The 230686-nt window shown below is 44.4% G+C and carries 163 protein-coding genes and 2 tRNA genes (1 of these 165 cut by a window edge); 102 read left to right on the plus strand and 63 right to left on the minus strand.

The features are described 5' to 3' along the window. Positions 1–205 precede the first annotated feature (205 nt). A complete protein-coding gene (locus AAEO56_RS10275; protein WP_341696964.1) occupies positions 206–1696 on the plus strand; it encodes a tetratricopeptide repeat protein in 1491 nt (496 codons plus the stop codon). Between the two features lie 199 nt (positions 1697–1895). Then, positions 1896–4706 (plus strand): GH92 family glycosyl hydrolase, encoded by a 2811-nt coding sequence (locus AAEO56_RS10280; RefSeq protein WP_341696965.1) that lies wholly within the window; start codon positions 1896–1898, stop codon positions 4704–4706. A gap of 95 nt (positions 4707–4801) precedes the next feature. On the opposite strand, the gene AAEO56_RS10285 is transcribed toward AAEO56_RS10280, so the two are convergent. Beyond that, positions 4802–5797, minus strand: coding sequence for an NAD(P)H-dependent glycerol-3-phosphate dehydrogenase (locus tag AAEO56_RS10285; protein WP_341696966.1), 996 nt, complete (start codon positions 5795–5797; stop codon positions 4802–4804). Positions 5798–6161: 364 nt separating this feature from the next. Here AAEO56_RS10285 and AAEO56_RS10290 point away from each other — a divergent pair, with 364 nt between their 5' ends. Beyond that, positions 6162–7076: an alpha/beta hydrolase gene (locus AAEO56_RS10290; RefSeq protein ID WP_341696967.1), complete on the plus strand. Its 915-nt coding sequence runs from the start codon at positions 6162–6164 to the stop codon at positions 7074–7076. Here AAEO56_RS10290 and recO read toward each other — a convergent pair. The 4 genes from recO to AAEO56_RS10310 form a co-directional block, all read right to left on the minus strand. Beyond that, entirely contained in the window at positions 7073–7786 is a 714-nt protein-coding gene (gene recO, locus AAEO56_RS10295; RefSeq protein WP_341696968.1) for a DNA repair protein RecO, read from the minus strand. The two genes, AAEO56_RS10290 and recO, sit on opposite strands and share 4 nt — an antisense overlap. Positions 7787–7795: 9 nt before the next feature. Further along, positions 7796–10084: a type IX secretion system anionic LPS delivery protein PorZ gene (porZ, locus tag AAEO56_RS10300; RefSeq protein ID WP_341696969.1), complete on the minus strand. Its 2289-nt coding sequence runs from the start codon at positions 10082–10084 to the stop codon at positions 7796–7798. A gap of 114 nt (positions 10085–10198) precedes the next feature. Further along, complete coding sequence (gdhA, locus tag AAEO56_RS10305; protein WP_341696970.1) at positions 10199–11542, minus strand: NADP-specific glutamate dehydrogenase; 1344 nt, start codon at positions 11540–11542, stop codon at positions 10199–10201. A gap of 142 nt (positions 11543–11684) precedes the next feature. Continuing rightward, positions 11685–12827 carry a cystathionine gamma-synthase gene (locus AAEO56_RS10310; protein WP_341696971.1) on the minus strand — a complete coding sequence of 381 codons (1143 nt, stop codon included), beginning with the start codon at positions 12825–12827 and terminating at the stop codon, positions 11685–11687. A gap of 106 nt (positions 12828–12933) precedes the next feature. On the opposite strand from AAEO56_RS10310, the gene AAEO56_RS10315 reads away from it, so the two are divergent. Further along, positions 12934–13740, plus strand: a complete 807-nt coding sequence (locus AAEO56_RS10315; RefSeq protein WP_341696972.1) for a DUF3298 and DUF4163 domain-containing protein — start codon at positions 12934–12936, stop codon at positions 13738–13740. Positions 13741–13866: 126 nt separating this feature from the next. Here the strand turns inward: AAEO56_RS10315 and AAEO56_RS10320 are convergent, their stop codons facing one another. Further along, on the minus strand, positions 13867–14322 hold the full coding sequence (locus AAEO56_RS10320) for a DinB family protein (protein WP_341696973.1): 456 nt from the start codon (positions 14320–14322) through the stop codon (positions 13867–13869). Positions 14323–14528: 206 nt separating this feature from the next. Between AAEO56_RS10320 and AAEO56_RS10325 the strand changes: the two genes are divergently transcribed. The 7 genes from AAEO56_RS10325 (at position 14529) to AAEO56_RS10355 (ending at position 19770) form a co-directional block, all read left to right on the plus strand. Then, positions 14529–14879 (plus strand): arsenate reductase family protein, encoded by a 351-nt coding sequence (locus AAEO56_RS10325; protein ID WP_341696974.1) that lies wholly within the window; start codon positions 14529–14531, stop codon positions 14877–14879. After that, entirely contained in the window at positions 14879–15775 is an 897-nt protein-coding gene (locus AAEO56_RS10330; protein ID WP_341696975.1) for a DMT family transporter, read from the plus strand. The genes AAEO56_RS10325 and AAEO56_RS10330 overlap by 1 nt, the downstream gene beginning before the upstream one ends. A 68-nt stretch (positions 15776–15843) precedes the next feature. Continuing rightward, the gene (locus AAEO56_RS10335) at positions 15844–16704 is read left to right on the plus strand and encodes a YicC/YloC family endoribonuclease (protein ID WP_341696976.1); all 861 of its coding nucleotides are present in this window, start codon (positions 15844–15846) and stop codon (positions 16702–16704) included. A 46-nt stretch (positions 16705–16750) separates the two neighbouring features. Continuing rightward, the gene (gene gmk, locus AAEO56_RS10340) at positions 16751–17320 is read left to right on the plus strand and encodes a guanylate kinase (protein ID WP_341696977.1); all 570 of its coding nucleotides are present in this window, start codon (positions 16751–16753) and stop codon (positions 17318–17320) included. A 17-nt stretch (positions 17321–17337) separates the two neighbouring features. Then, entirely contained in the window at positions 17338–17904 is a 567-nt protein-coding gene (locus AAEO56_RS10345; RefSeq protein ID WP_341696978.1) for an acyltransferase, read from the plus strand. Between the two features lie 2 nt (positions 17905–17906). Next, complete coding sequence (nadD, locus tag AAEO56_RS10350; protein ID WP_341696979.1) at positions 17907–18509, plus strand: nicotinate (nicotinamide) nucleotide adenylyltransferase; 603 nt, start codon at positions 17907–17909, stop codon at positions 18507–18509. A gap of 100 nt (positions 18510–18609) precedes the next feature. After that, positions 18610–19770 (plus strand): iron-containing alcohol dehydrogenase, encoded by a 1161-nt coding sequence (locus AAEO56_RS10355; protein ID WP_341696980.1) that lies wholly within the window; start codon positions 18610–18612, stop codon positions 19768–19770. Between the two features lie 302 nt (positions 19771–20072). Here the strand turns inward: AAEO56_RS10355 and AAEO56_RS10360 are convergent, their stop codons facing one another. From AAEO56_RS10360 to rseP, 4 genes are all read right to left on the minus strand, one after another. Next, on the minus strand, positions 20073–22670 hold the full coding sequence (locus tag AAEO56_RS10360) for a T9SS-dependent M36 family metallopeptidase (RefSeq protein ID WP_341696981.1): 2598 nt from the start codon (positions 22668–22670) through the stop codon (positions 20073–20075). 64 nt (positions 22671–22734) lie between these two features. After that, entirely contained in the window at positions 22735–23163 is a 429-nt protein-coding gene (locus AAEO56_RS10365) for a hypothetical protein (RefSeq protein ID WP_341696982.1), read from the minus strand. A gap of 421 nt (positions 23164–23584) precedes the next feature. Continuing rightward, a tRNA-Asn gene (locus AAEO56_RS10370) sits at positions 23585–23658 on the minus strand. A 138-nt stretch (positions 23659–23796) separates the two neighbouring features. Then, positions 23797–25122, minus strand: a complete 1326-nt coding sequence (rseP, locus tag AAEO56_RS10375) for an RIP metalloprotease RseP (protein ID WP_341696983.1) — start codon at positions 25120–25122, stop codon at positions 23797–23799. Positions 25123–25371: 249 nt separating this feature from the next. Here rseP and AAEO56_RS10380 point away from each other — a divergent pair, with 249 nt between their 5' ends. The 6 genes from AAEO56_RS10380 to AAEO56_RS10405 all read left to right on the plus strand — a co-directional run bounded on the left by AAEO56_RS10380 (position 25372) and on the right by AAEO56_RS10405 (position 31726). Beyond that, positions 25372–26448 (plus strand): NADH:flavin oxidoreductase/NADH oxidase, encoded by a 1077-nt coding sequence (locus AAEO56_RS10380; protein ID WP_341696984.1) that lies wholly within the window; start codon positions 25372–25374, stop codon positions 26446–26448. 109 nt (positions 26449–26557) lie between these two features. Then, complete coding sequence (locus AAEO56_RS10385; protein WP_341696985.1) at positions 26558–27601, plus strand: Gfo/Idh/MocA family oxidoreductase; 1044 nt, start codon at positions 26558–26560, stop codon at positions 27599–27601. Between the two features lie 6 nt (positions 27602–27607). Beyond that, positions 27608–28558, plus strand: a complete 951-nt coding sequence (locus tag AAEO56_RS10390; protein ID WP_341696986.1) for an aldo/keto reductase — start codon at positions 27608–27610, stop codon at positions 28556–28558. A gap of 172 nt (positions 28559–28730) precedes the next feature. Continuing rightward, on the plus strand, positions 28731–29231 hold the full coding sequence (locus tag AAEO56_RS10395) for a hypothetical protein (RefSeq protein ID WP_341696987.1): 501 nt from the start codon (positions 28731–28733) through the stop codon (positions 29229–29231). A gap of 43 nt (positions 29232–29274) precedes the next feature. Beyond that, the gene (locus AAEO56_RS10400) at positions 29275–30270 is read left to right on the plus strand and encodes an alpha/beta fold hydrolase (protein ID WP_341696988.1); all 996 of its coding nucleotides are present in this window, start codon (positions 29275–29277) and stop codon (positions 30268–30270) included. A 244-nt stretch (positions 30271–30514) separates the two neighbouring features. Then, on the plus strand, positions 30515–31726 hold the full coding sequence (locus AAEO56_RS10405) for an MFS transporter (RefSeq protein WP_341696989.1): 1212 nt from the start codon (positions 30515–30517) through the stop codon (positions 31724–31726). 171 nt (positions 31727–31897) lie between these two features. On the opposite strand, the gene AAEO56_RS10410 is transcribed toward AAEO56_RS10405, so the two are convergent. The 5 genes from AAEO56_RS10410 to AAEO56_RS10430 form a co-directional block, all read right to left on the minus strand. Beyond that, positions 31898–32251, minus strand: coding sequence for a hypothetical protein (locus AAEO56_RS10410; protein ID WP_341696990.1), 354 nt, complete (start codon positions 32249–32251; stop codon positions 31898–31900). A 4-nt stretch (positions 32252–32255) separates the two neighbouring features. Beyond that, complete coding sequence (locus AAEO56_RS10415) at positions 32256–32852, minus strand: EndoU domain-containing protein (RefSeq protein ID WP_341696991.1); 597 nt, start codon at positions 32850–32852, stop codon at positions 32256–32258. A 141-nt stretch (positions 32853–32993) separates the two neighbouring features. After that, positions 32994–33332 carry a hypothetical protein gene (locus AAEO56_RS10420; RefSeq protein WP_341696992.1) on the minus strand — a complete coding sequence of 113 codons (339 nt, stop codon included), beginning with the start codon at positions 33330–33332 and terminating at the stop codon, positions 32994–32996. Between the two features lie 12 nt (positions 33333–33344). Beyond that, positions 33345–35468: a hypothetical protein gene (locus AAEO56_RS10425; protein WP_341696993.1), complete on the minus strand. Its 2124-nt coding sequence runs from the start codon at positions 35466–35468 to the stop codon at positions 33345–33347. Positions 35469–35658: 190 nt separating this feature from the next. After that, positions 35659–37575, minus strand: coding sequence for a M1 family aminopeptidase (locus AAEO56_RS10430; protein WP_341696994.1), 1917 nt, complete (start codon positions 37573–37575; stop codon positions 35659–35661). A 258-nt stretch (positions 37576–37833) separates the two neighbouring features. Between AAEO56_RS10430 and serS the strand changes: the two genes are divergently transcribed. From serS to AAEO56_RS10465, 7 genes are all read left to right on the plus strand, one after another. Next, on the plus strand, positions 37834–39105 hold the full coding sequence (gene serS, locus AAEO56_RS10435) for a serine--tRNA ligase (protein ID WP_341696995.1): 1272 nt from the start codon (positions 37834–37836) through the stop codon (positions 39103–39105). 167 nt (positions 39106–39272) lie between these two features. Further along, positions 39273–41075, plus strand: a complete 1803-nt coding sequence (locus AAEO56_RS10440; protein ID WP_341696996.1) for a tetratricopeptide repeat protein — start codon at positions 39273–39275, stop codon at positions 41073–41075. A 235-nt stretch (positions 41076–41310) separates the two neighbouring features. Then, positions 41311–41631: a DUF4286 family protein gene (locus AAEO56_RS10445; RefSeq protein WP_341696997.1), complete on the plus strand. Its 321-nt coding sequence runs from the start codon at positions 41311–41313 to the stop codon at positions 41629–41631. A gap of 32 nt (positions 41632–41663) precedes the next feature. Further along, positions 41664–42443: a 16S rRNA (adenine(1518)-N(6)/adenine(1519)-N(6))-dimethyltransferase RsmA gene (gene rsmA, locus AAEO56_RS10450; RefSeq protein ID WP_341696998.1), complete on the plus strand. Its 780-nt coding sequence runs from the start codon at positions 41664–41666 to the stop codon at positions 42441–42443. Then, on the plus strand, positions 42433–43785 hold the full coding sequence (mgtE, locus tag AAEO56_RS10455) for a magnesium transporter (RefSeq protein ID WP_341696999.1): 1353 nt from the start codon (positions 42433–42435) through the stop codon (positions 43783–43785). Before rsmA ends, mgtE begins: the two co-directional genes overlap by 11 nt. An 83-nt stretch (positions 43786–43868) precedes the next feature. Next, positions 43869–44840 carry a 2-hydroxyacid dehydrogenase gene (locus tag AAEO56_RS10460; RefSeq protein WP_341697000.1) on the plus strand — a complete coding sequence of 324 codons (972 nt, stop codon included), beginning with the start codon at positions 43869–43871 and terminating at the stop codon, positions 44838–44840. Between the two features lie 99 nt (positions 44841–44939). Further along, on the plus strand, positions 44940–45335 hold the full coding sequence (locus AAEO56_RS10465; protein WP_341697001.1) for a DUF805 domain-containing protein: 396 nt from the start codon (positions 44940–44942) through the stop codon (positions 45333–45335). A 144-nt stretch (positions 45336–45479) separates the two neighbouring features. Here AAEO56_RS10465 and AAEO56_RS10470 read toward each other — a convergent pair whose 3' ends face one another. Beyond that, the gene (locus tag AAEO56_RS10470; protein ID WP_341697002.1) at positions 45480–47297 is read right to left on the minus strand and encodes a lysophospholipid acyltransferase family protein; all 1818 of its coding nucleotides are present in this window, start codon (positions 47295–47297) and stop codon (positions 45480–45482) included. A gap of 232 nt (positions 47298–47529) precedes the next feature. Here AAEO56_RS10470 and AAEO56_RS10475 point away from each other — a divergent pair, with 232 nt between their 5' ends. Both AAEO56_RS10475 and AAEO56_RS10480 read left to right on the plus strand, forming a co-directional pair. Next, on the plus strand, positions 47530–48291 hold the full coding sequence (locus AAEO56_RS10475; protein ID WP_341697003.1) for an exodeoxyribonuclease III: 762 nt from the start codon (positions 47530–47532) through the stop codon (positions 48289–48291). 26 nt (positions 48292–48317) lie between these two features. Then, positions 48318–49277: an OmpA family protein gene (locus AAEO56_RS10480; protein WP_341697227.1), complete on the plus strand. Its 960-nt coding sequence runs from the start codon at positions 48318–48320 to the stop codon at positions 49275–49277. Between the two features lie 225 nt (positions 49278–49502). Here the strand turns inward: AAEO56_RS10480 and AAEO56_RS10485 are convergent, their stop codons facing one another. The 8 genes from AAEO56_RS10485 to panC all read right to left on the minus strand — a co-directional run bounded on the left by AAEO56_RS10485 (position 49503) and on the right by panC (position 59651). Next, the gene (locus AAEO56_RS10485) at positions 49503–50882 is read right to left on the minus strand and encodes a PQQ-dependent sugar dehydrogenase (RefSeq protein WP_341697004.1); all 1380 of its coding nucleotides are present in this window, start codon (positions 50880–50882) and stop codon (positions 49503–49505) included. 75 nt (positions 50883–50957) lie between these two features. Further along, positions 50958–52796 carry a DUF4139 domain-containing protein gene (locus tag AAEO56_RS10490; RefSeq protein WP_341697005.1) on the minus strand — a complete coding sequence of 613 codons (1839 nt, stop codon included), beginning with the start codon at positions 52794–52796 and terminating at the stop codon, positions 50958–50960. A 131-nt stretch (positions 52797–52927) separates the two neighbouring features. Next, complete coding sequence (locus AAEO56_RS10495; RefSeq protein ID WP_341697006.1) at positions 52928–54922, minus strand: transglycosylase domain-containing protein; 1995 nt, start codon at positions 54920–54922, stop codon at positions 52928–52930. Positions 54923–54936: 14 nt separating this feature from the next. Next, positions 54937–56298: a DNA repair protein RadA gene (gene radA / locus AAEO56_RS10500; protein WP_341697007.1), complete on the minus strand. Its 1362-nt coding sequence runs from the start codon at positions 56296–56298 to the stop codon at positions 54937–54939. Further along, positions 56298–57437 (minus strand): alpha/beta hydrolase, encoded by a 1140-nt coding sequence (locus AAEO56_RS10505; RefSeq protein ID WP_341697008.1) that lies wholly within the window; start codon positions 57435–57437, stop codon positions 56298–56300. Before AAEO56_RS10505 ends, radA begins: the two co-directional genes overlap by 1 nt. 41 nt (positions 57438–57478) lie before the next feature. Beyond that, positions 57479–58438 (minus strand): lysylphosphatidylglycerol synthase transmembrane domain-containing protein, encoded by a 960-nt coding sequence (locus AAEO56_RS10510; protein WP_341697009.1) that lies wholly within the window; start codon positions 58436–58438, stop codon positions 57479–57481. Positions 58439–58441: 3 nt separating this feature from the next. Next, the gene (gene panD, locus AAEO56_RS10515) at positions 58442–58792 is read right to left on the minus strand and encodes an aspartate 1-decarboxylase (protein ID WP_341697010.1); all 351 of its coding nucleotides are present in this window, start codon (positions 58790–58792) and stop codon (positions 58442–58444) included. Between the two features lie 13 nt (positions 58793–58805). After that, positions 58806–59651: a pantoate--beta-alanine ligase gene (gene panC / locus AAEO56_RS10520; protein WP_341697011.1), complete on the minus strand. Its 846-nt coding sequence runs from the start codon at positions 59649–59651 to the stop codon at positions 58806–58808. Between the two features lie 105 nt (positions 59652–59756). Here panC and AAEO56_RS10525 point away from each other — a divergent pair, with 105 nt between their 5' ends. The 8 genes from AAEO56_RS10525 (at position 59757) to AAEO56_RS10560 (ending at position 69610) form a co-directional block, all read left to right on the plus strand. Then, entirely contained in the window at positions 59757–60563 is an 807-nt protein-coding gene (locus AAEO56_RS10525; RefSeq protein WP_341697012.1) for a glycogen/starch synthase, read from the plus strand. A gap of 19 nt (positions 60564–60582) precedes the next feature. Next, positions 60583–62235: a DUF4270 domain-containing protein gene (locus tag AAEO56_RS10530; protein WP_341697013.1), complete on the plus strand. Its 1653-nt coding sequence runs from the start codon at positions 60583–60585 to the stop codon at positions 62233–62235. Between the two features lie 12 nt (positions 62236–62247). After that, a complete protein-coding gene (glmS, locus tag AAEO56_RS10535) occupies positions 62248–64095 on the plus strand; it encodes a glutamine--fructose-6-phosphate transaminase (isomerizing) (protein ID WP_341697014.1) in 1848 nt (615 codons plus the stop codon). A gap of 99 nt (positions 64096–64194) precedes the next feature. Then, a complete protein-coding gene (locus AAEO56_RS10540; RefSeq protein ID WP_341697015.1) occupies positions 64195–64890 on the plus strand; it encodes an SIMPL domain-containing protein in 696 nt (231 codons plus the stop codon). A 91-nt stretch (positions 64891–64981) separates the two neighbouring features. Continuing rightward, complete coding sequence (locus tag AAEO56_RS10545) at positions 64982–66916, plus strand: TPR end-of-group domain-containing protein (RefSeq protein ID WP_341697016.1); 1935 nt, start codon at positions 64982–64984, stop codon at positions 66914–66916. 208 nt (positions 66917–67124) lie between these two features. After that, complete coding sequence (gene atpD, locus AAEO56_RS10550) at positions 67125–68636, plus strand: F0F1 ATP synthase subunit beta (RefSeq protein WP_341697017.1); 1512 nt, start codon at positions 67125–67127, stop codon at positions 68634–68636. An 89-nt stretch (positions 68637–68725) separates the two neighbouring features. Next, a complete protein-coding gene (locus AAEO56_RS10555) occupies positions 68726–69013 on the plus strand; it encodes a F0F1 ATP synthase subunit epsilon (protein ID WP_341697018.1) in 288 nt (95 codons plus the stop codon). A 180-nt stretch (positions 69014–69193) separates the two neighbouring features. Continuing rightward, entirely contained in the window at positions 69194–69610 is a 417-nt protein-coding gene (locus AAEO56_RS10560; protein WP_341697019.1) for a hypothetical protein, read from the plus strand. On the opposite strand, the gene AAEO56_RS10565 is transcribed toward AAEO56_RS10560, so the two are convergent. From AAEO56_RS10565 to AAEO56_RS10585, 5 genes are read right to left on the minus strand one after another with little or no spacing between them, the layout of a single operon-like run. Further along, positions 69607–69849, minus strand: coding sequence for a hypothetical protein (locus AAEO56_RS10565; RefSeq protein WP_341697020.1), 243 nt, complete (start codon positions 69847–69849; stop codon positions 69607–69609). The genes AAEO56_RS10560 and AAEO56_RS10565 overlap by 4 nt on opposite strands. 11 nt (positions 69850–69860) lie before the next feature. Then, positions 69861–70070, minus strand: a complete 210-nt coding sequence (locus tag AAEO56_RS10570) for a helix-turn-helix domain-containing protein (RefSeq protein ID WP_341697021.1) — start codon at positions 70068–70070, stop codon at positions 69861–69863. A 3-nt stretch (positions 70071–70073) separates the two neighbouring features. Further along, a complete protein-coding gene (locus tag AAEO56_RS10575) occupies positions 70074–70928 on the minus strand; it encodes a DUF2975 domain-containing protein (RefSeq protein WP_341697022.1) in 855 nt (284 codons plus the stop codon). Positions 70929–70930: 2 nt separating this feature from the next. Beyond that, a complete protein-coding gene (locus AAEO56_RS10580; RefSeq protein WP_341697023.1) occupies positions 70931–71467 on the minus strand; it encodes a hypothetical protein in 537 nt (178 codons plus the stop codon). Positions 71468–71469: 2 nt separating this feature from the next. Then, on the minus strand, positions 71470–71967 hold the full coding sequence (locus AAEO56_RS10585; RefSeq protein ID WP_341697024.1) for a DUF2975 domain-containing protein: 498 nt from the start codon (positions 71965–71967) through the stop codon (positions 71470–71472). A 112-nt stretch (positions 71968–72079) separates the two neighbouring features. On the opposite strand from AAEO56_RS10585, the gene AAEO56_RS10590 reads away from it, so the two are divergent. After that, positions 72080–73228 (plus strand): aminotransferase class I/II-fold pyridoxal phosphate-dependent enzyme, encoded by a 1149-nt coding sequence (locus AAEO56_RS10590; protein WP_341697025.1) that lies wholly within the window; start codon positions 72080–72082, stop codon positions 73226–73228. 125 nt (positions 73229–73353) lie between these two features. On the opposite strand, the gene AAEO56_RS10595 is transcribed toward AAEO56_RS10590, so the two are convergent. Beyond that, positions 73354–74478, minus strand: a complete 1125-nt coding sequence (locus AAEO56_RS10595; protein ID WP_341697026.1) for an AI-2E family transporter — start codon at positions 74476–74478, stop codon at positions 73354–73356. Between the two features lie 186 nt (positions 74479–74664). Between AAEO56_RS10595 and bioD the strand changes: the two genes are divergently transcribed. The 3 genes from bioD (at position 74665) to AAEO56_RS10610 (ending at position 77827) form a co-directional block, all read left to right on the plus strand. After that, positions 74665–75282 (plus strand): dethiobiotin synthase, encoded by a 618-nt coding sequence (gene bioD / locus AAEO56_RS10600; protein WP_341697027.1) that lies wholly within the window; start codon positions 74665–74667, stop codon positions 75280–75282. Beyond that, a complete protein-coding gene (gene bioA / locus AAEO56_RS10605) occupies positions 75282–76553 on the plus strand; it encodes an adenosylmethionine--8-amino-7-oxononanoate transaminase (RefSeq protein WP_341697028.1) in 1272 nt (423 codons plus the stop codon). The genes bioD and bioA overlap by 1 nt, the downstream gene beginning before the upstream one ends. A 101-nt stretch (positions 76554–76654) precedes the next feature. Continuing rightward, positions 76655–77827, plus strand: a complete 1173-nt coding sequence (locus AAEO56_RS10610; RefSeq protein WP_341697029.1) for a beta-ketoacyl synthase N-terminal-like domain-containing protein — start codon at positions 76655–76657, stop codon at positions 77825–77827. Here AAEO56_RS10610 and AAEO56_RS10615 read toward each other — a convergent pair. The 4 genes from AAEO56_RS10615 to AAEO56_RS10630 all read right to left on the minus strand — a co-directional run bounded on the left by AAEO56_RS10615 (position 77804) and on the right by AAEO56_RS10630 (position 82092). After that, entirely contained in the window at positions 77804–80449 is a 2646-nt protein-coding gene (locus AAEO56_RS10615; RefSeq protein ID WP_341697030.1) for a TonB-dependent receptor, read from the minus strand. The two genes, AAEO56_RS10610 and AAEO56_RS10615, sit on opposite strands and share 24 nt — an antisense overlap. 96 nt (positions 80450–80545) lie before the next feature. Continuing rightward, the gene (locus AAEO56_RS10620) at positions 80546–81325 is read right to left on the minus strand and encodes a GLPGLI family protein (RefSeq protein ID WP_341697031.1); all 780 of its coding nucleotides are present in this window, start codon (positions 81323–81325) and stop codon (positions 80546–80548) included. A gap of 110 nt (positions 81326–81435) precedes the next feature. Then, positions 81436–81750 (minus strand): hypothetical protein, encoded by a 315-nt coding sequence (locus tag AAEO56_RS10625; RefSeq protein ID WP_341697032.1) that lies wholly within the window; start codon positions 81748–81750, stop codon positions 81436–81438. Between the two features lie 15 nt (positions 81751–81765). Then, positions 81766–82092, minus strand: coding sequence for a hypothetical protein (locus tag AAEO56_RS10630; protein WP_341697033.1), 327 nt, complete (start codon positions 82090–82092; stop codon positions 81766–81768). 182 nt (positions 82093–82274) lie between these two features. Between AAEO56_RS10630 and pth the strand changes: the two genes are divergently transcribed. Both pth and AAEO56_RS10640 read left to right on the plus strand, forming a co-directional pair. Further along, positions 82275–82898 carry an aminoacyl-tRNA hydrolase gene (gene pth, locus AAEO56_RS10635; protein ID WP_341697034.1) on the plus strand — a complete coding sequence of 208 codons (624 nt, stop codon included), beginning with the start codon at positions 82275–82277 and terminating at the stop codon, positions 82896–82898. A 50-nt stretch (positions 82899–82948) separates the two neighbouring features. Further along, positions 82949–83452: a hypothetical protein gene (locus AAEO56_RS10640; protein ID WP_341697035.1), complete on the plus strand. Its 504-nt coding sequence runs from the start codon at positions 82949–82951 to the stop codon at positions 83450–83452. Between the two features lie 46 nt (positions 83453–83498). Here the strand turns inward: AAEO56_RS10640 and AAEO56_RS10645 are convergent, their stop codons facing one another. Continuing rightward, positions 83499–86153 (minus strand): reprolysin-like metallopeptidase, encoded by a 2655-nt coding sequence (locus tag AAEO56_RS10645; protein WP_341697036.1) that lies wholly within the window; start codon positions 86151–86153, stop codon positions 83499–83501. A 206-nt stretch (positions 86154–86359) separates the two neighbouring features. Here AAEO56_RS10645 and AAEO56_RS10650 point away from each other — a divergent pair, with 206 nt between their 5' ends. The 15 genes from AAEO56_RS10650 (at position 86360) to AAEO56_RS10720 (ending at position 118785) form a co-directional block, all read left to right on the plus strand. After that, on the plus strand, positions 86360–87295 hold the full coding sequence (locus AAEO56_RS10650; protein WP_341697037.1) for a bifunctional riboflavin kinase/FAD synthetase: 936 nt from the start codon (positions 86360–86362) through the stop codon (positions 87293–87295). After that, complete coding sequence (locus AAEO56_RS10655) at positions 87292–88617, plus strand: HTTM domain-containing protein (RefSeq protein ID WP_341697038.1); 1326 nt, start codon at positions 87292–87294, stop codon at positions 88615–88617. The genes AAEO56_RS10650 and AAEO56_RS10655 overlap by 4 nt, the downstream gene beginning before the upstream one ends. Positions 88618–88913: 296 nt before the next feature. Then, positions 88914–89387: a hypothetical protein gene (locus tag AAEO56_RS10660; protein ID WP_341697039.1), complete on the plus strand. Its 474-nt coding sequence runs from the start codon at positions 88914–88916 to the stop codon at positions 89385–89387. A gap of 67 nt (positions 89388–89454) precedes the next feature. Next, on the plus strand, positions 89455–90537 hold the full coding sequence (gene bioB, locus AAEO56_RS10665; protein WP_341697040.1) for a biotin synthase BioB: 1083 nt from the start codon (positions 89455–89457) through the stop codon (positions 90535–90537). A 130-nt stretch (positions 90538–90667) separates the two neighbouring features. Next, positions 90668–92335: a tetratricopeptide repeat protein gene (locus AAEO56_RS10670; RefSeq protein ID WP_341697041.1), complete on the plus strand. Its 1668-nt coding sequence runs from the start codon at positions 90668–90670 to the stop codon at positions 92333–92335. Positions 92336–92456: 121 nt separating this feature from the next. Then, on the plus strand, positions 92457–94694 hold the full coding sequence (locus AAEO56_RS10675; RefSeq protein WP_341697042.1) for a VPS10 domain-containing protein: 2238 nt from the start codon (positions 92457–92459) through the stop codon (positions 94692–94694). A 157-nt stretch (positions 94695–94851) separates the two neighbouring features. After that, entirely contained in the window at positions 94852–99534 is a 4683-nt protein-coding gene (locus AAEO56_RS10680) for a choice-of-anchor L domain-containing protein (protein ID WP_341697043.1), read from the plus strand. 150 nt (positions 99535–99684) lie between these two features. Continuing rightward, positions 99685–100620 (plus strand): PorP/SprF family type IX secretion system membrane protein, encoded by a 936-nt coding sequence (locus AAEO56_RS10685; RefSeq protein ID WP_341697044.1) that lies wholly within the window; start codon positions 99685–99687, stop codon positions 100618–100620. A 28-nt stretch (positions 100621–100648) separates the two neighbouring features. Continuing rightward, positions 100649–102508, plus strand: coding sequence for an OmpA family protein (locus AAEO56_RS10690; protein ID WP_341697045.1), 1860 nt, complete (start codon positions 100649–100651; stop codon positions 102506–102508). A 162-nt stretch (positions 102509–102670) separates the two neighbouring features. After that, the gene (locus AAEO56_RS10695) at positions 102671–103543 is read left to right on the plus strand and encodes a cupin-like domain-containing protein (protein WP_341697046.1); all 873 of its coding nucleotides are present in this window, start codon (positions 102671–102673) and stop codon (positions 103541–103543) included. A 59-nt stretch (positions 103544–103602) separates the two neighbouring features. After that, a complete protein-coding gene (locus tag AAEO56_RS10700; protein WP_341697047.1) occupies positions 103603–104076 on the plus strand; it encodes a regulatory protein RecX in 474 nt (157 codons plus the stop codon). 85 nt (positions 104077–104161) lie between these two features. Next, a complete protein-coding gene (locus tag AAEO56_RS10705; protein ID WP_341697048.1) occupies positions 104162–106006 on the plus strand; it encodes a tetratricopeptide repeat protein in 1845 nt (614 codons plus the stop codon). Between the two features lie 26 nt (positions 106007–106032). Next, positions 106033–107850: a tetratricopeptide repeat protein gene (locus AAEO56_RS10710; protein ID WP_341697049.1), complete on the plus strand. Its 1818-nt coding sequence runs from the start codon at positions 106033–106035 to the stop codon at positions 107848–107850. 660 nt (positions 107851–108510) lie between these two features. Then, on the plus strand, positions 108511–113343 hold the full coding sequence (locus AAEO56_RS10715) for an Ig-like domain-containing protein (RefSeq protein ID WP_341697050.1): 4833 nt from the start codon (positions 108511–108513) through the stop codon (positions 113341–113343). A gap of 1713 nt (positions 113344–115056) precedes the next feature. Continuing rightward, positions 115057–118785: a T9SS sorting signal type C domain-containing protein gene (locus tag AAEO56_RS10720; protein ID WP_341697051.1), complete on the plus strand. Its 3729-nt coding sequence runs from the start codon at positions 115057–115059 to the stop codon at positions 118783–118785. 944 nt (positions 118786–119729) lie between these two features. On the opposite strand, the gene AAEO56_RS10725 is transcribed toward AAEO56_RS10720, so the two are convergent. Both AAEO56_RS10725 and AAEO56_RS10730 read right to left on the minus strand, forming a co-directional pair. After that, positions 119730–120338 carry a 50S ribosomal protein L25/general stress protein Ctc gene (locus AAEO56_RS10725; RefSeq protein ID WP_341697052.1) on the minus strand — a complete coding sequence of 203 codons (609 nt, stop codon included), beginning with the start codon at positions 120336–120338 and terminating at the stop codon, positions 119730–119732. Between the two features lie 35 nt (positions 120339–120373). Further along, positions 120374–121315 (minus strand): ribose-phosphate pyrophosphokinase, encoded by a 942-nt coding sequence (locus AAEO56_RS10730; RefSeq protein ID WP_341697053.1) that lies wholly within the window; start codon positions 121313–121315, stop codon positions 120374–120376. Between the two features lie 148 nt (positions 121316–121463). Between AAEO56_RS10730 and AAEO56_RS10735 the strand changes: the two genes are divergently transcribed. Further along, positions 121464–121543: transfer RNA gene (locus AAEO56_RS10735), tRNA-Leu, on the plus strand. A gap of 136 nt (positions 121544–121679) precedes the next feature. Here the strand turns inward: AAEO56_RS10735 and AAEO56_RS10740 are convergent. From AAEO56_RS10740 to AAEO56_RS10760, 5 genes are all read right to left on the minus strand, one after another. Beyond that, a complete protein-coding gene (locus AAEO56_RS10740; protein ID WP_341697054.1) occupies positions 121680–122531 on the minus strand; it encodes a T9SS type A sorting domain-containing protein in 852 nt (283 codons plus the stop codon). Positions 122532–122710: 179 nt separating this feature from the next. Next, on the minus strand, positions 122711–131593 hold the full coding sequence (locus AAEO56_RS10745) for a YDG domain-containing protein (RefSeq protein ID WP_341697055.1): 8883 nt from the start codon (positions 131591–131593) through the stop codon (positions 122711–122713). A gap of 234 nt (positions 131594–131827) precedes the next feature. Further along, on the minus strand, positions 131828–136249 hold the full coding sequence (locus AAEO56_RS10750; RefSeq protein WP_341697056.1) for a lamin tail domain-containing protein: 4422 nt from the start codon (positions 136247–136249) through the stop codon (positions 131828–131830). Between the two features lie 642 nt (positions 136250–136891). Then, entirely contained in the window at positions 136892–143197 is a 6306-nt protein-coding gene (locus tag AAEO56_RS10755) for a T9SS type B sorting domain-containing protein (RefSeq protein ID WP_341697057.1), read from the minus strand. 209 nt (positions 143198–143406) lie between these two features. After that, positions 143407–147171 (minus strand): T9SS type B sorting domain-containing protein, encoded by a 3765-nt coding sequence (locus tag AAEO56_RS10760; protein WP_341697058.1) that lies wholly within the window; start codon positions 147169–147171, stop codon positions 143407–143409. Between the two features lie 298 nt (positions 147172–147469). On the opposite strand from AAEO56_RS10760, the gene AAEO56_RS10765 reads away from it, so the two are divergent. After that, on the plus strand, positions 147470–148501 hold the full coding sequence (locus AAEO56_RS10765; RefSeq protein ID WP_341697059.1) for a glycosyltransferase family protein: 1032 nt from the start codon (positions 147470–147472) through the stop codon (positions 148499–148501). Continuing rightward, positions 148491–149846, plus strand: coding sequence for a GH1 family beta-glucosidase (locus AAEO56_RS10770; protein WP_341697060.1), 1356 nt, complete (start codon positions 148491–148493; stop codon positions 149844–149846). The genes AAEO56_RS10765 and AAEO56_RS10770 overlap by 11 nt, the downstream gene beginning before the upstream one ends. A 189-nt stretch (positions 149847–150035) precedes the next feature. Here the strand turns inward: AAEO56_RS10770 and AAEO56_RS10775 are convergent, their stop codons facing one another. Further along, on the minus strand, positions 150036–150893 hold the full coding sequence (locus tag AAEO56_RS10775) for a UDP-2,3-diacylglucosamine diphosphatase (RefSeq protein ID WP_341697061.1): 858 nt from the start codon (positions 150891–150893) through the stop codon (positions 150036–150038). Between the two features lie 211 nt (positions 150894–151104). Between AAEO56_RS10775 and AAEO56_RS10780 the strand changes: the two genes are divergently transcribed. The 7 genes from AAEO56_RS10780 to AAEO56_RS10810 all read left to right on the plus strand — a co-directional run bounded on the left by AAEO56_RS10780 (position 151105) and on the right by AAEO56_RS10810 (position 162511). Further along, positions 151105–154623, plus strand: a complete 3519-nt coding sequence (locus AAEO56_RS10780; RefSeq protein WP_341697062.1) for a sensor histidine kinase — start codon at positions 151105–151107, stop codon at positions 154621–154623. 1 nt (position 154624) lies between these two features. After that, positions 154625–156727 carry a sensor histidine kinase gene (locus AAEO56_RS10785; protein WP_341697063.1) on the plus strand — a complete coding sequence of 701 codons (2103 nt, stop codon included), beginning with the start codon at positions 154625–154627 and terminating at the stop codon, positions 156725–156727. An 18-nt stretch (positions 156728–156745) separates the two neighbouring features. Further along, positions 156746–158866 (plus strand): ATP-binding protein, encoded by a 2121-nt coding sequence (locus AAEO56_RS10790; protein ID WP_341697064.1) that lies wholly within the window; start codon positions 156746–156748, stop codon positions 158864–158866. Positions 158867–158869: 3 nt separating this feature from the next. Further along, the gene (locus AAEO56_RS10795) at positions 158870–160639 is read left to right on the plus strand and encodes a sensor histidine kinase (RefSeq protein ID WP_341697065.1); all 1770 of its coding nucleotides are present in this window, start codon (positions 158870–158872) and stop codon (positions 160637–160639) included. Between the two features lie 3 nt (positions 160640–160642). Next, positions 160643–160999: a sensor histidine kinase gene (locus AAEO56_RS10800; protein ID WP_341697066.1), complete on the plus strand. Its 357-nt coding sequence runs from the start codon at positions 160643–160645 to the stop codon at positions 160997–160999. A 91-nt stretch (positions 161000–161090) separates the two neighbouring features. Further along, positions 161091–161468: a response regulator gene (locus AAEO56_RS10805; RefSeq protein WP_341697067.1), complete on the plus strand. Its 378-nt coding sequence runs from the start codon at positions 161091–161093 to the stop codon at positions 161466–161468. Further along, positions 161468–162511: an adenylate/guanylate cyclase domain-containing protein gene (locus AAEO56_RS10810; protein ID WP_341697068.1), complete on the plus strand. Its 1044-nt coding sequence runs from the start codon at positions 161468–161470 to the stop codon at positions 162509–162511. The genes AAEO56_RS10805 and AAEO56_RS10810 overlap by 1 nt, the downstream gene beginning before the upstream one ends. Positions 162512–162623: 112 nt before the next feature. On the opposite strand, the gene AAEO56_RS10815 is transcribed toward AAEO56_RS10810, so the two are convergent. From AAEO56_RS10815 to AAEO56_RS10830, 4 genes are all read right to left on the minus strand, one after another. After that, a complete protein-coding gene (locus tag AAEO56_RS10815; protein WP_341697069.1) occupies positions 162624–163946 on the minus strand; it encodes a TolC family protein in 1323 nt (440 codons plus the stop codon). A 254-nt stretch (positions 163947–164200) separates the two neighbouring features. After that, positions 164201–166645: an ABC transporter permease gene (locus AAEO56_RS10820; RefSeq protein ID WP_341697070.1), complete on the minus strand. Its 2445-nt coding sequence runs from the start codon at positions 166643–166645 to the stop codon at positions 164201–164203. 133 nt (positions 166646–166778) lie between these two features. Then, positions 166779–167480, minus strand: coding sequence for an ABC transporter ATP-binding protein (locus AAEO56_RS10825; RefSeq protein WP_341697071.1), 702 nt, complete (start codon positions 167478–167480; stop codon positions 166779–166781). Positions 167481–167711: 231 nt separating this feature from the next. Next, entirely contained in the window at positions 167712–169025 is a 1314-nt protein-coding gene (locus AAEO56_RS10830; RefSeq protein ID WP_341697072.1) for an efflux RND transporter periplasmic adaptor subunit, read from the minus strand. Between the two features lie 68 nt (positions 169026–169093). Between AAEO56_RS10830 and AAEO56_RS10835 the strand changes: the two genes are divergently transcribed. Both AAEO56_RS10835 and AAEO56_RS10840 read left to right on the plus strand, forming a co-directional pair. Beyond that, positions 169094–170443 carry a sigma-54-dependent transcriptional regulator gene (locus AAEO56_RS10835; RefSeq protein WP_341697073.1) on the plus strand — a complete coding sequence of 450 codons (1350 nt, stop codon included), beginning with the start codon at positions 169094–169096 and terminating at the stop codon, positions 170441–170443. Further along, positions 170440–171768, plus strand: a complete 1329-nt coding sequence (locus tag AAEO56_RS10840) for a sensor histidine kinase (RefSeq protein ID WP_341697074.1) — start codon at positions 170440–170442, stop codon at positions 171766–171768. The genes AAEO56_RS10835 and AAEO56_RS10840 overlap by 4 nt, the downstream gene beginning before the upstream one ends. A gap of 113 nt (positions 171769–171881) precedes the next feature. Here AAEO56_RS10840 and AAEO56_RS10845 read toward each other — a convergent pair whose 3' ends face one another. Both AAEO56_RS10845 and AAEO56_RS10850 read right to left on the minus strand, forming a co-directional pair. Then, positions 171882–172508, minus strand: coding sequence for a trimeric intracellular cation channel family protein (locus tag AAEO56_RS10845; protein ID WP_341697075.1), 627 nt, complete (start codon positions 172506–172508; stop codon positions 171882–171884). Between the two features lie 221 nt (positions 172509–172729). Next, positions 172730–174874: a glycoside hydrolase family 97 protein gene (locus tag AAEO56_RS10850; protein ID WP_341697076.1), complete on the minus strand. Its 2145-nt coding sequence runs from the start codon at positions 174872–174874 to the stop codon at positions 172730–172732. 145 nt (positions 174875–175019) lie between these two features. Here AAEO56_RS10850 and AAEO56_RS10855 point away from each other — a divergent pair, with 145 nt between their 5' ends. Together AAEO56_RS10855 and AAEO56_RS10860 are read left to right on the plus strand one after the other, a co-directional pair. Further along, the gene (locus AAEO56_RS10855; RefSeq protein ID WP_341697077.1) at positions 175020–175595 is read left to right on the plus strand and encodes an HD domain-containing protein; all 576 of its coding nucleotides are present in this window, start codon (positions 175020–175022) and stop codon (positions 175593–175595) included. Continuing rightward, a complete protein-coding gene (locus AAEO56_RS10860) occupies positions 175595–176464 on the plus strand; it encodes a YitT family protein (protein ID WP_341697078.1) in 870 nt (289 codons plus the stop codon). The genes AAEO56_RS10855 and AAEO56_RS10860 overlap by 1 nt, the downstream gene beginning before the upstream one ends. 170 nt (positions 176465–176634) lie before the next feature. On the opposite strand, the gene AAEO56_RS10865 is transcribed toward AAEO56_RS10860, so the two are convergent. Further along, positions 176635–179472, minus strand: coding sequence for a triple tyrosine motif-containing protein (locus AAEO56_RS10865; protein ID WP_341697079.1), 2838 nt, complete (start codon positions 179470–179472; stop codon positions 176635–176637). A 627-nt stretch (positions 179473–180099) separates the two neighbouring features. Here AAEO56_RS10865 and AAEO56_RS10870 point away from each other — a divergent pair. The 6 genes from AAEO56_RS10870 to AAEO56_RS10895 all read left to right on the plus strand — a co-directional run bounded on the left by AAEO56_RS10870 (position 180100) and on the right by AAEO56_RS10895 (position 191178). Next, on the plus strand, positions 180100–183213 hold the full coding sequence (locus tag AAEO56_RS10870; RefSeq protein WP_341697080.1) for a SusC/RagA family TonB-linked outer membrane protein: 3114 nt from the start codon (positions 180100–180102) through the stop codon (positions 183211–183213). Between the two features lie 11 nt (positions 183214–183224). Continuing rightward, positions 183225–184727 carry a RagB/SusD family nutrient uptake outer membrane protein gene (locus tag AAEO56_RS10875; protein ID WP_341697081.1) on the plus strand — a complete coding sequence of 501 codons (1503 nt, stop codon included), beginning with the start codon at positions 183225–183227 and terminating at the stop codon, positions 184725–184727. 15 nt (positions 184728–184742) lie between these two features. Then, the gene (locus AAEO56_RS10880; RefSeq protein ID WP_341697082.1) at positions 184743–185630 is read left to right on the plus strand and encodes a hypothetical protein; all 888 of its coding nucleotides are present in this window, start codon (positions 184743–184745) and stop codon (positions 185628–185630) included. A gap of 126 nt (positions 185631–185756) precedes the next feature. Further along, a complete protein-coding gene (locus tag AAEO56_RS10885; protein ID WP_341697083.1) occupies positions 185757–187214 on the plus strand; it encodes a glycoside hydrolase family 30 protein in 1458 nt (485 codons plus the stop codon). 14 nt (positions 187215–187228) lie between these two features. Further along, positions 187229–190489, plus strand: coding sequence for a carbohydrate-binding protein (locus AAEO56_RS10890; protein ID WP_341697084.1), 3261 nt, complete (start codon positions 187229–187231; stop codon positions 190487–190489). Next, entirely contained in the window at positions 190486–191178 is a 693-nt protein-coding gene (locus AAEO56_RS10895; RefSeq protein ID WP_341697085.1) for a hypothetical protein, read from the plus strand. Before AAEO56_RS10890 ends, AAEO56_RS10895 begins: the two co-directional genes overlap by 4 nt. A 520-nt stretch (positions 191179–191698) precedes the next feature. Here AAEO56_RS10895 and AAEO56_RS10900 read toward each other — a convergent pair. Genes AAEO56_RS10900 through AAEO56_RS10910 form a run of 3 tightly spaced genes read right to left on the minus strand, consistent with a single transcriptional unit; the run spans position 191699 to position 194713 of the window. Further along, the gene (locus AAEO56_RS10900) at positions 191699–192730 is read right to left on the minus strand and encodes a cytochrome-c peroxidase (protein WP_341697086.1); all 1032 of its coding nucleotides are present in this window, start codon (positions 192728–192730) and stop codon (positions 191699–191701) included. Beyond that, on the minus strand, positions 192727–193413 hold the full coding sequence (locus AAEO56_RS10905; protein ID WP_341697087.1) for an MbnP family protein: 687 nt from the start codon (positions 193411–193413) through the stop codon (positions 192727–192729). The genes AAEO56_RS10900 and AAEO56_RS10905 overlap by 4 nt, the downstream gene beginning before the upstream one ends. 10 nt (positions 193414–193423) lie before the next feature. After that, positions 193424–194713 carry a YHYH protein gene (locus AAEO56_RS10910; RefSeq protein ID WP_341697088.1) on the minus strand — a complete coding sequence of 430 codons (1290 nt, stop codon included), beginning with the start codon at positions 194711–194713 and terminating at the stop codon, positions 193424–193426. 401 nt (positions 194714–195114) lie between these two features. Between AAEO56_RS10910 and AAEO56_RS10915 the strand changes: the two genes are divergently transcribed. Both AAEO56_RS10915 and AAEO56_RS10920 read left to right on the plus strand, forming a co-directional pair. After that, the gene (locus tag AAEO56_RS10915) at positions 195115–196347 is read left to right on the plus strand and encodes an MFS transporter (protein ID WP_341697089.1); all 1233 of its coding nucleotides are present in this window, start codon (positions 195115–195117) and stop codon (positions 196345–196347) included. Positions 196348–196441: 94 nt separating this feature from the next. Beyond that, the gene (locus tag AAEO56_RS10920) at positions 196442–196924 is read left to right on the plus strand and encodes a PBECR3 domain-containing polyvalent protein (RefSeq protein WP_341697090.1); all 483 of its coding nucleotides are present in this window, start codon (positions 196442–196444) and stop codon (positions 196922–196924) included. A gap of 161 nt (positions 196925–197085) precedes the next feature. Here AAEO56_RS10920 and AAEO56_RS10925 read toward each other — a convergent pair whose 3' ends face one another. The 5 genes from AAEO56_RS10925 to AAEO56_RS10945 all read right to left on the minus strand — a co-directional run bounded on the left by AAEO56_RS10925 (position 197086) and on the right by AAEO56_RS10945 (position 200079). Continuing rightward, positions 197086–197556, minus strand: coding sequence for a cupin domain-containing protein (locus AAEO56_RS10925; protein WP_341697091.1), 471 nt, complete (start codon positions 197554–197556; stop codon positions 197086–197088). Between the two features lie 6 nt (positions 197557–197562). After that, a complete protein-coding gene (locus tag AAEO56_RS10930) occupies positions 197563–198450 on the minus strand; it encodes a hypothetical protein (RefSeq protein ID WP_341697092.1) in 888 nt (295 codons plus the stop codon). 177 nt (positions 198451–198627) lie between these two features. Continuing rightward, positions 198628–199239 (minus strand): FAD-dependent oxidoreductase, encoded by a 612-nt coding sequence (locus AAEO56_RS10935; RefSeq protein ID WP_341697093.1) that lies wholly within the window; start codon positions 199237–199239, stop codon positions 198628–198630. A gap of 4 nt (positions 199240–199243) precedes the next feature. After that, positions 199244–199444 carry a hypothetical protein gene (locus AAEO56_RS10940; protein WP_341697094.1) on the minus strand — a complete coding sequence of 67 codons (201 nt, stop codon included), beginning with the start codon at positions 199442–199444 and terminating at the stop codon, positions 199244–199246. A gap of 59 nt (positions 199445–199503) precedes the next feature. After that, positions 199504–200079, minus strand: coding sequence for a MarC family protein (locus tag AAEO56_RS10945; RefSeq protein ID WP_341697095.1), 576 nt, complete (start codon positions 200077–200079; stop codon positions 199504–199506). A 303-nt stretch (positions 200080–200382) separates the two neighbouring features. Here AAEO56_RS10945 and AAEO56_RS10950 point away from each other — a divergent pair, with 303 nt between their 5' ends. The 8 genes from AAEO56_RS10950 (at position 200383) to AAEO56_RS10985 (ending at position 208312) form a co-directional block, all read left to right on the plus strand. Next, the gene (locus AAEO56_RS10950) at positions 200383–200970 is read left to right on the plus strand and encodes a DUF3109 family protein (protein ID WP_341697096.1); all 588 of its coding nucleotides are present in this window, start codon (positions 200383–200385) and stop codon (positions 200968–200970) included. 248 nt (positions 200971–201218) lie between these two features. Continuing rightward, positions 201219–202196 carry a ribonucleotide-diphosphate reductase subunit beta gene (locus tag AAEO56_RS10955; protein WP_341697097.1) on the plus strand — a complete coding sequence of 326 codons (978 nt, stop codon included), beginning with the start codon at positions 201219–201221 and terminating at the stop codon, positions 202194–202196. A gap of 74 nt (positions 202197–202270) precedes the next feature. Next, positions 202271–204685, plus strand: a complete 2415-nt coding sequence (locus AAEO56_RS10960) for a ribonucleoside-diphosphate reductase subunit alpha (protein ID WP_341697098.1) — start codon at positions 202271–202273, stop codon at positions 204683–204685. Positions 204686–204694: 9 nt separating this feature from the next. Next, positions 204695–205534, plus strand: a complete 840-nt coding sequence (gene dinD, locus AAEO56_RS10965; protein WP_341697099.1) for a DNA damage-inducible protein D — start codon at positions 204695–204697, stop codon at positions 205532–205534. A 62-nt stretch (positions 205535–205596) separates the two neighbouring features. Next, on the plus strand, positions 205597–206103 hold the full coding sequence (locus AAEO56_RS10970) for an RDD family protein (RefSeq protein WP_341697100.1): 507 nt from the start codon (positions 205597–205599) through the stop codon (positions 206101–206103). A gap of 4 nt (positions 206104–206107) precedes the next feature. After that, positions 206108–206341 carry a hypothetical protein gene (locus AAEO56_RS10975; RefSeq protein WP_341697101.1) on the plus strand — a complete coding sequence of 78 codons (234 nt, stop codon included), beginning with the start codon at positions 206108–206110 and terminating at the stop codon, positions 206339–206341. 79 nt (positions 206342–206420) lie between these two features. Next, entirely contained in the window at positions 206421–207764 is a 1344-nt protein-coding gene (locus tag AAEO56_RS10980) for a deoxyguanosinetriphosphate triphosphohydrolase (RefSeq protein ID WP_341697228.1), read from the plus strand. Positions 207765–207841: 77 nt separating this feature from the next. Then, a complete protein-coding gene (locus AAEO56_RS10985) occupies positions 207842–208312 on the plus strand; it encodes a hypothetical protein (RefSeq protein WP_341697102.1) in 471 nt (156 codons plus the stop codon). Positions 208313–208362: 50 nt separating this feature from the next. Here the strand turns inward: AAEO56_RS10985 and AAEO56_RS10990 are convergent, their stop codons facing one another. The 3 genes from AAEO56_RS10990 to AAEO56_RS11000 form a co-directional block, all read right to left on the minus strand. Next, positions 208363–209313: a DUF3078 domain-containing protein gene (locus AAEO56_RS10990; protein ID WP_341697103.1), complete on the minus strand. Its 951-nt coding sequence runs from the start codon at positions 209311–209313 to the stop codon at positions 208363–208365. Between the two features lie 43 nt (positions 209314–209356). After that, positions 209357–211126, minus strand: coding sequence for a 1-deoxy-D-xylulose-5-phosphate synthase (locus AAEO56_RS10995; protein WP_341697104.1), 1770 nt, complete (start codon positions 211124–211126; stop codon positions 209357–209359). A gap of 96 nt (positions 211127–211222) precedes the next feature. Next, the gene (locus tag AAEO56_RS11000; RefSeq protein WP_341697105.1) at positions 211223–211822 is read right to left on the minus strand and encodes a hypothetical protein; all 600 of its coding nucleotides are present in this window, start codon (positions 211820–211822) and stop codon (positions 211223–211225) included. 62 nt (positions 211823–211884) lie between these two features. Between AAEO56_RS11000 and AAEO56_RS11005 the strand changes: the two genes are divergently transcribed. Beyond that, positions 211885–212328 (plus strand): nucleoside deaminase, encoded by a 444-nt coding sequence (locus tag AAEO56_RS11005; RefSeq protein WP_341697106.1) that lies wholly within the window; start codon positions 211885–211887, stop codon positions 212326–212328. A 133-nt stretch (positions 212329–212461) separates the two neighbouring features. Here the strand turns inward: AAEO56_RS11005 and AAEO56_RS11010 are convergent, their stop codons facing one another. Then, positions 212462–212596 (minus strand): hypothetical protein, encoded by a 135-nt coding sequence (locus tag AAEO56_RS11010; RefSeq protein WP_341697107.1) that lies wholly within the window; start codon positions 212594–212596, stop codon positions 212462–212464. Between the two features lie 162 nt (positions 212597–212758). Here AAEO56_RS11010 and AAEO56_RS11015 point away from each other — a divergent pair, with 162 nt between their 5' ends. The 4 genes from AAEO56_RS11015 (at position 212759) to pbpC (ending at position 221297) form a co-directional block, all read left to right on the plus strand. After that, positions 212759–218269: an alpha-2-macroglobulin family protein gene (locus AAEO56_RS11015; RefSeq protein ID WP_341697108.1), complete on the plus strand. Its 5511-nt coding sequence runs from the start codon at positions 212759–212761 to the stop codon at positions 218267–218269. A 137-nt stretch (positions 218270–218406) separates the two neighbouring features. Continuing rightward, positions 218407–218652, plus strand: coding sequence for a hypothetical protein (locus tag AAEO56_RS11020; RefSeq protein WP_341697109.1), 246 nt, complete (start codon positions 218407–218409; stop codon positions 218650–218652). Further along, the gene (locus AAEO56_RS19300; RefSeq protein WP_407934962.1) at positions 218637–218936 is read left to right on the plus strand and encodes a type II toxin-antitoxin system RelE/ParE family toxin; all 300 of its coding nucleotides are present in this window, start codon (positions 218637–218639) and stop codon (positions 218934–218936) included. Before AAEO56_RS11020 ends, AAEO56_RS19300 begins: the two co-directional genes overlap by 16 nt. Positions 218937–218948: 12 nt before the next feature. After that, complete coding sequence (gene pbpC / locus AAEO56_RS11025) at positions 218949–221297, plus strand: penicillin-binding protein 1C (protein WP_341697110.1); 2349 nt, start codon at positions 218949–218951, stop codon at positions 221295–221297. A 356-nt stretch (positions 221298–221653) separates the two neighbouring features. Here pbpC and AAEO56_RS11030 read toward each other — a convergent pair whose 3' ends face one another. Beyond that, positions 221654–222814 carry an MFS transporter gene (locus AAEO56_RS11030; protein ID WP_341697111.1) on the minus strand — a complete coding sequence of 387 codons (1161 nt, stop codon included), beginning with the start codon at positions 222812–222814 and terminating at the stop codon, positions 221654–221656. A gap of 323 nt (positions 222815–223137) precedes the next feature. Between AAEO56_RS11030 and AAEO56_RS11035 the strand changes: the two genes are divergently transcribed. The 12 genes from AAEO56_RS11035 to AAEO56_RS11090 all read left to right on the plus strand — a co-directional run. Continuing rightward, entirely contained in the window at positions 223138–224151 is a 1014-nt protein-coding gene (locus tag AAEO56_RS11035; protein ID WP_341697112.1) for a hypothetical protein, read from the plus strand. 3 nt (positions 224152–224154) lie between these two features. Then, positions 224155–224427 (plus strand): DUF6966 domain-containing protein, encoded by a 273-nt coding sequence (locus AAEO56_RS11040; protein WP_341697113.1) that lies wholly within the window; start codon positions 224155–224157, stop codon positions 224425–224427. Next, on the plus strand, positions 224418–224864 hold the full coding sequence (locus AAEO56_RS11045) for a hypothetical protein (RefSeq protein WP_341697114.1): 447 nt from the start codon (positions 224418–224420) through the stop codon (positions 224862–224864). The genes AAEO56_RS11040 and AAEO56_RS11045 overlap by 10 nt, the downstream gene beginning before the upstream one ends. A 12-nt stretch (positions 224865–224876) precedes the next feature. Further along, entirely contained in the window at positions 224877–225500 is a 624-nt protein-coding gene (locus AAEO56_RS11050; RefSeq protein WP_341697115.1) for a hypothetical protein, read from the plus strand. A 207-nt stretch (positions 225501–225707) separates the two neighbouring features. Next, complete coding sequence (locus tag AAEO56_RS11055; protein ID WP_341697116.1) at positions 225708–226136, plus strand: hypothetical protein; 429 nt, start codon at positions 225708–225710, stop codon at positions 226134–226136. 16 nt (positions 226137–226152) lie between these two features. Next, positions 226153–226404 (plus strand): hypothetical protein, encoded by a 252-nt coding sequence (locus tag AAEO56_RS11060; protein WP_341697117.1) that lies wholly within the window; start codon positions 226153–226155, stop codon positions 226402–226404. Then, positions 226394–226888, plus strand: coding sequence for a hypothetical protein (locus AAEO56_RS11065; protein ID WP_341697118.1), 495 nt, complete (start codon positions 226394–226396; stop codon positions 226886–226888). The genes AAEO56_RS11060 and AAEO56_RS11065 overlap by 11 nt, the downstream gene beginning before the upstream one ends. Before the next feature lie 34 nt (positions 226889–226922). Then, the gene (locus AAEO56_RS11070; protein WP_341697119.1) at positions 226923–227552 is read left to right on the plus strand and encodes a hypothetical protein; all 630 of its coding nucleotides are present in this window, start codon (positions 226923–226925) and stop codon (positions 227550–227552) included. Positions 227553–227614: 62 nt separating this feature from the next. Then, on the plus strand, positions 227615–228022 hold the full coding sequence (locus AAEO56_RS11075; RefSeq protein ID WP_341697120.1) for a 5-fold beta-flower protein: 408 nt from the start codon (positions 227615–227617) through the stop codon (positions 228020–228022). Between the two features lie 180 nt (positions 228023–228202). Next, complete coding sequence (locus AAEO56_RS11080) at positions 228203–229090, plus strand: hypothetical protein (RefSeq protein WP_341697121.1); 888 nt, start codon at positions 228203–228205, stop codon at positions 229088–229090. Between the two features lie 118 nt (positions 229091–229208). Continuing rightward, positions 229209–230444 (plus strand): hypothetical protein, encoded by a 1236-nt coding sequence (locus AAEO56_RS11085; RefSeq protein WP_341697122.1) that lies wholly within the window; start codon positions 229209–229211, stop codon positions 230442–230444. 17 nt (positions 230445–230461) lie between these two features. After that, on the plus strand, positions 230462–230686 hold the 5' portion of the coding sequence (locus AAEO56_RS11090) for a hypothetical protein (RefSeq protein ID WP_341697123.1). Its footprint extends 459 nt past the window's final position; 225 of the gene's 684 nt are visible here — the first part of the coding sequence; it begins with the start codon at positions 230462–230464; its stop codon lies off the right edge, out of view.

The raw sequence follows: 230686 nt of genomic DNA on the forward strand, positions 1-230686 counted from the left end.
CTTTGTCTATTAGTTTCAACAAAGAACTTACGCTTATTTTCTTTGGCATAATCAAGTTTATAAATCTAATATATGAAAATATTTCAATGAACTTTTGTCTTCCGAACACCTATGTTTTCAAAACCTTGTAGGTTTGATGATATACCAACAACACTAAAACAATTTTTTCTATATTGCAGGAAGCGAATCATCGCCAAGACCTGCTATGAAGAAATTCCAACGATTAACTTTTTGCCTTGCCGCATTTACGGTGCTGCTCTTTGGCGCATGCCAAAAAGACAAAAAACGGGAATCTTCTGATAATGGGAAAAAGGAATTTCCCGAATCCGTAAGCCTTACGGACCTGGGCAACGAGCAATGGCGCATGGGCAATTACCAAAAGGCGCTGGACTATTTTACGAAGGCTTACAAAAAGGTAAAAGAAGAGGTCAATGAGAAAGAGATGGCCACGCTGCTCAACAACCTTGGCCTGGTACATTGGCGGCTGGAAAATAACGAGGCCGCCATGGAATGCTACGAAGAGGCTGCGGGTCTTGCCGAAAAAACGGGAATGAACCGCCTGCTCGGGCTTACCCATACCAACCGCGCACTGATACTCAAAGAGCAGCGTGATTTTGCGGCAGCATTTGCCCAAAATAATGCCGCCATCGCGATTTTTAAAGAAATAAACCAACCGCGCGACCTTGCCATTGCCTACAATAACCAAGGGCAGATATACCGCTTTGGTGAAAACCTCGACCCTGCGCTTAGATATTACTTTCTCTCACTGGAAGAATGCCGCAACATAAATTACCCAGAAGGCATGGCCACCGCATGGCAGAACATAGGTACTGTTTATACCAAAAAAGGCGATGCCAGAAGGGCTTTTGATGCGGCACGTAAATGCCTTGCCATAGCACGCCAACTGGACAGCAAGGTGCGCATCAGGGAAGCTTACGAGGAATTGTCGAAAAGCCATGAGCGTTTTGGCACGGCTGATTCGGCATTGTATTATTACAAGAAATACTTTGAAATAGAGCGGGACCTTATGGAGGCCAACCAAAGTGAGCGGCTGTCGCAAAACCAGGCAGAACTGGGACTGGAAGTAAAAAACCTCAGGATACAAAACCTGCAGAACGAAAAGGAAATTGCCAATAACCGCCTGTGGACAACCGCTTTCGGGATATTGGCAGCCTTACTGATAGCTGCATTTGTTATTTATCGCTACTTGTCGCGCATCCGGTTCAAGGAAAAGCAACTCGAACTGGAACTGCTTAACACGCAAAAGATAATCGATGTAAAAGAGCAGGAGCTCAAGACCTACATCATCGACCTTTCACGCAAGAACGCCATCATCAGCAGCCTTCAGGAAGAAACACCGGAAACCCCTGCGCCAATTGAAGCTACGGAAGAAGAAATTACGGCATTGCTGGAGCAAAAGATACTCACCGATGACGACTGGGCGCAGTTCCAGTCCCGCTTTCGTGCCATCTACCCCGGATTCTTTTCAAGGATAAAGGAAAGTGGCATTGCCCTGACGGAAGCCGAAACCCGCATATTAGTACTCATGCGCCTTGAGCTCAATGGCCCTGATATGGCAGGCATACTTGGTATATCACCGCAAAGCGTACGGGTTTGTAAAATGCGCCTTAAGAAAAAACTGCCATCGGACAAATATGAAACCGTGGAAGCTTTTCTGGAATACCTGATACGATAATTTTTTAGCCACGAATTACACGAATTTTTACAAATTTTATTTGGGAACGAATAACCGATATTGCCACACATATTTTATAAACCTGAGGAACTTCATGATCTTATGGTGAAATGGGCAAGAATTAGTGATTCGTGTAATTCGTGGCAAAAAAAAACCAACCAGATCTTTTCTATCTTTATCGAAATTTTTCCGTCAAAAAATGAAAAAAATAATAGTATTCCTCTCGCTATTCGTTTCGATAATCACCTATTCGCAAAATAAAGATTATGCCAAATACGTCAATCCCTTTATCGGAACGGGCGGACACGGTCATACATTTCCTGGTGCAACAGTGCCTTTCGGGATGGTGCAGCTCAGCCCCGATACACGAATTGACGGCAGTTGGGACGGGTGCAGCGGCTACCATTATTCAGATAGTGTTATTTATGGCTTTTCGCACACCCACCTTAACGGGACGGGCGTTTCCGATTTTGGAGATATAATGCTGATGCCTACTATGGGCGAGCCAAAACTTGACAGTAAAAACTATTCCTCGACATTTTCGCATGCCAATGAAAAAGCAGCAGCAGGCTATTATTCCGTAAAGCTGGACGACGATGCGATCAATGTTGAACTGACCGCTTCGGCACGCGTTGGGCTTCACCAATACACGTTTACTAAGAAAGGCCAGGCCAACATCATACTCGACCTGAACCATCGAGACAAGCTTATTATGGGAGAAGTAAGGATCATCGATAACAAAACCATCGAAGTGCTGCGCCGCAGTAGCGCCTGGGCAGCCGACCAGTACGTATATGCCCGCATCGAGTTCAGCCAGCCGATGAAGATAACAGCGGTGAACAACAATGCTTTTGCCCCCGCGAAAGTGACCGATACGTTTTTTGCAGGTTCGCTGTTGGCGATAAGTTTCAGCAAAGAGGTTAAGGCAGGGGAGAAGCTATTGGTTAAAGTCTCGCTTTCGCCAACAGGTTACGAAGGTGCAGCAAAGAACATGAAGGCCGAAATGCCCGGATGGGATTTCAAAAAAGCCAAAGCAGCAGCCGAAAAATTATGGGATAAGGAACTTTCGAAAATAGAGATAACGGAAAAAGATAAAGACAAACTTGCCATTTTTTACACGGCATTATACCATACCATGATGCAGCCCAACATTGCTATGGATGTAGACGGCATGTACCGCGGACGCGACAACCAGGTGCACAAGGCGGATGGCTTCGACTATTATTCAGTGTTTTCACTTTGGGACACTTTCCGGGCAGCGCATCCGCTATATACGCTCATTGATAAAAAACGTACGGCCGACTTCATCAATACGTTTATTAAGCAATACGAGCAGGGCGGCAGGCTGCCCGTATGGGAATTGGCCAGCAACGAAACCGACTGCATGATAGGTTACCACTCCGTTTCGGTCATTGCTGATGCTATGGCAAAAGGCATAAAGGGATTTGATTACGAAAAAGCCTTTGAAGCTGCAAAACACAGTGCTATGCTTGATATTTATGGATTGGATGCCTACAAGAAAAATGGTTTCATAAGCATTGACGATGAGCATGAAAGCGTATCGAAAACATTGGAGTATGCTTATGATGACTGGTGCATCGCACAGATGGCTTCACAGATCGGTAAGATGGAAGACTACCAATATTTCATGAAAAGGTCGCAAAACTGGAAGAACCTTTTCGACCCATCTACCGGGCACATGCGCCCCAAAAAGAATGGCGGATGGGAAAAGCCTTTTGACCCAAGGGAAGTGAATAACAACTTTACCGAAGGCAACAGCTGGCAATATACCTTCTTTGTGCCACACGATATTTATGGCTTGATACATGCCTTTGGGGGTAAAGAAAAATTTGAAGCTAAGTTAGATGAGATGTTCGCAGCGCCATCGGCCACAACCGGCAGGGAGCAGGTAGATATTACAGGACTCATAGGCCAGTATGCCCATGGGAACGAGCCAAGCCACCACATGGCGTGGCTGTATACTTATATTGGCAAGCCCGAAAAAACAAAAGAAAAAGTACATTACATCCTCAATAACTTTTATAAGAATACACCTGATGGCCTTATAGGTAATGAAGACTGCGGGCAGATGAGCGCGTGGTATGTATTGAGCAGTATGGGCGTATACCAAGTGACACCCGGAGAATATAGATGGATACATACTAAGCCTTTATTTCAGCATGTCAAAATAAATTTTGAAAATGGTGAAACTGCGGAAATCACGCCGACCTCTTTTCCTCCTGTTTTAGGCTTTTTTGGCCCGGCGGTGCAACCCTTTGAAACCGAATATATTGTTCCCGTTCCTGTCATTGAAGCCGAGAGCAAATCGTTTAAAGATAAAATGAAGGTCACTATCTCTTCATCGAATAAAGAGGATAGGATATGGTATGTGGTAGATGCCAATAAGGGTAAAATCGATTTTATGGAATACAACGGCCCATTTGATATTGATGCTTCCTGTGCCGTGATTACCTATAGTAATAATTCAGGGAAAGAAAGCAATTGGGTTACAGCTCATTATTTTAAAAAGCCGAACAACTATACCATCAACATTAAGTCAAAATACAACCCGCAATACCATGCCGGTGGCCCGGACGGATTGCTGGATGGAATAAGAGGCACCGAAAACTGGCGTAGGGGTGACTGGCAGGGTTACCAGGGGCAGGATTTTGAAGCGGTAATCGACCTGCAGAAAAAGATGCCGGTAACAAGCATTGCTGCACGTTTCCTTCAGGACACCCGCGCGTGGATCGTATTTCCGACTGAAATAGAATATTATGTGTCTGATGACAATGTGAATTTCACTTTGGCAGAAACTACCACGAATATGATTCCTGCACAAAACTATGATGTGAGGACAAGCAGTTTTGTAGTAGGCCTGAAGAATACATCAGCGCGCTATATAAAGGTTAAGGCGTATAACTTTGGCAAACTGCCCGAATGGCATCAGGGTGCAGGGGGAGATGCCTTTATATTTATTGATGAGATAACAATAAATCAAGCCCCTTAATTCCAGGCCCCTAACCCCCGAAGGGGGAATTCCACTCAAACCCATAACCACACTTGCCGCAAGAGTGGAGTTCCCCCTTCGGGGGATAGGGAGCCTTAATCCAGCTTTTCCGTTAGCTTACTGAAAACCGATTTTGCATCCTTACCTTCATACAGGATAGCATATACAGCATCAATGATTGGCGTTTTTGCGCCGTATTCCTTGTTGAGTTTGTAGGCGCTTTTTGCGGCATAATACCCTTCTGCCACCATGCTCATTTCCATCATCGCCGATTTTACCGTATAGCCTTTGCCAATCATATTTCCGAACATCCTGTTTCTGGAGAATACCGAATAGCCCGTAACCAGCAAGTCGCCAAGGTAGGCCGAATTGTTGATGTTGCGCTTCATACGGTGTACTTTGCGGATGAATTTCTTCATTTCCCTGATGGCATTGCTCATCAATAGCGCCTGGAAGTTGTCGCCATAACCAAGGCCATGCGCGATACCTGCTGCAATGGCATAGATATTCTTGAGCATTGCAGCATATTCGGTTCCCACAATATCATCAGATGTCTTGGTCTTGATGTAATGGCTGTTGAGGTTTTTGCCCATTATTTTGGCCTTTTTCTCGTTACCGCAAGCGATAGTAAGGTAAGACAGGCGTTCCAGCGCCACCTCTTCGGCATGGCACGGGCCTGTAATTACGCCAATGCTATCATAGGGAATATCATAATTTTCATGGAAATGCTGCCCCACGATAAGACTGGTCTCGGGTACAATGCCCTTGATAGCCGAAAAGATAACTTTACCTTCGAGGCTAACGGTTAGCTTTTCCAACTCGCCGCTTAAAAAGGCCGACGGGATGGCAAATATCACATAATCCGCATACGCTACGGCCTCATTTATATCGCTGGTAAGCCTTAGCTTAGTGGTGTCGAATTCTACAGAACTCAGGTAATTCGGGTTATGCTTTTGCAGCTTAAGGTGCTCTATAGCATCATTATTACGCATGTACCATGCTATTTCAGGTACATTTGAACAAAGCATTTTAGCGATTGCCGTGGCCCAGCTTCCGCCGCCAATAACGGCGAATTTAGGAGTGTCACTCATTTTACTTCAATTAATTGAAAAGCCAAAAATACTCAATTTTAAAAGAATGTGCCTATAACCTCAGACTATTGTTCTTTTATAAAAGCGCTTATGGATTTGCAGCACCAAAATTAACATTTTATTATGATTTTACCATACAATCTAAATCCCCTTGCGCCGTTATTCTAATACTATTTTGTTTATAATTTAGGGATATACAAGGTTAGTTAAATTTTTTGTTTTTGGTGTTTTAAAAGGCATTCCTGTGTTTCAGGGAATGCCTTTTATTTTTCTATCCATTTGGCGGCTACAGATTTGAGCAGGTGAAAATTCAAGAGTTCAAAATTGGCTTATAATAATTTATCTTTGAATAAATTCTTTCCAAATGAAAAAACTACTTGCGCTGATATTATTACTTTTCGTTTTGCCCCTGCAAGCCCAGGAATATAAAACGATAACGTACTTTGCTAATGATACGCTCAAACTGGAACTCGACCTCTTCCTGCCGAAAGGGAAGCCTTCCGGTAAATTGCCCTTACTTATCCATGTGCATGGTGGCGGGTTTGCGGGAGGCGAAAGAAAAAACGGGCACCATATCTGCAGTTATGCGGCAACCAAAGGCTACGCGGCGGCGTCTATAAGTTATTCGTTGTATATGAAGGGCAAGAACTTTAGTTGCGGCGGTATATTGCCAGAAAAGATAAAAGCCATCCAGATTGCGGCGAACCAGTTGCAGCAGGCCGTACTATTCTTTATCAATAATAATGATACTTACAGCATCGATCCTTCAAAAATATTTATATCGGGCAGCAGTGCGGGAGCGGAGACCGTGTTGCATGCCGCATTTTGGGACAAAGCCATGATGCAGCTGTATCCGGGGAGACTCCCTGATGGCTTTAAATATGCCGGGATAATATCCGGGGCGGGAGCGATAATGGACATCAACCTCATTAACAAAAATACGCTTGTGCCTGTGCTGCTCTTTCACGGCAGTTGCGACAGGACTGTACCATACGGAACCGCAGCGCACCATTACTGCCCCACGGGGTCATCCGGCTGGTTGATTCTTTTTGGATCCTATTCAATTTATAATCAAATTATCAGCCTCAATGGCAGTACCCGCCTCGTGACCTACTGCGGCGGCGGGCACGACTATAGCGACACCCTCTTTGCCAAAGGGCAGCAAACCATTATCGACTTTATGGACCTGACACTGAAAGGAGGTAGAGAGCAGTCGCATACCGTAATTGCTACCGGCAAGAATTGTGAAGCGAATGGTAATTATAAGTTTTGCAATTAACTAAAAACCTCCCGCAACACTTCAACTGAATTCGGCCTCCTGAAACCATCCAGGTGAAATGCATAATAATCCAGCAGTATTTTTAGCAAAGCCTGCCTTTCGGAGACGTGGAAGGCTTTTGCACTATTGTCAAATTTCAATCCCATCAGCGTACGCAGCAATGCCGTTTCTTCTTCTGAAAGGCAGCTAATGGCATGATAGGGTGTAAAAACACCCTCGGTCATTTCAAAAAAGGCGTGCCTGTCATCGGCCTTGTCGGGATAGAAACCGAGGAACTTCGTAATTTCCAACAGTAGTATCAAATGGAAATTGGCTGCATTATCATGGCTGTCGAGCCAAAGCATTGCCGTTTCGAGGAATGAATATAAGTTTTGGTTCTTCTCCTCTTCCTTAATGCTGTGATGGAGCATTTCTGACAGGAAGATAGCTATCGTTGTTTTAACGATATCTTTATTGATGGAAAAATAAGGATGCGCCATCCTTATCTCTTTAAAATACTCTAAGGTACCTTTGTTTTTGTGGACAGCTTCTATTTCGAGTATGTTGAGGGGCTGGAAATAAACAGTCTTTTGGGCGCTCTTTTTAGAGGAGAAAGCATCCCTTACATAATAGGATTTCAGTCCGTCCGACTCTGTAAAACATTTCACGATAAGGCTTTTTTCCTGGTAGCGCAGGGAACTGATGACTATAGCTTTTGTTTTTACTAACATGGCCCTTGGCTAATAACCCCTGATGATCATCACTTTTTTCACTTTAGTCTCGCTCCCGTCTTCAGACGAAATAAAGATCATATACACCCCGGATGCTACTTTATATTTGCCAAAGGCACGTGTATCCCATAATACGGTTCCGCCTTCGGATGTCGTTTCATATACCAGGTTGCCTTCTATGTCGGTTATCTTAATGTTCGCCTTATCAATAAGGCCGCTTATATTTACATCGCCCTCAAAGGTGGGGCGCACAGGGTTTGGAAATACATACACCTTACTAAGGTCGCCTGCCGCTTCGGTAGAGGTGCCCTTATAGGAAACCATTCCCCTGTCGGTGGCAAAAAAAACTTCACCTGTCCTGGAGTCCATAGCAATATCATTGATATTGTTGCTTGGCAGCGGTGAGTTTTCTTTTGTAAAATGAAAGAGTGTACCCTGCCCGTCAGGTGTAACTAAAAATGCCCCGGCGCCTGCGGTACCTATCCATTTATTATTGGCGCCGTCAACAACAATATCGGTAATTGCCTGTTCGTACATCAGCTCCTGAGCAAGTCCGTCTTCCAGTATTATAATGGGATTGGCGGTCAGTTCGTCTTCTGTCATAAAGCGCTCAATACTTGAAATTACCCTTAGCCCTTTTGTTGTCCCTATCCATAACCGGTTGTTGTTATCAATAACAACAGCTCGCACATCATCAACGGGAAGGTTTTCCTGTCCTTTAACAATAATAAATTTATTATTCAGGCCTTCATTAAAAGCCATAAGGCCATTATGCTGGGTAGGTATCCATTTTGTGTTATTTCGGTCAATAACCATCTTGCCATAGTTATCAATACCGTTCATACCCCCACTGCTAACTTTATCCACCACACTGAAAGTGTCCCAGCTGTCATTTCCCGGATTATATTTTTTAATCGCATTTTTTGCAAGGCTATTGGTCAGCCAAAGATTTGCATTTTTATCAAAAGCACCACCATTCGGGCGCACACTTATGAAAGTTGGTGTTGCCTGTTGCTGGTTTTCGAGTCCGTTAGTCTGATTATAAAGTGCAACAGGCACATCATTTTCCAATTTCAATAACCCTGAATGAAACGAGTGCAGGTAAACTTCACTTTCTTTATTAGGGTTTACCGTAACATCAACTATCGATTTGACGTCCCCTAATATTGCTATATCTTCATAAGGCAGGGCGACCCATCCATTTTCTGTTAGCTTACTTACCCCATGAGTTGAGTAATCCGGCTCATAGACAGAAGAATATCCTCCGAATACCGCCCATAAATAATTTGGTGTTTTTTCGATTGAGAATATGTTGCTCATTAACGGCCCGTTAGGGGTAATATTGCTGATTGCCGAGAGGTTGGTCATTGAAACTGAAAAAACCCCTTTTTCTTTTGTTCCTATAAAAATTTCACCACCTACAACTGTTGCACAGGTAAAGGTGACTGTCTCTCCCGGAATAAGGTTAAGTTGAAATACCTGCTGCAAAGCACTATTGTACACGTTTATCCGGTTGGGGCAGGTAGCCACCATATAGCCGTTCGCATCCCTAAGGTCTGTTGCCGCCGAAGGTAGCTGAAAAAAGATCTGGGCGCCATTCGTAAGGTTATAGCATGAGCCATTTGAATCTGTTGCCAGCAAATTACCAGAATATGCCAGTATTCCTGTCCAGTATCCACCTTCATATTGCTCCCATTGGTTGAAATCATTAAGGTTTGGATTGGCCAGGGATGCACGCCTTATCCCATTTTCGTAAGTAGCTGCGTAAATATAGCCTTCAAAAACAGTGGCTTGTTTCACAGATACTTCTGCACCGCTTGGGCCTAAATAATACGTATCGCCAAACTCCAGTGTCGCCAGGTTAAAAACTGCTATACCAAAGTCACATGAAATATACGCCTTTCCGTCATATTCATAAATATGGTTTATCTTTTTCTTTGTAGAAGGTATGGTCGTTTCCTGTACAATAGCAATCTTGTTGAGTACTGAAAAATCGTTGTTTACCACCAGCAATAGCCCGTTTGAATTACCTACGAGTGTCTTGCTGTATGAAGGGCTGTGATGTATTGCAGTTATTGTTTCTGCTTTAAGGCCATCTACAGATGTTATTGTTTTGATTTCGTTGGTCCCTACGTTTTTAGTAAACATAGCGCTCTCCGAAGCCGCAAATACCCTGTTGTTCGACTCTGTAATGTCCTGGATGTTGGTATAGGAGTAATAGCTTCCCCACAGCTGGTTGCCCTGGCCGGCAGCCACTATGGAAAATAAAATAGAAAATAACAGGAGGACTCGTTTCATCAAAGCAATTATTTGCGCAAATATAAGCTAAAACGCAATTATTCGGTTTTTTGTATAATACGCATAAAAAAAGCCCTCCGCAACGGGAGGGCTTCATCTATCTGTAGAAATAAATTATACTACTCCCTGGGCAAGCATGGCATCGGCAACTTTTACGAAACCTGCAATGTTTGCTCCTTTTACATAATCAATAAAGCCATCTTCCTGTGTGCCATAAGTAAGGCATGCAGTATGTATAGCCGACATGATGCCTTTCAGCCTTTCGTCAACTTCTTCCCTGCTCCAGCTTAGGCGAAGCGAGTTTTGCGACATTTCAAGGCCAGAAGTGGCAACACCACCCGCGTTTGAGGCTTTGCCCGGTGCAAAAAGTATTTTGGCCTCCTGGAACGCGATTACCGCTTCCGGGGTACTTGGCATGTTAGCGCCTTCAGCCACACAGATACAGCCATTGGCAAGAAGCTGTTTTGCCTCGTCGCCGTTAAGCTCATTCTGGGTAGCACATGGCAATGCGATATCACATTTTACTTCCCATGGCTTGCCGCCTGCCACATATTTGGCATTCGGGTATTTGTTAAGGTAGTCGCTTATCCTGCCGTAGTTCACGTTTTTAATTTCCATTACATAGGCAAGCTTTTCTGCGTCAATTCCTGCCTCATCATAAATATATCCCGCCGAATCGGAGAACGTCACTACTTTACCGCCAAGCTGTATCGCTTTTTCGGCAGCATATTGCGCCACGTTACCTGAACCCGAAACTACAACTGTTTTACCATTAAAGCTCTCGCCTTTGGTATTCAGCATGCTTTGCGCAAAGTACACACAGCCGTAGCCTGTAGCCTCAGGGCGAATAAGCGACCCGCCGAAGCTTATCCCTTTGCCTGTAAGCACTCCCGTAAACTCATTCCTAAGCCTTTTGTACTGGCCAAACATAAAGCCTACTTCACGTCCGCCTACACCGATGTCTCCGGCAGGAACATCTGTATCAGCGCCAATATGTTTAGAAAGCTCTGTCATAAAGCTTTGGCAGAAACGCATGATCTCATTTTCAGATTTTCCTTTAGGATCAAAGTCAGAACCTCCTTTACCGCCACCCATTGGCAACGTAGTAAGGCTGTTTTTGAATGTTTGCTCGAAAGCAAGGAATTTAAGGATACTAAGGTTTACCGATGGGTGGAAACGAAGGCCTCCTTTATATGGGCCTATCGCCGAATTCATCTGTATCCTGAAACCCCTGTTTACCTGTGTTGCGCCTTTGTCATCAAGCCATGTAACGCGGAAAAGGATAACCCTTTCAGCTTCGACCATTCTTTCCAAAAGCATTTTACCCTGGTATTTCGGGTTTTTTTCGATAAAAGGTATTACGGTTTCGGCAACTTCATGGACTGCCTGAAGAAATTCGGGTTCGTTAGCGTTCCTTTTAGAAACGGTGTCCATAAAAGACTGTATGCTATCACTCATGTTTTAAAGATATTAGTGTTTAAGAAAACGTTTGCGTAAAATTTTGGCAAATATACATTTTTTGTTTATTTGTTTATGGGTTTATTTGTTGATTTGAGAGAGGCAGTGTAGCATAAACCTATCAACATTATAAACCTATCAACTACGACAGTGCCTGCTCTATATCCGCGATAAGGTCTTCCGCATCCTCAACACCAACGCTAAGGCGCACAAGGTCATCGCTGATACCGATCTCCTTACGTTTGTCTTCGGGTATCGAGGCATGTGTCATCAATGCCGGGTGGTTCGCCAAAGACTCCACACCGCCCAATGATTCTGCAAGGGTAAATACTTTCAGGTTCTCAAGGAATTTAATGGCTTCTGCCTTTTCGCCTGAGGCAAATGTAAAGGATACCATTCCGCCAAAACCGCCTTTCATCTGCCTTTTGGCAAGCTCATGGAACGGGTGGCTTTCAAGGCCGGGATAGTATACCGCTTTTATCTTAGGGTTTTTGCTCAGGTATTCGGCAACTTTCTGGCCGTTCTCGCAATGGCGCTGCATCCTTAGGTGTAATGTTTTAATTCCCCTCAATACAAGGTAGGAATCCTGTGGGCCAAGCGTAGCGCCGGTAGCAAACTGCAGGAAGTGCATCTGCTCCCCAAGTTCAGCATCTTTCATTATTAGCGCTCCGGCAATAACATCGCTGTGCCCGCCCAGGTATTTTGTAGCCGAATGCATTACAATATCTGCTCCAAGGTCTAATGGCCTTTGCAGGTAAGGGGTTGCAAAAGTATTATCTACTGCGAAAAGTACTTTTTTCTCCCTGCATATTTTGGCTACAGCTTCAATATCTGCAAGTTTCATGAGCGGGTTCGTTGGCGTTTCGGCCCAAACCAGCTTTGTGTTTTCATTAAAAAGCGACTTGAATTTTTCCAAATCGTTCATATCCACAAAATGGAATTTTATTCCGCTATCCTTATACACGCGGGTAAACATACGGTAGGTACCGCCATACAGGTCGTCCATCGCTATAACTTCATCGCCTGATTTCAGCATGCGCAGTACACAGTCGGTCGCCGCAAGCCCCGATGAGAAGGCCAGGGCACGGGCACCGTTCTCGATGCTTGCCAGCGCATTTTCCAGTGCGGTACGAGTAGGGTTGGCCGCGCGGCTGTATTCATATCCGGTATGAACGCCCGGGCTCGATTGCACAAAAGTGGAGGTTTGGTACACCGGGGGCATCACTGCTCCTGTAGACGGGTCGTGGTGCTGCCCGCCATGTATAGTTTTCGTGTTAAATTTCATATAACAGATTGTTTGTTTGTCGAAAATTTTAGGCAAATTTACTGTAAATTGGTTATCTGTGTAACAAGGCAGGCAACCTTTTGTAAAAGAATAACACCTTTGCTATATGAAACGCTATATAACTCTTGCCCTTACCTTATTTTTACTGACCGCTTGTAAAAAAGAAAAGGAAGAAACTACACTTACAGAATCACCCGGGACAGAATCCCCTGCAGAATCCGCCGCACTTAGCTTTGAACCCAAAACCTATTCTAAAAAAAGCACCATTTGCAAAAAAGAGTGCACCTATGTGGATATTAAGGTTCCGGAGGCAATGAACGGAAATCCTGCAATTGCCGACAGCATCAACCAGGCATTGTTTAAAATGTCGAGAAGCATAGTTTACTTTGGCGAAAAGCCTACCAATTCGAAAGATTACGAAGAACTTACGGCATCTTTCATTAAATCCTATGACGACCTCGCTAAAAAATTTCCCGAAGAGGCCGAAAATAGCTGGGAAGCAAAGATCAACGCTACGAAAGAATACCAAAGCGACAATATCATCAATTTTAAGGTAAACAACTTAATGTACACTGGCGGTGCGCATGGGTATGAAGGGAACAGGGCGGTTATCATCGACGTAAAAACAGGCAGGACCCTGAAACGCTCTGACATCCTGAAAGATGAAAAAGGGTTTACTGCGTATGCAGAGAAGGAGTTCCGCAAAAAATTCAAGATCCCGGCAGGCAAACCGATTAACAGTGCGGGCATGATGTTCGAAAAGAATATTTTTACGCTGCCGCAGAATATTTTCTATACAGACAAAGGCCTGCTGCTACTATACAACCCGGTTGAAATATCATCTTTTGCCGATGGCGCAAAAGAGCTTGTTTTACCGTACAGTGAGGTAGATCAGTTTTTAAAAGTGAAATAAATTCAGTTCGTGGTTTCGGGTTACGTTTGTCACTTCGAGCGCAGTCGAGAAGCAAAATAACGGTAATGCCGCATTTCGACTGTGCTCAATGTGACATTACCTTATATTTTATCTACAGGCATTCGTCTACAGAAATTTCCGCAAAGACATCATCATTCCAAAATGGATACCCTCATGGTAATTATTAAATGCAATAGCATCCTCAACTGTTGATAATGTAAACCCAAGTTGTGTCTTACGTTCGGTATATTCCGTAAAGATATTTTTATAATAATCCTGCTCCGTCCTCTCGACAGGGCTGAACAGCAGCGACCGGATCTCGTCGACTTCCTTTTGCGTCAGGTCAAATTCCGGTTTGGTGCCGCGCATATATTTGCCCATAAGCTCTTCTCTTACCATTGGCAGCAGGCCCGACCCGTTATATACCAATATCTGTTGCGACACTATTATGTGGCCTATGTTCCAGATAAGGTTATTGTTGAATCCCGTTGGCACTTTATTAAGTTGCTCCAGTGAATAGTCATCAAAAAAGCGGTCGCAAATCTCGCGGCTGGTACGGGTAATCCTGAATTCGTGTTCCATTTTTGTCTGTATTGTTTGAAAGATAAATATAACGATTTTTGTGATTCGACCAGTGAAATTCGCTTAAGACCGTGGCGTATTTTCACCACAAAGTTCATCGGGCAAAGAAGGACCAAGGACACAAAGCTTTGTGAACCTTGTTCGAAAAACCTTGTGCGCTTTGTGGTAAAACATTTTATCGTGGTATAAATCTTTATTTTTGCACCATGAAAAAAATATTCTACCTTAAAACCTGCGACACCTGCCGCAAAATATTAAAGTCGCTTCCTACTACAGAAGAATTTACCCTTCGCGAAATAAAAACGGAGCCTATAACTCCCGAAGAGCTGGAAGAAATGCACCGCCTTGCCGGGAGCTATGAGGCGCTATTTAGCAGGAAGGCTACCCTTTACAAGGAACGCGGCCTGAAAGACGTGCAGCTTACAGAGCAGGATTATAAGAACTATATCATGGAACATTACACCTTCCTGAGCCGCCCGGTGATTGTAGATGGCGACAGCATATTCATTGGCAACAGCCCAAAAAACGTACAGGCTGCCATTGCGCACCTTAGCTAATGGGAAAGCGTAACCTGGCACTTATAGCCGCTACACTGGTATCCATTATTTATGGCGTGACGTTTACCATTGCCAAGGATGTGATGCCTGCCTATGTAAAACCATTTGGGTTTATTGTGTTGCGCGTTGGAGGGTCGGCACTGCTGTTTTGGCTGTGTGCCTTCTTTACTCCAAAACAGAAAATAGCACTAAATGACTTTCCCCGAATTGCGGCCGCCGCCCTCTTTGGCGTAGCGCTCAATATGCTCACATTCTTTCAGGGGCTTTCCCTTACCTCGCCTATCATGGCCTCGGTACTGATGGTTACCACACCCATGATCGTACTGGTGCTTTCGGCCATCATCATAAAAGAAAAGATAGCGGGTAAAAAAGCGTTGGGTATAGCCCTGGGGCTTGCCGGTACTGTAGTGCTGATATTGTATGGAAAGACCGTCAATAGCGGAGGGAATGCCTTGTGGGGCAACTTTTTGGTATTTGTCAATGCGGTGTCGTATGGCCTGTACCTCATCCTGGTAAAAAAGCTGATGGACAAGTACAACCCTTTCACTTTCGTAAAATACATCTACCTGTTCGGGTTTATCATGGTGTTGCCTTTCGGTTGGGAGCAGTTATCGGAAGTCGGTCTTGCCACTATGCCGCAGGATATTATCATCAAAATTGTCTTTGTGGTGGTGTTCTCGACATTTCTCACCTACCTGCTCAACCTGCTTTCGATGAAAGAGCTGAAACCAACAACCGTCGCGGTATTCATCTACCTGCAGCCTTTTTTTGCAACGGTATTCTCCATCTCCCTGGGCAAGGACGAACTGAGCCTTGTAAAGGTACTTTCGGCACTGCTGATATTTACAGGGGTTTATTTGGTGACAATGACGGGAAAAAGCAAATCTGCTGCCTGATCCTTAAAAATCTGGCAATGACTCCCTCTCCATTATTTTTATTAACTTTACAGCTCTAAAATTCTTTCATGATACAATCGATGACGGGCTTCGGCAAAGCTTCACTGCAACTGGCCAACAAAAAAATAACCGTAGAGGTAAAATCGCTGAACAGCAAAGGGCTCGACCTGAATGTGCGCATGCCGTCAGTATTCCGCGAAATGGAACTTGGGCTTCGCAACCAGATCGCCCAAAAGCTGGAGCGCGGCAAAATTGACTTCTCGCTTTTTGTTGAGGTTACCGGCGAGGAGACTTCTGCCAAAATAAATGTGCCTATTGTAAAGGCGTACATTAAGCAGATGAAAGACGTGATAGGCGATGCCGATGAAACGGAACTGATGAAAATGGCGGTGCGTATGCCCGATGCCCTGAAAACAGAGCGCGAGGAAATTGACGAAAACGAATGGGGCAACATACAGGGTGTTATTGCCCAGGCACTGGACAACATCCATAACTTCAGGGTGGCCGAAGGCGTATCTTTGGAGAAAGAATTCCTTATACGGATATCTAACATCCTGTCTTTAATGAATGAAACCGTAGCGCTTGACGGCGAACGCCTCGAAACCGTAAAGACCAGGCTTCTTGCATCTATTGAGGAACTGAAAGTAAATGTCGATGAGAACCGCTTTGAGCAGGAATTGATTTACTACCTTGAAAAAATGGACATTACAGAAGAGAAAGTAAGGCTGGAAAACCACCTGAACTATTTCATAGAGACCATTGCCGGTACCGAGGCCAATGGCCGTAAGCTTGGTTTCATCACCCAGGAAATGGGCCGTGAGATAAACACTATGGGCTCTAAATCGAACCATGCGAAAATGCAAAAGCTGGTAGTGCAGATGAAGGATGAATTGGAAAAAATAAAAGAGCAGGTACTTAACGTACTTTAAATTCCAGGCTCCAAATCCCAAATAACAAACAACAACACAACGACTAATGAAAGGCAAATTATTAGTATTCTCGGCTCCTTCAGGGTCGGGTAAAACAACCATAGTCAGGCACCTGCTGGCACAACCCGAACTGAATCTGGAATTCTCTGTATCTGCGGCAACGCGTGAAGCCCGCGAAGGCGAAGTGAATGGAAAAGATTACTATTTCATGTCATTGCACGATTTCAAGCAGCACATTAAGGCGGAAGATTTTGTGGAATGGGAAGAGGTGTACCGCGATAATTTTTATGGTACGCTGAAGAGTGAAGTGGAACGCATCTGGGCGAAAGGCAAGAACGTGATATTCGACATCGACGTGGCAGGAGGATTGCGCATCAAAAAGAAATTCCCTGAGGAAACCCTTGCGGTTTTCGTCAAGCCGCCAAGCATTGACGAACTCAAGATTCGCCTCAAAAAACGCTCTACCGAAACCGATGACAAGATAAACATGCGCATTGCAAAGGCATCAGTAGAACTGGCCACCGCCCCGCAGTTTGATACGGTAATCAAAAATTACGACCTTGATGTTGCGAAACAGGAGGCGTATGAACTGGTAAAAAGTTTTGTAAACAAATAACTTTGTTACCTATCCCTATGAAAAAGCAATTTATCCTTTGGTGTCAGTCGGTTCTTAAGCGCCTCCTGGGTCTGGATGAACAACATGTAATAAAAAAACTGAAAGAAAAAGGGCTTACCGTAGGAGATAATTTTATTATGCAACAGGGGTGCATTATTGATGGTTCGCATTGCTTTCACATTACTATAGGCAATGATGTATGCCTGGCGCCCAATGTGCATATTCTTGCCCATGATGCCAGCACCTGGTGGTTCCTGGAACATACCCGGATAATGAACACTACTATTGGCAACCGTGTATTCATAGGTACAGGAAGTATTATCATGCCGGGAGTAACTTTAGGCAACGATGTTATAATAGGCGCAGGATCTGTAGTAACAAAGGATGTTCCCGATAACTGCATCTACGCCGGCAATCCCGCACGTTTCCTCAGTAGTACCAATGAATATATTACCCGTGAAAAAGCAAAGATGAACAGTGAGAATACTTTTGACGAGAAATTCTATATTGACCGGGCTTCTTCTGCCGACCTTGCATTGATAAAGAAAATGGCAGCAAAGCACGGCACAGCTTATTTAAGATAATCATGAAAGTAGGACTGTATTTCGGGACGTTTAACCCAATGCATATCGGGCACCTTATCATTGCCAACCATATCGCTGAATATAGCACCCTGGACCAGGTATGGCTTGTGGTAACGCCCCACAATCCCCTAAAGAAAAAAAGCACGCTGCTCGATGACTACCACCGCCTTCAAATGGTATTCCTTGCCACAGAAGATTATCCTAAGCTGAAGCCAAGCGATATCGAATTCAAGCTGCCACAGCCGAATTACACAGTGCACACGCTGGCGCATTTACAGGAAAAATATCCTTCGTATGAATTTTCCCTTATCATGGGTGAGGATAATCTCAACTCCCTCCATAAATGGAAAAATTATGAGGTGATATTGCAAAACCACGACATCTACGTATATCCCCGCTTAAATACCGAAACGATAGACCCCAACATTGACGTGAATGCCCGCATTCACCGCATTGATGCCCCGGTAATAGAACTGTCTTCTACTTTTATCCGCGAAAGCATAAAGAATGGGAAGAACGTTCAGCCGATGCTGCCTCATAAAGTAGGGCAGTATGTGGAGCATAACAATTTCTACAAAGCCCCCCGACCCCCAAAGGGGGAGTAGCAGCCTGTCAATAGAACGTCATCTAACGGGTAAGAGTAGAATTCCCCCTTTGGGGGTTAGGGGGCTTGGAGACTTTTTGTAACTTTACTAAAAAATCACCATGCTTAACTTCGAACTTTATAACCCCGTGAACCTCGTATTCGGTAAGGGGCAGACATCTAAATTGTCTAAACTTATCCCGGCTGATGCCAAAGTGCTGCTTGCCTATGGTGGCGGAAGCATTTTTAATAACGGCGTTCATGCACAGGTAACCGACGCCCTGAAAGGCTATGACATTACTGAATTCGGCGGTATTGAGCCCAACCCTCGTTATGAGACTGTAATGAAGGCTGTTGAAATTGTACGCGAAAAGAAACTGGATTTCATACTGGCTGTTGGCGGCGGGTCGGTTATCGATGGCGTAAAATTCATTTCGGCAGCAGTAAAATTTGACGGCGACCCCATTGATATTTTACAGAAAAGGATTCGCATTGAAGGTAACACCGTTCCTTTCGGCACTGTGCTCACCCTTCCTGCAACGGGCAGCGAAATGAATTCCGGTTCTGTCATCACAATCAATAGCACACAGGAAAAGCTGAGCTTTGGCGGTCCTGCCGTATTCCCGAAATTCTCGATATGCGACCCAACTGTCGTTGCTTCCCTCCCAAAAAGGCAGGTGCAGAATGGCGTGATTGATGCCTTTACCCACGTTATGGAGCAGTACCTCACTTACCCGCACGACGCGATGCTGCAGGACAGGATAGCCGAAGGCATTTTGCAAACATTAATTGAAATTGGCCCGGATGTAGCCGAAACCCCGGCCGATTATAAACTGGCATCCAACTTTATGTGGTGCTGTACCATGGCGCTGAATGGCCTCATACAAAAAGGCGTACCAACCGACTGGGCTACCCACATGATAGGACACGAACTTACTGCATTGTATGAGATAGACCACGCACGTACACTGGCTATTATCGCGCCTAATTTGTACCGTGTGCTGTTCGAAACGAAGAAAGAAAAACTCGCGCAGTACGGATGCAGGGTTTGGAATATTACCGAAAGCGATACAGATAAAGCAGCCAAGCAAGCGATCGAAAAAACAGTGGATTTTTTCAAAACGATGGGTATGCCTGAAAAAATTTCAGAGTATACAGCGGACTATGGCAATACAGCCGATTTTATCGTGAAGCGCTTTGAGGAAAGAGGTTGGAAGGCCATGGGCGAACGCGGCAATATTACACCGGACAAGGTAAGGGAGATCGTAGAGATGAGCTATTAGATAATGGTTTTAAAATAGTCCTGTCCCGTAAAATATAGTTCTTACCACGTTCAGTATTCCAAAGGTAGTATATACATCTGTGTCAGCCAATGATGCCGTCTTGTGCAGAACTGGCAAATCAATAATAGAATAGTCTTATAAAACAAAAAGCCGCACATTGTGCGGCTTTAAAAGCTCCTTCTGCTGACTAAATATTGAAACACAAGTATCTGATCTTTTATATAATTTATTTTCTTCTTTCCTTACCGGGTCAATAGTGGTAGCCGGAACCATGTTTAAAATATGAAGAATACATATTCCTTTTAGTTCAAAATTATTTTTTTAGATATATTAATTACATCTGATTTTATTCTTAAAATATAAACTCCTGATTGAATTCCACCCAAATCAATATCTTCACTTAGGTTGAATTCAATTTTTTTTATACTGGAAATTATTCTCCCGTTAATATCAACAACTTCAATATCGATGTTACCTGAAAAATGGCTAATTGAAATGGTTATTTTACCATTTGAAGGATTAGGATAAACTTTTATCAATTCATTGTCATGAAAATAATCAATACCTAATGTGCAATTTGGCCCGGGATCCGGAACAGTAAAATCTTCTGACTGGTCAACAGAACTAAATCCATCGCCTGAAGAAGCATAGTATCCTAAACCTCTTCTTGCAAACACTTCCCAAATCATGCAATAATCCTGCCCTCCGGTAATAGCTTGATCAGCAGCTATTATGGCATCACGGGCTTCAACAAACGAAGGATTACAAGGTTGTAATTTCAGTGCGTCAACAATAACTTGCAGTACTTTATTATTTCCTCCATTTCCCGTATAAATATTTGAATTGAAACCATACTTATTTATATATGCCCAGGATAAGTCCCATAACATAGTGGCCCAAACAGATCCAATACCATGCGGTAGAATTGCAGTATTAGTATCTGCAAAGGTGAATGGATTTATAGTCATATCGGTTGAATAGGGATATCTTCTAATTCCGCCGCCATCTGTTGGCTGATTTGAAACGAAAGTTCCAATTCCTTTTGGTTGGGTATCAAAATCCCCCGGTTTCATCTGTAACATTAGTCCGAACCAGTCTGACCAGCCTTCACCCATTTGTTCATCATTATCTAAACAATCGGTGTTAAAGCGTCCTCCGGTTAAACGTGTTGAAATTCCATGTCCATATTCGTGTGCAATTACTACATTGTCAAAATCGCCATCTGCATTAATAAAACCAGACGGAGGCATACTCAGGCTTACTTCAACAGTGTTTGTAGCCATTTGATTGATTAAAAACTCTCCGGTAGATTGATTTACACAAATAGCAGGAATAGTTATAGTATCATCTGAGCCACTTATGTATAAATTATTGTCCAGATTATTTACTACTATCACAGCTATAGCGCCGGCATCCTGGGCATTTAATACTTTTTCTATAGATGTGCAGGTACCCCTTCGAATGACAGCGATGTTGCCATTTAAAGAAGAGGCATTTATTGCAGGCACGCAAGCTTCGGCATTATTAACTTCTCCATCGTCATATAAAACTAAATTTGCTGTTAAATTAAGTGGATGAATAGGTAAATCCACATGGCCATCAACGAAACTATTGTCTATAGCGCTATAATCTCCTGATATAGACGAAGGGGAATTTACTTTAATTAAATTTTCTTCAGGTTTTCTATTCCATAAATACATTTGCATATAGCCACTTTCACCATCTGGCGGCGTTAAAAAATTTGCATTATTTAGGCGGCTTCCATCTTGTGCCTCGGCAATAACAAAATCGTTATCATTGCCACCTAAGCCATAATTATTAGCCTGAAAATTTCCATTTTGTTCATCAAAACCATAATGGTAAAATATATCATGAACAACGTTATTCATGTAGAATAAGTTGGTGGTTGCTGCATTTGTATAATCTGACGCTGGAAAATTATTACCAGGATAGGGGAAGTCAAAAACTAAATTAGCACCTCCATCCGGACTTAATCCGGGTAAATCCAGATCGTTTATATCTTCATATGCATATACATTATTCCCTCTTGTGATTGTATACTCGTTCCCGACATTTCCATCTGTATCATGCCAGCCAAATGGCGAAGCTACTATATCTGAAGGGCCGCTTATTAACGCTCTGCTACCATGATTTGGGCTTTCAATATTATACGGAATTACTCGGTAAGAACCAGATGGAACATCTACTGCTAACGGCTTTAAAATCTTATCATTAAAATTAAAACAGAAATCTTTATCGTTTTTTTGAAACGCATCATGGTCAAAATTACATCTGACAACCCAATCCTTCTTGTCTAAAAGCTGACCATTAACAGCATCAATTCTAACACTCCAATAATGATTATGATTTGCTTCCGGAATTTTAAAATCCCAGGCCAGGCGCAACGTGTTTTTTATTTTTTGATAAACTAATTTTGCTTTAATAGGTTGCAATGCTCCGTTAGAAATAAAGTATATATGGCTTTCAGGATTATTGATAATGGTATTGCTTTCTTCATTTGGAATATCTAAAGCTGCTTTAGCTTTAAACAATCCTTCTAAAACTGTTATCGAAGGTGAAATAGTATTGACTTTTTGATTGACATTGTCAATGAAGCGGTTAGTTACATTCACAACCTGATTGTTTTTCATCCAAACGTTCGAAACAGCGTGGAAAATTTCAATCCCCTGATATCTTTGAACTATATAATAGTTATAGATTTTAGTGCTTTTTGAATTTCCTTCGCTTTCAATGATCCAATCTGAAACGTCTTGTTGTGTCAAATTCCATTTTGAATAATTTGAATTTAAAAACTCTTGTATAGTTTCATGGCCAGTCTGTGAAAATCCCAAAAAAGGTGATAGTGCTGTAAACCATAGTAAGTAATATAATTTATTCATGATGAATTGGTAAGTTAAGGTGCTATAAAAATTATTAATAGTTGATTTAATACACGAAATATTTTCATGTAATGCGAAGCTTCCAAATGCCGTTTCCGGCTTGTCCGTTGTTTATATTCGCTATTGTTTCCTGAGGTTTGAAAGTTCCGCTAAACAGTGGAGAAGCTGCATTGATAGAAATTGCGGCTGAGTGGCTGAAGCATGTATTTGTAAAGTTGTTACCATTGCCTCCAATTCCGGAGACTAAGTTTACAGATGTTCTGTCCGGTGCAGCGTGGTACACAGTTAAGCCGGAATAATATTTGCGGGTAAGGTTTAGACAGACCTTGACCAATCCGTAGGAATTACTTAAAGGTGATGACAATCCGGAAGCCGTTAAAGCAAATTCATTGGGTTGGCGATCATCAGAAATAGTTCCCGTTGAGCCGGAGAAAGTTAGAAAATAAGATAAGTTCAGTAAAAAAAGAAATCCAAATAGTAAACATTTTTTCATATCTTAAGTATTAAAGATATAATGCTACAACATTTTATCAAAACATAAATTGTAAAGGAATAAACTACAGCTATAAAGGAACAAACGGTAGCTAAGAGAGAATTAAGCGCTATGTTAGGGTTTGAAACCTTATTTTAAAAACATACCCTTTCTGACCGACATTGAAACAGTTATTAAGGCAGGTTAATTATGCGCTTTCAGGATACAAAAGGTTGAAGCCAAATGTGAAGTAGTATATAAGGATAAAGCCTTATTTGTTCCCAATAGCGGTTTGGGATGTCACAAAAAAAGCGGTTCGAAAATATCAAATTCCCGAACCGCTTTTTATTAAGAATTATTTTTCGTAACCTTTTGAAAAACAAATATTTGTTCATAAAAAAAGCGTGACGAAATCCGAAAAACCGGACTTGTCACGCTATAGCTCCCCCTCTTGGGCTCGAACCAAGGACCCTCTGATTAACAGTCAGATGCTCTAACCAACTGAGCTAAGGAGGAAACTGTATATTGTTATATTTATATCTTCTTATGAACGTTTGCTGTGTAAAAGCGATGCCTTTATAGCGGTGCAAATATATAACCATTTTTAGTTTTCGCAAACAATTTGGCGAAAATTTTAAAAGATTTTTTCAGCCTCTATTTGAAGATGAGCTGGTAAATATCTTTACCGAAAGTCAACGCCATGAGGCTTAGCAATATAATCATCCCAACGGTCTGGACAGTGCCCGCAGCTTTGTCGCTCAACCTGCGCCCCGTAATCATCTCGGCAATGGTAAACAGTGCGTGGCCTCCGTCAAGCCCCGGTATCGGCAATAGGTTCATAAAAGCAAGTCCGATGGAGAATAGTGCCGTAAAGTTCCAGAAAAACTCCCAGTTCCATGTTGAAGGCAGTTTTGCAGCAATCCCAATCACACTGCTAACCTGCTCATAGGCTCCGGTGCTTGGGCGAAGTATCAGCTTAAATTGCTTTATATTATATATGATAAGGTCGTAGGACTCGCGCATTGCCACAGGTACAGCGGAGAAGAAACTATAATGCTCCACGATCTGGTATTCCTTTTCAATAGCCGGTTTTTGGGTCAGCCCTATCTTTCCAAGAGTATCTACAGCAGTAGTTATGGTAAGCGGCTGGCCGCCCCTTATAATACCAATGTCGATTTTTTTACCTTTATGTTTAAAGGCTTCTTCATTAATTTGTCCTATAAATTTATGCTCTTTCCCTTCTACAGATACTAGCTTGTCACCAATCTTAAATCCTGCCTTTTCTGCATAGGATTTTGGAGTGACAGAATCAACAACGATATCATGTATCATTGGGTGCATAAAATTACGGCCCTCTGTCTGGAGTATCAGCTTTATATCGGCATCAGTAAGATGAAGGGTTACGGGTTTGCCGTTACGTTCTACCACAACTTCATCCCCCAGCAAAACATCAAGTATCATCCGGTTGAAATTAGGCTGGTATTTACCATCTGCCTTAATAATTTTATCCCCGTCCTGAAAGCCCACTTTTTTACCCGTTTCGCCAAAAGCAAGTCCGTTTTCCTGCGTTATTTCAGTAGAAATGTATTTTTTACCGTAGGTGCTGTATACCACACTGAATATAAGCCACGCAAGTAATACGTTTACAATAATGCCACCAAGCATGATGATAAGCCTTTGCCATGCCGGTTTAGAACGGAATTCCCAAGGTTGTGGAGGAAGTTTCATCTGTTCGGTGTCCATGCTTTCGTCCACCATGCCCGCCAGCTTTACATAACCACCCAGCGGCAGCCATCCAATTCCCCATTCTGTATCACCTATTTTTTTCTTTATTAAAGAGAATCCCGCATCCATAAAAAGGTAGAATTTCTCTATCCTTACTTTGAACCATTTTGCAGTTATATAATGTCCGAATTCATGCAGTATTACCAGTATTGAGAGCATTAGCAGCATCTGGCCAACCTTTACGACTATATCCATTCTTAAGTTTTAATTTTCTGTAAATAAACGCACAAAAATAGTGTTTTCTGATTTACTTCCGCTTATTTTAATTTTCAGCGGTCTGATTTAAATGTTTGTTAATAATAAGGACACAGGTTTTATGTTTACGTTTTACGGGGTAAATTTACGTTGCAAATCAAAATCCGTAAGAATTACTTTCGGATTTAAAGTTTCTTTACCTTTACGATTACAAGCCGTTTTACACGGAGAATCATTAAAATATACGTTATGGCACCATCACTGTTTTCACTGTTCCAGATAAAAAGCATCATACTAAAAAACCGCATTGTGGTGTCGCCCATGTGCCAGTATTCAGCCGAAGACGGCTTTGCTAACGACTGGCACATGGTACACCTCGGCGCAAGGGCCATTGGGGGTGCTGCACTCATTATGCAGGAAGCTACCGCCGTATCGCCCGAAGGCCGCATATCTCCGGGAGACCTTGGAATTTGGAGCGATGAACACATGGAAAAATACAAGCAGATAACCACCTTTATCCTGCAGCAAAATGCTTTTCCGGGCATCCAGTTGGCGCATGCCGGAAGAAAAGCAAGCGTTAGTGCGCCGTGGCAGGGCAACCGGAAACTTGTGCCCGAAGAAGGCGGCTGGCGTACTGTAGCTCCAAGCCCTCTGCCCTACCACGACAATGAGGCACTGTTACCTTTGGAAATGGACAGGGAAGCCATCAGCAAAGTTATAGACGATTTCAGGGAAGCGGCACGCAGGGCGCGTGAATCCGGTTATAAAGTACTGGAGATACACGGTGCGCATGGGTACCTGTTGCACCAATTCCTTTCGCCGTTGTGCAATAAGCGTACGGATGAATATGGCGGCAGTTTTGAAAACCGCATACGCCTGCTGCTTGAAGTGATTGATGCTGTGCATCTGGAATGGCCGGGCGACCTGCCGCTGTTTGTGCGCATATCGGGTACCGACTGGGCGGAAGGCGGATGGAACGTTGACGAATCGGTGGAGCTGGCAAAAATCCTGAAAGAAAATGGTGTGGATGTTATCGACTGCTCGTCCGGAGGCGCTGTATCGCACCAAAAAATACCTGTGGGGCCGAATTACCAGGTGCCGATAGCCGAACGTGTAAAGACAGAAGCCCATATCTGTACCGCAGCCGTTGGCCTGATAACCGAAGCACAACAAGCCGAAGATATTATTAAAGAAGGAAAAGCCGACCTCGTGTTCTTTGCCCGGGAAGCCCTCCGCGACCCCAATATCGCGCTTACTTTTGCCCACGAGCTCCATGCTGATGTCATCTGGCCAAAGCAATATGAACGCGCCGAGCTGAAGGACTAGTTCAGGGTTACGGGTTATAATAGCTACGAAATAAAGGTTTACACTAATAACATAAGAGTGAAGCTCACTCCCCTCTCCTTTGGAGAGGGGTTGGGGGTGAGGCCAAAAAATGAAAAAATTAAAAACAGCACTACTATCATACGGAATGTCGGGTAAGGTTTTCCACGCCCCGTTCCTTGAAATGCATCCCGGCTTTGAGCTTACCGGCTCCTGGGAACGCAGCAAGAAACTCATACAGCAGGACTACCCTTCCGTGAAAAGCTACAGCTCTTTGGAAGAATTGCTTGCTGATGACGCAGACCTTATAATCGTAAACACCCCTGTAGACACGCATTACGAATATGCCAAAAAAGTTTTGGAAGCCGGGAAGCATGCCTTAGTCGAAAAAGCATTTACCACAACAGTTGCAGAGGCGGAACAGCTTGACATCCTTGCAAAGCAAAAAGGACTGAAGCTGGCCGTTTTCCAAAACCGGAGGTGGGACAGCGACCTGAAAACTGTGAAGCAGGTGCTTGACCAAAACTTATTAGGGGAAGTAGTTGAGTCTGAATTCCGTTTCGACCGGTACAATCCCAACCTTAGCCCTAAAGCGTGGAAAGAAGACAGCAATCCCGGAGCAGGGATCCTGATGGATCTCGGCCCGCACCTGATCGACCAGGCGGTATACCTTTTCGGTTTCCCCGAAGCGGTATTTGCAGATATTAGGAAATTGCGTGAAAACTCGCGGGTGGATGATGATTTCAGCATTGTGCTGTATTATCCGGACAAGCGCGTAAAGCTGCATGCCGGATTTTTTGTGCGTGAGGGCGTGCCGGCCTATGTGGTGCACGGACGCAAAGGCTCATTCCTGAAACAGCGCGGCGACACACAGGAAGATGTACTGAAAACAGGGCAAAAGCCAAACCTTGACGATTGGGGTACTGAACCCGAAGACAAGGCAGGTTTCCTTCACACGGAGCACGACGGCGAGCTATTCCGTAAAAACATACCTACCCAACAGGGGAATTATTACAGCCTGTTCGACGGATTATATAAAGCAATAACCGAAGACACGCAAGAACCTGTTACCGCTGAAGATGGCATCAGGGTCATGAAAATAATAGAAGCTGCACAGCAAAGCAGTAAAGAAAAAAGAGTGATAGCATTAAAATAAAAAATTATGGAAAAGCGCCAATTAGGAAATACCGGCCTGTATGTGTACCCCATCACTTTTGGTGGGAATGTATTCGGCTGGACGATAGATGAGAAAAAATCATTTGAGTTGCTAGATGCCTTTACGGGCAAAGGCTTCAATTTTATAGATACCGCCGATGTATATTCGCGTTGGAAGCCGGGCAATGAAGGCGGCGAATCGGAGACCATCATCGGCAACTGGATGAAAAAGCGCGGCAACCGCAACGAGGTAATCATTGCGACTAAAGTCGGCAGCGATATGGGCAGTGGCAAACAAGGGCTGTCTAAGAAATACATCCTCAAAGCTGTTGAAGCCTCATTGAAAAGATTACAGACCGACCATATCGACCTGTACCAATCCCATTGGGATGACCAGGACACACCCATTGATGAAACCCTTGATGCTTATGCCCAACTGATAAAAGAAGGCAAGGTGCGCCACATCGGGGCATCCAATCTTACGGCAGACAGGCTTAAGGAATCATTGCAGGTAGCTGTTGAGAACGGCCTTCCTGCCTATGAAACCTTCCAGCCGCATTACAACCTGTACGAGCGCGAAGTTTTTGAGAACGGCCTCGAACCCGTTTGCCTTGGCAATAACCTCGGGGTACTCAATTATTACTCGCTTGCCAGCGGGTTCCTTACCGGGAAATACCGTTCTAAAGACGACCTCGACAAAAGCCCGCGTGGCGGCGGTGTTGCCAAATACCTGGATGATCGCGGCTTTAAAATACTGGCTGCATTGGATGAAGTGTCAAAACAACTGAAAACGGAACCGGCCACAGCAGCGTTGGCATGGCTCATCAACAGACCGTCGGTTACCGCGCCGATTGTAAGCGCCACAAGCGTAGAGCAGTTGGAAAGCATTATGAAAGCCCCTGACCTGCCTATCACCGCTCATGAGATCGAACTGTTGACACAGGAAAGCGCGTGGTGAGGAGGTTGATGGGTTGATACGTTGATTTGGTTATTTGAAGTTTATAAATACAGCAAACAATGCAACGTACTGTCGGCACGTCTCGCTCCCCTCTCCTTGGGAGAGGGGTCGGGGGAGAGGACTAGACGTATAAGTAAAACTGTCCTTGAAAGGGATATAATAATTTAATATCATGGACATTTTACAATTCCAATTAGAAGACGACGGTAAAATACCCAACAGCGTTTTTCCGCTAATAGTTTACAAAAAGGCTTTCGACCCAGATGAAAACCTGGACCTGGACGAGGTTATGGAGGAGACATTCGCCAAAAACAACTGGGCGAATGCCTGGCGCAATGGTGTGTACCCTTATCATCACTACCACAGCATTACCCATGAAGTTTTGGGTATTTATAAAGGCTCGGCACAGCTGCATCTGGGTGGCGAAAATGGCAAAAATCTGGATGTGGAAGCCGGCGATGTGCTGATTATTCCTGCGGGCACAGGGCATAAGAAGATATCGGCTTCCCAAGACTTTGCCGTGCTGGGTGCTTATCCCAGCGGAATGGAATATGACCTGCTCACCGGAAAGGACAGTGAGCGCGTGAACGCTTTAGAAAATATTGCCAAAGTGCCTTTTCCTGACAACGACCCACTGCTTGGAAAGGCGGGGATACAGGAATTTTGGAAATAGTAGTGGAACAGTTGCATTCCGGTAATTCTTTAATTTTTTATATATGAAAAAGCTAACAGCCTTACTTGCAATTCTCACAGTAATTATTGCATCGGCGCAGGAAAAGCCACTTCAACCCACCGGCCTCCGGATGGAAAACATCACTTATCCGTTTCCGGTAAAAGAGTTTGCGCTAACCATACAGGGACAGGACTTAAAAATGGCCTACATGGACCTGCAGCCGCAAAAGCCTAATGGCAAAACAGTATTGTTGCTCCATGGCAAGAATTTTCCGGCGATGTATTGGGAGCAGACTGCTAATGACCTGGCGAAAGACGGTTACCGTGTTATCATGCCCGACCAGATCGGTTTCGGCAAATCATCCAAACTAAACAATATCCAGTTTACCTTTCAGCTCTTGGCACAAAACACAAAAGCGATTTTAGATGAATTAAAAATCACGAAGGTCAATGTCCTCGGGCATTCAATGGGAGGGATGCTGGCCACACGCTTTGCGCTGATGTACCCTGAAATGACGGAAAAGCTCATTCTCGAAAATCCCATCGGCCTTGAAGACTGGAAAACCGTTGTCCCTTACCAAAGTGTAGACGACTGGTACGCAACCGAACTGAAGCAGGACTACCAGAAGATGAAGGACTACCAGTTGCAATTTTACTACGCCAACAAATGGAAGCCGGAATATGATAAATGGCTGCTGCCTGTAGCGGGGTGGACCGCCAATAAAGAATATTCCGTTATTGCGAAAGCATCGGCACTTACGTATGATATGATATTCACCCAACCGGTGGTGTATGAATTCCAAAACCTCAAAATGCCGGTGCTGCTCATTATCGGACAAAGCGACCGAACTGCTTTGGGCAAGAACAAAGCGCCGAAGGAAGCACAGGAAAAACTGGGCAACTATCCGGTCCTCGGGCGTGAAACCAAAGCGAAAATAAAAGATGCCACGCTTACAGAACTCGACGGTGTAGGCCACTTGCCCCACATTCAGGCCTACGACAGGTTCATAGTGCCACTAAAAGAATTTTTAAAGAAGTAATACGATAGCGTTCGATAACTATAATGTGAGACGTTGCAGTGCAACGCCTCTACTTCGTAACCAATTGTATAATGAGTTCATGATGAAATACTCCGGTAGAGACGTTGCAATGCAACGTCTCAGATAAAACTGTATAATATGAATTGAGGTAAGACCTATACAACTTTGACAAAATAATACACACTTCAGGAAAGTTAATTCTTTAATTTTATTCTCTAAAGGCGTGTTGCATTAATTTTTTTAAATGGAAGAGGAACTCATTGTAGCCGACCAGCCATCAAAACGGTTGCGAAAGGCGTATAAAGACATCAAGGCATCCTACCTGAACCGCGTCAGGTGGGCGGTTACCCTTTTCTATTTTGCCATGGGCCTCAATTTTGCCACATGGGCAAGCCGCATCCCCGATATTCAGGCATCCCTCGGCCTTACCGACGGCGATCTCGGCACCATCCTTTTTGCAATTCCGCTGGGGCAGCTTTGCATTATGCCTTTCTCCGGTGGACTGGCAGTTAAATATGGCAGCCACCGCACAGTCATATTAGGCCTTAGCCTGTATGTATGTGCCCTTATAGGATTAGGCTTTGCAACGGAGCAATGGCAATTATCTCTGGCTTTGTTCTTTTTCGGGATATGCAGCAACCTCACCAACATTTCTGTCAACACACAGGGAATCTATACCGAAGGCCTTTTCCGCAGGGCAGTAATGTCGTCATTTCATGGGGCATGGAGCACGGCGGGATTTACCGGTGCACTCATAGGCATCGGCATGAAAAGCCTGCATTTAGCCCCAAACATCCATTTCCTAGTAGTGGCAATACTAATATGGGGCGTTATACTTTTCAATTACAAATACCTCGTTAAGGTAAAAAGGCAGCCGCAGGCAAAAGAAAAAAAGAAACTGTTCTCCAAACCCGATACGGTACTCATCTGGCTTGGGGTTATGTCCTTTTGTTGCATGTTGAGCGAAGGCATCATGTTCGACTGGAGCGGGGTGTATTTCCGGAAAGTCATTGGCGCAACGGGCCCGCTTGCGGTTTTAGGTTATGCCTCTTTTATGGCTTTTATGGCAATAGGGCGCTTTTCGGGCGATATCATCATTGCAAAGCTTGGCCGTAAAAGAGTGCTGCAAATCGCCGGATGCCTGGTGTCGTTCGGGCTTTACAGTGCAGTGGCATTGCCTTATATCGTACCGGCCACAATAGCGTTCATGCTTGTAGGTCTTGGGGTTTCTACGATTATCCCTATCATTTTCAGTGTTGCCGGCAATAGGCCTAATATCCCGCCGAGCATTGCATTGCAAACCGTTTCCAGCGTAAGCTTCCTTGGCTTCATGCTCGGCCCGCCGGTAATAGGCCACGTAGCACAGGCAACCAGTCTCCGGATGTCATTTGCAATTATAGGGATATTCGGGATAGGAATCGCATTCCTGGCTTCGAGGATAAAGGGGATAGAATAGTTATCATAAACCACCTTCTTATTCTTCATCAGCCACTCCGCCATCTTTTTGAAAATATCTTCAAGAAAAGCAGTGAGTTCCTCAAGCCCCAGCGCCATCAATTGATAATGTTGCGAACTGCCTATAAACAAAAACTGCCCCTAAGGGCAGTTAATCATTATGGATAATAGTTTATCCTTCTAAAAAAGCTTTCCATTCCTGCATCAGGTTAATAAGTTCCTGTAAAGGCATCTCAAAGCTGGGCTCGTTGTCGGGATTATTGCTTATAAAGTAAGCGTTGTCTTTGTCACATTCAAACTCTCCTGCAATCCAGCTTATAGGTATAGTGCCATATATATCTGTAAAAACTTCTTCAAATGTCTTTTCACCGCTTTTCACAATTTCAAGTTCAGAAATAATTCGCGTTATTGTAGGGATATCATTTCTTTCAGACATATAATACATTAAGAGTACATATTTATCATGGTTTGCAGTTACTACTCTATCACCGTATTTTGGTAATATCTTAAATTCTACTTTTTTCATTTTTTTATTTAAAAGTTATATATGCAGTTGTTATTTCTCCCGTTTGTGGACTAACCCGGAATTCAATTTTGATACCCTCTTTAGTAATTCCTCTATATAAATTTCGATCTCTAAAATAAATATTCAGGCTCGCTTCCTGGATTACTTTTCTTATTTTTTCCTCCGGCCAGCTTTTTGGAAAAAATGTTGATGCTAAATCTTTAGGTTTCCATGCCTTTAGTTCCTTTACCCAAAACTCGACAAGGCCTTTATATACCTTTTCTCCGGTGGGCAGCTTACCTGCAAGTTTTAACTCTTTTAATCCTCCCTTTATTCTCATATAACGGCTAAGGTTATTCAGATTATGAACACCACCAACAGTAACTTTATAATTAAACTTCTTTAATGGCGTTTTGCCTCCTGTACCCGTCCGGCTAACGTTATATGAATATTCTTCTAAAATCCATCCCGGATCTTTATTAGTCCGTTTTGGGTCAATTTTCTTTATTCTTATTTCCCCATAATTAAGATGCCGCGCGGTGGTTAATGTATACCTTCTTATAAACTCAGTAGCATCATTGACTAAGATAAGCTGTTTTGTTATAGCTTTCTTATTCTTCATCAGCCACTCCGCCATTTTCCTGAAAATATCTTCAAGGAAGCGGTAAGCTCCTCAAGCCCCAGCAATATCAGCTTCAGGATGTGGTTGAGAACTCCCAATAAACAAAAACTGCCCCGAAGGGCAGTTAGATTATTAAGAATACTAATTATTTTCCCACGGCCACGTAGTAGGCCTGTCATCTGTAAGCAATGTATATTCTTCATTTTCCATAAATTTCTTAAAACTCAATAAGAAAATATAGACTTCTTTATTGCTAAACTTTAGTTTTCCAGGTACAGGGGCATTTTTTATAATACTTTTAAAATCATAATTAGAGTTTTTCTCTGCCCATTTTAATGCCGAATAAAGTCTTTTTCTTTCATCTAAATTACTCACATCTTTTAAGTATTCTGCATCAGCCATTTTATATTCTATGTCTTCTATTCTTTCAAAATTGAAAAGGACAAAGACCGGTGTCATTAATTCATTGATATTTTCCATTATTATTTAATTTTAAAAGTCCTTTACAATTATTTCTTTTGTCTTTACGCCTTTACTTTCCAATTGTCTTAAAAATCTTGTATTAGAAAGACTGGACGGTTGATAATGCCCGCTTTTACGTGTAACCAGCTTGATCAACCCCTGGACCACTTCTATTTCTCCTGCACTGGCTACCGCCCCACCTGCTAAAAAACTTGAATGATGAAATAAACGGGCTTTATGTCTCAATGATGCATATATCCTACCTCTACTATCCATCACAAATATAGCTTTTTGCGGCCCAAATATGGTTGATCCTGCTGCAGTATCAAATAGCTTGCCGCCTTTAGTATACAACTTCCCGTCAATGATTGCAAGTTCATATTCCAGCCTTTCTGCTTCCGTCAAGTATTTTACTGCATCAGGTGCACACCATCCTTTGCCCGTTTCTTCGCTAATATATTTCTTCAGCATTGTAAACGTTGGGAACTTAACTGGTTTAATTCTTTTAATATAGGCTGCAACTTCATCCGCCTTGTCTTGAACCACCTTCTTATTCTTCATCAGCCACTCCGCCATCTTTTTGAAGATATCATCAAGAAAAGCTGTGAGTTCCTCAAGGCCGAGTGCCATCAGTTTCAGGATGTCATCAAGGAATTCCAGCATCTGCCCCGCAGCCCTGCGGCTGCCATCCATTACAAATTTAGAAACTTTTGCCGTTTTGGCGCTTATTTCTGCCAACATCTCCGTTGGGACTGCTGCTTTTTTCAGCTTTGCGGCAACCGCAGCGGGTTTTGCAAAGGCAGTAAAAGGAATAAAAAAGGAGGCTATAAACGCTCCTGTATATCCTGCACAATAAGCCACCTTATCCCAGTTTATATCGGTTGTGTCAAACTTTGAAAAATATTTCTTAGGATTGGCAAAAGCCTTTTTTACTGCAGCCAATATCTTTGCAAAGAACGGTTTTACAGAAGCCATAAAACTGTCAAAGCGCTCCAGGTAGGCATCTGCATCCTGTGCAAAATCAAACTGAAACTGCATCAGCTGGCCCGCAAAAACAAGTGTACCGCCAACAAAGTCAATAAGCCCGTTGCAAATACCGCAAAGATAGGCCGTATATTCCCTCAGGAACGATAGGTCAGGTTCTTCATCGCTGCCTGTTTCGCCAAACATTTTTTTTAGGGCATCGGACACCATGCTGTTGTATTCTGCCACAAATTCCGCTAAAAATTGTTCAGCCCCTTTTTTTAGCCTGTTCAATAACTCCGGCGCTACATAGCGTACAGGCATAAGCAGGATACTGTCATTAAAGCTGGCGAGCAGGCCGCTGAGATCATTGCCCAGCATCAGCTTTTCCTGCAGCTTTTCGCGTTTGCTGTAGTCATCGCTTTGGCTGTTCCATACGCTTTCCGGTACCTGGATGTTTTCCAGGATATAGTTGCCTGCTTTTTCGCACCATGGGCCAACTATCTTGCCCGGCCCGCCGGCTGCATAGCTCACAATTTTCATAATGCCGGTAACTGTCTTCTTTACCAGGCTAACTTTAGTTTCAACCTGTCCATGGTTTAGGAGTTGCTGTATCACATCATTATCCACTTCGGGAAGCGACCTGAGGAACTCCATCAGCATGCTGTTGCCGCGATCAAGCGCAAGCAGCTTTTTCTTCGCAAATTCGCCAAAGCGGGCAAACATTTTGGCAGAGCTCCAGTCGCTCTCATTATTTTCAATAAAGAAAATCGCCTGGTTGGACTCTACACTGGTTTCTTTCCAAAGCTTTTCGGCCAATACGCCATCTTTTAGTACGATTACCGAAACAGTAGCATCAATGATGTCAATTCCGGGATCATACCTGCCATTGCTAACGCCGCCTTCGTGATAGAGAGTAAAATCTTCTTTCCGGAAATCGACCTGTGTGCCGGGCTCCTGCTGGAGCGTCACATTGCCAATAGTTTCGGGGGTTGCAACCATAAAAAGGGCATCATGGGTGTCATCTACAGAGCGTTTCAGGAATTGCCATTCATAATCAAGGATAGGTGTTCTCCGCACGTTTTGAAAGGCCGTTTGCGATTGCGCAAAGCCTTGCGGAAAAAGGGAGCCGAAAAGCACTGCATCACCCTCAGGATCTGTGATCAGGGGTATTCCATCGATATATTGCATTGGTAAAAAAATTAAGTTACAAATTCGTAAGTATAATTTTTGCCAGTGGCAATAACTGAAGATCCTGAAAAGGATTTAATTGAATTGCAAAGTTAAGAAAATTTTAAACCAAAAGAAAATTTTCTTAACTAAGATTTGATTTATATGATAAATTGTATTCTTTCAGCATAGAATGTAGTCTGAAAACTAATTACTCCTTCACAAACTTTAACTGCACACTTCCTTCACTGGTCATAAGCGTTACAAAATGCATTCCTGTAGCCAGCTGCGATATGTTGAGGGAAGTTTCGCTGCCGGTTTCCAGTACTTTCTGTCCAAGCGTGTTGTAGAAGATCGCTTTTTCAAGTATAACTTCTTCCGATAATTCAACAGTAAGCATTTCAGAGGCAGGATTAGGATACAGCGTAATGGCGGATAATAAATTGAAGGTTTCAGTGTCCAGTGTAACGTTGTTATTTACTGCAATGATATCCCATTCGGGGTTAACTTCTGCGGTAACAGGTATGAAAGGCATGGCAACAGTAAACTGCTGGCCGTTGAATGTATTATCAAGCACTACATCGAATGACTGCCCGCCGGGGCCTGTAAAGCGTATGGGTACCGGCATTTCAAAAAAGGACACCGAAGGATGGGACTGGGTTTGGTTTATAGTGACGATAGACTGCCCCGGGCCATTCGAAACCGCAATGGTGTACGATGGGTAACCTTGTTTATACACCCAGTCACTAAAAAATTCGTCAAGATCCATACCCGATTGTGTTTCAAGGTGTGCCTGCAGGTCGGGGGTTTTTGCATACGCGTAAGCAAGGTCGCTATCGGCCAGGTAATTGCGCAATGCCTGGAAATAATTGGCATCGCCCAGTTTAAAACGCAACATGTGCAATACCATTGCACCTTTGTTATAGCTCAGCCTGCTGCTGAATATCCTGTCTACGCTCAGGGTATCGGTATCGGTAAGATAAACGCTTCCGCCGGGTTGGGAAGTTATGTTCAGGATCGTTGAGGCCTTCCAGTTCCTGAAGCTGTCATTCCCGTCCATATGTTCAATCACCATTGCTGCCATATACGTAGCAGAGCCTTCATTAAGCCAGATGTCCTTCCATGAGCCGCAGGTTATTTTGTCGCCAAACCATTGGTGCCCCAGTTCATGCGCTATCAGCTGCCTCCCGAAGCTGCCCATGAATGAAACCGTAGTGTGCTCCATACCTCCACCGAAACCACATTGCGCATGCCCGTATTTTTCGAGGTGGAAGGGATAGGTTTCGAATGTCTGCTCATAAAAATCCATAATGGGTAATGTTACCGCAACCTGACCCGGAACCGAGGTGTTTTCCGGATAATAATAATTGATAATAGGGAATGTATTAGGCGCAGTTCCCGCTGTCTGGTTAAAAACGGAATAGTTGCTTACTGCTATAGCAATAAGGTAAGCGGGGATGGGGTAGCCGTGGTGAAAATGCGTTGTCTTATTGGCACCATTAATAACCTGCGATTGCTCAAGCCCGTTTGAAACACTTACATAAGCCGAAGGGGCAGTGATATAAACATCGATGCTGTCTACTTTGTCTATAAGATCCTGTTTGCACGGCCACCAGTCTTTAGCGCCATAAGGTTGCGAAAGCGTCCATAACACAGGTGCGCCATCGTGATCTGAGGTAACGAAGGATTCCTGATCGCTTGGCGGTACACCGGAATAATTGATGATAACCGAACCCGTTGTGCCTTCCGGTTGTGGTGTAGGGAATGTTATGACAAGCTCATCATCAGAATTTTGCGTAAACGGGATGCTGTTACCGTTTTTTATAACGGAGCTCACGACCAGGTCATTGCTCAGGTCGAATGTTATAGAGGACATATCCTCGTTGGCAATAAAATTGGTAGTAACGCTTCCTGAAATGAACTGCACTGCCGGGTTTACGGTAACATCCAGGCGGTGATAAACAACATCATAATTGCCGGTATTGGCATTGGCAGTAAAAGTCCTCAGGTTGAAAGCCGATTTCATCTCTGCTTCGGCGATCTGCAGTAATTCATCATTATAGGACTGTGCAAAAGCGCTTGTAAAACAAAGCAGGCCAAGCACTATCAGCGTAAAATTCTTCATCATAGCTAAAATTTCTCAAATATAATCAGAATTTGATTGAAAACAGAGGGACAGCAGGTTATAAAGTTTAGCCGCGAATTGCACGAATTTTAGAAGGAATTTCTATACTTAGCGGTATCCTAAGGAAGATCCGTGGTCATCCGCTCGATCCGCGTCATCCGCGTTCCATCCTTAATTAGTGAAAATTCGTGTAATTCGTGGCTAAAGTCCATCTAATTAAAACAAATCATTAAATTTGCTCCACTTATAAAAAATAGCATCATGTTACAGACAGCATTTATCAGAGAGAACAGGGAAAAAGTGATACAGGCTTTGGGTAAAAGAAATTTTGACGCAGCGCCGTTGGTTGACGAAGTGATTGCCCTCGATGAGAAAAGAAGGCACACGCAGGTAGAACTTGACACGATACTTTCCGAAGCCAACAAGCTGTCGCGCGACATTGGCGAGCTGATGAAAGCCGGCGAAAAGGCAAAAGCCGCCATCCTTAAAGAAAAGACCACACAATATAAAGAGAAGAGCAAAGAGCTTGGCGAAACCCTTGCCGAAGCTACCGAAGCGCTTACGCATGCGCTTTACAAATTGCCCAATACCCCTGCCGATATTGTACCGGTAGGAAAAACACCCGAGGAAAACCTTGAGGTACACGCAGAAGGCGAGATACCTGTACTGCATGAAGGCGCAATGCCGCACTGGGACCTGGCAAAAAAATACGACATCATCGACTTTGAATTAGGCAATAAAATAACAGGCGCAGGATTCCCGGTTTATAAAGGGAAAGGCGCCAAATTGCAGCGTGCCCTGATAAGCTATTTCCTTGACAAAAATACCGATGCCGGATACAAAGAATACCAGGTGCCGCACCTTGTAAATGAAGCTTCAGGCTACGGCACAGGCCAGCTTCCTGATAAAGAAGGCCAGATGTACCACGCCGGTATCGACGACCTGTACCTAATCCCAACGGCTGAAGTTCCGGTAACCAATATGTTTCGCGATGTGATATTGCAGGAAAATGAGCTGCCGGTATTGTGTACGGCCTACACACCATGTTTCCGCAGGGAAGCGGGTTCGTATGGTGCGCACGTCCGCGGCCTTAACCGCCTGCACCAGTTCGATAAAGTAGAGATCGTACGCATCGACCATCCTGAAAATTCCTATGCTGCCCTTGACGGTATGGTGGAGCATGTAAAAACACTATTGCAGGAACTGAAATTACCCTACCGTATCCTTCGCCTTTGTGGGGGCGATATGGGCTTTGCATCGGCGCTGACCTACGACTTTGAAGTATTCTCAACAGCACAGGACCGCTGGCTGGAAATAAGCTCTGTGTCGAACTTCGAAACGTTCCAGTCGAACAGGCTGAAGCTGCGTTTCCGCGATAAGGATGGCAAGAATCAACTGGCACATACCCTTAACGGAAGCTCGCTGGCATTGCCAAGGGTGCTTGCCGGGATACTGGAAAACTACCAAACTCCCGAGGGCATCGTAATACCCGAAGTTTTACGACGTTATACCGGATTTGATATAATAAATTAGTAGCTTTGTTTATAAGCATCACGGATGAAACGGATTTAGCTGATAATCACTGATTGTTATGCTAAAATCCGTTTTATTGCGTTATTGCACTGTTTGCTAATTACAGGATGTGTGCTATCTGTGCAAATCAGTTACATCCGCATTATCAGTGTTCCAAATCTATGAAAATGAAAAAGATAATTGCCATTATAGTGTTCCTCTTTTCCTTTGCCGCTTTTGCGCAAAACGAGCAGCTGGCACAGAATTATTTTGAGAAAGGGGAGTTCGAAAAGGCTTTGGTCATTTACCAGGACCTTGAAAAGAAACAGCCCAACAATACCTTTTTCACCCAAAAAGTCGTTGCCTGCTACCAGCAGTTACAGCAATATGCCAATGCGGGAAAGCTCCTGGCCGAAAAGCTCGAAAGGACAAGGCAGCCGTTGCTGTATGTGGAGATCGGTTACAATTTCCAGTTGCAGAAGGATATGGCTAATGCCGAAAAGAACTATAAGCTGGCACTCGCGTCGGTAACCGAAAATCCGTCGAACGTTTACAGCATTGCTACTACTTTCGAGCAAAAGACATTATTGGAGCAGGCGATAAAAGCCTATAACATTGCAGTTGAAGCAAACCAAAGCCTCAATTTCGATTACCAGGTGGCGCTGTTACAGGGCCAGCTAGGCAATGTTGACCTTATGATTGACAAGCTCCTCAGCTATTCTTACAATAATCCGCAAAACCTTGTAGTGGTGCAAAACCAGCTGTCGCGGTTCATGAACGAGGAAGGTGAAGAAAATGCAGCCGGAGGCACAGAGAAAAGCTTTAACGCAGCGTTGCGCAAGGTATTGTTGTTGAATGTGCAGAAAACGCAGGACATCTTCTGGAACCAGTTTTTGAGTTGGTTTTTTGTGCAGCAGCACGAATATGGCAAAGCTTTTATACAGGAAAAAGCGATATTCAGGCGCGACCCGGATATGTTTTTAAATATAGTGAGTCTCGCCAAACTCGCGGTTGAGGAAAATGAAGATGCCACAGCCCGCGAGATACTGGATTTTATACTAAAAAACACCTCTGACCCTGAACTCCGGATGCAGTCGCACTACTACCTGCTTTCAATGGATATCAAAACAGCCCCGGAAAAAGACTACCCTGCTATAAAACAACGCATTGATGCCCTGCTTACGGAGTATGGCATAAGCCCGTATTCTTTGGAACTGCAATTGCTCAAGGCCGATTTTGATGCCTTTTACAGGAAAGATACCAAAGCCGGGATCGAGACACTGAACAATACACTGAAGCTGCAATTGAACAAATACCAGGAGGCGCAGGTAAAAATGAAGCTGTCAGACATATTGCTTTTGGATGAGAAATTCAACCAGGCGATCATCTACTATGCCCAGATAGAAGAGGACCTTAAGAACGATGCCGTTGGCCATGAGGCAAGCCTTAAGATGGCGAAAAGCAGCTATTTTAAAGGCGATTTTGAATGGGCGCAAAAACAGTTTAAGGTGCTAAAATCAAACAGCTCGCAGCTTATCGCCAATGACGCGCTGGAGCTTTACCTGCTCATTATAGATAATACAGTTGAGGACAGCACTCAAACCGCCCTGAAGAAATTTGCGAAAGCCGACTTCAAGCTGTACCAGAACAAAAAAGCCGAATCGCTGGCGGAGTTTAAGGACATACTGGCTAATGACAAAACGCAGAGCATACAGGACGTTACGCTCCTGCGCATAGGAAAGATATACGAAGGCATGGGGCAATACCCGCAGGCGCTGGAATACTACCAAAAGATAATCGACAACTACAAGGAAGGCATTTATGTAGATGAGGCGCTGTTCTATTCGGCAGAGATATACAATAAAAAGCTCGCCGACCCTGAAAAAGCAAAGCCACTCTATGAAAAGGTACTGTTCGGCCACGAAGACAGCATTTACTTTATAGAAGCCCGGAAACAGTACAGGCTCCTGAGGGGCGATACGAATAGTTAGTTTCCTCAAATAGGCGGCGTTCCATTTCGAACGGATCCGCCGCGGCGGAGGAGAGAAAAATCTCAGGAGATGATCGGAAACAACTTGAGATTTCTCTCTGCGGTCGAAATGGAAAGCCGGTAATGCCATACAAAATTTACCATAAAATTATTAGCCCATAATTACCGTTCACCCTATCTTTGTTAAAAGGCTTAACCCGAATAAACCTATCAACAAATAACCAAATCCACCAAAAATGATACTCTACAACGTTACTATCAATATTGACGACAGCGTACACGACAAATGGCTTGCCTGGATGATGGAGAAGCACATACCCGAAGTGATGGAAACCGGTAAATTTTTTAAGGCGAAGATTGTCAAGGTTCTTATTGTAGAAGAGATGGGCGGAAGCACTTATGCCATACAGTACTTTGCCGAAAATATGGGAAAGCTTCAGGCGTACTACAATGAAGATGCACCGCGGCTGAGGGAGGAAGGAGTAAGGCTTTTTGGAGACAAGATGCTCGCTTTCCGTACCGAGATGGAATTGCTGAAAGAATTCAAACAGGTATAGTAATTAAAACCAGTGTTCTGGTATTCCAAAAAATGGATAAAGTAAAAGCCAAAAAACATCTCGGGCAGCATTTCCTGAAAGATGAAAGCATAGCAAAAGATATTGCGGATACCCTGACCCTGAACGGCTACAGCAAAGTCCTTGAGATAGGCCCCGGCATGGGAGTGCTGACTAAATACCTGCTCGACAAACCGATCGACACCTATGTGATCGAGATCGATACCGAATCGGTAGAATACCTTAACGGCCATTATCCTAAACTGCATGGAAAGATTATATCCAAAGACTTTTTGCGGTATAACATAACCGAGGTCTTTGGCGACGAGCCGTTTGCCATCATTGGCAATTTCCCATACAATATTTCGACGCAGATCGTATTCCGTACATTGGAAATGCGCCACAGGATACCAGAATTTTCGGGTATGTTCCAGAAAGAGGTAGCACAGCGCATCTGCGAAAAGAAAGGCAGCAAGACCTATGGCATTCTCTCAGTGTTGGTACAGGCATTTTATGATGCGGAGTATCTTTTCACTGTAGACGAGCATGTGTTTAACCCGCCACCAAAAGTAAAATCAGGGGTGCTGCGATTAATCCGAAAAGAAAATTTCCATCTCGACGTAGATGAGAAGCTGTTTTTTGCGGTGGTAAAGACTGCTTTTAACCAGCGCCGGAAAACACTTCGTAACAGTTTAAAAACATACAACCTTTCGGATATTTTAAAGGAAGATAGTATCTTTGACCTTCGTCCCGAACAGCTTTCCGTGGAGCAGTTTATAGGGCTTACCAAAAAAATAGCTGCCAATGGAGTTTAAGATCAGCAAAGATTTTATTGCCCAGATAGAGCAATATATAAGTGAAAACCGTGAAAAGGAACTACAAAACCTGCTTCACGACATTCACACTGCTGATATAGCCGAGATCATGGAAGAGCTCGACAGCGGTGAGGCCAGCTACATCTTCCATATCCTTGACAGTGAAAAAACTGCTGAGATTCTTCTCGAACTGGATGAGGAGATACGGGAAAAAATATTAAAGAACCTTTCGCCAAAAGAGATCGCAGAAGAGCTCGATGAGATGAGCACGGATGATGCTGCCGATATTATCGCCGAGCTTCCTGATGAAAGGAAGGAAGAGGTAATACAGGAGCTGAACGATGACGAGCACGCCAAAGACATTGTAGACCTCCTCAGGTATGACGAAGATACGGCAGGCGGGCTTATGGGTAAGGAACTTGTAAAGGTTAATGAAAACTGGAATGTGCTCACCTGTGTAAAGGAAATGCGTGTGCAGGCCGAGAACGTGCAGCGTGTACACTCTATTTATGTAGTGGACGATGAAAATAAGCTGAAAGGGCGCCTATCGCTCAAAGACCTTTTGGTAACCTCTACCAAAACGCCGATCAGCGAAGTATATATCAAAAAAGTTGACTTTGTAAAAGTCACAACGCCCGATGTAGAAGTGGCGCGTATCATGCAGAAATATGACCTTGAGGCCATCCCGGTAATAGATGAGCTGGGAAGGCTCGTTGGACGCATTACCATTGATGACGTGGTAGACGTGATCAAGGAAGAAGCCGACAAGGATTACCAGCTGGCAGCGGGTATATCCCAGGATGTAGAGGCGGATGACAGTATCCTTGACCTTACAAAAGCCCGCCTTCCGTGGCTTGTTCTGGCATTGCTCGGAGGGTTTATCAGCGTTAAGATGCTCGGTATCTTCGAAGGGGCAATGAACAACCATAAAGAGCTGTTTTTCTTTACTCCCCTGATCGCAGCTATGGCCGGGAATGTAGGCGTACAGTCATCAGCGATTATTGTACAGGGCCTTGCGAATAATACGCTGAGCGGTTCCCTCTGGAACAGGCTTATAAAAGAAGTATTGCTGACACTCTTAAACGGCCTGATACTGGCAAGCATATTATTTGTAGGGAGCCATTTTATACTAGGCGAAACCTACGCGCTTGGCTTTACAGTAAGCGTGGCACTCATATCAGTAATCGTTATTGCTTCACTTATAGGTACTTTTATCCCTATTTCTTTAAATAAAATAGGCATCGACCCTGCCTTGGCTACCGGCCCTTTTATTACTACCAGTAATGATATCTGCGGTATTGTTATTTATTTCTCGATAGCGAAGATGATATTAGGGTTTTAGAAATAGTATTGCGAATATTTGATCAATGGCTTTGTGTGCCTTTGCGTCTTCTTTGCGTAACTTTGTGGTATAACCCGCAACCAATGAACCCTCAACACATAAAAATCCTCCATATTGACAGCAACAATCCTATCCTTTGGGAACAACTCGAACAGGCCGGCTTTATAAATGAAGCCGATTACAAATCATCCAAGGAAGACGTAGAGGCAAAGATCCACGGCTATCATGGCATTGTGATTCGCAGCCGCTTTGATATTGATCAACAGTTTCTCGATAAGGCAGTCAGCCTGCAGTTTATAGCGAGAGTAGGAGCAGGGCTGGAAAGCATTGACTGCGATTATGCGGAAGCAAAAGGTGTCCGTCTTATAGCTGCCCCCGAGGGTAACCGCAATGCAGTAGGGGAGCAGGCGCTGGGGATGCTGCTGTCACTCTTCAATAACCTGAACAAGGCTGACCGCGAAATACGCAGTGGACAATGGATACGCGAAGGCAACCGGGGTTATGAGCTGGATGGGAAAACCGTGGGCATCATTGGCTATGGTAACATGGGAAAGGCATTCGCCAAAAAGCTGCGCGGCTTTGATGTTGAGGTGCTGTGCTATGATATAAAGCCTTTTGTGGGTGATGCCAATGCCAAACAGGTAACGCTTGCGGAATTACAGCAAAGAGCTGATGTGGTGAGCCTGCACACGCCGCACACACCCGAAACCCACCGGATGGTCAATGCTGATTTTATCAACGCATTTTCAAAACCATTCTGGATTATCAATACTGCTCGTGGGAAAAGTGTTGTGACAAAAGACCTTGCCGATGCCCTGCAATCGGGCAAGATACTGGGCGCAGCTTTAGATGTCTTGGAATACGAAAAATCTTCTTTCGAACAATTATTTACTACCGATATCCCTGCCGAATTCCAATTCCTTCTTGACAGCGACAATGTATTACTTACACCGCACATCGCGGGGTGGACATTTGAAAGCCATCAACGGCTCGCGCAGGTAATTGTGGATAAGATTATAACTTTATACGCTTGCTTCGACGACAAAGTTAGGTAAATTGTATATGTTTGTTAAAAAATTATCAAAATTGTAATATATTAGTTAATGCAATAATAAAATAATTTACTTTAGCTGCTCAACCAAAAAAATAAAATTATGATAGAATGGTATTTAAAAGTCGTAAGGGATAATTACGCAGACTTTTCAGGAAGGGCCAGACGGAGTGAATACTGGTATTTTTTATTGTTTAACCTTATCATCTTAATTGCATTATTTGGGCTATCAGCGTTGATTGGATCAGTAGGAATGATTCTTTATGTGATATATGCGCTTGCCACTTTTGTTCCGGGACTTGCTGTCGTAGTAAGGAGATTACATGATATTAATAAGAGCGGATGGTATTATTTTGTTGGGTTGATTCCTATTGTTGGCGGTATATGGCTGATAGTCCTTCTTGCTACAGAAGGTGACAATGGCCCTAACCAATACGGCCCTGATCCTAAAAACAATTACAACGAATTTGACGAGATAGGCGCTAAGGAAACTTATTAAGAAGTCTATATAATAAATGAACCGCCCCAGTAAGACAGATGCTTATTGGGGCGGTTTTATTTTAACAGGCAAGTGTACCTTCGAAATTACAGTGTACAAACCTTCAGTGTAAATTAGGGGTAATTCGTGGCAAAAAATTACTTTCTACAAATGTTCCTCACCCTTCTCGGCAAGTTTCCTTTCCAGCTCTGCCTGGAATTCTTCCATAACGGGGCGAACTGTGCTTTCTGGAAGGTCGGCAATACGGATGTACATCAGCCCATCCACTGAGTTATTGAATAACGGGTCAACGTTAAAAGCAACAACCCTGGCATTTTGCTTGATGTATTTTTTTATGAGTACCGGCAGGCGCAGGTTACCCGGCTCTACTTCCTCTATAAATTTATCGAATTTGTTCAGGTCGGCTTCCGCTTCATTGAAAACAAAATCCTTGTCGGCGTCCTTCAGTTTTACCTTGTACTCCTTTTTAGGGTGGATGTACTGCGCCACATAGGGATCATAATAATGCGATTTCATGAACTCAATCATCAGTGACTTCGAGAAGTCAGAGAACTGGTTGCTGATACTCACTCCGCCAATAAGAAACTTATGTTCCGGATAGCGAAGCGTAGTATGTACAACGCCTTTCCAAAGCAGGAACAGCGGCATCGGCTTTTGCTGGTATTCTTTTATAATGAAGGCGCGGCCCATCTCGATCGACTTGCTCATCATGTCATACAGTTCCGGTTCAAAACGGAAAAGGTCGTGCATGTAAAAGCCGTCGATACCATATTTTTTATAAATGTCAGAACCCAGTCCCATGCGGTATGCCCCGGCAATTTGCTTGGTCTGCTCATCCCAAAGGAACATATGGTGGTAATATTTGTCGTACCGGTCAAGGTCGAGTGACTCATTGGTACCCTCGCCCACTTCCCTGAACGTTATCTCCCTTAGCCTTCCCAGTTCATGCAGGATGTTCGGTATTTTATCTGCCGATACAAAGAATACCTCATAATTCTTGCTTTGAAGCAGGCGGTAGTCGCCTTTGCGCAACGATGCTATCTCGTTCAGTATCTTGTCGTGGTTGGCAGGGGTGGCAATTTGTTTAGGGCCCTTGTTTATTTTAAGGTTGAGGTGAGACGTATCTATCAGCCTTGTATCTTTTTCGAAAGGGTTAGCCAGCATATAAGTTTTCCTGCGCAGGAATTCAGAATACGCCTCAAGCCCTTCGTGCTCATTTTGTTCTGCCACCGATATAGGCTTGCCAATACGTACCTTGATCACCCTGTCTTTTTGCGTAAGTGTTTCCGATGGCAGCTTGGCCGTACGCAGCGTATCGCTTAGTTGCGAAAGAAAATAGAACAGCCTGCTGTTCTTCGCGTGGAAGTATATAGGCACAACGGGAACATTCGCTTTTTTTATGAGCTTGATGGCGCCTTCTTCCCAAGGCTTGTCTACCACGAGCTTTCCATCCTTATAAGTAGATACTTCTCCTGCAGGGAATATGCCCAAAGGCTTGCCGTCGCTCAGGTGGCGCAGTGCATCCTTGATCCCGGTAACGCTCGATTTGGCATCCTTATGGTTTTCGAAAGGATTAACCGGCATTACATACGGTTTCATCGGCTCTATGCGGTGCAAAAGGAAATTGGCAATGATCTTGAAATTAGGCTCACGTTCCAGCATTAATTTTAAAAGCAGGATACCGTCTATCCCGCCCAGGGGATGATTGGATATGGTAATATAGGCGCCGCTTTTTGGGAGGCGCTTCAGGTCTTCTTCAGGGATCTCGAATTTTATCTGGAACTCGTCAAGTATGGCATTCAGGAATTCAACATCTTTAAGGTGCTTATTCCTGTCGTATATCTTATTCATGGTGGATATCTTCAGGACTTTCATCAATAACCAGCCGGTAAAAGTTCCTAAAAACCCGTATTTGTCAGTCTTTATTGCTTTTGCAACTTCTTTAGCTGTAACTAAACTCATCTACATTTGTGTTTCAGGCGAAAAACAAAGATAGCAATTCTGACGAAACGTTAAAGGAGATTAAGTTTTTTAATTATTGTGCAAAGATCGGGTGTTTTTGCCCGTCAAAACGGTACTTAAATGCAGATAATGGCAAATGGGTTGGATTATCCCCATTTCTTTTGCAATAAATTTTAGGCTGAAAAGGTAGTGTATACTTTTTTGGTTACTTTTGAAAAACAAACAAAGCATAATGAGGATCATTTCTTATAACGTAAACGGTATCCGTGCGGCGTTCAGTAAAGGTTTTATCGAATGGCTTAAACAGGCCGATCCGGATGTCATTTGCCTCCAGGAAACCAAAGCAACCGCAGATCAGGTAGCCGTCCACGAAATTGAGGCGGCCGGGTATCCCTACCACTACTGGTTTTCGGCACAAAAGAAAGGTTATAGCGGCGTTGCTATATTGTCAAAGCACAAACCCAATAATGTAGTATACGGCACAGGCATAGAGCACATGGACTTTGAAGGCCGCAATATACGTTTGGATTTTGACGGATTTTCGGTAATGAGCCTGTACCTGCCTTCGGGAAGTAATGTGGAAAGGCACGAATACAAGTTCCGGTATATGGATGAGTTCCACCAATACATTTCGAATCTTGGCAAAGAGCTAACGAACCTTATCATCTGTGGCGATTATAACATTTGCCATGAGAAAATAGACATCCATGACCCCGTGCGCAACGCCAGGGTTTCGGGCTTTTTGCCAAACGAAAGAGCATGGCTTGGCGGCTTTATGGAAAGCGGATTCGTTGACAGTTTCCGTCATTTTAATAAAGAGCCGCACAACTATACCTGGTGGAGCAACTTTGGTAATGCCCGTGCCAATAATAAAGGCTGGCGTATCGACTATGCACTGGTGAGCGAGCCACTAAGGGAGAGGCTTACAAGAGCGCTTATATTGCCCGAAGCACGCCACAGCGACCACTGCCCTATATTGGTAGAATTTGAATAAAGATCACTAAATAAAACACATATATGATACTAAGAAGAATTTCCGTAGGCCTGCTGGTCCTGATGATGGCAACAAGCTGCGTATCCAAGAAGGTATATACCGACCTTGAGAACAAATATGCCGACCTGAAAAAGGAGAACCGTGAGATGGCCGATAATAACACGAAACTCGAAAAAGAACGCAATGAGCTCGACCTGAAGTCGAAAGACCTGCAGGGGCAGCTGGACAAGATGAAGGCCGACCGTGATAAACTTGCCGCCGATTATGCCGCTGCACAATCAAGCCTCAATACGCTGAAGTCATCCTACGCAGCGCTGGAGAAAAACAGTGGCGATGCACTGGATACCAATATGAAGAAAAACCGCGAACTCCTTGCACAGCTTGAAGCAAAAGAGAAAGCGCTGGCAGCAGAGCAGGAAAGGCTGAACAAACTAAGCTCGGAACTAAAGGAACGTTCTCAGCGTGTAAATGAGCTGGAAAGCATGATGGCATCGCAGGAAGCGAGCATGAAAAAACTCAAGGAAACGCTATCCAAAGCGCTTAACAGTTTTGAAGGTAAGGGCCTTACCGTAGAGATGAAGAATGGCAAAGTATATGTTTCGATGGAAAACAAACTGCTGTTCGGGTCAGGAAGCTGGGTTGTAGGTACCGAAGGTAAAAAAGCCGTTGTTGAGGTTGCCAAGGTTCTTGCAGTCAACCCGGATATATCTGTACTGATCGAAGGTCACACAGATAACGTGCCTTATGCAGGCAGCGGCCAGATCACCGATAACTGGGACCTTTCTACAAAACGAGCCACGGCTATCGTGAACATTATCCGCGAAAATAAAACGGTTAATCCGCAAAACCTTACAGCGGCGGGCAGGGGAGAATTTGTCCCGGTTGCCGGCAATGACACTGCCGAAGGCAAATCCAAAAACAGGAGGATAGAAATAATCCTTACACCAAAACTGGATGAGATATCAAAAATGCTCAACGAAATTTAATAGCATACTGATGTATAATAATAAAGGCCGGATCATCTCCGGCCTTTGTTATTTACCTCGAGTGGCATCTTTGCCATTCTGACGAAGGAAGAATCTCTTTAGCATTTTATGATTGAGATTCTTCACTCCTCAAGCTACGTTCAGAATGACAGAACGTACTACTTACGTTTTTCAAAAAAGTCTTCCCAAGGCTTACGTTTCCAAGACTGTCAGGTCTGTGTGTAGTTACCTGATAACCAATTTCTGATACTTAGTATTCCCATTAGCTTCAAGCTTCATCATGTATATGCCCGTTTGCAACGCAGCGGTATCAATCCGCGAACTGCCTTCGGCAAGGTCCTGCTGTACCAATAGTTTTCCCCTTATATCAAGGATGCTTACAGAAGCTGGGTTTGATATATTTTTAATATCCACAAAAACTTCGGTCCCTGCAGGATTAGGATAAACAATGTAGGAGCCGCCGGCAAAGTCGGTGGTGCCTGAAACGGAGTTGTCAATGATGCGGTATATCTTTCCGTCGCTGATGCCTCCAATATAAAGCTCACCGGTATGGTCTTCGCCAAAAGTCACAAAGTTCGTACCCTCAAAAGCATCGGTCCAGGTAATAGATCCCCCGTCCTCATCAATCATTCCTATTTTATTGCTGCAATAGTCGGCAAAAAGATATTTTCCCTGTAAGTTCGGGAAAATGGTACCGGTGTATACATAACCTCCAATAACAGAGCAGTTACCGCTTCCCGATCCGCTGCTGTAATCTACAAAAGGCGCTGTCAGGCCAGTGATGCCGGAGCATTCTGACATGTCATACGTATGGCTGCCTTCGTAGCACCTCCATCCGTAATTAATCCCTGCCGAAGTAGATGGAACTTTATTGATCTCTTCCCATAACCCCTGGCCAACATCACCAATCCAAAGGTCGCCACTAAGGCGGTTGAAAGAGAATTTCCAGGGATTGCGCATCCCGATAGCCCAGATCTCATCTGCCCCGTCAACTCCTATATAAGGATTACCTGTAGGGCTTGTATAGGGCGCTGTGCCATCAACATCAATGCGGAGCATTTTACCAAGCAGCGTGTTAATGTTTTGTGCCCTGTTTCCGGGGTCACCTCCATCACCGCCATCGCCCATACCTATGTAAAGGTAGCCATCCGGGCCAAAACGCAGGCAGCCTCCATTATGGTTGGAAAACGGCTGGGTTACTGTCAAAAGAATAACAGCGCTCGTAGGGTCGGCTATATTGTTGTCGGCAGCATTAACGGTATAGCGGGCTATTACTGTATTGTTGGCTGTGTTGGTATAATTGATAAAAAAGTAACCGTTATTTTCAAAATCCGGATGAAACGCCATTCCCAAAAGCCCTCTTTCAGAACCGGAGGTACTAATTAAAGACGAAACATTCAGGAATGTCGATTGGGTTACTTCCCCCTCAATGTTTATAAGCATTTTTATAAGCCCGTCCTGCTCAACAACAAACATACGGTCGTCATTGGCAAAAGCAATGTCTACAGGCATAGTCAATCCTGATGCAAACTCCTCCAGCTCGATAGTCTGGGCGTTTAAAAACCCTGTGAATAACAAGGATGCGAAAAATAGTTTTGTTTTCATAGCTAATTGTCTATTGTGTTATTTCAGTAAATTTAACGAAAAACCACAAAATACAGCTACTTGGTTAACAAAACATTACAGATTTCCGACACTAATGTTTTTCGGATGCCGTACCCTGTAGCTAAGCCGCACTTTTTTGGTTTCGCCAGCTTTCAGCTTCATTTGCCATTGCAGTATACCCGTTTCCTTGTTCACGTCTGCGCTGCTGCTTTCCAAAAGTTCTACTTCCATATTTTCAAGCGTGCTCAAAGGATACTGGTCTTTCAGGGTAAGCTGTACGGCTTCTTTCTTGTTATTTCGAACAATAATATCATAAGTAAAGGTTTGTTCTTTTTTAGACGAAAGGAACTTGCTTCCCGACTTTTCCACCACTTTTGTTCTTTCGATATCAATCTTTTTATCCCTGCCCATGCTCAGGCTCAGCGTATCAGTCGTCTGTCCCGGATCAATGTAGGTCTTGCCTGCATACATGCCTTCGAAAATAATATTGGCCTCGCCCTTCAATAGGTTGTACTTCGAGTAGTCGGTTATTTCTGCCATCAAATAAGCTTCTTTATCAAGTTTAGGAATGGCAAGGTGTTTATAAGAAGCAGGCAATTTTATCTCTTTCATAGTTATGCTGTGTTTCTTTCCATTCGACGCTATATCATACGGAATATCGATATCGAAAGAGACATTCATTTGGGTTTCTGTAATTTGAGTATAATCATCTACAGAGGTTTTTTTCTTAAATTTTCCTTTTTTTGTTGTAACAATTATAACCCCGTTTGCGCCCCTGTTACCGTAGATAGAAGTAGCCCCTGCATCTTTAAGCACTTCAACATTAGCAATGTCATTTGGATTGAGATTCCTGAAGTTATCTGAATTTAGAGGGACCCCGTCGATAATATACAGGGGTTCGATGTTTCCGTTGATGGAGCCATAACCACGCAATATAACAGTGCTGTTAGCGCCCGGTTGCCCCGATCCGGTAGATATGTTAAGGCCGGGTACCTGTCCCTGCAGGGTTTCTGTAACATTTCCGACACCATTCCTCGTGTAAGCGGGGTTATATGTTGTCAGAAACCAGGGATCTAGTATTGGCACTACATTATTCTGGTTCGGCATGCCACTTGAGAGAGTGAGTTTTATCTTTTTCCAGTCAAGCCCCGTTTGCTGCACTACTTCCGCCTTGTATAATAAATTAATAGGCTCCGTGATGTTATCGGCTCTCAGGTCATAAAACGGTGTCCATCCGGCATTTTGCGCGAGGTAATCGATGGTTAATGGGATAGCACCCGCTTTATCGTTCATTACCTGCAATACCAGTTTCCCCTGCGAAATGTCTTCATTTATGTTTGTATTGGTTTCGAGGCGGCTGTTGAGTTTCGCAATCAGGTCGTTAAGTTTCTTTTCTTTATCGATCAATGAATTAATTGCTGTGGCGGTTTCCGAACGTTTTGCTTTATAATAATCTACCATTTTCATCAGTTCGGCGACGCTAAGCCCCGACTGCTGGCCGTACACCTGGTTGTTTTTATCCAATAACTCGATAACCTTCAGTTCCGATGCCTTAGCAGTAGCAGTCCGTTCCAGTTCTTTTTGGACAAGTGTAATGCTGTCGCGCACTTTTTTGATGGCGGGCGAAGTTTCATCTGCTTCATATTCTGCAATATAATCCCGGGTGAATTGCACCGACAGTACGGTAAGACCCACAGGAGCGCCTATGCGAACGGTGTTTTCGTTGAGGTAATTGGCCACATTCTTTACCACGATCTCGCTGCTTCCGGCAGGCAGTGTAACGCTTGCAGTTTGCGAAAGCTCGGCACCGTTAAAGTAAACCGTAGCGGCAACAGCCTTCGCCGTGGTAAATACCGGCTTTTGGGCGAATGCCACGCTACTGATGAGCAGGCATAAAAAGAGTATCTTCTTCATAAAAAGTATTTTATAAGTAAGAGCACTCTTTTGGTAAAAAGGTTGGGAATGATGGTAAATTTTATTCAAATTATTTTACCACAAAAATCATGGTGATCTTTGTGGTAAAATAGCATAGCGCTTAAAACCGTTTAAAAAGCCCGTTTCGAAACATTAAAAAAGAACTCATCCAGGTCTATTGAATCGTTTTCATAGAGCGGTATCTCTTTAAGCCTTATGCGCGACCTTCCCCGGCCTGTTATATTCACACTTCCTGTTTGTGCAATGGTGTCTTCAGGCACCAGCAGGCCGCGGCGCAACATAATGTCTTTTATAAATTTGTTGTGCTTCACGGCATAACCCTTCAGGTGGCCTTCGTTGTCAAACTGCCACATAAAAGCCTTGGGCCTCGGCACGATGCTGGCCAGGAATACGCATTCATCCAGCGATAGTTGCGATGGGTGCTTGTCGAAATAATAATCGGCGGCCTCACCAATTCCATATACATCAGGCCCCCATTCGATCACGTTAAAATATACTTCCAGCATGCGGGCTTTGCTCGAGATGCCATTGTTTTCCAGTATGTACGTCAGCAATATCTCCTCAAGCTTTCGCGAAAGCGTTTTCTGGCGGGTAAGGAATACGTTCTTTACCAACTGCATACTTATGGTACTCGCACCGCGCGCAAACTTTTTGGTCTTTATGTTTTTAATTATAGATTGCCTGAAAGCCTCGGTTATAAAGCCCCTGTGCCTGAAGTAGGAAGGGTCTTCGCTGGTAAGCACCGCTTTTTGGAGGTAGGGCGAAATATCTGCCAATGGAGTAAAATACGGGTTTGCCGGCCCCACAATTACAGGCCGCTGTGCCCTTCCGTTATCTATAGCCCTGTAGGTAAAGCTGCCGTTCAGCTTGGCAAGGTCGGCGGCGCCGTACTTAAGGATCTTAAGGCCGTCCTTTTTCAGGTTGCTGTCAAATACCAGTGCGTTGGGCTTGTTTTTGTTGTATAAAAATTTCAGGTCGTAGCTAAAAGTGCCTTCTGCTTCCATGCCTTCAAAATTGGTAAAAAGGCCTTTGGGAAGCGAGGTAATAAAATCCTGCGCCTGCATTTTCGGGATCTTTGCCTTCAGTTCATAAATGGTATCGCCGGCAACACTATATCGCGCGTATGGATTGAATTTTATCTTGTTCAGCTGTACCGTTGAGGTGCTGTCTACAGATACAAAATCCGGCCCGAAAAGAAGATGGTAATCAAAACGTGCCTTGTCTATAACCACGTCCTTTTCGGCAATCTTTGGGTTGTTCACCATGAAATTGCCGATGGAGGCAAAGCCGTCAACATGCAGCTCATCGCCATCCATGTCAATATTTTCAACATTAAGGTGTATGGAGTCAAACCCGGATCGCAATCCGTATCGTTCGTTAAGGTAAGGCACCTCTATACGGGAAGTATCGGCATTAAAGAATTTCAGGTCGGCTATTTTCCCCCTTGGGTCGGCCATGCCTTTTACTTTCCATGTCTGGCTTATACTATCTGCCTTTACCCCGATGGTCGATTCCAGCTGCTCGTCGGCGAGGCGCATCTGCTGCAGGTTCAGGCTTATCGTCCTGCCCATATCGTCAAGGCGCAGCGTAAGGTTTTCCAGCTTCATGTCGGTAGGTACCAGGTTCAGGGCTTTATTCAGGATATTATAAGCCCGTTCGGCATAGTTGGTTTCCCCGCTTTCTTCTTCTGCTTCTTTTTCTTTTTTATCCTTTTTTATAAAGGCATCAAAGTTTTTACCGTTCTTGTTTTTCACGAGCTGTACAAACCCGTTTTTCATTTCGAGGGTTCCCAGCTGTACATCGCCGGTAAGCAGGCGCATGAAATTTACCGATGTCCTTATTTCCTGCACGTGCAGCAGGGTATCGGCATTCTTTGGCACAAGCGCAATCTCTTTTAGCTCAATGCCAGAAAATCCTTTGAAGGCAGCTTCTTTTACCGTAAAGCGGCTGCTGTATTCCCGCTGCATTTTGTCGGAAACTTTGGCAATCGCTTTTTGCAGGAGCATGTTCCTAAAGGCAAAAAAGGAAATGATGCAGATAACGATGAATACAACGAATATCTTTAAAACTAATATTGCTATTTGTTTTTTACTTCTTTTACGCATTGAATTGTAATAATCTAACCGAACAGGTGGCCTGCAACATCTTCTATCTTCGCTACCAGCCTGATCTCGATCAGTGTGTTCTTTAATGATATCTTATTATACTTAGACACAAAAATAGTGGAAAATCCCAACTTTTCGGCTTCCAGTATGCGCTGGTCGACACGATTTACAGGGCGTATCTCTCCTGAAAGCCCTATTTCGCCCGCAAAACAGAAATCTTTATTTACAGGTATATCCTCATTAGACGATAATATGGCAGCTACCACGGCAAGGTCTATGGCAGTATCATCTACGGTTATGCCGCCGGTAATGTTCAGGAATACGTCTTTCGCCCCGAGGCGGAAGCCTGCCCGTTTTTCGAGTACGGCCAGTATCATGTTGAGCCTTTTGGCGTTATAGCCCGTAGTACTGCGTTGCGGTGTGCCATATACTGCCGAGCTTACCAGCGCCTGAATCTCCACCATCAGCGGGCGCATGCCTTCCATAGTTGTGGCAACGGCGGTACCGCTCATTTCTTCTTCTTTGTGGGAAATCAGTATTTCCGAAGGGTTTGATACTTCCCTCAGCCCGCTGCCCAGCATTTCATAAATGCCCAGCTCAGCGGTAGACCCGAAGCGGTTCTTTAGTGAGCGGAGTATGCGGTACACGTGATTGCGGTCGCCTTCAAATTGCAGTACGGTATCTACCATGTGCTCCAGGATCTTGGGCCCTGCTATGCTGCCATCTTTGGTAATGTGGCCTATCAGTATAACGGGAACGTTACTTTCCTTGGCAAATTTTATCAGCTCGGCGGTAGTTTCGCGTATCTGCGAAATGCTGCCTGCCGATGATTCTATGTAGTCTGTGTGCAGTGTCTGAATCGAGTCGATGATAACGACTTCAGGCTCTATTGCCTCGATCTGCCGGAAGATGTTCTGGGTTTTTGTTTCGGTAAGGATGTAACAGTTCTCTGCCGATGGCGTAATCCTTTCGGCGCGCATCTTTATTTGTTTCTGGCTTTCCTCGCCCGATACATACAGGGTGCGATAAGGCAGTTTTAGTGAGATCTGGAGCAGGAGCGTACTCTTCCCAATCCCCGGTTCGCCGCCAAGCAGCGTGAGGGATCCCGGCACCAACCCGCCGCCAAGCACGCGGTTAAGTTCGCCGTCGCCGGTATCCAGGCGAATTTCGCCACCCGAATCTATTTCATTTATTTTTAAGGGGCGTGCCGCTTTTTTGGTTTCCGCCGAAGCGGGTTTCCACGACTGCTTTTCTTCTTTCTGTATCACTTCTTCTACAATGGTATTCCATTGTTTGCAGGCATTACATTGTCCCTGCCATTTCGAATATTGTGTACCGCAATTCTGGCAAAAAAAGGAAGTTTTGATTTTAGACATTATCTGGCTTTGAGTTTCTCTGCTTTTTCAAGCATAAAGTCTTTGGTATATTCGCCTATTTCATCAAGGGTATAACTGTGCATATAGGCTTTTATTGCTTTCTTATTGTCGCCCGTCTTTTCATAGTACAGTCCCGTATAGTAGTCGCCCAAGGTTGTTTTAGGATAATTTTTCTCAGCAATATCAGAGAGTTCCCTTAGCTCCGTATATGCGCCGTTTTTAATGATGGCCGCTTCAATAGCCTTAAGGTCATTAAGCCTCACGGGTATCTTCACGCCAAGGTCTTTTTCCATTACATCATACCGCTGTTCCAGGTATTTTGCATAACCCGAAGTAAGCTTAACGATCTTTTCCTGGTACTCGGTAGAGGAAATGGGCTGGTAGGAAGAAAAGATATGGTAAAGCGACTCAGGGATGGCGTGCACCACCAGTGAATAATGGGAGCATCCCTTAAAATCCTCAAACATATATTTAAGGCCCTGGTTAGTAACTGCTTTTATATTGTCGTTCAGCGTTTTTATGGGCTTTTGCAGGCGTGGCACGTCGCCCTCTGCGGTTGCGAGATAATAGTATGTGGGCCTCTGTATTTGAGTAAGCCTTTCGGGTATCCGGTTTTCCATATCAACAGGCATGTCCGGGCTCATGCAGATGTAGGCATTAAAAAGGGGCTTTTCCTTATAAAGGAAAAAATTAATGTAGCCCGCGGTAAGGCCATGCCCGGCAATGATCCTGAACGGGGATACGCGGTACTTTTTTTCTATCATTGGCATCAGCTCCGATGACAGGAACTCAAAAAATTTGTCGCCCCGGTCCATAGGTACGCCGTGGTCATCGGTTTGGGTATCCAGGGTCCTTTCTTCATCATTGTTTTGGTTTATCGCAACAATGATCACTTCGGGAAGGTCGTTCCAATATTCCGTGTAGGAAAGTGTTCCTGCAAATGGGTCTAAAAGATAATCGCCATCCAAAAGTACCAAAAGCGGGTATTCCTTTTTCTTGTTTGTTTCATAGGATGCCGGTGTCACGATAGTAACTTCGCGCGAGGCATTCAGTTTTTTTGATTCGATTATTTCGGTTTTTCGTTGTGCCGAAATGGGCCATATCACAGCCAGCATAAGGGTTAATAAGGTGGTTTTCATAGCTTTACGGGGGTTTAGCAAATAGCTTGGCAAGATAGCAATTATTTGTTTCGGTATACTATCGGCAGTAATAAAAATGATAGTCCCCCCAGAAATAAGATCTGTCCGGTCTGGGATCCCCATACGATACAGCCGAAAGCAAAACCTGCAGCCTTTGGAACCCCATAAACATAAAGAATATTTGAAATGGCAACAGGGAAAAAGCCTGTCCCTCCATTGGTAAAAGTAATAACAATGCTGCCTATAACAAAGGCGGTGATCACGGTTCCAAAGCTGAGGCCTGCCGTTTCGGGCAATGCATATATCGTAACATAGAACATCAGGACATAACTGAACCAGATGTAGAGCGACAGCAGGAAGAAAGGCCATTTGTTTGGCATTTTGAAGGCGCTTAAAACCCCTTCGGTAAGGCCTGATATTTTAAGTTTTATTTTTTGTACCCAGGCCATTTTCGAATACATGAAAAAGAGCACCGACCCTATAAAGAGGATGCCCGCCACAGTGCCGTAAAAAAACAGCTGCCTGAAAGGGATATCGGCAAGATAGGCCTCAACAGCATCAAATTGTAAGGCAGCAGTGAGGGCAACTACGATTACGAGGAGGATAAGGTCTATGATCCGTTCGGCGATGATGGTGCCAAAAGCTTTGTCAAAAGGCACCCCCGCATATTTGTTGAGCGCCACGGCCCGGCTTACCTCGCCACTCCGCGGGATAAGCATGTTCATGATATACGTAATGCAGACGGAACCAAATTTTATCCCGAATGGTACATTATAGCCCAGGTGTGCCAGGGTATATTTCCAGCGGTAAGCCCTTGCCCAAAAACCTGTAAGCCCAATGATAAGCGAAATATATACATAAAAGTAATCGGCTGTTTTAAAGCTGTTCTTCATATCAGCCAGCTCCTGCGGGGTAGACTGCCTGTACATGTATATAATTAAAAAAACTCCCAGCAGGAGCGGGAGTATAATGCTTAAAAATTTGCTTAACTTCTTGTTCAAAGCTTATGTTAAGGAGTTATCTGTTTCGTTAGGGAATACAATAGACGGCTTAAATATTTTAGCCTCCTCGATATCCAGGATACCATACGAAATGATGATGATGATATCACCTTTTTGTACTTTCCTTGCGGCAGGCCCGTTAAGGGTAATCTCGCCGCTGTTCCTGTTTCCTTTGATCACATAAGTCTCAAGGCGCTCACCGTTATTGATGTTTACGATCGAAACTTTTTCACCTTCGATAAGATTCGCTGCTTCCATCAACGCTTCGTCGATGGTTATGCTTCCTATGTAATTTAAATCGGCTCCCGTCACCTTCACGCGGTGAATCTTGGATTTTACAACTTGAATTTGCATGGCGCAAAGGTAATCAATTTAATGAAATATTGTCAATTAGGCGCACATTGCTTAAAAAAACTGCAATAAAAGCCCTGTATTTCCTGTTTTCCTTTACAGTGGCAGGTTTCAGGTCGTCTTCGGCAGCTATCTCAAAATAGTCCATGGTAAACTCAGGATGGGCTGCAAAAGCGTCATATATATACGTCTTTACGGTTTCAATGCTTTGATTTTCAAATTGTTCCCGTACCTCTTTCAGTGTTTTGTAAATAAAGGCCGCTTTGTCCCGGTCACCGACGCTAAGCCTTTCGTTGCGGGAGCTCATGGCAAGCCCGCTGGCCTCACGGCTTATCGGGCAGCCTGTTATAACAACGGGCATTTCCGCTTTTTCCACCATCTTTTTTACAATCTGGAGCTGCTGGAAGTCTTTTTCCCCAAAATAGGCGTTCGAAGGCTTAACGATTTCGAAAAGTTTTTTTACAATCGTGCCTACACCGTCAAAATGGCCGGGCCTTTGGGCGCCTTCCATCTGGTTTTCGAGCCCGTCGAAAGAAAAATGAGAAGATATCGTATTGCCGTCATACATCTCATTTACTGATGGTGCAAAAACAATGATGGCATCGCTCACCAGCTTTATTTTTTCTACGTCGGCATCAAGCGTGCGCGGGTATTTGTCGAGGTCTTCAGTGTTGTTAAACTGCGTGGGGTTCACGAATATACTGATGACAGTAACGTCGTTTTCGGAAACCGACTGCCGCAGCAGCGAGAGGTGGCCCTCGTGCAATGCGCCCATTGTAGGGACGAACCCAACGGTGGATTTAACATTAAAATAGTCAGACAAAACTGTCGCCAAATCGGCTTTATTATTGAAAATGAGCATTAACTTTAAATTAAATATCGGGGCAAAATTAATCTTTTAGTTATAAGATGCGCAAAATTGTTTAATTTTGCATGTTTTTGTACCAAATAAAATAAGTTATCGAAGATGGAGGATAAGAGGATATTGTATGTATCATCTGAAGTAGTGCCGTATCTGGCAGAGAATGAGGTGTCGCTAATGTCGTATGATGTGCCGAAAATGATTAATGACCAGGGAGGGCAGATAAGGATCTTTATGCCCCGTTATGGCAACATTAATGAAAGAAGGCACCAGCTGCACGAAGTCATCCGTCTATCGGGAATGAACCTGGTGGTGAATGATATGGATATGCCCCTCATCATAAAGGTGGCCTCCATACCCAAAGAAAGGATACAGGTCTATTTCATAGATAATGATGAGTACTTTAAAAGGAAAGCTACTTTTACCGATGAGGAAGGGGTGCTTTATCCTGACAATGACGAAAGGGCGATATTTTTTGCCAAAGGCGTTGTTGAGACCGTGAAAAAGCTTAACTGGGTGCCGGATATTATTCACGTGCATGGCTGGATGGCCGCAATGCTCCCTATTTATATGAAGCATTACTACAAGCACGAAGCCCTGTTTGCCGATACGAAAATTGTAACCTCGGTTTACAACCAGTCGTTTGACGGTACACTGGATAACGACATGCTTAAGAAAGTACTGTTTGATAATATTCCGGAAAGTGATGTGAAGGTGCTTGAAGTACCGAATTATGAAAACATACTTAAAGCATCCATAGCTCATTCCGATGCGCTTATTATAGCTTCTGAAAACCTCTCGGCCGGACTGTTGCAGGCTGTTGAAGCTTCCGGGAAGCCGTTCCTGCCGTATGTGTCCAAAGATAATTTTGCAGACGCATATACTAATTTCTATAAAAATCAGGTTTTATAGTAAACCTTAAAAAAAATCTATGATCAATAGTTCCTTCTTAAAAAAAATTCTTTTTGCCCTAAGTGCCGTATTCATCATTTCCTGCGATACTGATTATAACACTATCGGCTCTGATATAATTAATGATGATGTACACCACGGCATGTTCAAGCTTGAAGCCGGGGTGGTTGCTTATGACAGGCCTACGGGAATTGTCCAGTCCAATAACCTTAATCTCAATACGCTTGGCGCTTATGATAACCCGGTATTCGGAAAGACTGTTGCCCATTTTGTGACACAGGTACAGCTTGCCACCGTAAACCCAACGCTTTATGCACCGGAAATAGACTCTGTGTACCTGTATGTTCCTTATTTCAGCAGCGTTGAAAATACTGATGCTTCTACCGGTGTAAGCACATACGACCTCGATTCCATATACGGCGCGCCGGAAACAAAAATAAAGCTGGACGTATTCAGGAATGGCTATTTCCTGCGTGATTCCGATCCCGGAACATCATTTGTTTCAGGCCAGAAATATTATTCAAACGATAAATCGCTTATAGATGCTGCTATTGTAGGCTCAAGGCTTAATAATTTTTCGGAAGCGCAAAACGACCAGTTTCCGGTTTCTGACGATGAGATAGCCCGTTCTGCAATACCGGACGGACAAACCGAATCGAAAGTAGTAGAACGCAAAGCCCCGGGTATCTTCCTTTACCTGGATAAAACGGAGTTCCAGAATATGCTGTTTGGTCCTTCAGCAGCAGGTAAGCTGGTTAATAACAATATCTTCAAGGAATATTTCAGGGGCCTTTACTTCAGGGTACAGCAGATAGAAGGCCAGTCGGTTATGGTGGTTCCCAGGTTCGATCAGGGTACTATTACCATAAAATACAGGGATCACAATATTTCAACGGCTACAAATGCTGTAAACGGCCATACACCGGATAAGTTTGCAAAGAGCATGACACTAAACCTTGACGGCAATACCATCAACTTTTTTGAGAATACACCGAATCCTAATTTTAGCGCTGCGGTAGGCACATCCGATCCTGTTTTGGGAGACGAGAAGCTGTACCTGAAAGGTGGCGAAGGATCGATGGCTTTCATCGATATTGACCAGGCAACCATTGACGCGCTTAAAGCAGAGAACCAAGGCGGCCAAAGGGTATTGGTAAACGAAGCCAATCTTTTGTTTTACCTTGACGAGGCTTCAATGGCGGGCGCCGTAGTGCCTAACAGGGTTTTCCTGTATGATGTAAACAATAAGAGGCCGCTGATAGATTATTCTTTGGATGCCACCACTACCACAGTAAACCCTAAGTACGATAAGCTTGTGCATGGAGGATTGCTGGTGAGTGATGATGATCCCAATGATCCTACCGATGACAATGAGCCTAAAAACTACAGGTACAAAGTAAGGATCACCGATCATATAAATAATCTCATCAACAAGGACTCGACCAATGTAAAGCTTGGCCTTGTGGTGACAGAATATATTAACCTTACGGGTAATGCGGCCTTAAAGTCGCCTTTTACAGAAAACAGTGGTGCCACGGCCCCGGTAACGGTTTCGACAGTGCCGGTATCATCGGTAATGCACCCTTTCGGGACAATACTGTTCGGTTCTAATCCGGCAGTGCCTGACAACAAACGCCTTAAACTTGAAATTTTTTATACCAAACCCAATTAATTAGCTATTGTTATGTGTGGAATTGTAGGTTACATCGGTCACAGGGAAGCATACCCTGTAATTATTAAAGGTCTGAGAAGGCTGGAATACAGGGGATATGACAGTGCTGGGGTTGTTCTTTATGACGGCACCGACCTGACATTATGCAAAACCAAAGGTAAAGTTTCTGATCTTGAAGAGAAAGCAGAGAAAGAGATCAGCACTAACGGAAAAATTGGCATTGGCCATACCCGTTGGGCTACCCATGGTGTGCCGAATGATGTAAACTCACACCCGCACTTTTCAAACTCGGGCAACCTGGTAATAGTACACAACGGTATCATAGAAAACTATGAGCCGCTTAAAAAAGAACTTATCAAAAGGGGATACACCTTCCAGTCGGATACCGACACCGAAGTTCTTGTAAACCTGATTGAAGACGTAAAGAAAAAAGAAGGCCTTAAACTGGGTAAAGCGGTACAAGTCGCTTTGAACCAGGTGGTAGGCGCTTATGCTATAGCTGTTTTTGATAAAGAAAGGCCGGGTGAAATTGTTGCTGCCCGTTTAGGAAGCCCGTTAGCTATTGGTGTTGGCAAAGACGAATTCTTTATCGCCTCTGATGCATCACCTTTCATAGAATATACATCGAATGCTATATACCTTGAAGATGAGGAAATGGCAATTGTACGCCTTAACAAGCCTTTAAAAATAAGGAAAATCAAAGATGACTCATTGGTTGACCCTTATATACAGGAGCTTCAGATGAACCTTGAGCAGATAGAAAAAGGCGGTTACGACCACTTTATGCTTAAAGAGATATACGAGCAGCCAAGCGTTATAAAAGATACCTACCGCGGAAGGCTTCATGCCAACGAAGGCCTTATTAAGATGGCCGGTATTGAAGATAACTTGCAAAAATTCCTTAATGCCGACAGGATACTTATCATTGCGTGTGGTACCTCATGGCACGCTGGCCTTGTGGCAGAATATGTTTTTGAGGAATTTACCCGTATACCTGTTGAGGTAGAATATGCTTCGGAATTCCGTTACAGGAACCCTATTATACGCCCTACCGATGTAGTTATCGCTATTTCGCAATCCGGCGAAACTGCGGATACACTTGCAGCCATTAAACTTGCAAAACAGAATGGTGCTTTCGTATTTGGTGTTTGTAACGTAGTTGGTTCATCTATATCCCGTGAAACCGATGCAGGCGCTTATACGCATGCCGGTCCGGAGATCGGTGTGGCTTCTACAAAAGCATTTACAACACAAATAACTGTGCTTACACTTATCGCGCTTCGTTTGGCACAGGCTAAGGGTACGATGAACAACTCGGTGTACCACAGGTACCTGCAGGAGCTGGAGCTTATGCCGGAGAAAGTGGCTGAAGCGCTTATGACCAACGATGCCGCACAGGCTATTGCCGCTATTTATAAAGATGCACCAAACTGCCTTTACCTGGGCAGGGGATACAACTTCCCGGTGGCACTTGAAGGCGCGCTTAAGCTAAAAGAAATATCCTATATCCACGCAGAGGGCTATCCTGCTGCCGAGATGAAACACGGCCCTATCGCGCTTATCGACGAGCAGATGCCGGTGGTTATCATTGCACAGAAACAGGAACACTACGACAAGATAGTGAGCAACATACAGGAGATAAAATCAAGGAGCGGAAAGATCATTGCCATTGTAACAAAAGGCGACGTTCAGGTAAGAGGCCTTGCCGACCACGTGATCGAAGTGCCGGATACTATCGATGCATTATCGCCATTGGTTACCACCATACCACTACAGCTGCTTTCGTACCACATAGCGGTTATGAGGGGCTGTAACGTAGACCAGCCGAGGAATTTGGCGAAGTCGGTTACAGTGGAGTAATCATTTCGATATAAATTATAAAAGCCGTTGGAAATTTTTTCAACGGCTTTTTTGCGTTATAAAATTTCTTACGTTTGCCATATAACCAATATACCAACCATGAAAAAGTTTTTCCTGACCGCCCTTATGCTTATCCCTATCCTTTCTTTCGCTCAAAGCAGATTCATTGAAGTGGAAGTAACCGACACCATTGCCTTAAAGCCGCTTAGCTTCCAGGTAAATGTTTACCTTGAGAGTTATGATTATACTATGGCCGTTGATACCATAACTACCGTATATGAAGATAATTATGATCCTATGGCCGAGCAGGAAAAAGAAAAGAACAAACTTCAGGAGATAAAAAGAAAACTGGAGGTCAAAAAACACAAAGTCGGCCCGCTTAGCGATTCGAAAGGCAGCCTTTTCAATAAAAGGCTTTATTGGAGCGATCCAAAAGGATGGACAGTTATAGTAAATGGCGAGTCAGAAGTCCAAAAGATCAAGGATATGTTCACCTCAAATAATGACATTCGGACAGAGGTTTCGGTTTTAAAATATGCTGATGAGCTGAAAGCGGAGGAGCAATTGATTAAAAAGCTCATGGACAAAGCCAAGGCCAGGGCTGCGGTTATTGGATCCTATTCCGGATTAAAGCCGGGAAGGATACTCGAAGTGAAGGAAGGTAAGCAGGGTGGAGGATTTGACATGGAATCCTACATGAAAGAAATGTTGAAGATGAGCCGCGGTACTCAGGATGACGGCAATTATACAGGCAGTTTATCTAAAACTTTTGTGGTGAAGTTTGCGGCGGAGTAAGCTTATATAATTTTATTAAAAAAGCATATAAATAATTCTTTAACAGATTTTTAATTGTTAAAATTTTATAAATTTATTTCAAAATCAGATTATGAAAGAAATAAAAATTGAGCATTTGGCATATCTCCTAAAACAAGCCAAGCAAAATAATCAACCTCAACCGATATTCTTTTTGGGTGCGGGGGCTTCATGCACGGGAAATATCCCTCTGGCAGGCGAAATAATAGATAAAATATTAGAAGATTATACTGACAGTCCGTTCATTAAAAATTTATCTTTAGAAGAAAGGACTTATGCAAAGTTAATGAATTGTTTACTGCCAGCTCAAAGAGATGAGCTTTTAAAAGGCTATATAAGAAATGCTAAAATAAATGTAACCCATATTTATTTAGCACAATTATTACGCGAAAATTTTGTTGATTATGTCCTTACGGTAAATTTTGATAACCTAATGTTGAGAGCCCTTGCATTATATAATATATTTCCTGCAACATATGACATGGCTATTTTAAAAGATTTAACCACTACAACATTTAAGGAAAAATCAGTAGTGTATCTTCATGGACAAAATCATGGACTTTGGTTATTGAATACACAGGAAGAATTGAATAAAGTCAAAAATATTGCACCCCGAATTTTTGACTCTATAAAGAATGGACGTCCTTGGGTTTTTATTGGATATAGTGGTGAAGACCCAATTTTCGATCATATTAGAAGATTAGGAAGATTTGATAATGGCCTATTTTGGGTTTCTTATAATAATCACAATCCTAAGGAAAATGTACAAGACTTTCTTTCAAAACCAAATACAAATGCATTTTTAATTAAGGGATATGATTCCGATTCATTTATGTTTAAACTTTGTAGTGAATTGGATTTAAGTCAGGTTGATATTATAAGTAACCCATTTACTGCCTTAGAAGAAATGCTTGACAACATTGTGGACATTGATGATAAAGAACATTTTAAAGGAGCTAACGAACGGTTGAAAATTTCTAAAGAAGAAGTTGGAAAAGCAAAATTACAATTTGAAATTAGAAAGGTGGGATCTAAAGATTTTGAACACTCTCAAGTTGATTTATTAAAAAAAGAAATAATAAATTTAATTGTAACAGAAAATTATAATGGAACTCATATTACTGATATTGAAAATCAAGCTAAAGGAATTGATGACTTAAGTGTTAAAAATTTACTTTCAGATTTATATTTCAATTGGGGAAACTATTTGGCGGATATTGCAGATGCTGAAAAAGCAGAGCAAAAGATAGCACTTTTTGGTGAAATATTTAAAAAATTCCAAAAAGCGATCGAAATAAAACCAAATTACGAAGAGGCTTGGTATAATTGGGGAATATGCATTGCCAATCTAGCAGAAATTACAGAAGGAAAGGAAAAGGACGAATTATTTAACCAAGCATTCGAAAAATACCAAAAAGCGATTAAAATAAAAGCCGATTATAAAGATGCCTGGTTCAGTTGGGCAAGTGATTTAGGCAGCTTTGCAGAAACTAAAGAAGGTGAAGAAAAGGAAAATCTTCTTCATCAGGCATTTGAAAAATACCAAAAAGCTATTGAAATTAAACCACACTATAAAACTTGGTTTAATTGGGCTACTGATTTAGGTAATCTTGCTGATGTTAAAAAGGGTAAAGAAAGAGAAGAATTGTTTCATCAAGCATTCGAAAAGTATCAAAAATCTATTGAAATGAAGCCTAAATATAAGGAAGCTTGGAATAATTGGGGCGCAGATTTAGCAAATCTGGCACTAACCAGGGATGGCAAAGAAAAAGAAGAATTAGTTGGTCAAGCATTTGAAAAATATCGAAAAGCAATTGAGTTGGGAGGTGACTGTTATAATTTATCTTGTTTATATTCAATCCAAGACAATAAGGAAAGCGCTTTACATTATTTAGAAGCAAGCTTAGAGAGAAATGAAATATCATCCTCATTTGTCGAAAAAGATGATGATTGGGCAAAGTTCTTAGATGATTCGGATTTTATAGCTGTTTTAGACAAATACAGATAATTCAAAACCAGAAACACAATTTACCCATTTTCTCAAAATGACCGCTTTAAAAGCATACTTCCAATCCATATTCCCACTATTGCCCTCTTTTATTAAAAAAAACTCAAAATTAAAATTGCATATTTCATGAAGAAAAAACTATCTTTGCACTCGAAAAAATAAGGTTTTTTCGCAAATCGTAAATAGCTGTTTAATAAATACATAAGCAATGTCTAAAGTAATAGGAAAAGTTGCACAGATCATCGGGCCGGTTGTTGACGTAGTGTTCAACACACAGGATGCCGAGCTTCCAAAGATCTATGATTCATTAGAGATCACTAAGAAAGATGGTACAAAATTAATCCTTGAAGTACAGTCTCACGTGGGTGAAGACACTGTTCGTACTATCTCGATGGACTCCACTGACGGTTTGAGCAGGGGCCAGGAAGTTATTGGTACAGGTGCCCCAATCCAGATGCCGATAGGCGGGGATGTGTACGGCCGCTTGTTTAATGTAATAGGCGACGCTATTGACGGCCTTGGCGATTTGCCAAAGTCAGGCGCAGACGGACTTCCGATCCACCGCCAGGCACCAAGATTCGAAGACCTTTCAACTTCATCAGAAGTTTTATTCACAGGTATCAAAGTAATCGACCTTATCGAGCCTTATGCAAAAGGTGGTAAAATTGGTCTTTTCGGTGGTGCCGGTGTTGGTAAAACCGTATTGATCCAGGAGTTGATCAACAATATTGCAAAAGGCCACGGTGGTCTTTCCGTATTCGCAGGAGTAGGTGAAAGGACACGTGAAGGAAACGACCTTCTTCGTGAGATGCTTGAGTCAGGGATCATCAAGTATGGTGACGACTTCATGCACTCTATGGAGAACGGCGGATGGGATCTTAGCAAAGTAGATAAACCGGGTATGAGGCAGTCGAAAGCTACCTTCGTATTCGGACAGATGAATGAGCCACCTGGGGCACGTGCACGTGTTGCGCTTTCAGGCCTTACCATCGCTGAGTACTTCCGTGACGGAGCGGGTGACGGACAAGGAAAAGACGTTCTTTTCTTCGTAGACAACATCTTCCGTTTTACACAGGCAGGTTCTGAGGTGTCTGCACTTCTTGGACGTATGCCGTCTGCGGTAGGGTACCAGCCAACGCTTGCAACAGAGATGGGTGCAATGCAGGAGCGTATTACCTCTACCAAAAAAGGTTCGATTACATCGGTTCAGGCGGTTTACGTGCCTGCGGATGACCTTACCGACCCGGCACCGGCTACAACCTTTGCCCACCTTGATGCAACAACAGTACTTTCCCGTAAAATTGCCGAGCTTGGTATCTATCCTGCGGTTGACCCATTGGACTCAACTTCAAGGATCCTTACACCGCTTATCCTTGGCGATGAGCACTACAACTGTGCACAAAGGGTTAAAGAGATACTTCAGAAATACAAGCAGCTTCAGGATATCATCGCGATTCTTGGTATGGAAGAGCTTAGCGAGGAAGATAAACTGTCGGTATCACGCGCTCGTCGTGTTCAGCGTTTCCTTTCGCAGCCGTTCCACGTTGCAGAACAGTTTACAGGTATCCCTGGGGTACTGGTAGACATCAAAGACACCATCAAAGGATTCAACATGATCATCGACGGTGAACTTGACCACCTTCCGGAAGCGGCCTTCAACCTTAAAGGTACCATTGAAGACGTTATCGAGGCAGGACAAAAAATGTTGACTGAAGCGTAATTAGTTTACAGTTTACAGTTTACAGTTAACAGCGATGTTGGCTGTCGGCGAGGCAACTGTTAACCGTTAACTTATAACTTACAACTATTATGTTATTATTAGAAATAGTATCGCCGGAAGGCCATTTGTTTAAGGGAGGCGTTACTTCGGTAACCGTTCCCGGCTCAGACGGCGAATTCCAGATGTTGAACCACCACGCGAATATCGTTGCGGTACTCGTGGAGGGAACCATCAAGATAGCTGTCCCTGATTTCAAGACCAACAAGGATTTTTCTGTTAAGTTCAACAAATCAGAAAAAGACCAGAAGTTCCTGCTTCACATAAAATCAGGCACCCTGGAGCTCAAAGACAACAGGATCATTATTTTGGTTGACTAAGTTCAGCCAATAAAAATATAGAAGCCCCTTTCAGGAATGAGAGGGGCTTTTTTGTAGTATTGCAATGTGGATTATAAAGAAAGAGATATTCTGATAAGTGATGGCAGGTTGCCGCTCTGGTCTAAAATTTTAGGCTGGATATGTCTCATTGTAGGCTGTGCATTATGTTACATTACATTTATGCAGAACGATCCTTTCTCATGCTTTTTAATCGCATTACTCACTATTGACTTTGTCTTTATGCTCTGGATGGTTATATACATAAAGTTTGATGTAGCGGGGAGAAGATTTAAAAAGGAATACACCGTTGGATTACTACGATTAGGCATGTGGAGAAAGCTGCCCCAAATAGACTATATTTCTGTATTCAAACAGTTAGGTAGCAGTGACGAAGGTGAATCCCTGTTTATACGGTATGATGTAAATGTATGGTATAATGACACAAAGCACTTCACGATATATACCCATCCAGATAAGAGCCAGTCTTATTCAATGGCGATGCGTCTAGCAGTAAAATTAAATGTCGATATGCTTGATGCCACTATCCCTAATGATTTTAAATGGGTTGAACTTCCGGTAAAGGATATTTGCATTTAATTTCTGCTGTTCCGTTGTATTAACTTATAAGCGGAATAAATAATGGCAATGACACTTATACCTATTATTCCTATAAGAATATCAATTGTAAGGCAAAGATCCCTGCCTGAAGTCAGTGAAATGCAGTCGCCATAATCCTTCACTTCATACTTAAGGCTCACCATTGTATTGAGTATCCCGAATGCACTTAAAGCTATCAGGATAAGACTTATGATAATCGCAATTATATATTTTCCCATTTAATATGTTTTTAATTTTCCTCTACAAACTCCATAATATCCCCCGGCTGGCAGTCCAGCACTTCGCATATCGCCTCAAGCGTAGAGAAGCGTATCGCCTTCGCCTTCCCGGTTTTCAGGATGGAGAGGTTGGCCGTAGTGATGCCGACTTTATCGGCCAGTTCATTGGATCGCATTTTGCGCTTGGCCAGCATAACGTCAAGGTTGATGATGATAGGCATGGCTTATATAGTTAGTTCGTTTTCCTGCTGCAGTTCGTAACCGTAGTTAAGGAGCTTACTCAGCACTACCAATGAAAGCCCGATGAATACTACCGCAAGATTTACATCATAGCTTATATCCAGGTGCATAACCTGTAGTGAGCCCGGCGTACCTGCGGTTTCCTGGTAATAAGTGACCGCTTCGATAAATTGCATTACCAGGGCCCCGGTAGCGAACAATAGCAGCTGGTATATCAGCAGGCAGTTACCGATCTTCCATATAGCACGGCTAAGGTTGCTATTAAATGAAAAGTCGTTTTTGAGCTTTCTGAATAGTAACGTAAGCTGAAATAGGATAAAAATGATGCATAGCATGAACGAATAATTTCGCACGGCAAGGACAATAGTCAGCCAAATGCTGTCAGGCTTAATGGATAGGTACGCCTCTACGCGTGCCGGTGACAAGGTAACTTTGCCAACATTAGCATTAAAATTATCTGATGTCGTTACTTTTTTTGTTTGCAGGGTAAGGATCTTAGCATAGGTAGTGTCGTTTAAAACGGAATTGATCTCTGACCTGCTGAAACCTGTGCACGCGCCATCCTGTATAATTATGGAACCTGATTCGAAGGAAGATCTGCCGGATAAATTTTTTCGGTTAAAATTTATAACGGTATCAAATGTCGTGACCCGCATATTGGCAGACATGTTATAGCCGGTTAGATGATTTGGATAGGGGGTAAAATTATCGAGCTTCTTTTTTTGAAATATATCGAAACCAACTATCATGGCGAAATATAGTATAGCGATCCCCAACATTACTGCCGAGATATAATATAGCCTGGAAACCAATCGGTCTTTGCGTTGTTGCTTTTCCATAATTATATCGTTAATTCGTTCTCTTCCTGTATGAACGCACCACGCTCTGCCATGCCGGAAACAAGGTAAATAAATTTCCCGATAAGGTATATGGCGAGAAACGAGGGTATTTCGCGGAAGAAGATCGTGAGGTCAAAGTACAGCAGGCTGCCCATGGTGCAAAATAGCAGGTATTTTGACTTGGCAAAAATAATGACCGTCGCCGCCGCTTTACGAAAAGCTTCATCCTGTCCGGCTTCAAACATGCCTCCTTGTTTAATGCGTTTAAGGCTTTTGTGAAATCGCTGTAACCCGGTCACGCAGTAAATGAGCAATGCCGCATAGACAATACAAAAAGCGGACCCGTACCACTCGTTGTTACGGTAGGGCGTGGCTTTGGCCAATGGCGTAAAATAGTCGCTGAAAAATTCTTTAACTAACAAATGGCCGTCTTCAAAATGGAATAGTATGGCCATTGCTAAATGGAAAAAGGCCATGCACGAAGCGATTACTATTGCGGCGCGTACGGCCAGCGCGATAATGTTGATGTGATGTCTCATAATTATACAGTCAGGTCATTTTCTTCTTTAATATCTTTTGCCATTTGGAATACCTCACTCAACACCATAAAGAATAGTCCGAGTATCAGTACAAAAAGGGTGTCGGAATTGAAATTGATATTGAATCTGCCCAGGATTATAGTATTGTACAGAAATTCGGAACCAATTTTTATGAAAAACCCGATCAATATGGCTTTACCGGTCTGGTCGAGCAGAGTGATCACTTTCTCGTGGAAAATCTGCTTTTTCTCAAAATGGCCCAGCACCGATTTAAAAAGGTAAAGCGCATAGGTATAAAACCCAAATGCGGTTATTTCCGCGGCAAAAAGGAGGTAATCTTCAGCTGCCATAGATGCTGCGGCAACGCCATTTATTTTAAAGGGAACCTTATCCGGCATAACCAAAGCTATGAGAAGGAATGGGATACAAAAAAATACACCAATAATGGCAAGGATTAAAAGGATGCCGGTAAGTGTTTTGAGTAGTGGTAATCTTTTCATGGTAACAGGATTTATATTGTTGCAAATATAATTAAATTATCGAAAAACAATAATTAATTGTTGTTTTTCATTTGAATTTGCTTTTTGGTATCCTGTTTTCTACATTTGAGATATGAAAGGCTTCCCGAAATCACTACAGGCAAAACTCGATCAGCGTAAGGATACAAATGCCGTGCGGAGACTATCTGATCCGGGTAACCTTATTGATTTTTCTTCTAATGATTATTTGGGTTTTTCGGCCAACAGGGAAATTTTCGACAATGCCCACCAGTATCTGTTAGAGAATAATTTTACACAGAATGGCGCAACGGGTTCACGGCTTATCTCCGGTAACCACAGGCTTTATACTGTTACAGAAAACTATATAGCACAGTTCCATAACGCAGAAAGCGCGCTCATTTTCAATTCCGGGTATGATGCTAATGTTGGGTTCTTCTCGTCAGTACCGCAAAAGGGTGATATCGTGTTGTATGACGAATACATCCATGCCTCCATACGGGATGGGCTGCGGCTTTCGAATGCCTCGGCTTATAAATTTCCTCATAATGACTTAGGTGCTCTTGAAAAGCACGTGCAGAAGTTCATGCAAAACGATTTTACAGGGGAAATTTACATTGTAACCGAATCGGTTTTCTCTATGGATGGTGACAGCCCTGATTTGGACAATCTTGTTGCTTTAGCTACAGCCAATAATTGCAGGCTTGTTATTGACGAAGCTCATGCCCTAGGGGTTTTTGGAGAAAAAGGGCAGGCGCTGGTCCAACACCTTAGGCTGGAAGATAAGGTCTTCGCCCGGATAGTCACCTTTGGGAAAGGCTTAGGTTGCCATGGGGCGGCAGTGCTGGGTTGGGCACCGCTCAAGGAATATTTGGTCAATTTTGCACGCAGCCTTATCTATACAACAGCCTTGCCGCCGCACAGTCTTGCCACGATCTTGGAGGCTTATAAAACGTTGGAGAGCACTCCCGAACGAAACAGGCTGGCAGTTATTATTGACTTTTTTAAATCCGAGATCAACAGATTTGAACTGGGATCTTTCTTTATTGAAAGTGATTCGGCCATACATTGTGCTGTTGTACCCGGTAACGAAACAGTAAAAAATAGTGCATCCGTTTTGCAGGAAAATGGTTTCGGTGTAAAAGCGATATTATCGCCAACGGTACCGCAGGGCAGGGAAAGGCTTCGCATCTGCCTGCACAGCTATAATACCGAAGTCGAAATAACAAGGATGCTGGCGTTACTTAGTAAATGTTTAAATTAAAAAATAAACTGGCAACTTAGACGTTGCGGTGCAACGCCTCTATTCCGCGTCAAATAGTAAACGACTTTTGATGAAATCCCAATGTAGAGGCGTTGCATTGCAACGTCTACCACAGGACACAAATATTAAGCATTTACTTCAGCCTCAGCTTTAGCTGCCTGCGACTTCGCGCGCCGCTCCCGCCGCTTGAACCAGTTGCTGTCTTCTTCACCAAACAGGTAAGCATAGGGCTGCGTATCAGGGCTTAGTTCGAATAGTTTTTTCAATATGGCAATACTCGGGATTATGAGTATCATACCCATGACGCCCCATATATAGCCACCTATAAGCAGGCCTATGAATGTTACCAATGCGTTGAGGTTTACGTTGCCCCCGGTTATTTTTGGTGTCAGGAACGCACTCTCCAGCAACTGGATAAACGTAAAGGCAACCACGATGGCAATGGGATAAAAAGCGCTGTCTTTGGTTAATAAGGCAAAAAAGAAAGGAAGCGCAGCGCCAAGAGATGGCCCGAGATACGGAATGATATTAAGCATCCCTGCGAACATCCCAAAGAATATGGCGTGTTCTATCCCCAAGGCAAAAAGCACGGCAGTATTGACCACACCAAGGATAAGCATTACTTTTCCCGATCCCATAAGGTAAGCATGTACAATTTTACGGATAGAGGTCATTTTTTCCAGCAACCCGTCATTGTTTTGCCTGCGGAATACTTTAGTGATAAAAATTGCGAGGTGGTCCCTGTAAATGAGCAGAAAGAAAATGAACACGGGCAGCAGGATGATATCCGACAGCGTGCCGATAGTTGTAAATACCAGTTTTGTGGCGCTTGTGTTCTCGGGCTGTACGATCGCTACAGCCTTTTCCATTTCAAAGCCATTGCGCATACCCAGGTCAAAGCCAAAAGTATCCAGACACCAGTTATTCGCGGAAATTACCAAGGCGTTAACCTTATCGGACATGTTGGTGCCGACATCGTTCATAAAACCCCTTATCTGGAAATAGGCAAACATGACTATGCCGGCTATCAGGCCAATAAAGAGTAAAAGGCAGATAAAGGCGCTTATGGAACGTGGTATTTTCCTGCGTTCCAAAAAGTTGCAGGAAGAAGTGAGCAGCATCGCGATGTAACCGGATATGAACAGCGGCACCAGCAGCTTTTTGGCTACTATCATAAAGAACACGATAATAATGATGAGCAGGGCTATATAAACCGATTTTATATAGTTCGGTACCTTTAGTGTATCCATATCAGTAAAAACGTGTTAAATTTTAAAATTATCCAATCAAAATTAATAATTGTAAAATCACTTATTGATAATATTATATTAAAATTATGTTTATGGATGCATGCATCTAAGTCCCCAAACGTTTTTAAAACCTTTGGGGTCTTGGATGCTGTATGATTTAGTAAATTTGTGATTTAAAAAATAAAAATGAAACTATTCATAACCGGCATAGGGACTGATGTAGGCAAGACTATCGCCTCAGCTATCATTACCGAAGCCCTTGAAGCCGATTACTGGAAACCCATACAGGCAGGCGACCTGGACAATAGCGACAGCGATAAGGTGGAGCGCTATATCTCTAATCCAAAAACGCAGCTATTTCCGAACAGTTATGCCTTAAAAACGCCTGCCAGTCCACACCTCGCTGCTGAGCTGGACGGAATTTCTATTGATATTAAAAACATAAAAGAACCCAAAACCAAAAACCATCTTGTCATTGAAGGAGCAGGAGGGGTCTTTGTTCCGTTGAATGATAGAGGTACGGTTATCGACCTCATACAGCCTGATCATAAGGTTGTGGTGGTGAGCAGGCATTACCTGGGGAGCATCAACCATACGCTGCTCACCATCGAAGCCCTGAAAAACAGGAATAGTACCATAGCCGGGATCGTTTTTAACGGAGATGAAAATAAGCCTACAGAAGAGATCATCCTCCAAAAGACCGGGCTTCAAATGATAGGCAGGATCGATGATGAACCGTATTTTGATAAGAACGTGATCCTTGACTATGCCGACAGGTTCAGGGAAAATCTATTGAATTTATAATGAGCATACAAGAAAGAGACAGCCAGTACCTTTGGCATCCTTATACACAGCACAAAACCGCTGCCCCACCCATTGCCATAACCCGTGGCGAAGGTGCTCTGCTTTGGGATGAAAATGGCAAACAATACATTGACGCTATTGCCTCATGGTGGGTCAATCCTTACGGGCACAGTAACAAATATATTGCCGACGCTATTTACAAGCAGCTTACGTCGCTGGAGCACGTGCTCTTTGGTGGCTTTACGCATGAACCCGCTGTAGTATTGGCTGAAAGGCTGATGCCGCTGCTTCCCGATAACCAGAAAAAACTGTTCTTTTCGGATAACGGTTCCACTGCTGTGGAAGTTGCCCTGAAAGTCGCCCTGCAATACTTTTATAATAAAGGGGAAAAGAGAACCAAAATAATAGCTTTCGAAAACGCCTTTCATGGCGATACTTTTGCGGCAATGGCGGCCAGCGGTATTTCTTTTTTCACCGAGGCGTTCCGTGGCTCGCTGATAGAAGTGACCCGCATTCCCGTACCACTAAAAGACAGTGAACGGGAAAGTATTAAAGCTTTGCAGGAGCTAGTAGCCACCAACGACTACGCTGCGTTTATCTTCGAGCCATTGGTACAGGGAGCGGCAGGCATGGTAATGTACAAACCTGAAGCGCTCGACAGCCTGATGAGTATTTGCAAAAGCAATGGCATCTTCACTATCGCTGACGAAGTAATGACCGGCTTTGGCAAGACAGGAAAAAACTTTGCGTGTGATTACCTGAAAGAACAACCTGACATGATGTGCCTTTCCAAAGCGCTCACGGGCGGCACGATACCGATGTCTATCACTACTTTTACACAGGAATTATTCGATGGCTTTTATGATGATGATGTTAACAAAGCCCTGTTCCACGGGCACACCTTTACGGCCAACCCTACGGGTTGTGCTGCTGCGATTGCCAGCCTTGAGTTATTGCAGACTGTCGAAATGCAGGAAAACATTCAACGCATTAACAGAAAGCATCTTTTGTTTAAGGAAGAAATGGAGAAACATCCGCGCGTAAAGCAGGCCAGGGTACTCGGTGTTATTTTCGCACTGGATATCGACCGTGGCAATGAGGGCTATTATGGTGATTTCCGGAACAGGCTTTACGATTTCTTTATAGTGCACGGGGTTGTCCTGAGGCCTGTTGGCAGTACCATTTACATCCTTCCGCCTTATATTATCAGCAATGAATTGTTAGGGACTATTTATAATGTCATAAAGCAGGCAATAGAAGAGATCGTATAGACGGGCTTTTTATTCAGTCGGAAAATATTATATAGGCCATTTTGCAGCCAGTTTAGAGAACTTTAAATACTTCATTACCTACTTTTGTAAAAAATACAACATTGGCAACACCTATTTCCATCATCTCTATAGGCTCTGTATCACCACTGGGCAGTAACCCGGAGGAGATTTGGGGTAACTATCTGGATGAAAGATCATTTATAAGCAACATCGCAATTGGAGATACTAATGTGCCCGTTGCAAAGCTATCCGAAAAACTACAGGACGAGGTTGCCGCGCTCAAAAATTCCAATCCCAATTACCGCCACCTCGACAATTCTGTGCTGTATGCCATCCTTGCATCAAGATGGGCTTTGGCCGGAACGGATTGGAAGGATGACGATTTTGGCATCAATATAGGCTCCTCGCGTGGAGCAACCGGCCTGTTCGAAAAACACCATGCCGAATTCGTAAAAACAGGTGTCACCAGTGCCCATGCTTCACCAGCTACGACCCTAGGCAACATTGCCTCGTGGGTGGCGCAGGACCTGAAAAGTACAGGACCTGATATATCGCATTCCATAACCTGCTCTACCGCCCTGCATGCTGTATTGAATGGCGTGGCCTGGCTTCGAAGCGGCATGGCAACGAGGTTCCTTGTGGGTGGCAGCGAAGCGCCCTTGACGCCTTTTACAATTGCCCAGATGCAGGCCATGAAAATTTATTCTTCGCTTAACGGTGATTATCCATGCCGGGCGCTCGACCTTGAAAAGAGATATAACTCGATGGTGCTTGGCGAAGGTGCCGCAATGGCTTGCCTTGAAATTGGGAAACATCCTAAAGCGATTGCTTTTATTGACGGTGTTGGCTATGCCACGGAAACCCTGCAGCACAGTGTATCCATTTCGGCAGATGCGGATTGCCTGCAGAGATCGATGCGAATGGCATTGAAAGACACCGATATTTCTGAGGTTGATGCTGTGGTGATGCATGCTCCCGGGACCGTAAAAGGCGACCTGTCAGAATATAAAGCGATACAGGAAGTATTTGGTAAAAACCTCCCGCTGCTCACAACCAACAAATGGAAAACTGGCCATACCTTCGGCGCTTCGGGGCTGCTGAACCTGGAGCTTGCCGTATTCATGTTGCAGCACAACAGGTTTATAGACGTACCGTTCTACCAACAGCAAACCGGCAGAGACATTAAAAAAGTGCTGGTAAATGCGGTAGGTTTTGGAGGGAATGCCGTGAGTATCCTCGTCTCGAAGGAATTAAAAACGGTATCTGAAACTTAGCAGCACATATCTGGGCAGTAATCGATAGGAATTTGTAGAGTATCCTACATCAGATATGCTATAGGTAGTAAATACATCCGTATTAAATAAATTCCTTCCGTCAAGGCCAACAGAATATTTATCTTTTTGAAATGAATAAACAGCCTCAAGGTCGGCGAAAAAATAATTGTTGTTCCTGTCCAGACCGCCAAAGTAGTAGTGTTCGGCTTTTGCTTTGATATCCAGCCTGTCCCCCAGGGCGTACATCAAATCCAGAAAACTGAATTTTGAGGTGTTATTAAAAGTAAAATCCGATTTTACCTTCGAAAAATTCCATTCAGTGCCTGCCTTAAAATTAAAGGGCGACTTAAAACTGCTCATCCAGCTAAAATTGACCACCTGCGAGTATAATATATTTTTCCGCAGGCCGGATTCGTTCACCACGTTGTAATATATTGTACGGTCGGCAGTAGCGGACAGCGCTGCAGAACCTCTTAACGATCGAATTACATAATGCAAGCTTATATTTCCACCGGCCCTGTTGCCGCCCCGCATAACGAATGCGTCTGAAAGCGAATTGTTTTGATTAAGGCTGCTCCGGTAGGAGATAACATCATTTTGCTGTGAATAGGTGAGCCCGCCGGAAAAGCTGTAACGGTTAAGATAGTGCTTTGTAGAATAACTGATGTTTGCCGAAGAGCGTTCCAGTTGGTTAAAATAGCCTAGTCCCCGGCTGAAGCCCCGGGAAGAAGTGAGGAGGTAGGTGTCGTTTACCTGGAGAATATCGCTGTTAACAACATTATACATATACGTAGCCTGCAATGTATTATCAGGGGTTAATTCCCAGCCGGCACTAAGTATTGGGTTGATGAAAAATAGATTTTGTGTGGTTGCATTGCCTTCTGCATTTTCAAAACGGTTGAAGAGCTGATGAGCGTTAAGGTTGCCTCCAAGGGTAAACTTTCCTTTCTTCCATGTGTAGCCGCTTTGGGCATAGAGATCCCCCACATTTTGAGAGGCTTTTGCCTGAAATCCTTCAGGATTTATAACCCCGCCATCTGTAAAAAGGCTAAAACGGGTGGCCAGGCCGTCATTATTATTTTCGAAGCCCACGGTAAAAGCAATAAGGTCATCATTTTTCTGTTTCAGCTTAAAGTCTGCCTGTAAGCCGGCATATTGCCTGCTGCTGTTTATATCATTCGCTACAGCATTAATATTGGAATACGAAAAAAGATCGCCCATCAGGTAATCATTGATGCCATAATTTTGGGGCAGGCGGTCGGTAAGGAAACGTGTTTTGAGCAATACTGCATTTCGGCTGCTCCATTTTTGGGTGTAGGTAAGCTGCTGGTCAAAATAGGTGTTTTTAGTCCCGAGATGTTCCACGGTACTAATGCCATTAAAAACAAGGCTGTTTGAAAAATCAGTTTTGCCATTATTAAAAGTGGTAAGGCTTTGCAGCATTTGGGTGTCCGAAAGGTCGCTGCTCAGGTAAGCACTTACATAGCCTTTTCCTAAAGTATTGACTGAATTATTGGTTTCCCTGTTTTCAAAATAAGTGCCTTCAAAATCACTAACGGCTAGTGAATTTTGAAAGGTTCTTAAATTATCGTGTCCTAAAAAGCCGTTAAGCCGCAGCTTGGTTTTGCTGCCCAAAGGGAATATGGTGCTGAAAGTACCCATTTTTGCATTGTTAAACCGAGTGCGCTTCTCATCAATACGCGATACTTTACCACCAAGCGACATTAACTGCGCAGCCCTGCTTCCCATGCCTATAGTCTCAAGGTCGGATGAGTTGTATTGCATCCCGGAAATATTGCCTACAATATCATATCCGGCATTGTTGAGCCCGAAGGAAAAGAAGTTCTTGTAGTTTTTTGCAAAATTCATAAGGTTGCCGGATGCCCTGTAACGGTTTTCGTTGCCATAGCCGGCAGTAAGGTTGCCAAACCAGATGTTGCGAAACTCTTCGCCAATGGTAAGATTGAGCGCCACTGCATCAGAATTTTCCACTCCCTTCAGTAATTTATTTTTCGAATAGTTGCGCAATACTTCTATTTTGTCGAGCGGTTGTGTAGGCATGTTTTTGGTAAGGATAGAATAACCTTTGTTAAAGAGATCATCGCCATCTACCATCACTTTTTCCACCTGGCGATCTCCATATTTTATTGTTCCGTCATCCAGTATAGTAATGCCCGGGATATTTCTCAGCAGGTCTTCCACTACCGATTCGGTCCCCGTACTAAGGGCCTTGGCATCATAGACCAGGGTATCGCCTTTAAGCCGCACGGGTGCCTCGGCCTCAATTACCACTTCCTTAAGTTGCGTATTGCCTTCCGAAAGCGTAAAGTCTTTTGTAATGGTTTTAATGTCCGGACCAATAGCCAGTTCTGCCACCTGTTTTTCATATCCCAGTGAATTTGCCTCAAGGGTATAGGTGCCGGGGGTTTTAACTTCGATGGAATAGCCGCCATTGTTGGCAGATATTGCAAAAGAGACGATTTTACCATTGGCATCTTTTAGCAATAAGGAAACGCCCGGAAGTGTCTCGCCTGATTTTGATGCAATGCGGCCAGAAATTTGAGATTGCCCCTGGGCAAAAGCAGTATAAAGTAAAAAAAATGCTAGTAAGAGTTTTCCCATTCTTTTGTAATTCGGCTTTCTTAATCAATAGTAATAAAAAAAATGGGAAAAATAGATATTCTTCCCATATGGCCATATTTTCTCTGAATATTCGGGCTACTCCCACTCATATTTAATCTCTTCCCGGTTGTTGGGATCTATTTTTTTCTTAGTGGTGACTACATTCAATTTTTGGTCGATGCTTCTCAAAGCATTTACCATTGCCTCTTCTTTATCGTCAAGATACTTTCTATAAGGCATAGGTTCTTTGTTTAGTGCAGGCATCAGCGTACTAAAGTCCTTTTGAAAAATAGCAGCATTTTCAAGATTGCCAATCTTTTCCAGTTTATAAGTGTACCTGTTGGTTATATCATAAACCTCAAGTATCAGCCCCGGCAGGCCATGAAATTTCCATGGGCCAAAAGGTAGCGCTATATCGGGTGCAAACCATGCCACCCATTCTCTTCCACGAAAAACAGTTGTGGCTTTAATGCAATTATATCCGGCTATTTTCTTCGTGTCGCCTGTTATGTTCCAGTTAATATCGTAGGTGTCTTTGACAAATGCTGTGTTTTTTAAAAGCGGTGCATAAAACAATAGTTCTTTTTTGGAAAGGTCAGTTTTGAAATAAGGTTCAAAATCTGATTTAAGAGAGGAAAAATTAACCGATTGATCTTTCAGGCTTTCTGCTAAAGGCTTCTCCTCCCATCGCTCGGTCGTACTGGTTTTTTCCTGATAAATAGCGGTGTTGTCTTTTACCCATAAAATAGTAGTAAATTTTAATGGGACATCCGTATCACAAAACATTCTATATTCCGCCTGTATTGTTCCCGTATTTTTCTGGCAAAAAACACTTGATGAACATAAGCAAAATAAAATCAGGAAGGTTATTCTCATGATAAAAAGGCTTTTTTTATGGTGCAAGTTTTAATGTTTGATATTGTTTAAATCATAAACCTGTAAAATAAGAAGGGAAGGAAATTTTCCTTCCCATGTAATACAGGCTCTTAATTATAGCCGTACATATTCGTAAATGTTACGACACGCAGGCCTTCTCTCTTTAATTCATTAAGGAAGGTCCCGAATATTTCGCTGCATTCAAAAGCATCTCTTGTATTTACAGTTTCCATTTCAATAGGGATTAAATTTCCCCTTCCGTCATCCACCATTGCCGATCCTCTGCAAGGCGCTGTAATTTCAATAGTACAATCTTTGGTTTCCTGCTTTTTAGAAGATGCTTCTTCAGTTTTTTTGTCAGTTGCAGCATAACTTGTGCCGGCCAGCGCTATGATGGCGAAGACACTAAATAGTTTTTTTTTCATAAAGTAAGTTTTAAATTACCTGTCGGTATAAAGATTTGTGTAATAAGTAACAGAACCCCCAATTTTATTCAGAGTATCCCTCATCCATCGGGTAAAAAGCTGATTACAATCCACAGCATTATCAGCAGAAACGGGATCCATATTATATACCGCAACTTCTCCACGGCCATTAATAAAAGAAGCAGTACCACCACAATGCCCAACTGTTTGGCCATCGAATGACATTAGTTCGCTACTTACTTTTTTTTCACTTTTTTCCTTTGTTACATCTTCAATGTCCGATGCGTAAGAGACGCAGCCTATTGCAAGGCAAATAAATCCGCTAAACAGAATTTTTTTCATAATTAATAATTTTTAAGATTGGTTTAACCAAATTTATAAATATAACACGTTGATTATCAATTATTAATAGTTAATAATTTGTTAAAAACAACTCAAAATTTAACTTATTTTATTTATCGATTAATTATATGTCCGTGTATTGGCAACAAAAAAATTCCCTGTTTACATCTTATCTTTGCCCCATGAACTGGCTAACATCCCTTTTTGGAACAAAACAGGAAAAAGAACCCATCGACCCTATGAAAAAATACCTCATTGCCTGTCTGGGCAACATCGGCGCCGAATATGTAAATACACGCCACAACATCGGCTTTAAAGTGGGCGACCACATCGCCAAGCAGGAAGGCGCTTCTTTTGAAACGGCTAAACTTGGAGCCGTAGCCGAAGTGAAGCTAAAAGGCAAAACAGTATTCCTGCTGAAGCCCAATACCTACATGAACCTTAGTGGCAAAGCCATAAAATACTGGCTCGATAAAGAAAACATACCTGTTGAAAACCTGCTGGTTGTAACGGACGACCTCAATATTCCATTCGGTACCATCCGTATAAAAGCCAAGGGCAGCGATGGCGGGCATAACGGACTGAAAAGCACGCAGCAGCTTTTGAACACCTCTGATTATCCGCGTTTCCGTTTTGGGATAAGCGATGAGTTTAAGAAAGGGCAGCAGGTAAGCTATGTGCTTGGCGAATGGGACGAGCAGGAAAAAGCAAAACTGCCGGAGCGCCTCGATATGGCTGCCGAAGCGGTAAAGTCGTTCGTGCTTTCCGGACTGGCCAATACGATGAGCAGCTATAACGGGAAATAGGTACGCCGTTTTGGCCCCGAATTTGTATCTTTAATATCTAAATCCCCGACATGAAAAATATCATCCTTGCCTTCCTTCCCTTTTTACTGATAGCCTGCGCCTCAAAAAAAGGGCCTGCTGCTTTTACGGAAGGGAAGTGCCGTATTGAAAGCCGCTGCCCCGACGAAGGCAATTGCGGATTTGAAGTGCTGAAAGACAAAAGTCTCATCATCAAGTCGGATGGTACAGGGAAACCGTATTACACACTTGAAGATGCACCCGGAAAAATAGTGGCAAGGTATACTTATGCGGCAAAAAGCGGGAAATATCAGGATGATGCCTATACCGAGGAGGTTATTTTTGAAACTGACAGCGAACTTTCCAACCTTCACAAGTCAAACCCGAAGGATGCAAAAATGCTGTTTGGCGTGCACTGCTTTTGCAGGGATAAAGCCGGATTTTATAAGGTGGGAAAAGGGCTTTTGGACTATCAGGACAATAAGCTCATCATAAAGCTGCAGGATAATATTGTCGAAGGCCAGAAAACGGATCTCGTAATGGTTTCCTTTAAATAAAAATCCCCACGCTTAAGGTGGGGACTTCATTTATCAACTACTTATATTAATTTACAACTATCTTCCTTACTTCTCTTCGTGCGCCATCCTGAACGGTTACAAGATATACACCAGATTGTATATTGGACAGGTTCACATTTCCTGAGAATAACCCTGTATTTTCATACGAGTTCTCAAAAACCTGCCTGCCCCTCATATCGTGTACACCAACTTTGATGGCATTTCCGGTATCGGAAGTAAAACTCACGGTAAAGCTGCCGGTATTTGGGTTAGGGTATAATGTAAAGTCCTGAAGTCCGAATGAACTTGTGGCGTTTATGGTTTGTGAACATACTTCAACCGACCATGAGTTGAGCGTTCCGGTATCGCCCAGGCCAAAATCGGCGAATGCCAGTATCCAGTTGCCCTGTGCCTGCTGTCCTGCAAAAACAGATAACGGGTTTACCGGCAGTATTGTACCCGTAGTTGGTGAGCCGCAGCTTACACCGGACCCGCTATCGCTGAAAGTTACGTTGATATTACTGCTGTCCCCGCATTGTCCCTCCCAAAGCGTGGCCTGGGTGTTATCGGGCCTCGCAACGATAATGCCGAGGTCTGAAATATAGGGATGCGTAATATTTACCCCAATCTTAACATTCGAAATTATAGCGCTTGCCGGCACATTGATGGTCGATAAAGTATAATTGGCACTATTGTCAGGTATAGCCACAGCTGTAGTATTGGTATAAGTGTTGCATGTTGTAACCACAGTTACTCCTATAGCAAAAGGTGTTGGGTTCACCGCATAATAAATGTTGCCTACTGCCTCTACCATAATCCTGCAGAAGGGTGCCGATACATTAGGTGCCGTAATATCCTGCGTACCATCGTTTGGTGTGTTGGCAGCAAGTACAGTCGGGAATGTAAGCCCGCCATCTGTAGATAGGCGGATATTTACATTGGCAGTATTGATGTTGTTTGCGGTTGTTCCCGCTACATTCCATGTTATTGTCTGGGTACTTCCCTGGTTCCACGAGAGATTGGCAGCGCTTTGCGATGTAACGGCAAACGGCCCTGCACTGTTGCTTACCGTAACTGTCATATTGCTCCTCGCAGTCTGTCCGCCGTTGGGTGTATTGTTATCCCTCACAGTAAGGGCAAAATTCATTGTCCTTCCTACCGAAGGCACAACTTCCCAGGTAGGCGTAAGGTTGTTGTTAATCACGCTCGACAACACAGGCATGTACCTGTTCGGCGAAACGGATGGGTTTAACGACCTGAAATTAGGGCCTGTCGTGCTGGTTGGCAAAGGTGTAACATCAACCGTAGAGGGTGCGCCGTTGGCATTGGTTTGCTCCCAGCAATAGGTCAGGGCATCACCATCCGCGTCGGTTGCGTTTCCTTTTAATATGAAGGCTGTGCTTTTCGGGATAGTATAATTTGGCAGTGCGGCTATTACAGGCGGGTTATTGTTATTTGCAACTTCAGCGGCACAACCGCCGTCATTGTTTACAAAGGTAAACATCTGCGCCAGGCTGATCGCGTGGAAATAATCATCAGAGTTGCTCTGAACGTTCGGCGGGCTGATGCCGGCATAAGCCATAATAGTGCTGCCGCTTCCCGGCTCTACAGCATTGCTGGCAGACCGTTGGTAAGAGTTATTAAAGCTATGGTTAGCGCCAAACTGGTGGCCCATTTCGTGGGCTACATAATCAATATCAAATGAGTCGCCCACCGGAGATGGATTTCCGGTAACACCCTGTGCCTTGAATGATGAGCATACGCACCCTAAAGAGGCAATACCGCCATCGCTGGTACCTACAACGTGGCCAATGTCATAATTCGCCGAGCCGATGCCGGCGTTCATAATCTGCTGTATTTCGTCGATCATAATACTCTCATCGTTGTTGGTGAGGTTATCCGAAGTAACGAAAATAACGTTCTCATTGGTCGGTACAATTTGCATCGTCAGCGACATATCTTTTTCATATAACCCGTTTACGCGTGTCATGGTTACATTCATTGCAGCAAGCACGGCTGCTTTTTTCTGGGCAAGGGTACCTGCTCCTACGCCTGCTGCATTGATTTGGAAAGCGGCATATTCTACCGTACAGGCAAGCGCCAGGCGGTAGGTCCGGAAAAGGCCGTCATTGGCCTGTGCTGATGGCGGCGGGGGAGGGACAGCATCCAGCGATTCGCTGGCTACGTCGCAATGAAAAGTGCGGGGTGCCTTAAGGCTCGACTTTTTGTAGGCAATATAATTTTGCAGGTCGGTCGTATATGGGTCGGTATAGGATGTCCCTTTGTCCGATAATATCATGGCGTGTACTCCAAAAATGGTAATGCTGAAGCGCACGGTTGCCGCCGGGTTTTCGATACCCTGCCCAACATACGACTTAATATCCGGGTGTTGTGCCGCAAGGTCAGGGTGCATTACAGATGCTTCATAAACCCTGAAGTTTTCAAGTTTGCCTTCGCCGGTTGGAAAAGGAATGATTACTGCAGACATTTGGCCTGAATTCCTTGGCGGCGCAGCGAGCAGCCTTGACTCCAGTTCCGGAAGGTTGATGCGGAAAGTCGAAAATGCCATGGGAGTCGAACCTCTGTCGAGTTTATTGGCAACTGCCAGCCGCTCTTTAGGAACAGGGCTCCATACAGCTGATTGGGAATATCCGAATGTAAACGAAAACAAAAGTATAAAGGAGAGCAATATTCTTTTCATAGGGAATGAATTTAAAGGATGCTAAAGTAGTAATTTAAACTATGAAATTTTAACATAATTTATGAATATAACATTTTTTTAGGATGTGTTGGCGGGTTTTTCTCTCCCTGAAAACCACCACTGATGAGGCATCTTTTAAAAAACTTCTCAAAACATCTCCTAAATTGGATGCAGATAATTAAATTTGCTAAACTTAACACTGCGGTTTGAAAATTTTCAATTCAATACAGGAATTCAGTTCCCCTGCAAAAACTATTGTAACCCTGGGTACTTTTGATGGGGTACATAAAGGCCACAAAAGCATCCTGGACAGGCTCATTACAAGCAGCAGGTCTTCCGGCTGCGAAAGCCTGGTGCTCACCTTTTTTCCGCATCCGCGAATGGTATTGCAGCAAAACAGCGAGATAAAGCTGCTTAGCACGATTGAGGAAAAAGCACAGCTTCTCGAGAATTATGGCCTGGATAACCTTATAGTACACCCATTCGACCTTGCTTTTTCCAGGCTTACCGCCGAGGAATTCGTAAAAGACATATTGGTTGACAGGCTCAACATCTGTAAGATAATCATAGGGCATGACCACCGTTTTGGACGCAACCGTACCGCTAATATTGATGACCTTATCCGCTTTGGTAACGATTATGGCTTTGAGGTAGAGAAAATCTCCGCACTTGAAGTAAATGAAACATCCGTAAGCTCTACTAAAATACGCAATGCGCTGACTGTTGGCGATATTGAAACGGCTAATACCTTCCTCGGCTATCCTTACTTTATGACAGGCATTGTAGTAAAGGGAAAACAGCTGGGGCGTACCATTGGGTTCCCTACTGCGAATATTTATATTAAGGAAGACTACAAACTTATTCCTGCAAACGGTGTCTATGCTGCCTCGGCGGTTATTGATGGGAACGTTGTACACGGCATGATGAACATAGGCACCCGTCCAACCGTAGGGGGTACCGAACGCTCCATAGAAATACATTTCTTTGATCTGGATAAAGACCTTTATAATAAAGAGGTAAGGGTGAGCATCTACCAAAGGCTCCGCGACGAACAGAAATTCGAATCGGTAGATGCGCTTAAGCAACAACTCCACAAAGACAGGGAAGCTTCGCTTGACTATTTTAAGGGCAATAAAACATGAAACGCCTTTTCCGGCAAATAGACAACGCGCCGTTGGTTATTTTCAGGATCTTCCTGGGCTTCCTGCTGGCGTGTGAAACTTTTGGCGCTATACTTACGGGCTGGGTAAAAAGCAACCTTGTCGACCCGAAATTCACTTTCTCCCATATTGGCATGGAATGGCTGCAGCCGCTTCCGGGCAATGGCATGTACTGGTACTTTGCTACAATGGGCGTGTTAGGGCTGTTGGTGATGATTGGCTACAAATACAGATGGACACTGGGATTGTTTACCATTCTTTGGGCAGGAGCCTATTTCATGCAGAAAACCTCCTACAACAACCACTATTACCTGCTCCTGCTGGTATGCCTTATCATGTTGTTCCTTCCCGCCAACCGCTACGCCTCCATAGACGCACGGCTGAACCCTTCTGTAAAAAAACTCACGATGCCTGTTTGGTGCTCCTGGGTTATGATACTGCAGGTGAGTATCGTCTATTTTTATGCTTCGCTGGCAAAATTTTATCCCGGCTGGCTGGATGGCACTTTTACAAGAGATCTTTTGCATAATTCTGTTACAGACCCTTCCCTGAACAGTATAATGTCTCAAAAATGGTTCTACCTTTTTATTGCTTATGCCGGCATAACATTCGACCTGCTGGTAGTGCCGTTCCTGTTGTTCAGGAAAACAAGGACTATTGCACTGATCGCCTCGGTCATCTTCCATATTTTTAATGCGGTGACATTACAGATAGGTATCTTCCCGTTTTTTGCCCTGAGCTTTGTAGTGTTCTTTTATCCCCCTGAGAAAATTAGGAAGCTGTTTTTGAGAAAAAAACCCCCAGTTACCGAAAGCAATCCGGACTATCAGGAAGGAAAGAGCATACTCCTGTATTTTTTCATCCCTTATTTCATACTACAGCTGCTGCTGCCGCTAAGGCATTACTTCATTAAAGGTGATGTGCTGTGGACCGAAGAAGGGCACCGCCTGAGCTGGCGCATGATGCTGAGGGCCCGCAACGGCTATACCGATTTCAGGATAATAGACAAAAAGACAGGAGGAAGGCTTTTTTATAATTTCAAGGAAAAGATTACCCATAAGCAGCAGAACGGTATGGAAACCCGTCCGGATATGATATGGCAAATGGCGCAGCATATAAGGGAAGATTTTGCAAAGCAGGGAAAAGACGTAGCAGTCTATGCCGAAACACAGGTTTCTATAAACGGTGGCCCTTACAAAAGCCTTATCAACCCTGATGCCGACCTTGCTTCTGCCGACTGGGGCTACTTTTTCCATAGCGACTGGGTATTGCTGTATGATGAAAAAGGCAATATTCTGAAGTAAGAAACCAATGCTGCTTGTGCTGATTCAACTCTTTATCTTCAGGATAATTTATCCGATTTTGACCATAAACAAGCCATAATCATATTTTCAAGACATTTAACAATCCTTTAATTTAATCATACTTATAGTATTAAAATTTTACTAATTCATATTCCTGTCTGCTATTTTATGGCTAAATTCGGGTATAAATAAGGTTGTGGGAAAATAATGTTGAAATACCGCTGATCTGTCAGCGCTGTTTTAAAAATTTGAAGCACAACCGGTTAACTGAATATAAATACAAAAGATAAAGGGTTATGAAAATCTCAAGAGTTCTGATTAACGGTTTGATAATTTTTGCATGCATCGCAGCCTTCTTCCTTCTAATGGAAGTAGCCGGGCTAAAAGACCAGGTATACCTGAGGCTGGTAAATTTCATTTTTGTAATTTATGGTATAAACCGGACTATAAGAGGTAATTTCAAAGATCATATCGATGGCTATTTTGCCAACCTTATTGCCGGTATACTAACCGCAATGGTTAGCCTCATTGTGGGTATATTCAGCTTTATGGCCTATGTGGAGTACAGGGGTGGTGCAGATTACCTCCATACCTTCGCAAAAAGCTATATTTTTGGTGGCGGCGAGCCTTCTATTAACGATTTTTGCATCGCGCTTGCTGTTGAAGGTACCGCTGCATCGGTAATAGTATCGTTTACACTTATGCAGTTTTGGAAAGATAAAGTAGAGAAAATCAATAAAGTAGATGATGTAAACCACATCCATAACTAATCTTTCTACAGGAAACTTCTGTAGGTAACGGGAATTTGCTATTTTTGAAGCAACTTAAATTTCCGCTATGAACACAAGGCACGACTGGACTAAAGAAGAGATAATAGCCCTTTACAATAAACCGATGATGGACCTTCTTTTTGAAGCGGCATCGGTTCACAGGGTAAACCACGACCCTAACGTTGTGCAGGTATCTACACTCCTGTCTATAAAAACAGGTGGCTGTCCCGAAGATTGCGGTTACTGCCCGCAGGCTGCCCGTTACCATACCGGTGTAGAAGGCAATGACCTTATGAGCGTACAGCAGGTAAAAGCGCAGGCACTTCGCGCGAAGTCAAGCGGTTCATCGCGTGTTTGCATGGGCGCTGCATGGCGTAACGTAAAAGACGGCCCTGAATTTGACCAGGTACTCGAAATGGTGCGCACCATCAACAAGCTTGATATGGAAGTATGCTGCACGTTGGGCATGATCACCGAAAACCAGGCAAAGCGCCTTGCTGAGGCAGGCCTGTATGCCTACAACCACAACTTAGACACATCAGAAGAATATTATAAGGAAGTGATTTCCACACGCGGTTTCGAAGACCGTCTCCAGACCATCGAAAACGTAAGGAAAACCAACGTTACCGTTTGCAGCGGCGGAATCATAGGAATGGGTGAAAGCGTAGAAGACCGTGCGGGAATGCTCGTGGCGCTGGCTTCGCTGAACCCGCAGCCGGAATCGGTGCCTATAAACGCACTGGTAGCTGTGGAAGGTACCCCTATGGAAAATGAAAAGCCGGTGGAGATTTGGGAAATGATACGCATGGTAGCCACTACCCGTATCGTGATGCCGGACACGCAGGTGAGGCTTTCAGCAGGACGTACCCAAATGAGCCGTGAGGGCCAGGCGATGTGCTTTTTTGCAGGTGCAAACTCGATATTTGCAGGCGACAAGCTGCTAACCACACCAAACCCGGATGTAAATGAAGACATGAAAATGTTTGAAACCCTTGGATTGGTGGCACAAAAACCATTCACTAAAGTATCGCAGCCAACAACCGTTGAAGCGCAAGACTCGCAATTTACGCCCCTTGGCGAAAAGCCGAAATGGAGCAGGCCGGGCCATAAAATTGAGCGTAACCTTGAGGCGCAGGGCAAGAAGGTATAATTCTTTTAAATCAAATGATCAGACCCCAAAGATTTTCAAAACCTTTGGGGTCTTTTCGTACGTATAAAACCTTTTTACAGGATGAATACTTATGCTTATATTTGGTGTACCCTTAACACCGTGCCTGATAGTGAAAACGCATAAGAAACATAACCGCAGCAAAGCAGCCCTTATGGCGTTGCTATGCCTGTTTTTATGCACATCGGCAGCGGCCAATACCATTGCCCATTGTGATTCCCTTATAAAAAAAGGTATTGATGCTATGTGGAACAAAGACCACGTGAAGTCACTCGAGTTACTGACAGAAGCCCGCAACCTGGCCGAAAAGAACCACTGGTACAAACAGCAGTTTTTGGCTACCAATAATATTGGGGCAAACTACTATACGATACTGGAATATGGCGAGGCGCTGCATTATTATATAGAAAGCTACAACATTGCAGTAAAGGAGCTGGAGCCGAAATATGAGATGGTGGTGCTAAATAACATTGCCATATTATATTCGAAGGAAAAGAACTATGACAAGGCAAAGGAATATTTTAAAAAGGCGTATGATATTGCCAAAGAAAATAAGGACAACTACAAGATAGGTATGTATGCCATGAATTTGGGTAACCTGGCCAATGAAATGAATAACCCTAAGGAGGCCAGGGCCTACATACTGGAATCGTTCCCGTACCTGAAGCCGGATCCCCAAATGCACATGCTCGCGCAGATAGGACTGGCCGACAACGATCTCCTTCAGGGAAACCCGCGGCAGGCCAGGGAAAAGGCGGTAAATCTTTATAATACGGCACCCAACCTTAATTTTAACGAAACAGGTAGTTCGCTATTACTCATTATCACTAAAAGCTACCTTCGGGAGGGCAATTATACCAAAGCGATAGAGAGCGGGCATAAGCTGCTGGATACAAAGCCCAACCTTGACAGCCGGAAAACAGCCTTTGAATTATTAGCGCAGGCCTATACTAAAAACGGAAACTATACTGAGGCGCTGAGGTACAAAGATTCGGTGGTATCGGCCATTGAAGAACTCGAAGCGACTAAGAACAAAATATTACTGAACAGCAATGAGGCACGATTCCGGATACAGGATTATAAGAACCGGCTGGCCATCAACGAAGAGAAAAGCGCTGCCGAAAGGAATCTTTTTTACTATATAATTGCAGTAATTATTGCTGTAGTAACCATTATCATACTTATATTAAGGAGCAGGTCGGTGAAGCTGAAGCAGAAAAAGCTCATTGCCGAGCAGAATGAGAAGGTTATTGCGCTGGAACTCGAAAAAGAAAAGAATGACAACCTGCTGCTTGAAAAGCAAATACGCGAAAAAGAAACGCAGGCTTTGCTGGAGCAGGAGCAGCTTAAGAACGAGATAGAAGCGCGTAACAGGAAGCTGTCGGCAAAGGCGCTGTACCTGTCCGGCAGGAATGAGCTTATAGAAGAGGTGATCGCATCGCTTTCCCAAATACCGTCGCTGGCGGGCAACCAGGCATTGACCGGACATATAAAAACCCTCAAAGGGCATTTGAAGACCGATCACGAATGGGACAGTTTCATCACCCATTTTGAAGAAGTGAATCACGGTTTCCTGAACCGCCTGAAAGTTTTGCACCCCTCGCTTACCGCAAATGATGTGCGTTTCATCTCCTACATTTATATGAATCTTAGCACAAAGGAAATTTCATCTATGCTAAACATTACGGCCGAAGCCTGCCGCAAAAGGAAGGAAAGGATAGCTGCTAAAATGGACCTTCCGGAAGATATTTCCTTATATGATTATTTGTCAACAATTTAAAGACGGACAATCACGGTATTTAGGTTATAATGTCACACTATTTCCTGTTTAAATTTTTGTTATGTAATTGTTTTTAGTGAAAATTGTAATGTGAATTTTTACCAACTTAAAAACAATTTCTATGAAAAGAATTACAATTTTAGCTATGCTGTTTTTGGCAGGTTTCAGTGGCCATGCGCAATTTAGCTACGAGGCCAAACCGGACTACGGGAGGCTGGAAGGCATAACCTACGATCTGGAGGTTCAGAATAAATTATATGCTGTTTCGTTAAACAACCACATCGTTGTTTCCTATGACAACGGCGAAACGTGGGACCTGTTATATGCATATCCAAATACAGGCGCCAGGATAACTAATTTAAGGTTGCTTCCGGGCAATGAAAATCTGTGTTTTTCGATCATAAACCTTTATACCGAAGAAGACGGCATCTATATTTTGAACATAGAGGACAATGAGATCATAAGTTCGTTTGACGCACCTGCAGAGCCGGGAGTAAATATTACCAATTATGATATTTACGACAGCGAAGCAACCACAATACTGCTGAATGTAAATACAGACACTGGTGATAAAGTTTTCTATACCACAACAGGTGGGGAAAACTGGACGGAAGTATATGACGCTGCGGATAATAATGATGTGTCTATCATGACTGTGGCCATAACACCCGGAAATCCTTCAAAACTGTTTATGACACGCGGTGGCGGGCCGGGAGATGTTGATGGCGGCATTCTCATATCTACCGACTCTGGGGAAACCTGGACACAGAAGCTTCCGGGAGTGATACTTAACCCGATAGATTTTAAGCCTTCGGACGCAAATGAGATCATGGTAGGTACGGATATGTTCGATGATGATACCGATGAGAACCTGTACCGCTCGACAGACGGCGGCGAAACATGGAACATTGTGCCTGCAGCATGGACCCACATGGTGCTTGATAATATCATAATTATTAAATACCATCCTTACCTGGAAGATGTAATCTATGTGCTTGAGGAGAACGAGATCGCCTTTAGTGAAAACGGCGGTACTACATGGCAGATAACGGCATATCCTGAAGAGGAGTATTACTATGGCCTGTCGCTGTCGCTTAACCCTTTTGATAAAGAAGCGATCCTTACCACGAATATGTACCCGATGAGGACGATAAACGGAGGCGCTACTATTACGCAGGTGAAAGCGCCGTTCTGTACAGTGAACAGCGTATCGACAGTAAAATTCGGCACGACAGAACATTTGTACTATGGTGCACAGGGAGGCCGCCTACATAAGGATTATTCTACTAATGTTACCGATGCATATGATATAGAATCGCCCGCAACGTTCAGCCCCTCTGCCAACACGATAATTGCCGACCCTTTAAACGAAGGCAGGATATTTATAGCCGAAGGCGGAGGCTTTTTAGGAGGTAACCTTTATGTAAGTACAGATCATGGCGCAACCCGCACGATGCTGATGAGCGCTTCTGGTTTTACAGGCCTTGCAGTTAACCCTGCTAACGATAATGTCGTTTATGTGGTACTTGACGAGTGGGGCATGGGCTCATTGAACAGGCTTGACATTACCGATCTTGGGGCAGTAGTAACTACACAGGTAACTACACCGGGTGATGGCCCGATAGGCGGAATACTGGCCTATACGAACATGCTTGTCCTTGCAAAGAACGGTACCGTTTATAAATCGGTTGATGATGGTGCGAACTGGACAGAATTATATACTGTAGAAGGCGCGACCATTGCCGATCTTTCTGAGAACCCCCTTAACGCGAACGGATTTGGTATTGCTACTAGCGATGGTGTTTATACTACTGCTGATGCCGGAGCGACATGGACAACAGCGCTTGAAGGTATTGACGCACGCAAAGTTGAATTTTCTGACCTTAACGATGGTGTTATGGCTGTGGGTGTTTATAATGGACAAAACACTACCGATGCTTATATTACCTACTTTAATGGTACCGGTTGGATCACCGTTACACCGGCAGAGATGAATTACATGCAATCGTATACTATGGATTTCAACTTTGTAGGTGATAATATCAATGCTTATATGGGAACAATCGATATGGGTATTATCCGTTACAGCTTCCCTATTGAAATGCTGGGAACAGTAGACCATTCAATAGGTGAGAACAAAGTAGTTTTGGCCCCGAACCCGGCATCAGATTATGTAACAGTGCACACATCGCAGCTATCTGCGGTAAAAAATGTAGCGGTTTATAGCATCACAGGCCAGAAAGTGCTGGAATCTGCGCAACCAACGATCAACATTTCGCATCTAAGCAAAGGAGTGTATGTTGTTAAGGCAGAAACTGCTTCGGGCATCATTACATCAGCAAAATTAGTTAAAGAATAATACCAATATTTTAATAACCCTAAAAGGGCATATTACCAACAATTATTTGTTTGCAGCCCCGCAACGGGCTGCAAACTATATTTTAAGATAAATTCAGTTTAGAATCCTGGCAGCAGGTGTAATAAACCTACAGGACAAAAGCATACTCAAAAAAATCATGAAAAGAATTATTACAGCATTATCCCTCACGTTATTACTTTCACTGTGTTGCTATGCACAGGAATTTGATGAAGGGTTTGAAGACCCCTGGACAACAGGCACAGGCCCCAATACAGGGCCTCCAGGCGGCTGGGGCTTATATGAAAATGGCATAGGTACATCGGTACACTGGGTGCAAAGTACCGCGGGAAGTGTGTTACAGCCTTCCCATACAGGCGACCACGCAGCCTACCTGAATAAGGAAAGCGTGGCTTCGGGGATTGCCGAAGACTGGCTGGCGACACCACAGTTTACCGTGCCGGAAAATGCACAGGTGCGCTTTTTTTCGAGGCTTACCACACCACAGGTTGAAGCCAATGTATATGAGGTAAGGATTTCTACGGAGCCAATACAGGGCAGCCTCGACCAGTATGTATTACTGCAAGCCTGGACGGAGACAGAGATAAACCCGATATATAATGTTTACACGGAAAAAGTGGTAGATATACCTGCCGAATACTTTGGACAGACTGTTTACATAGCCCTTGTGATGAAAAACAACAATGGCGACCGCTGGCTGGTAGACGATTTCAGGGTTATTGAAAAATGCATGCCGCCTTTGGATATAACAATACCCGCGGCAGGAATAACCCTTGATTCGGCAGCCATTACATGGACCAACAACAGCGGTGCTACACAATGGGAAGTAGAAGTCGTAGAGGAAGGACAGCCGTTTACAGGTACGGGGGAAACTTTTAATACTCCTCCACCGGTTACGATAGATGGACTGGACGATTCAACAGTATACAAAGTCAGGGTGCGCGCTATATGCGGTACCAACATGGTAAGCGACTGGAGCGAAACGGTGAACTTTACGACTGTGTTCACTCCTCCGGCCAACGATGAATGTGCCGCAGCAACTACCTTGACGGTAAACCCAACAGATACCTGTACCGCAACATCACCCGGGATCATAAATGCAGCGACTGCATCGCCGCAGGCCAATACCTGTATTGGTACAGCAGATGATGATGTATGGTTTGAATTTACAGCGACCAATATAAAGCATATTATAACCATCAATAATATAACAGGAAGTGATACTGATTTAGTGCATGCCGTATACTCGGGAAGCTGTAATGCACTTACGCTTCTTTACTGCAGCGACCCAAATAACAGTACAGCGATTAGCCTTACTCCCGGACAGGTTTATAAAATAAGGGTATACTCCAAATCGGGTACTGCGACAACAACAACATTCAATATTTGTGTGGCCTCACCGCCGCTTCCGCCTTTGAATGACAGTTGTGCCAATGCAGTAACGGTTGCAGTGAATCCCGATGATTCCTGCTCACTTACTACACCGGGGACCATTGCGTTGGCGACAGCCTCTCCCGAGGCTAACAGCTGTGGAGGTAATGATGATGACGACGTGTGGTTTGAATTTACGGCTACCAATACATCGCACACTATATCGCTGCTCAATATAACGGGTGGCACACCGGATCTTTTCCATGTGGTGTACCAGGGCGATGTGTGCGGCGCATTGACACAATTATATTGCAGCAATCCTGAGAGAAGTGTGGCAAACGGATTGATCATTGGGCAAAAATATAAGGTGAGGGTCTATTCGTTTACGGGAACTGGGGGGCAGACTTCTTCCTTTAATATTTGTATAGGCGTACCACCACCACCATCTGCAAATGATGAATGTGCGACTGCAACGGTGCTTACGGTAAACCCAACGCTCGAATGCACTTCATTTGCAGCAGCAACGGTAGCGTCGGCAACACCTTCGCCGGAAGCGAATACGTGCTTAGGCAGTGACGATGATGATGTTTGGTTTGAATTTACAGCCACAAGCACGGTACACAATATTTCATTATACAATGTTACAGGAAGCACCAATAACCTGTACCACGTACTTTATGAAGGGAATAACTGCGGCGCGCTGACGCAACTCTATTGCAGCGACCCGAATACCAGCACCGCGATGAATCTTACCGTAGGGCAAACTTACAAGATAAGGGTATATACTTTTTCGGCAACTACAGGGCAGAACACATCGTTCAATATCTGCGTAGGCACCAACCCGTCTGCACCGGCCAACGATGAGTGCGCTAATGCCACCATTATACCCGTAAACCCTACGGATGTGTGTACGCAAAAAGTACCGGGCACCATAATCTCGGCAACCGCATCGCCACAGCCAACTACCTGTACCGGCACAGCCAATGATGACGTCTGGTTTGAATTTGCAGCGACCAATGCCACACAGCTTATAAGCCTTTCAAATGTAACAGGCACGGCTCCCGACCTTTTCCACGTAGTATATTCAGGCACGGACTGCGGGGCACTCACCCAGTTGTATTGCAGCGATAATAACAGCAGTGTTGCCAATGGCCTTACTGTAGGGCAGGTGTATAAAGTAAGGGTGTATACCGTTACCGCAACTCCGGGACAAACTACCGCTTTTGAGATATGCGTGGCCACACCGCCACCGCCACCTGTAAATGATGATTGTGCCAATGCTATTGTAATCCCTGTGAATGCAGGGACGGAATGTGTACAATCGGTTACAGGAACTATCTATTCGGCCTCAGCCTCTGCACAGGCAAATATTTGTAACGGTACTGCCGATGATGATATATGGTTCACGTTTACCGCTACGGCTACCAATCATGATATTGCAATTACGAATATTACAGGCAGCACGACTGTTTTGGTACATGCGTTATATCAGGGTGATGACTGTGGCACGCTTACTCCTATATATTGCAGCACGACCAACAGCAGCAATGCAGCTTACTTAACGCCGGGCCAAAAATATACCCTGCGTATCTTCAGCTATACTGCCGACATAGGACAGACATCGGCATTCACGGTATGCGTTACCACACCACAGCAGCCAATACTTACTGATGATACGACCTACACGGTGCCGGAACTGGTATCGGATGTAGTGGTGAGCACTGCCTGCGCCCAGGTATCTAACCTGACATGGAAAACAGGTACTACGGAAGGATTTGCGTCAGATAACGGCATTGCCTACTTTAGTGATAACGGCTCGGGCTTCCCAATAAAAGAAGGCGTTGTGCTAAGTACGGGCAGGGCATTCCGTTCGCGTGGGCCTAACACTACAGAGCTAAGCAACGGCGATGAGGGATGGACCGGCGATAACGACCTGTTTAACTACATACAGGGACTGGGTATAGACCCCGACCTTGAAGACTACAACAATGCCACGGTACTTGAATTTGACTTTGTTCCGCTGACAGGCCACATAAGTTTCCCGTTCGTTTTTGCTTCGGAAGAATATGGCGATTTCCAGTGTACTTTCTCGGATGCATTTGCCTTTTTCCTTACCAATACCGAAACAGGCGTTACCACCAACCTTGCCGTACTGCCGGGCAGCAACACGCCTATATCTGTAGTGACAATAAGGGATGGTGCCAATGGCAACTGTGCCCCGGTGAACCCGGAATACTACGGACAGAACAACCAGGGCAGCAACGCTATGGCTGCTGACATTAACTATAATGGACAGACAGTGCTACTCACAGCACAGTCGGATGTGGTGGTGAATACCATATACCATATCAAGCTGGTAATTGCCGACAGGAACGATGAGCTGCTGGATTCGGCAGTATTCATCGGCCCGTTTGACATTGGGTATATCGACCTGGGTGAAGACTTTTTGGTTGAAACAGGCAATGCCCTTTGCGAAGGGGAGACATACACAATAGACAGTGAGCTTGATCCGGCACTATATAACATTACATGGCTGCGCAATGATGTTGTGATTCCCGGAGCTACGACTCCTGCAATAACCATCAGCCAGGCGGGTACGTATACCATACAGGCACAATATATCAGTTCTACCTGCATATCAGTTAAATCTAAAGTTATTGAATTTTATGATTCTGTAGCTGCTACTACAGGCAATCCGGAAAATATCGTGATATGCAACACCAATGGCACGGCAGAGTTTGACTTTAGCGGAAATACGGATATAATAATCAATGGGCTTAATCCCGATGACTATACCATCAGCTACCATTTAACCCAGGCAGACGCCAATGGTAATGTAGCACCTATAGGCCCGATATTTGAAAATACGTCGTCGCCGCAAACCATATTTGTGAGGATAGCGAATGATAGCAACGGATGTGTGGCGATCAAGCAGTTTACGATTGCGGCACAGGTTATAAATCCTGACTTTGATATAACGCAGGGATGCCGAGGCAATATATATATGGCAGAAGTGGTTGCAGTAGATGGTACTTTCGATCCTGAAACAGCTACCTACGCATGGACAGGGCCTGACGGCTTTACTGCAACAGGAAAAGAAATTGAGATACCGGTATCGGGAGAATATGTGGTCGTGATTACTACTGCCGAAGGATGCCAGGTGTCAGGAAGCGCCATGGTGGAACAAAACCCATGCCTGATACCAAGGGGTATTTCGCCAAACGGGGATGAATTCAACCAGAATTTTGACCTTACGGGTTTAAACGTTAGAAAGATATCGATATTCAACCGCTACGGTACGGAAGTATTCAGCTACGGTACTTATGTGGACGAATGGCACGGCCAGGACACCAACGGGAAAGAGTTGCCTACAGGTACCTATTTCTACATGATTGAAGATACCAGTGGAGAGAGCAAGACCGGCTGGGTGTATATAAACCGGCAAGAATAAGAAAAAACACAGGCTTTTTCCGCTGAAAACGGTGGAAAAGGCCTGTTTTTTTCTAAAATTCTCTTTTTTAACATTTTAGTTGTCGTAAAAAGTGTACGAAATTCAAAAATTTTCGTTTGCTTTGGAACAATTAACCAAAAAACCCAAACTATGAAAAAATTGTATCTTATAGCCTTGCTGGCTCTTGGAGGGCTGTTGGACGCGAGCGCCCAGCAGGACCCGCACTACACGCAGTACATGTACAACATGAACGTGATCAACCCGGCGTATGCAGGCTCAAAGGAAAACCTTGCCTTTGGACTGTTGTACCGCAAGCAGTGGGTAGACATCCAGGATTCCCCGAGCACGGGTACCTTTTCGGGCCACAGCCCTGTAGGGAAGAACGTAGGATTGGGGCTATCGGCTATTGTCGACCAGATCGGGCCGGTACAGGAAACCAACGTTTATGCCGACTTCTCCTACACCCTTAAATTAGGCGGCGAGCACAAGCTGGCCCTTGGATTAAAAGCAGGCGCTACCATGCACAATGTAGGCCTGTATGACGACATCGGCAACGGCTATGTGCCGGATCCGGGTGACCCTGCCTTCCAGGAAAACGTTAATAATACCTACCTGAACATTGGTACAGGTGTGTTTTACTATACCAACAAATACTATTTGGCCTTCTCGGTACCGAACATGCTCAAGAGCAAGCACCTTGATGTGACCAACAACGGAACATCCTACCAGTTTGGGTCAGAGGTGTCGCATTACTTCCTTACGGGAGGTTATGTATTCGATTTGACCGACAATCTGAAGATGAAGCCCACGTTCATGATCAAGTCGGCCTTTGGCGTAGATCCATCGATCGACGGCTCGCTGAACTTCTTGTTCTTCAACAAATTTGAGATAGGCGCGACCTACCGCCTTGACGATTCTTACGGAGCGATGGTGAACTACGCGATCACTCCCAACCTTAGGATCGGCTATGCGTACGACCACATCATATCGGACCTTAAAGTAACGACCCCTGCCTCGCACGAGATCATGCTTTTGTTTGATGTGAACTTCCCGAAAAAAGTATCCCGTTCCCCACGTTATTTCTAACCTAAAAGCGACATAATAAGATAAGACAATGAAGAAATTATATATTACCCTTAGTTTTATGCTCGCCACTATGGCAGTAACAGCGCAGAATGCAAGCACCGCAGAGGCTGATAAGCTCTTTAAGAAATTTGAATACCTGGATGCGGCTAAAGAATACCTTAAGCTGACTAAAAGCAAAGATCCGTATGTATATAAACAGCTGGCAGAGAGCTACTATAATGTGTACAACAGTAAAGAAGCCGTAAAATGGTATGCCAAAGCGGTTGAAAGCAAGCAGGATGCCGAAACGTATTACCGCTATGCACAGATGCTCAAAGCAGAAGGCAAATATGAGGAGTCGAACAAGCAGATGCAGAAATTTGCATCGCTGGCTCCAAAAGACCAGCGTGCCGTTGCCTTTAACCAGGATCCTGACTACCTGCCGAAACTGAAAAGCCAGACGAAGCTGTTTGACGAAAAAATACTGGACATCAACGATGATAAGTATGCCGATTTTGGCGCTGTACTGGTAGACAATACCCTGTACTTTACCAGCGCAAGGAATACCGCAAGAAGGACGTATGGCAGGAATGAAGAGCCGTATCTGGATATGTACACGGCCACTTATAATTCTGATGGCACGATAAGCACGCCAACGCCTATAACGGAGATCAATAGTAAATTCCATGACGGCCCGGCAGCAGTAACGGCAGATGGTAATACCATGTACTTTTCGAGCGAGAGCTTTAAGGAAGGCAACTATGAAAAGGATACTCCGGGACAAAGGACAGGGCTGATTTATCTGTTTGTTGCCACTAAAGTAAACGGCAGATGGTCGAATATCAAGGCCGTACCGTTTAATGGCAAAACGTGGTCTACCGGCAACCCTTCGATAAGCAAGGACGGCAAGACGCTCTATTTTGCATCCAACAGGAAAGGCTCTATTGGGGCTACCGACATCTGGAAAGTTGAGGTAAAAGGTAATAATACCTATAGTGAGCCGGTAAACCTTGGTAAAAAAATAAATACGGAAGGTGTTGAAAACTTCCCTTTTATTACGGATGATAATAAACTGTACTTTGCATCGGATGGCAGGAAAGGCCTTGGCGCGATGGACATTTATGTGGCTGATATGGCAAACGACAGCGAAGCGCTAAACATCGGGCTGCCGATAAACTCGCCGCAGGATGATTTTGCATTCACTTTCAATACAACAGTCAATAAAGGTTTCTTTTCGAGTAACCGGAAAGGTGACGACAACATGTATCTCGCCATACCAATATGCGGTGTTGATGCCGTGGTAATGGTGCGCGACTCTAAAACAGGTAAGCCCCTGTCTTCGGCAAACGTAGCGATACTGGATGAGAAGAACAATGTGATAGAAACCCGCAAAACCAATACAGAAGGCTGGGTAACTTATAGTGTTGACTGTAATACAACGTATTCTATAGTGGTATCGGCCGACGGTTATAAGAACACTACAGTTCCTGTGGCAAAAAACGCCGGTGGAAAAGTGGAGGTACCTGTCAATCTTGATCCTATCGAAAGCATTATTGTTGACGGTAAGATCAAGCTGAACGATATTTATTTTGAATTTGACAAAAGCAACGTAACCAAAGAAGGCGCGGCCGAGCTGGACAAGCTTGTTGAGGTGATGAGGACAAAGCCTGAGCTGATTATCATGGCACAGGCACACACCGATAACCGCGGTAGCGATGAGTATAACCTTAGCCTGTCCGATCGCAGGGCGAGGGCTGTTGTGCAGTATGTAATATCCAATGGTATTGCAGAAAACAGGATATCGGGCAAAGGGTATGGCGAGACCCAGCCAAGGGTTGTTTGTACCGAATGTACAGATGAGCAGCATGCCCAGAACAGGAGGAATGAGTTTATCATAGTAAACAAATAGTGTGGCCGAAAATCCGGCTATCATAAGCATCCGCAATTGCGGATGCTTTTTTTATGGGCAAATACCAAAGTGCCTTTCTAAGTATTGTGAAAAATTTGGCGAGCCATAATTTTACAATTTCGCAACGCTTTATTAATTTTACTATGCTTAATAACCTGTATTATGCCATTGAACCTAAACGAGATCGAGCGTGTAAAAACCATCTCCCGGGAAGATTTTTACAACAAGTATGTAAAAAAGCAAAAACCGGTTGTCATAGAAAAACTAACCGAAGACTGGCCGGCTTACGACAAATGGAAGCTGAATTATATTAAAAAGATCGCAGGCGAGAAAGTTGTGCCGCTGTATGATGACAGGCCTGTTACCCACAAAGATGGCTTTAATGAGGCGCATGCCAAAATGAAGATGGCTGATTATATCGATCTCCTGCAATCAAAGCCTACGAGCTACCGTATCTTTTTATACAACCTTATGAAGGAGGTGCCATCGCTGAAAGGCGATTTCAAATGGCCGGATGTAGGGCTAAAACTTGTAAAGCAGTTGCCGATGCTGTTCTTTGGCGGCGAAAACTCGAAGGTGTTCATCCACTACGATATTGATTATTCTAATATACTGCATTTCCATTTTCATGGAAAAAAACGCTGTATCCTTTTTGCACCCGACCAGACACCTTATTTATACAAAGTACCGCACGCCCTGATTTCGAGGGAAGATATCGACTTTGACAACCCCGACATGGAAAAATGGCCGGCACTGCAATATGCAAATGGCCTTGTGGCCGACCTGCAGCATGGTGAAATGCTTTATATGCCCGAAGGCTATTGGCATTACATGAAATACATAACGCCCGGTTTTTCTATGAGCCTGAGGGCTTTCCCGAGAAAGTCCGGCAACTTGGCAAAAGCGATCTATAACATCGTGATCATGCGCTATTTCGACAACATTATGCGAAAATTTAAAGGCCAGGCATGGATAGATTATAAAAATGAGCAGGCGGTAATAAGGACCCATAAAAATTTAAACTTACCGATATAGATCCCAGCCCGAGAAAGACTGGGATTCTTTTTATATTTACAGTTGCTAAAGCAGGTGGCATGATGTATAAATCGTATACGGTAGAGGAGGCAAAAAAGAAACTGGAGTATTATTGTGCTTACCAGGAGCGGTGCCATGATGAGGTTTTTCAAAAATTAAAAGAGCTCAATATGATACCGCAGGCTATTGATATAATAATAGTATATCTTATAGAGAATAATTTCCTTAACGAAGAACGTTTTGCCTGCAGCTTTGCGCGTGGCAAGTTCAGGATAAAGCAATGGGGAAAGAAAAGGATTACCAATGAGCTTAAGGCCAGGAATATATCTAATTATAATATAAATAAAGCATTGAAGGAAATTCCGGAGGAGGAATACTTTGAAACCTTTCAAAAACTGGTTGCGAAAGAGTGGGAAGGAAACCCTGAAAGCAATATCCGGAAGAAGAAAAAAAAGATAATGGACTTCCTGTTGCGAAAAGGCTATGAGAGTAATATTGTGTTGGACGCCGTTTATTCGTTGCCGGAAAAATAATTAAATTTTAAATATTCTAATTTCATAAATATTTGTTAATTTAGTGTGCCAAGTATTTAGTCCCCCCAAACTAAAAAATGGATTTATGTTGAAAAAGATACTCCTTTTATTGTTCCTGACAGTCAACGTATTAAGTCATGGCCAGTCATATGATTTTAAAAAGGCAGAAAATGAAGCCAGGAGGCTTATTTATTCAAAACCTGACAGTGCGTTAATACTCATTAAGAGAACTCTTGCGCAAAAAGGGAATATTCACGATACTATTTACGGCAATACCTACAATTTATACGGAATGTACTATGGCATGATAGGTAAGCCCGATTCTACCATATACTATACTAAAAAATCATTAGGTTATCTGGGTGATTATCCAAAGAACAGGGCAAGGAGCCTTACCAATCTGTCTATAGGCTACCGTAATAAGGCTGATTATAAATCAGCGGTCAAATATGTGGAAGAAGCGCTTGCAATACATTCCAAACTAAAGAATAATGTTGGCGTCGCTATGGCCTATGGGGAACTGGCATCCATCTACAACTACATGCTGGATTATGACAAGTCCATCGACCTGTTGCTCAAAGCAATCAGGATATTAAAGGCCGAAAAGAACACCAGGCAACTGGTGGCAATAAAGCAGAAACTGGCGAATACCTACGTTGCAAAAGAGAACTTTAAATTTGCTATAGACCTCTACCGGGAATGCCTTCGTGAATTCAGGCAGGCAGGTATGGACAAAAATTACTACCTCACTCAGGTGAACCTGGGCGAAGCCCTTATTCATGTTAAGGATTTGGAAGGGGCAAGAAAGTCCTTGTCGGAAGCTGCGATTGGGCTTGAAAAATTCGGAGATAAAGAGATGATAGGCATCTGCTATTCCAAAATAGGAAATCTGGACAATATATTAGGAAACCGCGCCAAAGCTTTGGCGTCCTACGAAAAAGCTGTTGACCTCCTTGCCGCATCGGGTTCAGGGAGGTTAATAAGGATTGGCGGTGAATATATTACCCTGCTCAACAAAAGCGGAAAATACCAGGTGTCGCTAAGTATCATTGCCAGAATAGATAAGCTTAAGTTATACAACAGCGCCAACATACAGGATAAAAAGGTTTATAAAAACGCTGTTGCGGAAACCTACAAAGCTACTAATAATGATGCGGAAGCCATAAGCGCATACCAGCATACTATTGCTATTATGGACTCTATTGCAATGACTGAAAAGGAGGGAGCTGTAGAGGAAATCCAGGCGAAATTCCAAACGGAACTGCAACGCGAAAAAAACCTTGCTCTCGAAGCAAATAATATGGCGCTGCAAACTACAATGAAATCGGAGCAGAACATAATGCTGCTGTATGTGCTGGTGAGCATTGCAATCATTGTACTCATCCTGTTGCTGCTAAGGGGATACTGGCTTAAGGCAAGGCTGCAGAAAGAGGAACTTAAATCGGTAGAATCTGAAAAAAGCCTTATAAAGCAACAGCATCAATATGAGCAGGAGCTTACCAATGCGCAAAAAGAAATAATTGAAGAGAAACAGCGTGAGCTTACTTCTACCGCATTGCGTATGGCAAATTACCAGGATAGCATTAACCAGATCATAGACAAATGCGATTCTAACATCTACACCAAGGTGGGCGATGTGAAAAAAGAACTGCAAAGCCTCATCAAGCAAAAGGATTACTGGAAACAGTTTGAAACAAGGTTTAACAGCCTTCACCCGGAATTTAGCACTACACTTACCAGCCGTTTTTCCAGGCTTACAAAAAATGATATCGAATTCTGCTCGTTGCTGAAGCTGAACCTGTCTAATAAAGAGATCGCTTCACTGCTTCAGATTTCGCATGAAAGTGCCATAACTAAAAAGTACAGGATCAAAAAGAAAATGGAGATCCACGATGATGCCGATTTTGAGAAAATGCTGATGGAAATATAAGGATGTATAAACACCTGCTTTGGTTATTGTTCATATTTGCCCCGTTATTTGTTAACGGGCAGGAAACTTTTGATTATAAAGCATTTGAGGCAAAAGTTAAAAAACACATTTACTCTTCGCCCGACAGTACAAGGGTTATTATTGATGAGGTTTTGGCAAAAAAGAACCTGCACGATACCATACGCGGCCTTGTATATAATATTTATGGCATTTATTACAGCCACATCGGCGAACTTGATTCTTCAATGGCATCCTATAAAAAGTCGGCAGCGCTGCTTAAAAACCATCTTTGGATCAAAACCATGCCGTTAATGAATATGTCAATAGGCTACCGGAACAGGGGAGAGTATGCCGAATCATTCAAATGCCTTGAAGAGGCGCTTGAGATAAATAAAACGCTTGGTTTAAAAGATAAAGAAGCGACTGTGTACAGCAATATGTCGTCAAATTACCAGTACATGCTGGAATACGACAAGGCCGTTGAATATGCTCTTAAGGGAATTGAAATAATGAAAAAGGAAGATTCGCCGCTTTTGGCTACATTGACACAAAAGCTGGCGAATACCTACATGAAAATGTCAAATTTTTCTTTTGCCAAAGAATTATATGAGGATTGCCTCAGGATATTCAGGAAGCAAAACGACAATGTAAATTATACACTCACACTTATTAATTATGCCGAAGTCCTCATCCACTTAAACCAGAATAAGAAAGCAAAAGAAGCTTTGAAGGAAGCTATCGGCGAATTAAGGAAACTTAAGAACCCTGAACACCTCGCTATAGCATATTCTAAGCTGGGCAGGATCGCTAAAGATGAGCACAATACAAAAGATGCTTATAAAAACTATGAGGCTGCTTTTGGCATCCTGTCAGAGTCGAATTCAATAAATGTGGTGATCATTGGCGCAGAGTATATTGAATTGCTTAATAAAAATGAGGATTACGATAAAGCGCTCAAGGTTATTGAAAAGACTAAACATACAGCTATATTCAATAACGCCAATAAGGCGGACAAGATGCGTTTTGATGTGGCTATGGCGGAAACCTATAGCAAGACGGATAACGAAAAAGAAGCGTTGGCCGGCCTCGTAAGAGCATTAAAAATCAAAGATTCACTTGCAAGGTCAGGTACGGAAACCTATACAAAAGAAATGCAGGCAAAGTACCAGGCAGAATTGCAACGGGAAAAAAGTATGGCATTAAAAGCAAAGAACGGTGGCCTGCAAAAAGCCCATGAAGCAGAAAAGACGCGTATGGTTGTGTATATCACTATAAGCCTGGCAATCATTTTGCTCGTTTTACTGCTGTTGCGCAGTTACTGGCTCAGGGAGCGTCTGCGCAAGGAAGCGTTGAGATTTGCCGCTACGGAAAAGAACATTTTGCAAAAACAGCATGAGTATGAGAAGGAGCTTACCCAGGCACAAAAAGACATCATTGCCGAAAAAGAAAGAGAGCTTGCTTCATCAGCATTAAAAATGGCTAATTATCAGGATAATATTCTCCAGATTATAGAGCGTTGCGGTACCGATAGCATAAATAAAGTGTCGGACGTAAAGAAAGAGCTTGAAGGGCTGATAAAGCAAAAAGATTACTGGCGGCAGTTTGAAACACGTTTTAATATGCTGCATCCTGATTTTGGAACTTCACTGGCAAACAGGTATTCTAACCTCACAAAAAATGATATTGAGTTTTGCTCGCTGCTAAAGCTTAACCTGAGCAATAAAGAGATTGCACAATTGCTACAGATCTCGCATGAGAGCGCCATCACGAAAAAATACCGGATCAAGAAAAAAATGGAGATCCACACTGATGAGGATTTTGAAAAATTACTGCTGGAGATGTAATGATCCGGGCACTATTTTTCCCCTACTGGATATCTCATATATTTTACCGCTCACGGCGCGTTTGTCTATGCATTTCGTCTCTAAAAAATGCACTTCATCCGTAAATAGCTGGTTTTTAGATAAAAAATAAGGAAGATTTCTTGTTTTGTCTATGCTTTGTCTATTAAGATTTTGTTAATGTTTAAAAAATATGCCTTTAATTTGCCACAGGATTTCTGCCAATTGCGCTTAACCAGGAGCAGTATAACAGTGTCTGTAAAAATTCTGTACTATAAATAATGAACATTGTGAATATTCTTAATTGAATAGGTTTTTGGAATTCTGTCCCCAGATTCCATTAATTAAAAAATAAATATAGAAAAAAACATATCCTGTTTTTAGATACACCCGACGGATTACATTTGGACACCCAAATGAAGTGTTAAGAAAATGTTAACAATCAGCTGTTGTTTTAACCTCTGCAACTGTGTAATTTTAAAATAAAGTTCTGAATTACATAGGGTTATGTCCAAAAATTGATCAAAAAAGCATTTCTTAAAATTTTCTTAAAATTTAACATAAAATTATTTTTTGTATTACAAAAATTTGATTTACATTTGCCCCCGCAACCGAAAATAGTTATGCCCCCCATAACTACCTAAAATTAAAAACATTACTAAAATGAAAAAGTTACTCTTTTTTGTATTGCTATTGCCGTACCTTAGTTTTTCGCAGAGTTCTTCACAACTTCTTGTTCGTTGGGAAGGGACGAGAATGAACTGGGGCAACCCGACTACCGTTCCGATGTATTATTATAACTCTACAGGAACAACAACCACCCCTTCCGTTTTTAGCGCATCTAATTTCACAAGTGGAGGTGCTATCAATTATAACTTCGAACCGTATTCAGGATTTGGAGGCCAAAACTGGTCTACTGATGGTATAGATTATGGAAAGTACTTTCAGGCCACGGTAACAGCAGGTGCCGGAAAGAAAATAGAGGCTAAGCATTTTACCTTTACCTATTTCGGACAATGTACTGCCTTTAAAGTAGTTTATCAAAAATCATCTTCGGGTACGCCATCAAATACAAGTTTTTCTACCAACGGCACTGCACTTAGTACTGTTATAAATGCACAGTTAGGTAGTGAAAAAAATGTTGTCCTGCCATTTGGGTCAGACGTGATCGTAACTCCTGGCGAGACATTATATATAAGGGTTTATCCGTATATGGCCAATCTTAATGATAACAAATGGTTCCTTAGGCATGCGAACGAGCAGAATGAAGTGGCAAACCCTAACAGTAACGGGCCTGCAATATATGGTGTAGTTAGCGATGCCACAGGTGTTACTGCCGTTGCCGATACTGATACTGCATTTGAAAATACTGCGGTTACAAAAAATGTAACTGCAAATGATATTGCCACAGGAACAACAATTACCTCTCCTGTACAAATTGTGGCCCCATTACTTCCTGCTGCTCAGGGTGTAGCTACAGTAAATGGTACAAACATTACTTTCACGCCTACAGCTTCGACAGGAAATAAAGTTATTACTTATAAAATTACAGGTGCAGACGGATCTATCTCTACAGCTACCTATACAATAACAGTAAGCGCTTATCCGAGCCCGACAGCAAATGCTGATACAGCTACTACAGGGAAGAATATACCGGTAACTATACCGGTACTTGCAAATGACGTTGCAGGAAGCGGAACAATAGGTACTATCGCCATAACAGGGCAGCCTGCAAGCGGAACAGCTACTATATCTGGCAGCAGCATTATCTATACGCCTACAACTACCTTTACAGGTACAGCTACAATAAGCTATACTGTGACTAACAGTAATAATAAAACATCTAACGTGGCAACTGTTACGGTTACTGTGGTAAACATCGTTGGCCCAACAGCTAATACTGACACAGTATCTACATCAAAGAATGCTGCTGTTACCTTCAGCCCCCTTACCAATGATACTGCCGGTAACAGTGCTATAACTACTGTGGCTATTATAGCTAACCCTGCACATGGTACTGCGGTTGTAAATACGCCTGCAAACACCATTACGTTTACTCCAACAAACAATTATACAGGTACTGACTCTTTTACCTATAGAATAACCGACGCTTATAACGCTACATCAACTGCAACAGTAAACATGTCGGTATTGCAGCCAACAACTACAGGGCCACTTTGCGGTACCTATGTGATCAGCGCAACTACACAATATGAATACCCTCAGTTTACTACCCTTACCGCTGCGATAGCACACCTTAATGCAAACGGTGTTTCATGTCCTGTAACTTTCCTTTTGAAAGATAATAACTATAACGAATCAACAGGTGAAAGCTTCCCGCTAACAATCAATCAATTTGCAGGTACAAGCACTACCAATACAGTTACCTTCAAGCCGGCGCCTGCTAAAAACGTTACTATCAAGGTTAATGATTTCTACCTAAATGGCTCAATTTACCAGGCTACTACTGTATTCCAGTTTAACGGAGCTGACAACATCATCTTTGACGGAAGCAACGCTGTTAACGGATCGACAAGGAACCTTACAGTGTTCAATAACAATACAATTAACTACGTTGACCGTACTGTATTTTGGGTAGCTTCAAACGGAAGCAACGGTGCTAACAATATTACGATCAAGCACACCAACATCAGGCAGGGATACAGGAACCAGGATGGTAAATATACGATAGGTGTATTCTCCGGAAGCAATACCATTGAAAACCCGGATAGCGTAAACAACCGTAACGTGAAAGTTACTCAGGAGGCAGGAGCGAACAACAGCAACATGTACCTGTGGGACAACGATTTTATGAACGTGAAACAAGGTGTATATGTAAATGGAGGCACTACTGTTACTACCGGTGTGAATGTTTTCCAAAATGACCTTGGTGCTGAAAATAATACGGAATCGATTATCCTTCCGGTAACGCTTAACAATGTATCTAACTTCTCTGTATCAGAAAACCTTATCTACAGGCTATACAGGACTACGACAGATGGTGACCTCTTGGCTGGCGGTATCAATATTAAAGGTAACAGCACCAATGGTTCGATTACAAAAAATAACATGAGCGACCTTCAGAGGTTAACTGCAGATGCGAACACTTTTGCAGGTATCGTACTTGCCTCTACAAGTAACAACTCAAACATACTTATTGCGAATAACTTTATCCTTGATCCGGTTGCAAAAGGTAACGGCGGCGGATACAGTAACGGTTATGGTATAATAGTAGATAATGGTGGTGGCTACAGGATACTAAGCAATACAGTGGTGCTTTCTAAAAGCCAGCTAATTGGCGGATACAGTGCTGCACTTTATGTAAACAGCAATGCTTCTAACCTTGATGTAAGGAACAATATCTTTGTAAATACGCAATCTAATACCGATACAAGAAGGTGTGCTATCATGGTAAATAATGATGTGGACAACCTTAATGCGATCTTTACAAAACTGGATTACAATAACTACTATTCTACAGACAGGATAGGTTACATAGCGAACACGCAGGACCTTAATATTACATGGCCAAATAACCCTGACTTTGTATTTACGTTCGGTGGATGGCAAGGCGCCCTTGCTGCAACCAACAACAGCGCTAATGCAAACAATAAAGATACACACTCTTTGAGCGTTAACCCTTCATTCGTGTCTGCAACAGACCTTCACCTTAGTTCAGCTAATACTGCGCTTAACGACAAAGGTACGCCGGTTGCTGAGATCACTAAGGATATTGACGGCCAGCTTAGGAACCTTACAACTCCGGATATGGGTGCTGATGAATTTGGCGCTATCACAATGCCTGCACCGGGTTCTAACGGCGGAATTTACTGCGACAGCTCTACAACATGGAACGGTACTTCATGGAGCAACGGGTTTCCTGCGGCTAATAAAGACGTAATATTTACAGGCAGTAAAACCTTCACAAGCGAGAATCTGTATGCATGTTCAATATTTGTACAGAATGGTGCATCGGTTAACTTCATAAGCCAGTCCAACGCATTTGTAACACACAATGTAAATGTAGAAAGCGGCTCTGCCCTTACTTTTGAAAGCAGCAGCAACCTTATGCAGACTGAAAATACTCAAAACACAGGTACTGTAACTATAAAAAGGAACAGCTCTAAGCTAAGGAGGCTTGATTATGTAATGTGGGCATCTCCGGTAACAGGAACGCAGTCACTGCTTGATTATTCTCCACAGACACTTTTAAACCGTTTCTACGTGTACAACCACCTGAGCAATATGTATGCGCCGCTGCCAGACCCGTCTGCGGTAACATTTGCAAAAGCAAAAGGATACCTAATCCGCATGCCGAACAATCACCCGGCTGCAACACCAACAGTATTCCAGGGATCATTTGTAGGTACGCCTAATAACGGAAATGTTTACTACCCACTGGCCTACCAAAGCAGCACTATAGGCTACAATGCAGTAGGTAATCCTTACCCGTCGCCAATAAGCGTTACTGCCTTCATCGATGCCAACATCGATAATATTGAAGGTACGCTTTGGTTATGGAGGAAAACAAATGATGCTACACAATCAAGCTACTCTACTTTGACTAAAACCGGATATACTGCAAACGCAGCACCGGGAGGATCAAGCACAGATAACGACCTTATTGCCGACCCGTTTGAAATAGCACCTGGTATAGGAATACTTAATACGGCTCAGGGCTTTATCGTGAAAGCGAAAAATACACAAAACCTTGTTTTCAGGAACAATATGCGCCTTAGCACGAACTATGTGAATTTCTTCCGTACTGCAAATGACAATGAAGATCCGTCTGTACCGGTACAGTATGAAATGAGCCGTTTCTGGCTGAACGTTAAAGGTGCGGATGCAGATTTCTCACAAACGCTTATAGCCTACACACCACAGGGTACTTTGGGTTATGATAATGGTTTTGACGGTGTAGCGCTTGATGGTGCTAATATAGATGTGTCATCCATAATCACTGAAGGCAGCGAGCAGATGAAGCTTGCAATACAGGCACGCCCTACATTTACAATTGAAGATAGTGTACAGCTTGGCTTTACAGCTGCAGTTGCCGGCACATTCACATTCGAGCTTGACCACTATGACGGATTGTTCGGTGCGGGCGACCAGGCTATCTACCTTGTAGACAACCTTACCGGAACAATGCAAAACCTTAGGAATGGAAACTATAGCTTTACTACTGAAATAGGTACTTTCGATGACCGTTTTAAAATAGTATATGCAACCGACGAAGAGCTTGGAACCGATGTTCCTGTACTTGATGCAAAAGAAGTTATCGTTTTCCGCAGCGGAAGCCAGATCAGCATCAAATCGCCGCAGGATATCAAATCGGTTACGGTATATGATACTCTTGGCAGGGTGCTTTACAACAATAGTAACGTAAACGCTTCAGAATTTGTAAGCTCGAACATTGACACTGCGCAACAGGTAGTTGTCGTTAAGATGGTGCTTGACAATCAGCAGGTGATTTCGAAAAAAATAATGATGAATTAAATATTCACCAACGCAGCCATTATAAATAAAAATGTGCTGGCTGCTGTAAAGAAATTATAATGCGTAGTAAACATTATAATGTTTTAGTAAGTTTTTTTAGTGGATACAAGGCCCCTCATTTAGTTGCAACTTCGGGGGGCCTTACTAAAAAATCTGTTTCCTGCATCAAAACAGTGATATCAATTCAGACTTCAAATTATACAAGCTCCGTACAGAAAAGTACCGGAGCTTTTTTTTTGCCCTGGACGCAACAGCGATATACAAGATACTTTAGATGGGTGGCCTGGATGACAGGTAGCTTTTATATACCCCGTGCACTATTCGTGAAGACAGGATAGTATAGGCTAAAGAAAGCGCCTAAAGAAATTGTATTACCGGATCTATATTTACATCAGCTGATGTTATCTTTTAATTATAATGTTAAACGTAAAAGGTTTACGGTGTCCGGGTATTAATTTTTCATGTAGTGTCTTTGTAGTTAAAATCAATTGCGCTTTGGCCTATTTGCAATTAAATAACCGCGTTTGGCTGGGTTGTAAAGTTTTTTCATACAAATTGTTGAGCGTCGCCCATTTAAGTAATTTTATATAATCCCTGAAGATCGATTTTTCATTACGAATAATTCATCAGAAAGAAGTTAAGAGATAGTTAAAATTTAAATAAAATGCTGAATGCTTTATATTAATGTAAAAATAAGGCATAGTATTGTTATATTCTTACAGAAGAATATCTTTGCACAGAAGAAATCTTGAATATTTATTTTTTGAATATAAAGGTAATTATGAATTCTGTTCATAATGTTTTAGTAATTTTTTAGTTGGATGCAATTAAATCCCCTGCCACCCGGTTGGGGATTTTCTTTTTTCCATGGCAGATTATAATCTGATTTTTTAAAAGTATTTTCAGAACCATTGTAACGCTTTTTCTTGTTTAGGCTGTCTTATATATCAACACAGATCAAAAATGTGTCAATGGCCTTTAATATTATTCTCTAAGGGATACTCTCAAAATAATGCAATAATTTAAGTAACTGTTTAAATTTTGCAAAGATTAATTTTTAACCACATAGAAACATACCTTTTAGATGACGGATATAGTGTGGAATTGAGTGACACAGAGCCTGAAGCTACGCTTCACTATGTTAGCTATCTCCACTTAGGATTAATAAAGAATTACAAATGCTATGTTTCTATGTGGTAAAATAAATTTTTAGACAGTTACTAAGTTAGAGTATATATTTGAAAAGTTGAGTTTTGACACGATGTTTGTAATTGTTCATGAACCATATATAAATAGGTTAAATGGGTCAAAACCTAATGATAATGTAATGTGAGTATGGTCATTTAGCCATTGCCTGACGATTTCGTAATTTTAGAGTAAGAAAAGGATTACTTTAAATCACAAAAAAAGGTTAAAAAATGCCCTAAAATCTTCCTGAAAAAAAATAATTTGAAATTTTTTTTAACAGTCAAAAAGGCAGAATCACCGACAAAGGGATAGAAATATCCGATAAATGGTCAATTTTTGACTACTATAACGTAATAGTTTGATAGAGTTTTTCTATTTAATTATAGGAAAATCCAATTATGTGATTTCTTTATGGCAGGATAGATAAGAAGTGTTTTTACGGGTTAATTATTTCTTAAAACGGGGCATATCTTTGCTTCAGAAAGTTAACAAACATTACCATTGATTTATCCACAAATTACTAAAATGAAAACATTACCAATTTATCTTCTACTTTTATTACCATTTTTCGGCTTCAGCCAGACCGATCTTGTTAAATGGAATGGCGTATTCAATAACCAGCTTTCCAATGCCCCTACAGTAGTTGCTAACTATGTTGCAGCTGACGATTTTACAGCAAGCAATAACGTTAACCTAAACACCAACTGGAATGGTTTCGAAACTTCAGGGTGGGGCGATGCAAATGCAGCAGCAGATTATGCAAAATATTACCAGATGAGCGTAAGGCCTACTACAGGCGCTTCTATGACGGTAACTAAAATAAGGTTTAAGTACCAGGGAGAGTACAGGAAATTTGAAGTACGCTATGCAAAGAATGCAGCGTTTACAGGTTCTGTATCTTTAGGAGTTACTAACCCGGCCCAGTTTTATAACACAGGCACACAGAAAGACCTATCAGTAAACATTCCTGTACTTGCAGGTGAACGCCTGTATGTAAGGATATATGTTTATGACAAAGTGGGCGGAACAACATGGAGGTTGCTTCATACTAACGGTGGTCACGTGCCCCCAACCATCGTTGGTACAGTAACCGCTCCACAGCCTTTGTCGGGTACCTATACAATAGGACAGGCCTTAAGCAACGATTTTAAAACGATCAGCGATGCAGCAGCAGCTGTAAACAGTGTAGGCGTATCTGGCCCGGTAACATTCCTTCTTAACGATGCGGAGTACAACAACACACTAGGAGAGAACTTCCCTATTACTTTTAACCAGTTTGCCGGCACAAGCGCAACGAACACACTTACTATCAGGCCGAACACAGGCGTTAACGCAAGGATAGATGCTTACAATGCAAACGGTACTGTACCGGTACAGGCAGTATTCAAAATGAATGGCGCTGACAACATCATCATTGATGGAAGCAACATCGCAGGCGGTACTTCTAAAAACCTTACTATAGACAACAATGGCCAGCTTACCTACACTAACCGTTCGGTTATCTACCTTGTAAGCCCAACAGGCACAAACGCTCCTGAGAATGTAACGATCAAAAATGCTTTCCTTCAGCAGAGCTTCACTAACGGCGAAAGCCAGTATACTATAGGTGTGTATGTAGGTGCTGATACATCGGCCAACAACAGCCTTAATATAGGCAATGCTGCAGCGAAAATTAAAAAGCTTACGGTAAGCAATGTGACTTTCCTTAACGTGAAAGAAGGTGTTTACATCCTTGACAATAATGCAACATCATCAGCACTTCAGAATGTAGTAGTTGAGAAAAGCACTTTTGGCGGCGCAACAAACGAAGAAAGGACTATCACAGCAGTTTATGTATCGAACCTTAACGGCTTCACTATCGACAAAAACACAATTACAGGTGTGTACAGGAATACAAACAGCGGCGACCTTGGCTTTGCAGGTATCCACATCGCTGATAACAGTACTAACGGAACGATCTCTGCCAACAACCTGTCTCAAATAGACAAGACGCTTGCCAACGGTAAAGGTATAGCAGGTATCAATCTTTCTTCTACAGCAGCAACAACTAACATTACTGTAGTAAACAACTTTATCCTTGACGTAACCGGCCCGGGTAACGGTGGTGAGAACCAAAACGGTTTCGGTATCGGTATCTTTTCAGGAAATGGCTATAAACTGTACCACAATACGGTAAGGCTTACTAAAGACCAATACAATAACGCAGGTATCTCTTCAGCGCTTTTCATTGAAAACAACGTACTTAACCTTGATGTAAGGAACAACATATTTGTAAACACACAGCCAAACAACTCTGCACGTTTTGCTATCTATGTAGCAACAGCAGGCCAGGCAACGTTTGCAACGCTTAACAACAACAATTACTACTCAGTAGATAAGATCGCATCATTAGGAAGCTTCTATCAGGTGGCTAATATTAAAACCCTTGCTCAGTGGAAAACAGCTACTGCTAAAGATGCAGCTTCAACAGCGATCAACACGGTATTCGTATCATCTACAGACTCTCACATCGCTCCATTCGACGTGATCAACCAGACGCTTACAGCAGGACAGGCGCTTAACGTAGCAACTGACATCGATGGTGACTCAAGAAGCATGACTGCCCCGTATATCGGTGCTGACGAATTCGGTAACACAAGCTGTTCAGACACTACGACGTATAATGCTGACGGTACTTGGTCAAACGGCTTTCCTACAAGCAGCAAAGCAGTTATCATCAACGGTATATTCGCCCCGACTACAGATATCAAAGCTTGCTCGCTTACGATAACAGCTACAGGATCATTGATAATGCCTGCACCGAAAAACCTGTATGTAGTAAACCAGATCAATATTGCGCCGGGCGGTGTGCTTGAAATGAGCAGCAACAGCGACCTGGTACAGATCAACAGTAATGTATCAAACACAGGTACAGCAACAATCAGGAGGAACAGCTCACTTATCAAAAGGCTTGACTATACAATGTGGTCATCTCCGGTATCAGGTACACAGACACTGACCCAGTTCTCTCCAATGACACTGCTTAACCGTTTTTATACTTACAACCCGATAAGCAACATGTATGCCCCGATAGCCGACCCTGCTGCAACAACATTTACAACAGCAAAAGGTTACCTTATACGCACACCGAACGATCATTCTGCTACTGTACCGACAGTCGTAAAGGGAGTATTTACAGGAACACCGAATAATGGTACTATCACGTTCCCAATGGTATACCAGGATGCAGCACACAGCTACAATGCAGTAGGTAACCCTTACCCGTCACCGATCAACGTAAGTGAATTCATCGACGCTAACATCAACAATATCGAAGGTACGCTTTGGTTCTGGAGGAAAACAAACGATGCTACAAAATCAAGCTACTCTGTACTTACAAAATTCGCTTACGCTGCCAATGCTGCACCGGGTGGAGAAAACCAGTACGCAGTAGACCCGCACGGAGTACTTAACACAGGACAAGGCTTTATCGTAAAGGCAAAAAGCGCTTCAAACCTTGTGTTCAAAAACAGGATGCGTAAAGCAAACAGCTCTGACCAGTTCTTCAGGACAGCACAGACAGAAGAAGCAACTACCGAAGCAGAAGCTTCAAGGATATGGCTTAACGTAACAAGTGGCGCTGATGTGTTTACACAAGCTGTAATAGGCTACACTGCCGAAGCTACACTTGATATCGACAACGGAATAGATGGTGAGTCTTTTGTTGACGGAAATACAAACCTTTACTCTATCGCTGCCGAAAAAACACTTGCTATCCAGGGACGCCCTTCATTCACTGCCGAAGATGTTGTGCCAATGGGCTTCAAAACAGAAACAGCAGGAACATTTGAATTGTCAATTGACCACATGGACGGAATATTCCTTGGCGACCAGGCGATATTTGTAAAAGATAATATGACTGCTACCGTACATAACCTAAAAGAAGGCAACTACAGTTTTACTTCTGAAGCAGGTACTTTCGACACACGTTTTGAGATCGTATATGCAAATGAAGCACTAGGTACTGACAACCCGGTTGCTGCTGCAAAAGATGTGATCATCTTCCAAAATGCAAAACAGGTAACGGTAACAGCTCCTGAAACTATAAAATCAGTTGTTGTGTATGACCTTCTTGGAAAGGTGATCTACGTAAACAACAACGTAAACGCACAAGAAATTACAACTACTGCCCTTACGGCTTCAAACCAGGTAGTGATCGTGAAAGCAACACTTGAAAGTCAACAAGTAGTAAACAAAAAAGTAATTGTAAACTAAAAACATAAAATTGGTAATTTTATAAATTGGTTGGTTTGTTTGAAAGCCCCTGCGGAGTGAGTCTGCAGGGGTTTTCTTTTTAGTGTCGTTGCATTCAAGGATGGTAAAGCGACGAAGATTGGGGAGAGAGAAATCTCAAATAAGCAGTAATCTTAAGTATCGACAGGCCTCAGCATTTACGATAATGGTATTTCCTGTCCTGTCCCGCTTTTTGAGCGGGATTTCCGCTTTGGCTCTCCTGTGTCGGGGATTTCACTGCTATCAGGGATAATTGGGAAACTTCATGTCTGTTTTGAGATGTCTGTGTAAGTACATCCTGGCTCTCCTTCCTCCTATGTTTGCAGAGTAATAATTTAACGCTCCACAAGTCTGACTTTGTGGGTGTATTTAAAGGTCTCTTACCTTTCCTGTGCATGTCAGAGACATGCTGTCGCTTCCACAAAGTCAGAGACTTTGCGGAGCAGAGTGCCACGAATTAATGCGGAGTTTTAAGTAGGGGAGGAGCTAACTTTTGAAAGAGTATCTTATTAAAATTTGTGTATTTGTTTGGAATAGAACAGTATGTAAACCGTAAGGTGTTCTTCCATTTCGAACGTAGCTTGCGGAGAGCGAAATCTCAGAAAAAATTGTTTAATTGCAACATAAGAAATTAGTGCAAATGCCCGGGAACTATAAAATAATGTATATTTGTTATTCAGAGACATCATGAATTTATACATAAACTACATTTTATGAACTATACATTACTATTTTGGCAAATCCTACAGGTAGTGTTGCTTTTGGTAATGATCTATTTTCTATATTCAATATATAAGTATATCAAAAGAAATTCGAAGGAGTTATAATGGGCTGGCTTATGGATTAATAATCAGCTAGCACATTAAAATATAAACAAAAAAAGCGCCCCGTTTCCGGAGCGCTTTCTGTATAATGGAAAAATAAAATTATTTTTTCTTTCCTTTTGCAGGTGCTTTTGCAGCTTTTGCAGCCTCTTGAGCAGCTTTCATAGCAGCACGTGAAATCCTCACCTGTGCAACCACTGTGTTTTCAGGGTTAAGCAGTTTGAAGTTGTTAGTCTCTAATTTAGTAACATAAAGTTTGTTACCCATTTCAAGTTCAGAGATGTTAGCTTCAACAAAGTCAGGAAGGTTTGCAGGCAAAGCCCTAACTTTAAGTTTGCGCTGGTTAAGGCGAAGAACACCACCACCAAGTACACCAGGAGAAGTTCCTGTAATTTTTACCGGTACATCCATAGTGATTTCTTTGTCATCATGAAGCTGGTAAAAGTCGATGTGTAAAATTCTGTCAGATACAGGGTGAAACTGTATGTCCTGAAGGATAGCGTTGCTGGTTTTTCCGCCAAGCTCAATTACCACGGTGTGTACGTTTGGAGTGTAAACCAGGTTTTTGAATGCAATCTCTTCTGCTGTAAAATGTACTGGCTGATCTCCTCCGTATAACACGCAAGGAACCATTCCAGCATTACGTACCGCACGCGTTGCCGCCTTGCCTACGCTTTCTCTTTCAGATCCTTTAATCGTAATTGATTTCATTTGAAATAATTAATATAGTTAATAAATAAAAAATTCTATTGTAAGAACTTGCCGCTTATTGAGGTGTTGTTCTGCACCATGTGCATTACCTCGGCAAACAAGCCTGCGCAGGATACCACCCTTATTTTCTCCGTTTCCTGCTTTAGCGGTATACTGTCGGTCACTATAAGCTCAGACAGTTTTGAGTTCTCGATCTTTTCATAAGCATTGCCGGATAATATGGCATGCGTACAAATAGCCCTTACGCTCAATGCGCCTTTTTCGATCATCAGGTCGGCCGCTTTTGCAAGCGTTCCCCCTGTATCTATCATGTCGTCTACAAGTACGATGTTTTTTCCTGTCACATCGCCTATAAGCTCCATTGTTTCAATTTTGTTAGCCTCCTTACGCTGCTTGTAGCATATCACTACGTCGCTGCCCAGGAATTTGCTGTAGGCATAAGCCCTTTTCGATCCTCCCATATCCGGCGAAGCTATTGTAAGGTTCTCCAGGTTGAGCGACTTGATATAAGGTACGAAAATGGTCGATGCAAACAAGTGGTCTACCGGTTTCTCGAAAAACCCCTGTATCTGGTCGGCGTGCAGGTCCATGGTCATGATCCTTGTTGCACCTGCTGTTTCGAGCAGTTTGGCAACAAGTTTGGCGCCTATAGGTACCCTTGGCTTGTCTTTCCTGTCCTGCCTGGCCCACCCGAAGTAGGGTATTACTGCGGTAATGTGCCTTGCCGAAGCCCTCTTGGCAGCATCGATCATCAGTAAAAGCTCCATCAGGTTGTCCGAGCTTGGAAAGGTCGAACACACAAGGAAAACCCTTATTCCCCTGATCGATTCTTCGAATGATGGCTGGAATTCGCCGTCGCTATATTTAGAGAACGTTACCTTACCAAGCTCTGCACCATAGCTTTTAGCTATCTGTTCGGCGAGGTAAGTGCTGTTAGAACATGCAAATATCTTTGCTTCCGGTTCTGAATGCGGCATTTTTAATGTGTTGTTTAGTAGTTAGTTAGTGTTGTGTTGTGTAAACGAGGTGCAAATTTAGGAATTTAATCCGACCCCGAAAGTATTTTTACATCTATTTTGCCTAAAATTAAATATTTATTTTTACATTTGCACCCGTTAATGACCAGCCTGGATGGCGGAATTGGTAGACGCGCACGACTCAAACTCGTGTACTTAGGTGTGTGGGTTCGATTCCCACTCCAGGTACGAAGCCTCTCAGAAATGAGAGGCTTTTTTTATTGGTTACACAGAGTTCTAAATTTTTGGCGCTATACCGCTGAATAATTTGCATAAAAAAAGCCACCGGAGGACCCGGCAGCTTTTTGATAAGAGGAGAGATATATTACTGAACTACAAGTTTCTTTGTAGCAGTTTTGCCATCCTGTGTAATTTTTACCATATACACACCTGATGTAAGATTAGCTACATTTACAGTATTGTTGCTTGTTGTAGTGTTCACTACCTGTTTGCCCAATACATCAAATATCGTTATTGCTTTAGGGGCATCGCTATCTGTCAGTACGGTAAGTACATCGCCGTTTAGCGGGTTCGGGAACATTTTCACTGTAGTGATAGTATTTTCATTTACACCTGCTATGGTATTATCTACAAACGAGATGTCATCATAATAAATAAATCCGCCGCTTTGGCCTGCTGCCTGCCTGTATGTCCTTATTTGTACACGTGCTTTAGCAGCTGTAGCGGGTGCCGTCTGGGTCATTGTCTTGAATACCCAGTTTGCGCTGTCTGTAGAGTAGTTCTCATCCTGTAGCGTTTGTACAGTGTGTGGGTTAGCAGCGTTACCATTTATCTGTGGTTCTGCCAGGGCGCCACCTGAACTGTTAGCAGAGTCAAGCCATGAAGTCCATGTCCTTGTCCTTGCCGTAGGGCTGTTATCAAGGTACCAGTAGCTAATGGTATAGGAATGGCCCGGGGTTACCTGTATCAGGTTGCTGTATTCAACATATTGTGTTGTCTCCTGCGACGTTTGCCTTGCTGAGTTGCTTCCCGAATGTACTATTGTAGTCTCTTTTGTAAGGTTGTCATTATAAATTGGGCTTGTTCCCTGTTCGGTAAAGTTTACAGGGTTGGCGTCCGTCCAGTTTTCAAATCCTCCGTTTATAACCTGGTTCTGTGCAGAAGCGGTTAGTCCGGCCATTATAAGGCCAATTGCGAAAAAGTATTGTTTTTTCATTTTCTTTTAATTTATTTTTACGGTGTAAAGGTACTTACGTTGTCTATATTCTAAGAAAAGCCAGCATTGTCAAATTGTTAGCTTATGGTTACCAAAGGCATTGCGGTCAGGCTTAAAAAAGAAAACCCCTGCTGTAGTAACACAGCGGGGGTTTCCCGGAATTTTGGGGGTATAGGCGTTTAGAAAATTATCTTTTTGCTCACTTTTCCTTTAAGGGTTGTCACTTCAACAATAAGCATCTGCTCCTGTGCCTGCAGGCCGCTTATTACAGTTTCGGCAGCATTGATGCTTTCATGTCTGTAAAGCACCCTGCCTCTCAGGTCATATACCGTAACACCGGTCATGTCTGTAGTGCCTGAGCTGATGTTTATGTTGCTGCCCTGTTTGTAAACGATGATACTGTTGGCATCCATAACCGGAATATCAGTACCAAGCGCTTCGGCATATACTACTTCAAACCTTCCCTCAAATGTGCCTGCCTCAGTGGCAAACTCATAAGCGCTTAGTTTAAGATCGTGTGTCGTTCCAAACAGGTTGTCTTTCAGGTAAATATCCTGGTCTTGTGAGAACAGGCCATCCACGTGGTCAAGGGTTATCGTGTAGCTGCCTGCTGTAGTGGCTTTGTAGCCCATCGGTACAACATCGGCTGCATCAAATGCCGGCCTTGCCTGTATGCCCAGTTTCGATTCTCCTATAAGAGAGTATATCGCAACAGTACCGTCAGTAAGCGCTTTTCCGTCCCAGCCATAGTCAAGGCCAAGCGTGGTGTTATTGGTATAGGCTACCAGCGTTTGGTGGAACTCGCCCTGAGCGCCTGTAAGGTTTAGCCATAGGCGGGAGCCTGTAGTGGCTGCATCCTGCGCGTTCCTGAACTGCTGGTTGTTGTTCACCGCTACACGCATCCCGTTATTGAACGATATGGTGCTGCCTTCTGCCTGTACAATAAAGCCCTGGCCAGGGTTGATTACCCACGTGTCGCTTTCTTCAGGATTATTGAATACACCGTTACTGCTGTCGCCAAATGCGTTGCCGTTGTTGGCAGTATATCCTGTAAGTGTCAATGACGCATAGCATGAAGTGTTTTCGTCATTTTTCTTCCTCCAGAAGTATAGTGAGGTATCATCGCCTAAGTTATTCGCATTAGCAGCATAAAAAGCAGCAATGTTGATAGGTGACGGGTAAGGGTTACCCACAGCGTTGTATCCGGTTATTGTTCCGTCAGCAGGCATAACACTCACATTTACATCACCATTATTAGGTGTTCCTTCAAAAGTACCTGTCCATGGCGTACCTGTTTGCCCCGCTACATAGGCAGGATGGTTATTTGCCACACGGATAAGGTAGCTCATACCTTCGTTAAACAATGTGCTTCCCGGTACGGTAGCATAAGCATCGCTTATCGGGTTGTAGTGGTAAAAACGGTTGGAAAGCGTTTGAGGAGAGAAATCAACAAGCGATCCGCCTGTAACCGGAGATGACCATAGTGCATAGTCAAGCCTGTACATTGGGGCGCTGTTTTTTATTACAGTGATCTCACCCGAGTTGTCTACATCGTTTACCTGGATCAGGTTGGCATTGTTCTGTAGTGTCAATGAACCGCCTTCCTGTACGGTAACCTTGCCTATAACCCTGATGTTACTGCCAGATTCTACCACCATGTCAGCGCCATCTTCTATAGTAAGGGTTTTTACAGACACGATTGTATTACCTGAAATTTCCGGCTGGTTTGCACCTGCGCCAATGATCGCACGGATATCTTCTGTAGGTACGGTATTGCACGACCAGTTGTTTTCGTCATTCCAGTCCGATGTTCCCGCTGCTCCTGTCCATGTGTTCGCGCCTACAGTTATTGTAGCCGAAACACTAAAGGCCGCAGCACATGACTGGGTTACATCAGTCCTTGTAAGGGACGTTACAGTAAGCAGCTGCCCGTCGTTTGCTCCGTCAAGGACAATGTCAAACGAGGCATTACCTCCCGCATCGGCGGTTACTGTAGCAGTATTTGCCGCAGCACCTATGGTATAGTTAACAGTTACTCCTGTATTCGGCAGAAGCCCTGCAAGCGAAACTCCCGAAGCAGTTCCGGCGCAGCTTACAGCTACCTGTACGCTTGTAAGTGTTGGCTTTGCATTTATTACAATGGCACTGCCATTATCACCTAAGCTTGTAGTAAGCAGCAACCCGTTAGAAAGGTGTACAACGCGTACCCTGTAATTTCCTGCTGCCAGGTCGTCCTGCATGGTAGCATTTATAGGGCTTGCCGCTGTAGCGCCGCTTATGATGTTCGAGAAATCAGAATGGAAGTTTCCTGTAGCATCAGACACCTGTGCGTAGAAGTTTCCGGCAGGGAAACCGCCTTCTGTTGTAAAGGCCACGCTGATGTTGTTATCCGTTCCCACACAGTAAGGGCCATAGGCAGCCGCAGTCGTGTTTACCACAGGGGCAACCTGCACTGTTCCGTTAAGTGTCACCGTAGTAATGGCGCCGCCACCGGATAGTGTCATTGTTCCTGTATAATCGCCCATAGTAAGGCCTGCTTTCAATCGCACATAAATAGCAGGGTTAGAAGTACTAAAACTTGCACCCGAATAGGCATAAGCAGCAGTAGTATCGAAACCTGAGTTAGCTGCATTCGAAACTTCGAAATATTCGGCTCCGTCTGTTACGCTTATCGTCAGGTTGCCGTTTACGGCGTTAAGGTTAGCCGCAGCAATGTTGGTAAGGTGCGCCGCTATTGTAGCCTGGCCCTGGTAACCAATAAGGTTTATAGTGCCCGGTGTAGCAGTAAGCGTCCTGATGTTAAGCGCTGTCGCGGTAGCATTAAGTGCATTATAGATCGTATCACCACTGTTTGATGCAATAATATTTGCAGATCCCGCAGCAACAATTGTTACGGTGGCTGTACCATCCCCGTTAGTCGCAACTGTAGCAACGCTTCCGTTTGAAGTAGACCATGTTACAGGCAGGCCTGCCGGATTGTTGTAGTCTACAGTAAAGGTATCACCAGGTTGTAGGTTAGCAGGCAGCGGGTTAGGGTCAGTATCAAAAGTAACCGGCTGGTCGAGCTTGTTTACTTTAAACACAAGGGTCTTCGTGTCGCCATTGGTTGCCGGTGTAGTAACGGTATTGTAATAGCTTTTCGCATTTACCGGTATGTTGTAGGTACCGGGAAGGATGTCGTCATTAAAAGTGATCACACCTGTTGCAGCATTTATCGATGCGCTTCCTGTCAGAGCAGAAGGGAAGGCAGCACTGAATGTTACCGTTGGCGTTGCATCGGCATTCACATCCACATCAAAACTGGCATTTGCCTGGCCATAATTCACGGTATAGGTAGTAACACCCGATGTGATATTGCTTATTACAGGCAATACAGCCGGATTCGGAAGTTTTATTACCGAACCTGTGAAGCTGAAGTCGTTTATACTAAATGTACCGCCGGCAGGGTTAGAGCCGCTGGAACCCCAACCGTAAAAACGGAATGTAATTGCGCCGGTTAAATTCTGGTAGGCTGCACCTGAAAGGGAAATCGTTGCGCCGCTCGCTGTAGCCGTACCTATATTGCCGGCATATCCGTCTTTGCTCGACCTGAAGGCAAATGAAGAAGGGCCTGTTCCCGAAGCTTGTCCGGTATACACAAATGATGCAAGGTTTAGTTTATAGCCATCTACAGGTGTAATGGTAAATTCAAAATAGTCTGATGAATCAAAAACAGTATTCCATGAATTCGCATTATACCTGTTACCTGCTGCATTTGCACCTATTCCGGAACCACGGCCTATCCCGCTAACGGTTATGATCGCTGTGCCTACAGGGGCAGCGGCGCTGTTAGTGTTGGTAGCCACGGTTTGCCCTGTGGTAAACGGGTTGCCTGCACTTGGGTTAGAATCCGTGATCGGGTTTGTCCAGAGTGTGCCCGGCCCAAATGAGGTTGTCTCAGGCCCGGTAACGGTAAGTGTCCCCTCTACATAGGTAAATGTATAGTTATCCGCATCGCCCGGCGTTGCAAAAGTGATAGGATAAGCTCCCGGTACTGTCGATCCGCTTGCGGCCGTAGTAGTAAGGGTAGGCGGGGTAAAGTCGGCATCATCCGCAGCGTTATCCGATCCTGCGAAGGTGGCATACGTAATGGTAAGTGCCGGATTTGAAGCGCCCGCAACCCTGGTTTTAAAATCAGCAGTCACTGTAAGCGGTGCTTTATTGATCGTACCTGTAAGCAGCGGGTCCGCCTGTGTCAGGGTATAGTTGCCCGCATTGGCACCTGCTAAAAGTACGGTAACATTTTGCGTTCCGGCATTTGCCGATGCAAAAGTTCCTGTAGTTGCAGTTACAGTATCGCCGGCCTCTACGCCCACCAGTGTTACACCGGTTACAACGGCAGCAGTGGTTGTGTTATACGTTTTTGTTGTCACTGCACCGCCGGTCATGGTAAGTGGTTTTGCAGTAATATTTGCTGTAAGGCCTGTTGGCTGTACAAGGGTATAGTTGGCAGCGTTATCTGCCAGGACATATCCTGTAACAGTAACGGGTTTGGCAGTACCAACAAGGAAATTATTGAAGTTAGCAACCGGTGTCCCGTCTAAAGAAACATCGTCGCTGTTCAGGATACCCACAAGCGAAGGTGTTCCGCTAAGGGTTGCCGTTGTGGTTTTGTCATACACTTTATTGTCAGCAGTAAGCCCTGCAATGGTAAGTGTTTTAGGGGTAATATTTGCAGTAAGCCCCGTTGGCTGTGTAAGCGTATAGTTAGCAGCATCTGCACCACCGAGTGTGATAGTTGGCGTAACTTCGATACCATTGGCTGCATCGGCAGAAGCAAAAATACCCGTACCTGTAAAGGTTACATCGTCACCGGCGGCAACACCCGTAAGTGTACCGGTAATAACGGCAGCAGTGGTGCTGTCATATACTTTGTTCTGTGCAGCAGCCCCTGTAAGTGTAAGGGTTGTGCCTGTGATATTTCCTGTAAGCCCAGTTGGCTGTGTAAGGGTATAGTTGGTTGTAGCAGCGCCAGAAAGTACAAGGTTAGCTACCGGAATATCGGTTCCTATTTCTGCCTGCGCAAAAGTACCCGATACTATGGCTACATCAGCTTCATCGCCCGCAACAATACCATCGATAACTGCATTTTCTATCGTAGCGGCAGTAGTCCCGTTGTAAGGCCTGTTAACCACATCAGCACTTGTAACGGTAAGGTTTTTAGCTGTGATATCGGCAGTAAGGCCGGTTGGCTGTGTAAGGGTATAGTTCGCTGCACTGTCCCCGCCCAAAACAAGGGCAGCAGTAACAGGTTTGTTTGTACCTTTAGTAAAGGTATTAAAAGTACCTCCGCCTGTAACATTTATATCGTCACCGGCAACTATGCCGTTTATTTGGCTAACGGTGATTACGGCAGCAGTTGTACGGTTATATTCTTTGGTTACAGCCACAGCGTTAACGGTAAGCGCTTTTGGTGTAATGTTCGCGCTAAGCCCTGTTGGCTGTGTAAATGTATAATTAGCAGCATCCGCACCGCCAATTGTTATCAGTGGCGTAACTTCAATACCATTAGCTACAGCTACAGAAGCAAAAGTACCCGTTCCTGTAAAGGTTACGTCATCGCCCGGAGCAACACCCGAAAGTGTTCCGGTAATAACAGCGGTATTGTTTCCGTCATATACTTTATTTTGTGCCGCAGCGCCTGCAAGCGTAAGCGGCATGCCTGTAATATTTCCGGTAAGTCCGGTTGGCTGTGTAAGGCTGTAGTTTCCTGCAGCAGAACCTGACAAAACAAGGCTGGATACCGGTATATTGTTTCCGGTCTCTGCCTGCGCAAACGTACCCGATACTATGGTTACATCGGCTTCATCACCGGCAACTATACCGTCAAGTACAGCATTCGTAATTGTAGCATTGGTATTTCCATCATAAGCTTTATCTGCTACATCGGCACTGGTAACCGTAAGGTTTTTAGCAGTAATGGCAGCAGTAAGGCCTGTTGGCTGTGTAAGGGTATAGTTAGCAGCATCATCTCCCGTTAAAGAAAGGGCAGCAGTTACCGGCTTGCCTGTCCCAACATTGAAGTTGTTGAATGTACCTCCGCCTGTTGCTGTTACATCGTCACCATCAGCAAGGCCGGTTATTCCGGTTACCGTGATTACGGCAGCTGTTGTGCGGTTATATTCTTTATCTCCGGCTGTAGCGGTAACAGTAAGGTTTTTTGCTGTAATGTCAGCAGTAAGGCCTGTTGGCTGTGCAAGCTGGTAGTTGCCCGCATCAGTTCCCGCAAGGGTCGACGTCGAGGTAACAGCAATTCCTGTAGCAACACCTGCCGAAGCAAATGTTCCTGTACCGTTATAGGTAACAGTATCGCCCGGTAAAATACCTGTAAGCACACCAGATACCGTAGTAGCAGTAGTGCCGTCATATATTTTACTGGCCGCAGACGCAGTTTCAAGCGTAAGCGTTGCAGGAGTTATGTTTCCTGTCAGGTCGCCCGGCTGTGTCAGTTCGTAGTTATAAGCACGTGTTCCTGTAATAGAATAGTCTGTTGTTACGGCGATACCGTTTGCTACATCTGCTGAAGCAAAAACACCGGTACCTGTAAGGTCAACAAAGGCAGCATCGCCGCCCACTAATCCTGCAAGCGTACCTGTTGCTACCGCAGTTGTAGTGGTGTTATACACCTTATCGGTTACAGCAGCACCGGCCACCGTAATTGTTTTTTTGTTTACAACAAGTTCCTGTGGCACAGACGAAGCAGGGTTAAAGCTGCCGTTACCTTCCTGGAAAGCCCTTATCGTAGTTGTTCCAGCTCCTGTTATGGTAACAGTATTACCGCTAACGGTAGCCACGTTTTCGTCAGAACTGGTATAGGTTACCGTTAATCCCGAACTGGCAGTAGCCGTAAGGTTAAATGTAGCATCGCCATAAGTAACAGCATCCAGTGCGCCAAATGTTATTGTTTGGTTGGCAAGTCCTGTCTCATTAATGTTGGCTGTAAGCCCTTGAGGCTGTATAAGTGTATAATTGGCAATATCGTTGCCATTTACGGCATATCCCGAAACGGTAACCGGTATCGTCGCACCCGGGCCTATATTAGCAAATACCGCAGTCGCTGCCGATGTGTTTAGGGTAACATCTTCTGTACCAACAACGCCGTTAAGCACAGGAGTGCCAACAATGGTTGCATCGGTGTCAGAGTCAAAGTCTTTATCGGCAATCGTTATCCCCGAAATAGTGAGTTCTTTAGCAGTAATATCGGCGGTAAGGCCTGTAGGATCTGCCAGAGTGTACCGGCTGGCGTGCGCACCTTCCAATTCGAAAGCTGCATCTACCGGTTTGGCTGTGCCAATGTTTTTATTATTGAATCCAGCGATGTAAAAAGACCCAAGCGTTACATCGTCGCTGCCTACAACACCGCCACTAAGCACCGCGCCTGTGATGGTTGCATCAGGAGTTCCGTCATATATTTTGCTTTGGGCAACAGCGCCTGTTACCGACAGCTGTTTTTTGTTTACTGTAAGTGTTTTAGCAACATTTGCTGCTGCGTTATAAACGCCATTTCCTGCCTGAGAAGCGGTAATAGTGGTTACACCGTTGCTCAGTATTATTACAGTACTTCCCGAAATGGTAGCAACGCTTTCATCAGAGCTGGTATAGGTTACAGCAAGTCCCGAAGATGCAGTTGCGGTCAGGTCAAATTCGGCATCACCATACGTTTTGGTTATGTTAGATGCGAAAGTTATAGTTTGTGCAAGCTTGTTGATTGCAAAGGTGTTACTGTTAACGCTCCAGTCGCTGGTTGCGGTACGTTGTGCGGTCAGTACAAAGCCTGTGCCCGCTGCGGTATGTGTAAGCCCTGTAAATGTAGCAAGACCCGATGTTACCGTTGCTGCTGAAACCGGTGACCCGGTTAATGTACCTGTTGAGGTTATTTTCACACCACTTGTAAAATCAAGGTCACGGTTTCCGTTCGCGTCGTTCGCGCTAACGGTAACATTGGCCATAGCAGCGTTCGCGTTGGTAGTTGCAGGCTGTGTTACAAAAGCAAGCCTGTCTGCCGTAACTTCTATCCTGTTACGGTCCGTTGTAGTTAACGAAGCTGCTGCTCCGGCATTATCAGCAGCAAACTTAGATGTATTGCTGGTAGCTTCTGTAGTTGCGTTTACAGTGAAAGAAAACTGTGTGTTATCGGTCACTGCGGCATCAAATGTTGCACGCAGGGAAAATGTCTTACTGCCAAATGTAGAAGTGCCTCCATCAGGAGCCGATAAGCTAAATCCTGAAAAAGCTACTGCTACCGAACCGGCAGTTGATGTCACCGCCTGTTCTGCTATTTCGGTATTGCCGTCATAGATAGCAAGTTTCCTTATAGGTCCCGGATTGGCAACAGTAAAAGTGATGGCCGTCAGCGTGGTAGGTAACGCGTCTGCATCTGCAGCGGTTCCGCCGTCACGAATATCGAATTTCGCAACTTCCATAGAGTTATGTACCGATCCTGCAAATGTTATGTCTGTAGCCTGGTATTGTGTGTAATCAATATTAGATGGCTCAGTGAAACTTGTATTCCTTATAATGGTCGATGCGCTTGAGAATGCCGGTTGGGCTACCAGAAAATCATCAACATACACTTCATTCGCACCACCTCCGCGGTTATCCAATACCCTTACATAAATATTACTAAGGCCTGTAAGGTCGTAGGTAAAGGTCTGGCAGCTTGTTGTAAAACTGCTTATAGTGCCTATAGATGTCCATGTAGTAGCCGAAGCGCTTGTAGCATACCCAATCTGAAAAGAAGGGTTTGTGGGTGAATTGCTGCTTCGTCTCCATGTAAAGGTCAGTACTCCCGGACTGCCTAATACCGGCGTGATCATGTAATCTCCGTTCGCATTGAACATGGCTGACCTTGAACCCGAACATTTATTGTTTGTCGAGTATGCCATACTGTTCATTGTCCAGCCTGCCGGCGCCGTCGAAGCCTCAAATCCCTCGTCGACAAGCTGCCCCCACGAGACCGTAGCCGTTAAAAAAAGGACCATCAGGAAAAGGCCCTTCAGAAGATTTTGATGTAGTAATTTCATCATCATGTTTTTAGTTAAATTTTAGATACTTTTAGGGTATTATTTATCATAGCAAAGATTTGTTATCTATGTTAACTATCAGGCAGATATAGGTTGTATTACTGTAACGTGTCGGTTATCATTTGTTTAGTAATATGTTATGTATCTGAAGTTAGTATTAACTTGGAGGTGCTATAACGAAAAAATCCCCCTCCTTACGGAGAGGGATTCCTCATATATTTAAGATGTGAATGCTTAGTAAGCTACCTTTTTGGTCACTTGTTCGTTAGCATCTGTACCTATTTTAACAATAAGCATCTGGTTAGAAGCGCTTATGTTTTCAAGTACCACTTCATTTTGGTTAAACTTGTCTGAAGCAAAAAGCACTTTTCCTGTCATGTCATATACCGCTACCGAAGTGATTGCTGTATTGGCAGAAGAAATAGTTAATGCGCCATTTTGTTTGTACACCATTATGTTGTTGGCATCGTTATCTTTAAGGCCCATTGCCATCCTTGCACCGCCAGAAGTTGCTTCTGTACTTACTTCTATAACATTAGAGTTAACGCTTGTGTTTCCGGCAACAGCTCTAACCCTGTAGTAGTAGGTTGTTGCTGCATCAAGTCCGTCAACAAGCTGGCTTGTACCGGCTGTTACAGCAAGGTCCTGGTAGCCCGGAACGAATGATGGGGCAATACCTGAGTACGTATGCGCACCAAGGTGTGTAACATCATTTTGGTTATATACATCCCATTCCGATTCAAGTGTGTCAAAACCTGTAGCAGGGTTTGCTGTTACACCGCCTGTTACTGTAGCTTTCCTTACAAGGGTTTTATCAACGGTAGTGTTAGTAGCGCTTGTCCATGCAGCACCCGGATCCTGGCCTATTTTACCGATGATATCCACATTTGAAGCAGTAGATATTTTGTAAAGGGCAACAGCATCATTACCATTAAAGTTTACCGAAGAAACAACAGTTGCAGTACCGGAGTAAAGTGTAGCGCCTGAGTTTTTGATTACTATAGTAGCGCCATCGGCGATCATGCCGGATAGTACAACATCGTTAGTACCCACAGCCGCAGAGCTTCCGTTAGAATATAGCCTTACCCTGTAGTCAGACAGGTCTATAGCAGCGCCTGTACCATTGAATATTTCAAGGTATTTGTTTGTAGAAGAACCTTCAACATATTCAGAGAAGAAAAGGTCTGTTGCAGGAGCGCTTGCACCAAATGTTGGCGATGTGCTCACGTCAAGCCTGTAGCTTACTGCGCCGTCTACTAGTTCCCAGTTGGCTATAAAGCTGCTTTCTGTTACACTTAGGGCAGGGTTGGCTTCAGGAGCTATTACGTTGTCAGTAGTAAACGTAAGTTCGGCACTGTAAGAAGTACCTCCGTTATTGATAGCGTAAGCCCTTACATAATAGGTAGTACCTCCGGCAAGGAATTCAAGGTTGGCATCAAAAGTACCAAGGCCAAATGCTGTTTCAATATATTGCTCTACACCCGGTTCGCCTATGGCAGGGTTGGCAGTAGTAGCATATACAACACCGATCTCAAATATATCAGAGCATCCGATAGCTGTAATTTCGGCTTCAACAGTAGCTGTAGAAGCGCTAACTGCATCAGCGCTGTTAATAACGATAGTTGCAGGAGTGTCCACACCGCTTCCTGATGCAGCTACGTTGATGCTGTCTGCACCGCCACCGCTAACAGGAATGTTTCCTGAATAGTCTCCAACAACGGAAGGAAGGATTTTAACATATATTACCTGACTATAAGTGCCTCCTGCCTGGTCAAGGTTAAGGGTGTCAAGGTAAGTAACGTCATCTGTTGAGAACGTGTAGCCGTCAAGCGGGCCTACAACAACGTTATCTTCAGTAAGGAAAGAACCTGTAATAGTGAATGTCTCAGGGCCATCTTCACTGTCGATACAAACTGCACCGAAAGCAGTAAGGGCCGTAGCAGAAAGTGAAGGATCTGTGTTTGCTGTAGTAGCTACTTCAATAACGTTAGAATTACCGCTTGTGTTTCCGGCAACAGCCCTTACCCTGTAGTAGTAGGTTGTAAGTTCGGTAAGTCCTGTAACAACCTGGCTTGTACCTGTGGTAACAGCAAGGTTTTCGTAGCCAGGTACAAATGAAGGTGCAATACCTGCATAAGTGTGCGAACCAAGATGTGTAACATCATTTTGGTTAAACATATCCCACTCTGTGTCAAGTGTAGGGAATCCTGTTCCTGATGGATCGGTAGTTACACCGCCTGATACTGAAGCTTTCCTTACAAGGGTTTTGTCAACTGTAGTATTTGTTGTTCCTGTCCAGGCAGCACCCGGATCTGTACCGATGTTACCAAAGATATCAACGTTTGACGTTGTAGATATTCTGTAAAGGGCAACAGCATCGTTACCGTTAAAGTTTACCGAAGCAACTACTGTAGCAGTACCGCTGTAAATAGTAGCAGTTGAATTTTTGATAACCGCTGTAGCGCCGTTAGCAAGAGTACCTGATAATTGTACGTCGTTAGATGTACCTGTAGCGGTGCTGCTTCCGTTAGAGTAAAGCCTTACCCTGTAGTCAGCAAGGTTTACACTTGCACCTGTACCGTTGTATATTTCAAGGTATTTGTTTGTAGACGATCCTTCAACATATTCAGAGAAGAAAAGATCCGTAGCAAGGGTAACCGAACCAAATGTTGGCGAAGTACTCACATCAAGCCTGTAGCTTGCAGCACCGTCAGCAGCGTTCCAGTTGGCAACAAAGCTGTCATAATCTATACTTGTAGCAGCGGTAGCAACCGGCGCTATTACATTGGCAGTAGTAAAGCTCAATTGTGTACCGTAAGTTGTACCACCGTCGTTAGTAGCATAAGCTTTCACATAATAAGTTGTACCTCCTATAAGTCCGCTAAGGGCTACAGTATAAGTACCGGCGCCTTCGGCAGTGTCAGAAACAGCTGTAACGCCGCTTCCGCCTATTACAGGGTTTACTGTTGTGCTGTAAACAACACCTCTTACAGTAACGTCAGTACAACCTTCAGCAGTTACATTACCGCCAACTTCAGCAGTAGAAGCCGAAAGGGAAGTGGCAGATACCGTAGTTACCGATCCTGGTGTGTTTATACCTGCACCAGTTACAGCTACGGCAATAGCATCAGCATCACCGCCTGTTACAGCAATGTTACCATTGTAAGAACCAACTGTTGTCGGTGCAAAAGTTACATATACATCCTGTGTTAGTGTTCCCGTTTGCGGGATAACCAATGTGGCGGTGTAAGTACCTGATGCTGTAGTCGAGAAAGTGTAGCCATCAAGAGGGCCTACAGTAACATCGCCCGGTGTAAGGTTGATACCGTTAAGGGTAAACATACCTGAACCAGAAGCCACGTTAATACATACTGATCCAAAACCGTCAAGCTCGCCTGCAGTAAGTGTAGGCAGTGTGTTAGCAAGTGTAGATTCGGTAGCGGTTGCCCCAAAAGCAGTTTCAACCGGTGAAGTAGCATTGTTCCTTGCTTTTGCACTGAATGTGTATGAAGTAGAAGGCGTAAGGCCGGTTACTGTAGTGGTAGCCCATGTAGCGGCTGTTCTCCAAACGGCTGTAGCGCCAAGGGAACCGTCAGCCTGTACATACTGTCCCGCGGCTTCTTTTATCGCATATTGCGTAGCTGCCGGGTTGCCGTTTTGCGTAGCAGATGTTACTGTTACATTAAGCGCGTATATAGCTGCATTGTCAACAGTTAGTACTCCCGGTACCTGGGCCAAAGTATAAAAGCTCGCGTTTGCTCCATTGCTCGGTGTGCCGCTAACGGTACCTACAGCCCTGAAGTTGTATTGTGTATTTGGTGATAAAGAACTTATTGGCGCGCTTATAGCTGTGGCTGTCGTACCTGTTACAGACGATGGCGTTGCGGTTACATTGCTTCCGTAGCTAACAGTAGTGCCCCAGTTGAAAGAGGCGGCAGTAGTGTTGCTGTTTGCATTAATAGTACCATTCAGCGTTGCTGAGGTTGTCGTGATCGAAGTTGCAGCCGAAGTTGTTACAGCAGGTGCTGAACTCCATGATACAGAAACATTGTCAAGGGCAAGGCCATCCCTGCTGCCTGTGCCGGTAAGATCATTGTAATTCCAACGGATCCATACATTGCCGCTGATGTTGCTCAGGGCAGCGATGTCGATGTTTGCATAAGCAGTGGTAGTACCCTGGGCAATTGTCCCAGAGGTGTAAGCGCCGGCTGGTATAGCTGTAAAGCCGGTAGTAGCCGAGGTGGTACTTACTTCAAGGTTAAACGAATTGCTCCTTGAGTTTTCTATGATCTTTACTACATCATAGGAGATCTTAAGGGCGCTTTTGCCGGTTGTGTTGGCAATGCTCAAAACAATAGAGCCCGGTGCAAATGCGCTGCCCGAACCCAAAATACCGATTCGTGACACGAAGTTGTAGTTACCCCCTGTAACGGAAGTAGCGCCGCCTACTGTCATCGAATTGTCCACTGTAGTGCCATTGTAGGAAGTCCAGCCCGTAGGGTAGGACGTTCCCGATGCGCCCGGTGTGGTGTTGAAATTTTCAGAGTAAGGTGACGACCCCGGAAGGGTGACCTGACCCCACATTGCCGACGTTGCTAATAGTACAACGGCCAGCATACAGGCATTAAGGAATGCCTTGTGTAACTGTGTTTTCATAAAAAATAAATTTTGGTTTGTTCGCACTGACTATCAATGCTATACAAACTTAGCGAGTATCCTTTATGCGGTTTTAAAAGTGAGGTTGTCTTACTGTAAGGGCGTGGTTATGATTTCCTGAAGGGAATGTTAGCTGCTTAAAATCTTTGTTAATTATGAGATATATTTCGAATATATAGTTGAATTCCGAATATAATTAGGCAAAAATTGAATAAAACGTAAAAGCATGTAAATTCCGTGGTTATACCAAAAAGAAACCCCTGACGTTGGCTGACAGGGGAATCCGGATCAAAAAACTAACACGAACAACTTCTTTATACCTGCTTATAGAAGCAGCTTCAAATTATTTCTTCCAAATTTTTTAGACTTGCGTGAGTCTGTAATAATAAGTTATCAATTAAAACCGAAAATTTTCAAAACACATTGTTCTAAAGAGTTTGAATATTTTTATATGCCGTTCCTCCGGAACTTTAGCTGCACGATATCAATAATACTATAAACATATCGCCCCGCTGGGGCTGCTACTGATGAATCCCGGAGGGATGGCATATTTATAGCAAACGACATCCGGCCTGCACAAGAGTTCCGGAGGAACGGCATGTATACTTCAAATTATATTCATTTATAAAATCTTTATAGAGGCTACCTCAACAAGGAGAAATGCGCTCTAAACTCTTTCCCTTCACCATTTGCCCCATGGTATTGCAGCGTAAACCAATAATCCGTTGCAGGAAGGCGTTCCCCATTATAGGTGCCATCCCATCCCGGTCCACCCGGTTTTAGTCCCGCAATCAGTTTTCCGTAGCGGTCAAAAATAAAGATCTTCGCATCCGGCTGGCCACGGAGGCCTTTTATGTTCCAGGTGTCGCGTGCCCCATCACCGTTCGGCGAGAAGAAACGCGGGTAATTGAGCGCATACACAACCAGTTCCAGTTCACCGCAGCCGTGCTTGTCCCTTACGGTAACATGGTATTCGCCCTCATAAATGCCGGTAAAATAATTCTCATCCTGGTAAGGGCCGCCGTCCAGGCTGTATTCATAATCGCCCGACCCGCCGGTTATATGTACCGTTATCATTTGGTTATACTGGAAATCAACCGTTGCCTCAGCATAACCCAGCGCTATTGACGACAAGCCAACCGTAGCTGTTGATGTTCCTACGCATCCCGTTATTTTATTTGTAGCGGTAACAGTATAGTCGCCCGGTTCTGTAACAATGATTGCGCTCGTAGTAGCCGTTAGCGGCGTAGTTCCTTTCGTCCATGTAAAGTCGTATGCCGTTGCAGAAAGGCCGCTGTTCAGCACTCCCGTTACAGGTAAGCCGGTTTCGTTATCTACGCACAGGTAGGTATCACGTAGCTGCGGGTCAGGCAGTGCATTTATGGTTATCACGTGTGTTGCGGCTGCCGTACATACCGTTCCCGTAGTATACATTATAGTAACCGTTCCCGGTTTCAGGGTGGTTACAAGTCCATTACTGTCCACAGTAGCCACATCAGTATTGCTGCTGGACCAAGCGCCGGTGGTTACGGTATTTGCCAGTTGTATGGTTCCGCCTTCGCAAACGGCAGTATCTCCGGTTATTACACCTGGGAAAGGTGCCGGGGCAGGTGCCGGATCTACGGTTATTCCCGCAAGGAAAGCGCTACATCCGGCTGAATTTCGTACGGTAACAGTATAGGTGCCGGGTAGCACGCCATTAAATATCCTCGAAGGCTGAAAGTTTGTCCCATCGGTGCTGTATTCTAATCCGAAACCAACGGGAGAACTTACTGTAATAGTCCCGGTTGGCTTATCGCAATTTGGCTGCACCACATTAACTACAGGTACAGCAGGCACAAGCGGCGGATAGTTGATTACAAAATGCGTATAGCCAGAAACGCATCCCGAAGTATTTCGTGCAGTGATAACATAGTTGCCCGGAGCAAGGCTGTTAAAATCAACTTCCGACTGGTAGGTAAGGCTGTTCACGCTATACATAAGGCCTCCGCCCACAGGGTAAGTTACGGTAATGCTTCCCGTAGCAGTAGTACAATCCGGTTGGACTATGGTCACTACTGGGGCATCAGGCGTGGCTGGCGGTATATTTATGGTTTCTGAAGCAGGGCTGGAAAGGCAGCCTGCCGCGTTTTTTACAATTATAGTATGGGTACCTGGGTAAAGGTTGGCAAAGCTGGTTCCTGTTTGGTAGGGCTCTCCATCAATGCTGTACGAATAGCCAGTACCTATAGGCGAAGTCACGGCTATGCTGCCTTTTGTGGCATTGCATCCGGGATGCGAAACTGATAGTAGTGCTACGTCCGGTGCGGTTGGCACAGGGTTAATAGTTTGTGTCCTCGGTAGCGATACACATCCGGCACCATTTTTCACGGTAATAGTGTGCGGACCCGGAAGCACATTTAAGAAGGTAGTGCCCAACTGGAAAGTTCCACCGTCAATACTGTAGGTAAGGTCGGCACCAAGGGGCGCTGTTACTGTTATGCTTCCGGTAATAACGGTACAGGTGGTTTGCACTGCGGTAACAGTTGGCTGTGCCGGCACGGCCAACGCCGGGTTAATGGTTTGGGAAGTACCCGGCGATACACATCCTGCTGTATTTTTTACAGTAATAATATGGTTGCCCGGCAATACACTGGTAAATGTAGGTGACGACTGGAAGGCCCCGCCGTCAATACTATAGCTAAGCCCCGCCGGATTGGTAACCGTAATGCTTCCTGTTGGCACTCCGCACGAAGGCTGTACTGCCGTAAGGGTTGGGGCAACAGGAGTGGCTGGCTGCGGGTCGATAGTTCTTGTGGCTACCGGAGATACACACCCTGAAGCGTTTTTCACAGTAATGGTATGCGGGCCGGGTGCAACGGTGTTAAAGGTAGCGCTTGTCTGGTAAGGCAGTCCATCAATACTATACGTAATGCCTGCGCCAACAGGTGTGGTAACCGTAATGGTTCCGGTACCTGTAGTACATGTGGTCTGCACTACAGAAAGTGTTGGGGCGGCCGGTACAATCAGTGCCGGGTCAATAGTTATCGAAGCGCCGGGAGATACACACCCCGATGTGTTTTTCGCGGTAATAGTATGTGGGCCCGGCGCTACATTCGTAAAGGTGATTCCTGACTGGAAAATACCTCCGTCAATATTATAAGTATAGTTTGCTCCTGAACTGGTAACGGTAATGCTTCCGGTTGGCACCCCGCACGAAGGCTGTACTGCTGAAAGCGTTGGTGCTGCAGGGGTTGCAGGCTGTGTGTCTATGGTTATAGAACCGGGAGCCGAAGTACAGTTACCAAGTTTGGCAATAACATTATGAGGGCCCGGCAATACAGTGTTAAATGTAGTGAACGACTGGAAAGGCAATCCATCAATACTGTAAGTATATCCTGCACCTACAGGATTTGTAACTGTTATGCTGCCTGTGGCTGTAGTACAGTCAGGCTGCACTACAGTAAACGTTGGAACAGTCGGAGTTGCAGGCTGTGCGTCTATGGTTATCGAACCCGGTGCTGATATACAAGCTCCAAGTTTTGCGGTAACATTGTGAGGCCCCGCCGCTACAGTAAAGATAGTGCTTGCCTGGTAAGGATTGCCGTCAATGCTATACGTATAACCTGCTCCGACCGGTGTGTCAACTGTAATGGTTCCTGTGGGTGTAGTACAGTCAGGCTGCACTGCGGTAAACGTTGGAACAGCCGGGGTTTCAGGTTGTTGATCGATAGTTTGTGATGTTGCTGCCGATGTACACCCATTAAGTGTAACAGTAATAGTATGCGGGCCTGTTGCAACAGGTGAAAATGTTGCTGAAGATTGAGGCGGAAGGCCATCAATACTATACGTATATCCCGGTCCCGGCATTGGATTCGTTACCGTTATGCTTCCCGTAGGAGTCGTACAGGTTGGCTGCACTGCTGTAACGGTTGGTGCCGGTGGTGTTGCTGGCTGTACATTAATAGTTATTGAACCAGGTGCCGAAACACAGCTGCCAAGTTTTGCAATAACATTGTGTGGACCCTGTGCCACATCTGTAAATGTTGTCCCTGCCTGGAAAGGCGCTCCATCAAGGCTGTAGGTATAACCTGTTACAGCGTTGTCAATCATAATGCTTCCCGTTGCAGTACTACAGGTGGGCTGTACTGCCGTAAGTGCAGGGGCGGCAGGAGTTGCAGGCTGTGCGTCTATTGTTATCGATGCGGGCGGAGATGTGCAGCCATTAGCCTGCGCCGTAATGGTATGCGGGCCGGATGCTACAAGGGTAAATGTTGTCCCCGACTGTGGTGCAAGGCCGTCGATGCTGTATGTATAACCTGTTCCCCCCGGATTAGTTATCGTTATGCTCCCGGTTGCCGTTGTACAATCCGGTTGCACCGCACTAAGGGTTGGCGTTGCAGGAGTAGCAGGCTGAATGTTTATGGTTTGCGAGGCAGGAGCCGAAATACAGTCGTTAAGCTTTACGGTAATAGTATGAGGCCCCGGTGAAACTGGCGAAAATGTTGTCCCGGACTGATAAGCCAATCCGTCAATGCTATAGCTGTAATCCGGGCCTACAGGATTGGTAACCGTAATGCTGCCTGTAGCCGTAGCACAATCAGGTTGTACTGCAGTAAGGGTTGGGGCGGCTGGCGCTCCCGGTACAGGGTCAATGGTTACAGGAGCCTGTGCCGAAATACAGTTTCCAAGTTTTGCGGTAATGTTATGCGGCCCCGGTGCTACAGGGTTGAATAGGGTCCCTGCCTGGTAAGGACCGCCATCGATACTATAGCTGTAGTCAATGCCTATAGGAGTATCAACAGTAATGCTTCCCGGAACGGTACAGGTAGGCTGCGTCACAGTAAGGGTCGGCACAGCAGGGGTTACCGGCTGGGCATCGATGGTTTGAGCGGTAGCAGGTGAAGTACATCCTGCAAGCTGCGCGGTAATGTTATGCGGTCCCGGCGCCACAGGTGAAAAGGTTGTTGCCGCCACATAAGGCCCGCCATCTATACTATAGGTATATCCTGCACCCACAGGCCAGGTAACAGTAATGCTGCCATTAGCGTTCGTACAGTCGGGCTGCACTGCCGTAAGGGTAGGCGCCACAGGCGCTCCCGGCACCGTATTTATGGCTTGTGTGGTTATGTTAGATGTACACCCTGCGATATTCCTGACAGTTATGTTGTAGGTAGTGCCGGGGGTAAGGTTGTTAAATGTGGTTCCGGTTACATAATTTACCCCGTTGATGCTATAAGTAAAGTTATTGTCAGGATCCGGTGGCCCGGTTATGGTTATGCTTCCGGTTGGGGTAGAGCAGGTAGGCTGCGTAACCGTAACCGTTGGCGCGGCAGGCTTATCAAGCACAAATAATTGGGCAGCATCAGTACGTATTACGCATGAAGCAGACGTAGCCTCAAGGTAATACTGGCTGTTATTCATGGCAATTGAAACACCATTTACAGATAATGTTGCTGTAGTGGCTCCGCTATAGGTTCCATTATTAGTAACATTTACCCAGGTTCCGGCCGATGTGAGCATTTTCCATTGGTACGTAAAACCTGTAGAAGGAATTATAGTAGCTGTAAAGGTTGTATTGGTATTTACACATACCGTTCTTGGAGCCGGATGGGTGATCAGCGGAAGCGGTATACTTGTAGAATTGGCGGTATGCATCCCTATGTTCGTACAGTACTCATTATTATCCGCAATCCAGTCGTTAAGGTTAAAGGTCACCGCGGGCGCTACAGCATTGGGTTTACGTATCATCGTATAGCCTCTGTGCGTTGGGCCGGTACCCACCCCAAAAGGAATCTGTACCTCGTCAATAATAGCGCCGTTTTTCTTTAGCCTGAATTTATCATTATCATTGATCCCACCCATAGACGCAAGAAACGTAGGGTTATACGGCGTGCATAATAGTGGTGTAGAACTGCCACAACTGATAAGATAAGTACTCGTTGGAGGTATAGTCCCCGAAAGGGATATTATATAATTGTTGGAAGGAGTGGTATCGACAATTTCACCATAACGTTCAATGACATATACGCCATCCAGTGTAACAGGAGTTGATGATGGGTTATAAATTTCTACGAAACCCGGATCACCGGCTGCCTGGTCGAATATTTCGGAAATATAGATTTCAGGCGATACACAATCCGATTCGATCAGTGTAAAAGGAATACCTCCCTGTCCAAAACAACCATCTGTAGCGGTAACGGTAATGTTCCCGCTGGTTACCCCTGCGGGAACCATTGCCTGAATCTCAGTATCTGAAATTATGGTAAACGGCATAGTAATACCGTCAATTTTTACAGTGGAAGTATCGGTGAAGCCGCTTCCTGTAATGGTTATCATGGTATCTTTAGGACCCGAATGCGGAGAATAGGAGGTAACAACGGCATTGGTACAGGTAGAAGTCACGCTGCCGTTCAGGGTAAAATCGTCAAACCGTATATTACCTGCACCCGTTGCGCCACTAAGGGTAAGGACAACAGTCACCGTACCGGTAAGCCCCGAAACAGGGTTGGCTACAGGTGTTACTCCTATTGCTGCCCCGGTCCCGTTTCCGGAAAGTGGCGTGGTGCCGCTGCCCACATTGATGCCGTTAATCGACATTTGCCATGCCTGCGGACCCGAAGCGCTGCGCTGCCTCCAGAAATTAAAAGATGTGACACCCACCTGAAAGTTGGGAGCAACATTGAAGGTAAGGGTCACGGTCGTGGTGCCGGGTGTGTTGAAATACTGGATCGCCTGTCCTGCCGAACCGGTATTGCTCGACCATGCACTGGTGCTGTTGGTCCAGGACGAACCGGACAGGTTAGCGGCCAATGTAGACGGGGCCGCCGCATAAGGGTGGGTGCTTATGGTAGTGGTGCCAAAGTTATGCTGGTATATTTGTGCATGGGCGCCATATCCTGATAACAGGACAAAAAAAAATTGCAGGAACGGTAGTAAAGCGGCCTGCCTTTTGTATTTTTGTAACATGTTCACTGTCTTTTTAGTAGCAATTTTTAAGATAGATTTAACATGGCAAAATTAAAAGGTTTAGGCTTTCTTCCAAGTTTTTAAAGTTAAATAATAGTTGCCTGATAATGATTTATTTGTAAACTAATAGGTGCTTAAAAGTAAAGTGCTGCCCTAAAGTGTAATAGTAACTTTTAGAGCAGCACTTTTTTATATTAGTTAAAATTGGTTTAATTCATTTGCCTGTTGATATAAACCCACCCGGTATACGATTCGGATGGTGTATCAATTACATAATAGTAAGTGCCTGTCGGCAGCTCATCGCCGTTATCCGTCTGGCCGTACCATTCGTCTTTATAATCATTGCGGGAATATACTTCCTTTCCGTAACGGTTAAAGATAGCCAGCCTTCGCGCGTGCAGTCCTGCTATATCAAAATTATCATTCTTCGTATCGTTGTTAGGCGATATACCCCTTGGGATCGTACAAAATGACGCTTCAACAGTAAATGTATATGTGCTTTCACACCCTGCTGCGGTTGTAACCGTCAGTCCAAACTGTAGTGGGAAATCGGCAGCATCGATACCGTTAGCATCCACGTATTGCGAAACGTTGAACGTATTTTCATTATTACCAACTACAACACCCTGTTCATTACGCCATTCAAAATCGGCAGTGGCCACGTCAAAAGAATTATCCAAAGGCAGTCCTTCCAGAACATAGTTCCTTCCAAAAGTGGTATCCCTGCATCCCTGTGTACCTGTAACCTGAGGGCCTGCCGGTAGCGGGCTGATCGTTATCGGGGCAGAAACCGACGTACATCCATCAGCATTCTTAACTGTAATGGTATAATTTGCAGGAGCAAGGCCGGCAAATGTTGTGTTGGTTACAAAAGCGCCGCCGTTAAGGCTGTAGGTCATTCCTGCCTCTGTTGGTGAAGTGACGGTTATGGTTCCTGTTGGTACAATGCACGAAGGCTGCGATGTTGTTGTGGTCGCGGTTGTCGGGGCGTTTGGAACTGCGTCTATAATAATGTTATTGCTTACCGAAGTACATCCGTCAGCATTTTTTACGGTGATGGTATATGTACCCGGGTCAAGGGTGCTGAATGTTGTTTCCGGTTGGAAAGTACCACCATTAAGGCTGTACGTATATCCTGCTCCTGTTGGCGCAGTAATAGTTATAGATCCTGTTGTTGCAAGGCATGTGGGCTGTACCGTTGTTGCCGTTGCCATATCTGGCGCGTTTGGCACCGCATTTATGAAAATGGTATTGCTTACAGAGGTACACCCGTCAGTATTTTTTACAGTAATAGTGTAGTTGCCTGGTACAAGATTGGCGAATGTTGTTTCCGGCTGGAAAGCTCCGCCGTTAAGGCTGTAAGTTACACCGCCAATTGGCGCCGTAACGGTTATCGAGCCGAATGGGTTACTACATATAGGTTGTACCGTTGTTGTGGCCGCCGCTGCCGGAGCATTTGGTACAGGGCTTATAATAATGCTATTGCTTACAGAGGTACAGCCGTCAGCGTTCTTAACTGTAATAACATATGTTCCGGGATCAAGGGTATCAAATAGCGTTTCCGGTTGGAAAGGCCCGCCATTAAGGCTGTAGGTAAGCCCCGCTCCTGTTGGCGCTGTAACGGTTATAGATCCTTTTACGGTAATGCAGGTAGGTTGGATCGTTGTTGCCGTTGCAGGCGCAGGCGCATTTGGAACTGTATTTATAACAATGTTATTGCTTACCGAAGTACAGCCGTCTGCATTCTTAACAGTGACGGTATAGGTTCCGGGTGCAAGTTCGTCAAAGAGTGTTTCCGTTTGGAAAGGGCTGCCGTTTAGACTGTAGGTAAAGGCTCCGATAGGCGCTGTTATGGTTATAGAACCTGTGGGTGTAGTACATGCAGGCTGTGTAGTGGTTACGGTTGCCGCATCCGGTACAACAGGTGCAGGGTTTATGAAAATATTGCTGCTTACGGATGTACATCCATCGGCATTTTTAACGGTAATAGTGTAGGTTCCGGGATCAAGTCCGTCAAATAGCGTTTCCGTTTGGAAAGGCCCGCCGTTAAGGCTGTAGGTCAAGCCTGGGTCTGTCGGTGCGGTTACTGTTATAGATCCGGTGGGTATACTGCATGTAGGCTGAACGGTTGTGGTAACAGCTTGTGCGGGAGCATTCGGTGCCGGGTTTATAACAATGTTATTGTGTACCGATGTACACCCGTCAGCATTTTTTACGGTAATGCTGTAGGTTCCCGGAGTAAGCCCGTCAAACAGCGTTTCTGCCTGGAACGGCCCACCGTTGAGGTTATATGTAAATCCGGCTCCTGTTGGCGCGGTAACAGTTATAGCTCCTGTTGGCGTTGTACATGTAGGGTCAACAGTTGTTACGGTTGCAACAGCAGGACCCGCAGGTACAGCATTGATAGTGATGTTCCCGGTTACAGAGGTACATCCTCCGGCATTTTTAACGGTAATAGTATAGGTTCCGGGGTCAAGTTCATCAAATGCAGTTTCCGGTTGGAAAGGACCGTTGTTAATGCTGTAAGTATATTCTGTGCCTGTCGGTGCGGTAACGGTTATTGTTCCTGTTGGGGTGGCACATGTAGGCTGGACTGTTATTACGGTAGCAACAGCAGGAGCAGTAGGCGTACCGCCAATAGTTACATCTAAATTTACAGGGGGGCATCCGCCCGGGCCTTGTATAGTAAGGATATAATCTCCGGGGTCTAAGCCGGCAAATGTGGCTGATGTCTGGAACGGCCCACCATTGATCTGGTAGGTAAGCCCTTCTCCCACTACAGGTGTAATAGTTATGCTTCCGGTCGGGGTCGTGCAGGTAGGCTCTGTTATAGCAATTGTTACTACAGGCTCCGGAGTGATAACAAGTTCCGCAGCATTGGTAAGCAGCGTACAGCCTGTTGAGGTGATCTGGCAGTAATATTGTGTGCCGTCCATTGCCAACGATGCAGGGTCAACGGTAAGGGTTGCTGTAGTTGCACCCGAATAGTTACCGCCGTTGGTTACATTCACCCATGCTCCTGCGGCATTGAGCATTTTCCATTGGTAGCTGAATCCTATTGTATTGCTTATCACCACCGAAAATTGTGCCTGGCCATCTTCGCAGGATGTCTCGTCCTGCGGCTGTGCAGTTATGGTAGAAGGCGCGACCATATTGGTATTGTGTATGCCAAGGTTGGCACAGTTGAATGATGAAGTAGTATTCCAATCCGCTAAATTATTATTCGCCTGCGGCGCAACGGCATCGGGTTTCCTGATAACAGTATAGCCTGTGTAGTCGGGAGCCCTTGCGAAATCTATTACAATGGAGTTTTTCTTCAATTTTATTCCATCATCGGCGTTGATACCACTACCAAATGAGGCGTTCGGAACGTTGCTGCACCCCGGGTCATTGTTCTGGCTGCTCTCTACAAGGTAAGTCGAGTGGGGAGCTATAGAGCCGGGAAGGGTCAATATGTAGCTACTATTTGTCGGCGAACCATCGTTCCATGTGCCATAGCGCTCCAACACATACTGGCCATTGAAGGTAATAGTGCTGTTCGTTGGGTTGTATAGTTCGATCATGCCATAACTTAATGGTGTATGGTCGTACAGCTCCGATATGTATATTTCCGTGGGGCCAACAGCGTTACAGTCCGAAGTTAATACCGTGAAAGAACTTCCCGATGTTCCTGAGCAAGCGGCGGACGCAAGTGTTACGGTACCGTTGGTCGCTGTTGCGGGTACTGTGATCTGTGCTTCAGTATCAGAGATTACGCTAAACACAGGAACAGTCACGCCATTAATTTGTGCAGATGTAATGCCCGATCCTGACTGGAAGTTACTTCCGGTAACTGTTACAACCGTATTGGCAGGGCCCGATGCCGGTGTAAAAGAAGTGATAACGGGGCACTGGGCATAAGAGGCGCCCATGCCTAAAATATAAATCAGGATGGTCATTATCCCGAAATAGTATAGCTTATTTTCTTTTCGCATTGTTATTTTTTTGGTTATATGCAAATGCTGCGCAAGCTACTTTATATTGTAAAATTCAGGATTACGGCAGTTTTATTAAATGGTTATTTGTTGCTGCCGGAAAAGAAGCCTTTATAGCCCGGCGATACTGCTAAACACCTTATTGGTAACGATTTGTTAACGATTATATCATCATGTTTGCACCATTCCATCATCTGCTCCCTTCTATTTTTGCTAACAATAACTTAATGGCTAACTAAACTTATCCTCATAATAGAAATCAGGGGCTAAAGGTTTGTGCAGCGTTACTATCTTGCCAATGAAAATACTCTATGCGATCCAGGGAACGGGAAATGGCCATTTGAGCCGGTCTATGGATATTGTGCCATGCCTCATGAAACACGGCGAGGTAGAGGTACTTGTCAGCGGTATACAGGGCGACCTTACCCTGCCTTTTCCTGTAAAATATAAATTGCGGGGGCTTAGCTTTATATTTGGCAAGGCTGGCGGAGTGAGCTTATGGAAAACGGCTGCAAAGACCAACTTCAGGAAACTGCGTAAAGAAATAAACACCCTGCCCGTCGAAAAATACGATTTGGTAATTAATGATTTCGAGCCTGTTTCGGCATGGGCCTGCTATTTTAAGAACAAGCCGTGTATTTCGTTAAGCCACCAGTCGGCTGTATTGGCGCCCGGCTCCCCAAAGCCTGAGCAGGAAGACATGATGGGAAAACTGATACTGAACAACTATGCTCCCGGTACTGCCAGCTATGGATTTCATTTTTCATCTAATGGCAGTACTATATTTACCCCTGTAATACGCAAACAGGTACGGGACCAAAAAATATCGGACAAGGGACACTACACCGTATACCTGCCTTCTTATGATGACAAAAGGCTCATCAAAAGGCTGTCGGTTTATAAGTCAATAAAATGGGATGTGTTTTCAAAGCACAATAAAAAACAGTTTACTGTAGGCAATATTACCGTGCAGCCAATCAATAACGAAAAGTTTACCCAAAGCATGGCATCGGCTTCGGGTGTGCTTTGCGGCGCCGGTTTTGAGACACCTGCCGAGGCTCTTTTCCTTGGCAAAAAGCTGCTGGTCATACCTATGAAAAACCAATATGAGCAGCACCTTAATGCCGCTGCGCTAAAAGCTATGGGTGTTCCTGTGCTAAAAAACCTTAAACCGAAACACATGGATGTCATTGCCGAATGGCTGGCAAAAGGAAAACAAATTCCTGTTGACTATCCTGATACTACGCAGCAGATAATAGACATGATCGTACAGAAGCATACCCCTGCTGCTATTACTAATGAAAGTCGCGGAAATACAAATGGAGCTTAAAGATACAGACTTATTAAGCAGGGACCAATTTGGCGAATCGTTTAAATGGGGTGTCTCTACAGCAGCTTACCAGATTGAAGGCGGCCACGATGCCGATGAAAAAGGCCTTTCCGTATGGGATGTCTTTACGGCAAAGAACGGCAGCATTGCCAACGGGCACAACGCCAATATGGCCTGCGATTTTTATAACCGCTACCCGCAGGACATTGCCCTTGTAAAAGAGCTGAACATACCCAACCTGCGGTTCTCGCTCTCCTGGCCGAGGATACTGCCCGATGGTACCGGGAAAATAAACCAAAAGGGAATTGATTTTTACAACAGCGTGATCGACAGTTGCCTTGAAAACGGCATAGAACCGTGGCTTACGCTTTACCATTGGGATCTTCCGCACGAGCTTGAATTAAAAGGCGGCTGGACAAACCGTGATATTATTTCATGGTTTGCGGAGTATACCGAAGTCTGTGCGAAGAATTTTGGCGACAGGGTAAAGCACTGGATGGTAATGAATGAGCCCATGGTGTTTACCGGTGCGGGCTACTTTTTAGGCCTCCATGCGCCGGGCAAAAAGGGATTGCCTAATTTCCTGCCCGCTGCACACCACGCAATACTAAGCATGGCCGAAGGCGGCAGGGTACTGAGAAGCTTGTTACCCAATGCCGAAATTGGCACAACTTTTTCATGCTCGTATATAGAACCCTATACCGCAAGCCCGAAAGATTTTGCCGCCGCAAAACGTGCAGATGCATTGCTCAACCGCCTGTTCATTGAGCCTGTACTTGGCTTAGGCTACCCACGCGAAGATTTGCCCGTACTGAAAAAGCTGCACAAATACATAAAGCCGGGCGACGAGGAATTAATGAAGTTCGATTTTGATTTTATAGGCGTGCAGAACTACACCCGCGAAATTGTAAAACACTCCATATTTGTACCCTATCTTAATGCGGTGCTGGTAAAGGCGCAAAACCGCAAAGTGCCTTTAACGGCAATGGGATGGGAAGTATTCCCGCCCTCCATATACCACATGCTGAAAAAATATGGCGCTTACGAAGGAATCAAAAAGATATATATTACCGAGAATGGTGCGGCCTTCCCTGACCAGCCGGTCAATGGCGAGGTGAAGGATGACGACAGGATAAAATACATCCACGACCACCTAAAACAGGTTCTCAATGCAAAGAATGAAGGCGTAAATGTCCAGGGGTACTTTGTATGGACACTCCTCGACAACTTTGAATGGGCCGAGGGCTACCATCCCCGGTTCGGCCTTGTGCATGTAGACTTCGACACCCAGCAGCGCCTCATCAAAGCATCTGGGCATTGGTACAGGTCATTTTTGCAGGGGTAAAGGCCTCATCCCAACCCTTCTCCGAAGGAGAAGGGCAGCTACACTCATGACCGATATCTCGGTGCATAAAAATTATACTCACTTATCTCATCTTCAAAGCTGTGGTTTAGTAATTACTAATGATGAGTGATGACAAATCGCAGGTCTCACCTGCATGAGTGGAGTTCCCCCTTTGGGGGCTAGGGGGCCTTACTCCGTATCCAATTTAAACTGTATCAGCAATGACTTGATGTCAAGCATATCGTTCAGGTCTTCGGTATCAAAGGTGTCTTCAAAATCATCAGGCTCCTCAGGCTGTTCCTTATAATCTGTCCTGTAGTTAAAAATGCTCCATTCGCCCATATTATATTCCAGCGCTGTAAGGCTCTCGACCCAGTCGCCGGAATTAAGGTACAGTACCTTGCCCTTGCTGTTGCTTATTTCCCGCATTTCCGGCTGGTGGATGTGTCCGCACACTACATACCGGTAGCCTTTATCTATGGCGAGCCCGGCAGCGGTAGTTTCAAAGTCGTTGATGAATTTTACGGCATCCTTAAATCGCTTTTTTATGCGTTGCGAAAAACTCATTTTCTCGCGACCCATTTTGGTGAGGCCCCAGTTTACAAAGCTGTTGATAAGGATCAGGGTGTCATACCCTACAGCACCCAGCTTGGCCAGCCATTTCGAATTCTGCATGGTGACATCAAAGACATCGCCATGGAAGAACCATGCCTTCTCGCCGTTGATCTTAAGCACAAGCTTGTTCAGCAGCCGGAAGCTCCCGAGGTTGATGTCGGCAAATTTGCGGAGCATTTCGTCATGGTTGCCCGTTAGGTAGTACACCGGTACGCCGTCGGAAACGAATTTCATAATACGGCGCAAAACCTTCATGTGCGATTCCGGCCAGTACGACTTGCTGAACTGCCAGATGTCGATGATATCCCCGTTGAGGATGATCTGTTTTGGGTTGATGCTTTTCAGGTAGCGCAGCAGTTCCTTGGAGTGGCAGCCGTAGGTGCCAAGGTGCACATCTGATATTACAACTAAGTCAACTTCGCGCTTTCTCATAGTCAATCAAATCTAGTTGCACGCAAAGCAAGGATTTTTATTTAAACCAGATGTTAAGGCAGTTTTATGATTGATGGCTAATATGTTAAGAACTACTATTCTTACAGGAATTTAACGGTTAAATATTGATTTTTAACAGTGATTGCGCGGCATGCATCAAAAAAATACTATATTTAACAAGCGTTAAGCCCATCCCATCCAACCCGACTATATGAAACACCTATACTATTTAATTTTTGCATTACTAATTACTTTTTCCGGTTATTCGCAGGCCAAAAAAGCAGCTTTCGAATACATCACTATGGAAGACGGCCTTCCTGAAAACCGCATAACCACGCTGCTACAGGACAAAAAAGGCTATATATGGCTGGGTACACAAAATGGCCTGGTGCGCCACGATGGGTACACTACCAAGGTATATGAGTTCAGGACATCGTCGAAAATAGATTTTTATTATATCAATTGCATATTTGAAGACAGTAAGGGCATTATCTGGGTAGGGACGGAATATGTAGGGCTGTTCCGGTATGATGTTGTCAATGACAAATTTGTACTGGCTGATATGGGTAAAGGTATCGACCTGAAAAAGAAATCGATAAAATCGATTAGAGAGGATAGCCAGGGTACTATATGGCTCATCACAAAAAATGAGAACAACGAGGTAGGCCTCGCTTCAGAGCATAATAACGACCTTTATAAATACAATCCCGATACAAAAAAAACGATTGCCTTCGGGGCTGTGCACAAAGGAAAAAATAAGATAGATGCCTCTGTACTCAATGTTGTGACCGAAGACAGTAATGGCAAAATTTGGCTGGGCACGAGTAATGGCCTTTACGGCTATGATAAAAAAGAGCAACGGTTCGTACAGGAGATAAAAAAAGGGACATCGAACGTGGCCGACGTTTGGCATATCGTCGAATCTCCAACCGAAAAAGGTGTCCTGTGGCTCGCCAACCAGGGCCTTGCAAATTCCGGAGGCGGGGTTACACGGCTCAATACTTCTTCAAAAGCACTAAAAAATTACCTGAAGGCTGACGGTTTGGGGTCAGATACTATTTTTTCCCTCTACAAAGACAGTCATAAGCGTCTATGGGCAGGCACTATGAACGGGATATCGCTTATTGATTCTAAAACAGGGACTATAAAAAATTATTTCCCGGCTGATTCCGGCCCTGCAAACCGTGGATATGGCGGCGTTGTGGTTGGGATGGCAGAAACACAGGATGAGAAGATGTGGATCGTTGGGCCGGTTGGTATAATGCAGTTTGATATCAAAACAAAAACTTTCACGCGGTATACCACAAAAAGCGGCAATGCCCGCGGGCTCGAGCATTTTTCGCTGAATTATACAGTACCTCCCCTCATGGACAAAAGCGGGACCCTGTATGTAGCTACGCTCGACCTCGGATTGCTGCGGCTGAACAACCAAAAGTCCAATTACACTTTTTTAAAGGATGATTACGAAAATGAAAAGGGCTACAAAGGCGGCACCGTTTACAAAGCAGTACAGGGAAAGGACGGTATGTACTGGCTTGCTGCCAAGAACGGGATAATAAAATGGGACAGGAAAGCAAACACGTTTGAGACGGTTCCTGATAAAGACAGTAAAAATGCGGCCTGGAATGTGGTAGTTGATAAAGATGGCAAAATATGGTACGCCCTTATTGCCGGCGGTCTTTACAGCTATGACCCTTTAACGGGCGCTGTTCAAACATTCATTAAAGACCCAAACAACCCTAAAAGCCTCCCTGTAAATAATGCATTTACGCTATTATGCGATAGCAAAAACAGGATTTGGGTAGGCACCTATGGCGCGGGGCTCTGCCGCTTCGACGCTGATACGCGGTCATTTATCAGGTATCCGTTTGAGGTGCGCGAAGGTAATGCCATCACTAAAACCGATAAGCTTGACGACAGCAATGTAGTGTCTATAAACGAGGATAGCGAAGGAAATATCTGGGTGGGGACCAATTTTGGGGGACTGAATAAATTAGATGAAAAAACCGGGAAGTTTTCGCATTATAACGACCGTTCCATTGGCATGATGTGTATTACGTCTTTTTATGAAGAAGGGAATGGCATTATCTGGGCGGGGTCCTACCTGCATGGGCTTTTCAGGATCGACACCAAAACCGGGAAAGTAAAAGTATACCGGCAGGAAGACGGGCTGCTGGCCAATAACGTACAGGGTATCACGAGGGATAACGAAGGCAATTTATGGATAGCATCTGAAAGGGGTTTGACAAGGTTTAACCTAAAGACAGGCAGGTTTTTCGCTATTACCAAAGCCAATGGCCTCCCTGAAAGCCAGTTTATACGCCCTCCCTTTAAGGATGCTAATGGCAACTTTTTTATGGTGAGCAAACGCGGGCTTGTTATTTTCAATCCGGAAGATATAAAATCGAGCCCTATACCACCGGCAACCCACATACAATCGATTTCCTATCCGGGCTACGCAAAGGACAGGGAAGAAAAAACGGTATACCTCGCAGGCACCGAAAGCCCGGAACTGGCCTATGACGAGAACAGGATTACATTCCGTTATATCGGCCTTCACTACGACAACCCTGAACTGAACCAGTACCGCTATAAGCTGGAAGGTTATGATGATAAATGGATAGAGGCCGGTACGCAGCGATCGGTTACGTATACCAACCTTTCACCGGGTACGTATACTTTTAAAGTAAAAAGCGCCAATTCCGATGGTATATGGGATGAGAAAGGCAGCAGCATTACGGTTACCATCCTGCCCCCATGGTGGAGGACCTGGTGGGCATATACAATCTGTGCGCTTGTTTTTGCAGCATTGCTAAGGGGATATATTGTATACCGTTCCCGCAAGCTGAAATACAAGAACAGGGAACTGGAAGAAAAAGTGGCGTTGCGTACCGGTGAGTTAAATGCATCGCTCGAAAGCCTGAAGACCACACAGTCGCAATTGATACAGTCGGAAAAAATGGCATCGTTGGGAGAACTCACAGCAGGTATTGCCCACGAGATACAGAATCCTTTGAACTTCGTCAACAACTTTAGCGATGTGAGTATCGAGCTGTTGGACGAAATGAGCGAGGAACTGGATAAGGGCGATATAGAGGAAGCCAAAGCCATTGCTGCCGATGTAAAGCAGAACCTCGAAAAGATAAACCACCATGGCCGCCGTGCTGACGGTATTGTAAAAGGGATGCTCCAGCACAGCCGCGCATCATCGGGGCAAAAAGAACCTACGGACATCAATGCACTTGCCGATGAGTATTTAAGGCTGGCCTATCATGGACTTCGTGCAAAAGACAAGTCGTTCAATGCGGAACTCATTACCCATTTTGATGAAAGCCTCGCTAAAGTAAATGTCGTTCCGCAGGATGTAGGGCGGGTGCTGCTTAACCTGTTTACCAATGCTTTTTATGCAACGCAGGATAAGAGTAGGCAGTCACAGTCTGTCACATCGAGCGCAGTCGAGATGGCTTTTAAACCAACAGTTACAGTTACCACATTACAAAAACGCAATTCGGTTGAGATTATAGTAAAAGACAACGGTACCGGTATTCCCGATGCGATTAAGGATAAGATATTGCAGCCCTTTTTTACAACTAAGCCTACCGGTGAGGGTACAGGATTAGGCCTTTCACTAAGCTATGATATTATTGTGAAAGGGCATGGCGGCAGCATTGAGATTGAAAGTACTGAAGGCCAGGGGTCTGAATTTAAAATTAGCCTTCCGGCATCATAATATGAAATACTATTTAAAAATCATCCTGTTTTTATTCACAATATGCAGCTATTCGCAAAAGGAGTGGCAGCCTGCTTTTGAGATAGCAGGCGATACGGCTGTTATGATGCAATTGCCGAAAAGCAGGCTGCAGTATTTTGTAGAAAAAGAGGGTAAACCCTTATCGTTTAACGACGTGCTGAAGCCTGAAAGCCAGGCGCTGTTCCGGCCACTTACCGACACATCTACGGTTACAATACCTCCGAAGCATAATATCTGGTTACGTTACCGGATAAAAAACACCACAAGTAACCCATTAGGCATAACTATACCCGAAGGAGTGGGGCGCGCCAATGTATATATAGCAGGGCCGGCAGGCCAATGGAGCCATTTTGAGACAGGGACAGACATTCCGCACAGCAAACGCGCCGGCTATAAAAGGATAAGGCAAATTCCCTATACGATTCCTGCCCATGCCGAAATCATGGTGTATGAAAAGAATTTTGACAGCAGCAGGTACATCATGCTGTCGGTAATGGCAGGGATCGAAAAAAATGTGGTCCGTGATTATTTTGATAATGATGACTATCTGTTGCAGATAGTGCATTCGGGCGTACTTTTCGGGTTTTTTATCTTCGGGGCGGTGTTCAATTTTTTCTTCTTTTCGGTAGTTCGCGAGAAAGTGTATTTTGTTTATGGATTGCTGTTATTCTTCATTGCGGTCTCCTTTTTTTCAGAACCGCTTGTAATCCTTTTTTTTAAAGATCAGCCGTGGTTCCGTACGATTAGCGACCTTATAGGAAATACAGTAACGTTTAGCCTTTTTGTTATGACAGCCTTACTGTTCCTGCAGGCGTCAAGGCACCATCCGCGTTGGAACAACCTGTTAATGGTTCTTACGCTGGTGTTTTGCTTTATTAATGTATACCGTGCTTTTTTTGATCCGGGCAATAATTTAATAATCACAGTTATCTGGATAGTGCGTTTCGCCATGCTGCTGGGTGTACTTGGAATACTGGTTGCGGGCCTTATAAAAAAGAGGCATTTTGCCGGTATGCTGGCCCTTGCCATGCTGCCGTTTATATTATTGTTCGTACTGATGCTTACACGCATAGGCAACTTTGGAGGTTATACAGACATTGCAGTCGTTTGGGCGATACTGGTACTTTCCTGGTCACTCTTCCAGCGCTATAAATTCCTGCAGGCCGAAAATACCCGACAGGCTATTGAAAAGGAACAGGAACGCAACGCCCTTATTGCACAGCAAAATGAAATGCTGGAGCATCAGGTGGCCGAACGTACATCGGAACTGACACGATCGCTGGCCGAGCTAAAGCAAACACAGAACCAACTCATCCAGTCCGAAAAAATGGCATCGCTTGGAGAACTTACCGCAGGCATTGCCCATGAGATACAGAACCCGCTCAACTTTGTAAATAATTTTAGTGATGTGAGTATTGAACTTCTGGACGAAATGGGCGAAGAGCTTGACAAAGGCGATACAGAAGAAGCAAAGGCCATAGCAGGCGATATTAAGCTAAACCTCGAGAAAATAAGCCACCACGGCAAACGCGCCGATGGTATTGTAAAAGGGATGCTACAGCACAGCCGGGCTTCATCAGGGCAAAAAGAACCGACCGACATCAATGCGCTGGCCGATGAATACCTGAGGCTTGCATATCATGGCCTTCGTGCTAAAGACAAATCCTTTAATGCCGAACTGGTAACAAACTTTGATGAGAACCTTCCAAAAGTAAATGTCATCCCGCAGGATATAGGAAGAGTATTGCTCAACCTGTTTACCAATGCTTTTTATGCAACGCAAAAGAAGTCCCAGTCGCAGTCGCAGTTTTCAGGCGGGGTGTATAAGCCAACGGTGACCGTAACAACAATGCAAAAAGAAAATAGTGTCCAGATTATAGTAAAAGACAGCGGTACCGGTATTCCGGATGCCATCAAGGACAAAATATTACAGCCGTTCTTTACGACCAAGCCTACCGGCGAAGGTACAGGCCTTGGCTTAAGCCTTAGCTATGATATTGTGGTTAAGGGGCATGGCGGAAGCATTGCCATTGAGAGTGAAGAAGGTGTTTTTACTACCTTTACAGTGACGCTTCCAACTTAATATTTAAAATGCGTGCGTATGAAAAAATACTTATACCATTTACTCCTGTTATTTGCCATCACTGCCTTCGCGCAGGACAAATGGCCGGAACCAATTGTACTGACAGACAGTTTCCCTATATATAAGGACTTTACCAGAGAAAACTGGCAGCAGGTAGATACCTGGGATAAGGAAGTTGAGTTTAAGGAAATACTGACACCGAAATATTCCGGGTTGTTTAAATCCCGTGAGGAAAGCATTACCAGCATACAGACAGTTTCGCATGTGTGGGGGCGTTACCGCCTTAAAAATATTTCGCAGCATCCGGTGATCATTACATTTTCGGCTACCAGGGCAAAAGAGCATATCTATATTAAAAAAGGGGATAAATGGGTACACCTGGTAAGCGGCGATATGATACCCTGGAGCGAACGCGATGGTATAAAGGACCTGATGCAAATTCCTTATACGCTCAATGCAGGGGAAGAAATAAAGGTGTACCAAAATTTTGGGGATGTTACGTTCTGGTCAAACCCGGATCCCCGCATAGGAAATTACCTCAAGATAATTGACCGCAATTTTAAAGACAGGCCCAATTATACTGCCGAAGATGTCATATCGTTCGGGTTTTTCGGCTTTATGATATTTGGGGTAATTTTCAACCTGTTCTTTTATTACGTCAATCGCGAAAAGGTCTACCTGGTTTTTGCATTTATGCTTATATCGTCGGCCTTCCTTATGGCAGAAAATGTTTTTTCCTCCCTGGCCTTTGACGAGTACCGGAATGCTTACCCTTTTTTCCTGGTTGCCACGATCACTTTTTTTATCATAATGCTTTTGCATACGGTACGCTTCTTTTTCAGGGTAAACATCCATTTCCCCGGCTGGGATAAATTCCTGGTATATTTTTCTGTTTATATTGGCATAAGCGGGGTTTCTGTATATCTCGGAATTGTAAACAGGTGGGTTATTTTCCTGATTATAGTGTGCTTTATCACAGCATTAGCGGCCTTCATTTTTTTTATAGCAGCCATAGTAATGATCATAAAGCTGCTCCGCAAAAAAGATAAGGAGGCGCGCCTGTTTGTAATTGCTGCAATGCCGTTTATAGTGAGCCCTGTTATCAAAGCAATCCTGCCCTTCGATTGGACCATAACCACCTGCGGTATGTGGACGATACTGGTGCTTTCCTGGGGAATGTTCGCACGCTTTAAATCGTTGCAGGTGGCAAATGCACGTGCCGCACTCGAAAGGGAAGAGGAACGCAACAGGCTTATCGCCATCCAGAAAGAGGAACTCGAACAACTGGTAAAAGAGCGCACGGCAGAACTAGAGCATTCGCTTGAAAACCTCAAGCAGACCCAAAACCAGCTTGTCCAGTCAGAAAAGATGGCATCGCTGGGAGAGCTTACCGCAGGCATTGCCCATGAGATTCAGAACCCGCTCAACTTTGTCAACAACTTCAGCGATGTAAGTATCGAACTTTTGGATGAGATGGAGGAAGAGCTTGATAAGGGCGATATCGAAGAGGCAAAAGCCATTTCGGGCGACATAAAGCAAAACCTCGAAAAGATCATGCACCATGGCAAGCGCGCCGACAGTATTGTAAAAGGAATGCTGCAGCATAGCCGGGCTTCATCAGGTCAAAAAGAGCCTGCGGATATCAATGCCCTGGCCGACGAATACCTGCGCCTGGCCTACCACGGGCTGCGTGCCAAAGACAAAAGCTTCAATGCTGAACTGGTAACAAATTTTGATCAAAACCTTCCAAAAGCAAATGTTATCCCTCAGGATGTGGGGAGGGTGCTGTTAAATTTGTTTACCAATGCATTTTATGCCACGCAGGAAAAAAAGAAAAACCCACCTGCAGGCGAAGGGGGAGAAACGATACACTACAAGCCAACCTTAACGGTAACTACATCCTATAATGATAATTGGGTTGAAATTACTGTAAAAGACAACGGTACCGGAATCCCGGAAGAGATACAGGATAAAATTTTGCAGCCCTTCTTCACTACCAAACCTACGGGAGAGGGTACAGGCCTTGGGCTTTCACTAAGCTATGATATTATAGTAAAAGGCCACGCCGGCAGTATTGCCATAGAAAGCAAAGAAGGTGAGGGCTCTGAATTTATAATAAGGCTGCCATTAAAAAATTAGTGTATGAGGATTATCCGGATTGTATTAGGGGCGTTATTATTTATAGCATTTCAGGCATCCGCCCAAAAAGGCCTGCCGCCGGTATTTGAAATAAAGTCCGATACAGGAGAAAGGATAGTTCTGGATACCCTGCATTTCCAGATCCTTCCAAACCCGGCGAAAGAGATAACGCTGGACGATGTCCTGCATGAAAACTCCGATAAGCATTTTGTGTCTTTTGATGCATCGTTGTTCAACAGCGATAAAAATACTGCATGGTTCCGTTTCCGCATAAAGAACAGCACGGGGCGCGACCATATCATAACCTTTCCCGGTGCCGAAAAACGCTCAGATATTTATATAAAAGGCATTTCTGGCAAATGGAAACAATTCGCTACGGGATATAAAGTGCCTTTTAGTAAAAGGGACGGCATCAAGCGTTCGCTGCAAATACTTTTCCCTCTTGGCAATGGTGAAGAAATAACGGTTTACAAAAAAATGGAATGGAGCTTCACCGGCACAGAGGTAATGCCGTCGGTAGCGATATACGACCCTTTGGAAGGCAATTTTGAAGGTAGTGACAGTGCTTACTTTGATACCGTGATCAGCGCTGCATTATTTGGTTTTATGGTTTTTGCCGCGCTGTTCAATTTTTTCTTTTATTACATTATCAGGGAAAGGGTTTACCTCTTTTATGCCATAACGCTCCTTATAGCCGCCCTTTTTAATATCTCAGACCCTCTCTTGCAGGTATTTTTAAATGAGCGCCCGGGTACGGGGCAAACCATTCAGGCTTTTCTTATGATCAGTGTAATAATCCTGGTACTCCTGACGATGAGGTTATTTCTCCACACGAAGAAAACCTTTCCGCTTTGGGATAAATTTCTGGTCTATTTCCCGTTTGTAATGATCGGAATATTTATTTTGATCAGGTTTATGGTTCCCGCTTCACAATTCAGTACAGTGCTGGATATCGCTGCATTTTCGCTCATAGTTTTCTATATTATCGGCATTCTGGTCATACTCATTCGCTACCTGGTACGCCGCGACGCTAACGCCAGGTTGCTTACCGTGGCGCTTATCCCATTCTTTATCGGGATCCTGGCTTCAATGGGCGATGACTTTGAGTGGATAATGGTGTGCGGGCTAATTTGGGCTGTAGCGGTTATTTCGTGGTCGCTGTTTGCAAGGTTCAGGGCATTGATGGCCGAAAACAGCCGCCAGGCAATAGAGAAAGAAAAGCTGGCCCGCGAAAAAGAGGAGGAACGCAACGCGCTTATTGCCCAGCAAAACGAAATTTTGGAACACCAGGTGGCCGGACGTACCGCTGAACTTTCGCAATCGATAACCGACCTGAAGCAGACCCAGGCCCAGCTTATCCAGTCGGAAAAAATGGCATCATTAGGAGAGCTTACTGCCGGGATAGCCCACGAGATCCAGAACCCGCTCAACTTTGTAAACAATTTCAGCGATGTGAGTGTGGAGCTTTTGCAGGAATTGAAAGAAGAACTGGATAAAGGCGACATGGAAGAAGTGAATGCCATTGCCGATGATGTTATACAAAACCTTGAGAAAATAGCCCATCATGGCCGCCGTGCCGATGGCATTGTAAAAGGTATGCTCCAGCACAGCCGGGCTTCATCCGGACAAAAAGAACCGACAGATATCAATGCACTTGCCGATGAATATTTGAGGCTGGCCTACCATGGCCTTCGTGCGAAAGATAAAAGCTTCAATGCGGAACTGGTAACTAATTTTGATGAGAACCTCCCTAAGGCAAATGTTATCCCGTAGGATATGGGCAGGGTGTTGCTTAACCTGTTTACCAATGCTTTTTACGCAACACAGGAGAAGAGTAAACAGTCGCAGTCGCAGTTTTCAGGCTACAAGCCAACGGTTACAGTATCTACCAATCACCTTGGCAATTCAATTGAAATCATTGTAAAAGATAATGGTACAGGTATTCCGGATGCTATTAAAGATAAAATACTACAGCCGTTCTTTACCACCAAGCCTACCGGCGAGGGAACAGGACTTGGATTGAGCCTGAGTTATGATATCGTGGTGAAAGGTCATGGAGGTACGATTGCGATTGACAGTAAAGAGGGCGAATATTCTGAATTTACCATAGCTCTTGATCTGGGCAGCGCATAAATTTTTAATAGAATGGGGATAAACTATTTTTATACTCCCCTATAATTGTTACATTAGCAACGCTACATAGTACAGCATAAAAAGGACAAGTATGAAAATATTGGTAGTAGATGACGAAGCCGACGTGCAGCCGCTTTTCCAGCAGCGTTTCCGTAAAGAGATAAAAAACCACGAACTCGATTTTGACTTTGCCCAGTCGGGTGAAGAGGCACTGGCTTACCTCGAAGGCCACCATTCGGAGGTAGTACTTATACTATCGGATATCAATATGCCGGGAATGAGCGGTATCGAGCTCCTGTCAAAAATAAGGAACGAATACAGCGCCCCGCCACCGGTAGTAATGATGATTACGGCCTATGGCGATGAAGAGAACCACAGGCAGGCAATGGAAAAGGGAGCCAATGATTTCCTGACAAAGCCGCTTGACTTTAATTTATTGAAAGACAAACTTAAACATCTGGACTTATAATGGCGAAAATACTGGTTGTTGATGATGAGGCCGACCTGGAAATACTCGTAAAGCAAAAATTCCGAAAGAAGATACGGGAGAATATATACGAATTCGTTTTTGCGCAAAATGGCCAGGAAGCGCTGGACAAAGTGCGCGAGCATAGTGACATTGACATTATACTGAGCGACATCAATATGCCCATAATGGACGGGCTCACATTGCTCACACACCTGCCCGAGGCCAATCCTGCCATTAAGGCTGTAGTGGTATCGGCGTATGGCGACCTGCAAAACATACGTGCGGCAATGAACCGTGGCGCGTTCGACTTTGTAGTGAAACCGGTCGATTTTGAAGACCTGGAACTTACGATGGAAAAAACCATACTCCACGTTAAGCAGATACAGGAAACCATCAAGGCGATAAAAGAGAACAACATCCTCAAAATGTATGTAGATGAGAATGTGCTCAACTTTATGAACAATAAGGAATTTGAGAATACGCTTCTTAAAAACGAAACGCTTGAAGCCAGCGTGCTTTTTGTTGATGTATGCGGATTTACGGCCCTTACCGAACAGATACCTGCCAATGAAGTAGTACAATTGCTTAATGGCCTTTTTGATAAAATAGTGAAAGAAGTAATTGCACAGGGCGGCCATGTGGACAAGTTTATGGGCGATGCTGTAATGGCTGTATTCCGTGGCGATTACCATCTGGACCGCGCTATAGATGCTGCGCTGGCCATCCGTCAGGCCATCGGGGCAAGTGAAGAGATACAGGCAGGAGACAAACCTTATAAGGCTGCTATATCCATTGGCGTCAATTCAGGAGAAATGGTATCCGGCAACATCGGGTCTGAGTCACTGAGAAGGCTTGATTATACCGTAATAGGAGATGCTGTAAACCTGTCGCAGCGCTTACAGTCGGCAGCTAAGCCGGGACAGATACTGATCACAGAACACGTATATAACCTTGCCAAAGAATCATTCAATTGTGCCCCAGTCGGGGAATTTACCCTAAAGAATAAGGCAAATCCCGTAATGACGTATGAGGTTATTGATTAGGCAAAAACCGAAAATTTTACTAAAAAGCCCGGAGTATATCATGCTCCGGGCTTTGTTGTGTTAGGTGCTTTAATAGTGTAATTGGGAATCTGCCGTCAACTGTTTTCAGCTACTACTGAAATCTGTTCGTCTCCAGAAAATGAAGTTTTAATGAAAGGTACTGCACTGTGAATTTTGCCTTCAGGAGGTTGTATTCGGTAGTTAGCAGTTGGTTTTTTGACGATGTAAACACGATGGCTTCTACTATGCCATTAGTAAATTTTGCCTGCGTAGTTTCAAAAGATTTCCGGGCCAGTTTACGTGTTTCTTCAAGTTTTGAAACGAGTACAAGGTTTTGCTGTTGTTTTGCCGTTTCCTGCTCTATTGCCTGCCGTAATGCTATCTTCTCCTGTTCGACTATCACAGTCGATTTCTGACGCTCTATTTTAGCAAGCTGCACGTCACGGTGTGTCCGCAACCCGTTAAATAGTGGCACTGATAATTGCAGCCCCACATAATGATTCTTGTTATCGGCCAATTGCTTCCAGAAAGGGTTAACCGAAACATCCCCCGGCTGGTTTATCGGCAGGTAATAAAAAGAAGAGTAGGAGTAGAAGGCGGATATCACAGGCAGGTAGCCGTTCTTTTGTATTATAACATTCTTTGCGGCAACGGCCTCGTTCAGTTCTGCCGATCGTATTTTCGGATAACTTTTCAGGGCATTCTCATAGGTATCGGACACTGGTTTATTCATGGCTTCCTCTGTATTTAAATGTTCGAGCACCATATCGTCCGGCAAAACGTTCGTAACATTCATAAGCTGTAAAAGCGCGAGTTTTTGGTTGTAAAGCAGTTGTGCCGTTTCTATAATGCTATTCTCTTCCTGGGCATACCCCACCTGCATATCATAGAGGTCACTTGGCGGCCTGCTGCCCAGTTCTGCTTCTTTTTTCAGCCTTACCAGATTGTACTTAGCATTCTCAAACTGGTTTTGCTGTATTTTTAATAACTCCTGAGTATAGAGTACGGTAAAATAATTTTCGAGTATGGAGAGGCTGTATTCGGCTTCAGTAGCAGCCTTATCGGCAGTAGCTTTCAGGACCGCGATCTTATTACGCCGCGCCTCAGTGAAGTTATTGAAATTGACAATATCCATATTGGCGTTCAGCGAAAAATTATCCGACTGGATAGTAGAGCTCACCCTGTTGTTCGTGGCCGGATCGATGGTAGATCCTATGCTGTAGCTGTGAGTAGCTGAGGCGCTTACCGTGGGCAAAAACCCCATTACGGCGCTTCTTGCAGTGGTTTGCGCACTTAATATTTCCAGCTGCCGCAACTGGAAATTGAGGTTATTCGCACTGCCGGTTTCCAGGCAGCGCTCTAGCGTCCACAGCTCCTGTGCCATAACCGGAAACGTAGCAATCAGAAACAAAACAGATAATGTTATGGCCTTCATTTTGAGGTAGGTTTAATAAGCCTGCGGGACGCAAAACCCGCAGGCATAAAGAAATGGTTAAAATAACGTATTCAAAAAAAGTTTACTTAACTAAATTAACCACATAGGGACATAGGAAAAATAGGTTTAAGAAGCGCCTACAGTTCACATAAATTGAAGTATCGCTTCAGCTCTGTGAAATGATATCAGACAGCGGTTTTGTTTCGCCTGTCAGCGCCACGCAACGACTATGTAGCTATGTGGTTAAAAAAGCCCTATTCGTACTTGAGGTATTTCAGCACATCTACCCTTGTTGCCTGGTACGCCCTTGAAAGGACTACTATAAGCGTGAGGATAAGCAGCGCAATAAACCCGATAATAAAAGGCTCAACAGTAATTTGGATCCGGTAGGCAAAACCTTCAAGCCACATAGTAAGAAGGAACCAGGAAGGAAAAATGGTGATAACGAAGCCTGCAAGGCAAAACAGCACATATTGTTTCGAGAGCTCTTTCAGCAGAACGCTTGTTTCGGCGCCAAGTGTTTTCCTTATAGCAATTTCCTTCATCCTTCTTTGTATCGAGTAGGATGCAAGGGAGAACAGGCCAAACAGCGCGATTAGTATAACGACCACATTAAGCAGCGAGAAAAGGCTTTTCTGATTTACATAATTTTCGTAAGTCCTTGCAAAACGCTTGTTTACAAACTCATATTTAAAAGGGTACTCGGTATCCACATGCTTTGTCCAGAATTTCTCTATCCCGGCAATGGCTTCCTCTGACTGTGCCGGATCAATCTTTATAAAAATCTGGTTGACATTCAGCACCATCCATTCAACCGTGTTGTAATGAAAAATTGTCATCGGCGGCATTTCCTTATGCGGTCCTTCAACATGGAAATCTTTTACAACGCCTACGATAGTAAATTTCCTGCCGTTCCATTCAATTTGCTTGCCGAGTATGTTTTTCTCCCTGGTCATCCGCATTGCGGTTTCATTGATCAGTATCGAGGAAGCAGTATCCGACGCGAATTTCGGAGACAGGTTTCGCCCTTGCGCCATTTTTATCCCCATCATATCCAGTGTATTGAAATCTACAATTATGTTCGATCCCTGTATATTCACGCCATTATATGTGTACCCCGATGAGGCTTGGGCGCCGCCGCCAAACGAAAATGAGCTTAACGATACATCCTTGACACCTTTTATCTTCACCAATTCCTGTTTAATAGTCTGGTAACGCTGCACTGCTGTCTTCAGGGACTTGTCAAAAGTTTTCTGGTCATAGCCATCATAATCAAAATCATAAATGTAGTCTACTTCTACTACTTGGTCACCTTTAAAACCAAGCTCCTTGGTACTCATGGCGTGTACCTGGCTGTAAACGATATACGACCCTATGATGAAAAAAGCGGCTATGGCAAACTGCATTACGAGCATGCCGTTGCGCAGCCATACTCCGCTCTTGCTGCGCCCGAAATTACCTTTAAGGACTTTGAGGGTTTCGAAATTGGAAACATACAGCGCCGGAAATATCCCTGCGGTTATTATTATAATGACGAAAATAACAACAAGCTGCGTGTAGAACTGCGCACCGTAAATAACGAGGTCTTTTTTCAAAAATTCATTATAATATGGCAATGACAGCTCTACGATCACGAGCGCCAGCAATATGGCTGCCAGCGCGGTAAGCACTGTTTCAAAAAGGAACTGCCTTACAATATTTCCCTTGCTGGCGCCAAAAACTTTGCGCACCCCTACCTCTTTAGCCCTTTTTATAGCGCCGGCGGTAGCGAGATTTACATAATTCACTATAGAGAGTAGCACTATCAAAACGGATAGCCCTATCATGATCATTAAGAACTGGTAGTTGCCCGTACCTTCCGGAGTGCCCTCGGCGACGCTGTGGAGGCGAAGTTCGCTAAGCGGCTGCATTGTTACTTTGGCCTCGCCGTGCGTCTTTGAATATTCTTCGGCAGATATCCCAAGGTTCTTTGCAAACCTTTTGGTACGGTACTCATAATAATTCTTCTCGATCTGATTTGCAATCTTTTCTTTGTTCTCCGGGTTTTTTAGCTTTAGCATGAGTGCATAGCTAAAATTGCCCCACTCGTCCTTGTCACGTTCCAGGCGCTTGTCCACCTGGCTTACCACCACATTAGGGGCGAAGGAGGATTTCCCGGGTATCCTGTAAACCCCTTTAATCACAAAAGGCTGCTTGTTGTACACCACCTGCCTGCCCATAGGATCTTCATCACCGAATATTGTTTTGGCAGTTTCTTCGGAGAGCGCCATAGCATTGCCGCCTATTGCGGTTTTACCGTTGCCTTTTATGAATTCAAAAGGGAAAAACTCGAAAAAATTCGCCTGAGCATCCGAAATTTTGTCGGTAAAAAACTTCCTGCCCTTATAGCCAATATTCTCCTTACCATACCAGTCCTCCATATAGCAGTAGCTTTCCACCTCTGGCGATGCAGCCTTTAGCAGCGGGCCGGTCTGTGCGGTGTTGGTAGACCATATATTCACGTCGCCCATGTCGTTGAATACCTGGAAAATGTTGTCCTTTCCGGGATTCCACGCATTGTAGGCTTCTTCATCATTACGGTACAATATAGCGAAGATGATACCCGCTATGCCTATGCTCAACCCAAGTATGTTGAGCGCGGTAAAGAGCTTGTTGTTCTTTACCTGGTATAAAAATATTCTGATCCAGTTCTTTAGCATGTCGTTAGGTTGATTTGTTGATGTGGTTATTCGTTGATTATTTTTGTCGGATGTCCGAAGTCGGGGGGTCTGGAATAGATAGTTAGAGGCCGGATGCGATTGGCACATCGGACTTCCGACCTCGGACTTTTAACTAACTAACAAACACATCCACGTTCCGGCTGTTCACTTTTTCAGAGAGCACCATGCCGTCTTTCATAAAGATGATCTTTTGTGAAAAAGAAGCATCATAATCCGAGTGGGTTACCATAAGGATGGTGGCGCCATTAGCATGAAGGTCTGTAAGTAGTTCCATAACCTCATTGCCATTCTTGCTGTCAAGGTTTCCTGTAGGCTCATCGGCCAGGATGATCTTAGGGTCGTTTACCAATGCCCTTGCCACCGCTGCCCTTTGCTGCTGCCCTCCCGAAAGCTGCTGCGGGAAATGCTTCAGCCTGTGCGAAATGTTCAGCCTTTCGGCAATAGCTTCTACCTTTGTCTTTCTTTCGGAGGCCGAAACATTGTTATAAATAAGTGGAAGCTCGATATTGTCATACACCGAAAGCTCATCGATAAGGTTGAAGTTCTGGAATACGAAACCAATGTTCTGTTTCCGCACTTTGCTTTTTTCGGCTTCTTTAAGGCCGTTTATTTCTTGTCCAAGCAGTTGGTAACTTCCGCTTGTGGCACTGTCCAGCAGGCCTACGATATTAAGAAGGGTCGACTTTCCGCATCCCGACGCCCCCATAATGGTCACGAATTCGCCTTCTTTCACTTCGAGCGAAATGCCGTTGAGGGCTTTGGTCTCTACTTCTTCGGTCCTGAATACTTTCGAAAGGTTTTCTATCTTTATCATAATGTGTTTTTTAGGTTACCGAAGGCGGCGGGATGATGAGGCCCGCCTTCCTGCGGTAGTGGTTGTTTGATTGGTTTCTTTTATTGATTGATGATTGAACTCTTTTTAAACTTATAACTTTCATTAACACACCCCTGGCCCCTCTCCAGAGGGGAACACTCAGCCGTGCTTACTCAAACCCAAATGCGTTCCTGATCCGGCCTTTGTGTGAAGCTGTTCCCCCTTGGGGGGCTAGGGGGCGATATTCAGCACTTCTATATCCTTATAATCCTTATACGATGATGTTACTACTTTTTCGCCTTCTTTCAGCCCGCCCAGCACTTCGTAGTATAAAGGGTTTTCGCGGCCCAGCTTTATTTCCCTTCGTTCGGCTTTGTCGCCATGCACTACAAATATCCATTTGCCGGCAGTATCTTCTGTAAAGCTCCCTTTAGGAAGCACTGTCCTTTTTGCCTTTTCAGACAGCATCAGCCGTACTCCGAAGCTCAGTCCCTGCTGCAAGTCAAGCCCTTTTGCATCCGTAAAATTAAGCTCTACCTGGAAACTGCCTTTCTTTATCTCGGGAATTACTTTGGTTACAGCCACATTTATTGTCCCATCTTTATAATCTACCCTTCCTTTTTGCCCAACACTAATGCGGGAAAGGTAAAACTCATCCACTTCGGCTACCAGCTTATAACCGTTCATTACATCTATCTTCCCGATGCTTTCACCTGCCTGGTAATTCTTGCCCAACACCGGCTCAAAGGATGTCAGCCTGCCTGCCAGCGGCGCCGTAACCAGGAAGTTTTTCTTGTTTGTCCTCAATATATCAAGGCTTTTGTGCATAATGGCCTGCGACTGCGTTATCTGTCCTATCTGTATCTGGTTGGCCTGCTTTTCTTTTTGGATGCTCTGCTGTATGATGTTCTTGCGCTCTTTCTGGAAGCGGAAGTTCTCCTGTGTTTTCTGCCATTCGTTCTTAGACAGTATTTCCTCCTTATACAACTTCTCGTTCAGGTCGTACTGTGTTTTGGCATCCAGGTAATCGTGCTCGATAGCCACAAGGTCTTTGGCAAGGTTCAGCTCCTGGTTGCGCAGGTCGAGCTTCGCTTTGTTAAGGTTGTTTATCTGTTCTATGATAGATGTTTCCTGTGTAACATAGCCCAGCTCTGTGTTCGGGTTATAGAGGCGGGCCAGTGGCTGACCTTTGGTTACCATGCTGCCGTTCTCTACAAATATTTCATGTATCGCACCACCCTCGATCACGTTGAGCAGCATGGAGTTCAACGGCTCCACCTTTGCCTGGAAAACAATAAAATCCTCAAAGTAATTATTCTCCACTGTTTTGATCACGATCTCGTTTTGTTTTACATCCAGTCCCCTCTTTTTTGTTACAGCGGAATAAACAAGATAGCCTGCCAATAAAAAAGCGGGCAAAGCGATAACCAGATATTTATTTTTTCTATTTTTACGGGTAACAGCGGTATCCATCAGTGTTTGTTTGGCAAGTATAATAACAATTTTGTGCCACGATTTTAAAATCACTAATTCGCTGGTTTTCAATTATTTTATTTTTAAATAAAAATCACAGGTGTCCGATATCGGACACCTTTTGTCCGAAACCGTACAGTATGAAAAAAACGCAGGCAGCCATTTTAGTTATCGACGACCAGGACGACATCCTTTTCGCCGCGAAAATGGTGCTCAAGAAGCATTTCGAAACCATTTATACCCTTAATGACCCTAAAAAAGTTATTGCTACATTGTCGGAAAACCAGATCGATGTGGTACTGCTTGACATGAACTACCGCATAGGGTTCGAAGACGGTCGCGAGGGTATTTATGTATTGCGCGAAATAAAGACCTTCAGCCCGCAGACTATTGTAATACTGATGACCGCCTTTGGAAAAGTGGAAACGGCGGTGGAAGGGCTAAAGCTGGGTGCATTCGACTATATCCTTAAGCCGTGGGATAACGAAAAGCTACTGCTCACTGTAAAATCAGGTGTTGATGAAAGCCGCAAGGAAAAAAAGAAAGCGGAAAAAGAGCCTAAGAAAGAATCGTTCTTTATTGGCGATTCAGCAACAATAAAAAAGGCATATTCACTGGCAGAAAAGGTCGCGAAGACCGATGCCAATGTGCTTATCCTCGGCGAGAATGGCACCGGTAAATATGTGATGGCCCATTACATCCACCAAAATTCCAACCGTGCTTCACAGCCTTTTGTGCATGTGGACCTCGGTTCGCTAAATGACAATATTTTTGAAAGTGAATTGTTCGGCTATGCCAAAGGAGCCTTTACGGATGCCAAAGCCGATACCCCGGGGCGTTTCGAAATGGCGAACAACGGTACCATTTTTCTCGACGAGATAGGCAATGTGTCGCTGCACCTGCAATCGAAATTGTTAACGGTTTTGCAGAACAGGTCGGTAACCCGTTTAGGGGAATCGAAGGCGAGGCCGATTAATGTACGGATCATTACCGCTACCAATATAAATTTACAACAGGAAGTAACGCAGAAACATTTCCGTGAAGACCTTTACTACCGCATCAATACGATGGAGATTACGTTACCGCCGCTCAGGGAACGTCGGGAAGACATGGTGCCGCTGTCGTATTTCCTTTTGGAAAAGATCATGGAAAAATACGGGCGTGACGATGTTGCATTTGACGACGGCGCGCTTTCGCAAATAGAAAAACATGCGTGGAACGGCAACATCCGCGAAATGGAGAACCGGATAGAGCGTGCCGTGATCCTTTGTGAGAACAATACGATAACCGCCGCCGACCTGGATCTTAGCCATATCACCTCAACCATACAAAATGACGACGTGCAGCTTTCGGACATCGAGAAAACAACCATAGAAAAAGTACTGCAAAAGCATAATTACAATATCAGCAAGTCGGCAGAAGAGCTTGGCTTGTCGAGGGCCGCATTGTACAGGCGCATGGAAAAACACGAAATAGGCACCGGACAATGAGATCGCTGCAACTTTACCAACAGCTTTTTATCCGCCTGCTTTTTATTATAGCATCGGTTGGCGGTTGCCTTTATACCTACCAGCACGGCCTGGTTTATACCGCTATATTATCTTTCATCGTTTTTTTGGTGTTGCTGGCAGAGCTGTTTGCATTCGTAAAGGGCATTTTCCTTTTTTATGATAAGACTATAAGCGCGATACTCAACAACGACTTCTCTGCCGATTTTTCGAAGCACGGCTCTTTCGATAATTATAAGAACCTTTTCCGCCTGTATGAAAACCTGAAAAACAAGGAAAATGATGCCGTCTCGAAAGACCTTGTGTACCGCACCATTCTGAACAATATCGAGACCGGCGTGCTCATCCTCCAAAATGATGGCGACGACTGGAATATCTTCCTGATGAATGACTATTTCTCGAAGCATTTTGCTGTACCAAAAGTCTCAAAATGGAGTTACCTGAAAAACCAGCTTCCGGCTTTATGCAAGGTTATTGAAGAACGGGAATTTGGTGAAATACGCTCTACATTGCAGATACGTGTGGATAAGCAGGACACGCAGACATTCATGCTGCAATCATCGATGACCCGGACGTATGATAAAGATTACTACATTATCCTGCTGGATTCGATACAGAAAGTGATCGAGAAAAAAGAAAAGGAAGCCTGGATCAACCTGATGAAGGTGATATCGCACGAGCTGATGAATTCGATCACGCCTATCCGTTCGCTTACGCAAAACCTCAACGAGTTGGTACAGCAGGAGTCGCTTTCTCAGGAAGACCTTGACGACATAAAGCAGAGCGTAGCAACAATGATACACCGCAGCGACCATTTGCAGAACTTCATCGAAAGCTACCGCAAGCTGGCGATGCTGCCTACGCCGGACAAAGAAAAAACCGACCTCACTACTTTGCTGGAAAGCGTGCTGAACATTATGGCGCCATTATTTAAAAAGGCCAATATTACCGTTACCAATTCGGTGGCCTTAAACCGATGGCTGATGATCGACAGGCTTCAGATGGAACAAGTGCTCATCAACCTGCTTACTAACAGCATCTACGCGCTTGATGGCATGGTTGAAAAGCATATCGAGATCACTGCCGAGATAAAGAACAAGCGTATATTCATAATTATTACCGATACCGGTAAGGGCATAGAAAAGCAAATCGAGGACAAGGTATTCCTGCCATTCTTCACCACACGGAAAGAAGGAGCGGGCATCGGACTTACGCTTTCTAAAAACATTGTGGAAGCCCATGGCGGGTATCTTACTTTTGATACAGATAATGAAAGGACGCGGTTTGTGATTTGCCTGATGGAGTAGTTTTAGCCATGAACTGGATTTTGATTTTTTGCCACGAATTGCACGAATTTCACAAATTTTATGTGACGGTAGATACGCTTTGAATTCGTCTAACAGGCTAATTAGCAATCGTGCTAATTCCTCCGCCGCGGCGGATTAGGGGCCTTCAACACTGGCAAATACCATTTAAACTTTACCGCAAGTAACCTGAAGATGATGATCAATGCAGAGGAGGCAGCATAGATAATATCACTATTCAAACCTGTGCGCCGCAAAGCGAAGAACGCTATCCCCCCAAAGATACATACGGTCGCATAAAACGTTTCCTTCCTGAAGAGGACCGGTATCTCGTTGCACAAAATATCCCTGATGACACCTCCAAAACAAGCTGTCATAGTGCCGAGCGCGATGCAGATCACAGGATGCAGCCCCGCAATAAGGCCTTTTTCGATACCGATCATAGTAAAAACGCCTAGCCCGATAGTATCGAACAGGAACAGGGAAACCCGCAGCTTTTCCAGCTTTCTCCAAAATAATGCCGACAGGAAAAACCCGGCCAGGATAACATATACATGGTTCAGGCTCAGCATCCAGGCTACCGGCGTACTGCCGATCATGACATCGCGCAATGTCCCGCCGCCAACAGCTGTCACAAAGGCAATAGTAAGCACCCCGAACAGGTCGAGCTTTTTATTAATGGCTGTCAAGGCTCCTGAGATGGCGAAGGCAAACGTGCCGATAATGTCGAGTGCGTAGAACATTTTACAGTATTGATAAGGCAAACCTACAAAATGTTTGGGCAACATAATTGTGTAAAAATGTTAGATCGCTTCGTCGCTCGTCTTATCCATAATAGATTGGGTTAAATTATACCTACAAGGTCTCAAAGACCTTGCAGGAAACAATCCTGTATTTGATGTTCGGCAATTCCGGCAAGAGGGAAGCTGCCCCTCTCCTTCGGAGAGGGGTTGGGGTGAGGCTTCTATAGCTTCTTAAGCCCTTTCGTCTGGTCTTTGGTAGCTTCAGTAATGCTGATAGCAAACCCTCCACCCGGCGCGCTCAGTTGCGCGAGTTTCGATTTGCTTGTCACTATCACTTTACGGATGGTGTATGCCTGTGGGTTGGTTTTATAATGCGCATCTTTAGCATCGGCATAAATAGTAGCGATATAGGTTTTGCCTTTATCAAGGAAATCAAAATTCACATTGGCTGTGCGCGGTGTTTCGCCATTCACATTCCCTACGAACCAGCTGCTTTTGCCTTTTGCCTTACGGGCAACAGTAATATACTGCCCCGGTTCAGCCTCAAGGTAGTTGCTTTCGTCCCAGTCAACTGCAACGTCCTTAATGAACTGGAACGCATCCAAAAACCTGTTGTAATTTTCAGGAAGGTCGGCTGCCATCTGCAACGGGCTGTATAGCGTTACATAGAGTGCCAACTGGTTCGCAATCGTGCTGTTTACATGCGACTTATTATCCGGGTTCAGCTTGCTGATATCCATTTCGAAGATACCCGGCGTGTAATCCATTGGACCACCCATAAGGCGCATGAACGGAAGTAATGTCACGTGGTTGGGCTTAGAGCCGCCGAAAGCCTGGTACTCTGTTCCCCTTGCCGCTTCGTTACCGATAAGATTCGGCCAGGTACGGGCAATACCGGTAGGGCGCACCGCTTCGTGTGCATTCACCATAATTTTATATTTAGCCGCTTTTTCAATAGCGTACTGGTAGTGGTTGATGATCCACTGGCTGTAATGGTTCTCGCCGCGTGGCAGGATATCGCCCACGTAGCCGCTCTTCACCGCATCATAGCCATTGTCTTTCATGAATTGGTAGGCCTGATCTATGTGGCGTTCGTAATTACGTACCGATGACGACGTTTCGTGGTGCATGATCATCTTTATGCCTTTGGACTTTGCATAAGCATGAATGCCTTTCAGGTCGAAATCAGGGTATGGTGTCACAAAATCGAATACATAATCCTTTGAGTGGCCAAACCAGTCTTCCCACCCAACGTTCCAGCCTTCTACCAATACGCCGTCAAATCCGTTCGCTGCGGCAAAGTCAATGTATTTCTTCACATTGGCTGTGTTAGCGCCATGCCTTCCGTTCGGTTTTGCCTTTGTATAATCCGTTTTATCCAATTCTACGGAAGGATATTCGTCGGTATACGCCCATGATGTCTTGCCAGTGATCATTTCCCACCAAACACCAACATATTTCACAGGCTTTATCCATGAAGTGTCTTCAATTTTACAAGGGTCGTTAAGGTTGTAGGTCATTTTTGAGGCCAGTATCTCGCGTGCATCATCGCTGACAATGATAGTCCTCCACGGTGAAGTGCATGGCGCCTGCATATACCCTTTATCGCCAATGGCATCGGGCGTAAGCCACGATTCGAATATCATGGTCTTCGGGTCAAGGTTCAGGTGCATACACGCATAGTTGATAAGCGCTGCCTCATGCAGGTTGATGTACAGGCCGTTATCGGTTTTCATCTGTAATGATGTCTGCACCCCTGTTGTGGAAAAGCTTGTCTGCGAAAGGTTTGCTGTACGTGATTTTTCAGCAAGGCCTTTTATTTCTGATAATTTTGATGTTGTGTAGTCGTATTCCTGCGTGTCATAATCCCCCGGGATCCAGAAAGCGGTATGGTCGCCTGCCATGGCAAACTGCGTGCGTTCCTCTTTTATTACAAAATAGGTAAGGTTCTTTTGCTTCGGGAATTCGTAACGGAAACCAAGCCCATCATCGAACAGGCGGAAACGCATGATCATGTACCTGTTGGTGCCTTTTTGCGTCAGCGTAACGGCAAGCTCGTTATAATGGTTACGGATGCTTTTCACTTCGCCCCATACAGGTGTCCAGGTCTCGTCGAATGTAGCCGTTTTGGTATCGGTAACGGTAAAATCACCAAGCAGCGAATTCTTGTCATCTTTAAGCTCAAAACCCAGCTTACTGGTTTTTATGACATCCTTCCCTTTATACACAAGGCTATAGGTTGGCACGCCGCCTGCCTGAAGCGAAAATTTCATGGTAAATTCACCGTTTGGCGACTTCAGTTCCTGCGCGTTGGCAACGTTAAAAGCGGCCATTATAAGGCAGGCCAGTGCGATTAGTTTCTTCATTTGTAGTTTGTTTACTTTACAAATATAGGCTTTACATTCGCTTTTGCGTTTGCCTCCAACCATAAAGGACGGTACTCCAACGTTGTAGTATCTATTTCTGTTGAAAATTAATTTTTTATATCTTAGCGACCAATAACCTAATTGTATGCAACAGCGACCTGAATGTACCTACATGCTGGAAAAGCTGCGGGACGACCTGCCAAAGCACCTGAAATACCATACGCTTGGGCATACGCTCGACGTGTATAACCGTGCGGAAGCCATTGCAAAACAGGAAGGCGTGACTGGCAGGACGCTGGAATTGCTACTGGTTGCGGCTGTTTACCACGATTCGGGTTATTTGTACCAAAGGATCCGGCACGAAAACCGCTCCTGCGAGATTGCAGGCGAAATATTGCCCGGCTACGGTTATACAGCTGAAGATATTGACGAGATATGCCGCATTATCATGGCTACACAGCTTCCTCAAAACCCTAATTCGCTGGCCGGACAGATCATTTGCGACGCAGACCTCGACTACCTGGGCCGTGATGATTTTTTTGAGGTTGGCGAAGGCCTGTACCAGGAAATGCTGTATGCGGGAGTGGTTGCCAACGAAAAAGAGTGGGACGCGATTCAGATAAAATTCCTGGAAAACCATAGCTTTTTCACGCCAACCAGCATAGCTTTGCGAAACACTAAAAAACAAGAAAACCTAAACCGGCTTAAAGCCCGATTATAATGAAGCAACTCTATTCTAAAAGCAACCTTGTCGATATCGCCTATGCTGTGGCCGGAATCCTTTTTTGCGGGTTTGCATTAAAAGGATTTTTGGTGCCCAACAAATTTTTTGATGGTGGAATTACGGGGGTTTCACTACTCCTGCACGAAATATACCACTGGAATATTGCCATGGTGATCGTGGTGGCTAATATCCCTTTTGTGATCATGGCCGCGTTCCAGATACACCGCAATTTTGCCATACGCACCATGACAGCCATCATTGGGTTGGGGCTCTGCCTTCATTTTGTAGATTATCCGCAGATAACCCACGATAAGCTGCTGGTATCAATATTTGGTGGGGTATTCATGGGCATAGGGATCGGGCTTGCCATGCGGGGTGGTTATGCGCTGGATGGCGTTGAGATACTTGCGCTGTATACCGGCAAGCGAATCAGCTTCACGACCAGCGAAATCATCCTTGGCATCAATATCGTTATCTTCCTTGTCGCCGCTATTGAGCTCGGTATGCCTACAGCGCTGTATTCGATAATGACGTATTATACCGCTTCGAAGACAATTAATTTTGTCGTCGAGGGCCTTGAAGAATATACCGGTGTAACGATAATATCCGGCGAAAGCGAAAAGATAAAAGAAGCACTCGTAATGCGCCTGGGTCGCGGCATTACCATTTACAAAGGTGAAAGGGGTTTTATGAAAGAAAGCTATGATATCAGCCAGGATTGCGACATCGTGTTTACCGTAGTAACACGTATGGAATTGCGCAGGCTCAACAACATGGTACACGAGATCGACCCTAAAGCATTCGTGTTTACTAACATTATTAAAGAGGCTGCCGGTGGTATTTTGAGCAGGAAGGCGCGGCATTAGGATCTTGCCACTAATTTCACAAATTACACCAATTATTCAAACCTACAAGGTTTTAAAACCTTGCAGGTTGAGAACGTAATGACGGTAATGTTGGTTTCCTGCAAGGTCTTCCAGACCTTTGCAGGAATAGTTTAAAAAAATATTCAGGCGATTTATATTTGTAATTGGGTCTAAATACTCATCAGGAACCCTGTAAGGTTTTCTTTCCTTGATAATTCCAGTTTTTTCCTGAGCCTGTAGCGTGCCAGCTCTACGCCACCATCGGATATGTTCATGATCTCCGCGATTTCTTTCGTCGACATATTCATAAGCAGGTAGGTAGCAAGATCCATTTCGCGTGGTGTTATGGAGGGGAACTTTTCCTTTAGGCGCTTCAGGAAGTCAAAGTGCACGTTCCGTATGTGTTTCTCGAGATTATTCCAGCTCTTGTCGCTGCTTATTTCCTTTGCTATCGTTTTATGCAGCTTGCTAAACCTGCTTTTTGCGCCCTCATCCATAGTTTCAGGGTCAATATCCTTTAATTTTTGGATGATGTCGTTGAGTACCTTATTTTTCTTCACTACCTGGAGTGAATTGTTTACCAATTCCTTATCCTTGGTAAGGATCTTAACCTTCAGCTGCTCATTTTTTAGACGTTCTATCTCTTTTTCCAGTTCCAGCTGCTCCTGCCGTATTTTGGTTTCTTTTTCGAGATAAAGCCTTCGCTGTTCCATGGTTTCGTAATATTTATTCTTACGAATTTTCATTTTGGTATTCCTCCTTACATAGAAAATACTAAATGCGACCAGGAATACATAAAAAAAGTAAGCCAGTACGTGCCTGTAAAAAGGCGGCGATACGGTAAATGAAAGCAATACAGGTTTGGAAACCACACCATAACTGTTTATCACTTTCACCTGCATTTGGTAATCACCTTCCTGCAGGTTGGTATACTCCTTTACCGGAACTCTGGTCCAGCTGCTCCATTTATCATCGAACCCTTTTAGCTTATATGAAAATTTTATATTTTCAGGATTGTCATATATAGGAGACGAGAACGTGAATTTTACATTATTGGACCGGTACGGAATGGTAATTTCATTAATGCGATCCATATTGCCCGTTATAAGGGTGTCTCCCGGAAATGAAAAGCTCCTTATGAACGCTTTTGGTTCAAAAGTAGAGATGTGTTGCAGCTGCGGGTCGTAATGCGCAAGGCCTTCAGTAAGTCCGATAAAGAAATTGGCGTTATCAATAGCGTTGATCGACTCAAAGTAATATACAAGGTCGCCGGTAAGCGTAGAGAAAGGGGAGAGGACATTCTTATAGCCGCCGTTAAGCTGTTTTATCAGCATACCCATAGAGGAATCCCCATAAAAGTAGCAGATATTTCCTATTTTGTCTTCAAAGCAATTCCGTATCCTGGGGATACTCTTAAAAAGCGCCGACATCTTTTTGTCTTCAATAAAGTTATCCCCTGACTGTGAATAGGTAAAAAAGCGGTTATCGGTCTGGAAATAAACAATATTGTTGATCTGCTGTACACTGGTAATGCCCTTTAGCTTGTCATTGAGGTTGTCGTGCGTGGCAATAACGCTAAACCTCTCCATGTCGCTTGTAAGCTTCATTTGGTATGCTACACGGTCCCTGATGAGCCATATATTCTTCCCGTCGGTTGTAAACTTTGCATCGGACATATTCAGTCCTTCGATCTGGTTTTTAAATGTCCATCCGGAAGGCGTTTTCTCAAAAATTGCAAAGCCGTGGTAATTGGCGCCTATAAGGTAACCCGGCATCCCCGGTATTTTTTTCAGGCCAAGATAGCCCCTGTCGTCCAGGAATTTTCCGGCTTTCCCGTTGCTTATTGTAAAGATGCCACGGTTGTGCAGGCAAAACAGGTCTCCGTCAACTTCCTGAAGGTTCCAGGCCTGGCCCGTTGTGCCCTCAATAAACCGAAACGATTCTTCTTTGAATACTTTGGTCCAGTCATGGTAAAAAACCCCCTGGTTTGTGGCTACATACAGGTTGTCGTGAAATAATGCCGATGCGTATACGGTGCTGAGGTCATAACTCGAGCCCAGGTAGGTAAAAGGTGAGTTTTCATTGATAAACGCGATACCGTTATCAAGGCCGAGCCAGAGGTTGTTGTTTGCGTCTACAAACGATGAAAGCGCGGTATTGTTCTGCAGGCCTTTTTTATTGTTGATGTGTTGTACGATCTTTCCGTCGAGATCGCAGATTATAATGCCGTCGAGAACAGAGTTGAGCACTATAAAATTATTGTTCAGCAGCTTCCCGCCAAGGGAATTGTTTTTAAGCACAAACGTATTGGCTTCACAATTCCATGGAGAAACTTTTCCATTTTCGTACACAAACAGGCCTTTATCCATAGTGATCACCAGCTGCCTGCTTGCCGATAGGGGCAGCAGGCCCCATATTTCTGTATCATTAAATGCCTGTGTGCCTTTCAATGGTATAAGCCTTCCATTGTTATATTCCATAAGGCCGGCAGATATATCCTGGAAATACAGTTTATTATCGGCTACGAAAGAGAATTGAAAACGGTTAGGGGCTTCCAGAATGGTCAGCTTATTGTTCCTATATATATACGTGCGGTTGAAGGTTTGGAAAAACACTTCGTCATTTAGGATGTGCACCTTCCATACAAAGTCCATAAACTTTTTAGAGTTCGGGCTAAGCAGCTTAGAGATGGAATGGTAGGCAAGGTTACCCTTTTGATCGATGTCGTAATAGCCGAATTCGTTATTGCCGCCAACATATATTTTACCCGATTCAGCTATTTTGATGGAACGTATGGTATTGTTCGGAATTGCGGTCCTGCTCCAGGATGTGCCGTTAAATTGTATAAGGCCTCCAGAATTGGCAAAATACAAATTTCCCCTTTTGTCCTGAGCAATATCCCAGTTTTGGGAGCCCCCGCTGTAATCAGACTTTTTGTAATTTATGATTTTCGGCAGGCCAATATGCTTGACTTGAGCATGTCCCTGATAAACTGCCAAGAACAGCATCAGGTACAAAATTCTGAGACCTATTTTAACCTGATACGTGAGTTTTTTTATAAAATTATATTCAGATGAGAGCATTATTCATGTCAATTATTTTATAAATGTAATGCTTATTTTTTTATGTCAAAATCGGGATGGTTTTTTTGGAAAAAACACCAACTATCACGTTGTAATTAGGTGAAAATCGACGAATCAATTTTGTTTTTGAAATAAAATTCTTACATTAAACGTGCGTAATTTAGCCTAAAATCGATTTCTCAAGAGCGTTGCAACGCATAAATTCAAAATTTATTGTGATGTATATTTTTGTGAAAAAGACAATATTTCGCCTATACAACACTACATTATTGTGTATAATTTGTTAAAATTAAATTTATACACGATTAACTATTACGTTGTAATACAAACTGGCGTTTGTAGGGTTAATAGTATAGTATTAACATTTAAATAACATAATTTAAAAAAAATAATTAATTGATATTCATATTTTTAAAAATTTAATGATGGGTTTTAGTATAGTTAAATTTTTAATTTGATGGGTTTTTGTAGAGATTTTTCATTGATAAAACAATAATTATTTCAGTAATATTGCGTGTAATCAACAATTAACCCACCCAAATTTTAACGAGTATGAAATTATTAAAATTACGATTTTTTTATTTTGTCTGTTTGTTATGCACCCTCTCAGCGTGGGCGCAGGATGTTACACAGGTAACAGGTACAATAACAGATGAAGCGGGTATGCCGGTTCCCGGTGCCTCAGTAATTGAGAAAGGCACGCAAAATGGCACTTCTACAGATATGGACGGTAAGTTCTCCATCAGTGTTGGAAACACAGCAGTTTTGCAGGTATCATACATTGGGTACACTTCCCAGGAAATACTTGTAAACGGACAAACTACTATTAACATTTCACTGGTTCCGGGAGCCGAGCAACTCGAAGAAGTTGTAGTAGTAGGGTACGGTACACAAAAGAAAAGCGTAGTAACCGGAGCTATTTCGCAGGTGACTGCTAAACAGCTTGAGAATCTTCCCCTTACAAGGATAGAGCAGTCGCTGCAAGGCCGTACTTCAGGTGTAACCATCTTCGCGAACTCAGGACAGCCGGGATCGGCTTCAACAGTGCGTGTTAGGGGTGTTGCCTCATTCAGGGCAGAGGCCAACGACCCACTTTGGGTTGTTGACGGTATCATTATGGATAATGGGGGACTTGGTTTTATAAACCAGGCCGATATTGAGTCGATAGAGGTACTAAAAGATGCCGCTTCTTCGGCAATCTATGGTACGAGGGCTGCTACAGGGGTTATCCTTATAACCACTAAAAAAGGAAAAGCAGGAAAACTATCGGTTAACTACAATGGTTTTGCAGGATTTTCTGCTCCGGCAAGAAAACTTGACCTACTTGACGCGACGCAATATGCAACATTAAGAAATGAGCAGTATGCAAACGGGTTCCAGACCGGGACATTCCAGTTGCCTTACCCAAATGCTGCTAACCTTGGCAGGGGTACAGACTGGCAGGATGTAATTTTTAACGATCACGCTGCACGTTCGCAACACGAATTGAGTGTGAGCGGCGGAAATGAAAAATCGAATTTTTACATGTCATTTGGCCTTACGGATCAGGAAGGTATTGTTACAAGCGAAATATCACAGTATATCCGTAAGAATTTAAGGTTGAATTCTGACCACAAAGTAACAAGCTGGCTTAAAATTGGCCAGACGTTTGCTTACTCTAAAGAGAAAACACTTCCGGTTGGAAACACTAATGGCGAATACGGCGGTCCTTTGGCTTCTGCCATTAACCTTGATCCAACTACACCGGCTATCGTAACCGATCCATCTACTACACCAAACCCATCTGACTATTCAAATCAGTATGCGTTGAAAGATGCAAATGGCAATTACTACGGTATATCAAATGCGGTTCAGCAGGAAATGACTAACCCGTTGGCTTACATTGCTACGCGCAGGGGTAACTATGACTGGTCGGATAACTTTGTAGGTAATGCGTATGTGGCAATTACGCCTATAGAAGGATTGACATTCAAATCAACAATTGGTGGTAAAATGGCATACTGGGGCTCTGAAAGCTTCTCTCCGCAGTCCTACCTTAACCCAAACAATAACAATTCAAGGAACAACCTGTTCAGGGCTACTAATAAAAACATGAGGTGGACCTTTGAGAACACCGTGTCTTACAGCAAAATAATTGCTGACCATAACTTTACAGTACTATTAGGCCAGGGAGCTTATGTAGACGATATTGGAAGCGGTTCTACGGTAAGGTATTATAACCAGCCAACTAATAACTGGCAGGATGCTTCTTTCTCATGGCCAACTGTAGCAGCTGATATCCAGGGCTCGGCATACACAAACCAGGAGCACACTGTTTCTTCATTGTTTGCAAGGCTGAACTATGATTACAAAGAAAAATACATCTTCACCGGTATTATTCGTAGGGACGGTTCTTCACACTTCGGTTCAAACAACAAATACGGTAACTTCCCATCATTCTCGTTAGGATGGGTTCCTACTAAAGAAGACTTCTGGAAACAGAATGATATACTGAACACACTGAAGCTTAAAGGCGGATGGGGTGTTACAGGTAACGACAATATTGGAAATAACGGATTCCTTTCGCTTATCCAGGGAGGTAACAATTATACTATAGGTAACGGTGGCGCTGTTATAGTAGGTAATTCACAGGCAAGGCCTTCAAATCCTGACCTTGCGTGGGAAGAGACTACCCAAACCAATATTGGTTTAGATGCCGTATTCCTTAAAGATTTTACCTTAACGGTTGAATGGTATAAGAAGAAAACGACAGGTATCCTACAGGATGTAAGGCTTCCGGGCTATGTAGGTGCATCGAATCCTCCTTTTGGTAATGTTGGTGAAATGAAAAACACAGGTGTTGAATTTGAGCTTGGCTATCACAAAAGGGTAGGCGACTTTGACATCTCTGTGAACGGAAACCTTTCTACATTAAAAAATACAGTTACAAGCGTTGGTAGAGACAGGACTTTTAACTCAGGCCCATCAATCCAGTCTTCAGCATACCCTCTTACGCGTAGTGAGGTAGGCGGATCATACAATGCATTCTACGGTTTTGTAACTGATGGTATTTTCCAGAACCAGGCGGAGATAGATGCAGCGGCTAAACCTGCTGACATCACTGTAGTACCGGGAGATTTCCGTTACAAAGACCTTGATGGCGATGGTGTTATTACCGAAAAAGACAGGAAGTATCTTGGAAGCCCGCTTCCGGATATTACTTATGGACTTACCATTAACCTGGCATACAAAGGCTTCGACCTTATGATGATGGGTCAGGGTGTTGCCGGAAACCAGATATTCCAGGGTGTACGCAGGCTAGATATGATCAATGCTAACTGGCAGACTAATGCGCTTAACCGCTGGACAGGCGAAGGTACATCAAACAGCTATCCAAGGCTTTCGACCCTTGATGCAAATGGAAACTTCAGCAGGCCTTCGAACTTCCAGTTGCAGGATGGCGACTATTTCAGGATCAAGCTGGTACAGTTTGGATATTCGCTTCCTGAAAGTATATTAGGCAAAACGCTTTCAAAAGCAAGGATATATGTAACAGCTGAAAATTTATTTACCTTTACTAAATACACAGGATTTGACCCGGAAATCGGGGGAGATGTTATGGGAATTGACCGTGGTTACTATCCACAGGCAAGGTCATTCATGGTAGGATGTAATTTATCACTTTAAAAAAAATGAAAATGAAATTTAAAAATCTAAAATGGTCGGTACTTATAATGACCGGAGTTTTTACTGTTATTTCATGCAGCGATGATTTTTTGAATACGGATTTTAAAGGCGCTGTATCAGAAGACAATTATTACCAGACAGAAGACGATGCGTATCACGCTCTCGTTGCGGTATATGATATTATGAAAAAAGAGTCGGGCGGTTTTGAAAATATGATCGCTATGCTGAACGCCGGATCTGACGACTTTTATGCAGGTGGCGGTAACGCTTCTGATGGTGCAGGTATACAATCGTTCTCCAATTACAGCATCAGTCAGTCGACGCTTCCCGGAAGTTTCTGGAGCGATTATTACCAGGGTATTTTCAGGGCCAACGTACTTTTGCAGAAATTGCCTTCTATTAATATGGATGCATCTAAAAAGGCAAGATTTACTGCTGAGACCAAAGCATTGCGTGCTTACTACTATTTTCAGTTAATCACGCAGTTCAGGAATATACCTCTTACTACAACTCCGCTTTCGCAGGATCAGTGGTACAACTTCCCGCAAGCATCACGTGAGGATGTGTATGCGCAGATAGAAACAGACCTTACAGAGGCGATACCGGATCTTCCGTCAATGCTTGATGTTGCTACTGAAGCAGGACGTATCTCTAAAGGTGCAGGTCAGGCTATATTAGGAAAAGTATACCTTTACCAAGATAAAAAACCTCAGGCAGCAGCTCAGTTTGCCGAAGTGAACGGTACACCGGGCGGAACAAGCCAGTATGGATACAAGCTTTTGGCCAATTACAACGACCTGTGGCTGATTGATAATAAATTTAACTCAGAATCTATCCTTGAAGCAGCCCACACCAGCCAGAGTAATGCAGGTTGGGGTAACTGGGGTTCAGGCTCAGATGAAGGCAACACGCTTAATGTAATGGTAGGGCCCCGTGGTTACAGTGCTTCGGGAGCGCCGTTGTATGAAACGGGATGGAGTTTTAATCCTGCAACTACCGATCTTGCTAATGCTTTACAGGGAGACCCGCGTTTTGACGCTACGCTTCTTGATATGAATGCATTGGTTGCAGCGGGTCAGGCATCTTATGTGCCGGGCTACCAGGATACAGGTTATTTCCTTAAAAAATTCATGCCTAAGCATGCAGATATTACTACAGGTGGTGGCGATGTGGTTTTGAACTACAGGCAGAACACTTACACAATCCGCCTTGCTGACACTTACCTGCTTGAAGCTGAAGCTTTGGGCGGAACAGGTACAAGGGCACAGGCATTGCTTGATGCGGTTCGTGCAAGGGTAGGTTTGGCATCAATACCGGTATCTTTAGAAAACATCTGGAAAGAGCGCAGGCTGGAGCTGGCTGGCGAAGGCCACCGCTGGAGAGACCTTGTACGTACAGGCAGGGCAGCTTCAGTTCTTGCACCACGCGGATTTATTGCGGGTAAACACGAGTTTTGGCCTGTACCGCTTCGTGAAACTGAGAACACCCAAATTGTGCAGGATCCAAACTATTAATATTAAAAAATCTTTATGAAACTAAATATAATTTTAAGGAACAGCTGCTTTGCAGCGGCAGTTGCAGCGATGGGATTGCTTACCGGATGCCAGCCGGAGGAGGTAACCAACGGAAACGCGTTGACGATGGCAGATATGGATGCCTCTTTTACAGCTGTATCTACAGATGGCAATAACTATGTTTTTACAGGTTCAGATGACCCGAATATCCAGTACCATACATGGAGCTACACAAGCTCTGTAGGTGCTTCTGCTGTAGAGGCAAGGGGAGCGGGCAATACAAAAGCGTTAACTTTTGTTTTCCCGGGAACCTATACTGTTCAGCACAGGGTGGTTGGACGCACGGCTGGAACAAATTTCGTTTCCCAGCAGACTATCGTAGTGACCAATCTTCTTTTGGGCGATAATATCGTTGCAAGCCCTAATTTTGAAAATGCTGCCGATTGGCATGTGTTCAATACAAGCGGTACACAAACCGTTTCATGGGCTTTCAATAGCGGCAGCGCAACGGCCAGCGGCGGTGTAGCAAACAACTATACCGGTCAGGGCATCTATCAGGCAGTTCAGGTTGAGGCAGGTACCTACCTTGTTGATATGCATGTAGAAGGTCCCGGAGGCAACGACCTTATGTGGTTCCAGGTATTTACGGGTACTACACAGCCTGTAAACGGGTCAGATTATGGCAGCGACCCTACCGCATTACTTGGGTTGAATACATGGGCAGGATGTGGTGTTGCACCTTTCAACGGAATGCTGGCAACAGTAGGCTGTGTGGGTACAGGCTCACAGGTGACATTTACCCAGCCGGGTACTATTTACCTTGTTATAAAAACAGGTACAGGCGCGAATAATGGCGTTAACAACATTACGGTTTCGAATGTTTCGATGCGTAAATTACCATAAAAAGTTTTTGGGTTAGTTACAAATAGCCTGTGCTCTGTAAAAAGAAAACAGGCTATTTTTTTAATACCTCCATAATAATTGCAGCCGTTGTTACCATTATTTCCGGCTGCACAATTACCAATTTAGATGAAAAACAAATTTTTAGGCCTGGGCTTATTGTCGTTGCTCTCTTTTTCGGCGTTGGCACAGCAGGAAAAAAATGCAGGAAATGCTTATCCTGCTATCGGAAGCAAAGTGCAGGTGTATACCACGGCGGACAATTCGAAGCTGCGCCTTTCGCAAACCGGTGAGCTTACATTCTCTGAATCGAAGCAGCCACTGGAAACAGAATTTTCCGTATTTGTAGAACCCAAAAAGACCTTCCAGACCATTTTGGGAATAGGTGGCGCTATAACTGACGCAAGTGCCGAGGTATTCGCAAAATTATCTCCCGTTAAGCAAAAAGAATTTTTAAATGCCTATTTCGGAAGTACGGGTATAGGCTATTCTATCATAAGAACAAACATCCACAGTTGTGATTTTAGCAGCGGAAGCTATACGTATGTCAAGGAAGGGGATAAGAGCCTGAAGTCATTCAATATAGACCACGACAAGAAATTCCGTATACCGCTTATAAAGCAGGCAATGAAAACTGCAGGCAATAATAATGTTACTTTTTATGTGAGTCCGTGGAGTCCGCCGGCATTCATGAAAGATAACAACAACATGCTTAAAGGCGGAAAGTTGCTACCTGAATACTACCAGACATGGGCAGACTATTATGTGAAATTCATTAAAGCCTACGAAAAAGAAGGTATGCCAGTATGGGGGCTTAGCGTACAGAATGAGCCTATGGCTACCCAAATCTGGGAGTCATGCATCTTTACGGCAGAGGATGAGCGCGATTTCCTTAAAAACTACCTCGGGCCAACGATAAAGAAAGACCTTGGCGATAAAAAAATAATTGTTTGGGATCACAACCGTGATCTTATGAACCAAAGGGCCAATGTTATATTTGGCGATCCTGAAGCTTCAAAATATGCCTGGGGAATGGGTTTTCACTGGTACGAAACATGGGCAGGCGGCAAGCCGATGTTCCAGAACGTACAGAAAGTGAACGAAGCCTATCCTGATAAAAAACTTATGTTTACCGAAGGCTGCGTGGAGAAATTTGACGCAACCCGCTTCCAGTACTGGCCAAATGGCGAGCGCTACGGCGAACAGATGATAAACGACTTTAATAACGGCACCGTTGGCTGGACCGACTGGAACATCCTTCTTGATGAAAAGGGCGGACCTAACCACGTAGGCAATTTCTGCTTTGCGCCAGTACACATGGATACTAAAACAGGTGAGATCATTTATACACCATCGTACTACTACATAGGCCATTTCTCAAAATTTGTGCGCCCCGAGGCAAAAAGGGTAAGTACAGTTGTGAGCAGGAGCCAGCTGATGAGCACATCGTTCCTTAATGCCGATGGCAAAATGGTAACGGTGGTAATGAATAGCAGTGACAAGAAGATCGCCTACAACCTGATCATAGGTAACCGCAAAACGGTTGCCGAAATACCTGCGCACGCCATACAGACATTAATATATTAAACAAATTGCATCCAATGAAAAAATTACAATATCTGATATTATTGGTAATTTCTTTTTCCGCATTTGGGCAGGGATACCTGCACCGTGACGGGCAGAACATTGTAGACGGGAACGGGAACAATGTATTGCTTCGCGGAATGGGACTCGGGGGCTGGATGATCCAGGAGGGCTATATGCTCCAGACCGATGCCTTTGCCGGCCCGCAACATAAAATACGCGAAAAGATAACACAGCTCATCGGGGCTGCCAATACCGAAACTTTTTACCAGGCCTATCGTGATAACGGAATAACCAAGAGGGATATCGATTCCCTGAAAGCATGGGGGTTCAACTCCGTTCGCCTCCCGATGCACTACAACCTGTACACGCTGCCTATAGAGGCAGAGCCTGTAGCCGGGCAGAATACCTGGCTGGATGAAGGTTTTAACAGGACCGACCAGCTACTGCAATGGTGCGCCGATAACCAAATGTACCTGATACTCGATATGCACGCCACACCGGGCGGGCAGGGCAAAGATGCCAACATATCGGATTACGATTCGACCAAGCCATCCCTGTGGGAAAGCGAGGCCAACAAACAAAAGATGATAGCGCTTTGGGCAAGGCTTGCCGACCGCTATAAGAACAGCCCCTGGATAGGCGCCTATGACATCATAAACGAGCCTAACTGGAATTTTACAGGTACCAACCAAAATGGCTGTGACGAAAATTCGAATGCACCGTTAAGGGCATTATCTGTTGCGGTTACGAATGCCATACGTGCGGTGGATACCAACCACATGATTATCATCGAGGGCAATTGCTGGGGTAATAACTACAACGGCATGTTCCCGCTTTGGGATGATAATATGGCATTGAGTTTCCATAAATACTGGAATGCAAATAACACAGGCGCTATACAGGGACTCCTCAATTTAAGGACACAATACAATGTGCCGCTATGGCTTGGTGAAAGCGGGGAGAACTCCAACGTTTGGTTTAAAGAAGCAATTTCGCTGGCTGAGATCAACAACATTGGCTGGTCGTGGTGGCCTTTAAAGAAGATAGGAAGTATTGCAGGGCCTGCCGCAGTTACAAAAACGGCACAATACCAGCAATTGCTTGATTACTGGGCTAACGGCGGCACAGCGCCAACAGAGTCTTTTGCTTTCAATGCGCTGATGCAGATAGCAGAGAATTATAAAATACAAAATACAGTTACCAAGCCGGATGTGATCGATGCAATGTTCCGCCAGGTGCAGAGCAATGCTACAATTAAATACAAAACCCACAACCTTCCGGGAAAAGTATATGCCACCGAGTATGATTTAGGGGCTTATCTGTATGCATATTCTGATACGGATGTTGCTGATTACAGGACGGATTCCGGTGGATTCCAGGCATGGAACAAAGGCTGGGCCATGCGTAATGACGGTGTGGATATTGAAGGTTCTAACGATACAGGCAACGGATTCCACGTAAGCTCTATTGTTGCCAATGAATGGATGGTTTACACCCTTACCGCCCCGTCTGAACTGGCTTATGATATAACGATCCGTTATGCGGGAGTAGGCGGTGCCCTGCACTTTGAAGATGCTAACGGAAGGATTTCCGAAAGGATAAACCTGCCTTCTACAGGCGGCTACACAACATGGTCGACAGTAACCCTGAACGATGTGATACTTAAGGCAGGGGAAAACAAGCTAAAGGTATATTTTGACGCAGGGGGCTTTAACCTGAATTATTTTGAGCTTAAAACTCCGGTTCCTGCATCGGAAGCCGAATTTAGAATTATAGATGCTGCTACCAATGTTTTAGGCGATAAGATAAATGTAACGTTTAATAAAGCCCTTCAAACAGGTATCGATTTTTCTGCAAGCGCATTGTCGCTTAAGGTAAACGGCACGTCAGTTGGAATTACGGGTGTTGATATGGGCGCTGCCCCTAACAGCTTTGTAATTACACCTGCTGCAGCAATTAACCCGTCGGATGTGGTAACGTTTACCTATGCAGGTACAAACTTTGTGGCTGCCGATGCAACAGTGCATCCGGCTTTTGCCGATAAGCCTGTAACCAACAGGGTAGGGAATATCCAGCAGATCTCGGGTACCATTCAGGCAGAAAACTTTTATGTGAACAGCGGGCTACAGTTTGAAAACTCTTCGGATACCGGTGGAGGGCAGAATATCTCGTATACCGATGCCGGGGATTACCTGGATTACCTGGTAAACATTAACCAGGCCGGTAATTACAGGATAGAATACAGGCGTTCGAGCCTTAACCAGACAGGTGGTATAAAACTGCAACTAATAAATGCAACGACACAGGATATCCAGACTGTGAGCCTCGCCCCGACCGGCGGATGGCAAACCTGGCAGACCACAGCTACAGATGCAATACTTCCTGCGGGACGCTACTACCTGAGACTTTTGGTTACAGTGCCGGGCTTTAACCTGAACTGGGTGAAATTCTCTTACCAGGCGCCGGACTCCGATAATGATGGTGTTGCAGACAGCGCAGACAACTGCCCTAATACACCGGCAGGCGCTGTGGTAGACTTCAACGGGTGTACATTGTTTACACTCCCGGGCAATAATTTTGCCATACAGGTAACCGGCGAGAGCTGCCGCACATCAAACAACGGAAGCATTGCCATAACCGCTGCTGCTAACCATAACTATGTGGCGACACTTACAGGTGCAGGCAATCAAACGGTTAATTTTACTACTACAGGTACTTTGAATAACCTGCAAGCAGGTGAATATGAGCTTTGCATTACATTGCCCGAAGCCCCGGCCTACCGCCAGTGCTTTGATGTCTTAGTTACAGAGCCAGCCGACCTTTCAGTACTTCAAAGGGTAGCTGCTGAAAACTATACGGTTGAATTGGAACTAGACGGCGGAAACCATTATTCCATCAACCTGAACGGAACTGTTTACGAAACTTCGGAGAATGCCATAACACTCGACCTTAAAGGCGGTGAAAACACGCTTGAGGTAAAAACCGATAAGGAGTGCCAGGGCATTTACAGGAAAACCATCACTATGGAAGATAATCTTCGTGTGTACCCTAACCCGGTAAGCGGCAACAACGTATATGTAATGCTGCCCGAAGCCAAAAATGAGAAAGTATACGTAGAAGTATTTTCTGTAATCGGCGAAAGGGTAATAACAGGCAACTACGTTACACAGGATAAGGTATTCACGGTAGATACAGGTGCGCTTGCAGCCGGTATGTATATGATGAAGATCGTATCGGGCACACAGGCGTATAATATTAAAATTGTAAAAGAATGAAAAAGATACTAATAGCATTTACGGTTTCCCTGTTTGCCCTTGGCAGTTGCAGTAAAGATGATAGCGGTAACGGCGGCGGTGGTACAGGCACAGATGCAGCCGTACTTTCATCTCCCGAAAATAATTCGGAGTGTACTACAGGAACCGAAGTTTCGGCAACACAAAGCAAAGTGACCTTTCAATGGGCTGCAGCGCCGGGTGCACAAGCATATTTTGTGTATGTAAAAAACCTGAATACGCAATCTACACTGCAATTTAGCGCAGGTGCCAACACATCGCTCGATATAACACTTACAAAAGGAACGCCTTACTCGTGGTATGTAAACGCCAATAAAACCGGCGGTACTACGGTGGCAAGCGCTGTCTGGAAGTTTTATAATGCCGGTGACGGGGTTTCAAACTATGCGCCTTTCCCGGCCGATGCGGTATCGCCGCTTATGAGCTCAACCATTTACGGGCCAACGATCACGCTCCAGTGGGACGGCAGCGACCTTGATAATGACATTGTTGATTATAAAGTATATATGGATACCAATGCTAACCCAACTACGCTTGCAGGCACAGTGACTACCGAGACACTTGCCAATGTGGCTGTAACATCGGGAGGTACCTATTATTGGAAAGTGGTCACTACCGATGGTGCAGGCAACACCACTGCATCGCCGGTATACCAGTTTAAAGTGTTTTGATAAATTTTTATTGTTTTTGTGATTTAGAGGTTGTCTTTTGGCAGCCTCTATTTTTTTGGATTGATCTCAAAAACCAGGTCTTATGTGAAAAATCAGAATTTGGGCGTGCCGCTTCAGCAGGCTACAGCGTCGGGTCATCCGCTGTATCCCCGCTGAAAAAAGCGGGGATGCCGTCCCGAAAGCTTTCGGGATCCCCACGCGAGCTTCACTCAGGTGGTTACGTTCACCGACCTGCAAAGTTTTCAGAACCTTGTAGGTCTAAAATTGATATCATACTTGCAAGGTTTTTGAAATATAGGTGTTCGAAAGAGTTTGAATATTTTTACATGTCGTTCCTCTGTAACTCAAAGCCATAATACGTCAACGATATCTATAAACATAACGCCCCGCTGGGGCTTTATTTTTGAGTCCCGGAGGGACGGCATATTTATAGGAATTATGATTAACACGCCCTCCGGAGCTCCGGAGGAGCGGCATGTCTTAAACTTATGGTTTTTTAGATGACCTTAGCAATCAAAAACTACTTCAACAAAAACTCCTTGGGATACGAATGATCCTTATTTCTCAAAAATTCCTCATCCGTCAGTGTTTTTATGAAATTGATAAGGTTGCGCTTATCGTCTTCGCACAAATTCATTTTCTTCCGCAATTGCTTCGGCAGTGTTTTAGATTGATGGATGCCGTTCGTATAATGGAACAGCACCATCTGGAGGTTGGCAAACCTACCGTCATGCATGTACGGGTAAGACACTTCAACATTCCTCAGGCTCGGTACTTTAAATAATAAAGAATCTTTTTGGTTACCCGTTATCTTCATCCGCCCGATGTCTTTTAACAGGCTGTCGGGCTGCAGGCCGTTGCTTTCAAACCTGTCGTTGGTAAACAAAGGTTCTTTATGGCAGGAAGCGCAATTTTCCTTAAAAAGCAGGTAGCCTTTACTTTCGCTTTCGCTGAACGCAATACCTTTTTCTTTCCGCATCACTTTATCATATTTGGAATTGGAAGAAACCAGCGTGACCATAAACTGTGAAAGTGCCTGCAAGGTTCGCTGCCCGGTAACAATGCTGTCGCCAAAGGCTGCGTAAAACGCTTTAGGGTATTTATTGGATCTCTGGAGCTTGGCAACGATATGCTCGATCGTTTCATTCATTTCGATGGGATTCGTGAGCGGGGCCAGTGCCTGGGCGTCGAGGTGATGGGCCGACCCATCCCACATGAAGCTGCTGCGCCACGCGAGGTTTTGAAGTGCCGGTGCGTTACGGGTACCGATTTGGTCTGCGATGCCATGGCTCAACTTGTGGTCGCTGTGCGCAAAGGCATTGTATTGAGAGTGGCAGCTGGAGCACGAAATAGTATTGTCTGCCGAAAGGAGTGGGTCATAAAACAGCGCCCTGCCGAGCTGTATCTTTTCCTGCGAAAGCGGGTTTTTAGAAAAATTGTATTCGGGCTTTGGCCAAAATTCAGGAATGGTAAAATAAGCCCCGTTGCCGGAATGCGTCACGAAGGCAGAAGCGATAGCCGCAACGAAAAACATGACTATTATCCGTTTCATAACAGGGAAAACATTAGTGCTGCTTTTTGCGACAGTTGCACTGCTTTTTCGCCCGGTGACATTATCATGGGAATATCGTTCATCGAAAAACTGTTGCTGTATTTCGCTATATCTATTCCTATAGTATTGTCTGATGCTGAAGTTTTCAGGCTTATTTCCTGAAAAGAAGCATTGGGTTTTAAAAATCCGCCAAGGTGGAACTGGAATTCCTTCCCTGGCTTGGTTGTGCCCTCCAGCTTCATATTGATGTAGCCGGTCTGCCATGCCCAGTACATCCCTTTGGACGGGTCGAGGTCACCGCTGCCAATGCCTTCATTATTGGTCTTGTCGTCTATCCCGAACAGGAAGCGAATCTCATCATAGGCTAACCCGTTCGGTATCTCCAATTGACGGTTCAGGGATTTGGGATCATTTATATCGATAAGGTAATAACTATTGGCTGCCGCATGTACCATCTTCCCTTTATCATAAAAACGAAACCCGGACAAATACATCCTAAAAGTTGAAAATGAAAGGCTGTCCTTTTGTGTTTCGGAGTAATAGTACTTCCCGGGCTGTAAAGTTTCATTATTATATAAGGGGCGAAAGCCCAGCCGGACCAATTGGCCATGCTGGGCGAAACCCCCACAAGAAAATAATAATAAAACGTTGTAAAGACACAGTTTTTGTAGTGTACCGCCCATGAGCTGTGTGTTATTGCATCATCATTTTTGTCACGTACTGGTTGCCGTTGTTGGTCACTTTTACCATCAGTACTGTGTTGCCGGTTTCAGAAAGGCTTACGGGCGTATCTATAGTTGTGGTTGTGGCTGTGAATACTTTTTTGCCGTCCACAGTAAAAATTTCGATCAATGATTCACCCGAAAGGTCGGGCAATGATAAGGTAAAATTACCATTGGAAGGATTCGGGTAAGCCGACATTTTTTTGTTTGGCAAAACTTCATTGATCTCTAAAGGCTCCATACACGTAGCCGTTGAGGGAACGGTCACAGTTGGATTAGGCCCAAGGTCGGCGGTTTGCGGCGCACCGTAATATTCAACGCCTACGTAGTAAGGGAATTGTGGCGTGCCTGCCGCATCAAGGGTAACAAAATAGGCATACGTGCCTTCTGGATATTCGGGTGTCACACAAAAGCGGCCATTGTATTTGTCGAGCGTGCCGCCATTGCTTTCGAGCCATTCATAATCTTCAATATAGGTGCCTATAGGGTAGGTGCTGTTTACTGCCGGGCCGTAATTGGCCGATGTCAACGCTACGTTATATGGTAATGTCGTGCGGGTAGTGATATTGCGCAATGCGTAGCCGGTACGCATCCTCGTAATGGCGCTGGTGGCATCATTCGCGTTGGTATAGCCGTAAGGGCCGTATACCGGGTAGCCGTCGAAAGCATAACCAACGATAGGGGAGTGTATGGCATCACCACTTTCCTGGTAGAGCCTGTAGGGTTTGGCGTGGCTGTGGTAAGCGCCCTGCTGTTGCGGGTGCGCACCAAGGGTAGCATCGAGCACAAAGCCTTCTGACTTGTACACCTCGACATTCCAGGTGCCCTGGCCCATGCCATTGTTGTTGGTGCCGTTATAATAGTGGGCATTTGAGAGTCCGTAGATAGGCACCCCGTTTACCAACAATCCGATAGAACCTAATTTTGGGGAGATCGTTTTACTTGTGGGGACTGTTGGCGTACGGGGAAATATATACGTATAATTTTGGGCTGTAGGAGCACCGGGATTCAGGAACTGACCCATATCGGTGGTCATCCCTTCCGATTTTACCCAAACAGAGGTTTCATTGTAGCACACTTTGGTTACATCGGCCAGCGTGGTCGAGGTATAGAACACAAAACTGGGGTTGTTAGGGTTGCCGTTAGTGTTTTGCCAGTAGCTGGCGTACTGCCCTGCGTTCATGATCCAGCTGTCTATTTGCGGTTGGGCAACAGCCATGGTAAGGCAAAAAAGCGCGAAAAAGGTAAAGTTGATCTTCATATCATTAGGGTTAGTTATTAGGTTAGACGACAGAAGAAATATATTCCTGCGGTGTTTTAGAAAGTTTTCAGTCGCAGACCTCACCACCGACCCCTCTCCAAAGGAGAGGGGAGCAGCAACACTCTTGCCGAAAGACACCCTTCCCAAGAAAATACAACCGTATATTTTATAGTATAAATATCCACAGAAGTAAGCACGTCTAGCTCCCCTCTCCTTTGGAGAGGGGTCGGGGGTGAGGTTAATAACTGGGAGGCACCAATACATTCCCCTTAGCCCTGACAGAGCCGGTATCCCCTGAGGCACGAAGGGATAAAGGCGAAGGCAGGACCGGCCAAACCAACTATGCGCAAACGTTTGCTGCTTCAAAAAAATAATTATATTTATCGGGTTAACCAGCTTCCATGAAAGACACTAACTATACTTCTAAAAAGAACCTTGCGCTGATACTCATTATCGCTTCCCTCGGCTATTTTGTTGATATTTACGACCTCGTGATTTTCTCTATTGTGCGCACGCAAAGCCTAAAAGATATTGGCATTGCCGAAGATGCGATTCGGGAATCGGGGATGTATATCATCAACATGCAGATGGCGGGGCTGCTGATTGGCGGCTTCATCTGGGGGACGCTTGGCGACAAGTACGGGCGGCTCAAAGTACTGTTTGGGTCGATACTGCTGTATTCGGTGGCAAATATTGCCAATGGATTTGTGCATAATGTCGATGCCTATGCCATTATCAGGCTCATTGCAGGCATTGGACTTGCGGGTGAGCTCGGTGCGGGGATAACGCTGGTGAGCGAGAGCATGAGCAAGGAGAAGCGCGGTTACGGAACTATGATAGTCGCCGGAATAGGCGTGCTGGGTGCGGCGGCAGCATTTTTTGTAGCCGAATATTTCAGCTGGCGCAATGCCTATTTTACCGGTGGCGGGATGGGGCTATTATTGCTGTTGCTCCGGGTGGGAATGCTGGAGTCGGGGATGTTTAAGAAGGCATCGCATAACGAAGATGTGGTAAAAGGCAATTTCTTTATGCTGTTCGGTAAACGCGAAAGAGGGCTGCGCTATATTTACTGCATCTGTATTTCGCTGCCGATATGGTTCGTGGTCGGCATCCTTATCACGCAGGCACCCGAACTGGGCAAGGCACTCGGCGCTACCGAAACGCTTAGTGCGGGCCGGGGCATCATGCTGTGCTACATCGGGACATCATTAGGCGAGGTGATCGCGGGACTCATTGCTCAATGGAGCCGTTCGCGCAGGCTGTCGCTGGCAATATTCCATATCATGTCGGTTATCGTGGTGTGCCTTTATCTGGGCAGCCACGGCATCACACCCGAAAGGTTTGCAGTGCTGGCCTTCCTGATGGGGTTCTCTGTTGGGTACTGGGCATCGTTCATCACAATAGCGTCAGAGCAATTTGGCACCAACCTGCGCGCAACGGCCACGACCACGGCACCCAATTTTGTGCGCGGCGCACTGATACCGGTTACTTTTCTCTTCGAATTCCTGGTACGCCAATATGATATTATCTCTGCAGGCTATATCGTAATGCTATTGCTTACGGGCATTGCATTATTTGCACTATGGAGGCTGAAAGAGAGCTTTGGGAAGGATCTGGATTTTGTGGAAGGGTAGTTTCAGCCTGTTGTCGGCAAAGGGAGGTCGCAGTTTTCAATTTTAGAACACTTAATTGAAATAAAATTTTGGCATTCAAGAAAAAATATAAAAAATGATGATTTTTGATGAAAGTTTGACTGAACAGATCAATTCACTGTATGAGGAATGTTTGAGGAGAAAGGAACAGTTTCATTCTAAAATTGATATTTGTATGGTTCCCGATGCTTTGGCGCAAACGGTGTTTGAAGCTACTGGTGTTGATATAGCAAATCACCTCATAACGATTGATAATTATGGAATTATTCACACACTATTACAACACGGCAATCCAATAAGTGAAGCTAAAAGAGGCCAGATCGCTGTTGAAAAGGAAGATTTTATAAAGTTTATTGAAGTTGTTTTGCAACCCGATAAAATAATATTATTAGAAAACACAAAAAGGTCAAATTTACCCCAAATACAATTTGAAAAAATAATTCAAAACAAATTAATAGTTGTAAAAGAGGTAAGAACCGTTACGAGCAAAAAGAAAAACAAAGTTAGCAGGTTGGTTTTCCAGACAATGTATAAAAAAATAAAATCCAACAAGGATTAACTTGTTGGATTATTACCTACGAATTATGTTGTACGAAACAAACCTATTCAATACGTCCTAAACGTTTAGGTTATACAAAGTTACAAAATTTCATGTACAACCAAAAATTTCAACAAATAAATTTAGATAGCACAGGCTGGTGCATATATGCTTCAACACTTCTACTCCAAATAATCCCCCGGATACAATACCTGCCCATATTTCTTAGCCGCTGCCTGAACCTTTTCCATTTCTTCGGGTGTCGGTGGCTGTGGTGGGAGGAAAGTGCCATGCGCGACCGGTTTGCCTACTTCGGCGAAAAAGTCTTCCATTCCGGCAGGAACTACGGTGCATAGAAGGTGGGCCATTTTATCCGACTTGTTTTTAAAGAAGTGTACCGGCCCGTTCAGCGGAATATTAGTGATGTCGCCTTTTATGGCTATTTGCTTTCCGTTTTCGGTGGTAAATTCTACTTCTCCCTCCAGTACATGAAAGCTCTCCCAGATGGCAGGATGCTCATGCGGCCCAGGCCCGCCGCCCGGAGGTACGAGCATATCGATTACGGCATAGTTGCCATTAGTCTCTTTGCCGGATATCATTATACGGTAGGTATTCCCGGCTATGGAAAGGCTGGTGCCGTTTGGTGTTGTCATAGCAGATTATTTAAAATCAAAGTATTTCCACGGTTCATAATAATCATAAATGTTCCCGCATTTCACGAGATAGTCCGGGCCACACAGCCATTGTGCTGCAATGTATTTCCCGAAGTTCCCGTAAACATCTTTGGGTTTGGCATTGGGAAAGACTACGAGGTTCTGGTGTTCGGGGTCGTAGGCACCGAATTTCTTCAGTTCCGGGATCCATATCAGCAGCCCTTCACTTTGGTACTGGTCATTTTTCCGAACCAGGTCAATCGCTTTAAAGCGGTACATTTTTTCTTCATTGCCCTTATTAGGATCGTTTTCGAAAAAGTTCCTGTTCATAGTGATGTGCTCATCATCAGCCCAAAATTCCACATCTATGAGCTTCAGGTTGGCCGCTGCCCGCAGCTCAATCATAGTCGGGCCTTCCTGCCCGCCGTCAATCGCTTTAAAAAGGTTTGCCGGGGCGTTTAGGTAGTCGGCCATTTCCTGTGGAAAATTATAGTCTTCAGGTTTTATCGCTTTATCCGGAACATGGTTGTCCGGCAGCAACTCCCATGTGGCTTTCTTAGGATTCATCTTTTTGGTCTTTATCCCATACATGGCGAGCAGGACCTTACGTGTATCGCTGTGATCCATTTTTTCAGGGTTGAGCCTTAGTGTATATTTACGCTCTGTGAATTCTTCAAACCCTTCAAAGTCATATTCCGGGTTACCGAAATTATCCACTTTATCGATCCATTGGGAAACATCCAGCTTCATGTGCTTGCGCACAAATTCCAGAACTGATTCATCCGTAAAAGTTGGCCTTTCATCATAATTCTCATAGCGCTTGTTCCAATACCAGTTGTGTTCTTTTCCGTCCAGTTTGAGGTCTACCCAAATTCTCAATGATAGTACTTTCATTTAAATGATCTCTTTGCTTTTTGCGCTAAAATACTATTTTATCCACTATTCAGGAATGATGAACAAATTATTTTCGTGGTATAAAAAGGAAAGATAACCAAAAGCAGGGAGCTTAAGGTACGGGCATAGCTGCTCCCTATCTTCGAAAAGGTATACGAGCTCCGAAACTGCGACTCCCTATTTGGAGCGTATACTATCATGCGACTGGCTCTGCGTACCATTATTCCATAACGTCAGAATATCAGTAGCAACTGCTGCCCCACTTCCTGCCGCAATTGCAAGCTGGCTCCTGTGCCCGGCAAGTGTTCCGGCCACATAGATGCCCTCTGCGACCAGGTGGTCATCGTTTTTCAGTTGGATGCGGTTCTTTTCAGGGATCGCTTTTTTGTGCGGAATGATATAGTCCATCAGGCCTTCGATCATAAAAGTGTTCGCCGAGCCTATGGCTACAACGATGCTCTTTGCCTGGTAAGTGCTCTTATTGGTAGTAATTGTGAAATTCCCGGCGCTGCCTTCTACCTTCATTACTTTTTCATTGGGTATCTGTACGACATCGGGATATTGGGAATGTAATTGTTCAAGGCTTTCTTCCATCAGGGCTGAACCTAATTTTCCGGGTGGTACGCCATAGGCATTCCAGAAAATGGCATCCTGCAGTGCTGATGCTTTTTGGTGGGTAAGGATCCCTGCCCTTTTACCTTCGGCATAGGGTTTTTTGAGTGCGGAGCCAAGTATCAGTGCGCAGGAAACCCCTGACGCGCCACCGCCTATAATGAGTACATCGAACATAGAACTAGTGGTTTCTCGTTTTCTCTTCGATGTTTTTAGCCAGCCTGAAGATCAAAAGGATGCAAACAGCGCATAACGACAAAACAATGCCGATAAGGGCTACAAAGCTGTTGCCTTCCGTAAGGTTTTCAAAATCGAGTTGGGTGGCATTAAAAATGATAAGGCCTAAGGCGATAAAAATCAGCGTGTAAATAAAAATTTTCATATAGCTTTTTTTACTGATGTAAAGGTGTTTTGGTCACAGTGAAATTAGAAAAAATAATACTAAAGGAACAATTGTTTAACATTAGCCGCAAATAATTTAACAGCTATAGCGAGCAGGACTACCCCGAACACTTTCCGTATGACACCCAGGCCGTTATCTCCTAAGAGCTTTTCGATTTTTGCGGAAGATTTGAGTACGGCATACACCAGGACGACATTGATTACGATAGCAACAATGATGTTGATCTTGTCATATTCAGCACGAAGGGAAAGCAGCGTAGTCATAGTACCCGCGCCTGCAATTAGCGGGAAGGCGATAGGGACAATAGAAGCGGTACTCGGGTTATCTTCTTTATGAAGGCGTATGCCCAATATCATTTCCAGTGCCAGGAAGAACAGTACGAACGAACCGGCCACAGCAAACGAGTTGGCATCTATCCCTATAAGCTTCAATATCTCTTCGCCCACAAAAAGGAAAGCGACCATGATGATCATCGCCACGATAGAAGCTTTTTCCGACTGGATATGCCCGAGCTTTGAGCGCAGGTCGACGATTATAGGGACGCTCCCTATAATATCGATCACGGCAAAAAGCACCATACTGATCGTGAATATCTCTTTCCAGTCGAATCCCATTTTATGTTCAATTTCGGACTGCAAAAGTACCGTATAAAATTTTACCCAATACTAATTTGGCGTTAAATTTTGGGAGGGTTTTGGCTACATCTTGTGTGTGATCTTTTTTGCCACGAATTACACTAATTTTCACAAATGTCAATTAATCATTTACTCGTCTGTCAAAGTTGGAGAAAGAGAAAAAAATTTGTGGAAATTAGTGTAATTCGTGGCTAAACTTTCCTAAAACGCATTTGTTGCGTTTGCCTTGGTATAATTCGTGGCTACACTTTTTATGTGGCTGACTTTCCCTATCTTTGCGGCATGTTTCAACTGGGAAAAACAATAGTATCTGAGGATATTTTAGAAAAGGAGTTTGTGTGCAACCTTTCGGCATGCCATGGGGGATGCTGCGTAGATGGCGATGCCGGCGCACCATTGATGGAAGAGGAAACCAGAATACTGGAGGCTATTTACCCGAAAGTAAAACCTTTTTTACGCAAAGAAGGGATCGCTGCGATAGAAGCGCAGGGAACCTGGGTGAAAGGAACCGACGGCGACCTCGAAACACCGCTTATTGATAATAAGGACTGCGCCTATGTTATTTTCGATGGCAAAACCGCGCTCTGCGGCATCGAGCAGGCCTATAATCAGGGGATCGTCGACTGGAAGAAACCCGTCTCGTGCCACCTGTACCCCATCCGCGTAAAAGACTTCACCGAGTTTGCTGCTGTCAACTATGATAAGTGGGATATTTGCAGCCCGGCGTGCTCTTTGGGAAAGGAATTGGAAGTTCCTATTTACAAATTCGTAAAGGAAGCCCTCATCCGCCGTTTTGGGATTGACTGGTATATGGAGCTTGAAAAAGTTGCCGCCGACCTGAAAGAAAATCCGGTTCAGAAAAGGCGTTGATATTGGTGTTAAAGTGCCTGTTTTACTGCCTGTTCAGGCTAAAAAATCTGTATATTTATAATTTATAATTATTTGATAATCAAAAAATTACGTTTTAATAAATCTTTAACTTTTTGTTAAGGCTTGTTAAAAACTATGCCCGATTGTCAATAACTTTGGCTTTCATTTTTTGATTCAAATGACAATCTTTGTACTCCCCCTTACAACAAGAAACATCTATACCACAATATAATAAAATTCAAAGCATTATGTCTGCAATTGAGCCCATATTACAGGAAAATAAGAACAGGTTTGTCATTTTCCCCATCAAGCACCATGATATATGGGAATGGTACAAAAAAATGGAAGCGAGTTTCTGGACCGCTGAGGAAATCGACCTTCACCAGGATCTTAATGACTGGAACACCAAGCTGAATGATGATGAAAAATACTTCATCAAGCACATCCTTGCTTTTTTTGCCGCGTCGGACGGTATCGTAAACGAAAATCTTGCCGAAAACTTCGTGAATGAGGTACAGTATCCGGAAGCTAAGTTCTTTTACGGTTTCCAGATCATGATGGAGAACATCCACAGCGAAACCTATTCGCTTCTTATAGATACCTATGTAAAGGATGAGAACGAAAAGGACCAGCTGTTCCACGCCCTTGATGTATTCCCGGCTATTAAGAAAAAAGCCGACTGGGCCATCAAGTGGATAGGCTCCGACTCATTTGCCGAAAGGCTTATCGCGTTCGCAGCAGTTGAGGGGATCTTCTTTTCGGGTGCGTTCTGCTCTATTTTCTGGTTGAAAAAGCGTGGCCTTATGCCGGGGCTTACCTTTTCTAATGAATTGATTTCAAGGGATGAGGGTGTTCATTGCGATTTTGCCGTACACCTGCACAACCACCATTTGGTAAATAAGGTGCCGAAAGACAGGATCAAGGAAATACTTCTTGATGCACTTGAGATAGAGAGGGAATTTATCACCGAGTCGCTGCCGTCAAGCCTTATAGGTATGAATGCGGTGCTGATGACCCAATACCTTGAGTTTGTGACCGACAGGCTGTTGGTAGAGCTGAATTGCGAAAGGCAGTTCAACTCGGGCAACCCATTCGATTTTATGGACATGATCTCGCTTCAGGGAAAAACGAATTTCTTTGAAAAAAGAGTGTCTGAATACCAGAAAGCGGGTGTATTAAGCAAAGAAGGCGATTCGCAGAAGATCAGCTTCGACGCCGATTTTTAATTGAGAAACTTACTAAACTGATTATAAGGTACGCGTTGGCGTCCCGATTACTAACCACTAAATTTTTTGGCCATATGTATGTAGTAAAAAGAGACGGAAAAAGAGAGCCGGTAATGTTTGATAAAATTACCGACAGGGTAAGGAAATTATGCTATGAACTGAATGAACTGGTAGATCCGGTTAAAGTGGCGATGCGTGTTATTGAAGGTTTGTATGACGGTGTAACTACATCGGAACTGGATAACCTTGCGGCTGAAACAGCTGCTTCTATGACTATTACACACCCTGACTATGCGCAGCTTGCTGCCCGTATAGCGGTGTCAAACCTGCATAAGAATACAAAAAAATCGTTCTCAGAAACGATGCACGATATGTATCACTATGTGAATCCGAGGACAAACCAGGAATCACCCCTGCTTTCTGATGAGGTATACGAAGCTATTATGGCCAATGCCGAAGTGCTGGACTCCACCATCATTTACAACAGGGACTTTAATTATGACTATTTCGGGTTCAAGACGCTGGAGCGCTCGTACCTGCTTAAGATAAACGGACAGATCGTTGAGCGTCCGCAGCACATGCTTATGCGTGTATCGGTGGGTATCCACCTTAATGATATCCAGTCGGCTATCGAGACGTATGAGCTGATGTCGAAAAAATTCTTTACCCATGCCACGCCTACGCTGTTCAATGCCGGTACGCCAAAGCCGCAGATGTCTTCGTGCTTCCTGCTAACCATGCGTGATGACAGCATCGACGGTATTTATGACACGCTTAAGCAAACAGCCATGATCTCGCAATCTGCGGGGGGAATAGGCTTATCTATCCATAACGTGAGGGCAACAGGCTCTTACATCCGCGGCACGAACGGTACATCTAATGGTATTGTGCCAATGCTTCGTGTATTCAATGATACAGCCCGTTATGTAGACCAGGGCGGCGGCAAGCGTAAAGGCAGTTTTGCTATTTATATCGAAACATGGCATGCTGATATCTTTGATTTCCTTGACCTGAAGAAGAATACCGGTAAAGAAGAGATGCGTGCGCGTGACTTGTTCTATGCCATGTGGACTTCGGACCTGTTCATGAAACGCGTACAGGATGATGCGCAATGGACGCTGATGTGCCCTAACGAATGCCCGGGACTGTATGATGTGTATGGCGATGAGTTCGAAGCGCTGTACCATTCGTATGAAGCTGCCGGAAAAGGACGTAAGACCATCAGGGCACGTGAGCTTTGGGAGAAAATATTAGAATCACAGATCGAGACCGGAACGCCATACATGCTTTACAAAGATGCGGCCAACAGGAAATCGAACCAGAAGAACCTTGGGACTATCCGTTCGTCAAACCTTTGTACTGAGATCATGGAATATACAGCGCCGGACGAGGTTGCGGTATGTAACCTTGCTTCAATATCGCTGCCGATGTTCGTGGAGAACGGTAAATTCAATCACGACTTTTTATACCAGGTTACCAAGCGTGTAACCCGTAACCTTAATAAGGTTATCGACAGGAACTTTTACCCGGTGCCTGAGGCAGAGAACTCTAATATGCGCCACCGTCCGGTAGGATTGGGCGTACAGGGGCTTGCTGATGCCTTTATACTGATGCGCCTTCCGTTTACAAGCGACGAGGCCAAACAGCTGAACCAGGAGATATTTGAAACGATGTACTTTGCTGCTGTAACCGCTTCTATGGAAGAGGCGAAAGTAGACGGGCCATACTCAACATTTGCAGGCTCCCCAATATCGCAGGGAGAATTCCAGTACAACCTTTGGGGACTTAAAGACGAAGACCTTAGCGGCCGCTGGGATTGGGCTTCGCTGCGAAAAGAAGTTATGGAGCATGGTGTAAGGAACTCATTGCTTATGGCTCCGATGCCTACTGCTTCTACATCACAGATATTAGGGAACAATGAGGCGTTCGAGCCTTATACATCCAACATATACACAAGGCGGGTACTTTCGGGCGAATTCATCGTGGTGAACAAGCACCTTCTTGAAGACCTTGTAAACCTTGGCCTTTGGAATGAAACCCTGAAACAGGAGATCATGAGGGCTAACGGGTCGGTTCAGAATATCGATGCCATTCCGGCTGATATCAAAGAATTGTACAAAACGGTTTGGGAAATGAGTATGAAAGACATTATTGATATGTCGCGCCAGAGGGGGTACTTTATTGACCAGTCACAATCGCTCAACCTGTTTATGGAAGGCGCTACGTTTGCCAAGCTTACATCGATGCACTTCTATGCATGGCAGAGCGGCCTTAAGACAGGAATGTATTACTTAAGGACAAAAAGCGCAGTGGATGCGATCAAGTTCACGCTTAATAATGACAAGAAAGCGGAACCCGCGCCTAAGGCAGTTGTGGCTGAAGAAGTAGCGGTTGAAGCCGATGGAGCGATGGCTCTTACCGAATTCCAGGCGATGATCGAGCGTTCCCGTAATGCAGACCCTGAGGACTGTGAAATGTGCGGATCGTAATAGGAAGTTATGAGGAGCGAGATAGTTAAAGGATTAACAGATGACTTTGAGAGTTGTTCTCAAACTACTGAAACTGGAATTGAATTTTGGTTTGCAAGAGATCTTCAGCATTTACTGGGATATACTGAATGGAGAAATTTTAGTAAGGTAATTTTAAAAGCTAAGACTTCTTGTGAGGTCTCTAATAATCAAATAACTGACCATTTTGTTGATGTCAACAAAATGGTCACTATCGGTTCAGGCAGTGAAAGAGAAATAGATGACATCATGCTTACAAGGTATGCGTGCTATTTAATTGCTCAAAATGGAGACCCTAAAAAAGAACAGATAGCTTTTGCCCAAAATTATTTTGCTGTTCAGACAAGGAAGTTTGAAATCGTAGAGCAAAGAATTAATGACTGGGAAAGACTAAACGCCAGGCAAAAGCTAACTCTTTCTGAAAAAGAATTGTCAGGTCTAATATTCGAAAAAACTGGGAATGATAAAGATTTTGGTATAATTAGAAGTAAAGGAGATCAAGCTTTGTTTGGCAAGACGACGTCACAAATGAAGAAAAAATTAGGAGTACCCGAAAGCAGGCCATTAGCGGATTTTCTTCCAACTATTGTTATAAAAGCAAAAGATTTTGCTGCCGAAATCACTGTTTTTAATACCCGTGATAAAGGATTATCAACAGAGTCAGGTATTTCAACAGAACATGTAAAAAATAATTTAGGAGTAAGGAAGTTGTTGTTAGAGAGAAAAATTGTACCTGAAAACATTCCTGCCGAAGAAGATATTAAGAAACTTGAACGCCGGGTTAATTCAGAAATGAAAAGTATTGGTAAAAACCCAGATAAATTAAATTAACAAACGCAAATAATCAAGAAAGGAGCAGCTTATTTGCTCCTTTCTTTCATTAAATCTATAGTATGCATTCAGACACCATTGATGTAACAGACGACATGCTGGCAAGCAAAGGAAAGCGGTTCGGGACTTTTATGCTGGATACGGCAGTGTTTTATATTTTACAAATTGCAGTTGCCCTTATAGCAGGCATCCTATATACCGTTTTTGAATACGACGGTATGCTGCTGTGGGTTACCGAAATGAGCGATGCCGGGATGCTGGTTTTGGTACTAAGTATCAATATGTTTTATTTCATTGTAATGGAAGGCGTATTGCAAAGGACATTAGGTAAAATGGTAACAGGCACTAAAGTAGTAATGGAGGACGGGTCGAAACCACCGGCAGGCGTTATTGTTTTAAGGACGGTTTGCAGGCTGATACCTTTTGAGGCGTTTTCGTTCCTGGGAGAGCGCGGACGCGGCTGGCATGACAGCATTACCCATACCTATGTTGTAGACACCGCAAAATACAATCATGCACTAAACTTAAAAAACTCGTTCTCAGAAATAGGCGAGCAATTAAAATACTAAAGAAATGGCAAAAGACGACAAACCTATTTATACAGGCATTATAGAGAAAGACGATTCCGGCAATTACTTTTGCGGCGAATACCTGCTGGATTACCGACAGGTAGAAACCAAATTTCAATTAGGCGACAAGATAACTATCAAATCCGTTATCGAGAACCCCAGCGATAAAAGCTATGCGAAGTACAATAAGAAGTCGAAAGAGTTCTCATTGGCGGATAAAAAGAAGTTTATAAAATAGATATTAGTATTGAGAAGTGAGATATTAGATACCACTCACATCTCAATACTAATATCTCAATACTCATATCTAAGAAATGATGCAATGGGAACAGCTACTGTCCTTAAAAAGGCAGGGCGATACAAGCAAGCGACTGCGCAGGGAACAGGACGACACACGCCTTGGCTTCGAGGTGGATTATGACCGTATTATCTTCTCATCCGCCTTTCGCAGCCTGCAGGACAAGACACAGGTGATACCACTTTCTAAAACCGATTTCGTACACACCCGCTTAACGCACAGTCTTGAGGTGTCGGTAGTAGGGCGTTCGCTAGGCAGGCTCGTTGGCAAAAAGATAATCGAAAAGCACCCCTACCTGCACGATATCCACGGTTTCCACATGAACGATTTTGGCGCCATAGTTGCAGCCGCGGCCTTATCACACGATATTGGTAACCCGCCTTTTGGGCATTCGGGAGAGAAGGCTATAGGCGAATATTTCAAGACCGGAAAAGGGCAACAGTATAAGGAGCAGCTGACCGATAAGCAATGGCAGGACCTGATCGATTTTGAAGGCAATGCCAACGGTTTTAACCTGCTCACGGCATCACGCCCGGGTGTAGATGGCGGCCTTCGCCTTACCTACGCTACCTTAGGCGCATTTATGAAATACCCGAAAGAATCGCTTCCTAAAAAACCGACCAGCAATATATCCGATAAAAAATACGGCTTCTTCCAATGCGATAAAGAATTTGTACAGGATGTTGCCAAAGAGTTGGGTATGATCCCGAACAAAACAGGTGATGATATCGGCTATGAGCGCCACCCGTTGGCCTATCTTGTAGAGGCTGCTGACGACATCTGCTACACGATAATCGACTTTGAAGACGGCATCAACCTTGGCGTTATCCAGGAAGAGTTTGCGCTGGAATACCTTATAAAATTGGTAAAAGACAAGATCGATGCGTCAAAATACAATACCCTCACCACACGGGAGGACCGCCTGGGTTATCTGAGGGCATTGGCCATAGGCAGCCTTATTAATGATGCTGTCAATGTGTTCCTTGAAAACGAAGAGGCTATTTTACAGGGAAAATATCCGCATGCCTTAACCGACCAGGGTAAATATACCGCACAAATGAATGACATCATTAAGCTGAGTGTGAAGAATATTTACCAAAGCCGCGAGGTGGTAGAGAAAGAAGTTATAGGCTACCGTATCATCAATACACTGCTGGATACCTTCTGTACGGCGTATAACAATAAATTCGACGGAATATCCGGCAACTATGACAATCTGGTACTAAAGCTCCTCCCTGAGAAATTCATCACCGAAAAAATGAGCCTGTATGACCGCCTGCTGCACATCTGCCACTTTGTTTCTACATTGACGGATGGCAAAGCGGTGTTGCTGTATAATACGATTACTGGAGTAGCCCCCTAACCCCCAAAGTGGGAACTGAGCATTGTAACCTGTGGATTTTAGATATTAGATTTTTAGACCTTTAGATAGCCTGAATTATGAAAAGAATAGCTTGCTTCATTTTTATTTTGGTTTTCATATGCCAAGCTGAAGCCCAGACTACTACAAGGACATATAAATTTATACATCTTACAGATAAAAACAATATGCTGGCAGATTATATCCAATTGGTTTTTGATAATGATTCGATCGTAAAAGGAACCTATTATGGAAATGAAGATGGTTTTCATTATAAAGGGGATATAGAATTTAGAAATATAAAAAGTGAATGGTACAATATTAGTTTTTCTGTACTCGGCTGTACGTTTAGCAAAGAAATGGCAAGCCCTTTTGAAAAGGTGGAGTATTCCTATTTCTTTGAGATGGAAAAAAATATACCACTCGAATTAAGATATGATATTGATTTTCTTGGGAATATTTCTAGTGAAAAATTAGATTTACAGAGAACATTGGTGTTATATATGTCCCGGTCTGATAAAATGATTTTTACTTTAGAAAAGACAGAATAATATTTAAAGATACAGTCTTGCAGTCTAAAATCCGATAAGCTAAAAATCTCCTAGAAGGTATAGCTTAACCCCACACCCAGCATCTGCTTTAGCTGGATCTTTGGCCCGATCTGTACCACGGTACCATCCACTTCCTTGGTGGCTTTAACGTCATCGTCATAAATAATATTGGTGCCAATGTTGGCCTTCACATATTGGTTTACGGTCATATCAAGCTGCAGCTGCCAGTTCACGTCGATATTCCCAAAATTGTTCAGGTAGTCGGTATATAATGTCACGCGGTTGTCAAGCATTATATTCTTGAATACCTGCCTTTTAATATTGTTGGTAACCAATATACCCAACTCTGTACGCGACCTTTTTCCTGGGGTAATTATGTTGCCGTCCGCATCCCTTATTGCTTTATCTACCCCAAAAGCGCCCGCATCGGCAAGGTCCTGGTTGAGGACAAGCGTTGTTTTGTCCGTAAGCGGGGAAAAATAAGCGGTCAGGCCAAGGTCTTTACGGATGTATTCGCCCCCGACCCCAAGGAAGATATAGGCAGGTGCAAAAGGCCCGGATATTTCGTTAGTGGTATTCGGATAAGCATAACCGTTGGCAAACTGTGTCTGGAAATTGAACTTGGCACTGTAATACCAGTTGGACAGCGTGTCCCTGCGATAACCGAAGGTAGAGTTTAGCTGTACCTGGTCGTCGGTCTTGCGGGTCTCCTGGCCTTCCTGGCTGTTGAAACCGTACTTGAGTATAAGCTCGTTGAGCCAGTTGATATTCTTTCGCACATATTTGCGGGTAAAATTGGCCTTTCCGAGTATAGTCACCGAGTTATTACCCCCCACGCTCCAGTTGACAAAAGATATCTGGTTAATATCAAGCCCAAGCGCGTTTGTCTTTTCCCAGTACGTAATAGAGTCGGGAACGGTAGTTGTAATGAGCACCTGCGCGCGCGAAATTTGTGTAAAGGCAATAAGCAGTAAGGCGACAAAGCAGGCTTTAGTCTTCATTGAAACGTGTTTTAGTGGAATTGCGGTGCAAAAGTCGTTAATTTCAGTAACCTGAAAAAATATCTTGTAAGGAATTAACGTCAATACCACAGTAATGTTGCAATTGCTTAATTGTTCCATGTTCGATAAAAGTATCGGGAACGCCCAGCATTTTTATTTCCGTTGAATAATTATGCTGTGCCGCGAATGTTGCAATGCTGCTGCCAAAGCCCCCGGTGATTACCCCGTCTTCAATTGTGATCACATTCTCATATTTAGTGAAGATAGCATGCAGCAGGGTTTCGTCTAAAGGCTTTACAAAACCGAAATCATAGTGTGAAAACAATCCTGGATTTTCAATTTGTGCCAATGCTTTTATGACGTTGTTCCCAATAGTCCCTGTGGATAGTATGGCAACTGTATAACCCTCTTTAAGTTGATGTGCTTTCCCGATCCCAATTTTTTCAAAAGGCTTTTGCCAGTCGGTAGTTTCGCCTCGACCGCGTGGGTAGCGTATGGCAATAGGATGCTCTAATCCGAGCTGTGCGGTATATAGAATGTTACGGAGCGCTGTTTCGTTGAGCGGTGCGTAAATGATCAGGTTCGGAATACAATTCAGGTACGCCAGGTCGAACACGCCATGGTGGGTAGCGCCATCCTCGCCAACAAGCCCGGCTCTGTCGAGGCAGAAGATAACAGGCAGGTTTTGCAGCGCCACATCATGTATCACCTGGTCGTAGGCGCGTTGCAGGAAAGTAGAGTAGATGTTGCAATACACGATCATGCCCTGTGTGGCCATACCTGCAGCAAGCGTAACGGCGTGCTGTTCGGCAATGCCAACGTCTATTGCCCTTTCGGGGAAAAGTTCCATCATGAACTTCATCGAACTGCCTGATGGCATGGCGGGTGTGATGCCAATTATCTTTTCATTTTGTTCTGCAAGCTCAACCAGGGTAAGTCCGAAAACATCCTGGTATTTGGGAGGCAGCCCTTCTTCAGCTATAGCCAAAACCTCGCCTGTCAGCCGGTCGAATTTACCGGGCGCGTGGTATTTCACCTGGTCTTCCTCGGCTTGCCGAAGCCCCTTGCCCTTTGTAGTTATAATATGAAGGAAGCGAGGCCCCTTCAGCATCTTCTGGCGTTCCAGTTCTTTTAGCAGTGTTGGCAGGTCATGCCCGTCGATTGGTCCGGAATATTCGAAGTTAAGCGACTTGATCATGTTATTGTCGCGCGGGTTGCGGCCTTCCTTTACATCGGTAAGGTAATTTTTGAGCGCCCCTACGCTTGGGTCGATGCCTATAGCATTATCGTTAAGGATAACAAGCAGGTTGGCATCGGTTACACCTGCATGGTTCAATCCCTCGAATGCCATTCCGGATGCTATGCTGGCATCGCCAATCACGGCAATATGCAGTTTGTCCAAATCGCCTTTTAATTGTGAAGCTATTGCCATTCCCAGTGCTGCCGATATGGAAGTGCTGGAATGCCCGGTGCCAAAAGTATCGTATTCGCTCTCGCTGCGTTTTGGGAACCCGCTGATGCCCCCTAGCTGGCGGTTGGTGTCGAAATTATCTTTACGTCCGGTGAGTATCTTGTGCCCGTAGGCCTGGTGGCCCACATCCCAAACGAGCAGGTCATCCGGCGTATTGAAAACATAATGCAGGGCAATGGTGAGCTCGGTCACGCCGAGGCTTGCACCCAGGTGGCCTTCCTTAACCGAAACGATGTCAATGATAAATTCCCGCAGTTCTTTAGCCAGTTGCGGCAGTTGGTGCGGACTGAGTTTCCTCAGGTCAGATGGGTACTGGATATGTTGAAGCAGGTTGCCTTCCATGGTTTGTGTAAGAAAGACAAATTTACGATATTCCGATGGAACACCGCTCTTCCATTTCAAGCGCAGGGAGAAATCTCTATTCCAATAAAACAAATGTTACGGTATAGTATCAATTTCAACTAATCCATTCATATGTATCTCATTGTCAAGTTTCTTTTCGGGTGGAGGAGGAAGCGAGTCGGTTAGCGGATCCATAGCTACAGCACCCATTGTTGTCGGCGGTTCCATTACAGCAAAACCGGTTAATTCCGGCGAACTAAAATTTGCTTCCATAGTAATAGTGTCGAACATCGTTTTCGATGCGTTAAAGGATTGTGTTAGCTTCACGCTATCGTGTATGACAGTATCCTTTTCAACTTTTACCTCACCAATAGTCTGCCCGTTATTGCAGCTAAACAAAGTTGTTCCCATTGTTACCAATAATGCCAGCAGGAACACATTCCTAAACCTTGTCTGCGTAAACAAAACCCTCTCCGGAATTGTAATTACAATGCTATCCAGTTGGCTTGCCTTAAAGCGTCCGCATACCTTTCGGCCGCTGTTTTCCAAAAGAAAGCTTTGTATTTCCAAAGCTTTCATTCCGGTAAAGTCCGTTACGGTCTTGGAGCATTGCCCGCAGAAGCGTCCCTGCTCGTTTGGAGTCATGGAAGTCCAGTCTTCATGGCAGGGTTTCGGGATAGAGATTTTGTAATCCATAGGGTAGAAAATTGGTTGTAGAGGTATAACGGTATTAATTGGCAGAATCGTATTTTTGCTTTATGGAAAACATTTTCAACGACGAATACTTCATGAAAAAAGCCCTGCAGGAGGCGCACGCCGCTTTTGATAAGGGCGAGATACCTGTCGGTGCCATAATCGTCGTAGACAATAAAGTCATAGCCCGTACGCACAACCTCACCGAAATGCTTACTGATGTTACTGCCCATGCCGAGATGCAGGGGATTACAGCTGCTGCCAATTTCCTCGGTGGGAAGTACCTCACGGGGTGTACATTATATGTCACTTTGGAACCCTGCCAAATGTGCGCCGGGGCACTGTACTGGAGCCAGATATCAAAAATAGTTTTCGGCGCTGCGGACGACCAAAGGGGCTACCGTGCCATGGGAGGGAAACTGCATCCTAAAACGGTTGTTAGTGGTGGTGTTATGGAAGAAGAATGCGGTAATTTGGTGAGGGAATTTTTTAAGCAACGGAGGAAGTGATTGTACGCATCTCGACTGCGCTCGATGTGACAACGTAAATAAGAATAATCATTTAAATGTCCCTGCGCACCGTTTGTCAGTTCGAGCGCAGTCGAGAACATTCGTTCCCTCTTTTTATCGTAAATTTCGGTGTTTACGTCCGTGTGAAGGATTGCGGAGATATCCTGCTGAGGCACGAAGCAGATAATGCCAAAAGCCTGACGGCGCAGCGCAGCGTAGCCGGCATGCCCAAATAATATTTCAGGCGCTCTTTCCAGTAATTTTTCATATCGTAATTGCTTGATAATCATAAAGATAAAAAATTAAGAAAAATTTCACATTTGATTTGAAATAATCTGTAATTTTAATGCAATATTTACTTCATATTCTTAGTTATAGCGTCAAATAAGTACCACATAATTAATCTTTTAACCATAACCTAAACCAACCTATGAAAACCATGAAACTGGTGCTGTGCTTCGCAGTCATCACATTGCTTCTGCATTCCTGTTCCAAAGATTCAGGAAAAGATTTCGATTCAGACTATACATTGTATAGGGAGTACATTTCCAGCTTTTCATCGGGTATAATTTCAACAAAGGCAGACATTCAGGTAGGGCTCGCCTTCACCAAGAAAGAATGGCAGGTTGGGCAGGAGCTCGACGGCGATTATTTTTCCGTTTCCCCAAGCGTTGAAGGCAAGGTCTTTTTCCTCGAGGGCGATATCCTTGTATTCCGTCCCGCAAAAAGGCTGGACCAGGACACCGAATACCGCGTGACGCTCCACCTTTCTAAATTCATAAATGTACCTGCTAACCTGGCCGACTTCAACTTCCGTGTCAAAACACAGAAGCAGGACTTTTTGGTAACCACACAAGACCTGCAATCCTATAACCGCGACTGGCAGTTCCTCAATGGCAGCCTGAAAGCCAGTGATTATATGGATATGGCTACGGCCAAAAAACTAGTGACCGCAGAGCAGGAAGGCCGCAAGCTTCCCGTGCGTTTTGACGGCAATGCTACGGGCGCCGCGGAATTCCACTTTATTATTGACAGCATACAGCGTAAGGCACAAAACAGCAAGGTGAAAATTAGCTGGAACGGCAAGCCTTTCAATATCGACAGGGAAGGTTCGGATTATTTCGAGATTCCCGGCAAGGATAATTTCAAGGTACTGACCATGCAGCCGGCTGAAGGCGATAACCAGACACTGCTTATCAACTTTAGCGACCCCATAAGGAAAGACCAGGATTTCAGCGGCCTTGTAGCTGTGGAAAACATCGAAGGCCTTAAATATGCTGTGGATGGCAACCTGCTGAAAGTGTTCTTTGCCGAGCCGCTCAACGGGACTTTCCTTGTGGAGGTTTTCCAGGGCATCGAGAGCGAAGACGGTTTTAAGACCAAATCGGGTTTTAGCCAAAAGGTGATCTTCGAGCAATTGAAGCCTGAAATAAAATTCCTGAAAAGCGGAACCATACTACCGGCTTCGAGCAATCTGAAACTCAATTTCCAGGCGGTAAACCTGAGCGCTGTGGATGTGAAGGTGTACCGTATCTTCGAAAATAATGTGATGCAGTTCCTTCAGGACAATGATATCGAGAGTGGCTACGGCCTTCGTAATGTGGCATTGCCGGTGGCGAAAACCAAGCTGGTGCTCAACACCAATAAAATGACCAACTATGCCAAGTGGAACTCCTTTGCACTCGACCTTTCAAAAATAATCAAGCCGGAGCCGGGCGCTATTTACCATATTGAAATGTCGATGCGCAAGTCGTATTCGCTATACAAATGCGATGACAGCGGCACTGTACAACAAGGTGATGCCGAAGAGGAAGATGAAGACGAAGAAGAGGAGGATTTCACAGAATATGATGATGGCGACAATGATTACTATAATTATGACTACGACTGGGACCAGCGTGAAAACCCATGTAGCAACTCATACTACTACGACAGGCAGGTGCAAACCAATGTGCTTGCCAGCGACCTGGGCGTAATAGCCAAAAAAGGTAAGAACGACAGCTTCTTCTTTGCGGTGGCGAGTATCACTACTACCGAAGTTGTTGCAGGCGCGAAGATAGAATTGTTCAATTACCAAAGGCAAAAACTGGCTTCGGGCACTACAAACAGTGAAGGTACGCTAATGCTGAATTCGGATAAGAAACCATATTTCGCCATCATCAAAAAAGGGACGAATACCACTTACGTGAAACTGGCAGACGGCAGTTCGCAGTCGCTGAGTAATTTCGATGTGGATGGCACTGAGCTACAGAAAGGGCTGAAAGGCTTTATCTATGGCGAACGTGGCGTGTGGCGTCCTGGTGATACATTGTTCTTAGGCTTTATACTGAATGACAAAGAGGCTAAGTTACCGCCATCGCACCCCATAAAACTAAGGTTGAGCGACCCGAACGGCAAGATGATGTTCCAGGCGGTACAAACGTATAATCAGAAGAACCACTTTAAGTTTGTGGTGCCAACACAGCAGGGCGCGCCTACGGGCAACTGGGAAGCGATGATATCCGTGGGTGGTGCACATTTTTACAAAAGCATCAAGATAGAGACCATCAAGCCGAACAGGCTCAAGATAAAGAACAGCTTTGAGGGCAAGACCATTTCGGCTTCAGCCAAAAATACGGGCAGTGTCGAAGTAATGTGGCTGCATGGCGCTATCGCAAAAGACCTCAAACTTGAAATGCAGGCGAAATTCCTGAAGCAGACAACAGAATTCAAGGGGTATTTTAATTATATATTCGACGACCCGACGCAGAATTTCAGCACAGAGGAAGTGAACATCTTCTCCGGAAAGACCAACGAGAATGGTACTGCCGTAGTTACACTCCAGCCGAAATTGCAGTCGCGCGCGCCGGGTATGCTGAAAACCGCGATTATTACCAAAGCCTACGAAAAAGGCGGCGACTTCAGTACCGATGTGGTAACGGCAAGTTATTCTCCTTACGATACCTATGTGGGCGTGAAAATGCCGCAGCCGAACAAATATGGTATGCTCGAGACGGGCAAAGCCAACAGGTTTGATGTGGCTACTGTAAACGATAAAGGCCAAGGCAAAGGCTCAAGGAAACTTGAAGTGAAAGTATATAAGGTAGACTGGCGCTGGTGGTGGGACGCCTCAGGTGACGACCTGTCGGCCTACAGCTCTGCAACATCCAATACGCCTGTAATGACGAAACAGATCGTTACCGATGCTTCCGGGAAAGGCAGTTTTACCTTCGCTGCCGATGAGGAGGAATGGGGGCGCTATCTGGTGCGCGTTACCGATACCGAAGGCGGGCATTCGGCAGGGGAAACTGTACTTATAGATTACCCTTCATGGTCCGGTCGTTCGCGGAATACCACCGGCGAGGAAGCAGCGATGCTGATGTTCAGTACGGATAAAGAGAAATATGCGGTCGGCGAAAAAGCCGTTATCTCATTCCCTTCGAGTGAGGGCGGAAGGGCATTAGTGTCCTTGGAAAATGGCTCTAAAGTTGTAAAGACCTATTGGGCGCCTACCAAAAAAGGCGAAACCCAGATGACCATCCCGATAACGCCGGAACTGGCACCGAATGTGTACATACACATCACGCTGCTGCAGCCGCACGCGACGACGGCAAATGACTCGCCAATACGATTATATGGTATTGTGCCGATAGAGGTGGTGGATAAAAATACCCTGCTGCAGCCGCAGATAACCATGCCTGCCGTATTGAAACCGGAACAGAAAACAACGATAAAAGTCAGCGAGAAATCGGGTAAGCCGATGACGTACACTATTGCGATAGTAGATGACGGATTACTTGACCTGACGCGCTTTAAGACCCCGAATGCATGGGACAGTTTCTATGCGAAGGAAGCGCTGGGCGTGAAAACATGGGATATTTATGACGATGTGATAGGCGCGTATGGCGGGCAGGTGAACCAGGTATTCAGCATCGGTGGTGATGCCGATATGGGTGGCGGGCAGGCCAAGAAAGCCAACCGCTTTAAACCTGTCGTAATTTACCTCGGGCCCTATACCATTGGCGCAGGCCAGACAAGGGTACACGATATAAAACTGCCGAAATATGTGGGTTCGGTACGTACTATGGTTGTTGCCGCAAATTCCGACTTTAGTGCGTATGGTATGGCTGAAAAGACCACGCCGGTACGCAGCCCGTTGATGCTGTTGGCTTCGCTTCCGCGGAAAGTAACGCCGAAAGAGAAAGTGACGTTGCCGGTAACGGTATTCGCCATGGAAAGCCAGGTGAAGAACGTTACGCTACAACTAAAAACCAATAACGGCTTCAGGGTGATTGGCAAGTCTACACAAAATATAAGCTTTACAAGGCCGGATGAGAAAGTGGCGTACTTCGATTTGGAAGTGAACGACCTTACGGGAATTGGAAAAGTGACTATTATTGCTACATCAGGCAAGGAAAAAGCCAGCTATGATGTAGAACTTGACATCATGAACCCGAACCCGGTCACCACAATGTATAAGGAAGTGGTACTGGAACCGGGCAAATCGGCCAAAATAGACTGGGCTTCTTTCGGGGTAGCCGGAAGCAACAAGGCCAGGCTGGAAGTGTCGTCGTTCCCGTCTATCGACTTTAACCGCAGGCTGGATTACCTGATACAATATCCGCACGGTTGCGTGGAGCAGACGACTTCGAGCGTGTTCCCGCAATTATATCTTGCTGATATTGCCGATGTAGACCAAGCAAGGAAAACCAAAATACAGAAGAACGTAATGGCAGCAATACAAAAACTGTCGCAGTTCCAGGTGGCTGATGGTGGTTTTGCCTATTGGCCGGCCCAATCGGATCCTGACGACTGGGGTTCAAGCTATGCAGGGCATTTCCTCGTGGAAGCAGAGAAAAAAGGCTACGCGCTGCCAATGAACATGAAAAAGCAATGGCTGCAATACCAACAGAAAAATGCAAGGCAGTGGCGTTACAACCAGGGATACCACAACGATTTTGCCCAAGCCTACAGGCTTTACACGCTGGCATTGGCAGGTTCGCCGGACCTTTCTTCGATGAACAGGCTGAGAGAAACCGCAGGCATATCGAACGAGTCAAGGCTTAGGCTGGCTGCGGCATACGCACTGGCAGGCCAGAAGAATGTGGGGCAGTCACTGCTTAGCCAAAGCACGCTTGAAGACACCAATGATGAGTACGACTACTATTACTATGGCTCCGCAGATAGGAACCGCGCAATGGCGCTGGAAACACTCGTGATATTAGGTCAGAAGGAAAAGGCGTTCGGTATGGCGACGAAACTTGCAAAACAGATGTCATCTAACCAATGGATGAGCACCCAGACCACAGCGTACTGCCTGTATGCGATGTCAAAATTCGCACAGCTAAACGGCCCTAAAGGCATCGACATCAGCTATACGAACAAAGGTAAAACGCAGGCGATAAGTACTGCAAAGACCTTTGCCGACAGATCGCTGGAACTAAGCCCAAGCAACAGCGTAACTCTAAAAAACAACAAGCAGGGAACGCTTTATGTGAAAGTGGTGTACAGCGGCATCCTGCCTGTAGGACAGGAGCAGACGGAAGAACGTGGGTTTAAAACCAACATCAGCTTTAAGGATAGGGCAGGTAAGATTATCAACCCATCGTCACTGGCACAGGGAACTGAGTTTGTAGCAGAGGTAACTATTAGCAATACCAAGGGCGAGAGTGTGGACAATGTGGCGCTTACGCAGATCATCCCTTCCGGATGGGAAATTGTGAACACAAGGTTTACCGACTTCGGCAGCTTTGCGGAGAACAACGTGGAGTACACTGACATTCGGGACGACAGGACGAATTTCTACTTCTCGCTGAAGCATAACGAAACCAAAGTATTCCGGATATTGCTCAACGCATCCTATCCGGGCAGCTATTATTTGCCAGGAGTGCAGTGCGAAGCGATGTATGACAACTCGTTCCTGGCAAGAACGAAGGGGCAGTGGGTACAGGTGGTAAAATAGATTTTAGGTGCTATGTCATTTTGACGAAGAAAGAATCTCTAAGTTATGTATTTAGAGATTCTTCACTCCGTTGCCCTTCGTTCAGAATGACATGGTGCTTTAAAAATTTGTATATTTGAGAATTAAAGATATCTGTTATGGAAGCTTATAAATTAAGGGAAAAAATCCTTCGTGAAGTTAATGATGCGGACGAAATACTATTACGGGTAATGGATGATGCTATTGAAGCTTATCATCATACTCAGTTTCCAGTAGTATCTGAACCTATATCTATTGAGCAATATAATAGGGAACTGGATATTGCAGATGAACAAATTGCTAATGGTGACGTATTTACTCAGCAAGAAGTTAGTGAGATTATTAAGCGATGGGGAAGAAGGTAGTTTGGACACGTGTTGCAATAGAACAACTTTCAGAAGTCCATGAATACATCTACAATACCACAAAATCGTTTCGGATTGCAGACAATGTTATTCTTCAAATTCAGAATTCTTCGGAAATACTCAGTAATAATCCTGAGATCTATCCATTAGACATCTATAAACTTAGGAATACTGGAAGCTATCGTGCATACGAAATTTTCCATTATAGGATTTCATACAGAATAGAAGATCAAATTTATATTACTTCACTCAGGCATACCAGTCGTATTCCAAAATTATATTAATAACATCTTTTGATGAAAATCCTCAATTGGATAAAAGAAAATAAAGTAAGGTTCCTACTAACTCTTGCTTTCCTCCTTGCGTTCTACTTCTGCCTTCCGCGAAAGCTGTTCGAGAACCCATACTCGACGGTGATCGAAAGCGCACAGGGCGACCTGCTTGCCGCGCGTATTGCCAGGGACGGGCAGTGGCGGTTCCCGGCGCAGGACAGTGTGCCGTATAAATTCAGGGAATGCATTGTGCATTTTGAGGACCAGCATTTTTATTATCATCCGGGCTTCAATCCGGTGGCGATAGTGAAAGCCATGAAGCAGAACCACGATGCCGGGAAGGTAGTGCGCGGGGGCAGTACGCTTACCCAGCAGGTGATACGCCTTTCCCGTGAGGGCAAAGAACGCAGCTACTTAGAAAAGCTGGTGGAACTGATATTAGCCGCAAGGCTCGAAACCCGCTACAGCAAAGACGAAATACTCGGACTCTATGCTGCACACGCCCCGTATGGTGGAAATGTCGTTGGGCTCGAAATGGCGTCGTGGCGGTACTTTGGCGTGCAGCCGCACCAGCTGTCATGGGCGGAAAGCGCGACCTTGGCAGTATTACCGAATGCACCGGGTCTTATTTATCCGGGACGGAACCAACAGGAACTTCGCGACAAGCGGGACCGATTGCTGAAAAAGCTGTTTGATGAAAAGGTCATCGACAAAACTACGTATGAACTTTCCCTTCAGGAAGACCTGCCGAAAAAGCCTTTCGACCTCCCGCAAACCGCTCCGCACCTGTTGCAGAACATCGGAAGGAAAAAGGACGGGCAGCGTATAAAGACAACTGTAAATACCAACCTGCAAAACCGCGTCAACCAAATTGCGGCGCGGTACTATCAGGAGTACAAGCAGACGGAAGTCTACAACCTTGCCATTATGGTAGTAGATGTGGAAACCCGTAATATCGTAGCCTATGTAGGCAACTCGCCAACCGACAGGAACCACCAAAAAGACGTAGATATCATTCCCGCGCCCCGGAGCACGGGCAGCATACTAAAGCCATTGCTGTTTGCCTCAATGCTGGATGCGGGCGAGATACTGCCGAATACGCTTGTTGCCGATGTACCGACCCAGATAGCAGGCTACAGCCCGAAAAACTCTGAACTCACCTATGATGGTGCGGTGCCTGCACAAAAGGCATTGTCGCGTTCCCTGAATATTCCTGCCGTGCTAATGCTGAAGGATTTTGGGGTATACCGGTTTTATGAGCAATTGCAGCATTTCAAGTTACATGACATCAATAAACACCCCAACCATTATGGGCTCTCGCTGATATTGGGCGGAGCGGAATCGAACCTGTGGGACCTTTGCCGCACCTATGCAGGTATGAGCTCGACACTGAATTACTTCAATACCCACCAGGCAAAGTACCGTACAAAGGAATTTGCCGAACTCAACTGGGACAGCAGCGTGACGCGGGATTTTGGGAAGGAAGTCTATAACAAGCCCGAACTGGGTGCAGGGTCGATATGGCTGACCTATAATGCCATGAAGGAAGTGAACCGACCGCAGGCCGATGAGGCATGGCGTTTTTATGATTCGTCATTAGAGATAGCGTGGAAGACCGGGACGAGCTTCGGAAGCCGGGATGCGTGGGCCATTGGCACCAACTCAAGATATGTGGTGGGGGTGTGGGTAGGCAATGCGTCGGGAGAGGGAAGGCCCTCGCTTACGGGTGTTGGAAGTGCTGCACCGATATTGTTTGATGTGTTCAATTTACTGCCAAAACAGAAATGGTTTGCCACACCGTATAACGATTTGGAAGAAGCCGATGTGTGCAGCGTGAGCGGCCACCTCGCAGGCGAGAATTGCCCGACCGTAAAGCAATGGATACCGCTTAACGGAAGAAAGACCACAGCCTGCCGCAACCACCAGGTTGTGCACCTCGATGCGACCGGGCAATACCGTGTAAACAGCAGCTGCGAAAGCGTGGATAATATGGTTACCAAAGTTTGGTTCGTACTCCCGCCCGTCCAGGAATGGTACTACAAAAAAGGCCACATGGACTATGTTTCGCTGCCGCCGTTCAGGAGTGATTGCCAGGGAACAGGAGGCGCCTATATGGACTTCATCTACCCTAAAGAAGATGGCAAAATATACCTCACTAAAGACTTTAATGGAAAAGTACAGCCCTTTGTATTGAAGGCGGCACATACCTCGGCGAATGCCCGGTTGTTCTGGTACATCGGGGATAAATACCTGGGCGAAACGCACACCTTCCATGAGATGCCGGTAGAAGCAAGGACCGGGAAATACGTTATTACTGTTATCGATGAAAGCGGGAATGAAATACGGAGAAGGGTGGAGATAGTCAGCGAATAATTTCAGATTTCAGAAGGTAGATTTCAGATTGAACTTCACTCTTGCTGTAAATGATTAATTTTATTTGGGCGTGCCGGCTCTCCCGATAGCTATCGGGACTTCGCCGTTAGGCTATTCGATCTATCTGCCTTCGGTCCTACGGCAGGATGCCGCTTCTATCCTTCACGCAATTGGGATGCCCTTCACACAATGACTTGACCATTAGCCCTGACAGAGCCGGTATCCTGCCGTAGGAACGAAGGCAGATAAAGGCGATGGCAGGACAGGCGTGTAGCAATTGAAACAACGATAGTGCTCCAAATGAAAAAACCGACCAGATTAGTTTTACGGCAAGAGTGGAGTTCCCCCTTCGGGGGCTAGGGGGCCTTTCTCAGCAGCATATACCCTAAACAAATTGCTACAACTCCCGCAGAAGCATACATGACAAAAGGAATGTGCGTAATGACATCGGCATAATACCATCCGGCGAAGAGGGCGCCAAGGCCAATTCCGGCTTCGAGGGCAATGTACATGGTGGCGACTGCTTTGCCGCGATGGTCCGGGTGGCTCATATCGACCGTCCAGGCATTGATGGCAGGAGACAGAATGCCCGAAGCCACGCCGTATATTGCTGCACCCGTCATTAATCCGGCCGGGGAATCTGCATAACCTATAACCAGAAACGAAACAAACAATATTGCCAGTCCGATGGTAATAACGCGGGTGCGCCCATAACGGTCGGAAGCCTTCCCTGCCATAAAACGTATGGCTAATGAAGCGAGCGTAAACACCATAAAGAACATCCCTTTGTTGGCAATGCCAAGGTGTGCAGTCCAGTCGGGTATCAGGGTAAGTATAGCGCCATAACCGGCATAGGACATAAAGGTAACGATGCCTGCCGGGAGCGCTTCGCGTGCAATGATATCATTCCTGGAGATCCTGAGTAGTGAAAAGCGGAATTTCTGCTTTACAGGCAGTGTTTCTTTCATATTCATCAGGATAAGTATGGATAGCAGCGCAAAGGCCGATGAGCAGTAGAACAATATGTCCAGGGAATAGTGCAGGCCGATGTAGCTGCCGATAGCCGGGCCTATTGCCATACCGGTACTGAAACACAATCCGTGTATCCCCATAGCTTCGCCCCAACGTTCGGGTGGTGCTATATCGGCAACGTAGGCGGCGGTTGCCGTTGGCTTAAAGCCTGTCGAAAATCCGTGCAGTAACCGTAGTAAAAGGAAGCCTGCAACCGATCCCAACACCGGGTATAAAAAACCGCATACGAAACATACCACCGACCCGAAAGCCATAATCGGTACACGCCCTACGGTGTCGGTTAGCCGCCCGCTGAAAGGTCGTGACAGGCCCGCAGTAAGGGTGAAAAGCGCTACAATAAAGCCTTTATACTCGCCGCCCCCGAGGCTGGTGAGGTAACCCGGAAGTTCCGGTATGAGCATATTAAAACTGGCCGAGAACAGAAGCGAGCTCATGCACACGAGGCCAAACTGCAGGTTGTATATGGGGTGTTTTTGCTTTGACATTTGAAGTGTGCAAAGCTACGTAATAGCTGATGGAACTGCAATGTCACAGACAAATAATACAATTTTATAAATAATTGTTGCACGGTCTACCTATGTAGCTTTGTAATTAGGCTCATCAGGTAAGGCAGAGCCGGGATGGAATTCTATTTTAATTCATGTATAGACATCCACGAATTTTCGCCATTGTATTACGAAACAATTGCAAATGCCTACAAATTTTCATTTTGTAAGGCTATGTTAAAATTATAATTTACATTTAGCCTTTGTTGGGGAATAGCTATGGGTTCCCTATGTAAATAAAGTTTAAATACAGACTAAATTATATGCCGCATTATATAGCTAAGAAAATAGCACAAATTGCACCAATGCTTGAAGAAGCTCTGGTTGACCTCTTCGAATTGCACAGAGATGAAATTACGGCATTGGAAACTATAGACGGTATTTCATTTGATATTATCCCAAGCGCTTATCAAACGTATGCTGCTATCTCATTCCGCCAGCAGTCGGATTACCTGAGTATGGACCCCTATAATGAAGACCGCGCCCTGATGTACAGCCCGGGCGACTGGGAATATTACAGCCTGCTGGAATATCGTACCTGCAAATCTGAAAAGTTCAGGGAAACAGCAAAGGCGATATTCCGCCTGTATGAGGAAATATATGAAGAGGTTGGCGAATATGACGGCATACAGCAGGACATCAATCACCTGCTTTACTCGGCTATAGCCGAAGGAGCGATGCAGCGGGCGGTTGCAGCAAAATTGCAGGAATGCGGAGTAGATGCCCCAATTATAGACGACCGTTTCCAATATGGCTTTGACTATATGGTGACGGATACAGACAGTCCTGTAGCCTTCAATTATTGCGACTTGATAGTAGCTAACAGGATGACAAAAATGGTAGACAAAAAGCTAATAGATAAGGTGTTTTCAAAAATGGATATTAAGTCAAGCCCTGAAAAAGAACTTATTGAAATTGAAAAGATTTTCGGCGCTTTCTTTACAAAGCATCATTTCAAATTAAAATCCTCAGACACTCAGGAGATCGTCTATGAGAATGAATATTCGAAGTTGCTGTTTAATTTTGATAATTACGGGTCACGATGGGGTTATATGGGGCCGCCGGTTATCTGCTATGTAAACGCAGCAACAGGTAAATGGTATTCGACAAAATCACTGGTTGAAAAACTTTTTTATATCGATTTTGACGCATTGTTCAACAATTATTTCAGGATAAAGGAATTGGGTTACTATGAGTCCTACCATAAGATAATTACCGAGTACCTGGAAAATATTATGAATGACACTATGTTTTCGTGGGAGGAAGGATTCAATTAAATTATGGGCGTTAAAGAATATTGCATAAGGATATACGAACTGTTGTGCGAGGTTGGGGAATCCAACTGGTCCAATGGCTTTAGGGGACTGATCGCTGAACTTGAAGTCTCCGAAAACGTATCGGTTTACAGGAAGATCATCAGTATTTATGGTGGTGCGGGGTCGTTTAATGACCTGGTGCTGTATAAAGGCGGGGTGCTTTGCGTGGAAGAGAACAACGAGCTGAACGCGCTCAGGAATGGGCTTTATAACAAGATTGCAGAAAAATGGACTTAAAAGAATTGCACGACAAACTGGTAGCGGAAGGCTGCAACCGGTTTTGCATTGAAGGCATTGGGCAGCAAAGCGACGACGACGTGGAGCAGCTGGGACTGAACGATGGCAAATGGGAAGTGCGCTATTTTGAGCGCGGGCGGGCAGAGAAGACCCTGTTTTCCACAGCAGATAAAGACGAAGCGATACGGTACTATTACAACTATATCATGAAAATAGAGCATTGGCACATTATCGCCTTTACGCGCTCGTTTGATATATTTAATGCACATAAGGAGAAACTGGAAGCTGCCGGGATAAAAACGATTCAGAATGACATCCCGTACTATGCCGGCCCGGAAGATCGTGTGTACAGGTTGTTCGTGACCAATAAAGACATTTTTAAGGCAAGGGAAATATTTGATGTAGTCCCTTATTATGATGAGAATTTAAAAAGGTAGAAGTAAATACTTATGATGACAGACCGGGAACTTTTTGAAATACTTAAGCTGCATATTGAGCAGGGGGATTGCCGCACGGAAGAAGTCTCAGCTATTTTATCGGGATATAAAAACGCTGGCGGGGAGCAGGAAACAGCAAAAAGCCTGGCGGAAGAACTGGCCGGGATTTTTTCGGGCGACGAAGATTTACAGGACAGGGCCTACGATATATATGATATTGTAACCGGATGGTGCCCGCCCGGGCTAAAGGTTTGGGAGAAAAAAATAAAAGAGCCGGTAACCGACGGTATGCGCTTTGAGGATGAGGACACCGGAGTGGTATTTAACCATTTTTCATTCTGCGAATTTATAAAGCACATTATGGTAGCTTATGCCCACATGAGCTATGAGGAGGCAGATGAAAAGGTAATGGATTCGTTTGTGGCATACGTTCCGCGTACGTTAAGCCACGTAATGTTTTATACAGGGGAACTGGATTATCACTGGGCAATGCTTCTCGCGCATGGCGATATGTACTGGACAAAGGGCATCCCCAGCAATTACAATGGCTTTGTGGAGGAATACCTTCTTTGGTCTGCAGGGGTGAGGCAAAAATACAACCTGAAAAAAGCGTATCATTACTACGATAAAGTATAGTAACTGTTTAAATTTTGCAAAGATTAATTTTTAACCACATAGAAGCATAGCTTTTAGATGACGGATATAGTGTGGAATTGAGTTACACAGAGCCTGAAGCTACGCTTCACTATGTTAGCTATCTCCACTTAGGATTAATAAAGAATTACAAATGCTATGTTTCTATGTGGTAAAATAAATTTTAAACAGTTACATAATATTTTTGAAATGGCAGCAGAATTGCAAATATACAGTATCTATAAGCTTCAGGATGAGGATAAATATTACCTGCTGCGAACGGAACGGCCTGCTTTTTCGAACGCTTCCCAAAGCGAGGAGGATGCGGCTGGAACTGCCGAACAAAACAATCGTAGCCGGATGTTAAAACATATCAGCCCCGATGGTTTTGAGCTTATCGGCGAACTGCAAAACTCCCCTGTAGGTGAGGCGCTGTATGCCGCAAGCGGAAAGAGAGGATTGGATATTTATTATATGGAAACCGAATTCGGGCATCCATGGGTCGTTTTGGGAAACGCAACGTCTGAAGAGGAGTTCCTTTCCGCCCTGGATGACGATGAAGACCTGTTACGATTACAGCCAATAGGCCGGCCTGTAAAGATCACAGTGGATTTTTTAACGGAGGAAGTTCTGCTTTAATTTTAAAATCAAGTACATGATACAGAAACCATCATTTATAACAAGCATCACTATAGGTGGGGAAACTCATGAGATAAAAGTCTACGGGAACGTAGATAAGAGTGACGACATGATTTACTACACCTTTGCCCTCAACGACGAGAACATGATCGTGCTGTCAAAATTCGATGGTGACGAGTGGAGAATCGCTAATACTATTAGGAAGAATAACGACATCGCTAAGCTATTGGGAAAAATAATTGATAATAATAACAAAAATGACAGATAAAGATCTATATGACCGTATATGCGATTTACAATCTACTGATGTAAGCCTCGAAACCTATTTGCTTTCGCTTCTGAAGCTTGTTGAGAAAGAAAAATCAAGGGAAGATGTTCCTGCCGAACTGTTCCTGCAAATTTTACAGGATGCTTTTACAGCGGAACCGGCTGAATTTAATGCCGAATGGCTGAAAATAAAAGAGGCCCCAAAAGAAGATTCCAATGCAAGCGGTTTTGATTATGCCGTAGCCGTTATCCAATTCCAGATATCGGATCTCCATAAAATGAAAGGAAAACAACTGGATGATCCGTATAAAAGTTTTGGTATCGATTCTGAAACCGGCGAACGATGGTATAATTTTGACCCGATGGGCAATTTAGAATGTGGGGCAAGATGCTGCGTTGATGGCGGTAGCGATGAAAACGATTATGAGGTCCTGGATTGGGGCTTTTTAGGACACCTTCTCGAAATGGGCAGGATATACGAATAATACAAACAAATAAAATCCATATAACTTGTTATAAATGAAAAATCTGAATTTTATCGAATCGGCTGCCCACAACCGGGAAAGGCAGAACAAATCCCTCCGGAATATAATGGTGCTTACACTGATATGCGCTATACCTGCCGCAATTTCGAGGCTGTTCTTTTGGGATCATACCCGGGAGGCCATGGTGAGGGTAAAGGGTATGTGGGTACAAACCGAAGTCGGATGGCCGGCAAGCGTGTTTGGTTATGGCAGCTTTTTCGCCATCGCATTTGCCCTTTTTTATATTTACATCCGTTTTAAGCATGACCTGAAACAGCCATCATTCGGGGTAACCGCTGACGGTATATTCATTAACCAGCAAATGCTTCGTAATGCTTTCGTTCCCTGGAGTAACATCCAAAAGGCCGAGCTGCTGGGCCCGCCCGAAAGCCCTTTCATGCGATTGACCTTTAAGGATTATAATGCCCTGATCAAGGGCCAGCCCTTTATGCTGAAATCTATTGCGAAGGCAAATTTTAAGTCAATTCCCGTGCTTAGTATTACAAAAAGCGAGACTATTGGCAACATCCGTAAAATGTATGATATAATCCATGATAAGATAATACCGGTATTACATTACGGCAATATGGGCCCTGATGTCTTAGATGACATTGCCTTCAAATAAGAGGCGAACCCCGGGAACAGGTCTTGAGAAAATAAAAAAATAAACCAATAAAATAAATAAAAATGAAAAAATTATTAGTAATCCTTATTGCCCTTGGAGGCACAGCTTTAATGAACGGACAAACTATCGAATCGGGCAGCCACAGCACAGCTGGCTACATTAAAAGTGACGGGACTATCGAGAACAGCAGCCACTCTACTAAGGGCTACATTAAAAGCAACGGAACGATAGAGAATAGCAGCCACAGCACCATAGGCTACATTAAAAGCGACGGCACTATAGAGAATGGCAGCCACTCTACCGTTGGGTACGTTAAAAGCAACGGTACAGTAGAGAACAGCAGCCACAGCACCATCGGTTACATCAAAGACGATGGAACGGTTGAAAATTCCAGCCACAGTACTATTGGTTATGCCAGGGGCGTAAAAAAGGAATGGGCTGCCGTAGCATTCTTTTTCTTTAAATTTTAGTAACCGTTTAAATTTGTAAAAACAAAACGTAAATGTCATATTGAGCGCAGTCGAAATACGGCATTTACTTTTGTTTTTGCTTCTCAACTGCGCTCGAAGCGACAACAAAGCCGACAATATTTTAAATTTAAACAGGTACAAACGGATAGTTCAAATTACAACCAACCACTATAAAAATTTATGAGCACTAAAGCACAGGAATGGGCTGAAAGCTACTTCAGCAGGCTTGAAAAAGCAATTGTGGCATTACAAAACCATGACCTGGTAAGCAGGGTCAACTTCATTAAATATCCCGGCGCAACCGGTGAGGAGATAGCCGAAGCCGAAGCAAAAATTTACGAAGAGCAGGCAGATAACAGCGAAAACAACGAAACCGATGCGCCGGAAGAGCCATTTGCCTTCAATGCGTATATAAAGGCTTTTTACAAAATCAGCAATGGCCTGCACGTGTCGTGGCATTCGGTAATTTTCCCTGAAACGGAAGCTATAGATCCCGGCGGAAAATTCCCGATAGCAAAAGACGATGATGACTATAAAGAGGGATGGATATCGATCCTGCCCATAGAAGGCCTGGCAGATTCGATTGGCTTTGACCTGTATGGCGACCCGCAGGAAACTTCGCTGGGTGAATCGGAAGAGGCCGATGGTGCACTGTTCAACTATTTTGACGGCTTCAACTATTACAACGATGCCTGTATCATACTAAGAAATGGCAATCATTCCATTGCTTTTGGCACTGATCACAGCGCTTCGTATGACGAGCCGCATGCCTGCGACTTTGTAATCTACATGGAATATGCACTTTCTACATTCTTCTCGGTAGAATGCCGCTCTGAGGAGCTGTACTTTTCCGACAGGAACACAGTACACCCCGAACTTGAAAAAATGGTGGAAACCCAGGACTACAGCAACCTCGAAACGCTGCTGAAGAACAACAGGCATACGGATATTGATTCGGTAATTGCTTTGGGCTATGAGGAAAAAGGGAACCAATATGCCGATGAGGACTATAGGGAAGAACTTCCCGAAGCCATCTCGGAACGATTGAACGCATTAATAGGAGAATAAAAAGTTGTGCTCGATCTGCAACGATTTTTAGTCATAATCCATTAAAGAGTTGATACAATGTAGAGGCGTTGCATTGCAACGTCTAATATACAATTCACGTTAAAAATAAAAACATACTATGGATACAACCAATAAACCATTTGAGATACGATTTTACAAGGAGGAGATGTTCGATGAGAGCAGGCTTTATATGGAGGCTTCTTCCGGCTGCCTGCTCGGGGACATGGCCAGCACCGTAACACTGGTAAACAATCCGGCCGAACATACCTGCATGGGCTCGGGAACGCCGTCCAACACCCGCGATGTGGGCATTGGGTCGGCATTTCACAAAGTGATGAAACAGGCATTCGCCGATTCTCCCGATGACGAGTACCTTACCTTTCATATCAATACGAAAATAAAAACAGCCGAAAAGCCGGTAAATGAACTTGAAGCAAAGCATACCGTGCGGGTAAAGAACCCGCTCTTAGGTGTAAAGCGGGAAGACTGGCCGGAGTGGGATGAACCGCAGTTTGAAATGCCGGAGATACTGCCCGACGGAATGCAGGAAGCGCCAAAACAGGATGATTTTACAATAACCATATCGCCGCAATATGCCGGGGGAGATATGTTCGATTTCCTTGATGAGACAGGGCATTTTGTGCTTACGGTACTTTCAGACCTATCCATTAAAAAGTTTGATGTTACTGCACAGCTGATGCATGAATGGCGAAAGGAAAACGTGTCGGTTGAGGTAAATCCGAGGGCCAAAGGGCACGAGATCACGGTGGAACTTTCTAAAAACCTGCTGGACCAGGTGAAGGGACTTGGCAGCTACAGCCATGGTGAGTATGAAAAATTTGATTATTTCTTTGAACTGGAAATCACCGGCGCTGACGATAAAAAACACAAACGGAAAGTATCTGTTGCGTTGCCAAACCCTTATTATGCAGCAATTGCCGATGAAAAAGATACTGCCGGTATGGCTCTGGCTGAGGTATTCCAAAAGAAATACGGGGAAGACATTGCGGAACTGGACATTGAAACCCAGCCGGGCTGGTGGGCGTGGAAAAAAGACGGCATATCGTTTCAGTACGGGTGGAAGGATGAAGAGATCGTTCTGTACCGCTACCTGGGCGCCGAAGATTACAATGCCGATGGGGATGAAGTATGGGAGGCTATGCAGCAACTTACCATGTTTGCCGACGGCGCAGGCGAGATTGTATATGTAGACAACTACTTTGTATTAAAGTATGAGTTCAGTGCGGAGGGATTGGATGCGGGCGATCTGGAAACGAAGCTGGAAGAGTTTGAGGACATTGCCGAATCGGGTGAGATGGCGAAGTTCCTTGAGCAATATGGGGGTGAAAGCTAATACTAACGGTTTTGCAAATGGATGAGATAAAAATAGAGGATATTGATAATTATGCAATTAACGAACTGAGTCAGTATCTATTTGGTACCGGGGCACCTACGCGTGCTATTGCTCAAAAGAAAATTGCTGATATTACCACATCTGACCTGCTTTACCTGCTAAGGCGGCGCTGTTATACTGACATCGCCGCCCTGTTGGCTATCAGGGAAATGGAGGTGAATGGCTTTTACGGCCATAGCTTT

It is taken from the genome of Flavobacterium arundinis (assembly GCF_038289855.1).
In the GTDB taxonomy this organism is placed as follows: Bacteria; Bacteroidota; Bacteroidia; order Flavobacteriales; family Flavobacteriaceae; genus Flavobacterium; species Flavobacterium arundinis.

Excerpts from the sequence above, each read along its gene's own strand:
- AAEO56_RS10275 (WP_341696964.1), top strand. The coding sequence starts at position 206 with ATGAAGAAATTCCAACGATTAACTTTTTGCCTTGCCGCATTTACGGTG.
- AAEO56_RS10280 (WP_341696965.1), top strand. The coding sequence starts at position 1,896 with ATGAAAAAAATAATAGTATTCCTCTCGCTATTCGTTTCGATAATCACC.
- AAEO56_RS10285 (WP_341696966.1), bottom strand. The coding sequence starts at position 5,797 with ATGAGTGACACTCCTAAATTCGCCGTTATTGGCGGCGGAAGCTGGGCC.
- AAEO56_RS10290 (WP_341696967.1), top strand. The coding sequence starts at position 6,162 with ATGAAAAAACTACTTGCGCTGATATTATTACTTTTCGTTTTGCCCCTG.
- recO (WP_341696968.1), bottom strand. The coding sequence starts at position 7,786 with ATGTTAGTAAAAACAAAAGCTATAGTCATCAGTTCCCTGCGCTACCAG.
- porZ (WP_341696969.1), bottom strand. The coding sequence starts at position 10,084 with ATGAAACGAGTCCTCCTGTTATTTTCTATTTTATTTTCCATAGTGGCT.
- gdhA (WP_341696970.1), bottom strand. The coding sequence starts at position 11,542 with ATGAGTGATAGCATACAGTCTTTTATGGACACCGTTTCTAAAAGGAAC.
- AAEO56_RS10310 (WP_341696971.1), bottom strand. The coding sequence starts at position 12,827 with ATGAAATTTAACACGAAAACTATACATGGCGGGCAGCACCACGACCCG.
- AAEO56_RS10315 (WP_341696972.1), top strand. The coding sequence starts at position 12,934 with ATGAAACGCTATATAACTCTTGCCCTTACCTTATTTTTACTGACCGCT.
- AAEO56_RS10320 (WP_341696973.1), bottom strand. The coding sequence starts at position 14,322 with ATGGAACACGAATTCAGGATTACCCGTACCAGCCGCGAGATTTGCGAC.
- AAEO56_RS10325 (WP_341696974.1), top strand. The coding sequence starts at position 14,529 with ATGAAAAAAATATTCTACCTTAAAACCTGCGACACCTGCCGCAAAATA.
- AAEO56_RS10330 (WP_341696975.1), top strand. The coding sequence starts at position 14,879 with ATGGGAAAGCGTAACCTGGCACTTATAGCCGCTACACTGGTATCCATT.
- AAEO56_RS10335 (WP_341696976.1), top strand. The coding sequence starts at position 15,844 with ATGATACAATCGATGACGGGCTTCGGCAAAGCTTCACTGCAACTGGCC.
- gmk (WP_341696977.1), top strand. The coding sequence starts at position 16,751 with ATGAAAGGCAAATTATTAGTATTCTCGGCTCCTTCAGGGTCGGGTAAA.
- AAEO56_RS10345 (WP_341696978.1), top strand. The coding sequence starts at position 17,338 with ATGAAAAAGCAATTTATCCTTTGGTGTCAGTCGGTTCTTAAGCGCCTC.
- nadD (WP_341696979.1), top strand. The coding sequence starts at position 17,907 with ATGAAAGTAGGACTGTATTTCGGGACGTTTAACCCAATGCATATCGGG.
- AAEO56_RS10355 (WP_341696980.1), top strand. The coding sequence starts at position 18,610 with ATGCTTAACTTCGAACTTTATAACCCCGTGAACCTCGTATTCGGTAAG.
- AAEO56_RS10360 (WP_341696981.1), bottom strand. The coding sequence starts at position 22,670 with ATGAATAAATTATATTACTTACTATGGTTTACAGCACTATCACCTTTT.
- AAEO56_RS10365 (WP_341696982.1), bottom strand. The coding sequence starts at position 23,163 with ATGAAAAAATGTTTACTATTTGGATTTCTTTTTTTACTGAACTTATCT.
- rseP (WP_341696983.1), bottom strand. The coding sequence starts at position 25,122 with ATGGATATAGTCGTAAAGGTTGGCCAGATGCTGCTAATGCTCTCAATA.
- AAEO56_RS10380 (WP_341696984.1), top strand. The coding sequence starts at position 25,372 with ATGGCACCATCACTGTTTTCACTGTTCCAGATAAAAAGCATCATACTA.
- AAEO56_RS10385 (WP_341696985.1), top strand. The coding sequence starts at position 26,558 with ATGAAAAAATTAAAAACAGCACTACTATCATACGGAATGTCGGGTAAG.
- AAEO56_RS10390 (WP_341696986.1), top strand. The coding sequence starts at position 27,608 with ATGGAAAAGCGCCAATTAGGAAATACCGGCCTGTATGTGTACCCCATC.
- AAEO56_RS10395 (WP_341696987.1), top strand. The coding sequence starts at position 28,731 with ATGGACATTTTACAATTCCAATTAGAAGACGACGGTAAAATACCCAAC.
- AAEO56_RS10400 (WP_341696988.1), top strand. The coding sequence starts at position 29,275 with ATGAAAAAGCTAACAGCCTTACTTGCAATTCTCACAGTAATTATTGCA.
- AAEO56_RS10405 (WP_341696989.1), top strand. The coding sequence starts at position 30,515 with ATGGAAGAGGAACTCATTGTAGCCGACCAGCCATCAAAACGGTTGCGA.
- AAEO56_RS10410 (WP_341696990.1), bottom strand. The coding sequence starts at position 32,251 with ATGAAAAAAGTAGAATTTAAGATATTACCAAAATACGGTGATAGAGTA.
- AAEO56_RS10415 (WP_341696991.1), bottom strand. The coding sequence starts at position 32,852 with ATGAAGAATAAGAAAGCTATAACAAAACAGCTTATCTTAGTCAATGAT.
- AAEO56_RS10420 (WP_341696992.1), bottom strand. The coding sequence starts at position 33,332 with ATGGAAAATATCAATGAATTAATGACACCGGTCTTTGTCCTTTTCAAT.
- AAEO56_RS10425 (WP_341696993.1), bottom strand. The coding sequence starts at position 35,468 with ATGCAATATATCGATGGAATACCCCTGATCACAGATCCTGAGGGTGAT.
- AAEO56_RS10430 (WP_341696994.1), bottom strand. The coding sequence starts at position 37,575 with ATGATGAAGAATTTTACGCTGATAGTGCTTGGCCTGCTTTGTTTTACA.
- serS (WP_341696995.1), top strand. The coding sequence starts at position 37,834 with ATGTTACAGACAGCATTTATCAGAGAGAACAGGGAAAAAGTGATACAG.
- AAEO56_RS10440 (WP_341696996.1), top strand. The coding sequence starts at position 39,273 with ATGAAAAAGATAATTGCCATTATAGTGTTCCTCTTTTCCTTTGCCGCT.
- AAEO56_RS10445 (WP_341696997.1), top strand. The coding sequence starts at position 41,311 with ATGATACTCTACAACGTTACTATCAATATTGACGACAGCGTACACGAC.
- rsmA (WP_341696998.1), top strand. The coding sequence starts at position 41,664 with ATGGATAAAGTAAAAGCCAAAAAACATCTCGGGCAGCATTTCCTGAAA.
- mgtE (WP_341696999.1), top strand. The coding sequence starts at position 42,433 with ATGGAGTTTAAGATCAGCAAAGATTTTATTGCCCAGATAGAGCAATAT.
- AAEO56_RS10460 (WP_341697000.1), top strand. The coding sequence starts at position 43,869 with ATGAACCCTCAACACATAAAAATCCTCCATATTGACAGCAACAATCCT.
- AAEO56_RS10465 (WP_341697001.1), top strand. The coding sequence starts at position 44,940 with ATGATAGAATGGTATTTAAAAGTCGTAAGGGATAATTACGCAGACTTT.
- AAEO56_RS10470 (WP_341697002.1), bottom strand. The coding sequence starts at position 47,297 with ATGAGTTTAGTTACAGCTAAAGAAGTTGCAAAAGCAATAAAGACTGAC.
- AAEO56_RS10475 (WP_341697003.1), top strand. The coding sequence starts at position 47,530 with ATGAGGATCATTTCTTATAACGTAAACGGTATCCGTGCGGCGTTCAGT.
- AAEO56_RS10485 (WP_341697004.1), bottom strand. The coding sequence starts at position 50,882 with ATGAAAACAAAACTATTTTTCGCATCCTTGTTATTCACAGGGTTTTTA.
- AAEO56_RS10490 (WP_341697005.1), bottom strand. The coding sequence starts at position 52,796 with ATGAAGAAGATACTCTTTTTATGCCTGCTCATCAGTAGCGTGGCATTC.
- AAEO56_RS10495 (WP_341697006.1), bottom strand. The coding sequence starts at position 54,922 with ATGCGTAAAAGAAGTAAAAAACAAATAGCAATATTAGTTTTAAAGATA.
- radA (WP_341697007.1), bottom strand. The coding sequence starts at position 56,298 with ATGTCTAAAATCAAAACTTCCTTTTTTTGCCAGAATTGCGGTACACAA.
- AAEO56_RS10505 (WP_341697008.1), bottom strand. The coding sequence starts at position 57,437 with ATGAAAACCACCTTATTAACCCTTATGCTGGCTGTGATATGGCCCATT.
- panD (WP_341697010.1), bottom strand. The coding sequence starts at position 58,792 with ATGCAAATTCAAGTTGTAAAATCCAAGATTCACCGCGTGAAGGTGACG.
- panC (WP_341697011.1), bottom strand. The coding sequence starts at position 59,651 with ATGCTCATTTTCAATAATAAAGCCGATTTGGCGACAGTTTTGTCTGAC.
- AAEO56_RS10525 (WP_341697012.1), top strand. The coding sequence starts at position 59,757 with ATGGAGGATAAGAGGATATTGTATGTATCATCTGAAGTAGTGCCGTAT.
- AAEO56_RS10530 (WP_341697013.1), top strand. The coding sequence starts at position 60,583 with ATGATCAATAGTTCCTTCTTAAAAAAAATTCTTTTTGCCCTAAGTGCC.
- glmS (WP_341697014.1), top strand. The coding sequence starts at position 62,248 with ATGTGTGGAATTGTAGGTTACATCGGTCACAGGGAAGCATACCCTGTA.
- AAEO56_RS10540 (WP_341697015.1), top strand. The coding sequence starts at position 64,195 with ATGAAAAAGTTTTTCCTGACCGCCCTTATGCTTATCCCTATCCTTTCT.
- AAEO56_RS10545 (WP_341697016.1), top strand. The coding sequence starts at position 64,982 with ATGAAAGAAATAAAAATTGAGCATTTGGCATATCTCCTAAAACAAGCC.
- atpD (WP_341697017.1), top strand. The coding sequence starts at position 67,125 with ATGTCTAAAGTAATAGGAAAAGTTGCACAGATCATCGGGCCGGTTGTT.
- AAEO56_RS10555 (WP_341697018.1), top strand. The coding sequence starts at position 68,726 with ATGTTATTATTAGAAATAGTATCGCCGGAAGGCCATTTGTTTAAGGGA.
- AAEO56_RS10560 (WP_341697019.1), top strand. The coding sequence starts at position 69,194 with ATGCAGAACGATCCTTTCTCATGCTTTTTAATCGCATTACTCACTATT.
- AAEO56_RS10565 (WP_341697020.1), bottom strand. The coding sequence starts at position 69,849 with ATGGGAAAATATATAATTGCGATTATCATAAGTCTTATCCTGATAGCT.
- AAEO56_RS10570 (WP_341697021.1), bottom strand. The coding sequence starts at position 70,070 with ATGCCTATCATCATCAACCTTGACGTTATGCTGGCCAAGCGCAAAATG.
- AAEO56_RS10575 (WP_341697022.1), bottom strand. The coding sequence starts at position 70,928 with ATGGAAAAGCAACAACGCAAAGACCGATTGGTTTCCAGGCTATATTAT.
- AAEO56_RS10580 (WP_341697023.1), bottom strand. The coding sequence starts at position 71,467 with ATGAGACATCACATCAACATTATCGCGCTGGCCGTACGCGCCGCAATA.
- AAEO56_RS10585 (WP_341697024.1), bottom strand. The coding sequence starts at position 71,967 with ATGAAAAGATTACCACTACTCAAAACACTTACCGGCATCCTTTTAATC.
- AAEO56_RS10590 (WP_341697025.1), top strand. The coding sequence starts at position 72,080 with ATGAAAGGCTTCCCGAAATCACTACAGGCAAAACTCGATCAGCGTAAG.
- AAEO56_RS10595 (WP_341697026.1), bottom strand. The coding sequence starts at position 74,478 with ATGGATACACTAAAGGTACCGAACTATATAAAATCGGTTTATATAGCC.
- bioD (WP_341697027.1), top strand. The coding sequence starts at position 74,665 with ATGAAACTATTCATAACCGGCATAGGGACTGATGTAGGCAAGACTATC.
- bioA (WP_341697028.1), top strand. The coding sequence starts at position 75,282 with ATGAGCATACAAGAAAGAGACAGCCAGTACCTTTGGCATCCTTATACA.
- AAEO56_RS10615 (WP_341697030.1), bottom strand. The coding sequence starts at position 80,449 with ATGGGAAAACTCTTACTAGCATTTTTTTTACTTTATACTGCTTTTGCC.
- AAEO56_RS10620 (WP_341697031.1), bottom strand. The coding sequence starts at position 81,325 with ATGAGAATAACCTTCCTGATTTTATTTTGCTTATGTTCATCAAGTGTT.
- AAEO56_RS10625 (WP_341697032.1), bottom strand. The coding sequence starts at position 81,750 with ATGAAAAAAAAACTATTTAGTGTCTTCGCCATCATAGCGCTGGCCGGC.
- AAEO56_RS10630 (WP_341697033.1), bottom strand. The coding sequence starts at position 82,092 with ATGAAAAAAATTCTGTTTAGCGGATTTATTTGCCTTGCAATAGGCTGC.
- pth (WP_341697034.1), top strand. The coding sequence starts at position 82,275 with ATGAACTGGCTAACATCCCTTTTTGGAACAAAACAGGAAAAAGAACCC.
- AAEO56_RS10640 (WP_341697035.1), top strand. The coding sequence starts at position 82,949 with ATGAAAAATATCATCCTTGCCTTCCTTCCCTTTTTACTGATAGCCTGC.
- AAEO56_RS10645 (WP_341697036.1), bottom strand. The coding sequence starts at position 86,153 with ATGAAAAGAATATTGCTCTCCTTTATACTTTTGTTTTCGTTTACATTC.
- AAEO56_RS10655 (WP_341697038.1), top strand. The coding sequence starts at position 87,292 with ATGAAACGCCTTTTCCGGCAAATAGACAACGCGCCGTTGGTTATTTTC.
- AAEO56_RS10660 (WP_341697039.1), top strand. The coding sequence starts at position 88,914 with ATGAAAATCTCAAGAGTTCTGATTAACGGTTTGATAATTTTTGCATGC.
- bioB (WP_341697040.1), top strand. The coding sequence starts at position 89,455 with ATGAACACAAGGCACGACTGGACTAAAGAAGAGATAATAGCCCTTTAC.
- AAEO56_RS10675 (WP_341697042.1), top strand. The coding sequence starts at position 92,457 with ATGAAAAGAATTACAATTTTAGCTATGCTGTTTTTGGCAGGTTTCAGT.
- AAEO56_RS10680 (WP_341697043.1), top strand. The coding sequence starts at position 94,852 with ATGAAAAGAATTATTACAGCATTATCCCTCACGTTATTACTTTCACTG.
- AAEO56_RS10685 (WP_341697044.1), top strand. The coding sequence starts at position 99,685 with ATGAAAAAATTGTATCTTATAGCCTTGCTGGCTCTTGGAGGGCTGTTG.
- AAEO56_RS10690 (WP_341697045.1), top strand. The coding sequence starts at position 100,649 with ATGAAGAAATTATATATTACCCTTAGTTTTATGCTCGCCACTATGGCA.
- AAEO56_RS10695 (WP_341697046.1), top strand. The coding sequence starts at position 102,671 with ATGCCATTGAACCTAAACGAGATCGAGCGTGTAAAAACCATCTCCCGG.
- AAEO56_RS10700 (WP_341697047.1), top strand. The coding sequence starts at position 103,603 with ATGATGTATAAATCGTATACGGTAGAGGAGGCAAAAAAGAAACTGGAG.
- AAEO56_RS10705 (WP_341697048.1), top strand. The coding sequence starts at position 104,162 with ATGTTGAAAAAGATACTCCTTTTATTGTTCCTGACAGTCAACGTATTA.
- AAEO56_RS10715 (WP_341697050.1), top strand. The coding sequence starts at position 108,511 with ATGAAAAAGTTACTCTTTTTTGTATTGCTATTGCCGTACCTTAGTTTT.
- AAEO56_RS10720 (WP_341697051.1), top strand. The coding sequence starts at position 115,057 with ATGAAAACATTACCAATTTATCTTCTACTTTTATTACCATTTTTCGGC.
- AAEO56_RS10725 (WP_341697052.1), bottom strand. The coding sequence starts at position 120,338 with ATGAAATCAATTACGATTAAAGGATCTGAAAGAGAAAGCGTAGGCAAG.
- AAEO56_RS10730 (WP_341697053.1), bottom strand. The coding sequence starts at position 121,315 with ATGCCGCATTCAGAACCGGAAGCAAAGATATTTGCATGTTCTAACAGC.
- AAEO56_RS10740 (WP_341697054.1), bottom strand. The coding sequence starts at position 122,531 with ATGAAAAAACAATACTTTTTCGCAATTGGCCTTATAATGGCCGGACTA.
- AAEO56_RS10745 (WP_341697055.1), bottom strand. The coding sequence starts at position 131,593 with ATGAAATTACTACATCAAAATCTTCTGAAGGGCCTTTTCCTGATGGTC.
- AAEO56_RS10750 (WP_341697056.1), bottom strand. The coding sequence starts at position 136,249 with ATGAAAACACAGTTACACAAGGCATTCCTTAATGCCTGTATGCTGGCC.
- AAEO56_RS10755 (WP_341697057.1), bottom strand. The coding sequence starts at position 143,197 with ATGTTACAAAAATACAAAAGGCAGGCCGCTTTACTACCGTTCCTGCAA.
- AAEO56_RS10760 (WP_341697058.1), bottom strand. The coding sequence starts at position 147,171 with ATGCGAAAAGAAAATAAGCTATACTATTTCGGGATAATGACCATCCTG.
- AAEO56_RS10765 (WP_341697059.1), top strand. The coding sequence starts at position 147,470 with ATGAAAATACTCTATGCGATCCAGGGAACGGGAAATGGCCATTTGAGC.
- AAEO56_RS10770 (WP_341697060.1), top strand. The coding sequence starts at position 148,491 with ATGGAGCTTAAAGATACAGACTTATTAAGCAGGGACCAATTTGGCGAA.
- AAEO56_RS10775 (WP_341697061.1), bottom strand. The coding sequence starts at position 150,893 with ATGAGAAAGCGCGAAGTTGACTTAGTTGTAATATCAGATGTGCACCTT.
- AAEO56_RS10780 (WP_341697062.1), top strand. The coding sequence starts at position 151,105 with ATGAAACACCTATACTATTTAATTTTTGCATTACTAATTACTTTTTCC.
- AAEO56_RS10785 (WP_341697063.1), top strand. The coding sequence starts at position 154,625 with ATGAAATACTATTTAAAAATCATCCTGTTTTTATTCACAATATGCAGC.
- AAEO56_RS10790 (WP_341697064.1), top strand. The coding sequence starts at position 156,746 with ATGAAAAAATACTTATACCATTTACTCCTGTTATTTGCCATCACTGCC.
- AAEO56_RS10795 (WP_341697065.1), top strand. The coding sequence starts at position 158,870 with ATGAGGATTATCCGGATTGTATTAGGGGCGTTATTATTTATAGCATTT.
- AAEO56_RS10800 (WP_341697066.1), top strand. The coding sequence starts at position 160,643 with ATGGGCAGGGTGTTGCTTAACCTGTTTACCAATGCTTTTTACGCAACA.
- AAEO56_RS10805 (WP_341697067.1), top strand. The coding sequence starts at position 161,091 with ATGAAAATATTGGTAGTAGATGACGAAGCCGACGTGCAGCCGCTTTTC.
- AAEO56_RS10810 (WP_341697068.1), top strand. The coding sequence starts at position 161,468 with ATGGCGAAAATACTGGTTGTTGATGATGAGGCCGACCTGGAAATACTC.
- AAEO56_RS10815 (WP_341697069.1), bottom strand. The coding sequence starts at position 163,946 with ATGAAGGCCATAACATTATCTGTTTTGTTTCTGATTGCTACGTTTCCG.
- AAEO56_RS10820 (WP_341697070.1), bottom strand. The coding sequence starts at position 166,645 with ATGCTAAAGAACTGGATCAGAATATTTTTATACCAGGTAAAGAACAAC.
- AAEO56_RS10825 (WP_341697071.1), bottom strand. The coding sequence starts at position 167,480 with ATGATAAAGATAGAAAACCTTTCGAAAGTATTCAGGACCGAAGAAGTA.
- AAEO56_RS10835 (WP_341697073.1), top strand. The coding sequence starts at position 169,094 with ATGAAAAAAACGCAGGCAGCCATTTTAGTTATCGACGACCAGGACGAC.
- AAEO56_RS10840 (WP_341697074.1), top strand. The coding sequence starts at position 170,440 with ATGAGATCGCTGCAACTTTACCAACAGCTTTTTATCCGCCTGCTTTTT.
- AAEO56_RS10845 (WP_341697075.1), bottom strand. The coding sequence starts at position 172,508 with ATGTTCTACGCACTCGACATTATCGGCACGTTTGCCTTCGCCATCTCA.
- AAEO56_RS10850 (WP_341697076.1), bottom strand. The coding sequence starts at position 174,874 with ATGAAGAAACTAATCGCACTGGCCTGCCTTATAATGGCCGCTTTTAAC.
- AAEO56_RS10855 (WP_341697077.1), top strand. The coding sequence starts at position 175,020 with ATGCAACAGCGACCTGAATGTACCTACATGCTGGAAAAGCTGCGGGAC.
- AAEO56_RS10860 (WP_341697078.1), top strand. The coding sequence starts at position 175,595 with ATGAAGCAACTCTATTCTAAAAGCAACCTTGTCGATATCGCCTATGCT.
- AAEO56_RS10865 (WP_341697079.1), bottom strand. The coding sequence starts at position 179,472 with ATGCTGTTCTTGGCAGTTTATCAGGGACATGCTCAAGTCAAGCATATT.
- AAEO56_RS10870 (WP_341697080.1), top strand. The coding sequence starts at position 180,100 with ATGAAATTATTAAAATTACGATTTTTTTATTTTGTCTGTTTGTTATGC.
- AAEO56_RS10875 (WP_341697081.1), top strand. The coding sequence starts at position 183,225 with ATGAAATTTAAAAATCTAAAATGGTCGGTACTTATAATGACCGGAGTT.
- AAEO56_RS10880 (WP_341697082.1), top strand. The coding sequence starts at position 184,743 with ATGAAACTAAATATAATTTTAAGGAACAGCTGCTTTGCAGCGGCAGTT.
- AAEO56_RS10885 (WP_341697083.1), top strand. The coding sequence starts at position 185,757 with ATGAAAAACAAATTTTTAGGCCTGGGCTTATTGTCGTTGCTCTCTTTT.
- AAEO56_RS10890 (WP_341697084.1), top strand. The coding sequence starts at position 187,229 with ATGAAAAAATTACAATATCTGATATTATTGGTAATTTCTTTTTCCGCA.
- AAEO56_RS10895 (WP_341697085.1), top strand. The coding sequence starts at position 190,486 with ATGAAAAAGATACTAATAGCATTTACGGTTTCCCTGTTTGCCCTTGGC.
- AAEO56_RS10900 (WP_341697086.1), bottom strand. The coding sequence starts at position 192,730 with ATGAAACGGATAATAGTCATGTTTTTCGTTGCGGCTATCGCTTCTGCC.
- AAEO56_RS10905 (WP_341697087.1), bottom strand. The coding sequence starts at position 193,413 with ATGGGCGGTACACTACAAAAACTGTGTCTTTACAACGTTTTATTATTA.
- AAEO56_RS10910 (WP_341697088.1), bottom strand. The coding sequence starts at position 194,713 with ATGAAGATCAACTTTACCTTTTTCGCGCTTTTTTGCCTTACCATGGCT.
- AAEO56_RS10915 (WP_341697089.1), top strand. The coding sequence starts at position 195,115 with ATGAAAGACACTAACTATACTTCTAAAAAGAACCTTGCGCTGATACTC.
- AAEO56_RS10920 (WP_341697090.1), top strand. The coding sequence starts at position 196,442 with ATGATGATTTTTGATGAAAGTTTGACTGAACAGATCAATTCACTGTAT.
- AAEO56_RS10925 (WP_341697091.1), bottom strand. The coding sequence starts at position 197,556 with ATGACAACACCAAACGGCACCAGCCTTTCCATAGCCGGGAATACCTAC.
- AAEO56_RS10930 (WP_341697092.1), bottom strand. The coding sequence starts at position 198,450 with ATGAAAGTACTATCATTGAGAATTTGGGTAGACCTCAAACTGGACGGA.
- AAEO56_RS10935 (WP_341697093.1), bottom strand. The coding sequence starts at position 199,239 with ATGTTCGATGTACTCATTATAGGCGGTGGCGCGTCAGGGGTTTCCTGC.
- AAEO56_RS10940 (WP_341697094.1), bottom strand. The coding sequence starts at position 199,444 with ATGAAAATTTTTATTTACACGCTGATTTTTATCGCCTTAGGCCTTATC.
- AAEO56_RS10945 (WP_341697095.1), bottom strand. The coding sequence starts at position 200,079 with ATGGGATTCGACTGGAAAGAGATATTCACGATCAGTATGGTGCTTTTT.
- AAEO56_RS10950 (WP_341697096.1), top strand. The coding sequence starts at position 200,383 with ATGTTTCAACTGGGAAAAACAATAGTATCTGAGGATATTTTAGAAAAG.
- AAEO56_RS10955 (WP_341697097.1), top strand. The coding sequence starts at position 201,219 with ATGTCTGCAATTGAGCCCATATTACAGGAAAATAAGAACAGGTTTGTC.
- AAEO56_RS10960 (WP_341697098.1), top strand. The coding sequence starts at position 202,271 with ATGTATGTAGTAAAAAGAGACGGAAAAAGAGAGCCGGTAATGTTTGAT.
- dinD (WP_341697099.1), top strand. The coding sequence starts at position 204,695 with ATGAGGAGCGAGATAGTTAAAGGATTAACAGATGACTTTGAGAGTTGT.
- AAEO56_RS10970 (WP_341697100.1), top strand. The coding sequence starts at position 205,597 with ATGCATTCAGACACCATTGATGTAACAGACGACATGCTGGCAAGCAAA.
- AAEO56_RS10975 (WP_341697101.1), top strand. The coding sequence starts at position 206,108 with ATGGCAAAAGACGACAAACCTATTTATACAGGCATTATAGAGAAAGAC.
- AAEO56_RS10980 (WP_341697228.1), top strand. The coding sequence starts at position 206,421 with ATGCAATGGGAACAGCTACTGTCCTTAAAAAGGCAGGGCGATACAAGC.
- AAEO56_RS10985 (WP_341697102.1), top strand. The coding sequence starts at position 207,842 with ATGAAAAGAATAGCTTGCTTCATTTTTATTTTGGTTTTCATATGCCAA.
- AAEO56_RS10990 (WP_341697103.1), bottom strand. The coding sequence starts at position 209,313 with ATGAAGACTAAAGCCTGCTTTGTCGCCTTACTGCTTATTGCCTTTACA.
- AAEO56_RS10995 (WP_341697104.1), bottom strand. The coding sequence starts at position 211,126 with ATGGAAGGCAACCTGCTTCAACATATCCAGTACCCATCTGACCTGAGG.
- AAEO56_RS11000 (WP_341697105.1), bottom strand. The coding sequence starts at position 211,822 with ATGGATTACAAAATCTCTATCCCGAAACCCTGCCATGAAGACTGGACT.
- AAEO56_RS11005 (WP_341697106.1), top strand. The coding sequence starts at position 211,885 with ATGGAAAACATTTTCAACGACGAATACTTCATGAAAAAAGCCCTGCAG.
- AAEO56_RS11010 (WP_341697107.1), bottom strand. The coding sequence starts at position 212,596 with ATGAAAAATTACTGGAAAGAGCGCCTGAAATATTATTTGGGCATGCCG.
- AAEO56_RS11015 (WP_341697108.1), top strand. The coding sequence starts at position 212,759 with ATGAAAACCATGAAACTGGTGCTGTGCTTCGCAGTCATCACATTGCTT.
- AAEO56_RS11020 (WP_341697109.1), top strand. The coding sequence starts at position 218,407 with ATGGAAGCTTATAAATTAAGGGAAAAAATCCTTCGTGAAGTTAATGAT.
- AAEO56_RS19300 (WP_407934962.1), top strand. The coding sequence starts at position 218,637 with ATGGGGAAGAAGGTAGTTTGGACACGTGTTGCAATAGAACAACTTTCA.
- pbpC (WP_341697110.1), top strand. The coding sequence starts at position 218,949 with ATGAAAATCCTCAATTGGATAAAAGAAAATAAAGTAAGGTTCCTACTA.
- AAEO56_RS11030 (WP_341697111.1), bottom strand. The coding sequence starts at position 222,814 with ATGTCAAAGCAAAAACACCCCATATACAACCTGCAGTTTGGCCTCGTG.
- AAEO56_RS11035 (WP_341697112.1), top strand. The coding sequence starts at position 223,138 with ATGCCGCATTATATAGCTAAGAAAATAGCACAAATTGCACCAATGCTT.
- AAEO56_RS11040 (WP_341697113.1), top strand. The coding sequence starts at position 224,155 with ATGGGCGTTAAAGAATATTGCATAAGGATATACGAACTGTTGTGCGAG.
- AAEO56_RS11045 (WP_341697114.1), top strand. The coding sequence starts at position 224,418 with ATGGACTTAAAAGAATTGCACGACAAACTGGTAGCGGAAGGCTGCAAC.
- AAEO56_RS11050 (WP_341697115.1), top strand. The coding sequence starts at position 224,877 with ATGATGACAGACCGGGAACTTTTTGAAATACTTAAGCTGCATATTGAG.
- AAEO56_RS11055 (WP_341697116.1), top strand. The coding sequence starts at position 225,708 with ATGGCAGCAGAATTGCAAATATACAGTATCTATAAGCTTCAGGATGAG.
- AAEO56_RS11060 (WP_341697117.1), top strand. The coding sequence starts at position 226,153 with ATGATACAGAAACCATCATTTATAACAAGCATCACTATAGGTGGGGAA.
- AAEO56_RS11065 (WP_341697118.1), top strand. The coding sequence starts at position 226,394 with ATGACAGATAAAGATCTATATGACCGTATATGCGATTTACAATCTACT.
- AAEO56_RS11070 (WP_341697119.1), top strand. The coding sequence starts at position 226,923 with ATGAAAAATCTGAATTTTATCGAATCGGCTGCCCACAACCGGGAAAGG.
- AAEO56_RS11075 (WP_341697120.1), top strand. The coding sequence starts at position 227,615 with ATGAAAAAATTATTAGTAATCCTTATTGCCCTTGGAGGCACAGCTTTA.
- AAEO56_RS11080 (WP_341697121.1), top strand. The coding sequence starts at position 228,203 with ATGAGCACTAAAGCACAGGAATGGGCTGAAAGCTACTTCAGCAGGCTT.
- AAEO56_RS11085 (WP_341697122.1), top strand. The coding sequence starts at position 229,209 with ATGGATACAACCAATAAACCATTTGAGATACGATTTTACAAGGAGGAG.